Annotated in this window: 184 protein-coding genes, 3 tRNA genes and 3 pseudogenes (1 of these 190 cut by a window edge); 115 read left to right on the top strand and 75 right to left on the bottom strand. The window is 62.9% G+C overall.

Going from position 1 to position 168098, the window contains the following annotated elements; all coding sequences use genetic code 11:
- Positions 1-703 precede the first annotated feature (703 nt).
- Both CDQ91_RS08690 and CDQ91_RS08685 read left to right on the top strand, forming a co-directional pair.
- Positions 704-1690, top strand: coding sequence for a DUF2971 domain-containing protein (locus tag CDQ91_RS08690; RefSeq protein ID WP_197709674.1), 987 nt, complete (start codon positions 704-706; stop codon positions 1688-1690).
- Between the two features lie 227 nt (positions 1691-1917).
- Positions 1918-4344, top strand: a complete 2427-nt coding sequence (locus CDQ91_RS08685) for a DUF4238 domain-containing protein (protein WP_088472285.1) — start codon at positions 1918-1920, stop codon at positions 4342-4344.
- Between the two features lie 125 nt (positions 4345-4469).
- Here the strand turns inward: CDQ91_RS08685 and CDQ91_RS08680 are convergent, their stop codons facing one another.
- Together CDQ91_RS08680 and CDQ91_RS08675 are read right to left on the bottom strand one after the other, a co-directional pair.
- Entirely contained in the window at positions 4470-5510 is a 1041-nt protein-coding gene (locus CDQ91_RS08680) for a LacI family DNA-binding transcriptional regulator (RefSeq protein ID WP_237245895.1), read from the bottom strand.
- 42 nt (positions 5511-5552) lie between these two features.
- Positions 5553-7022, bottom strand: a complete 1470-nt coding sequence (locus CDQ91_RS08675; protein ID WP_158213642.1) for an MFS transporter — start codon at positions 7020-7022, stop codon at positions 5553-5555.
- A 129-nt stretch (positions 7023-7151) separates the two neighbouring features.
- On the opposite strand from CDQ91_RS08675, the gene CDQ91_RS08670 reads away from it, so the two are divergent.
- The 7 genes from CDQ91_RS08670 (at position 7152) to CDQ91_RS08640 (ending at position 16118) form a co-directional block, all read left to right on the top strand.
- Entirely contained in the window at positions 7152-9275 is a 2124-nt protein-coding gene (locus CDQ91_RS08670) for a TonB-dependent receptor (protein WP_054586758.1), read from the top strand.
- A 98-nt stretch (positions 9276-9373) separates the two neighbouring features.
- Entirely contained in the window at positions 9374-10480 is a 1107-nt protein-coding gene (locus CDQ91_RS08665; protein ID WP_234715714.1) for a glycoside hydrolase family 68 protein, read from the top strand.
- A gap of 11 nt (positions 10481-10491) precedes the next feature.
- Positions 10492-11403 (top strand): ROK family protein, encoded by a 912-nt coding sequence (locus CDQ91_RS08660; RefSeq protein WP_231732801.1) that lies wholly within the window; start codon positions 10492-10494, stop codon positions 11401-11403.
- A complete protein-coding gene (locus tag CDQ91_RS08655; protein WP_054586760.1) occupies positions 11400-12572 on the top strand; it encodes a serine hydrolase domain-containing protein in 1173 nt (390 codons plus the stop codon). The genes CDQ91_RS08660 and CDQ91_RS08655 overlap by 4 nt, the downstream gene beginning before the upstream one ends.
- Positions 12573-12583: 11 nt before the next feature.
- On the top strand, positions 12584-13525 hold the full coding sequence (locus CDQ91_RS08650; RefSeq protein WP_058814412.1) for an alpha/beta hydrolase: 942 nt from the start codon (positions 12584-12586) through the stop codon (positions 13523-13525).
- A 37-nt stretch (positions 13526-13562) separates the two neighbouring features.
- Positions 13563-15170 carry a long-chain fatty acid--CoA ligase gene (locus CDQ91_RS08645; RefSeq protein ID WP_197709673.1) on the top strand — a complete coding sequence of 536 codons (1608 nt, stop codon included), beginning with the start codon at positions 13563-13565 and terminating at the stop codon, positions 15168-15170.
- 78 nt (positions 15171-15248) lie between these two features.
- The gene (locus CDQ91_RS08640) at positions 15249-16118 is read left to right on the top strand and encodes an SGNH/GDSL hydrolase family protein (RefSeq protein ID WP_088472283.1); all 870 of its coding nucleotides are present in this window, start codon (positions 15249-15251) and stop codon (positions 16116-16118) included.
- Between the two features lie 253 nt (positions 16119-16371).
- On the opposite strand, the gene CDQ91_RS08635 is transcribed toward CDQ91_RS08640, so the two are convergent.
- Positions 16372-16563, bottom strand: coding sequence for a hypothetical protein (locus CDQ91_RS08635; protein WP_054586765.1), 192 nt, complete (start codon positions 16561-16563; stop codon positions 16372-16374).
- 293 nt (positions 16564-16856) lie between these two features.
- On the opposite strand from CDQ91_RS08635, the gene CDQ91_RS08625 reads away from it, so the two are divergent.
- From CDQ91_RS08625 to CDQ91_RS08555, 16 genes are all read left to right on the top strand, one after another.
- Positions 16857-17288: a hypothetical protein gene (locus tag CDQ91_RS08625; protein WP_054586767.1), complete on the top strand. Its 432-nt coding sequence runs from the start codon at positions 16857-16859 to the stop codon at positions 17286-17288.
- 254 nt (positions 17289-17542) lie between these two features.
- The gene (locus CDQ91_RS08620; protein WP_088472282.1) at positions 17543-17863 is read left to right on the top strand and encodes a DUF736 domain-containing protein; all 321 of its coding nucleotides are present in this window, start codon (positions 17543-17545) and stop codon (positions 17861-17863) included.
- 451 nt (positions 17864-18314) lie between these two features.
- On the top strand, positions 18315-18479 hold the full coding sequence (locus tag CDQ91_RS21465) for a hypothetical protein (protein ID WP_164499240.1): 165 nt from the start codon (positions 18315-18317) through the stop codon (positions 18477-18479).
- A 123-nt stretch (positions 18480-18602) separates the two neighbouring features.
- Positions 18603-18740 carry a hypothetical protein gene (locus CDQ91_RS21250; RefSeq protein ID WP_158213641.1) on the top strand — a complete coding sequence of 46 codons (138 nt, stop codon included), beginning with the start codon at positions 18603-18605 and terminating at the stop codon, positions 18738-18740.
- The gene (locus tag CDQ91_RS08610) at positions 18741-19034 is read left to right on the top strand and encodes a hypothetical protein (RefSeq protein WP_054586769.1); all 294 of its coding nucleotides are present in this window, start codon (positions 18741-18743) and stop codon (positions 19032-19034) included.
- Positions 19035-19347: 313 nt separating this feature from the next.
- Positions 19348-19662, top strand: a complete 315-nt coding sequence (locus CDQ91_RS08600) for a DUF736 domain-containing protein (RefSeq protein ID WP_054590053.1) — start codon at positions 19348-19350, stop codon at positions 19660-19662.
- Between the two features lie 122 nt (positions 19663-19784).
- Entirely contained in the window at positions 19785-20168 is a 384-nt protein-coding gene (locus CDQ91_RS22035) for a transcriptional regulator domain-containing protein (RefSeq protein ID WP_419722551.1), read from the top strand.
- Positions 20134-20586 (top strand): DNA -binding domain-containing protein, encoded by a 453-nt coding sequence (locus tag CDQ91_RS08595; RefSeq protein WP_237245894.1) that lies wholly within the window; start codon positions 20134-20136, stop codon positions 20584-20586. The genes CDQ91_RS22035 and CDQ91_RS08595 overlap by 35 nt, the downstream gene beginning before the upstream one ends.
- 90 nt (positions 20587-20676) lie before the next feature.
- A complete protein-coding gene (locus CDQ91_RS08590; protein WP_054586770.1) occupies positions 20677-20919 on the top strand; it encodes a helix-turn-helix transcriptional regulator in 243 nt (80 codons plus the stop codon).
- A complete protein-coding gene (locus CDQ91_RS08585) occupies positions 20919-21464 on the top strand; it encodes a DUF2840 domain-containing protein (RefSeq protein WP_088472279.1) in 546 nt (181 codons plus the stop codon). The genes CDQ91_RS08590 and CDQ91_RS08585 overlap by 1 nt, the downstream gene beginning before the upstream one ends.
- On the top strand, positions 21461-22051 hold the full coding sequence (locus tag CDQ91_RS08580; RefSeq protein WP_088472278.1) for a S26 family signal peptidase: 591 nt from the start codon (positions 21461-21463) through the stop codon (positions 22049-22051). The genes CDQ91_RS08585 and CDQ91_RS08580 overlap by 4 nt, the downstream gene beginning before the upstream one ends.
- Entirely contained in the window at positions 22048-22374 is a 327-nt protein-coding gene (locus tag CDQ91_RS08575) for a DUF736 domain-containing protein (RefSeq protein ID WP_054586773.1), read from the top strand. The genes CDQ91_RS08580 and CDQ91_RS08575 overlap by 4 nt, the downstream gene beginning before the upstream one ends.
- The gene (locus CDQ91_RS08570) at positions 22361-23077 is read left to right on the top strand and encodes a lytic transglycosylase domain-containing protein (protein WP_084758130.1); all 717 of its coding nucleotides are present in this window, start codon (positions 22361-22363) and stop codon (positions 23075-23077) included. Before CDQ91_RS08575 ends, CDQ91_RS08570 begins: the two co-directional genes overlap by 14 nt.
- Positions 23078-23296: 219 nt before the next feature.
- Entirely contained in the window at positions 23297-25042 is a 1746-nt protein-coding gene (locus CDQ91_RS08565; protein ID WP_088472334.1) for a relaxase/mobilization nuclease domain-containing protein, read from the top strand.
- Between the two features lie 15 nt (positions 25043-25057).
- Positions 25058-27070, top strand: coding sequence for a conjugal transfer protein TraG (locus tag CDQ91_RS08560; protein WP_088472277.1), 2013 nt, complete (start codon positions 25058-25060; stop codon positions 27068-27070).
- Entirely contained in the window at positions 27067-27504 is a 438-nt protein-coding gene (locus CDQ91_RS08555; protein ID WP_088472276.1) for a CopG family transcriptional regulator, read from the top strand. The genes CDQ91_RS08560 and CDQ91_RS08555 overlap by 4 nt, the downstream gene beginning before the upstream one ends.
- On the opposite strand, the gene CDQ91_RS21560 is transcribed toward CDQ91_RS08555, so the two are convergent.
- The 4 genes from CDQ91_RS21560 to CDQ91_RS08540 all read right to left on the bottom strand — a co-directional run bounded on the left by CDQ91_RS21560 (position 27480) and on the right by CDQ91_RS08540 (position 29839).
- Positions 27480-28316 (bottom strand): JAB domain-containing protein, encoded by an 837-nt coding sequence (locus CDQ91_RS21560; protein WP_158213640.1) that lies wholly within the window; start codon positions 28314-28316, stop codon positions 27480-27482. The two genes, CDQ91_RS08555 and CDQ91_RS21560, sit on opposite strands and share 25 nt — an antisense overlap.
- A 101-nt stretch (positions 28317-28417) precedes the next feature.
- Positions 28418-28891, bottom strand: a complete 474-nt coding sequence (locus CDQ91_RS21240; protein ID WP_158213639.1) for a hypothetical protein — start codon at positions 28889-28891, stop codon at positions 28418-28420.
- Positions 28892-28932: 41 nt separating this feature from the next.
- Positions 28933-29265, bottom strand: a complete 333-nt coding sequence (locus CDQ91_RS08545) for a hypothetical protein (protein WP_088472274.1) — start codon at positions 29263-29265, stop codon at positions 28933-28935.
- A 58-nt stretch (positions 29266-29323) separates the two neighbouring features.
- On the bottom strand, positions 29324-29839 hold the full coding sequence (locus CDQ91_RS08540) for a helix-turn-helix domain-containing protein (RefSeq protein ID WP_088472273.1): 516 nt from the start codon (positions 29837-29839) through the stop codon (positions 29324-29326).
- 219 nt (positions 29840-30058) lie between these two features.
- Between CDQ91_RS08540 and trbB the strand changes: the two genes are divergently transcribed.
- The 12 genes from trbB to CDQ91_RS08480 all read left to right on the top strand — a co-directional run bounded on the left by trbB (position 30059) and on the right by CDQ91_RS08480 (position 40106).
- A complete protein-coding gene (gene trbB, locus CDQ91_RS08535) occupies positions 30059-31042 on the top strand; it encodes a P-type conjugative transfer ATPase TrbB (RefSeq protein ID WP_088472333.1) in 984 nt (327 codons plus the stop codon).
- The gene (locus tag CDQ91_RS08530; RefSeq protein WP_088472272.1) at positions 31039-31371 is read left to right on the top strand and encodes a TrbC/VirB2 family type IV secretion system protein; all 333 of its coding nucleotides are present in this window, start codon (positions 31039-31041) and stop codon (positions 31369-31371) included. Before trbB ends, CDQ91_RS08530 begins: the two co-directional genes overlap by 4 nt.
- On the top strand, positions 31371-31640 hold the full coding sequence (locus CDQ91_RS08525; protein ID WP_088472271.1) for a VirB3 family type IV secretion system protein: 270 nt from the start codon (positions 31371-31373) through the stop codon (positions 31638-31640). Before CDQ91_RS08530 ends, CDQ91_RS08525 begins: the two co-directional genes overlap by 1 nt.
- Positions 31637-34072, top strand: coding sequence for a conjugal transfer protein TrbE (gene trbE, locus CDQ91_RS08520; RefSeq protein ID WP_088472270.1), 2436 nt, complete (start codon positions 31637-31639; stop codon positions 34070-34072). Before CDQ91_RS08525 ends, trbE begins: the two co-directional genes overlap by 4 nt.
- A gap of 13 nt (positions 34073-34085) precedes the next feature.
- On the top strand, positions 34086-34805 hold the full coding sequence (gene trbJ, locus CDQ91_RS08515) for a P-type conjugative transfer protein TrbJ (protein ID WP_088472269.1): 720 nt from the start codon (positions 34086-34088) through the stop codon (positions 34803-34805).
- A 1-nt stretch (position 34806) separates the two neighbouring features.
- Positions 34807-35061, top strand: coding sequence for a putative entry exclusion protein TrbK-alt (trbK-alt, locus tag CDQ91_RS08510; protein WP_158213638.1), 255 nt, complete (start codon positions 34807-34809; stop codon positions 35059-35061).
- Complete coding sequence (trbL, locus tag CDQ91_RS08505) at positions 35058-36338, top strand: P-type conjugative transfer protein TrbL (RefSeq protein WP_088472267.1); 1281 nt, start codon at positions 35058-35060, stop codon at positions 36336-36338. Before trbK-alt ends, trbL begins: the two co-directional genes overlap by 4 nt.
- A 6-nt stretch (positions 36339-36344) precedes the next feature.
- Positions 36345-37028, top strand: a complete 684-nt coding sequence (trbF, locus tag CDQ91_RS08500) for a conjugal transfer protein TrbF (RefSeq protein WP_088472266.1) — start codon at positions 36345-36347, stop codon at positions 37026-37028.
- Positions 37025-37861, top strand: a complete 837-nt coding sequence (gene trbG, locus CDQ91_RS08495; protein ID WP_088472265.1) for a P-type conjugative transfer protein TrbG — start codon at positions 37025-37027, stop codon at positions 37859-37861. Before trbF ends, trbG begins: the two co-directional genes overlap by 4 nt.
- Complete coding sequence (locus CDQ91_RS08490; RefSeq protein WP_237245893.1) at positions 37858-39069, top strand: TraB/TrbI/VirB10 family type IV secretion system protein; 1212 nt, start codon at positions 37858-37860, stop codon at positions 39067-39069. The genes trbG and CDQ91_RS08490 overlap by 4 nt, the downstream gene beginning before the upstream one ends.
- Complete coding sequence (locus tag CDQ91_RS08485) at positions 39066-39299, top strand: DUF2274 domain-containing protein (RefSeq protein WP_088472264.1); 234 nt, start codon at positions 39066-39068, stop codon at positions 39297-39299. The genes CDQ91_RS08490 and CDQ91_RS08485 overlap by 4 nt, the downstream gene beginning before the upstream one ends.
- 306 nt (positions 39300-39605) lie before the next feature.
- Positions 39606-40106 (top strand): Dps family protein, encoded by a 501-nt coding sequence (locus CDQ91_RS08480; RefSeq protein WP_088472263.1) that lies wholly within the window; start codon positions 39606-39608, stop codon positions 40104-40106.
- A gap of 339 nt (positions 40107-40445) precedes the next feature.
- On the opposite strand, the gene gap is transcribed toward CDQ91_RS08480, so the two are convergent.
- Positions 40446-41453, bottom strand: a complete 1008-nt coding sequence (gene gap, locus CDQ91_RS08475; RefSeq protein WP_088472262.1) for a type I glyceraldehyde-3-phosphate dehydrogenase — start codon at positions 41451-41453, stop codon at positions 40446-40448.
- Between the two features lie 288 nt (positions 41454-41741).
- On the opposite strand from gap, the gene rpiA reads away from it, so the two are divergent.
- Positions 41742-42419 (top strand): ribose-5-phosphate isomerase RpiA, encoded by a 678-nt coding sequence (gene rpiA, locus CDQ91_RS08470; RefSeq protein ID WP_088472261.1) that lies wholly within the window; start codon positions 41742-41744, stop codon positions 42417-42419.
- Between the two features lie 329 nt (positions 42420-42748).
- Positions 42749-43243 carry a MarR family winged helix-turn-helix transcriptional regulator gene (locus CDQ91_RS08465; protein ID WP_237245892.1) on the top strand — a complete coding sequence of 165 codons (495 nt, stop codon included), beginning with the start codon at positions 42749-42751 and terminating at the stop codon, positions 43241-43243.
- A 45-nt stretch (positions 43244-43288) separates the two neighbouring features.
- Here CDQ91_RS08465 and CDQ91_RS08460 read toward each other — a convergent pair whose 3' ends face one another.
- Entirely contained in the window at positions 43289-43912 is a 624-nt protein-coding gene (locus CDQ91_RS08460; RefSeq protein ID WP_237245891.1) for a TetR/AcrR family transcriptional regulator, read from the bottom strand.
- 59 nt (positions 43913-43971) lie between these two features.
- Here CDQ91_RS08460 and CDQ91_RS08455 point away from each other — a divergent pair, with 59 nt between their 5' ends.
- Both CDQ91_RS08455 and CDQ91_RS08450 read left to right on the top strand, forming a co-directional pair.
- Positions 43972-44427, top strand: a complete 456-nt coding sequence (locus tag CDQ91_RS08455) for a nuclear transport factor 2 family protein (RefSeq protein WP_237245890.1) — start codon at positions 43972-43974, stop codon at positions 44425-44427.
- Positions 44393-45265 carry an NmrA family NAD(P)-binding protein gene (locus CDQ91_RS08450; protein ID WP_237245889.1) on the top strand — a complete coding sequence of 291 codons (873 nt, stop codon included), beginning with the start codon at positions 44393-44395 and terminating at the stop codon, positions 45263-45265. Before CDQ91_RS08455 ends, CDQ91_RS08450 begins: the two co-directional genes overlap by 35 nt.
- A 470-nt stretch (positions 45266-45735) precedes the next feature.
- Here CDQ91_RS08450 and CDQ91_RS08445 read toward each other — a convergent pair whose 3' ends face one another.
- Positions 45736-46962, bottom strand: a complete 1227-nt coding sequence (locus CDQ91_RS08445) for a bifunctional alpha/beta hydrolase/OsmC family protein (protein ID WP_088472257.1) — start codon at positions 46960-46962, stop codon at positions 45736-45738.
- A 320-nt stretch (positions 46963-47282) separates the two neighbouring features.
- On the opposite strand from CDQ91_RS08445, the gene CDQ91_RS08440 reads away from it, so the two are divergent.
- The 7 genes from CDQ91_RS08440 to CDQ91_RS08410 all read left to right on the top strand — a co-directional run bounded on the left by CDQ91_RS08440 (position 47283) and on the right by CDQ91_RS08410 (position 52294).
- Positions 47283-48158: a LysR family transcriptional regulator gene (locus CDQ91_RS08440; RefSeq protein ID WP_174688487.1), complete on the top strand. Its 876-nt coding sequence runs from the start codon at positions 47283-47285 to the stop codon at positions 48156-48158.
- Between the two features lie 142 nt (positions 48159-48300).
- Positions 48301-48744, top strand: a complete 444-nt coding sequence (gene msrB, locus CDQ91_RS08435; RefSeq protein WP_088472255.1) for a peptide-methionine (R)-S-oxide reductase MsrB — start codon at positions 48301-48303, stop codon at positions 48742-48744.
- 1 nt (position 48745) lies between these two features.
- Positions 48746-49285, top strand: coding sequence for a peptide-methionine (S)-S-oxide reductase MsrA (gene msrA, locus CDQ91_RS08430; protein ID WP_088472254.1), 540 nt, complete (start codon positions 48746-48748; stop codon positions 49283-49285).
- 138 nt (positions 49286-49423) lie between these two features.
- The gene (locus CDQ91_RS08425) at positions 49424-50128 is read left to right on the top strand and encodes a glutathione S-transferase N-terminal domain-containing protein (RefSeq protein ID WP_088472253.1); all 705 of its coding nucleotides are present in this window, start codon (positions 49424-49426) and stop codon (positions 50126-50128) included.
- Positions 50125-51093 carry a magnesium and cobalt transport protein CorA gene (locus tag CDQ91_RS08420; RefSeq protein WP_088472252.1) on the top strand — a complete coding sequence of 323 codons (969 nt, stop codon included), beginning with the start codon at positions 50125-50127 and terminating at the stop codon, positions 51091-51093. Before CDQ91_RS08425 ends, CDQ91_RS08420 begins: the two co-directional genes overlap by 4 nt.
- Before the next feature lie 62 nt (positions 51094-51155).
- Positions 51156-51761 carry a hypothetical protein gene (locus CDQ91_RS08415; RefSeq protein WP_237245888.1) on the top strand — a complete coding sequence of 202 codons (606 nt, stop codon included), beginning with the start codon at positions 51156-51158 and terminating at the stop codon, positions 51759-51761.
- Positions 51762-51841: 80 nt separating this feature from the next.
- Positions 51842-52294, top strand: a complete 453-nt coding sequence (locus CDQ91_RS08410) for a hypothetical protein (protein WP_088472250.1) — start codon at positions 51842-51844, stop codon at positions 52292-52294.
- Positions 52295-52316: 22 nt separating this feature from the next.
- On the opposite strand, the gene CDQ91_RS08405 is transcribed toward CDQ91_RS08410, so the two are convergent.
- The 4 genes from CDQ91_RS08405 to CDQ91_RS08390 are packed head-to-tail and all read right to left on the bottom strand — an operon-like array spanning position 52317 to position 54898.
- Positions 52317-53597 (bottom strand): MFS transporter, encoded by a 1281-nt coding sequence (locus tag CDQ91_RS08405; RefSeq protein WP_237245887.1) that lies wholly within the window; start codon positions 53595-53597, stop codon positions 52317-52319.
- The gene (locus CDQ91_RS08400; protein WP_088472249.1) at positions 53594-54085 is read right to left on the bottom strand and encodes a DM13 domain-containing protein; all 492 of its coding nucleotides are present in this window, start codon (positions 54083-54085) and stop codon (positions 53594-53596) included. Before CDQ91_RS08400 ends, CDQ91_RS08405 begins: the two co-directional genes overlap by 4 nt.
- Positions 54086-54087: 2 nt before the next feature.
- The gene (locus CDQ91_RS08395) at positions 54088-54558 is read right to left on the bottom strand and encodes a peroxiredoxin family protein (RefSeq protein ID WP_088472329.1); all 471 of its coding nucleotides are present in this window, start codon (positions 54556-54558) and stop codon (positions 54088-54090) included.
- 49 nt (positions 54559-54607) lie between these two features.
- Positions 54608-54898, bottom strand: a complete 291-nt coding sequence (locus CDQ91_RS08390) for a DUF2218 domain-containing protein (RefSeq protein ID WP_088472248.1) — start codon at positions 54896-54898, stop codon at positions 54608-54610.
- 794 nt (positions 54899-55692) lie between these two features.
- Here CDQ91_RS08390 and CDQ91_RS08385 point away from each other — a divergent pair.
- The 8 genes from CDQ91_RS08385 to CDQ91_RS08350 all read left to right on the top strand — a co-directional run bounded on the left by CDQ91_RS08385 (position 55693) and on the right by CDQ91_RS08350 (position 62878).
- Positions 55693-56223: a molybdopterin-dependent oxidoreductase gene (locus tag CDQ91_RS08385; RefSeq protein ID WP_237245886.1), complete on the top strand. Its 531-nt coding sequence runs from the start codon at positions 55693-55695 to the stop codon at positions 56221-56223.
- A complete protein-coding gene (locus CDQ91_RS08380) occupies positions 56216-56962 on the top strand; it encodes a ferredoxin reductase (RefSeq protein ID WP_088472246.1) in 747 nt (248 codons plus the stop codon). Before CDQ91_RS08385 ends, CDQ91_RS08380 begins: the two co-directional genes overlap by 8 nt.
- A 58-nt stretch (positions 56963-57020) precedes the next feature.
- Positions 57021-58286, top strand: coding sequence for a thiolase family protein (locus CDQ91_RS08375; RefSeq protein WP_088472245.1), 1266 nt, complete (start codon positions 57021-57023; stop codon positions 58284-58286).
- Between the two features lie 51 nt (positions 58287-58337).
- Entirely contained in the window at positions 58338-58619 is a 282-nt protein-coding gene (locus CDQ91_RS08370) for a DUF427 domain-containing protein (RefSeq protein ID WP_088472244.1), read from the top strand.
- A 33-nt stretch (positions 58620-58652) separates the two neighbouring features.
- On the top strand, positions 58653-60389 hold the full coding sequence (gene argS, locus CDQ91_RS08365; RefSeq protein WP_164499244.1) for an arginine--tRNA ligase: 1737 nt from the start codon (positions 58653-58655) through the stop codon (positions 60387-60389).
- 91 nt (positions 60390-60480) lie between these two features.
- A complete protein-coding gene (locus CDQ91_RS08360; protein ID WP_088472242.1) occupies positions 60481-60744 on the top strand; it encodes a hypothetical protein in 264 nt (87 codons plus the stop codon).
- Between the two features lie 265 nt (positions 60745-61009).
- The gene (gnd, locus tag CDQ91_RS08355; protein ID WP_088472241.1) at positions 61010-61987 is read left to right on the top strand and encodes a phosphogluconate dehydrogenase (NAD(+)-dependent, decarboxylating); all 978 of its coding nucleotides are present in this window, start codon (positions 61010-61012) and stop codon (positions 61985-61987) included.
- 72 nt (positions 61988-62059) lie between these two features.
- Positions 62060-62878 (top strand): Cof-type HAD-IIB family hydrolase, encoded by an 819-nt coding sequence (locus CDQ91_RS08350; protein ID WP_088472328.1) that lies wholly within the window; start codon positions 62060-62062, stop codon positions 62876-62878.
- A gap of 87 nt (positions 62879-62965) precedes the next feature.
- Here the strand turns inward: CDQ91_RS08350 and CDQ91_RS08345 are convergent, their stop codons facing one another.
- The 3 genes from CDQ91_RS08345 to CDQ91_RS08335 are packed head-to-tail and all read right to left on the bottom strand — an operon-like array spanning position 62966 to position 64988.
- Positions 62966-63967 (bottom strand): homoserine dehydrogenase, encoded by a 1002-nt coding sequence (locus CDQ91_RS08345; RefSeq protein WP_088472240.1) that lies wholly within the window; start codon positions 63965-63967, stop codon positions 62966-62968.
- Positions 63968-63970: 3 nt separating this feature from the next.
- Positions 63971-64387, bottom strand: a complete 417-nt coding sequence (locus tag CDQ91_RS08340) for a VOC family protein (protein WP_088472239.1) — start codon at positions 64385-64387, stop codon at positions 63971-63973.
- Positions 64388-64424: 37 nt separating this feature from the next.
- A complete protein-coding gene (locus CDQ91_RS08335; protein WP_088472238.1) occupies positions 64425-64988 on the bottom strand; it encodes a TetR/AcrR family transcriptional regulator in 564 nt (187 codons plus the stop codon).
- 98 nt (positions 64989-65086) lie between these two features.
- Here CDQ91_RS08335 and CDQ91_RS08330 point away from each other — a divergent pair, with 98 nt between their 5' ends.
- On the top strand, positions 65087-65746 hold the full coding sequence (locus CDQ91_RS08330) for a glutathione S-transferase (RefSeq protein ID WP_201791878.1): 660 nt from the start codon (positions 65087-65089) through the stop codon (positions 65744-65746).
- A gap of 525 nt (positions 65747-66271) precedes the next feature.
- Here CDQ91_RS08330 and CDQ91_RS08320 read toward each other — a convergent pair.
- Together CDQ91_RS08320 and CDQ91_RS08315 are read right to left on the bottom strand one after the other, a co-directional pair.
- A complete protein-coding gene (locus tag CDQ91_RS08320; RefSeq protein WP_088472237.1) occupies positions 66272-66886 on the bottom strand; it encodes an FMN-dependent NADH-azoreductase in 615 nt (204 codons plus the stop codon).
- 24 nt (positions 66887-66910) lie between these two features.
- On the bottom strand, positions 66911-67702 hold the full coding sequence (locus CDQ91_RS08315; RefSeq protein ID WP_088472236.1) for a DODA-type extradiol aromatic ring-opening family dioxygenase: 792 nt from the start codon (positions 67700-67702) through the stop codon (positions 66911-66913).
- Between the two features lie 75 nt (positions 67703-67777).
- On the opposite strand from CDQ91_RS08315, the gene CDQ91_RS08310 reads away from it, so the two are divergent.
- The 7 genes from CDQ91_RS08310 to CDQ91_RS08280 all read left to right on the top strand — a co-directional run bounded on the left by CDQ91_RS08310 (position 67778) and on the right by CDQ91_RS08280 (position 72576).
- Positions 67778-68674 (top strand): LysR family transcriptional regulator, encoded by an 897-nt coding sequence (locus CDQ91_RS08310; RefSeq protein WP_088472235.1) that lies wholly within the window; start codon positions 67778-67780, stop codon positions 68672-68674.
- Between the two features lie 490 nt (positions 68675-69164).
- On the top strand, positions 69165-69503 hold the full coding sequence (locus CDQ91_RS21000; protein WP_144036727.1) for a hypothetical protein: 339 nt from the start codon (positions 69165-69167) through the stop codon (positions 69501-69503).
- 43 nt (positions 69504-69546) lie between these two features.
- Positions 69547-69780, top strand: a complete 234-nt coding sequence (locus CDQ91_RS08300; RefSeq protein WP_088472233.1) for a hypothetical protein — start codon at positions 69547-69549, stop codon at positions 69778-69780.
- Between the two features lie 37 nt (positions 69781-69817).
- Positions 69818-70420: a peptide-methionine (S)-S-oxide reductase gene (locus CDQ91_RS08295; protein WP_088472232.1), complete on the top strand. Its 603-nt coding sequence runs from the start codon at positions 69818-69820 to the stop codon at positions 70418-70420.
- The gene (locus CDQ91_RS08290; RefSeq protein ID WP_088472231.1) at positions 70417-71436 is read left to right on the top strand and encodes an MBL fold metallo-hydrolase; all 1020 of its coding nucleotides are present in this window, start codon (positions 70417-70419) and stop codon (positions 71434-71436) included. The genes CDQ91_RS08295 and CDQ91_RS08290 overlap by 4 nt, the downstream gene beginning before the upstream one ends.
- Positions 71437-71503: 67 nt before the next feature.
- Positions 71504-72040, top strand: a complete 537-nt coding sequence (locus tag CDQ91_RS08285) for a MarR family winged helix-turn-helix transcriptional regulator (protein ID WP_088472230.1) — start codon at positions 71504-71506, stop codon at positions 72038-72040.
- 41 nt (positions 72041-72081) lie between these two features.
- A complete protein-coding gene (locus tag CDQ91_RS08280; RefSeq protein ID WP_088472229.1) occupies positions 72082-72576 on the top strand; it encodes a YkgB family protein in 495 nt (164 codons plus the stop codon).
- 482 nt (positions 72577-73058) lie between these two features.
- On the opposite strand, the gene CDQ91_RS08275 is transcribed toward CDQ91_RS08280, so the two are convergent.
- Positions 73059-73664, bottom strand: coding sequence for a TetR/AcrR family transcriptional regulator (locus tag CDQ91_RS08275; protein ID WP_088472326.1), 606 nt, complete (start codon positions 73662-73664; stop codon positions 73059-73061).
- A gap of 73 nt (positions 73665-73737) precedes the next feature.
- Here CDQ91_RS08275 and bdcA point away from each other — a divergent pair, with 73 nt between their 5' ends.
- Together bdcA and CDQ91_RS08265 are read left to right on the top strand one after the other, a co-directional pair.
- The gene (bdcA, locus tag CDQ91_RS08270) at positions 73738-74451 is read left to right on the top strand and encodes an SDR family oxidoreductase (RefSeq protein ID WP_058537645.1); all 714 of its coding nucleotides are present in this window, start codon (positions 73738-73740) and stop codon (positions 74449-74451) included.
- 44 nt (positions 74452-74495) lie between these two features.
- Complete coding sequence (locus CDQ91_RS08265) at positions 74496-75233, top strand: NADPH-dependent F420 reductase (RefSeq protein WP_088472228.1); 738 nt, start codon at positions 74496-74498, stop codon at positions 75231-75233.
- On the opposite strand, the gene CDQ91_RS22030 is transcribed toward CDQ91_RS08265, so the two are convergent.
- From CDQ91_RS22030 to CDQ91_RS08245, 4 genes are all read right to left on the bottom strand, one after another.
- A complete protein-coding gene (locus tag CDQ91_RS22030) occupies positions 75126-75410 on the bottom strand; it encodes a MarR family transcriptional regulator (RefSeq protein WP_419722555.1) in 285 nt (94 codons plus the stop codon). The two genes, CDQ91_RS08265 and CDQ91_RS22030, sit on opposite strands and share 108 nt — an antisense overlap.
- A 272-nt stretch (positions 75411-75682) precedes the next feature.
- On the bottom strand, positions 75683-77107 hold the full coding sequence (locus tag CDQ91_RS08255) for a dihydrolipoyl dehydrogenase (protein WP_088472226.1): 1425 nt from the start codon (positions 77105-77107) through the stop codon (positions 75683-75685).
- A gap of 82 nt (positions 77108-77189) precedes the next feature.
- Positions 77190-78170: a YeeE/YedE thiosulfate transporter family protein gene (locus CDQ91_RS08250; protein ID WP_088472225.1), complete on the bottom strand. Its 981-nt coding sequence runs from the start codon at positions 78168-78170 to the stop codon at positions 77190-77192.
- The gene (locus CDQ91_RS08245) at positions 78167-79072 is read right to left on the bottom strand and encodes a LysR family transcriptional regulator (RefSeq protein WP_088472224.1); all 906 of its coding nucleotides are present in this window, start codon (positions 79070-79072) and stop codon (positions 78167-78169) included. The genes CDQ91_RS08250 and CDQ91_RS08245 overlap by 4 nt, the downstream gene beginning before the upstream one ends.
- Positions 79073-79478: 406 nt before the next feature.
- On the opposite strand from CDQ91_RS08245, the gene CDQ91_RS08240 reads away from it, so the two are divergent.
- The 4 genes from CDQ91_RS08240 (at position 79479) to grxC (ending at position 81464) form a co-directional block, all read left to right on the top strand.
- Positions 79479-80117 carry a peroxiredoxin-like family protein gene (locus CDQ91_RS08240; protein ID WP_237245884.1) on the top strand — a complete coding sequence of 213 codons (639 nt, stop codon included), beginning with the start codon at positions 79479-79481 and terminating at the stop codon, positions 80115-80117.
- A 96-nt stretch (positions 80118-80213) separates the two neighbouring features.
- Entirely contained in the window at positions 80214-80657 is a 444-nt protein-coding gene (msrB, locus tag CDQ91_RS08235) for a peptide-methionine (R)-S-oxide reductase MsrB (RefSeq protein ID WP_088472222.1), read from the top strand.
- Between the two features lie 2 nt (positions 80658-80659).
- Positions 80660-81175, top strand: a complete 516-nt coding sequence (gene msrA, locus CDQ91_RS08230; RefSeq protein WP_088472221.1) for a peptide-methionine (S)-S-oxide reductase MsrA — start codon at positions 80660-80662, stop codon at positions 81173-81175.
- Positions 81176-81188: 13 nt separating this feature from the next.
- Positions 81189-81464 carry a glutaredoxin 3 gene (gene grxC, locus CDQ91_RS08225; protein WP_088472220.1) on the top strand — a complete coding sequence of 92 codons (276 nt, stop codon included), beginning with the start codon at positions 81189-81191 and terminating at the stop codon, positions 81462-81464.
- Positions 81465-81537: 73 nt separating this feature from the next.
- Here the strand turns inward: grxC and CDQ91_RS08220 are convergent, their stop codons facing one another.
- The 3 genes from CDQ91_RS08220 to CDQ91_RS08210 all read right to left on the bottom strand — a co-directional run bounded on the left by CDQ91_RS08220 (position 81538) and on the right by CDQ91_RS08210 (position 83806).
- Positions 81538-82449: a cation diffusion facilitator family transporter gene (locus CDQ91_RS08220; protein WP_088472219.1), complete on the bottom strand. Its 912-nt coding sequence runs from the start codon at positions 82447-82449 to the stop codon at positions 81538-81540.
- 146 nt (positions 82450-82595) lie between these two features.
- Positions 82596-83309, bottom strand: a complete 714-nt coding sequence (locus CDQ91_RS08215) for a ZIP family metal transporter (RefSeq protein WP_088472218.1) — start codon at positions 83307-83309, stop codon at positions 82596-82598.
- 104 nt (positions 83310-83413) lie between these two features.
- A complete protein-coding gene (locus tag CDQ91_RS08210) occupies positions 83414-83806 on the bottom strand; it encodes a RidA family protein (protein WP_088472217.1) in 393 nt (130 codons plus the stop codon).
- Positions 83807-83941: 135 nt separating this feature from the next.
- Here CDQ91_RS08210 and CDQ91_RS08205 point away from each other — a divergent pair, with 135 nt between their 5' ends.
- A complete protein-coding gene (locus tag CDQ91_RS08205; protein ID WP_088472216.1) occupies positions 83942-84511 on the top strand; it encodes a TetR/AcrR family transcriptional regulator in 570 nt (189 codons plus the stop codon).
- Between the two features lie 29 nt (positions 84512-84540).
- Here CDQ91_RS08205 and CDQ91_RS08200 read toward each other — a convergent pair whose 3' ends face one another.
- From CDQ91_RS08200 to CDQ91_RS08170, 7 genes are all read right to left on the bottom strand, one after another.
- The gene (locus CDQ91_RS08200; protein ID WP_237245883.1) at positions 84541-85842 is read right to left on the bottom strand and encodes a tyrosine-type recombinase/integrase; all 1302 of its coding nucleotides are present in this window, start codon (positions 85840-85842) and stop codon (positions 84541-84543) included.
- A 45-nt stretch (positions 85843-85887) separates the two neighbouring features.
- The gene (trmB, locus tag CDQ91_RS08195) at positions 85888-86601 is read right to left on the bottom strand and encodes a tRNA (guanine(46)-N(7))-methyltransferase TrmB (RefSeq protein WP_088472215.1); all 714 of its coding nucleotides are present in this window, start codon (positions 86599-86601) and stop codon (positions 85888-85890) included.
- A 41-nt stretch (positions 86602-86642) separates the two neighbouring features.
- Complete coding sequence (locus CDQ91_RS08190; protein ID WP_144036726.1) at positions 86643-87707, bottom strand: hypothetical protein; 1065 nt, start codon at positions 87705-87707, stop codon at positions 86643-86645.
- 72 nt (positions 87708-87779) lie between these two features.
- Entirely contained in the window at positions 87780-89000 is a 1221-nt protein-coding gene (gene metK / locus CDQ91_RS08185) for a methionine adenosyltransferase (RefSeq protein ID WP_088472213.1), read from the bottom strand.
- Between the two features lie 51 nt (positions 89001-89051).
- Entirely contained in the window at positions 89052-90680 is a 1629-nt protein-coding gene (gene lnt / locus CDQ91_RS08180) for an apolipoprotein N-acyltransferase (RefSeq protein ID WP_088472212.1), read from the bottom strand.
- A 33-nt stretch (positions 90681-90713) separates the two neighbouring features.
- The gene (locus CDQ91_RS08175; RefSeq protein ID WP_237245882.1) at positions 90714-91118 is read right to left on the bottom strand and encodes a DUF2141 domain-containing protein; all 405 of its coding nucleotides are present in this window, start codon (positions 91116-91118) and stop codon (positions 90714-90716) included.
- The gene (locus CDQ91_RS08170) at positions 91069-91815 is read right to left on the bottom strand and encodes a sterol desaturase family protein (RefSeq protein WP_088472211.1); all 747 of its coding nucleotides are present in this window, start codon (positions 91813-91815) and stop codon (positions 91069-91071) included. The genes CDQ91_RS08175 and CDQ91_RS08170 overlap by 50 nt, the downstream gene beginning before the upstream one ends.
- 46 nt (positions 91816-91861) lie before the next feature.
- Here CDQ91_RS08170 and crtY point away from each other — a divergent pair, with 46 nt between their 5' ends.
- The 6 genes from crtY to CDQ91_RS08140 are packed head-to-tail and all read left to right on the top strand — an operon-like array spanning position 91862 to position 97191.
- Positions 91862-93019: a lycopene beta-cyclase CrtY gene (gene crtY, locus CDQ91_RS08165; RefSeq protein WP_088472210.1), complete on the top strand. Its 1158-nt coding sequence runs from the start codon at positions 91862-91864 to the stop codon at positions 93017-93019.
- On the top strand, positions 93016-94500 hold the full coding sequence (locus tag CDQ91_RS08160; protein WP_088472209.1) for a phytoene desaturase: 1485 nt from the start codon (positions 93016-93018) through the stop codon (positions 94498-94500). Before crtY ends, CDQ91_RS08160 begins: the two co-directional genes overlap by 4 nt.
- Positions 94501-94542: 42 nt before the next feature.
- Positions 94543-95124, top strand: a complete 582-nt coding sequence (locus CDQ91_RS08155; protein WP_088472208.1) for an LOG family protein — start codon at positions 94543-94545, stop codon at positions 95122-95124.
- A complete protein-coding gene (locus tag CDQ91_RS08150; protein WP_088472207.1) occupies positions 95124-96095 on the top strand; it encodes a phytoene/squalene synthase family protein in 972 nt (323 codons plus the stop codon). Before CDQ91_RS08155 ends, CDQ91_RS08150 begins: the two co-directional genes overlap by 1 nt.
- On the top strand, positions 96092-96676 hold the full coding sequence (pnuC, locus tag CDQ91_RS08145) for a nicotinamide riboside transporter PnuC (RefSeq protein ID WP_088472206.1): 585 nt from the start codon (positions 96092-96094) through the stop codon (positions 96674-96676). The genes CDQ91_RS08150 and pnuC overlap by 4 nt, the downstream gene beginning before the upstream one ends.
- Positions 96673-97191: an AAA family ATPase gene (locus CDQ91_RS08140; protein ID WP_088472205.1), complete on the top strand. Its 519-nt coding sequence runs from the start codon at positions 96673-96675 to the stop codon at positions 97189-97191. Before pnuC ends, CDQ91_RS08140 begins: the two co-directional genes overlap by 4 nt.
- Before the next feature lie 137 nt (positions 97192-97328).
- Here the strand turns inward: CDQ91_RS08140 and CDQ91_RS08135 are convergent, their stop codons facing one another.
- A complete protein-coding gene (locus CDQ91_RS08135; protein WP_088472204.1) occupies positions 97329-98861 on the bottom strand; it encodes a class I adenylate-forming enzyme family protein in 1533 nt (510 codons plus the stop codon).
- A 90-nt stretch (positions 98862-98951) separates the two neighbouring features.
- On the opposite strand from CDQ91_RS08135, the gene CDQ91_RS08130 reads away from it, so the two are divergent.
- The 5 genes from CDQ91_RS08130 (at position 98952) to CDQ91_RS08110 (ending at position 103245) form a co-directional block, all read left to right on the top strand.
- A complete protein-coding gene (locus CDQ91_RS08130; RefSeq protein ID WP_088472203.1) occupies positions 98952-99668 on the top strand; it encodes a response regulator transcription factor in 717 nt (238 codons plus the stop codon).
- A 68-nt stretch (positions 99669-99736) separates the two neighbouring features.
- The gene (locus CDQ91_RS08125; RefSeq protein WP_088472202.1) at positions 99737-101260 is read left to right on the top strand and encodes an acyl-CoA synthetase; all 1524 of its coding nucleotides are present in this window, start codon (positions 99737-99739) and stop codon (positions 101258-101260) included.
- A 56-nt stretch (positions 101261-101316) separates the two neighbouring features.
- A complete protein-coding gene (locus CDQ91_RS08120) occupies positions 101317-101784 on the top strand; it encodes a hypothetical protein (RefSeq protein ID WP_088472201.1) in 468 nt (155 codons plus the stop codon).
- A gap of 27 nt (positions 101785-101811) precedes the next feature.
- Positions 101812-102429, top strand: a complete 618-nt coding sequence (locus tag CDQ91_RS08115; RefSeq protein ID WP_088472200.1) for a 2-hydroxychromene-2-carboxylate isomerase — start codon at positions 101812-101814, stop codon at positions 102427-102429.
- A 12-nt stretch (positions 102430-102441) separates the two neighbouring features.
- A complete protein-coding gene (locus CDQ91_RS08110) occupies positions 102442-103245 on the top strand; it encodes a crotonase/enoyl-CoA hydratase family protein (RefSeq protein WP_088472199.1) in 804 nt (267 codons plus the stop codon).
- Between the two features lie 239 nt (positions 103246-103484).
- Here the strand turns inward: CDQ91_RS08110 and CDQ91_RS08105 are convergent, their stop codons facing one another.
- From CDQ91_RS08105 to CDQ91_RS08070, 8 genes are all read right to left on the bottom strand, one after another.
- Positions 103485-103778, bottom strand: a complete 294-nt coding sequence (locus CDQ91_RS08105; RefSeq protein WP_237245881.1) for a helix-turn-helix transcriptional regulator — start codon at positions 103776-103778, stop codon at positions 103485-103487.
- A 343-nt stretch (positions 103779-104121) separates the two neighbouring features.
- The gene (locus tag CDQ91_RS08100; protein WP_088472322.1) at positions 104122-105153 is read right to left on the bottom strand and encodes an IS110 family RNA-guided transposase; all 1032 of its coding nucleotides are present in this window, start codon (positions 105151-105153) and stop codon (positions 104122-104124) included.
- Positions 105154-105262: 109 nt separating this feature from the next.
- Positions 105263-105952 (bottom strand): ATP12 family chaperone protein, encoded by a 690-nt coding sequence (locus tag CDQ91_RS08095; RefSeq protein ID WP_088472198.1) that lies wholly within the window; start codon positions 105950-105952, stop codon positions 105263-105265.
- 7 nt (positions 105953-105959) lie between these two features.
- A complete protein-coding gene (locus CDQ91_RS08090) occupies positions 105960-106196 on the bottom strand; it encodes a hypothetical protein (protein ID WP_088472197.1) in 237 nt (78 codons plus the stop codon).
- Complete coding sequence (locus CDQ91_RS08085; protein WP_088472196.1) at positions 106193-106813, bottom strand: FMN-binding negative transcriptional regulator; 621 nt, start codon at positions 106811-106813, stop codon at positions 106193-106195. The genes CDQ91_RS08090 and CDQ91_RS08085 overlap by 4 nt, the downstream gene beginning before the upstream one ends.
- Positions 106813-108075, bottom strand: a complete 1263-nt coding sequence (locus CDQ91_RS08080; protein WP_088472195.1) for an RluA family pseudouridine synthase — start codon at positions 108073-108075, stop codon at positions 106813-106815. The genes CDQ91_RS08085 and CDQ91_RS08080 overlap by 1 nt, the downstream gene beginning before the upstream one ends.
- Positions 108072-108449: a fluoride efflux transporter CrcB gene (gene crcB / locus CDQ91_RS08075; protein ID WP_088472194.1), complete on the bottom strand. Its 378-nt coding sequence runs from the start codon at positions 108447-108449 to the stop codon at positions 108072-108074. Before crcB ends, CDQ91_RS08080 begins: the two co-directional genes overlap by 4 nt.
- A 61-nt stretch (positions 108450-108510) precedes the next feature.
- A complete protein-coding gene (locus CDQ91_RS08070; RefSeq protein ID WP_201791877.1) occupies positions 108511-109095 on the bottom strand; it encodes a thermonuclease family protein in 585 nt (194 codons plus the stop codon).
- Between the two features lie 236 nt (positions 109096-109331).
- Here CDQ91_RS08070 and CDQ91_RS08065 point away from each other — a divergent pair, with 236 nt between their 5' ends.
- Positions 109332-110342 carry a MarR family winged helix-turn-helix transcriptional regulator gene (locus CDQ91_RS08065; RefSeq protein WP_174688486.1) on the top strand — a complete coding sequence of 337 codons (1011 nt, stop codon included), beginning with the start codon at positions 109332-109334 and terminating at the stop codon, positions 110340-110342.
- Between the two features lie 314 nt (positions 110343-110656).
- On the opposite strand, the gene lptG is transcribed toward CDQ91_RS08065, so the two are convergent.
- Positions 110657-111754 (bottom strand): LPS export ABC transporter permease LptG, encoded by a 1098-nt coding sequence (gene lptG / locus CDQ91_RS08060; protein ID WP_088472193.1) that lies wholly within the window; start codon positions 111752-111754, stop codon positions 110657-110659.
- Positions 111754-112908, bottom strand: a complete 1155-nt coding sequence (lptF, locus tag CDQ91_RS08055; protein ID WP_237245899.1) for an LPS export ABC transporter permease LptF — start codon at positions 112906-112908, stop codon at positions 111754-111756. Before lptF ends, lptG begins: the two co-directional genes overlap by 1 nt.
- A gap of 173 nt (positions 112909-113081) precedes the next feature.
- Here lptF and CDQ91_RS08050 point away from each other — a divergent pair, with 173 nt between their 5' ends.
- From CDQ91_RS08050 to CDQ91_RS08040, 3 genes are read left to right on the top strand one after another with little or no spacing between them, the layout of a single operon-like run.
- On the top strand, positions 113082-113555 hold the full coding sequence (locus tag CDQ91_RS08050) for a DUF2141 domain-containing protein (RefSeq protein WP_088472191.1): 474 nt from the start codon (positions 113082-113084) through the stop codon (positions 113553-113555).
- Positions 113556-113562: 7 nt separating this feature from the next.
- Positions 113563-114537, top strand: coding sequence for a diacylglycerol/lipid kinase family protein (locus CDQ91_RS08045; protein ID WP_088472190.1), 975 nt, complete (start codon positions 113563-113565; stop codon positions 114535-114537).
- 11 nt (positions 114538-114548) lie between these two features.
- Positions 114549-115409 (top strand): hypothetical protein, encoded by an 861-nt coding sequence (locus tag CDQ91_RS08040; RefSeq protein WP_088472189.1) that lies wholly within the window; start codon positions 114549-114551, stop codon positions 115407-115409.
- Here the strand turns inward: CDQ91_RS08040 and CDQ91_RS08035 are convergent.
- The 3 genes from CDQ91_RS08035 to CDQ91_RS08025 all read right to left on the bottom strand — a co-directional run bounded on the left by CDQ91_RS08035 (position 115406) and on the right by CDQ91_RS08025 (position 119020).
- The gene (locus CDQ91_RS08035; protein WP_088472188.1) at positions 115406-117373 is read right to left on the bottom strand and encodes an ATP-binding protein; all 1968 of its coding nucleotides are present in this window, start codon (positions 117371-117373) and stop codon (positions 115406-115408) included. The two genes, CDQ91_RS08040 and CDQ91_RS08035, sit on opposite strands and share 4 nt — an antisense overlap.
- A gap of 113 nt (positions 117374-117486) precedes the next feature.
- The gene (spt, locus tag CDQ91_RS08030; RefSeq protein ID WP_088472187.1) at positions 117487-118689 is read right to left on the bottom strand and encodes a serine palmitoyltransferase; all 1203 of its coding nucleotides are present in this window, start codon (positions 118687-118689) and stop codon (positions 117487-117489) included.
- Positions 118690-118783: 94 nt separating this feature from the next.
- Positions 118784-119020 (bottom strand): acyl carrier protein, encoded by a 237-nt coding sequence (locus tag CDQ91_RS08025; RefSeq protein WP_088472186.1) that lies wholly within the window; start codon positions 119018-119020, stop codon positions 118784-118786.
- Between the two features lie 147 nt (positions 119021-119167).
- Here CDQ91_RS08025 and CDQ91_RS08020 point away from each other — a divergent pair, with 147 nt between their 5' ends.
- Both CDQ91_RS08020 and CDQ91_RS08015 read left to right on the top strand, forming a co-directional pair.
- Positions 119168-119743 (top strand): Pycsar system effector family protein, encoded by a 576-nt coding sequence (locus CDQ91_RS08020; protein WP_088472185.1) that lies wholly within the window; start codon positions 119168-119170, stop codon positions 119741-119743.
- Between the two features lie 210 nt (positions 119744-119953).
- Positions 119954-121363, top strand: a complete 1410-nt coding sequence (locus tag CDQ91_RS08015) for an MATE family efflux transporter (RefSeq protein ID WP_088472184.1) — start codon at positions 119954-119956, stop codon at positions 121361-121363.
- Here CDQ91_RS08015 and CDQ91_RS08010 read toward each other — a convergent pair.
- A complete protein-coding gene (locus CDQ91_RS08010) occupies positions 121305-121811 on the bottom strand; it encodes a hypothetical protein (protein ID WP_088472183.1) in 507 nt (168 codons plus the stop codon). The two genes, CDQ91_RS08015 and CDQ91_RS08010, sit on opposite strands and share 59 nt — an antisense overlap.
- 140 nt (positions 121812-121951) lie before the next feature.
- Here CDQ91_RS08010 and groES point away from each other — a divergent pair, with 140 nt between their 5' ends.
- The 3 genes from groES (at position 121952) to CDQ91_RS07995 (ending at position 124909) form a co-directional block, all read left to right on the top strand.
- Complete coding sequence (groES, locus tag CDQ91_RS08005; RefSeq protein WP_088472182.1) at positions 121952-122239, top strand: co-chaperone GroES; 288 nt, start codon at positions 121952-121954, stop codon at positions 122237-122239.
- Positions 122240-122318: 79 nt separating this feature from the next.
- Positions 122319-123968, top strand: coding sequence for a chaperonin GroEL (groL, locus tag CDQ91_RS08000; RefSeq protein ID WP_088472181.1), 1650 nt, complete (start codon positions 122319-122321; stop codon positions 123966-123968).
- 131 nt (positions 123969-124099) lie between these two features.
- On the top strand, positions 124100-124909 hold the full coding sequence (locus tag CDQ91_RS07995) for a glutaminyl-peptide cyclotransferase (protein ID WP_237245880.1): 810 nt from the start codon (positions 124100-124102) through the stop codon (positions 124907-124909).
- Here the strand turns inward: CDQ91_RS07995 and CDQ91_RS07990 are convergent.
- The 4 genes from CDQ91_RS07990 to CDQ91_RS07975 form a co-directional block, all read right to left on the bottom strand.
- Positions 124906-125589: a DJ-1/PfpI family protein gene (locus tag CDQ91_RS07990; protein ID WP_088472179.1), complete on the bottom strand. Its 684-nt coding sequence runs from the start codon at positions 125587-125589 to the stop codon at positions 124906-124908. The genes CDQ91_RS07995 and CDQ91_RS07990 overlap by 4 nt on opposite strands.
- A gap of 4 nt (positions 125590-125593) precedes the next feature.
- Positions 125594-125806: a hypothetical protein gene (locus CDQ91_RS07985; protein ID WP_237245879.1), complete on the bottom strand. Its 213-nt coding sequence runs from the start codon at positions 125804-125806 to the stop codon at positions 125594-125596.
- Between the two features lie 80 nt (positions 125807-125886).
- Positions 125887-126216, bottom strand: coding sequence for an entericidin EcnAB (locus CDQ91_RS07980; RefSeq protein WP_088472178.1), 330 nt, complete (start codon positions 126214-126216; stop codon positions 125887-125889).
- 179 nt (positions 126217-126395) lie between these two features.
- Positions 126396-126725: a hypothetical protein gene (locus tag CDQ91_RS07975; RefSeq protein WP_088472177.1), complete on the bottom strand. Its 330-nt coding sequence runs from the start codon at positions 126723-126725 to the stop codon at positions 126396-126398.
- 234 nt (positions 126726-126959) lie between these two features.
- Here CDQ91_RS07975 and CDQ91_RS07970 point away from each other — a divergent pair, with 234 nt between their 5' ends.
- From CDQ91_RS07970 to CDQ91_RS07945, 6 genes are all read left to right on the top strand, one after another.
- Entirely contained in the window at positions 126960-127952 is a 993-nt protein-coding gene (locus CDQ91_RS07970; RefSeq protein ID WP_088472319.1) for an ArsR/SmtB family transcription factor, read from the top strand.
- Complete coding sequence (gene metF / locus CDQ91_RS07965) at positions 127949-128887, top strand: methylenetetrahydrofolate reductase (RefSeq protein WP_088472176.1); 939 nt, start codon at positions 127949-127951, stop codon at positions 128885-128887. The genes CDQ91_RS07970 and metF overlap by 4 nt, the downstream gene beginning before the upstream one ends.
- Complete coding sequence (locus CDQ91_RS07960; RefSeq protein WP_088472175.1) at positions 128884-129933, top strand: homocysteine S-methyltransferase family protein; 1050 nt, start codon at positions 128884-128886, stop codon at positions 129931-129933. Before metF ends, CDQ91_RS07960 begins: the two co-directional genes overlap by 4 nt.
- A gap of 4 nt (positions 129934-129937) precedes the next feature.
- Entirely contained in the window at positions 129938-130462 is a 525-nt protein-coding gene (locus CDQ91_RS07955) for a GNAT family N-acetyltransferase (RefSeq protein ID WP_088472174.1), read from the top strand.
- Between the two features lie 22 nt (positions 130463-130484).
- The gene (metH, locus tag CDQ91_RS07950) at positions 130485-133106 is read left to right on the top strand and encodes a methionine synthase (protein ID WP_088472173.1); all 2622 of its coding nucleotides are present in this window, start codon (positions 130485-130487) and stop codon (positions 133104-133106) included.
- A gap of 220 nt (positions 133107-133326) precedes the next feature.
- Positions 133327-134286: a right-handed parallel beta-helix repeat-containing protein gene (locus CDQ91_RS07945; protein WP_174688485.1), complete on the top strand. Its 960-nt coding sequence runs from the start codon at positions 133327-133329 to the stop codon at positions 134284-134286.
- 4 nt (positions 134287-134290) lie between these two features.
- Here the strand turns inward: CDQ91_RS07945 and CDQ91_RS07940 are convergent, their stop codons facing one another.
- The 5 genes from CDQ91_RS07940 to CDQ91_RS07920 form a co-directional block, all read right to left on the bottom strand.
- The gene (locus tag CDQ91_RS07940) at positions 134291-134785 is read right to left on the bottom strand and encodes a type III secretion system chaperone family protein (RefSeq protein ID WP_088472317.1); all 495 of its coding nucleotides are present in this window, start codon (positions 134783-134785) and stop codon (positions 134291-134293) included.
- 146 nt (positions 134786-134931) lie between these two features.
- Complete coding sequence (locus tag CDQ91_RS07935; RefSeq protein WP_088472172.1) at positions 134932-135225, bottom strand: accessory factor UbiK family protein; 294 nt, start codon at positions 135223-135225, stop codon at positions 134932-134934.
- 35 nt (positions 135226-135260) lie between these two features.
- Positions 135261-135812, bottom strand: a complete 552-nt coding sequence (locus CDQ91_RS07930; RefSeq protein WP_088472171.1) for a TspO/MBR family protein — start codon at positions 135810-135812, stop codon at positions 135261-135263.
- A 60-nt stretch (positions 135813-135872) separates the two neighbouring features.
- Entirely contained in the window at positions 135873-136613 is a 741-nt protein-coding gene (locus tag CDQ91_RS07925; RefSeq protein ID WP_088472170.1) for a TlyA family RNA methyltransferase, read from the bottom strand.
- Between the two features lie 118 nt (positions 136614-136731).
- Positions 136732-138798 (bottom strand): protein-disulfide reductase DsbD family protein, encoded by a 2067-nt coding sequence (locus CDQ91_RS07920; protein ID WP_174688484.1) that lies wholly within the window; start codon positions 138796-138798, stop codon positions 136732-136734.
- Between the two features lie 112 nt (positions 138799-138910).
- Between CDQ91_RS07920 and CDQ91_RS07915 the strand changes: the two genes are divergently transcribed.
- Positions 138911-140587: an alkaline phosphatase family protein gene (locus CDQ91_RS07915; protein WP_088472315.1), complete on the top strand. Its 1677-nt coding sequence runs from the start codon at positions 138911-138913 to the stop codon at positions 140585-140587.
- A gap of 19 nt (positions 140588-140606) precedes the next feature.
- On the top strand, positions 140607-141437 hold the full coding sequence (gene proC, locus CDQ91_RS07910; protein ID WP_088472169.1) for a pyrroline-5-carboxylate reductase: 831 nt from the start codon (positions 140607-140609) through the stop codon (positions 141435-141437).
- 93 nt (positions 141438-141530) lie between these two features.
- Here the strand turns inward: proC and CDQ91_RS07905 are convergent, their stop codons facing one another.
- Positions 141531-142043: a MarR family winged helix-turn-helix transcriptional regulator gene (locus tag CDQ91_RS07905; RefSeq protein WP_088472168.1), complete on the bottom strand. Its 513-nt coding sequence runs from the start codon at positions 142041-142043 to the stop codon at positions 141531-141533.
- A 78-nt stretch (positions 142044-142121) separates the two neighbouring features.
- On the opposite strand from CDQ91_RS07905, the gene CDQ91_RS07900 reads away from it, so the two are divergent.
- Positions 142122-143207 carry a branched-chain amino acid aminotransferase gene (locus tag CDQ91_RS07900; protein ID WP_088472167.1) on the top strand — a complete coding sequence of 362 codons (1086 nt, stop codon included), beginning with the start codon at positions 142122-142124 and terminating at the stop codon, positions 143205-143207.
- A 76-nt stretch (positions 143208-143283) separates the two neighbouring features.
- Positions 143284-143358, top strand: a tRNA-Gln gene (locus tag CDQ91_RS07895).
- A gap of 570 nt (positions 143359-143928) precedes the next feature.
- Here CDQ91_RS07895 and CDQ91_RS21235 read toward each other — a convergent pair.
- Positions 143929-144015: transfer RNA gene (locus CDQ91_RS21235), tRNA-Glu, on the bottom strand.
- A 98-nt stretch (positions 144016-144113) separates the two neighbouring features.
- On the opposite strand from CDQ91_RS21235, the gene CDQ91_RS07890 reads away from it, so the two are divergent.
- Both CDQ91_RS07890 and CDQ91_RS07885 read left to right on the top strand, forming a co-directional pair.
- A complete protein-coding gene (locus CDQ91_RS07890; RefSeq protein WP_088472166.1) occupies positions 144114-145391 on the top strand; it encodes a tyrosine-type recombinase/integrase in 1278 nt (425 codons plus the stop codon).
- Between the two features lie 161 nt (positions 145392-145552).
- Positions 145553-145627, top strand: a tRNA-Glu gene (locus CDQ91_RS07885).
- A gap of 194 nt (positions 145628-145821) precedes the next feature.
- Here CDQ91_RS07885 and CDQ91_RS07880 read toward each other — a convergent pair.
- Positions 145822-146882, bottom strand: a protein-coding gene (locus CDQ91_RS07880; protein WP_201791876.1) for an IS630 family transposase whose coding sequence is annotated in 2 segments (ribosomal slippage) — positions 145822-146390 and positions 146390-146882 — 1062 coding nt in all. Because the reading frame shifts where the segments join, the coding sequence is not laid out codon by codon here.
- Positions 146883-146995: 113 nt separating this feature from the next.
- Here CDQ91_RS07880 and CDQ91_RS07875 point away from each other — a divergent pair.
- Positions 146996-147292 (top strand): hypothetical protein, encoded by a 297-nt coding sequence (locus tag CDQ91_RS07875; protein ID WP_144036725.1) that lies wholly within the window; start codon positions 146996-146998, stop codon positions 147290-147292.
- Between the two features lie 377 nt (positions 147293-147669).
- Entirely contained in the window at positions 147670-148563 is an 894-nt protein-coding gene (locus CDQ91_RS20995; protein WP_144036724.1) for a hypothetical protein, read from the top strand.
- Between the two features lie 125 nt (positions 148564-148688).
- Here CDQ91_RS20995 and CDQ91_RS07860 read toward each other — a convergent pair whose 3' ends face one another.
- The 3 genes and pseudogenes from CDQ91_RS07860 to CDQ91_RS07850 all read right to left on the bottom strand — a co-directional run bounded on the left by CDQ91_RS07860 (position 148689) and on the right by CDQ91_RS07850 (position 151392).
- The gene (locus tag CDQ91_RS07860; RefSeq protein WP_144036723.1) at positions 148689-149738 is read right to left on the bottom strand and encodes a hypothetical protein; all 1050 of its coding nucleotides are present in this window, start codon (positions 149736-149738) and stop codon (positions 148689-148691) included.
- Between the two features lie 217 nt (positions 149739-149955).
- A complete protein-coding gene (locus tag CDQ91_RS07855; RefSeq protein WP_201791875.1) occupies positions 149956-150303 on the bottom strand; it encodes a hypothetical protein in 348 nt (115 codons plus the stop codon).
- Positions 150300-151392: pseudogene (locus CDQ91_RS07850) on the bottom strand (IS5 family transposase). The gene CDQ91_RS07855 and the pseudogene CDQ91_RS07850 overlap by 4 nt, the downstream one beginning before the upstream one ends.
- Before the next feature lie 236 nt (positions 151393-151628).
- Between CDQ91_RS07850 and CDQ91_RS07845 the strand changes: the two are divergent.
- From CDQ91_RS07845 to CDQ91_RS07835, 3 genes are all read left to right on the top strand, one after another.
- Positions 151629-151829 (top strand): hypothetical protein, encoded by a 201-nt coding sequence (locus CDQ91_RS07845; RefSeq protein WP_144036722.1) that lies wholly within the window; start codon positions 151629-151631, stop codon positions 151827-151829.
- 943 nt (positions 151830-152772) lie between these two features.
- A complete protein-coding gene (locus CDQ91_RS07840; RefSeq protein ID WP_158213637.1) occupies positions 152773-153198 on the top strand; it encodes an SHOCT domain-containing protein in 426 nt (141 codons plus the stop codon).
- A 94-nt stretch (positions 153199-153292) separates the two neighbouring features.
- Positions 153293-154552 carry an NYN domain-containing protein gene (locus tag CDQ91_RS07835; RefSeq protein ID WP_158213636.1) on the top strand — a complete coding sequence of 420 codons (1260 nt, stop codon included), beginning with the start codon at positions 153293-153295 and terminating at the stop codon, positions 154550-154552.
- Positions 154553-154695: 143 nt separating this feature from the next.
- Here the strand turns inward: CDQ91_RS07835 and CDQ91_RS07830 are convergent, their stop codons facing one another.
- The 3 genes from CDQ91_RS07830 to CDQ91_RS07820 all read right to left on the bottom strand — a co-directional run bounded on the left by CDQ91_RS07830 (position 154696) and on the right by CDQ91_RS07820 (position 156381).
- Positions 154696-155256: a sigma factor-like helix-turn-helix DNA-binding protein gene (locus CDQ91_RS07830; protein WP_088472157.1), complete on the bottom strand. Its 561-nt coding sequence runs from the start codon at positions 155254-155256 to the stop codon at positions 154696-154698.
- Positions 155253-155456, bottom strand: a complete 204-nt coding sequence (locus tag CDQ91_RS07825; protein WP_174688483.1) for a hypothetical protein — start codon at positions 155454-155456, stop codon at positions 155253-155255. The genes CDQ91_RS07830 and CDQ91_RS07825 overlap by 4 nt, the downstream gene beginning before the upstream one ends.
- Before the next feature lie 160 nt (positions 155457-155616).
- The gene (locus tag CDQ91_RS07820; RefSeq protein WP_001389365.1) at positions 155617-156381 is read right to left on the bottom strand and encodes an IS6-like element IS6100 family transposase; all 765 of its coding nucleotides are present in this window, start codon (positions 156379-156381) and stop codon (positions 155617-155619) included.
- A 73-nt stretch (positions 156382-156454) separates the two neighbouring features.
- Here CDQ91_RS07820 and CDQ91_RS07815 point away from each other — a divergent pair, with 73 nt between their 5' ends.
- Complete coding sequence (locus tag CDQ91_RS07815; RefSeq protein WP_237245878.1) at positions 156455-157732, top strand: MFS transporter; 1278 nt, start codon at positions 156455-156457, stop codon at positions 157730-157732.
- Positions 157733-157765: 33 nt separating this feature from the next.
- On the opposite strand, the gene CDQ91_RS07810 is transcribed toward CDQ91_RS07815, so the two are convergent.
- The 7 genes from CDQ91_RS07810 to CDQ91_RS21230 all read right to left on the bottom strand — a co-directional run bounded on the left by CDQ91_RS07810 (position 157766) and on the right by CDQ91_RS21230 (position 163977).
- On the bottom strand, positions 157766-158752 hold the full coding sequence (locus CDQ91_RS07810; RefSeq protein WP_144036720.1) for a HupE/UreJ family protein: 987 nt from the start codon (positions 158750-158752) through the stop codon (positions 157766-157768).
- Complete coding sequence (locus CDQ91_RS07805) at positions 158749-159627, bottom strand: peptidyl-prolyl cis-trans isomerase (RefSeq protein ID WP_088472155.1); 879 nt, start codon at positions 159625-159627, stop codon at positions 158749-158751. The genes CDQ91_RS07810 and CDQ91_RS07805 overlap by 4 nt, the downstream gene beginning before the upstream one ends.
- 7 nt (positions 159628-159634) lie before the next feature.
- Positions 159635-161542 carry a DUF3604 domain-containing protein gene (locus CDQ91_RS07800; RefSeq protein ID WP_088472154.1) on the bottom strand — a complete coding sequence of 636 codons (1908 nt, stop codon included), beginning with the start codon at positions 161540-161542 and terminating at the stop codon, positions 159635-159637.
- A gap of 119 nt (positions 161543-161661) precedes the next feature.
- A complete protein-coding gene (locus tag CDQ91_RS07795) occupies positions 161662-162318 on the bottom strand; it encodes a TetR/AcrR family transcriptional regulator (RefSeq protein ID WP_088472153.1) in 657 nt (218 codons plus the stop codon).
- 180 nt (positions 162319-162498) lie between these two features.
- Positions 162499-162831 (bottom strand): DUF3604 domain-containing protein, encoded by a 333-nt coding sequence (locus CDQ91_RS07790; RefSeq protein ID WP_158213635.1) that lies wholly within the window; start codon positions 162829-162831, stop codon positions 162499-162501.
- Positions 162832-162907: 76 nt separating this feature from the next.
- On the bottom strand, positions 162908-163672 hold the full coding sequence (locus CDQ91_RS07780) for an IS6-like element IS6100 family transposase (RefSeq protein WP_001389365.1): 765 nt from the start codon (positions 163670-163672) through the stop codon (positions 162908-162910).
- A gap of 32 nt (positions 163673-163704) precedes the next feature.
- Positions 163705-163977: a hypothetical protein gene (locus CDQ91_RS21230; protein ID WP_158213634.1), complete on the bottom strand. Its 273-nt coding sequence runs from the start codon at positions 163975-163977 to the stop codon at positions 163705-163707.
- Positions 163978-164257: 280 nt separating this feature from the next.
- Here CDQ91_RS21230 and CDQ91_RS07770 point away from each other — a divergent pair, with 280 nt between their 5' ends.
- The 6 genes and pseudogenes from CDQ91_RS07770 (at position 164258) to CDQ91_RS07745 (ending at position 167324) form a co-directional block, all read left to right on the top strand.
- Positions 164258-164458, top strand: a complete 201-nt coding sequence (locus CDQ91_RS07770; protein ID WP_237245877.1) for a hypothetical protein — start codon at positions 164258-164260, stop codon at positions 164456-164458.
- Positions 164459-164863: 405 nt separating this feature from the next.
- Positions 164864-165160, top strand: a complete 297-nt coding sequence (locus tag CDQ91_RS07765) for a CopG family ribbon-helix-helix protein (protein WP_201791874.1) — start codon at positions 164864-164866, stop codon at positions 165158-165160.
- Positions 165157-165441 (top strand): type II toxin-antitoxin system RelE/ParE family toxin, encoded by a 285-nt coding sequence (locus CDQ91_RS07760; protein ID WP_088472149.1) that lies wholly within the window; start codon positions 165157-165159, stop codon positions 165439-165441. The genes CDQ91_RS07765 and CDQ91_RS07760 overlap by 4 nt, the downstream gene beginning before the upstream one ends.
- A gap of 126 nt (positions 165442-165567) precedes the next feature.
- A complete protein-coding gene (locus CDQ91_RS07755; RefSeq protein ID WP_144036719.1) occupies positions 165568-165975 on the top strand; it encodes a hypothetical protein in 408 nt (135 codons plus the stop codon).
- Between the two features lie 175 nt (positions 165976-166150).
- Positions 166151-166498 (top strand): annotated as a pseudogene (locus CDQ91_RS07750) (recombinase family protein); the annotation flags it as partial.
- 61 nt (positions 166499-166559) lie between these two features.
- Positions 166560-167324 carry an IS6-like element IS6100 family transposase gene (locus CDQ91_RS07745; RefSeq protein WP_001389365.1) on the top strand — a complete coding sequence of 255 codons (765 nt, stop codon included), beginning with the start codon at positions 166560-166562 and terminating at the stop codon, positions 167322-167324.
- A 55-nt stretch (positions 167325-167379) separates the two neighbouring features.
- On the opposite strand, the pseudogene CDQ91_RS07740 reads toward CDQ91_RS07745, so the two are convergent.
- Positions 167380-168098: pseudogene (locus CDQ91_RS07740) on the bottom strand (BPTD_3080 family restriction endonuclease) (its annotated part continues 1684 nt past the right edge of the window); the annotation flags it as partial.

The following is a 168098-nucleotide window of genomic DNA, read 5'->3' as shown; positions in this document are numbered from 1 at the left end:
CCCAGCGACCGCGCTCAGGCGGCAGTAGCGGCCCGATCAGATCCCACTCCGCGTCCGACAAATCCCCGCGACCCATGACTGCCCCTCAAAAAGCAGTCTTGAATCAGAACAAGGCGGGTTTGGGAATCCCTTTTGTCAACACGGCCTAGTGCCCACGAATCGCTATTGCTGAGCGACTGGCGGGCATCTATTTCGATGAGTAGGCTAGCCGTCTTCTCATTGTCTGCCCCGATCGCCGAACTGAGTGCACCAATGCTTCGCCATACATACTGTTCTCCAGATAGCATCGTTCGAAGGCGGGCTTTCCGTTTTCCATCGAGCTTTTCGCTTCTTCGGTTGGAGAGCCAATGGGTAACAATATTGCCAACTATTGTCGAAGCTCCGCCGATTGCTGCACCGACCAGCGCGGCGCCTTCGGCTGTAAGGCTGCTGCAGCTCAAAATATTTCCTCCCCTGGAAAGTCACTACTGGCGACGAAGCCAATAGCTAACGCGTGAGGGCTCCGCCGAGCCATCAATCTTACGGCCGCCCTCCTATGATCATCAAAACCATATTGCCGACGATCTCAAGCGGTTGCTTCTAGTCGAAGCCACTCGGTAGAAATGAATTACAGCTTCCTTAGATTGTTACGTGCAAGCCACCGGTCTCAAGTGGGCTTTCGATCTGCAAACGGTGCACGGTAAGATAGAAAGTTCTCACGGTCATGAATCGCCCCTCCACTCTCTATCGATTTCGGCCGCTGGGGGCATATTCCGAGCGCGAGATGGAGGCGCTTTCCGCAAGCTATCTTTTCGCTCCGCCATTCTCGGCGATGAACGATCCGATGGAGGCATTCTACGAAACCGGAGGTCCGGGAGACCAAATGGTCGACGCTATCTTGGGCGCGAGCGGCAAAGATATCGCTGAAATCTATGCATTGGTTTCGCAGATGATCGAGCGCTTTGCCTTGGTGTCATTTGCCGGGACAGTCGAAGATCTTCCGATGTGGGCTTATTATGGGAGCAACTTTGGCGGCATGTGCCTCGAGTTCGACACCCAGCGCTTGGCAATTGGCGATTTTCACGGCGAAGAGCTCCGCCCGGTAACATATGCCCGCAAAGCGCTTCCACCGTTGACCGTCGCCGATGTCGCTTCGGATGGCGGTCGCGAGGCCGTTCTGGCGCGCATCACTCGTAAGCGGAGCGAATGGTCGCACGAAAAGGAATGGCGGTATGTTGTCGGAGAGGTCGGCCCAAAGCATTATCTCGATGACGCACTCAAGCGCGTCTATATCGGGCCGCGCGCTCAACCGGAGGAAATTGAACGTATCTGTGCCATCCTCGACCAACGACCGGTCGAAGTTTTGCTTGGCCAGACTCGTGGCTTCGATCTGACGTTCGAAACGATCAAGCCGGCGCGGACCTTCGCAGATTGCGAGGGCGTCGGGGGCGATGAGTTTGATCGCGACGAGGCGCTCTATGCGGAAGACGAGCTCAGGGACTTCCTCCGCGTTCCCTTTGAGAATCTCGTCCGGTTGATTGAAGAGGCGGCGCTTCATCCGAACTTCGTGGGATTTGCCTCAATCGACACGTCTACCACGGTAACGGAAGCGATCTATATGACAACGATCTACAAGTTGCGGAACAATCGTGAGGTGTATCACCAGCGCTTCTTTGACCGAAAGCTTCGGCCACTGGCGCCAAGATTGTAAACGCGCGCCTTACGGATCTATCGTATAGCAAGGGCAAGCGCGTGTGCCTATGCTCGGCGTTTGTATATATGTCGTATGCTTCGTGATTCGCTGTTTCACGACCACTGGCCGAACGAAGCGATCTTCTTGCACTCGCCAATCGTCGAGGCTGGCGCTGATTGCAATTCTCTCCGGTCGACAAATTGAGCCCGGCTATACTTGATTGACGGAAACGCTAAGGTCCAGCGATGGTCCTCAGCCGCGACAATCATTATGTGCCCGAGTGGCATCAGCGACATTTTATCGAGCCAAGGCGCGACGAACTTTACTATCTCGACCTCAATCCCGAGAAATTTGTTCGACGCGACGGCAGTATCGTGCTCGGGCGATCACTCTTCCGCGCGCCGGTCTCTCGCTGCTTCGTCCAGCGCGATCTCTATTCCACCTTCTTCGGCGGCGTGATTGACGAGATCGAGCGCAAGCTGTTCGGCGCGATAGATACTCGCGGCTCGAAGGCGATACCGGCCTTCATGGCAACAGAGGAAGCCGAACGGTCCCGTCATTTCGAGACGCTGTTTGAATATATCGACATTCAGAAAATCCGCACGCCGAAAGGATTAGATTGGCTGCGAAGCCAATATCCGGGGCTCGACCAGAATGAGCTGATGATGGAGATGCAGGCCATTCGAATGCTCCACGGCGGCATCTGGGCGAACGGTGTGCGCGAAGTCGTTTCGGCCGAGCAAAGCGCGGTCAAATTCATTCTCACCGATCACCCCGTGACAATCTATAACCACGGTGCGCCGCCCGGCAGTACGCTTACCCGCTATCCCGAAGACCCATCGATCGCGCTCAAGGGGTCACAGACAATCTTTCCGCTGAGCCGGAACTTTTGTCTCATCCTTACCAATCTCGAATATGCCCGGGATCCCGCCTGTCGCGCGCTTGAGAAACGGACTTTCGCGCGCAATTTTCACGACGCCTTGGTGAACACCATGGCCTTGATCCACGAACGCCATCTCATCGAGCCCGATGTCGTGCGGATAAACCGCATTCTGAAGCTCCGCGCCCGCAGGTTTGTCGCGGCCGGGTGTGAGGAGTGGCTCTTTCCCGAGAAGCAGAATGACGAGCCTTGGTCGGCCCTCGGCGAGCCCTTGAAGCCGCCAGCCGACCAGCTTCATGAATTCGGCGGCGAGATATATGTGCGCTACACGGATGGGCGCGTTCATTATCAGGATGAATTCGGCCGCACCGAGAAGGAGCGTAGTTTCCTCCTGAAGCCGCTATCCGACGGCGCGTTGCGGCCAGGTGACGCATGTGGCTGCGGTTCGGGAGAGACATTCCGGGACTGTTGCCGCTCGCGTCCCGAAGCCCTGCGTCCCGCGTGGGATGAACTGAGCATCCGCGAGCGGAACCTCCGCTTCTATCAAGGCATATTGAACATTCTCGGGCTCTCCGAAGGCAAGAGCTGGACCGACGTGCGCCGGACCCTAACTGAGGAGCAAATTCGCCAAGTCTATACGCTGTTCGCCGCGCTCTGGCCGCTCGAAACCGACCTGCTCAAGCTCCTTCCAAAGCCCGACGGTCGCCCCCGCGCGGTATACACGGGGAGCACTCACCCGTTCCTGATCGACGAATTTGCAACGGGCGCGCCACTTTATTTCGGCGAACTGATCATAGAGAATCCTTTTGCGCATCCGGGCGTGCTGGCCAAGGCATATAGTCCGCTCGAGCAGCCCGGAAGCTACCACCATGAGTTCCTAAAATCGGTGGTCTTCATTCTGAACATCATGCCTCTCGTCGATGCCGGCCTCGTCAATCTTATCCCGGATCCGTGCATCTTCGATACGCATTTGCGTCGCCAGATGATGAAAATGGCCGAAGATCGCGCAAGGCTCGTTGGTTTCGAGGTCGACGAGGATCCGCGACTCAAGAAACTGGCGATTGAGGGGCTCAAGCGTGACCTTCTTGCACTTCCCGACGAGGCAATCATTGCCGAATTGCGGCGCGACAAGCCCGGCATTGGGGCCGAGGAAATTTCGGATTTGCTTGTCGGCCGCCGAATATTGCGCGAGCGGGATCCCCTGGCAGTGCTTCAGGATGGCATCGTCGGCGCTTCGGACCGGGGTCAGCTGCACATAATGAAGCTAGCGCCGAACTTCGAGATCGCAATGTATCTGGCTCAGGCGACAGGCGCTGCGATCGTAACCGACAGCCCGCACCGCTGGCAGGAGCTGAAGCTCGCAATCCGTCCGCGGTTCGGTCCCTTGGTTGCAGCTCTTGACGGTCTCGCGGCCGTGATCAGCCGTGAGACTTTTCTCTTCTCGCGCGACCCCGTGATGACTGCAAAAATCGGTATCGCTGGCGCGCATGCAAATTACCCAGCGCTGTTTAAGGATAGCTTTCGTTACCTCGCCAAGCTTCGAGATTCAGATCGAAAGACAAATTGGGAAGCGTCCGCCGCGGCGCGCTTTACGCGCCTCCACCGTAGTCAAGGAGAGCTGGAAAAAGCGGGGGTGCCAATTGGCCGCGCACGGATTAGCTGCGCGTTCCCGGCGCGTGGCATTCAGGACAATACCATCAATCGACTGCTGCTGATGTCGAGCTCAGAACAGCATCTGCCAAGCGTACCCATGGCTTTCTTCATCGAGCCGTTCACAGCCGTAAGACAATAGCGCTATGCCAGCCCGATGGCGAAGGTGGGCACTACTCGTCCAATAGACGCCGTAATATTGCTGGGTTGTGTCTGCTTCTAAAGATCGCTTCCGAAAAGCGGCCTGACCGCTACCGGCCATCTGCGTTATCTATCGGGAGCGGATTCCCGGAGAACGAGGTTCACCGGCAGCGTCGACGAATAGGTGCCTTCGCCATCCAGCCGTCGAAACAGATGATCGACTATCGTTGCCGCGATACCGGGGAAGTCTTGCCGAACGGTGGTTAGCGCCGGGTGGGATTGCGAGGCGAGATCGCTGTCGTCGAAGCCAACGACCGAGACATCTGCAGGGCAGCGCTTGCCTGCACTCTCAAGCGCGCGGATCGCGGACAGCGCGATGCCGTCAGAGGCCGCAAAGATACCGTCGAATTCCACCCCCCGCGCGAGAAGATCGCGCACCGCGTCATGGGCCGAGGGTCCCGTAAAATGCGCGGGCAGGACGAAGCTCTCGTCGACCGACAGGCCATGATCGCCGATCGCCTGCCGGTAACCGTCCAGCCGGAGGTCGATCTGCGGCAGTTCGGCGGGACCGAGGAACAGGATGCGCCTGCGGCCGGATCGGAGCAAATGGTCCGTGGCAAGCCGGCCGCCCTCGAAATTGTCGGAGCCGACGGAGCAATAGATTTGATCTGGCAGTTCTGAACCGAAGACGACCAGCGGGCGGTAGTCGCGGGCCGCAAGGTTAAGGGCCTGATGCTGGTCGCTCTGCCCGACGATGATGAAGCCGTCGGCGCGCTGCGACTGAACGAGGCGCCCTAGCCAATGCGCGTCGGGCGAGGGCTCGCGCACGAGCAGGATGTCGTAGCGCCGCTGCGAAATCTCGTCGGCGAGATGTCCGAACAGGCGCAGGAAGAAGGGGTCTGAAATCAGCTGCTCGCGCTCGTGGCCAAGCGGGACCGCGACGGCGATCGTCTGCGTCTGGCTCTGGCGCAGGTTCCGCGCGGCGCGGTTCACGACATAGCCATGCTCTCTCGCCAGCGCCTGGATCGTATTTCGCGTCGCCTCGGGAATGGTGGGATGATCGGCAAGCGCCCGCGACACGGTCGACGAGGATACCCCCGCGATCCGCGCAATGTCCGTCATCTTGACTGCCCGGCCCGACTTTGGGCGCACCTTTTCCAGTTCCATTCCACTCGCCCGTCTGCGTTACGCCATCGATTGCACCGCCGATCAGGCCTGCGCAAGGTCCGGCGTCAAATTCGGTGCCGTGTTGTGATCGGCGTTGCGCGCCGCAAGGCTTTCGAGGACCGCCGCATGATGCGACCGATCGATCCTGTATCGCCGAAGAAAGGGGATGGCCGCGAGCACGACCAGCGCGCCGCCGAGGCCCCATAGGAGACCCACCGACGTGGCGATATCCGGCGGGACGATCCCGCTCGCTTTCGCCGGCGCCACGAACCCGATGAGTTGGAGACCGAGTCCGGAAAGGAAGGCACCGAGACCGGTGGCAGCCTTGGCTCCGACCATCAGCGCCGCGGCATAGAGGGCCTCGCGGCGCACGCCGAAGAGGTGATCATGCTCATCGACCGCGTCGGCGATCATCGAGTAGAAGCAGACGAAGCAGAGCGCGCCGCAGCCGCCGAAGAGCAAGCCGCTGATCGCGACGAGAACGACCGCGATCATCGACCCCGCGGGAATGACGCCGGTGACGGCGAGCAGGGTGATGACGATCTGGTAGACGCCGAGCAGCGTGATCGCGCCGACGACGCCGTCGCGCTTTTCGATGCGCCGCAGCAAGAGGCCTGCGGCGAGGGTTCCGAGCAGCATGCCGAGCGGCAGAACGAGCAGCGGCAGCTGCATATAGGCGGTCGGCAGCTCCCAGAAATAGCGGTACGCGTGAAGGTTGAGCGCCGTCGTCGCGCCCTGGCCGACCAGCACCAGCACCGCGCCGCCGAACATCGGCACGAAGGACGGATTGCGAAACAGCTGTGCCATGTCCGACAGGAAGCCGGTGCCCGTCGCCTCGCCGGGCGGCATCGGCAGCCTGCGCACGGTCTTGAAGATCCCCCCCACGCAGACCGACCCGAACCCGCCGATCAGGCAGGCGGTCATGAGCCCGAGCCACTGGTAGGGCGGCCGGGTCTGGAGCGCGCCGTCTTCGGCGAACAGGAAGCCGAAGGCGGGGAGAAGCGCGGCCGCGGTGCCCAGCACGATGAACAGGGCCCGGTAGGTGCTGATAATCGAGCGCTCGCCATAATCGTCGCTGAGTTCGGCGGTCAGCGCCGAATGAGGGAGCGCGAAAACCGACAGGCCGACACGCAGGACGATGTTGAGCGCCAACACATAAGCGAAGAGGGCGCCGCCGGCGAGATTGGCGGGGAGCGTGAACAGCAGCGCCGAGGCGATCATCATGGGCGGAAGCGCGATCGTCATGAAGGGGAGGCGGCGGCCCCAGCGCGACCGCCAATTGTCCGAGAGCCGCCCGATGAACGGATCGAGCAACCCGTCGACGCCAAGCGAGATCAGGAAAATGCTGCCGGCGGCAGCCCCCGACATCCCGCATACGGCGGTGAGATAGAAGAGGAGGAAGGTGTTGACGACCGCCTGGACGATGGCGTCGACGGCTTGACCGCTCCCGTAATAAAGCTTCGTCGAAGTGCCGACTTTGGCGCCTTTCGGAAGGTCGGTCGGTCCTGTCATGCGTGCTCTCCACCTACATTCGTTGCCGCCGGGTAACAGAGAGTTGACAACTGCGCAATCGATTGCGTAAACCGCACGCAATCGATTGCGTATTCCATCGCGGATTCGCAGCTTATGGGGAGAGGACCTATGACACGCCGCCTGACCGCCGCCGCCTTTACCGGCATTGCACATATCGCATTGATCACTCCGGTGATGGCGCAAGATGCAGCTTCCACGACGGAAAGCAGTGACAGCGACATCGTCGTGACGGCGTCGCGCCAGGGCTCGCAGTCGCTGATCGACACGCCGCTCGCGATCCAGGCCTTCAGCGGCGAGCAGCTCGAAGAGCGCGGAATCCGCGAGACGACCGATCTTGTGAACTCGATCCCGGGTGCTTCGCCGGGCGAACAGGTCGGCTCGGTGATCAAGACCTTCTCGCTGCGCGGCGTGGGAGCCGCGGGCGGCATCGGCGACTCGCCGATCGGCTACTATATCGACGACGTTCCCTTCGCGATTCCCAATTCGCCGATCGCGCCGCCGCTCCGCTTCATCGATATCGACCGCATCGAGGTCCTGCGCGGGCCGCAGGGTACACTCTATGGGCAGGGTTCGGCAGGGGGCACGATCATCTACCATACGCGCGAGCCCGATCTCGACAATTTCGAGATGCGCGGCGAGGCGACGATCGCGAAGATGGATGATGCGAGCGCGCTGAACTACGGGGTGTCGGCAGCGATCTCGGTGCCGCTGATCAAGGATCGGCTCGCGATCCGCATCAGCGGCGGCTATGACAAGCGTGCCGGCTATGTCGATATCTTCAGCGAGACGCCGGCGACCGGTGGGCCGTCGTTCAAGAATGCCAACGACGTCACCAACCGCGACGTGCGGGCGGTCCTGCTCTGGCAGCCGACCGACGCGCTGCGCATCCGGGCGCAGGCCGCGCACTGGGAACCGCGCCAGAATTATACGCAGAGCATCAACCAGCTTGAGCCTGCCCAGCAGTGGTTCAGCGGAACCACGCGCGGATATGAGAACGGGAATTTCGATCTCTACAGCGTGTCGGTCGAATATGACGCCGGCGCCGCGATCCTCAGCAGTTCGACCAGCTATCTCGATGCCGAATATGGCTATCTGACCGGACAGACCTTCGGACCGCTCGGCACCGGCGCGCTCTTCAACGGTTATGATGCGCGCAGCTTCGCGCAGGAAATCCAGCTTCGCTCGAACGGCGATGGTCCGTTCCACTGGCTGGTCGGCGGTTTCTACCAGAATGCTAAGGCGCTCTTCAGCTTCGATGCCAACTTGACCGCGCTCACCATCAGTGGGTTCAACGATACGCGGACCCGCAACTATTCCGCTTTCGGCGAAATCAGCTACGATCTGTTCGGCGGCAAGCTCGTGCCGCTGGTCGGCATCCGCTATTACAAGGACAATCGACGCTTCGATGCGGACTCGATCCTGACCGGCACGGGCTCGGGGCAAACCAAACCCGACAAGGTGACGTGGCGCGCGAACCTTTCCTGGTTCCCGACCGACGATCTGACCGCCTTCGTGACGGTCAGCACGGGATTCCGGAGCGGCATTACCCAGACGCCGTTCCAGGCCTCGCTGGTCGAGGCCTCGGGAATTCCGTCCTCGATCGCGCTCGCTCCCGATACGCTCACCAACTATGAGGCGGGCATCAAGGCGAAGCTCGCCGACGGCCGCGTCCAGCTCGGGCTCAACGTCTACCGCATCGACTTCAAGGATCTGCAATTCGGTCTCACGCCGTTCGGCGTTTCCGCGTTCGCGAACGTCGGCAAAGCCCGCACGACGGGGGTCGATCTCGAAGCGCGGTGGCGCACCCCGATCGATGGCCTCAATCTCGGCGCGGTCGCCAACTGGAACGACAGCGAATTCCGCGACATCTATCCCGCCGTCACCGCCTCGCTTCCCAACGTCGCCAATGGCGAGCGCCTCTCGAGCACAGCGAAGTATAATTATCGTCTCGATGCCGATTTCGAGCGGCCGCTCGGCAGCGGCGACCTGCGCTTCTTCCTCAACGGTGCGGCCAGCCGCACCAGCAGCCGGGTCATGTACGACGGCTATGTCGTCCGGCCCTACTCGCTCTACAATGCCAGTGCGGGAATCCGCACGGACCGCTGGGAACTTTCGATCTTCGGCGAGAATCTCGCCGACGAACGCGGTCCGTCTTTCGTTCGCAACAGTCTGCTGCTCGCCGGACCTTATCCGCGCACCATCGGCCTGCGCTTGCGCACCACCATCGATTGATCAGGAGGGGCGAGCGCAGCGGCGCTCGCCCCCTCATTTGATTCCGATGTTCGACGGCGCGTCCGTCCGGTTTTCGAATATTTGAGAGTGAAATTATCATGATGGTTCCGGCTCGCTGGACGGGTGATCATATCGAGGCGATCGACGCAGCGCCCGTTCTGCGGGCGCCGCTGCTCAGCGAGGAAGATTTCGCACCGATCGCTCCCGATCTCGGCGTCTGGGACGCCTGGCCTGTGCAGGACGAGGCCGGAAAGCCGATCATCCTGGCCGGTGGCAGGCAGCTGTGGATGGCACTCGGCGCGCCGCGCTTCGCCGACCCGGACGAGCGCCACGGGCATGCACGCATCCACCTGCTGCTGCACAGCGCGGAAGGATGGCGGCACCTCGGGCCGGCCATGCCAGACGGCTTTTCACCCGGTAGCCGCGAATGGTCGGGGTCGGCCGTCGCTTCCGCGGACCTTGCGACCGTCGCCCTATATTTTACCGCTACCGGGCGTCGCGGCGAGCAGATTTTGACCTTCGAGCAGCGTTTATTTTCAGCGTTGGCGACGCTCGACCTGTCGGGCGAGGCACCCAGGCTTGGCGATTGGCGCGAGCTGGAAGAAATCGTCCCGATCGACCTCGAGCATTATATGTCCACCTGCGGCGGCCCGAGCGAGGTCGGGAAGATCAAGGCGTTCCGCGATCCGGCCTTCTTCCGTGATCCGGCGGGAGGCGATGATTATCTGCTGTTCGCGGGATCGCAGGCGCGCTCGCGGTCCGAATATAACGGCGTCATCGGAATTGTTCGCCGACAATGCGGCGAGCAGGGCTGGACCCTCCTTCCGCCGATCGTCAGCGCAGACACGCTCAACAACGAACTCGAGCGACCGCACATCATTTTCCACGCCGGCCTTTATTATCTCTTCTGGTCGACGCAGCGTCATGTTTTTGCGCCGTCGGGGCCTGCCGGCCCGACCGGGCTCTACGCAATGGTATCCCCCGCGCTCTTCGAGGGCTGGCGCCCGGTCAATGGTAGCGGGCTGGTGTTCGCCAATCCCGAAGCCGCGCCGGCGCAGGCCTATAGCTGGTTCGTACTGCCCGACTTGTCCGTCACGAGCTTTGTCGATGACTGGAGCGGCGGCGATGACCGGAACTTCGGCGGCGCGTTTGCGCCGTTCGTTCATCTGTGGCTGGCAGGCGACAAGGCAGGGATCGCGCGATAGCTATGGTCCCTATGAAGACAATCGCCGGCATCGAACTGGGGGGGACGAAAGCGCTGGCTGTCCTTGCCCGCGGGAGCGAGATTCTGGCGAGCGCGCGATTTGCGACGACGACGCCAAATGAAACGCTCGGCGCCCTCGTCGACACGCTCGAAGGGTGGAAGCGGCGCGAAGGATTTGCCGCGCTCGGAATAGCTTCTTTCGGTCCGCTGCGGCTTGATCCGGGTGCAACGGATTTTGGCACAATGCTCGCCACGCCCAAGGCAGGCTGGAGCGGAGCCGATATCGCGGGTGCGCTGGGCGCGGTCGCGGATTGCCCGTGGCGTATCGATACCGACGTCAATGCCGCGGCCCTTGCCGAATGGCGCTGGGGCGCTGGACAGGGCCTCGACAGCCTCTGCTATCTGACGCTCGGCACCGGCGTCGGCGGGGGCTTGCTGCTCGGAGGGCGCCCCGTGCACGGGGCGCTCCATCCCGAGATCGGGCATCTCCGATTGCGGCGCGCAAACGGCGACGAGTTTTCGGGTAGCTGCCCGTTTCATGGCGACTGCATCGAGGGCCTGTTGTCGGGTCCTGCGCTGCAGGCGCGGTTCGGCAGGGCGGGCGAGGAAATACGGGCAGATGATCCGCGCTGGTCGTTTGTCGCGCACGACCTGGCCCAGCTGATCGGTGCTCTTCTGCTGGTAACGAGCCCGCAGAAAATCCTGATAGGCGGCGGGATCGGCATGGGCCGCTCCTTTCTGCTCGAACGCGCCTGGCAGCATGTCGTCGCGGACCTGGCTGGCTATCTTCCCTTCGTCCCGGGCGACGCGGCCGAAGATCTGGTCACGCTTCCGGCGCTCGGAGACCGGGCCGGGCCGCTTGGCGCCGTCGCGCTCGGCGAAGCCGTGTTGATCGATGCCCGAACCAAGGAGGGAAAATTTTGACCAACCGTTCCCAAATTCAGGGCACCGTCGATCCGCAATTCGCGGCGTGCCGCGACGCATTCGAAGCGAACTTCCAGGAGGGCGGCGAACGCGGGGCCGCCTGCGCCATCTATCGTGACGGCCAGCCGGTGCTCGATCTCTGGGGCGGCTCGGCAGATGCCAGCGATCAAACCCCCTGGTATCGCAATACCGCCGTCCCCGTTTTCTCGGTCACCAAGGGAATATCGGCACTGTGCGTCCTGTCGCAGGTCTCGAACGGCAGGATCGATCTCGATCTGCCGCTCGCGCACTACTGGCCCGAGTTCGCGGCGCACGGCAAGGGCGATATCAGTGTCCGCAAGGCGCTCGCACATCAGGCTGGCGTTCCCCTGATAAGCGGACCGATCACGATCGCAGGCCTGGCCGATATAGCCGCGATGGCAGCAAGGCTTGCGGCGGAAGCTCCGCTGTTCGAACCGGGCACGGCACACGCCTATCATGCGATCACCGTGGGCTGGATCACGTCGGAACTGATGCGGCGGGTGACCGGCCAGACCATCGGAGAATGGTTCCGCGCCAATCTTGCTGGGCCGTTGGAACTCAACATACAGATTGGCCGCAGCGGCGACGCGCAGTCGCCCATTGCCGCCGTCGAGGTTCCGGCCGAATATGACACGCCCGAACTTGACCCGTCATCGATCGCAGCGCGCGCGATATCGCTGAATGGCCTTTTCCCCGCGCGGATGAGCGGTCTCGCCGACGCCATGAACGATCCCGCCGTGCAGCGCGTCGAACTGGCGGGCGCAAATGGTGTCGCCGACGCGCGCTCGCTCGCGCGGCTCTATTCGAAGGCGATCGGTAGCGTCGGTCAGGCTCCGCTTGTTTCGGAGGATTGCCTTCGCGACGCCTGTCGTACCGTGTCTTCGGGAACGCCTTTCGGTCAGGACTTCGCCGGTCCGACCTGGGGCGCGGGCCTCATGCTGCCATGGGCGATCCAGCCGATGCTCGGCGAGGGATCGTTCGGCCATGACGGGGCGGGGGGCTCGCTCGCCTTTGCCCACCCATCCTCGGGTGTCAGCTTTGCCTATGTCCGCAACCGCACCGGCCAACCCGGCGTCAGGGACCCACAAGTGTACCGCGTCGTCGATGCGCTGGCGCGCATCCTCGGCCTTTCCATTCCAACTTATTGACGGAGTTTATCGTGGCGCTCGACCCAGTATTGCAGCAACTTGTCGACCAACTGCCTTCCGTGCCGCCGGGGCCCGTCGACTATCCGACGCTTCGGGCGCAGGCTGCCGCGATGATCCCGATGATCGTTGGGCCGGGCGGCCGCATAGACGTTGCTTCGATCGAAGACCGGCAGATCGAAACGCGCGACGCCAAGGTCCCACTCCGGATTTACCGTCCATCGACCGAGCCGACGGGGACGCTGCACTATATTCACGGCGGCGGCTGGGCCATCGGCGACCTCGACACCGTCGATCATACCATCCGCCGGCTATGCCGGGATCTCTCGATGGTGGTGGTGGCCAGCAGCTATCGTCTCGCCCCCGAGCATCCCTTCCCGGCGGGATTTGACGACAGCCTCGCGGCCGCGCGCTGGATTGCCGCCAATCGGTCGTCCCTCGGCGGTGATAGTCTGCCTGCGATCATCGGCGGCGATAGCGCCGGCGGCAATCTAGCGGCCGCAATCTGCATCGCTATGCGCGACGAGCCCCAAGAGGGACGGCCCTTTGATGCACAGCTCCTGCTCTACCCGGCCGTCGACCTCGACGCCGGCGAGAATGACTATCCGTCCCGCGTTCGCGACGCTGATCCGACGCTCCGCCGCGCGAGTCTGACGGTGTGTGTCGCCGATTATGCGCAGGGCGCCGACACCGCCGATCCGCGCCTTTCGCCTCTCAAGGCAGACGATCTCTCGCGCTTGCCGCGTGCGTTGACGGTCGTCCTATCGGTCGATCCGCTGCGCGACGAGGCCGTTGCCTACGCCGGACGCCTGCGAGATGCGGGGGTTCGCTCCGAACTCCTGGAGTTCGATCATCTGACGCATGGTTTCGTGCATTTTGCCGGGATCATACCGGCTGCCGCCGAGGCGACCGATGAGGTCGTCGCGCGGCTGCAAGCTTTGCTGGCGAATGGGTAGACTGCGGCTGGCCGCGATCAGGTTGAGGACATGCTAGATGACAATCCCGGGTTTGATGCAGAACCTGCCGCTCAACATTTCGCAGATATTGCGCTTTGCAGCGACAGCGCACGGCGATCGCGAGATCGTATCGAAGGACTGCGACGGCAAGCTCTTTCGTTACGATTATGCGGGTGCGCTCTCGCGAGCGGCGGCGGGGGCCGAGTGGCTCATGAGCCTCGGGCTCGAACCGGGGGACCGGATCAGCTCGCTCGCTTGGAATACGCACCGGCATTTCGAACTGTTTTTTGCTGCGCCCGGGAAGGGGCTTGTTCTCCACACCGCCAATCCGAGGCTCCCGGACGAACATATCGCATTTACGATCAACCATGCCGAAAGCCGGGTGCTTCTCTATGACGCCAATCTGCACGAGATCGTCGAGCGGCTGAAACCCGCGCTCCATACGATCGAGCATTTCGTGATGCTGACCGGGGATGACTATGATCGGCGCATCGCTGAATTTTCCGGGACAACCCTTTGGCCCGACCTCGAGGAGAACAGCGGGGCCTTTCTCTGCTACACATCGGGCACCACCGGCGATCCGAAGGGCGTGCTCTACTCGCACCGCTCGGTGGTGCTGCACGCGCTTGTCGCCGGCCTGTCGGGCGCGCTCGGTTTCTCTGCCTTCGACGTGATCTTGCCGTGCCAGTCGCTCTATCACGCGACGGCCTGGGGCCTCCCATTCGCGGGAGCGATTAACGGAGCGAAGTTCGTATTTCCGTGCGACAAATTCGACGGAGCGAGCCTGCAAGAGCTGATCAAGTCCGAGGGCGTCACCTTCTCGGGCGGCGTGCCGACAATCTGGACCATGTATCTCGATCACCTCGCCCGCACGGGCGAGGACACGGGGACGCTCGAGCGTCTCGTGATTGGCGGGTCGGCCGTGCCGCGCGCGATGGCGGAGACGTTCGAGACCCAATATGGCGTCAAGGTTCGCCAGATCTGGGGCATGACCGAGATGTCGCCGCTCGGCGTGCTCGCAACGCCGACGCCCAAGGTTGCAGCGCTAGGCCATGATGAAATGAACGACATCATCTGGACGCGGCAAGGCCGGCTCCAGTTCGGCGTCGAGCTCAAGATTGTCGACGATGATGATCAGGACTTGCCGCACGACGGTGTCGCGGCAGGCAACGTGCTCGTCCGTGGGCCTTGGGTTCTGGAACGGTATTACCGGCAGTCGGTCAGTGCGCTCGACGCCGACGGATGGTTCGATACCGGCGACATCGCCACTGTAGATGCGAATGGCTTTATGCGCATCACCGACCGGAAGAAGGACGTCATCAAATCGGGCGGCGAATGGATCAGTTCGATTGACATCGAAAATGTCGCCGTCGCTTGCCCCGGCGTCAAAATCGCGGCCGTTGTCGGCGTGTTTCATCCCAAGTGGGAGGAACGGCCGCTCCTCGTCATCGAGCGCATGCCCGAATCCGTCTTGGATGAGGAGGCTGTTCGGGCCTGGCTCGAGCCCAGGCTTGTGCGCTGGTGGCTGCCCGACCGGGTCATTTTCGACGACATTCCGCTCACCGCTACGGGCAAAATCGACAAGAAGGCTTTGCGCGGACGTTACGCGGAGTGTCTTTCGGTCGCTCCGCTATCAGCAGCCTAGGCGCGTCCGAGGTCGCCGTCGCACGTGTCGCGCCGCCCTATGACGAACGAACATCCGGTATTGGCGAAATAACCGAGCATGCCCCGCGGTCTGAAACGATCGATTGTTGGAGCGGCGTTGTTACTCGCGCTGGGCGCGACGGCGGTCCTTGGGATCATGATGTATCAAGGCCATCGCAAGCCGGTCGGAAACCCTGAATATGTCGCCTTGGGAAGTTCGTTCGCCGCGGGACTCGGTCTGGGCGAGTTGGCGCCGGGCGCTCCGTTAGCATGCCAGCGGAGTGTCAACGGCTATCCCCAACAGCTTGCGCGGTCTGCCGGTCTATCGCTCGTCGACATGAGCTGTTCGGGCGCGACCGTCAAACATCTGGTGGGTGGCGGACAGTTTTTCCAAGGCCCGCAGATCGCGCCGATCAACGCAAACACCCGGCTGGTAACCCTCACCGTCGGCGGAAACGACATTGGCTACATCGGAAGTCTCGGCTCGGCCGGCTACCGCAATCGCGGCGGTATCATGCGCTGGCTCACAGCCATGTCGGGTGGCGAAACATACCCCGAGCAACAAGATTTCATTGCCGTGCAAAACGAAATCGTGGCGACCATTGCGGCGATACGCCGGCGGTCGCCCAAAGCGCTGGCCGTTGTGGTCACCTATCCACCGGTTTTGCCTGAAAATGGCACGTGCGACGCACTGCACCTCACGCAGCAGCAAGTCAGGTCGTCGCTCGGAGTGGCCGCGAGATTGGCAGAAGCGACGAGGAAAACCGCTCACCAGAGCGGCGCAGTGTTGGTTGACATGGCGACGATCGGAAGCGGCCATGATGCATGCTCAGCGCAACCTTGGACCTACGATCTCGCCCCGCCGGAAGGCGCATCCTTTCATCCGACCAGGGCTGGAGCAGCGGCGACGGCGGAGCAGATAGAGCATATACTGACATCGCGTATGTAGTCAGGACAGTGCGCCGCAAGAGCGTCGTTCAACCGCTAGATGCCGACTAATTCCTGTCCGAAAAAGCGTTTTGCGGATGTCGGTTACACAGGACCGCTTGCATTATTCATTGCCATCATTTGTCGATGTTGTGCGTCAGCTAAGCCAAGCTTCCTCTTCAAAGCAGACCGTCTCCTTCCGGCCACTAGCAGTCGCACGCTCGTGGCTTTCGCGAATCCCGATACATCTCTACGGCACACGCATGGCTACAAGATCAACAACGGCAGAACGTGTCGAGGCGCTGGTCCGGCGCATGGACGGAACGCCACTCTGCGACGAATGCATCGCGGATCGGCTCGATCTCTCGTCCGTTGCGCAGGCCGGCACCGCAACGCAGGCTGCCGGCGGTGCTCGCGGCTTCGAATTGTTGAAAGCCCCATGCGGCCTGTGCGGCGAACCGCGACACGTCATTCGCTCCAAGAGTTGAACGCCGGGCAGTTGCCGCTGCCGGATCGAGCGCGGCTCGATTGGGCGTGCTCTGGCGCCGGCACGCGGCGCCAGGGGCCGCGCGATGTTCTGGCCGCGCAGCGCACTTGGCTCGCCATCCTTGCCGGGCGGCGGCTGGCCCCCAAGCCCGCGCGCACGCCGCCCGGCGGCGGGCTCGCCAAGAGCGCGTTTCTTGTGGGCGCTTCGCGCCATCCTTTGGCGCTTGGGTCGGTTTGGGCGTTTGAATCGGTCGATCCTCAGCGTTAGGGCGGGTTGATGTTCGCTCTGTTCCTGCTCGCCTCGGTCGTTCCGTCCGGCCAGTCCTTCACATGTACTCCGCTCGCAGTGTGGGACGGCGACGGGCCGATCTGGTGCGCCGAAGGGCCGCATGTCCGTCTCTCGGGCGTCGCGGCGCGCGAGATGGATGGCAGCTGCAGCGCAGGCCATCCCTGTCCCGATGCCGACCCCATAGCGGCGCGCGATCATCTCGCCCGTCTGCTGGGGGAGCCGCAGGGGCGGAACCGGACGGGCCATATTCTTGTTCGCGGGCCGGCCATGCGCTGTGTGTCGCGCGGCGGGGCCGGCGGCACCCGTACCGCCGCCTTCTGCACGTCGCCCCGCTCGGGCGATGTCTCCTGCGCGATGGTCCGCAGCGGTCTCACGGCGCAGTGGGCCAAATATTGGGGCTCGCATCGCTGCGACTGATCGAACGGAATCGGGAGCGGTAGTTGGGAGTGGCCCGCCAATTCTGTCGGTGCCCGTCCCTCGATGGCCGTGAGGGCATTTGTCTCCGTCGCTCGAGGCCTGTCCCTTCCTGTCGCCCTTCTGCGGGCCCGGCTCGCCTCTGGCCGTCAACCCCATGCGGGGTTCGCCCTCGCGTGCCGCTCGGTGACGGCAGCTCGCGGTCCCTTCTTCCGGCGCCATCGGGAAAGTCCCCGAGCAACCGAAGGAGAAAGTTCATGCCCACCATCGCCAATCTCAACGTCAAGGCCGACGGCAGCTTCGAAGGTACGCTGGCCACCCTCAACGTCACCGCGCCGATCGCGATCGTGCCGAATGGCCGCAAGATCAAGGAAAACGAGCCTGATTATCGCATCCTCAGCCGCAAGAACGGATTCGAACTGGGCGCCGGTTGGAAGCGCTTCTCGCAGAGCAACGGCGCCGAATATGTGTCGGTGACGATGTCGGCCCCCGAATTCGGGACCATCTACGGCAATGTCGCCAACGCCCCTGGCGACGACCCGATGAAAAAGGTCATCATCTGGAACCCGCCGGCCTGACGGGATCCCCGGCTCCGCCTTCGGGCGGAGCCGATCGCTGCAAGACATCGAAGGGCGGTCCGACGGGCCGTCCTTTTTGTGCTGCCATAAGGCGGGGGGTACCGGGCTTCCTTCCCGTGTATTCGTTCCTGCGCTTTTCGTTCCGGTCGGTTGGAACAGGACGGACGGTGCGCCGCGCTATGGCGCCATTGGAAGCTCGGTGGGGCCGGGACGGGGCCGTGCGGCTGGGGCGGGGAAGGCGTGGGGCTCTGCCGCATGGGAGCGGGCCATTCCCGCTCTCGATTGCCGCTGATCCCTTGGCCGAGGCCAGGCCTCCTTCAATCAACCCGCTTCGGGGTCCCCACGCTTCGCTCGGGCCGCGGCTGCGCTCGCGGTGATTGCGGCCTGTCCCCGTCCGGCGGGGCGCCTGTCGAGCGGGAATGGCCCGCTCCCAAGGACAGGAGTTGATCCCATGCCGCTTACCACCGCCCAATCGCTCGGCTGGAACCTCGCCCGGACGATGATGACCGTAATCATCCTCGTCGAGACCGGCGCCGGCTATTCGGTCATGCCGCTCGACGAGTTCGACGGCGACCCCGAAACGATCGTCTGCGAATATGACCCGTTCGCCCGCTAACCTCCGGGGATTACGTCCAACTTGGTTCCGGTTCGGGTTCAACCCCGAGCCGGCCTTTGCTATGTCCTTATTGCAGGTTGCGCTGAGGAGGTGGTGGCGGGCGCGTCCGGATGGAGGACGGTCATGACTCTGATGCTGATCCTGGGCGGCGTAGCCATAGTCTACGCCCTGCTCCTGCTCCTTCGCTGTGCGAAATACGCGTTGCCGCTCTTTACCGGCCTCGCGCTTGCCTTCTATCTGCGCGATCATGGCTTTGGCTGAATGACGATATTGGCCGCGGGATTGCTGGCGGGGTTTTCGGTCCATGCGTTCGGTCGGTACGTCGCTGGCAGTAGTGCGCCCTTCGCTGTTCGCTTCTGCGTCGTCCTGCTGTTCGCCGGCACGGCCGCGGCTGCAGGATATCAGGCGGGCGGCGCGCTTGCGGAGCTGGCCGACCTCGAGCCATGGGCTGATCGCGGCATTTCCGTCCTTGTCGCCATCCTCACCGGGCTCGCCAGTTGGCGCGATCTGGTGCTGCCGGGGAATGGCATCGCGCGAGCGGAGTTGCAGGCCTAGGTCTTCATTGCCCTTCGCTATCGCCGACTTGCTTGTCGACCGGGCGACACATCCCTCCGCCGAGCCGCATCATCACGGCCTCTCGAAATGCGCCATCTGTCGGCGGGCCGCTTCGCTGATCCGGCCTCGCGCAACCGCGCCGGTCGCGACTTTCTTCCCCCGGCGTGCCGCCGTTCCTCGCGAAACAAGAAAGACGCGCCGGCGCGGTCCTCCGCTTCGCTGCGGGCCTGCGGCTGCCCGCCCGGCCCCCCGCCGACGGTCGATGCGCATCGAGGCCGCGATGGTGCGGCCCGAGCCAAGGAAGGAATGCATCATGGCCAGGATCGGCACGTTCAAGAAAGTCTCCGGCGAATATCGGGGTCAGATCACCACCCTGTCGGTGCAGGCGAAATCGGTTCGCATCACGCCCGAGAAAGACCCCAGCGGCAATGCTCCGAGCCACCGTGTCTTCATCGGCGATGTCGAGGTCGGTGCGGCCTGGGAGAAGCTGACGCAGGATCAGCGCCCCTACCTCTCGGTCAAGCTCGACGATCCGAGCTTCACCGCGCCGATCTTCGCACAGCTCTTCGCGGGCGAAGATGGCGAGCACGACCTCGTCTGGAGCCGCCAGACGCGGCGCGGCGACTGAGCCGCAGGACCCGCCCGGCGCCGCCGGGCGGGATACCCATTTATGGGGATGGGGATTCCCGCCTCTTGGAATTGGCGGTCGTGGCTCGCTCGCCAATTCTGCTGCCTCGGACGGAGGCGGTCATGGCGCGGAAAGGGAGGCAAGACGATGACCGGCGGCCGCGCCTCGACTTTCCCGGCTACGCGCAGGAATTTCTGCGTCGCAGCCCGGATTATCGCCGCGACTATGAGAGCGTGATGACGGACCCTGACGCGGGTCCGGCGTTGCAGGAGGTGATGGCCCGGCGATGGGCCCTCTGCTTTCCCGGTCGACCCGCGCCTGCCGGCGCTCGAGGCACCGGCCTTTTGGGAGGCGGCCGCCTGTCCCTATGTCGTCATCGTCGATGCCGCGCATTCCGCCCTCCCAGATGCGCCGGTCTTCGGCTGCGGACTGGGTTCGTGCATCGTCGAGCGGCGTGTCGCTCACCGGGCCGTGGCGGGCGGGCGCCATTACATTCTCGCGCATGAGGGCGCGCTTCACCGGATCTGGCTGCGCGGCGATCCGGAACGCGCTTCTTTCGCCGCCGTCATCCCGCTCGATGGCATGACCGGGACGCGGCTCCGAGCGGTTCAGGATCTCGATCGATGGCTGCGCGGGGCGGCTCCTTCACCCTCCGCAGCGTCGCCGACTTTCTACCAGGCGCAGCGGCTCGACCTGCTGCTCGCGATACTCGACCTCCGCGAAGGCGCCCGCGTCACGAGCCATGAGGTCGCCTGCCGCCTCGTCTATCCGCGCATGACCATCGGCCGCGGCGCGGCCTGGAAAGCCTCGCCCGAACGGCGCCGGACCCAGCGCCTGATCCGCGAAGCCGAGGCGCTGGCCGCCGGCGGCTACCGCGCGCTGCTCGCGGGTATGCCGGGGCGACAAAAACAACGTCGGAATTGAGCCGCTCCCCTGTGCGTCCTGCGCCGCGCCATGACGCGACATCGCCCGCCGACCCGCTCTCGAAGGTCCGGCGGCTGGAAGGAGCACCCCATGACGACCGGTCACCCGCCACGCTTTCTCACCACGCCCGAGGCGGCAAGGCGCGTCGGCCTTTCGCACCGGACGCTCGAGAAGCATCGCGTCTATGGAACGGGGCCAGTCTATCGCAAGCTCGGGGGCCGCGTCGTCTACGCGATCGACGAACTCGACGCCTGGGTCGAGCTCGGCCGCCGCACCTCAACGTCCGATCCCGGCAGCGGCATCGTGCGTCCCGCGCGGCGAGAGCCGCGCTGATGCGCCGCATCGATTTCGATGCGGCGCTCGGGTCGCCGGGGCTTTCGCCGCGCAGCGGTCGCGCGATTGCGGCGCCGCCGCAGGGTGCGTCGACCGAGGTCGAACTGACTTGGATCGAAGGCCGGCACGAACAATGGATCCGCTTCGGCCGCGTTGCTGCCGAGCGCATCCTGAGCCGCCGGACACGCGTCGCGGCCTTCCGTCCCGGCGCGGTCTTCGCTTTCGTCCGCTGGACGTCGAACGACTTCGGCACCATCCATTCGAACATCGCCATCGCCCTCGCCGTCGCGCCGGGCGAGTCCCATTCGACGCTGCCGTTCGTCAGACCCGGCGCCGAGATACTGGCGCGGATCGACGGCTGGCCGAAGGTCCAGAAGGCGCTCGAGGCGATCGATGCGGTCGAGGCCGTCGGCATCGACGCCTGCGATGCGGCGCCCGACCATTGGCGCCACATCGGCAACCGGATTGCAGCCGGCCTGCCGTTCCGGCCCTATTCGCTCGAACGCCACACGGCGTGGCTGCGCCGCCGGGCGGTCGAATCATGAACCGGCGAATCCTGTCCTTCACGGCGGCGACCGTCTCGCTTTTCGGCACGCTCTTCGTCGCGGTCGAATGGGCGAAGCCCGCGCCGCGCCTGCTCTGGAATGCGAGCGCCAGCGCGCCAATCGGCCTCTACCGGATCGACGCGGATGCCGCGCCGCGGGTCGGCGAACTCGTCGCCATCGACCCGCCGCCGGCGCTCGCTGGCTTCCTCGGCGCGCGCGGCTATCTGCCGCGCGGCGTGCCGCTCCTGAAGCGCGTCGCCGCTCTTCCCGGCGCGCTCGTCTGCCGTTCGGGCACCTTCGTCACCGTCGACGGAGCGGGGGCTGCCCGCGCGCTGGCGCGCGACCGCGCGAACCGCTCGCTGCCCGTCTGGACCGGCTGCCGGACCGTCGGGCGCGGCGAGATCTTTCTCCTCAACGCGGCGCCCGACAGCCTCGACGGCCGCTATTTCGGGCCGCTGCCCGCTGCCGGGCTGATCGGCACCGCGCATCCGCTTTTCACCCGCTCGAAAGCTGCCGCGCCGCTTCGCAGGCGCGGTGGAGACACCTCTGACGATTCTGCCAACGGCAAAAGGGAGCGCGAAAAATGATCATCGGAACGCTGACCGGAAGCGCTTCGCACGGGTTCTCGGGGATGATCGAGACCGTCGCGTACCAAGCTCATATCACCCTTGAGAGCCTGCCCGACTTCGGCGGCGAAGACGATCCCGATTGGCGCATCCTGGTCGGCAATCCGGCCAACGAAGCCGAAATTGGCGCGGGTTGGAACCGCACTCTCGCGGGCCATCCCTACATCGAGATCATGATCGACGACCCGGGCCTCCCGGCTCCGCTCTACGCTCATCTGACCCAGAGACTTCCCGATAAGCGCAAATATTCGATCCGGTGGATCCGCGGCGATGACGGCGAGTGAGCGCATGCGCCGCCTGCGCGGCAATCGACCCGCATGGCATTGCGCTGCGCTTGTCGGCGCCTTCGTCGTGCAGCCCTTATGCACGCCGGCTGTCGCCGCGGTGCAGCCGGGCGAGCATCCCTATGCCGCGCCGGTCGCCGAAGCGGCGCAGCGTTTCGCCATTCCCGAACTCTGGATCTGGCGCGTGATGCACGCCGAAAGCCGGGGCAGGGCGGGCGCGGTTTCGCATGCGGGAGCGATGGGGCTGATGCAGATCATGCCCGGAACCTGGGCGTCGCTGACCGCCCGCCACCGGCTCGGCCCGGACCCCTTCGACCCCCGCGCGAACATCCTTGCGGGTGCGGCCTATCTGCGCGCGATGTGGGACCGCTATGGCGACATCGCGCTGATGCTCGCCGCCTATAATGCAGGACCTGGGCGCGCCGATGCCTATGCATCGGGCCGCCGCGGCTTGCCCGCCGAAACCGTCGCCTATGTCGCGAAGATCGCCCCCGAACTACATGGCGCCGACAGCGTCAACGGCGTTGGAAATGCCGCCGCGGCGCCAAGGCCTTCGCATGGCTGGCGGGATGCGGCGATCTTCGCCGGGCGCCGCGACGACCTCGAGGGTGCGCATTCCGCATCGGCGCCCGAAGCCGCCGCGCCGTCTTCCGCGCCGGCTGCGTCGCTCTTCATTTCGCTCTCCACCGCGCGGGACCGCTGATGTCTCGCCGGTGGATCAGCCTTGCTGGATGCCGCGGTTCGGGAGCAGCAGGATCTTGCTGGAAGGGAAATGGGGGATCGCAAGATAAAAACCGTGCCAGCTGCGGGCCCGGGATGGTCGGTTTTCGGCGGCTTTGGGCGTATGGCATAGGCAAAATCAGCCATACGGATCGCACAGAGCCCGCATATTCTGCGCCCTTTTCGTATGGCAGGGCGCCCGATGCGGCGTGACGACGGCGATTTCCGGATCAGGCCGGGACGGAGCCGCGATCGCGGCTCGGGTTCCGCGGACAGGGGCAAGCGGCTCGCGGCCCAGGTCCGCAGGGCGGCCGCCCGCTCGGGATATACCCGTTCGCGGTCCGGCCGAGCGCGCGGCGGCGGCACCGGGACGCAGGGGCGCGGCCGGCGGGCTCTGGCCGCGATGCGCAGCCAGCCGGGCAGCCGCCGCGTCACCGTCATGGCGCGCGTGGTCCGCCACCGAGGCGCGCGCTTTCGGGCGGCGCCGCTCGCGCGCCATATCTCTTATTTGGAGCGCGAGGGCGTCACCCGCGACGGACGCGACGCCATCATGTTCGATGCCGATGGCGATGCCGCCGACCGCGACGCGTTCGCCGCGCGCTGCGAGGAGGACCGGCATCATTTCCGGCTGATCGTCAGCCCCGAGGACGCGGCCGATCTCGATGACCTTCGAACCTTCACCCGAGATCTTCTGACCGACATGCAAAGAGATCTGGATACGCGCCTCGACTGGGTCGCGGTCGACCATTGGAATACCGACAATCCGCACGTCCATATTCTCGTGCGCGGCATTGCCGACGACGGCTCCGATCTCGTCATCGACCGCGGCTATATCGCTGCGGGGATCCGCGGCCGCGCCGAGACCTTTGTGACGCTCGAGCTCGGTCCGCGGAGCGAGCATGAAATTCATACTTCGCTCACGCGCGAGGTCGATGCCGAACGCTGGACGAGCCTCGATGCCCGGCTGCAGCGGATGGCAGACGAGATGGGCGGGGCGATCGATCTGCGGCCCGCGCCTGGCGACGATCGGCGCATGCATGGCCTACTCGTTGGCCGCGCCGCGAAGCTCGAGGCGATGGGGCTCGCCGAGCGAAGGGGCGCCGGGCTCTGGATGATGGACGCGGGCGCCGAACAGGCGCTGCGCGAGGTCGCGGCGCGCGGCGATATCATCAAGACCATGCATCGGGCGCTCACCCGCGATGGAGGACGCTTCGATCCCGCTGCGCTCGCGCTCCACGACGGGGCGCCCGGCGGTCCGATCATCGGCCGACTGGTCGAGCGCGGCCTCCATGACGAGCTCGCGGGCAGCGCCTATGCGATCGTCGACGGCGCCGACGGGCGCACCCACCACATCCGCTTCGGCGACATGGAGATGACCGGCGACGCGCGGCCCGGCGCGATCGTCGAACTGCGCCGGTGGGAGGACGGCAAGGGGCGTGATCAGATATCGCTGGCGACCCGCTCCGACCTGCCGCTTGCTTCGCAGGTGGTCGCGCCCGGCGCGACCTGGCTCGACCGCCAACTCGTCGCCCGCGAACCCGTCGCATGCGGCAATGGCTTCGGTCTCGAAATTCGCCAGGCGATGGACGAACGCGCGCGCCATCTTGTGAGCGAGGGACTGGCCTCGCGCGCCGGCGATCGGCTGACCCTGCCGCCGGGGCTGATCGACAAGTTAGCCTCGCGTGAGCTGGAGGCCGCCACCGCCGCGATCGCCGAGCGGACCGGCCTTGCCGCGAAACCCTCGGCTGCCGGGGAGTATGTGAGCGGCATCTACCGCGAACGCGTCACCCTCGCATCGGGGCGCTTCGCGATGATCGACGACGGGCTCGGCTTCCAGCTCGTTCCCTGGCGCCCCGCGCTCGACCGCCACCTCGGCCAGCATATCACCGGCACCATGTCGCCCGGCGGCACGGTCGACTGGGCGCTGGGCCGGGGCATCGGCATCTAGAAGGACAGCTTCCGCATGAACGACAAGATACTCTGGGGCCAGATAGCCGCCGTCGGCGCGATCGTGATCCTCGCGGTCTGGGCGGCAACCCAGTGGACTGCCGCTGCGCTCGGATATCAGCCGGCGCTGGGTGCGCCATGGTTCCGGATCGGCGACTATCCGCTCTATCCGCCGCCGGCCTTCTTCTGGTGGTGGTTCGTCTATGACGCCTATGCACCGCCAATCTTCTACCGCGGCGCGATGATCGCCGCCTCGGGCGGCTTTCTTTCGATCATCGTCGCGATCGCCATGTCGGTATGGCGCGCCCGCGAGCGGCGGCGCGCCGAAACCTATGGCTCGGCGCGCTGGGCAGATGCGGGCGATATCCGGCGAGCGGGCATGCTCGGCGATGCCGGGGTGATCCTTGGACGCTTTCGCCGGCACTATCTGCGTCATGATGGCGCAGAGCATATCCTCTGCTTCGCGCCGACGCGCTCGGGCAAGGGCGTCGGCCTCGTCGTCCCGACGCTGCTCACTTGGCCCGGCAGCTGTATCGTGCACGACATCAAGGGCGAGAATTGGCAGCTCACTTCGGGTTTCCGGGCGCAGCACGGTCGCGTGCTCCTCTTCGATCCGACCAACATCGCGTCATCCGCTTACAACCCTTTGCTCGAAATCCGGCGCGGTCAGTGGGAGGTGCGTGACGCGCAGAATGTCGCCGACGTGCTCGTCGACCCCGAAGGCAGCCTCGAGAAGCGCAACCATTGGGAAAAGACGAGCCATTCGCTGCTCGTCGGGGCGATCCTCCATGTCCTCTACGCCGAAGAGGATAAATCGCTCGCCGGGGTGGCGGCCTTTTTGTCCGATCCCCGCCGCGGCATCGCCACGACGCTGCGGATCATGCAGACGACCGCGCATCTCGGCGAGGCTGGCGTGCATCCGGTCGTTGCCCGGGCCGCGCAGGACCTGCTCAACAAGTCGGCCAACGAGCGCTCGGGGGTGCTCTCGACCGCCATGTCCTTCCTCGGCCTCTACCGCGACCCGGTCATCGCCGCGGTGACGGGGCGGTCCGACTGGCGTATCGCCGATCTCGTCACCGGCAACGCCCCGACCTCGCTTTATCTCGTCGTGCCGCCGGGTGACATCAGCCGCACCAAGCCGCTCATCCGCCTGATCCTCAACCAGATCGGGCGGCGGCTCACCGAGGAGCTCAATCCCGCCGCTCGGCCGCAGCGCCTTCTGTTCATGCTCGACGAGTTTCCGGCGCTGGGACGGCTCGATTTCTTCGAGAGCGCGCTCGCTTTCATGGCGGGATACGGAATCAAGGCCTTCCTCATCGCTCAGTCGCTGAACCAGATCGAAAAGGCCTATGGGCCGAACAATGCCATTCTCGATAATTGCCACGTCCGGGTAAGTTTCGCGACGAATGACGAGCGCACCGCCAAGCGGATTTCCGATGCGCTCGGGACCGCAACGGAGATGCGCGCCATGAAGAATTATGCGGGGCACCGGCTCTCGCCCTGGCTCGGTCATCTCATGGTGTCGCGTACCGAGACCGCGCGCGCATTGCTGACGCCGGGCGAGGTGATGCAGCTACCGCCCGACCAGGAAATCGTGATGGTCGCAGGCGTGGCGCCGATCCGCGCGAGCAAGGCGAGATATTTTGCCGATCCCCGGTTGCAGGCGCGCATCTTGCCGCCCCCGCCTCCCTCCGAGGCGGATGCTCCGCGGCCCGACGACTGGAGCGCGCTTGCGCCTCCGGCAATCCTCCCCGGCGTCGCCGCCGCGCAGGCAAATCAGGACGTCTCGGGTGATCCGGCGGATGAGGAGCAGGAGGAAAGCGAGGCGAACAGCGGTATCCGGCAGGAACCGGCAATACCCGACCATGAAGATATTGCCCCCGTGCCCGGCAACCAGGTCGGCGAATTCGACTTCGACGACCCGGATCGCGACGACGACGCGGCGCGCAAGCGCAAGGCCATCGATGGTGCCATGCGCCGCGGCGCCCGCCTCGCGTCGCAAGATCCCGATGACGGAATCGACCTGTGAGAAAGCCGTCGGTCAAGCGGACCTTCCGGATCGACGCGATCCTGGCGCGGCAGCTCGACGACCGCGCGAGCAGCCGGCGGATCACCCGCACCGACATCGTCGAAGCGGCGCTGGCTTCCTTGCTGACCCCCGACCATGAGGAACGCATCGAGGCTGTGCTGACGCGGCGCCTCGACAGGATTTCGCGCCAGCTCGACCGGCTCGAATGGCATGTCGAACTGTCGAATGAGGCGTTCGCACTGTTCGTCCGATCCTGGCTCGTCAACAGCCCGCCGCTGCCCGACGCCGCTCTTCGCGCTGCGCAGGCAACCGGGAAGAAGCGATGGGAAGCCTTTGTCGATTCGCTCAGCCGCCGGATGGAGGCCGGGCCCAAGCTCGGGGACGAACTCTCGCGCGACAAGGATGGCGATCATTCGTCGCCTTCGGTGAAATAAGCCATCAGCCGGTGCGCGAGTGGCGGCACCAACCGGATGAAATTGCGCCGCCCGTCGAGCCTGTCGGCCTCGCGGGTCACGAGCCCCGCATCGCAGAGCCGCTGGAGCAGCCGCAAGGCGCTCGTCATCGGCAAGCCCGAGGCGATGCAGAGCGAGCTCGTCGATACAGCCTTCGCTTCTCCCTCGTGAATGAAGAGATCGATGAGCATGTCCCAGGCCGGCTCGCCGAAGAGGTCGGCGGCTCCGACGAGCTGGCGGCGCAGCAATCGTCGCCGCGAAGCCCTTTGCGCATTGGCAAGCGCAAGCTTTGCGCCGCGCGCCCTTCGCCACTCGCTTGCCGTGTCGAGCAGCACGGCCGCCGATGACGCCTCGCTGCAGGCCGCCGTCCCGCCATGCAGGATCGTGCGATGGCGGCGAAGCGTCACGACGATATGTTCCAGCACCTCCACATCGAGCGATCGACCGATCGCGGCCAGCCGCTCGGTTGCCATGATATCGGATCGGCTGGGCGTGGGATCGCCGCTCGGATGATTGTGGACGAGGATGATCGCGGCGGCGTCGAGTTCGATCGCCCGTCTAAATATGGTGCGTGGATAGAAGGCGACCTGTCCGACCGTTCCATGTTGCAATTGTTCGTCGGCGATCAGCCGGCGGGAGGCGTCGAGAAAGAGAATGCGCAGCGTTTCGTGAGGCAGCGCCCCCATCGAGGCTCTGAGATATTCGAGCAGACGTGGATTGGCGGGGTCGATCCCTCGGCCCGCAAGCTCGGCGCGCAGCGCCTCCGACGTGACGGCGCGTGCGGCAACGATCATCGCCGCGACCGGGCTAAATTGTCCCAGCGTGCGGGCCAGGGCTTCGGGAGACTGGGCGAGAAGACGGCCGAGGGTCTGATGTTCTGCCAGCAGCGTGCCGGCTATGGCTTCGCTGTTGTCCGGATCGAGCGTGGCAACGAATTGAGCCAGGATGGCTCGCTGACGCCGCGCGCCAGCCGATGCTGGTGACGCCAGGTTGCGAGGATGAGGATCGCCGGGACCGGCCACGACGTCGCCACCTGCATCGTAAGATACGCCGCCGGGTGCAGCGCCATGTCGAATGTTCGGCTCATGTGCGCGAGGAGCGGGACCAGATGAAAGACGGCGATGCACATGGGCCAGAAGCGATGCGCAAACATCGCGAGCGCGACGGTGGACCCGGCGCCAAAAAGGTCGATCGCGAGATGACCGGTGTCGACAGTGGCGAAGTTCGTCGGCACGAAGATATGAAGGATCTGGTCCGAGCCCACCATCGCCACCGCGATCGCCGCCATCACCCGTTCGGGTCCGCCGCCCTTCCACGCGGCATAGCCGACGGCAATGGCCAGGAAAGCGAGAAACAACGCGATGCGCATGTTCCCAAACTTTCATGGTCGTTGCTCCCGGTCAACAACCGTCAGCCTGTTACCCTTTGTGTGGCATCTCCGATCCCGGCGACCGAAGGGCATTCATGAAGATCGTAGCCCGCGGTCTCGCGCCCGATGTCGGCGAGTTCGCCATGGACGCGCAGAATGTCCCCGCTGACGTCCACCAAGGCCATCTGCGCTTTCATGAGCCGCCGGATCGTCGCCTGGCCCTTCGTAGCCGGCACTCCGCCGGTATCGCGCCGCGCGGTCACCACGCTCGTCATCAGCGTCGACACCGCGATGAGCGCGTCGTCGACCCGGACTTCGGCGGCGGGAACGTCGCGGATCAGACGCGCTGCCGTAATCGTAATTTCCTTGGACATGACTTCTCCTCTTCCGGAAGCGGGCGCTCCGGCCGTTGATCGTGGACAGATGAAAGGATCAGCCGGAGATCAGCCGCGTCAGCGTTTCGCCGATCGTCAGCCCCGTCAGGATGAGGAGGATCAGCACGACCAGCATCGTCGCCATGATCCACACTCTGTTCCGACCGGGATGATCGTGCCTCCAGAGACCCTTGAACGGCGAACCGACCGCTACCGGTTGTTCGGTATGTGACGCGCTGTGTTGAAGCGCCATCGCAGCCAGCTCCCCGTTCGGGAAGTCGGATGGCACCAGCCGGGGTTCTTCCGGTAGTATGATCGCGTCACATGGTATCCGGTCATAGGTCTGTTTGAGGCGCGCATAACGAAAGGCCGTCTCGGCCCGGTTGGCAGCGCCCAATATGTCTCGCGCGGTCGTGAGCCTGAGATCGACGGCCTGCTTCGAGATATCGAGCCGCCGCGCGATCTGCTTCGATGTCTGATGCTCGAGCAAGAGATCGAGGCACGCACGCTGCTTGTCCGTGAGCCTTGCCCAGCGCACGGCATCCTCTGACGGCTGCGACCCCGAATCAGTCATCCGGGCACTGTCGTCAAATTCGCGATTCGCACAAGCCGCCGATCGAAATTCACGGTTGCTTGCCGCATGTTACGCGCGCGGCGCCTACGCTACGGCCTGTCTTTCTTCGCCATCCTTCGATCCGAAAAGATCGCTGTTGAATTTGCGCGGTTCGTGCGTCTCTTACTCGTCCCCGTCGCGCCGGGCGCCGTTGCCCGGCCTCATAAAACGGGGATCCCGATGGGCGCAGAACCGGTCCGGCTGGAGGCACGTCATCGCAGCGCGCGTATGCTTCGCACCGCGATGGGCGGAGCGATCGCGGACTGGCTTGCCGATCGCGACGTCATCGAAATCATGCTCAATCCCGACGGGCGGCTCTGGGTCGACCGGCTCGGACGGGGCATCGAGGATAGCGGTGCAACGCTGTCCGCGGCCGACGGCGAGCGCATCATCCGTCTCGTGGCCCATCACGTCGGGGCCGAAGTGCATGGCGCCGCGCCGCGCGTCTCGGCCGAGCTTCCCGACGGGGGTGAGCGCTTCGAAGGCCTGCTGCCGCCGGTCGTCGGCGCACCGACCTTCGCCATCCGCAAGCCCGCGATCGCGGTCTTCACGCTCGGTGATTATGTCGCCTCGGGCATCATGTCTGCCGGTGCGGCCGACGTGCTGCGCGCCGGGGTACGCGACCGGCTGAACATCCTCGTCGCCGGCGGTACCGGCAGCGGAAAGACGACGCTGACCAACGCTCTGCTCGCCGAGATCGCGGGCGGCAGCGACCGGATCGTGCTCATCGAGGATACGCGCGAACTGCAATGCGCCGCGCCCAATCTCGTCGCGATGCGGACCAAGGACGGCGTCGCCTCGCTCTCCGATCTTGTCCGCTCGTCGCTTCGGCTTCGGCCCGATCGCATCCCGATCGGCGAGGTACGCGGCGCCGAGGCGCTTGATCTCCTGAAGGCATGGGGCACTGGACATCCCGGCGGGGTCGGCACGATCCACGCCGGGAGCGCGCTCGGCGCGCTCCGCCGCATGGAGCAGCTGATCCAGGAAGCCGTGATCACCGTCCCGCGAGCGCTGCTCGCCGAGACGATCAATCTGGTTGCCGTGCTCGTCCGTGACGGGACCGGGCGGCGCCTCGCCGAACTCGCGCGCGTCGACGGGTTCGACCGGCTGACCCTCGAATATCGCCTCACGCACCTCTTCACCCCCGAAGGAGACAATCGATGATCCATGCCCTCCGGCATGGCGCACGCCGCGCCATGCTTTGTTCGACCGCGCTGTTCTTCGCACTGGCCGTTGCGGCCCCGGCACAGGCTGGCGGCTCGTCGATGCCTTGGGAAGCGCCGCTGCAATCGATCCTCGAAAGCATCGAGGGGCCGGTCGCGAAGATCGTCGCGGTGATCATCATCATCGTGACCGGGCTCAGCCTCGCCTTCGGCGACACCTCAGGCGGATTCCGCCGGCTGGTCCAGATCGTGTTCGGCCTGTCGATCGCCTTCGCCGCCTCGAGCTTCTTCCTCTCCTTCTTCTCCTTCGGCGGCGGAGCGCTCGTCTGATGGGCCGGGAAGAGGAGGTGCCGGGCTATTTCGCGCCGGTCCACCGGGCGCTGGCCGAGCCCATTCTCTTGGGCGGCGCCCCGCGGTCGCTCGCGATCGTCAATGGCACGCTCGCCGGCGCGGTCGGTCTCGGACTTCGCCTCTGGATCGTCGGCCTCGTCCTCTGGGTAGTCGGCCACGCCCTCTCGGTCTGGGCCGCCCGCCGCGACCCCGCCTTCGTCGACGTCGCCCGGCGTCACCTCAAATATCCCGTCTGGATGCAAGCATGATGAACCTCTCCGAATATCGATCGAAATCCGCCCGCCTCGCCGATTTTCTCCCTTGGGTCTGCCTGGTGGCGGATGGCGTGGTGCTGAACAAGGACGGCTCCTTTCAGCGCACGGCGCGCTTTCGCGGGCCCGACCTCGACAGCGCCACGCCCGCCGAACTCGTCGCGGTCACATCGCGCCTCAACAGCACGCTACGGCGCCTCGGATCGGGCTGGGCGGTGTTCGTCGAGGCGCAGCGCGTGCCTGCCATCTCCTATCCCGTCTCGGAATTTCCCGATGTCGTGTCGGAACTCGTTGACGTCGAGCGCCGCGAGCAGTTCCGCGAGGAGGGCGCACTCTTCGAGAGCTTCTATTATCTGACCCTGCTCTGGATGCCGCCCGCCGAGGAAGCGGCGCGCGCCGAGGCCTGGCTCTATGAGGGGCGCTCGAAGACGGGGGTAAACCCCAAGGAGCTGCTCGCGGGCTTTATCGACCGCACGGGCCGCGTCCTCCATCTCGTCGAGGGCTTCATGCCCGAGGCCGAATGGCTGGATGACGGCGAGACGCTGACTTATCTCCACAGCTGCATCTCGACCAAGACCCAGCGCGTTCGCGTGCCCGAGACTCCGGCCTATCTTGACGCGCTGCTCGCCGATGAGGCGCTCGTCGGCGGGCTCGAGCCGCGGCTCGGCGAGCATCATCTGCGCACGCTCACCATCACCGGTTTTCCAAGCGTCACCTTCCCCGGCCTGCTCGACGAATTGAACCGGCAGGCGTTCGGCTATCGCTGGTCGTCGCGCGCGATCATGCTCGACAAGACCGACGCGACCAGGCTGCTGACGAAGATCCGGCGGCAATGGTTCGCGAAGCGCAAATCGGTCGCCGCGATCCTCAAGGAGGTTATGACCAACGAGGCCTCGGTCCTGACGGACAGCGATGCGTCGAACAAGGCCGCCGACGCCGACATGGCGCTGCAGGAGCTCGGCGCGGACGAGGCGGGCATCGCCTATGTGACGGCGACGATCACCGTGTGGGACCGCGATCCTGCCCTCGCGGCCGAGAAACTCCGGCTCGTCGAGAAGATCATCCAGAGCCGCGACTTCTCCTGCACCGTCGAGGGCGTAAACGCGCTCGAGGCCTGGTTCGGGAGCCTGCCCGGCCAAGTCTATGCCAATGTGCGCCAGCCCCCTGTCTCCACCCTCAATCTCGCCCACCTCGTCCCCCTCTCGGCGGTGTGGGCGGGAGCGGAACGGGACGAGCATTTCGGTGATGCCCCCTTGCTGTACGGCAAGACCGAAGGCTCGACCCCGTTCCGCCTTTCGCTTCATGTCGGCGACGTCGGCCACTGTCTCGTCGTGGGCCCCACGGGCGCCGGCAAGTCCGTGCTCCTCGCGCTGATGGCGATGCAGTTCCGGCGCTACGAAGGCAGCCAGATCTTCGCCTTCGATTATGGCGGGTCGATCCGTGCCGCCGCGCTCGGCATGGGCGGCGACTGGCAGGATCTCGGCGGCGCGCTCCATGATGCGGGCAGCGACGGCTCGGTCGCCTTGCAGCCGCTGGCGCGGATTGACGAGGCCGCCGAGCGCGCGTGGGCGGCCGAATGGCTCGCCGCGCTGCTCGCCGGCGAGGGCATCGCGGTCGATCCGGGTGCAAAGGAGCATATCTGGTCGGCGCTGACCTCGCTCGCGACCGCGCCGGTCGCCGAGCGCACGCTCACCGGTCTTGCGGTCCTGCTCCAGTCGCAGGAGCTGAAGCTCGCGCTCGCACCCTATCTGGTTGGCGGTCCCTGGGGCCACCTGCTCGACGCCGAGGCCGAGCATTTGGGCTCCGCGCGCGTGCAGGCGCTCGAAACCGAGGGTCTCGTCGGCGCCTCGTCGGCCGCGACGGTGCTGTCTTATCTGTTTCACCGGATCGAAGGCCGCCTCGACGACTCGCCGACGCTGATCATCATCGACGAAGGCTGGCTCGTTCTGGATAGCCCGGCCTTCGCGGCGCAGCTGCGCGAATGGCTGAAGACACTGCGCAAGAAGAATGCGAGCGTGATCTTCGCGACCCAGAGTCTTGCCGATATCGAAAGCTCCGCGATCGCGCCGGCGATTATCGAAAGCTGCCCGACCCGGATATTTCTGCCGAACGAGCGCGCGGCAGAGCCGCAGATCGCGCGGGTCTACGAGCGCTTCGGGCTCAACCACCGGCAGATCGAGATCCTCAGCCGGGCGACGCCGAAGCGCGACTATTATTGCCAGTCGCGGCGCGGCAACCGCCTGTTCGACCTTGGTCTCGGCGACATCGCGCTCGCTTTCGCCGCCGCCTCCTCGAAATCCGACCAGATCCGGATCGGCGAGCTGATGGCCGCGCATGGCCAGCAGCAGTTCGCCGCCGCCTGGCTTCGCCACCGCGGCCTCACCTGGGCCGCCGACCTACTCGGCAATCTCGAAATCGCAGCCCCCTGAAGGAGTGACGTTGATGAAGAAGAATCTCTATCGCTATGCGGCGCTGGCCGGTCTGATCGCGGCCGCGATGCTGCCTGCGGGTTCGATGATCGCGCCCGCCGCGGCGCAGATCGGCGGGATCGTCCATGATCCGCGCAACTATGCCCAGAATATCCTGACCGCTGCGCGCACGCTCGAGCAGATCAACAACCAGATCAAGCAGCTTCAGAACCAGGCGACCTCGCTGGTCAACGAGGCGCGCAATCTTCAGAGCCTGCCGACCTCGACGCTGCAGGAGCTGCAGGGGCAGGTCGACCGCACCCGGGGTCTTTTGGCCGAAGCGCAGCGCATCGCTTTCGACGTCGGCGATACCCAGAAGGCGTTCGATGCCCGCTACAAGGGTGCGGCGCTGTCGGGTCCGCAGGCGGCGCTCGTCGCCAATGCCGAGGCGCGCTGGAACGACAGCGTCGGCGCCTTCCAGGACGCGATGAAGGTGCAGGCCGGCGTCGTCACCAATATGGGCGCGGCCCGCCAGTCGATCTCGACGCTGGTCACCGCCAGCCAGTCAGCGACCGGCGCGCTCCAGGCGGCGCAGGCGGGCAACCAGCTGCTCGCGCTCCAGTCGCAGCAGCTCGGCGACCTCGCCGCCGCGATCGCGGCGCAGGGCCGCGCTGAAATGCTGGATGCCGCGCGCGCGGCGGCGGCCGAGGCCGAAGGACGTGAACGCTTCCGTCGCTTCCGCAAGGGCAATTGAGATGGGCCGGGCGGGGAAGCTCGTCGCCGGAGCGATCGTCGGCGGCATGGCGCTGACGCTTGCGCTTCTGGCGGCGGTCGACCCGCCCGCGCCGCGTGCGTCCGCTCCCCCTCGGATCTCCGGAGCGGACGCACGCCCCGAACTTGCCGAAACGCTGCGCCGCTGCCGCACGGTCACCGTTGCCGACGCGGAATGCGAGGCGGCCTGGGAAACGAAGCGCCGCCACTTCTTCGGTCAAGAGGAGGACGAAAAATGAATGACACCGGGGTAATCGATCAATTCCTGTCGGTCTTCTCGACCTATATCGACAGCGGCTTCGGGCTGCTCGGCGGTGAAGTCGGCTTTCTGTCGTCGACGCTGATCGTCATCGACGTCACGATCGCGGCGCTCTTCTGGGCGTGGGGCGCCGACGAGGACATCCTCCAGCGTCTCGTCAAGAAGACGCTCTATATCGGCGTCTTCGCCTTCATCATCGGCAATTTCCAGAGCCTGGCGACGATCATGCTCGAAAGTTTCGCTGGGCTTGGCCTGAAAGCGAGCGGCGGCGCCATGGCGATCGGCGACTTCATGCGTCCGGGTTTCGTCGCGGCGACCGGGCTCGATGCCGCCGAGCCCCTGCTCGACGCATCGGCCGATCTTCTGGGGCCGGTCGGTCTCTTCACCAATTTCGTCCAGATCCTGATCCTGCTCGTCGCCTGGGTGATCGTGGTGCTCGCCTTCTTCATCCTCGCGGTGCAGGTCTTCGTGACGATCCTCGAATTCAAGCTCGTGACGCTCGCGGGCTTCGTCCTTATCCCCTTCGCTTTCTTCGGGCGGACGGCCTTCATGGCCGAGCGCGTGCTGGGTCATATCATTTCCTCGGGCATCAAGCTTCTCGTGCTCGCGGTCATCACCGGCATCGGGACGACCTTGTTCGACCGCTTTCTCGATGCCGGCGTCGGTCCTGAACCCGATATCGAACAGGCAATGGCGATCGCGCTTGGCGCGCTGACGCTTCTCGGGCTCGGTATCTTCGGCCCCAGCGTCGCCAACGGCATCGTCGCGGGCGGGCCGCAGCTCGGAGCCGGTGCGGCTGCAGGGACCGCCGTCGCTGCGGGCGCGACGCTCGCCGCGGGTGCAGCCGGCGCGACGCTCGCCGGCGGTGCGGCCGCCACCGCGGCGCGCGGCGCCGCTGCAGCGGGCGCGCGCGGGGCCGGCAGCGCCTCGGCGGCCTATTCAGCCGGAGCGGCCGGGAAGAGCGGGGCAGGGGCGGTCGGTTCCGGCTTGGCCAATGTCGCACGCACGGCCGCGAGCGGCGCGGCATCGCCGCTTCGGCGCGCCGCGGAGAAGCTACGAGCCGACTTCGAGGCCGGGCGCAGCGGGCCCGCCGAGAGCGCTGCGCCCTCCCAGCCTGCCGACGGCCCTCCCGCATGGGCGGCCGCGATGCGCCGCCGCCAGATGATGACGCAGGGTGCGACCATCGGTGCCCACACTCTCAAGGGCGGCGACAGCCACGGCGGCGCCTCGGCTCCCGACATCAGCGAAAAGGACTGATCGAACATGTTCAGAAGACCCAGCAATCATTATGGTCGCACGCCGGAGCCCGTCACGCCCTATCAGCGCGCCGCGCAGGTCTGGGACGATCGCATCGGTTCGGCGCGGGTGCAGGCGAAGAACTGGCGCCTCGCCTTTTTCGGTTCGCTCCTCCTCTCGGGCGGTCTCGCCGGCGGCCTCGTCTGGCATTCGGCGCGCGGTACGATCACGCCCTGGGTGGTCGAAGTCGACAAACTCGGCGAGGCTCGCGCGGTCGCCCCGGCGGACGGGGATTATCAGCCAACTGACCCGCAGACCGCCTTTCACCTCGCGCGTTTCATCGAGCATGTTCGCTCGATCCCCGCCGATCCGGTCGTGCTGCGCAAGGACTGGCTTTCGGCCTATGATTTCACCACGGCGACGGGCGCCCAGGCGCTCAACGACCATGCGCGCAATAACGACCCCTTCGCCGAGGTCGGCAGGGTCCAGGTCGCGGTCGATGTGTCGAGCGTGATCCGCGCTTCGAAGGACAGCTTCCGGATCGCTTGGACCGAGCGCCGCTATCAGGACGGCAGCCTGATCGAGACGTCGCGCTGGTCCGCCATCCTCACCGTCACCCATGTACCGCCGCGCACCCCGGACGCGCTGCGCCGCAATCCGCTCGGCGTTTTTGTGTCCGCTATTTCATGGTCCAAGGAGCTCAATCAATGAAGCCCGTTTTCCCCGAATTTCTTCTCGCCGGCGCCGCCTTGCTTGGTCTCGCGTCGCCTTCGATTGCCGCTGAAAGCCGCGATCCGCGCCAGAATGTCGGTCGCGCGAATGATGCCGCTCGTGTCCAGCCCGATCGGGCCACCTTCCTCAATGCTATCCAGAAATATGCCTGGGCCGAAGGGGCACTCTACCAGGTTTACGCATCGCCGGGGCAGGTCACCGATATCGTGCTGCAGGAGGGTGAGGAGCTCGTCGGGCCGGGACCCGTTGCCGCCGGCGATACGGTCCGCTGGATCATCGGCGACACTGTGAGCGGCAGCGGAGCCAGCCGCCGGGTACATATCCTGGTGAAGCCGACGCGGCCCGATATCATGACGAATATCGTCATCAACACCAGCCGCCGGACCTATCATATCGAGCTGCGCGCGACGCCCGCCACCTATATGGCCTCGGTGTCCTGGTCCTATCCGGAAGCCGAACTGATCGCGCTGCGCGCCGCCGCGGCCGAACACGACCGCATCACGCCCGTGGCGGCGGGGCTCGATCTCGCGGCGCTCAATTTTCGCTACAGGCTTTCGGGCGACAAGCCCGACTGGCGCCCGGTCCGTGTTTTCGATGACGGGCGGCAGATCTTCATCGAGTTTGGCGACGGCATTGCGACCGGCGACATGCCGCCGCTGTTTGCGGCGGACGAAAAGGGGGCGGCAGAGCTGCTGAACTACCGCATCCATGGCCGCTTCATGATCGTCGATCGCTTGTTCGAACGCGGCGAGCTTCGCATGGGCGCCGGCCGCGCGGCGCGCAAGGTCGTCATCGAGCGGGGGCGCTCGTGAGCGGGCCGGAACGCGAGGAGGAGATTGCGGCAGAGCCTGCGCCTGCGCCGTCCCCCGACGCCGAACCCTTTCGGCTCGGCGCCGAGCCGCCCCAAGTGATGCGGCTTTCGCGCAAGGCGCTTGCCATCATCGGGAGTGTATCGGGGATCGCGATCGGCGGTGCGCTTCTGTACGCGCTGCAACCGGGCAAACCGAAGGTCGCCGAGAATCTCTACGATAGCGACCGCTCGAACAAGTCCGAGCTCGTGACCGGCGCGCCGGGCGATTATGGCAAGATCCCGAAACTCGGCGATCCGCTCCCGGGCGATCTTGGGCGACCGATCCTCGCCGCGCGCGAGAATGGCGAGACCGTCCCTGTGCCGCCAATGGGCGCGCCGCCTCCGCCCGATCCGCGGGTAGCGGCGGCAGAGCAAGCGCGGATCCGCACCGCGCAAGAGATTGAATCGGCGCGCGCGAGCCGTCTCTTTCTGGGCGGTGCGCCAGCCGTCGCCCCAGGCGCGCCGGCTGTCGATCTTGGCAGCGTGCCGCCCGCTCCTGCGGCGCAGGCGCCTTCGGGGCCCGCCGACCGGCAACAGCGCTTCCTTGGCCAGGGCAATCCCCGTTCTCCTGAAAGCGCGTCACGCCTGACCGAGCCGTCATCGCCCTATGTGGTGCAGGCGGGCGCTGTGATCCCGGCCGCCCTGATCACCGGCATCCGGTCCGACCTTCCGGGCCAGATCACCGCGCAGGTGACCCAAAATGTCTATGACAGTCCCACGGGGCGAATCCTGCTCATTCCGCAGGGCGCGCGTCTCATCGGCGAATATGACAGCGACGTGGCCGCGGGGCAGCGCCGGGTGCTGCTCGCATGGGATCGCCTGATCCTTCCCGGCGGGAGCTCGATCGCGCTCGACCGCCTGCCGGGCGCCGATACCGCCGGCATGGCGGGTCTTGCCGACCGGACCAACTATCATTGGGGGTCTATGCTGAAAGCCGCGCTCGTCTCGACGCTGCTGGGCGTCGGCGCCGAGTTCGGCGCCAGCGACGAGGACCGTCTTGTGCAGGCCGCACGCGCCGGGACGCAGGACAGTTTCAATGAGACGGGACGCCAAGTGGTCGAGCGGCAGCTTCGCATCCCGCCCACGATAACGATCCGGCCCGGGTTCGCGCTTCGCGTCATCGTCACCCGCGATCTGATCCTCGAACCTTTGCGTGGGAGCGAGCGATGACCAGGCTCAGGCTGGGCCCGATCGTCGAGGAAAAGCCGGCCAAGCTGACGCTCGAACTACCCGGTGATCTATACCGGGAGCTTACGCAATATGCGGCGGTCCATGCGAAGTTGACGGGACTGGCCGCACCGCTTCCGCCCGAGCGGATTATTCCAGCGATGATAGGCCGTTTTATCGCCAGCGACCGGGAGTTCAGCAAGCAGCGACGACGATCGACCAACACGTCATAGAGCCATGAGGCTGGCGCTCGTGTTGCGGCTGGACGCCCATTGCGAACGCGTCCTCGCCCGATCGGTCCGATGGCGCAAGTTTGTGGTTCCAACCGCCGACGCAGTCGCTGCCTCGGCTATGGAAACTATAGTCTCGCTCTATTGGACTTCGCGCCCGGCGAACTTCATTCTTCCGCTTCGACTTATTGGACGAGGGGACGCCGCGTGAAAGAGCAGGCGGGTCGCAGCGAGCGCTTTCGACATAGAAATTTCTGATGCGCGTCCCGGACATCCTCATCGCGTGCTATCATTGAAGGAGTGATAAGAATGACGATTGCAACTGCCGCTGCGCCCGCATCGCCGTCGGATCTGGACGAACGCGCGGCGATGACGGTCGCCGACGCACTGAAGATCATCCTGGCCGACAGCTACGCGGTGTATCTGAAAACGAAGAACTTCCACTGGCACGTCTCGGGCCCCTATTTTCGGGATTATCATTTGTTGCTCGATGAACAGGCGGCCGAAATTCTCGCGGTGACGGATGCGATCGCCGAGCGCGCGCGAAAGACGGGGAACACCACGATCCGCTCGATCGGCGATGTGGCTCGCCACCAGACAATCAAGGATAATGATGCCGACTTCGTGAAGCCGCAGGACATGCTTGCCGAACTGCGTGCGGACAATCTCAGCATGGTGGAATCGCTGCGGCGCGCCAAGGATATCGCCGACGCCGCCAAGGATAATGGAACGTCCGGTCTCATCGACACCTGGACCGACGAAGCTGAACGCCGGGCCTGGTTTCTCTACGAGGTCGGTCGCACCGACTGAGTGACATGGCAGCGCGCCGTTCAATCAGTGCAAGGGCGGCGCGCCTTGGCGACAGACATTGCGGAGTCTGTTCCGCATGGATCGCATGCTCGCCAATGGCGGCTTCGCCAAATTAGGTAAGGGGCTCGTTGACGCGCAAAAAAGGCGGCCTGAAAGGCCGCCAAAGTTGAATGGAGGAGCCCTCCATTTGGGTCGCACGGACGCGCATACATCCGCGCCCGACCAGCGCTATCGAAATCGGCCAGCCGCAACGGAATGCGGCGCCCATGATGCAATCGCGCAACAGTAGGCGCCCGATGCTCCGATGCCTGCGCGTCAGCGCCTCTAGCGCGGTTATCGCTAAATCAGCTTGGCCATCGCCAGCGCGGTGTCCGCCATGCGCGTGGCAAAGCTCCACTCGTTGTCATACCAGGCGAGGACGCGAACCATCCTGCCATCGATGACGTCTGTCTGAGGCAAGGCGACGATGGAAGATTCGGTGCGGTGCGTCAGATCAACGGACACCAAAGGCTCGGCGGTCACAGCGAGGACGCCGCTCATTGCGCCGTCTGCGGCGTGCTGAATGGCGCCGTTCACCTCTTCTATCGTAACCTCCCTCGCAGCCGATACGGCCAGGTCGATGACGGACACGTTCGGTGTCGGTACGCGGATCGACGATCCATGCAGCTTGCCTCGCAATTCAGGCAGAACCAGTCCGATCGCCTTTGCAGCCCCGGTCGAGGTCGGAATCATCGATAGCGCGGCAGCGCGTGCGCGGTACAGATCCTTGTGAACAGTATCCAGGCTCGGCTGGTCACCCGTGTAGGCGTGGACTGTGGTCATATAGCCGCGTTCGATCCCGAAGAGATCGTTCAGCACCTTGGCGACCGGCGCGAGCACATTTGTCGTGCAGGATCCGTTGGAGACCACGACGTCCTCTGCGGTCAATGTTTCGTGATTGACCTTGAAGACGATCGTCTTGTCGGCCCCGTCGCAAGGCGCAGAAACGAGAACGCGCTTCGCACCTGCTCGACGGTGGGCACTCGCCTTTTCCTTCGAGGTGAAAAATCCCGTACATTCGAGCGCGATGTCGACGCCGAGGCTTGCGTGCGAAAGATCTGCCGGATCGTGCTCCGATGACACCATGATCTTCCCGGACCCGACATCGATCCAGTCTTCGCCGGTTTCGATGGATCCCCGATACGGACCATGGACCGAGTCATATCGCAGGAGATGCGCCAGCGTAGCGACGGGGCCGAGGTCATTGATCGCCACGACCTCGATGTCCTCGCGGCCCAGTTCGATGATCGAACGCAAGGTAAGACGTCCGATGCGTCCAAAGCCATTGATAGCGACCCTTATAGTCATTCGCGTCTTCCTTTGTTTCGCAGAACCAGCCCTGCCTTTGCGCGCAGTGTCGCACGGCGCGGTTGAACTGGGCGCCGAACATCAGACGGTGAGAGCGAATGCATGGCACGTCACACAGATATATGCGCCGCGCATAGACCTATCCGTGCGTCTCATGAACGTCAACACGACAAGTGACGGCGGAAGTGGTAACGGCCTACCGAGTTGGCCGGGCCAAACCTTGTTCGCACGACTGCATCCCGCAGGGCGCGAGGCTGGCGGATCGGCCGGGAAGGAGGTTCTCGATCGATGACCAACTTCGACGCTGAGAAAGCGATCGCTGCGGCGAAAGCAGTCGACGAGGTTCGCGATGGCATGCTTGTCGGGTTGGGGACCGGAAGCACCGCTGCTTATGCCGTGAGAAGTCTCAGCGAGCGCATCAAGCGCGGCCTTCGCATCACCGCGGTGGCCACATCCCAAGCGACCGAAGCCCTGGCTCGCCGTCTCGCGGTGCCGCTGGTTCCCTTTCAACAGCTTAGCGCTCTCGACCTGATGATCGACGGCGCCGATGAAATCGATGATCGCTTCCAAGCCATCAAGGGCGGAGGCGGCGCTCTGCTGCGCGAGAAGGTCATTGCGGCCGCCTCCACGCGCGTGATCATCATCGTCGATTCCAGCAAGCTTGTTGCCCAGCTCGGCAAATTCCCCCTGCCGGTGGAGGTGGTCCCTTTTGCCAGCGAGTTTGTCCGTGCGCGACTGGCCGAACTCGGAGCCCGTGTCACTCTTCGCTCAACCGATGGCACGCCGTTCCTCACGGATCAGGGCAATTACATTCTGGACGCTGCCCTGGATAAGATACCAGCGCCGCGCGCCATCGCCGCCACGGTCGCCGCAATCCCGGGCGTCGCGGAACATGGTCTGTTTCTCGGTGAAATCGATACAATCATCATCGCTCGCGGGGACATGGTGGAGGTGCGACACCGCTGACAATCTCGCGGCTTGCGGACAGTCACTCGCGCGGCGGCGCGGACACGCTGCAATTCTCAGCCGCCACCTCGAGTAGTTTCCCTACCGGAGAGATGCGCGCCATAGCCTCAAGGTATCAATCCGACCCACTCTCTCGATAAGATGGACGCGTTTTTTTTGGCGCGCTCTATCCGTCGGTAGAATCAAAACCCCTATAAAACTGCGATTTCATCGTCCAAAGCGCGGCTGAAAGGAGGCTAGGCAATGACTTGCTGTCTATGCTCCGCGCACATATAGACGCGGCGATGGATGGACCTCGAGACCGCAATATATTTGGCGCGTTCGCACTCATGATCAGCGACGACATCGTTCGCGCTAGTTCGTCGCGGGCGCCGGAAGCGGGCCCCGCCGGCTCGGCACTGGCGCTGCTCGCGCACCAGCCCGGCCTCTCGATTCGCATGCTTGCGGTCGGGGTGGGCCTTTCCCATGCAGGGACCGTTCGCCTAGTGGATCGATTGGCTGCCGAGGGATTGATCGAACGCCGGGAGCATTCGTCTGATGGGCGCACGCGGGCCCTCCATCTCACGCCGGCCGGAATGATCGCGAGCGACGAGGTTCTTGCCGCGCGCGATGAGGTCATTGCCGAAGGATTATCGATCCTGAAGCCTGACGAACTGAAAATCCTGTGCAACATAGCCGAGCGCGTCCTGCGCGATCGCCTGGAGAACCTGGAGCATTCCTACCGCATCTGCCGCCTGTGCTGCTACGAGGGCTGCCCCAACTGCCCCATCGATGCGGAATTGCTTGAACGAGGGGTGGACCGGACGAAGGACGGCGACGCATAAGCTCCCCAAACGAGAACGCCGCGTCCCTGTCGCTTTGGAAATATGCTACGCTTGGTTTGCTCGAAGCGCAGCGCCCGTGATGCGGGCAAGCCGTTCGATGTAGGCGCGATCCGATCGTCCGCCCAGTACCGCGATCCGCCAATATAACGGGGCTGCGATGAGGTCGGCTGCCATCTCACGGTCCACTGAGGGCGACACTTCCCGACGTTCGATCGCCCGATCTATCAGCCCGTTGATCCGCTCGCGTCGGGCACGTTGGAAAGGCCGGATCGCCAATTCCAATGCCGGCGTCCGCTCGATCTCGCCATGAAGGTCGGTCAGAATCCGCCGCACCTTGGGATGCCTCAGAACGCGGCGGATAGCGAGAAGCACCGCTTGCAGATCAGCCTCCAGCGAGCCGTGCTCTTCCACGTCGGTCATCGTCAACCCGACCTGCGACAGCAGATCGCTGGCCATCGACACCTTGTCCGGCCAGCGGCGGTAGAGCGCCGCCTTGCCGACCCCTGCAGTTCGCGCCACCCGTTCGAGGCTCAGTCCCGCATAGCCCGTCCTTGCCCATTCTTCGAAGAAGCTGCGCGCCAGTGCTTTCGTCACGTCAGCGCGCATGACCGCTGCTCCGCTTAAAACACGGGCCGCTTTCGGGATTACGTCGGAACGCTTGTGTTCCATCGATGCCTTCCTATATCTCTATGCGGAACGCTACCGTTCCAACGGAATGGGATTAGTTCATGACAGACAATGTGAAAAGCTTTTCAGCGATGCTGCGAAAGGCATTGGGAAATCGTCTTGCTCCGGAGGCTGCCACCTTTCTCGACATGCTGGCCGACGACGGGGTCATGGAATTTCCTTATTCGCCGCCTGGCCTCGCGACCCGGCTGGAGGGCAAAGCTGCTATCGCGCAGCACCTCGAAGGCCTTGCTGACATGATTGCCTTCGACCGCATGGGCGAGCCGGTCATCCATGCTACGGCCGACCCCGATGTGACCATCGTGGAGTTCGAAGGGTTCGGGCGCGGCGTCACAACCGGCGAATCCTACGACCAGCGCTACATATCTGTGATCCGGACACACGCGGGGCGCATCGTCCATTATCGCGATTACTGGAACCCGCTGGTGGTCCTGCGCGCGCTTCGCGGCAGCGCGGTTGTCGATGCTCTTTGCGAAGGAGGATCAGACCATGGTTGATCGAGTTCTGGTGACCGGAGGCACGGGCAAGACGGGCGCGCTGGTTGCGCAGCAGCTTGCGGCGCGCGGTGTCGACGCTCGCATCGCAACCCGCAACGCCACGATGCCGGAGCAGGTTCGCTTCGAGTGGGGGGATGTTACCTCCCACCGTCCTGCACTCGACGGTGTGGGCGCGATCTACCTGGTCGCCCCGACCGACCGAACGGACCACCTGTCCGTCATGCGCCCGCTGCTCGAGCAGGCGGTGGAGCAAGACGTGGCCCAGCTGGTGCTGCTGAGCGCATCGTCTATCGACGAGGGCGGGCCGATGATGGGTGAGGTTCATGCGTGGCTCCGCGCCAACGCACCCCGCTGGGTGGTCCTGCGCCCGAGCTGGTTCATGCAGAACTTCGTTACCCAGCATCTCCCGTCGATCGTCACCGAGGGTTGCATTTACTCGGCGACGCAGGATGGACGTGTCCCGTTCATCGATGCCGCCGACATAGCGGCGGTCGCGGTCGAAGCCCTGGTGGATCCAGCTTTAGCGTCAGGTGCTAGAATCCTGACCGGTCCTGAAGCTCTCTCCTATGACGAGGTAGCGGATCGAATCACTGCCGTGGCCCAGCGCCCCGTCCGCCACTGCCGGCTATCGGTGGAGGAGCTTGCACAGCGCTACGCCGGATTCGGCATTCCTGAACATTATGCGGACACGCTTGCGCGCATGGACGACGCGATCTCTCATGGGTCGGAGGACAGGACCACGACAGAGGTCGAGCAAATAACGGGACGCATGCCTACCAAGCTGACCCAGTTCCTCGCGGCTCATAGCGAGGCATATCTTCAGCGTGGTACAGACTGAAGGCTCCTCATATGCCGGAGGAACAGGCCTTTTGGGCACTCAGCAAAAGTGGCCTGATTGTCACGAGAACAGGTCCGGGAAAACAGGCTCGGCATGAGAGAGCGGCGTGATGTCGAAGCGCGTTTTCCCGCGAGACTTTCCTGATCGGTAAGGGGCGGCCCTGTTCGGACTGAAAATGGGTAACGGGAGCGCTGCCACTCGGCGCGCGTCGCCGCATCTTATGACGACCGCGAAACAATCATCCATGTTGCCGGTGGCGTGCTTGTCCGTGTGTGCAAGCCTTCCCGGGCTTGTGCCTCTACCATCGCAGGCGGCATCGCACGCGGCCCGCGCTGCGCGCACTGATCACATGTCTTCAGGCGGACATCGCCCAGTAGCGCTGGCGGGAAGGGTATCCGCGGTATCCCGTGCCTTTACGAGAGAGCTTCGGTTGTCGCGGCGGTCATCGATGTTGAGACACTGCGCTTCGGTCAAGTCGGCCTCGCGGAATCCGCAGCCTGACCGGTAATCGAAAGTTCGGTCTGCACGTCCGAACCCCGGATGAGGCTGAGATCGACGGGGCATCGATCAGCGATGGCAACAATCCGAGCGCGCTGATCGTCGCTCAAAGGCCCATCGAGGACGATGGTGCGAATGAACCGGTCGGGCGGCATCATGTCCGGTACCTTCTCGTGCTGCACGGTCGTGCTTGCCCGTTCGAGCGGAAAGCCCTTGCGGTTCGCATAGAGACGCATCGTCATCACGGTGCAGGCTGCGAGGCCCGCGGATACCAGTTCATATGGAGACAGTCCGGTTCCAAGGCCCCCCACCGACGCCGGTTCATCGGCAAACAGCATGTGCTCGCCGCTGCGGACCTTGAGCTGGAACGTCCCTGCAAGAGTTTCGGTGGCGACAACGCCCTGGGCCATCTCGACCTGCGGAAGATCCGCCGTGAGCGGTGGGAGAAAGCGGCTGGCCCATACTGCCACCATAGCCGAGGCGTAATTCGCGTCTGCCAAATCGGTGAGAAGGTGATCTGCCGTGTCGAGCGAGATGAAGCTTTTAGGATGCCTGGACGCGACGAAAATGCGCGACGCGTGGTCGATGCCGACCACCTGGTCCAGCGGAGAATGCATGACCAGCACGGGACGTCGCAGAGTGGCTAGAGCCTTCTCGACGTCGATCTCCTCGAGCGCCTCCAGAAAGCTGCGGCGTATGACGAAAGGTCTGCCGGCGATATCCACCGACGCCTCACCCTCGCTCGCGATAGTATCCAGATCGTTTGGTCCGAAAAAACGCAAGATATGTTGAAGGTCTGCTGGCGCACCGATCGTCGCGACTGCCGCAACGTCAGGCAAGTCGGCAGCGGCTATGATCGCAGCGGTGCCGCCCAGACTGTGCCCGACAAGAAGAGAAGGTGACATACCCGCCGCCGCCATCGCCGTTGCGGCTGAGCGAAGATCCTGGACGTCCGAGGCGAAGCTTACTTCTCCCCCCATCCCACCACTGATCCCGGTTCCGGCGAAGTCGAACCTCAAAACCCCGATACCCGAGCGCGACAGCGCGCGCGAGACGTGGACGGCGGCGCGACTGTCTTTCCCGCAGGTAAAACAGTGGGCGAAGATCGCCCAGCCCCGCGGTGTTCCTTCCGGGGGTTCGAGGTGACCGGTAAGCTGAGTGCCTGCCCCGCCGACAAACATGAATGTTTTTTCCGCCATAGAAGGCTCTCATTATCCTGAGGGGCACCCGATACGCTGCCGCTTATGCGCTGGCCATTGCACTGACTATCGCAGCGCGCGCAGGATTTATCCAATCGGCTGTGTCTATAGTTTCGATAGCGGCGACGCTCTTCGTGTCGTGGTCCCCAGATGGAGCGGAGCGCATCTCCAAGCATCGTTTCGCGACAAATTTTATATGCGCGGCGCATATAGACAAGGCGCACCATAATGATTATATGCGTCGCGCATACTTATTCCGCCTCTCCCAGGAACGCGGTCTTTCGGAAGAAGCATCAGTCAGGCGCATGGATCGACGGACTATGGAACTCAATCAGGTCAGCTATTTCATCAACTTGGCCGAGACGCTGAATTTCACGGCGGCTGCTCGCCTGAGCGGTGTGTCGCAGCCGAGCCTGACCCGCGCGATCCGCCGCCTGGAAGAGGAGCTTGGCGGGCCGCTGATCCATCGCGACGGGAAGAACAGTCGGCTGACCGGTCTTGGCCGGGATGTCGAGATAGAGTTCCGGCGCGTGCTGACGGCGATGCGAAGCGTTCGCAATCACTCCGAGAACTGGGCGATGGGCATGCGCCGCGTTCTGGATGTCGCCGTCGCGTCCACCGTGGGACCGCAGGAATTTGCTGCGTTTTTCGAGAGTGCCTTTGCAGAGGTGCCATCGATCGAAATCAAGCTGCACGCGCTTCAGCCGAACGAGGACACCTCGGACATCCTGTCCGGAAAATATCACGCCTGCATCATGCCGCGCGAGACAAAGCCCGAACGTAAGCTCGATGTGCATTCGCTATTCAGGGAGCGCTTCGTGCTCGGCTGTTCCGCAAACCATCCCTTGGCAGCCAGCGAAATCGTGCGCAGCGAAGAGCTGATCGAGTATCCTTTCGTCGATCGGCTGACATGCGAGTTTCGCGATCAGATCCTCGATCACTTCGCGCGGCAGGATCTGCTCATGCAGCCCCGCTTTCGATCGGACCGCGAGGACTGGGTGCAACACTTCGTCGCCGATGGCACCGCCATATGTATTCTTCCGGAGCGGTCGGCCACGGCGCCCGGTCTCGTTACGCGGCCGATCGAGGGATTTGCCCTGGAGCGCGAAATCGTGATCGCGACGGTGTCGGGGTCCACGGCACCCGTCGAGATACGGAAGATCGCCCAGTTGGCAGCCGGCTACGCGTGGAATTGAGCCAAGTTGAGCAAGGCATCCATGCTATGGAAACTATAGACACAGCCTATTGGATAAATCCCGGGCGCACTGCGATAGTCGGCGCAGTGACTGACACGATAAGCGGCGTCTAGGCCCTCTCAGATCGAAATCGGAGACAATCATGAAGTTCGAAAAGTCGCAAGAAGCTGTTGATCGCCTCACCGCGGAGCAACGCCGCGTCACCCAGGAGTCTGGCACCGAACGGCCCTTCACGGGAGAGTATGACGCCAACAAGGAGCCGGGGATCTACGTCGATATCGTTTCGGGGGAGCCGTTGTTCGCCTCGGCCGACAAATTCGACTCGGGTTCTGGCTGGCCAAGCTTCACCAAGCCGATCGTCGCAGCAAATGTGAACGAGCTGCGCGATGACGCGCACGGTATGGTGCGGACGGAAGTCAGATCGGTGCACGCCGACAGCCATCTCGGTCATGTGTTCCCGGACGGTCCCTCAGATCGCGGAGGTTTGCGCTACTGCATCAATTCCGCGTCGCTTCGCTTCATTCCACGCGAGGAGATGGAGAGCGAAGGATATGGCGAATATCTCGATCAGGTAGAGGAGGGCTGACATGCATCAGCGCGCTGTTCTCGCAGGCGGATGTTTCTGGGGCATGCAGGATCTGATCCGCAAGCAGCCCGGCATCGTATCGACGCGTGTCGGCTACACCGGCGGCGACGTTCCGGACGCCACCTATCGCAATCACGGCACGCATGCCGAGGGGATCGAGATCATCTACGACCCGGCTGTGACCAGCTACCGGAACATTCTGGAATATTTCTTTCAGATCCACGATCCGACGACGAAGAACCGCCAGGGCGGTGACATCGGGCTGTCCTACCGGTCGGGTATTTATTACGTCGACGAAGAGCAGAAGCGCGTCGCCGAGGACACGATCGCCGACGTGGATGCCTCCGGGCTGTGGGAAGGCAAGGTGGTGACAGAGGTCGTGCCGGTCGGCGATTTCTGGGAGGCCGAGCCGGACCATCAGGATTATCTCGAGAAACGCCCGGGCGGCTACACATGCCACTTCGTCCGTCCCGGCTGGGTGCTTCCGAAGCGCCAAAAGGTCGACGACGAGGAGCCGGCTGCGGGGACGGCAGCCCACTAGGCTTCACTGCCGTTGGCGCTCCGCCGATCCCGTTCGCAATTTTCATGACCGCGTCGTACAACGACGCGGTCATCGAACCCTGCTGCGGAGCGGCGGGTCGGTCCATATAGTCGCCATCGCAGCACAGGATCGCAGATTATGCCAGACCTCTCGTCCTTTCCGATCACGCAGCGCTGGCCGGCATTGCATCCCGATCGCCTGCAACTCTACGCCGCTCCCACCCCCAATGGCGTCAAGGTCTCGATCATGCTCGAGGAGACCGGCCTGGCGTACGAACCCCACCTGGTCGATATCTCGAACAACGAGTCGAAGGACCCAGCGTTCCTATCGTTGAACCCCAACGGCCGCATTCCCGCGATCATCGATCCATCTGGCCCTGACGGGGAACCCATTGCGGTATGGGAATCGGGTGCGATCCTCCTCTACCTGGCTGACAAAACGGGCCAGCTAATCTCCACCGCTCCCGCCCAGCGTTACGAGACGCTGGCCTGGGTATTCTTTCAAGTGGCCGGCGTCGGGCCGACCTTCGGCCAGCTTGGCTTTTTCCTGCGATTTGCCGGTAAGGATTATGAGGACAAGCGGCCTCGGCAGCGCTTTATCGACGAATCCAAGCGTCTGCTCGGGGTTCTGGACCGCCAGCTCGAAGGCCGCGACTGGCTTGTCGACGATTATTCGATCGCGGATATCGCGACGCTCGGCTGGGTGAACGCGCTGGTCGAAGTCTATGCGGCCGGCGACATTCTCGGCCTCGGCGATTATGCGAACATCCAGGCATGGCTCGGACGCGGACTGGCCCGGCCGGCGGTGCAGCGCGGCCTGCACATCCCTGCGAGGCCAGCATGAGCATCATCGCCGCATATTATTATAATGAAGGCAAACGCGTCCGTGAAATCGCGCTTGATGAGTGTGTCGAGCTAAACCAAGACCGCTCGGGCTTCTGCTGGATAGCACTGAGCGAGCCCACCGCCGACGAACTCAGCGCGATCCAGACGACGTATAATCTCCATCCGTTGGCGATCGACAATGCGATGCACCCGCTCTGTCCGCCCAAGCTCGAAGCTTATAATGACGAGCTATATGTCGTCGCTCAAACCGCCGAACTCGACGGCGACCGGATCCGCTACGGCAAGATGGCGATCTTCACCGGTCACAACCATCTCATCAGCGTACGGCACGGCAACGGCGGAGCGCTCGGCAATCTTCGCGAGCAACTCGAGGCTTCGCCAACACTTTTCGGCAAGGGTGTCGATTATGTGCTGCATGCGATCCTGCACCGGATCGTCGATCAATATCTTCCCATCTTCGAAATGATCGAGGATGACGTTCTGGCGATGGAAAAACGATCGCTCGACGACTTCCTCGGACGCGAAGAAATCGACCGCATCTTCGGGTTGAGAAGCGAACTCACCCGCTTCCAGCGCACCCTCAGCGCCATGGCTGAACTGGTCCGGAAACTCGTCCGAGGCCATTTCCCCTGCATCAGTTCAGAAATCAGACCCTATTTCAGCGACGTCGCGGATCATGTCGATCGCGTGCAGACCATGGTCGATGGGCTCCTGCAGGTCTTATCCACCGTCTTTGAATTCAGCAGCCTGCTGGAAGCGCAAAGAACGGGCGTAACCACGCGCCAGCTAGCGGCTTGGGCGGCCATATTGGCGGTGCCGACGGCTATCGCCGGGATTTATGGCATGAACTTCAGAAATATGCCCGAGCTCGACACGACCTATGGCTATTTTGTCGTACTCGGGCTGATGACGATGTTCTGCCTGTACCTGTTCGTCCGGTTCAAGAAGGCCAAGTGGATATGAACAGCGCGCGTCGCTTTTCATCTCCCACATCTGAGTGGCGACAGCGTACCTCATATTAGAGCATGTCCAATGCCATGCAAAACCAAGGTGCACCAATGACATCCCAAGTGACCGACGTCCTAGCCGCAGTCCAGTCCTTCGTCGCGAAGGGCTACGACCGCGAATACCGCGTCAAGGACGGCCATCTCGTCGATCTTGAACTGGGCTCGACCCTCGATCCGTGCGGCATAATCGTCGACGCGGCTTTACGCCTCGAAAGCGGGGATGATGGGGAAGACGCGTCCAATATCTACGCGATTACCGATCCGGCGACCAATCATAAAGGCCTGTTGATCGACGCGTTCGATGTGTTCGATGAAATCTGTCACCGCGACCTTTCCGAGCGGCTAGTCGCGGATCGGCAAACGACGTCGGCGGGTGACGAGGATGTCCCAAGCAAGCACGGCCTGCGCAAAGTCTACAAGAATGAGTTTGACCGCGATCCCGAGCGTTATGTGCTGCGGGAGGGTTATCCGGACTTCCCGCCATGCCCTTTCGGCGGCGCCTTCAGCATTCTCGGCTTCGATACCGCCGAGCAATCCTATGTGTGGCTTGTGACAAGCATCATTCGGGATTCCCGGCTGATCAGGGCGCCCTATCAGGGAGATGACGCCCCGAGCGACGAATAGCGGGTCAGCAAGACATTGAGGCCCCTTCCGCGGGGAGGGCCGACACGCCGACAATCAAACTATCGCAACACAACGAGGTGATGATGAACTGGAATAAAAGCCACATCCGCGAAACCATGCTTTCGCTGGAGACCGCCGCTTTGCATAGCGCTCGCACCAATTATCTGGATTATGTTTCCATCGCGCGGCTGGATCGGAGCGAACCGATCGAGAATGACGAGCAGGCCCAGGCCGAAGTCGCGAGCGACTTGGCTGAAGCGCTTGACGACACATTGCATGACTATGCCGATAAACTTGAAAAGCTCAGGACGATCGACTTCGGCCCCAAGTCGGCAGTGGAGGAGGGTGCTGTCATCAAACTGTCGGGGCGCCATTTCGTGATCGCAGTGTCAACGAGCCAGTTCACCTGCGATGGGCGTGAGTTCATGGGTATTTCCACGATGGCGCCGATCTTCGAGGCGATCGAAGGCGCGCGAGCAGGAGAGACCGTGCAGTTCAACGGCCGGGACCTCATCGTAGAAAATGTCGAATAGAACGCCTGGTGCAGCCGGCGCGCTAGTGCCGGGCGCCCTTCACCTCTGACTCCATGCATATCATCACATCAAGAGATCCCGTGATCATCGGTGTGCTTGGAGAGCGGGCAGCCTTGGCGTCGATGCGGCGCCTTGGCTGCCTGCGCCCGATGGCCAACACCGCCAATATGGCAAGCAATGCGGACGCATAAAGGAACAGGCCACCGGGGCCGGCGATATTCATCGCAGCTCCCCCGATAAGGGGGCCGGCGGCTGTCCCGATCCCGTTGAGCAGCAGAAGCCCGCGGGCGGTACCGAGCAGCCGCCCGGCCGGAAGATCGTCGTTGGCGACCGCGAGACACAGGGAATAGATCGGGATGCCAAAGCCGCCGAACAGCGCGCCCGCCGCGAGGAGCAGGGGCAGGGGCGCCTCCACCGCAAAGGCGACGCCGACGGCCGCCGCCGCGGACGCCAGGGCCGCAGCGGCGATGACAAGGTTCCGCGGCACGCGATCCGAAAGCCAGCCCAGGGGCCACTGCAAGAGAAGCGTCCCACCCAGCACCGCAGCCATGAAAGCGGAGATGCCGCCCACGTCGAGTCCGATCCTCTGCGCGAAGTTCGGGCCCATGCCCCAAAAACCGCCGATAGCCAGGCCGGCGAGGAAAGCGCCAGCCGCGGCGAGCGGCGATGCGCGGACAAGCTCGCTGAACGCGACCCGTTCCTGTGTCACCTGCGCCGGCGGATGGCTGGGTAGCAAGGTGATCGGAACCACCGCCGCGGAAATCAACAGCGAAACGATAAGGAACAAGGTCATGTCTGCCGGCGGGGCGACGTTGAGCAAGGCCTGGCCGATGGCCCATGAGCCCATCGAGACGACTCCGAAGATCGACAGGAGCTGTCCGCGCGTGGATGGCACTGCATGGGCGTTGAGCCAGCTCTCCGTTGCGAGGATCATGCCCGCATAGGCGAAGCCGGTGATCAGGCGAAGCGGGATCCAGGCGATCGGTTCCACGAGCGCGACATGAAGAAGGGCAGTCATCGAGGCGATAGCTGCAAAGCCGGCAAAGGTTCTGACATGACCCACGGCGACGATGATCCGCGGCAACATAAGCGCGCCGATCGTGAAACCCGCAAAGTAGAACGACATCATCGCGCTGATCGCGCCGGACGAGAAGCCCTCCTGGCCGGCCCTGACGATCAGGAGCGTACCCAGCAAACCATTGCCCAGCAGCAGCGCCGCGACGCTCGCCAGCAACGCCGCCACGGGTGCGAGCTTGAGGCCACGTCGGCCCGCCGACCGCATGCTATCCATCGCCGGGCTCATTTTAGCGCCTGACGCGACGGTCGATACGCCGCCGCGCTGATGAACTGGTCGAACGCTTCGCACCAGATGACGACCGTGTTGTAGTCGCGAACATCGATCCCGACAGGAACGTCGACGATAAAGCCGTTGAAAGTCTTCACGTCGCCCACGCGGATCGACCTGTCCTTTATCAACAGGAAGGCTTCTTTCGTATCGACGAAATTTGGCGCAAGGTAGAGCTTGTAGTCCGGGCCGGGTGCGAGATGACCTATGTGACCGATCCGACTTCGCGATAACCGGACTTCGCCTTCGCCCCAATGCAGCAGGTCGCTGCCTTTGAGATCACGAGCCAGCCGCCCCGTGTAGAGTGTTTCGGTTTCGATGGCCTGATAGGCTGCCGGGTTCGGCGGCTTGGCCGCGGTGAGGATTGGCAGAGTATAAATGCCGGCCGCAAAACCAATGCCGAGCATCGCGAGATGGCTGGCGGTCAGGATGAACCAGCGCCGCATGATTACTCGAGCTCCATGTCCTTCACGAGGTTGTCCGCATCGAGATGGAAATCCGAGAAAATGATGCGGCCGCCCGCGTCGATAACCGAGAACCAGGGCGTTCCCCGCGTGCGATAGTCCTCCATGAAGGTGGGAAATGTCGCGCCGGCCGGTGGTTCGTCATGGCCGAAGGCGAGAGGAAGCGCATATTTAAGCTGATTTACGCGCAGCTTCTCGAAGGTGTTTTCATCCGCTCCTTCGAAGACGGTCTGGATCACCGCAAATCCCACGCCCCTGGGGCTCAATGCACTATGCAATCTTTGTAGCGTCGGGAAGCCATGCACATGGCATCCGCGGCACCAGTGCTGGAAGGCGAACAGGATCTTGGGGCCGGAGCCGAGATCCGGCAGCTTGAGCGGCGCGGTGCTTTCTCCGTCCGCGCCGATCCATTTCTGCACCCGAAGATCCGGCGCTTGTCGTTCGAGCATGCTCATCTGATCCTCCAGCGCGATGAAGAACCGCGGCGCAGAGTGGTGCGCGCTATCATGATATGTCATTCCAGACGCATCGGACCCCGGTGTCGTGCTCCGCGACGCGATCAACAAGCGTGGCGACGGATTCCTTGGTTGCATCGAAACGTTCGCGATCTTTGCCCACGAGCCTCAAGGAGAGGCTGTCGCCGTCTGCAGTCAATATAAGGTCGCCGCCCGGAAGCTGGATTTCGGCTGTCAGCGCGTCATATCGAACCGGATAAGTGTGAACCCACGCCTCAGCGAGTCTCGTCAGATATTTACTCGATTCGATCGTAGCGATGCGTGCCTCGGCCTCAATCATCTAAAAACTCCCGGTGTTGTTGTTTGGGCGCATAGCTAGGTCAGCGCCGTCGTTTGCCTCAGACCTTATAGTCGACTGGGTTCACCGCACGGCCCTCACCTCAATCAGAATATCATATCCCGCAGAGACAGGCTGGGGCCGTTCGAGATCGACCAACGCAGCACCCCCGGCGACGGACCCAGGACCTTGTCAGCAACCGCTTTCATCAATGTCTCCATCTTGCTGCGCCCCAAAGTATCGATCGATCGGATAACCAATTCTTTGAAAATTCGCACGGGTCGAAGGGTTTCGCGCGCTAGACTATGAAGATATGCACCGACTATTTCCAATAGCAGCGGAACATAGTTTCCATACCTTGTTGCCGTGCTATCGCTGAGCGGCGCCGACGAGTTTGCGAGCCGCGTCAGCCAGTCCGGAAAGCCGGCGCGCCAGTCTAACGCCTGTGCCGAATTCACCCCAGCGTGATGCGGGCGTAATTATTCAAAGCTATAAAAACTATAGCGATAGGGTATTGGGAAATCGGACTGAGGTCGCGTTATAGTCGATGCGCATAAATCACCGATTCACGCAAATGCGATCGTCGATATCCCGATGAAGCATCGGGCGTTTCCGGCTTCAGGCCATCGGTTCGTACCGCGGCCACGCGTATCAGGATCTGGCCGGGATTCTGAAGTGAAGCAAGTTCTTGACTGTCGCATCGAGCAAAAAAAGGAGGGGCTATGGTCACGAGAGGTTTCACCGGTCGCGGGTCAAGTGGCGACCATTCCGGTCGGATTCCACCAGGTCAGCATCTCGTGGAGAATTTTCCGGTTCTCACGGCGGGGCCGACGCCGAACGTGGAGCTGGCCGATTGGAAATTCACCGTCAAAGTCGGTCCGAAGCCCGCCAAAGTGTGGAATTGGAGCGAATTTAACGCCTTGCCGAAGACCAAGGTGACCAAGGACATCCACTGTGTCACCTCCTGGTCGAAGCTGGATACCATATGGGAGGGCGTCCTCGTCGAGGACATCCTTGCGGATGCCGGGCTCGACCGGCCCACCGATTTCGTGCTGGCGCATTCCTACGACGATTATTCGACAAACGTCCCGCTGGCGGACCTGCTGTCCGGGAAAGCGATGGTCGCTCTCAAATTTGCGGGCCAGCCGATTACCCGCGATCACGGCGGGCCGGCGCGTCTGCTGGTTCCGCATCTTTACTTCTGGAAGTCCGCCAAATGGGTGAAGGCGCTCCAATTCACGACGCGTGACGAGGCCGGCTTCTGGGAACTGCGCGGCTATCACATTTACGGCGATCCGTGGCGCGAGCAACGATACACCGATGACTGACAACGGCACGCAAATCGTTTCATGGCAATCCTGCATGGTCGAGGCAATCGTCCAGCAGACGCCGAGCATCAAGAGTTTCTTCCTGCGATTGAGCAGGCCGTTCGCGCACATCGCTGGCCAGCATGTCGATGTCCGGCTGACCGCGCCTGATGGCTATAGCGCGATGCGCAGTTACTCGATCGCGTCATCGGCAGCCTCGTCGCCGATCATAGAGCTCGCTATTGAGCGCCTGCCCGATGGCGAGGTATCGGCCTATTTTCACGATATCGCGATAGTCGGCGATGAAATCGAGCTTCGCGGTCCGCTCGGCGGGCACTTCCTATGGCCTGAACCGGCCGTAGATGCGGTGCTGTTGATCGGGGCAGGATCGGGCCTTGTGCCTTTGATGGCGATGATCCGGCACCGCAGCACGCAGGACCCGGCCGTGCCAACGGCGCTGCTCCTTTCCGCGCGCACGGCTGAGGATGTTCTGTTTTCGGAAGAACTGCATTCCGTCGAAATCAACGATGCCGCGTTCGTCCTGGCGCTGGCGATCACGCGCGAAGATCCGATCCGCGCATCGGATTTCGGGCGGCGGATCGACAGCGCCATGGTCAAAGAGGTTCTCGCCCGGCTTCACCGAAAGCCCACACAGATATTCGTTTGCGGATCCAACGATTTCGTCAACATCGCGACCGAGGGCGCGCTGCGGGCCGGGCTCGATCCCTCGATAATCAAAACCGAGCGCTATGGTGGCTAGTGGCGCATGCTCGCTCGCGTCCCACCTTCCACTCTGCGGATAATATTTGGAGAACGTCATGAGCCGCTTTGCTGAACCCGTCTTTGTTGCCGCCGGCCTTCGCACTCCCTTCGGCCGCGGCGGAGGAGCTTTGGCTGCTTATGATGCCGTCTCTTTGTCCGTCCCTCTTGTGCAGGCGATGGCGGCGCAAGCAGAGCCGGATCTTCTCATCTGGGGTACCGTGATCCCGAATTTGGGCTGGAGCAACATTGCTCGCGAGACCTGGCTTGACGCCAAGCTCAATCCGAATGTTCCCGCATTTTCCGTCGTCCTGGCATGCTCTACCAGCATGACGGCGACTTTCGCTGCGGCAGGAATGCTGGGCGGAGGAACCGATCTCACGATGGTGGGCGGTGCCGAAGTCATGAGCCGACCTCCCATCGCTCTGACGGCCGATGCATCGAAGCGGCTCACCGACCTCTTTGCGCAAGATCCGGCGGCTGCGCTTGCAGCCCTCCAGTCTCTTGCCCTCCACGACTATGTGCTCCCGACCAAGGGATGGGCCAACCGGATCACCGGCAGGACAATGGGCGATCATATGGAGGACACCACCAAGGCCTGGCGGATCTCGCGCGAGGCGCAGGACGATTGGGCGCTAAAGAGCCACCAGCGGTCGGTCGCTGGTTGGGACCGAGGTTTTTTCGACGATCTTGTGATTTCTCTTCCTGAACTGGCGCGCGATGCGAACCCGCGCGCCGATACGTCGCCCGAACGGCTTGCTGCCCTCAAGCCCGTCTTCGATCGCGACAGTGGCAAGGGAACGCTGACGGCCGGCAACAGCTCGCCGATAACGGATGGCGCGGCCGGTTGCTGGGTGGCTAACGAAGCCGGCGTGGCACGACTGCCCGCGAGTACGCCCTACGCGCGGCTCATCGATTACGAGGTGTCGGCCGTCGATTTCCACACCGAGGGTCTGTTGATGGCACCCTCCTATGGCATTCCGCGTCTGCTCGCGCGGCATCGACTGAGCTTCTCCGACATCGCTCTTTGGGAAATCCACGAAGCCTTCGCCGCCCAGGTCCTGGCGAATGTCGCGGCCATCACCGACCGGGAATGGGTGCGCGAAACCGCCGGTGTCCAGTCGGATATGGGCGACTTCGACTGGGACCGCGTCAATCCCAACGGAGGCTCGGTAGCCATCGGTCACCCCTTCGGCGCCACAGGCGCGCGCGACCTTAGCCAGGCAGTGAAGGAGCTCTGGGCCATGCCGAGCGGATCACGGGCAATCGTCAGCATCTGCGCCGACGGCGGCCAAGGCACCGTCGCACTCCTCGAACGCCCCTGATTCACGTCCGCTGCGAACCCCGTGCCATTGACAATATGAGAGGATATTCCGTTGGTCTTAGCAGTTTGGAACGACACCACCATCGCCGCAAGCGACGAGACAATCGTCGTTGAGGGAAACCACTATTTCCCACCTTCCGCGGTCAATCAGGACCTCCTTGAAGCGAGCGCACACACTTCTGTCTGTCCGATCAAGGGCACGGCCAGATACTTCCATATCCGCGTAGGCACCGCACTCAACGCGGACGCGGCCTGGTCATACCCCCATCCGAATCCGGTCGCCGAAGCCATCCGGGATTATATCGCCTTCTGGAAAGGCGTGGAGGTTGGGTAACAGCCGACGCCCAGTGGGGCTTCGCTGATGGCCGTGTCGCTTCATGCGCGCTTCCTTGATCATCTCGCGCGGGGAATTGACGATCTGCAGTTGGCGAAGGATTTTCCTGCGGGCCTCCAGCGGGCGGGACTGACCGTGGAACGGCCGCGCGACCCGGCACATGGCGATCTGTCGACCAACGCGGCGATGATCCTGGCAAAACTCAGCGGCACGCATCCGCGTCCGCTCGCTGAAAAACTGGCGGACTGGCTCGCCAAGCTGGAGGATGTCGCTGCCGCGGACGTTGCCGGCCCGGGCTTCATAAATATCCGGCTGACCGACCAGGCATGGCGAGATGAACTGGCCGTCATCGCGGACCAGAAGGACCGCTATGGCATGTCGCCCATCGGTGCGGGCAAGACGGTGAATATCGAGTTTGTCTCGGCCAACCCGACCGGTCCGATGCATATGGGGCACTGCCGCGGGGCAGTTGTCGGAGATGCGCTCGCCAACCTGCTCGCGTTCACCGGCCATCGCGTCATCCGCGAATATTATATCAATGATGCAGGCGGGCAGGTCGACGTTCTCGCTCGCTCGGCACACCACAGATATCGCGAGGCGTTGGGCGAGAGCCTCGGCGAGATAGCGGAAGGCCTATACCCGGGCGATTATCTGAAGCCGGTCGGGGCGGCGCTGGCCGCCGATTTTGGGGACCGCTATGCCGACGCCCCGGAGACGGACTGGCTCGCAATCTTTCGGGCGCGGGCCGTCGCCGCGATGATGGAGACGATCCGCGAAGATCTGGCGCTGCTCAGCATAAGTCACGACCGCTTCGCGTCCGAGGCGGACCTCGTCGCTGCTGGAAAGCCGGATGATGCCGAGGCCTGGATGCGCGCGCGCGATCTTGTGTATGACGGCGTTCTCGAACCTCCGAAGGGCGAAATCTCCAAGGACTGGGAACCGATCGCGCTGCCGCTGTTCCGGTCGACGAGATTTGGCGATGACCAGGACCGGGCTATCCGTAAACCGGACGGGGGCTGGACCTATTTCGGCGTGGATCTTGCCTATCATTTCGAGAAGGCGCGCGATGCCGACGAACTGATCGACATATGGGGCGCCGACCATGCCGGGACCGTGAAGCGCATCGTGGCGGCCGCCGAAGCTCTAACCGAAGGCAGGAAGCGGTTCGACGTCAAGCTGGTGCAGATCGTGCGGCTGCTGCGCGCGGGTGAGCCGGTCAAGATGTCGAAGCGCGCAGGCAATTTCGTCACGCTGGCCGATGTCATTCGAGAAGTCGGAAAGGACGTCGTTCGCTTCATGATGCTGACCCGCAAAGCGGAAGCGCCCATGGACTTCGACTTTGCGACCGTGGTCGAGGCATCGAAGGATAATCCGGTCTTCTATGTGCAATATGCCCATGCGCGGATTTCCTCGCTAGCAAACCGCGCGGCCGAAGCTGGTATCGAGCTGGGCGACGCGCCCGATCTCGCTCTCCTGGACGGTCTGAGCCTTACACTTGTGAAGCGTGCGGCAGAATTCCCCCGCATCGTCGAGGCGGCTGCGGCAGCGCGCGAGCCCCACCGGATCGCCTTCTTCCTCGAGGGGCTGGCCGCGGATTTCCATGCGCTGTGGAACATAGGAAATGCCGACCCGGCGCGCCGCTTCGTCTACCCGGAAAACCTGCCGGTGAGCCGCGCGCGGTTGTTCCTGGCCAGCGCGATCGGGCAGGTCATCCGCAATGGCCTCGCGCTGATGGGGGTTGAACCGACACATGAGATGGAGAGGGCCTAGTCGATTGCGCGCTTGTTCCTGTGGCTCGTTGCGCGCGCCAGTGTCGGCGGGCCCGAACATGCTGTGCGTCTTCTGATACTGGTGGACCGAGATGGAGCGTACCGATTTCGACGCTGCCTTCAAAAGGCTTCCCGAGGGTCACAGCGAAGGTCTTCATGAAGGCCGGCGTTTCGGCTTGATCGTCCGGCGATCCGACGACGGGCGCCGCAACAGCCTGTTTGCCAGGGAGTTGGCTGGAACCGACATCGTGAGCTTCAACCTATATCGGTTTACTTCGGGAAAAACATCGCTCAAGCCGTGCGAGATGTCGGCGAAAAAAGTCATGGATTTCGTGCTCGGGTTCCGGCCAGATTAACGCGTAAGACCATGTCTCGATCGACGCTCCGTTCGTACGGGTGTCATCGCACTTCGCATATCACTACCGGGTATCGAAACTATAGACTTTGGTTATTGGACTTCGCCTGACGATGAACTCATCCTCCATGCGGTGCCAAGGCGCGGCGAAGCGGGCGCGCCCACAGTGGCATGCCGGTGCTTGATGCGGACGATTTGGATAGCCGCGGCGGGGATTGGTCGAGGCGGACATCGCCGGGTGAACTTGTGACAGAAGGATTTGAGCAATGCGTCTTGCAATGATCGGCCTCGGCCGCATGGGTGCCAATATCGCGCGTCGCCTGATGCGCGGCGGGCATGAGATCGTCGCCTTCAACCGCGATCCTGCCGCGGTCACTCAGCTTGCCGGTGAAGGTGCCATCGGAGCGAATTCTCTTGAAGATGTCGTCGCCAAACTCACCGCGCCGCGGATCTTCTGGGTAATGCTCCCGGCGGGCGCTCCCACCCAAGACGCGGTCGACAAGCTGATGGAATTGGCTGAGCCGGGAGATATCATCATCGATGGCGGCAACAGCTTCTACAAAGACGACATCAAACGTGGTGCCGCGGCAAAGGCGAAGCACCTCCACTATATCGACGTCGGTACGTCGGGCGGGGTCTGGGGGCTCGAACGCGGCTACTGCATGATGATCGGCGGCGATAAGCAGACCGTTGACCTGTTGGATCCTGTCTTCGATACACTCGCCCCGGGCTATGGTTCGATCGTCCGCACCATTGGACGCGACGCGCACGACAATCGCGCCGAGCGCGGCTATATCCACGTCGGCCCCACCGGCGCCGGCCACTTCGTCAAGATGGTCCATAACGGCATCGAATACGGGCTGATGCAGGCTTATGCGGAGGGCTTTGACATCCTCAAGAGCAAGTCGTCCGAACGGCTCGCACCCGAGGAACGCTTCGACATCGACCTGACGGACGTCGCCGAGGTCTGGCGTCGCGGCAGCGTGATCTCGTCTTGGCTGCTCGATCTGTGCGCGATCGGCCTGGTCGCTGATCCGATGCTCGAACAATTCACCGGCCATGTCTCGGATTCGGGCGAGGGCCAGTGGACGATTGACGCGGCGATGGAAGAGGCCGTCCCGGCCTATGTCCTCTCTGCAGCCTTGTTCGCGCGTTATCGCAGCCGCGTCGATCACACTTTTGGTGACAAGCTTCTTTCGGCGATGCGCTTCGGCTTTGGCGGTCATGTCGAAATGCCCCAATGATATTGGCCCGTCCCTCCGTTGCAGTGTCGGGATGCTTATCCCACACGATGGCCGAAGTTTGGGCGCATCGGCGTGAGCGCTAGACCAATTCGCCTGCTGATTTCCGATATCGACGGCACCTTGGTCCGCCGCGACAAAAGCTTGTCTGACGGCGTTGTTGCGGCCGTTCGTCGCGTCCTGAGCGCGGGCATCCCGGTAAGCCTGATCAGCGCTCGCCCGCCGAGCGGGATGCTATGGATCGCGCAGCGGCTGGGCCTGGAAGGCCCGATCGCAGCATTCAACGGTGGTACGGTGGTGATGCCCGACGGCCGCGTTGTTTCGCAAGCTACCCTCGATCCCGCTACTGCGGCCGCGGCGCTCGCCCGGATCGATCGCGCTGGAGTGACGCCCTGGCTGTTCGCCTATGGCAAATGGTACGCGCGTGACCGCACCAACTCTAATCTTGGCCGTGAAAAGCTGGCGGCCGGTCTCGAGCCGATCTTCGACGTCGATCTCTCAGCCCATCTTGATCAGGCTGATAAATTGGTCGGGGTGAGTGCCGACCACGATCTGCTCGCCACGATCGAAGCCGAAACTCAGACGGTTCTCGGTAAAAACGCGACGGTGGCGCGCTCGCAGCCCTATTACCTCGATATCACCGGTCCCGATGCCAACAAGGGCGCTGGCGTGGCCACGCTCGCCGCGGCGTATGGCGTACCGCTTTCGGCGGTCGCGGTGCTCGGAGACCAGCGCAATGATTTGCCGATGTTCGCGCGCGCCGCGATGTCCGTTGCGATGGGCCAGGCACCCGAGGCGGTCCGCGCAGCAGCGAGCCATGTCGCGCTCTCGAGTGAGGAGGACGGCGTCGCCGACGCCATCGATCGCTTTGTATTGCCCGCGATCGTGGCATGACCCGTTCGCTGGAGAGACGCTGAATCGGACTGGCGAATGACGCGGACGAGGCACCGCGTCCCCCGGTTACGCTCATTGAAGTCCCGCCTATCGTAACGACCGTGACTGGAAGATGTGCTCAAGATCCTTGAGAGCAGCTGCGGCAGTCGCAATCGGGCCAGAACCGCCTCCGATCGCGACGATCTCGCCCATGGCGTCGGTTTCGATGCGGATCGCCTTGTTCTTGCCGGCAATATGGGCAAACGGGTCATTCGGCGGATATGTGCGGATGCCCACACTGGCGCGAAGCGCATCGCCGTCACGGATCACGCTACCGACCAGTCTAGGTGCGAGACCGTCTGCCCGCCACTGCGCGATGTGCCCTGAGGTAACTGACTGAATCCCTTCGACGGTCAGGTCTGTCATCATAAGGTCGGCACCGAGACCGAAGTTTGCGAGAATGAGCAGCTTGCAGGCGGTGTCCCACCCCTCAATATCGTTGCGCGGATCGGGTTCTGCAAAACCGCCCGCTTGCGCTTCGGCAAGCGCCTCGTCCAGTCCGACGCCGCGTATCATCATCGCGTCGAGCAGATAGTTGGACGTGGCATTGAGGATGCCGTCGACCCGTAGCGTCGTGCAGCCCGCCAAATTATAGTGCAGCAGGTCGATCGTTGGCAGCGCCGCCGCGGTGGCACCGCTGATCTTGAGCATCGCGCCGGAGGCTCGCGCACGATCCCTGAGGGCCCTGCCATCACACACCAGCGCGCCCTTCGAAATGACGATCGTGTCCACGCCGCCGGTAAGCGCTGAGCGGATATAGTCGAGGCCGGGACCACCTGTGCGAAAGTCGCTCGGGCCAGCCTCGATCAACACGTCGGCGCCGCTCGATGCAATGAAGTCGGGGCCGGACAGGCCAGCTTCCAATACGTCGAAGCGGTCGGGCGCCAATCCTGCCGGGTCGAACGCGCCGCTGCGCGATCCGCACACCGCGACGAGACGCACATCGACGCCAAAGACGGTACGATAGCGATCGCGCCGAGCGAGCAACAGGTGCGCGGTCGCGCGGCCGACCGCGCCGAACCCGGAAATAGCGATGCGGGATGTGAGCATCACCTATTTCGCGAACAGCTGGCCGATATCGGCGAATGCCTTCTTCTCGATGGCGTTGCCGCTAGGGCCTTTGAAGACCATTGTCGCCTGCTCCCCGGCTTTTCCCTTGAAGCGAGCGTAAGGCTCAATCAGGAAGTCCATGCCCGCTGCGGACAGGGTATCTGCCGTCTTGTTCCATAAATCCATCGGCAGCACGATCCCAAAGTGCCGGATCGGCACGCCATGGCCATCGACTTCGTTCGCCGACACGAAGCCAATTTCGGCAGGCGAAAGATGGCCAACAATCTGGTGTCCAAAGAAGTCGAAGTCCACCAACTCTGTTGCGCTGCGCTCCTCGGGGCAGCCGAGCAGGTCGCCGTAAAGCGCTCGTGCAGCCGCGAGATCGTGGACCGGAAATGCGAGGTGGCAAGGTGCGCTCATTGTTCAACTCCATCGGCAAGGGATGGAAACGTTTTCATCAGGCCGGTAGAAGCCCAGTTCCCCGGTAGGTTTCGATCAAGCCATCGAAGAGTGCGACGTCCGCGCGGCTACGCGCCAGGAGCTGCGCCCCTGAAACCGCCGCGAAGATTGCACGGGCATGGGCGTTGCTTGCTATAGCATCACCATCGCCGATAGCCGAAAGAACCTTACTCAGCCAAGCGACGTTGACGTCGGCGAACGCCTGAACCTCCGCCTTCACAGCCGCTGGCAAATCGCTGAATTCCGCCGCCATGAAACTGCCCAAGCAAAGGCGATTTCCGTTCTCGAGCGAGCGGCGGAAGATAGATGGATACCGTTGCAGCGCGCTGCGCGGATCAGACAGCTCTGCGAGCAGCCCGTCCAGCTCCGCGGCTGTGTCCTCCCAGTAGCGGCGCGCGACCGCGGTGCCGAGGTCGGCCTTGCTCGGATAATAATAATAGATGCTCGCCGACTTGATCCCTACGTCTGCTGCCAGATCGCGGAAGTTGAGACCTGCATAGCCACTCTCCTGTGCCGACCTCCTGGCCGCTGCCAAAATTGCCTCTTTTGCATTCATAGTCATGGCCGTCCAGGTTGCCTACCAAGTGACAGATAGGCATTGCCAGCCGAAATAGAAAGCTCTAGTTGTCGCCTACCAACTGGCAGGTAGGAGATTCCCAGATGATGACGATCTACGACTGGCACACCGGTCCATATCCGGCCCGCGTGCGCATCGCTTTGGGCGAGCTTGGGATGCAATCGCAGGTCCGCTTCGTTTCGGTCGACTTGTGGAAGGGTGAGCACAAAACGCCGGTGTTCCTCGTCAAAAACTATTCGGGCACGCTCCCGGTGCTAGAACTCGACGATGGGACGCTGATCGCCGAGTGCACCGCGATTACCCAATATCTTGATGCCCTGAACGACAAACCCATTCTGACGGGTGTTACGCCACGCGAGCAGGGGGTGATCCACATGATGAGCAAGCGTGCCGAGATCGAACTGCTCGACGCGGTCAGTGTCTATTTTCACCATGCGACACCGGGCCTGGGGCCGGACGTTGAGATCTACCAGAATGCTGAATGGGGTCTTCGCCAGCGCGACAAGGCCGTGCGCGGAATGCATTATTTTGACAGCGTTCTTCGGCAGGTGCCCTTCATCGCTGGAGACACTTTCTCGATGGCCGACATTACCGTGGTCGGTGGCCTGATATTCGCCGGCCTTGTCAAACTTTCCGTGCCGCAGGAATGCGAGGCGCTGCGCGCCTGGTACGAGCGGATGCTGGAACGCCCGAGCGTGCAAAACCGGATTGTAATGTCGGAACCTGTGACGATCTCTGCCTGAGGCTGCGCAGCGCATTCTCAAGGTGGGATGGTTTCCTGGCCGATGGTCAGCGATTCACCGGAAGAGAGGAGGGGGGAGGGATCGGGGGAGCCGATTGGCGCTTTAGACCGGAGGCCCACCCCTTGCAACAGGACATCACGCTGCGTTGCCAGTAGGCGCTTGACCCGGGGGCTCTTACCACGACCGCCGCGTCGCTGCACGCGATCGATAACGCGATTACGGACTGCCGCAATGCCGGTAAGGACCGCGAAACCGCTTCGGCCGTGACCCTCTTCGCGCGCTATCCGGGCATCCTTTCCGCGCGCGCCGCGGACGACGCGGCACTGCGCCTTACATGCACCGACCGGATGCCGAGATCCGGCGGCATCCCGTCCTGCGCACACTCGCTTATCGTGGCGTCGGCTATGACGAAGCGGCCAAGCGTGTCTTCCATGCGGAATGCCGCACGGCCACCTGCTTTGGGGGAATGGCGAATAGGCGGTTTGGCCAATGGGCTGCATGCAGACACGCAGCCCATTGTCCCGCTCAGGCAGCGGCGGCCTCAAGCTCGTGTTGAAGCGTTTCTATGAATCCGTCCATCGTCGTCTCGCGCATGTCGACCGCCTTTGCACCGCCACCGGCCACGACGGTGACGTCGGTGATGCCGATCACGCCGAGAAGCAACCGCAGGTACTGCGTTGCGATGTCGCGGTCGCGGATCGGCGAACCTTCGGTGTAGACGCCGCCGCTCGCCATCAAGACCGTGGCGGTCTTGCCGGTCACGAGTCCTTTGCCGTCGAAGCCGAGCGTCAGCCCCTTGCGAACGATGCTGTCGATCCACGCCTTGAGCGCGGCAGGCACGTTGTAGTTGTAGACCGGGGTCGCGATGACGAGGTGGTCGCAGGCAAGCAGTTCTGAGACGAGTTCGTCTGAGAGGCGCAGTTCGGCCTTCATCTCGGGCGAGTGTTGCGCATCCGGCGTGAAATAGGCCTGGAGCCATGGGGCAGTGACGAACTGCAAGTTGGTCTCTGTCAGGTCACGGACGACGACCTCGCCGTCCGGGTGTGCCGTCCGCCATTCCGCGACGAAGCGACGTGTCATGTTGCGCGAGATCGACTGATCGCCGCGGGGGCTGGTTTCAACAACGAGAAGCTTGGCCATGATTATTCCTTTCTTGAGATTCGATCAGCCGAAACGGAAGCCGGATATCGGCTTGCCGAGAGCGTGGCCGTGGAAGTGAACGACGCCGGGCTCTCCAGACGCGGCGCCCGCCGCGACCATCAGCGGCAGCAGGTGGTCCTCATGGGGCTGCGCGACACGGGCATGCGGCGCGTCTTCCCATCGGATCAGAGCTTCGTCGCGAGTTGCGCCGTCGATCATGACGGAGCGCAGCCAGGCGTCGAAGGCCTCCGCCTTCTCGTCATTCGCCCCGCCGCCGAAGAAGCCGCGCATGTTGTGGTATGTCTGACCGCTGCCGAGGATCAGCACGCCCTCGTCGCGCAGGGGCTTCAGCGCCCGCCCGATGGCAAGGTGGGCGGCCGGATCGAGACCATGCTGCAGTGAAAGCTGTATGAGCGGAATGTCGGCTTCGGGTAACATGACCTTGAGCGGCACGAAGATGCCGTGATCCCAGCCCCGAGCGTGCTCCGCGCCATTGGCAATGCCAGCGTCCGACAACAGCTCGCTTACCCGCGCCGCGATTGCGGGGGCGCCGGGCGCAGGCCAGGTCAAGCGGTAGGTATGTTCGGGAAACCCGTCATAGTCGAACAGAAGCGACGGGTGCGCGCCAGCGTTGACGGTCGGCACCTTCTCTTCCCAATGCCCGGATATGGCGAGGATGGCGCGCGGTTGCTCCGGCAGCGTCGCCCTAAAGCCCCGCAAATAGGTCTCGAGGTCGCGCCACGTATCGCGCATCGGCCCGGGCTCCAGGAAGAAGCAGGGACCGCCGCCGTGATTGATGAAGAAGGTGGGTTGCATGTGCGCTATATGTTGGGTGGACGATCGTCATGGAAGTGATAAAGATGTGATAGTCTTTATCGGCTGAGGTGATGGATGATTGGGAATTTCACGCTGGACCAGCTCCGCGTCCTTACGACTATCGCCGAGACGGGCAGTTTCTCCGCGGCCGGGCGCAGTCTTGGCCGCGCTCAATCCGCCATCAGTCAGGCAGTTGCGACGCTCGAGGACGTGCAGGGGGTAACGCTGTTCGACCGATCCGGCTTCCGGCCGGTCCTGACCGATGTCGGCCGGGTGCTGGTGGCACAGGCGCGCTCGGTCCTTGCGAGCGCCGCCCGGTTCGATGCCATAGCCGCCAGCACGCGCGAGGGGATCGAGGCCGAACTGGCAGTCGCGATCGATCCGCTTGTGCCAACTGCTGCCTTCATCGACAGCTTGCATGCGCTGCGCGCCGCATTCCCATTCCTTCCGGTCAGCTTTTCTACCGAGGGGCTGGGCGGAGCCGAGCGACGACTGCGACGCGGGGACGCGGCACTGGCGTTCTGTATCCTGTTGCCAAGCGTACCGGATGACATCGTAGCGCTGCCTTTGCTCGGGATCGATCTTGTGCCGGTGGTGTCGCCCGCCCATCCCCTCGCCTTGCTAAATCGGCCTTTGGCAGCCGGCGACCTGGAAGAGCATATCCAACTCGTCCTCTCCGACCCGGCCGCACCCGATGGCCCGAGCTACGGCATCATCGGCACCAGGGCTTGGCGGTTCGTAGACCTCGCACGGCGAATGGATTTCTTGCTGGCGGGCTTGGGATGGTGCCGGATGCCCGAGCATCTCATCGCGCCACATCTGGCCGATGGTCGCTTGGTTGCATTGACCATTGAAGACGATCCGGCGAGCGCGACCGGTCCGCTGATGATCTACGCCGCCCACATGCGGAATCGCGCTCCAGGCCGCGCGGGGGCATGGCTGCTAAGCGAGCTGCAGGCGAGGCTCGGCTGATCGGAACCCCGCAAAAATCATCGTCTTGGAAATCGACTACGCCTCACAGCGATCCGCCTTAAGCTCTGATTCCATTGATATGCGCTGAAGATCGTCATTGAGGCGGCCGCAAGGCGCCTGACAGATGCGCGATCCAATTTGGCTGACGGACGATCGATGGCTCGGCTTCAGCCGTTGATTTCCAAGAGCCTTGCCGCCCTCGCGTGGATGACAGGGTTTCGACAAGCCAATGAAATCGGAGGCTTAATCGGCATGAATCTTCGGCACGCAGAGCTGCAGAAGTATGAAAACTATAGGCACAGTCTATTGGATAATTTTCTGGCTCACTGCGATAGTCGGCAACGGCTACCACACCAGCGACGGCGTGCCTGACGCCGCTCCGGGATGAATGAGAGTGTCTTAGCCGAACGCACATTATTCAATGGCGCCTCGGTTAGCCAAAATAGATGGGCCGCCAAAGCGATGAAGAGAACAAGGGAGCCGCGTCACAGTGCTGCACCTCATCGAGCCAGAGATACTTCCATCCGGCGCTTTCATCTTCACGCCGCTGGAACTGACGGTCATCGCGCTGGCGCGGCGCGAGAAATGCCAAAAGTTCGGATCGGGGCGCCATCTCGCGCAGGCCCTCTTCCAGAAAGATCAACTTCTTCCGGGAGGGCGTGAAAACGGGACACTCGCTGATCCCCGACTCGAAGTGCTCCGCGCGTTCGTAAAAATTCTCGATCGGCGGGGCCAGCGGTTAGCTGCGGCGACGCAGATACTAAGGGAGGCCGGCTTCAGCAGTCTGCAGGAAACTTGGCTTCGCTCTGAATGTGCACGACCGCTTTGATCGTTTGCGTACCTTGAACCCTACTACCGGAAGGCAATGATTCATGACCAATATCTCCGGGACTCCCCTTTGGCTCAACCGCAGAAAATCCCTTGCTCGGCGCGCCCTGCACCTTGCATTGGTCGCTTTCGTGATCCTTGGTTTAGTCGGATTGTATTTGCGTCCCGCCATGATGCATGTCCACAGTCCGCTGTTTCCGGCTGTTCTTATCGGCGCGCTGATGCTTTCGTTGATTGCGTCCACAGTCATAAGGCTCAGGCGCGCGCGACGGCCCTGATCTGCGGCAAGGATATGTCCCGGAGCGAGAGGTGAAGATGACGAAGATGGGCTTTGGAGGGGGGTGCCATTGGTGCACCGAAGGGGTGTTTCAGGCGCTGCGCGGCGTTGCGCAGGTAGACCAAGGCTTTGTCCAATCGGACGCTCCGGCAGATAGCTGGTCCGAAGGGGTGATCGTGACTTTCGATCGGTCAATCATTCCGGTGGCGACGCTGTGCGAGGTGCATCTCAGGACGCATTCAGCCGCCCGTGCCCGCTCACCTCGCGACAAGTACCGCAGCGCGATCTACATCTTCGATGAAAGCCAACGCCATGAAGCCGAACAGGAGATCGCCCGCTTCGCCGAGGGGTTCGGCAAGCCCGCGCATACCCAAGTTCTACCGTTCAGAGGTTTCAAACCCTCGGACGAGCGTTACCAGAACTACTATCGTACCGATCCGAGCCGGCCCTTCTGCCGCCGCTTCATCGATCCCAAGCTGGATTATATCCGGCAGCATTTTTCGGACGTGGCCCTGCCTGAATCGAACGCTGTCGCCGAACACGCTGTAGATCGCGGCAATGTCTCGCAGGACCGCGACAGCGCTGCGATAATGACTGACAATTCTTCATCCGTCGAAACTCAATCAAGGACGTCGCCATGATGACCAAAAAGCTATTCACTGTTGTCCCTCTCACCCTGGCGCTGCTTGGCCCGATATCCTCTTCTTCCGGTTTAGCGGCTCCGACGCCCGTCGCAGTCCCCGACACGATAGCCGGGACCGTTCGCCAGACCGCTCCCGCAATCTATCGATTTACGATTGGTGATGCCCGGATAACGGCATTGTCGGATGGGTCCGTCCCGCTGGACCTGCACCAGTTGCTGCGCGGCGTCACGCCGCAAGCGATCGACGACATTCTTGCCCGCAGTTTCCTAGCCAATCCCGCAGAGGCTTCGATCAACGCGTATCTGATAGACTTCAACGGGCGGCGGATCCTTGTCGATGTCGGTGCCGGCGATCTTTTCGGCCCAGGCAATGGCGGCAGGCTGCTCGAGGCGCTGGCAGCAGCCGGGGCCGCGCCGGAGACAATCACCGACATACTCATCACGCATGTCCACAGCGACCACAGCGGCGGTCTCACGAAGGCTGGCAAGATCGTCTTCCCGCGCGCGACGGTCTATGCCGGCGGTGCAGATATTCGCTTTTTCTCGGATGTTGCCAACGCAGCAAAGAGCGGGCTCGACAAGCGCTTCTGGACCGAGACCGAGCAGACGCTGACACCCTATGTCACGGCTGGCCGGGTGAAGCCGATCGATACCGATGGCGAAGTCGTGCCAGGCATTCGTGCCGAACTCCACCCTGGGCACACCCCCGGCACAGCCTTCTACACCCTGACCAGCAAAGGTCAGAGCATCGTCTTCGTCGGCGATGTCATCCACGCTGGCGCGGTTCAGTTCCCACGCCCCGACGTGACGATCACGTTCGATGTTCGCCAGGACGGCGCGCGCGCCGTACGCAAAGCTGCGTTCAGCCGCTTCGCTCGCGACCGCATGATGATCGCGGCGCCCCATCTTCCGTTCCCGGGGGTGGGCCATATCGCCGCGGACGGGTCCGGCTACCGGTGGTACCCCATCGAACAGACCGATCGTGAGCCCATGAAGGAGAGGCTCAAGCTCTGAAGCCCGGATCGCCTCTTGCATTCTCCAGCCACTGCGTTATTTATATGCGCGGCGCATATATATGGGAATGCGATTGACCAAGGACGCTTCACCTTCCGATCGGCTGATCAATCTCTTCGGCGCCCTCGCGCAGGGGGTTTCGGACGAGATGCGCGGTGCGATATCACAGCGCTTTCCGGCCGGCGGGGAAACCGCGGCGGCATTGAGCCTCATCGGCCACGAACCGGGGCTTTCGATCGACCAGATCGGCAAGGCCCTGCGCCTGTCGCATGCCGGTGCTGCCCGCGTGGTCGAACGGCTGGTCGCTCAGAATTTCGTCTTGAAAGCGCAATCCGCTTGCGATCGCCGCGTCATGCACGTGTCTTTGACGCCAAGCGGCGAGACGGAACGGATGGCGCTCCTGAATCTGCGCAGCAAAGCGATCACCGCGTTGCTTGCTGCGGTGGGCGAAAAGGACCGCGCGGCGCTGGAGCGCGTCGCGGAAACCATCCTCGCGTCATTGCCGCGCGACGACGTGCGCGCGCGCACGACCTGCCGTTTCTGCGACGAAGAGAAGTGCACCAACTGTCCGACCGACATCGTCGGTCCCGGAATTACAAACTGACGCCTCTCGCCACATTTCCATCAACAAAAAGGGCATTGATTATGAGCTTATCGGAAAAATATTCATTCAGCGTCCCCGAGCATCAAATGCGCGAACTCGCTCTGCTGCGATGGGCTCTGGTCCTTGTCTTTCTGTGGTTCGGCGGCATGAAATTCACGGCTTATGAGGCGCAAGGCATTGCCCCCTTCATCGAACACAGCCCGCTTATGGGCTGGCTTCACTCGCTGTTCGGCGTCCAGGGCGCGAGCCAGATCATCGGCACGCTCGAACTCGCCACGGCCGCCGCCCTGATCCTCGGCGTTTACAAACCGATTTTTTCTGCCCTTGGCGCCGCCATGTCGGCGACGACCTATGCCATTACCTTGACGTTCTTCCTGTCGACGCCGGGTGTCGCAGAGCCGACTGCCGGCGGGTTCCCTGCCATTTCGGCCGTACCCGGGCAATTTTTGTTGAAAGACGTCGTGTTGCTTGCCGCTTCGCTGGTTTTGCTCTCGGCGGCCGTCCGACAGAAAAAACCTGCCGGCGCGCAGCTCTAAGATAATCACGACGCTCCAGTCATGATGCGAACCTGTCGGCGAAAAGCGCGAGGCTCCCCGCCGACAGGCGCATCGAGCATGGCTTATCTTTTCTGGAGAGCTTGCCGCCCGACCGGGGAGGTGAGGCTGGAACGGGATTCCTCTCTCGCCACATGGCCGCCTTCTCAAAATTGATCAATTTTCATCAGCAGCAACCGTGATTGATCCTGCGATTGCCCGATATGGGATGGAATGCGGTCAGTCTGCTGCCTGATCAGCCGGCACACAAAGCGGACAGTCGACGGGAGGCGAATTTGGGGCCTCGAGACTGGCACTGTCATGGCAGTTAAGTAACTTCATCAGACGGTCGACCTGTTGGGTTCGAATGTGGTGGTGCCCCCGGTGCGACAAACGCCAATAACAACGGCGAGGGTGTCATCAACCTTGTCGCGATCGCTGCGGACGCTGGTTGCACAGCTTCAAAGACCAAGCGACAGGGCCGTTCAGCATAGAGGCGGGACAGGCAGCGCCTGATTGATCGCCAGTCCGGCTAAGCGGGCCGTGGCGAGGAGACGGTCCACGTCTTGCCCGTTGCGTGCCTTGGCCGACATCCCGGACATGGTGGCGCTGACGAAATCGGTCAGTCGTCCGGACTCTTCCGGGTGCCGCGCGGCAATATAACGACGGATCACGTCTTCGGCGGCTGCATGGGTGGCACAGGAAACGCTGCGCGCTCCGGCATCATTGCTATGTGTGCCTTCCAGCACCAAGCAACCGGCCGCCCCATTATTGGCGGCGTAGCGGCGCGCTGCCTCTTCAAGAACGGCAATGAGGCACTCGGCTACGGGCCGGTCAGCTCGCAAGATATCCGCCAGGGCAATGGCGCCGGTCTTGGCGTAGCGATCGAGAACGCGGAGGTAGAGTCCGGCCTTGTTACCGAAGGCTGCGTAAAAGCTCGGCGGGTTAATGCCGAGTGCGCCAGTGACATCGGCAACACTCACCGCATCGTAGCCGTACGTATGGAACAATTGCTGCGCCGTAACGACCGCCTCGTCGGGATCGAAACGGCGTGGCCGGCCGCGCGGGCGCGATATATTTGTATGAGACATTACAAAATCCATTGACCTGATTTTTAGATGGCTTATGTAGCGCATCTTACATAACTCTCCAAGGGACGTTTCGATGGCTGATTTTCAAGACAAATCTGTACTAGTGCTGGGAGGAAGCCGGGGGATTGGCGCCGCCATCGTACGACGCTTCGTGGCGGATGGCGCTCTTGTGACCTTCACTTACTCTGGGTCGCCCGAGGCGGCGCACCATTTGGCAGATGCGACCGGCAGCACCGCCGTTCAGACTGACAGTGCGGACCGCGATGCGGTCATAGCCCAGGTGCGCAACAGCGGAAAGCTGGACGTGCTGGTGGTCAATGCCGGGATTGCCGCCTTCGGAGATTCCCTTGACCTTGACCCCGACGCGGTGGATCGGCTGTTGCGCATCAATGTCCACGCACCCTACCACGCCTCGGTCGAGGCCGCTCGACAGATGCCCGAGGGTGGGCGGATCATCATTATCGGCTCGGTTAATGGCGACAGGATGCCCGTCGCAGGAATGGCGGCCTATGCACTGAGCAAATCCGCCCTCCAGGGCATGGCGCGCGGCCTTGCTCGCGACTTCGGCCCGCGCGGCATCACTATCAATGTCGTGCAACCAGGCCCGATCGACACCGATGCCAACCCCGCAGACGGCCCGATGAAGGATATCCTGCACAGCTTCATGGCCATCAAGCGTCACGGGCGCCCAGAGGAGGTCGCGGGGATGGTGGCCTGGCTGGCGGGCCCGGAGGCGGGCTTCGTTACGGGCGCAATGCACACTATCGATGGTGCGTTCGGCGCCTGACCGCTCAAGGAGCGGGCCGCTCCAAATCGGGTTCGGTTCGCTTCTTGCGATCTCAACCGCAGTTCGCCCAGCGAGCATACCAAAGGAATGTCTATCATGTTGAAACTGCGCACCGTCGAGAATCTGCCGTGACCACTATCGGGATTATCGGCGCTGGGGAGGTCGGCAGCCAGATCGCACGTGCGGCCATTGCGAGCGGTTATAAGGTCGTCATGGCCAATTCGCGCGGACCAGAAACCCTTGGTGACCTCATCGCCGAGCTTGGACCGTCGGCACGGGCAGCGACTGCCGCTGGCGCGGCCGAGGCGGGCGACTTCGTCGTCATCGCGGTGCCACTCAAACTGGAGAACAATATGCCGACCGAGCAACTGGCGGGCAAGATCGTGATCGACACCAACAATTATATGGCCTGGCGCGACGGACGATATGCCATCGTCGAGTCGGGCGAAAAGACGGAACACGAACTGCGCCAGACGCAACTTCCAAAATCGAAGGTAATCAAGGCTTTCACTGCCATACAGGCGCCACGCCTGCTCAAACTGGGGACGCCACCGGGCTCGCCCGGTCGTCATGCATTGCCGGTATCGAGCAACTTCCCCGAAGCAGTGGCTCTTGTTACCCGGCTTAACGACCAGCTCGGCTACGACACCGTGGATCACAGCCCGCTCAGCCAGTCATGGCGCAGCGGCCCGGGTCAACCGGCGTGGCATGCCCACGCGCATCAGACCAGACAAGAGCTGATTGCCAACCTCGCGAGCGCGCGACCGCAAAACCCCATTTGACGGCGCGGACGACAATTCAATCGGCAGTCTCGCCAGGACCACCTCGGCGCGCTCGACTTTGCCTCTTTGGGTGAGGGCGATCAGATAGGCACGGCGATCATCGGGATCGGGCTGACGCTCGAGCAGTCCATCGATCACCATGCGATCGATAAGGCCTGAAAGCGACGATTGGCCGATCGCGAGCAGCTATGCGAGTGTGCGCATCGGTGTCGCCGTGCCATTGGCCGACAGGGTCGTCAGCATAGCGGCGCGACGGGGCGTGTTGCTTCTTTCCTTACCCTGCAATTCGGCTCGCACGCCCTGTTGCGCTCGCGCGAGGAGTGGCAGGAAATCGGCGCGTCTCTCTGCCTCGGCCTCGCGCGATCCGGACTCGGGCGTAAGCTCTGCCGAATTCGCCCCGTTGCCATGTGCCAAGTTTCGATCCGGGCTGACGCTGCGCACCGCTTCGCCTAGCCTCCCGGACCGCAATCGATGCAGCGCAGCGGCGGATTGGGTCCGAACCCGAGTTGGTGATTGAGGTGGCGAAGCGCGGTGCGCAGTCCCTCCTCGATGACCGGGTGATAGAATGGCCGCTCAAGCAGCTCTGGCACGGTGAGCCGGCTCTCGATCGACCAGGCGAGCAGATGAGCAAGATGTTCCGCGGCCGGACCGAAGATCTCGGCGCCAAGCAGCAGACCGCTCGGCCGATCGCCGTAGACGCGCAGCAATCCCCGATTGAGCCCCAATATGCGAGCGCGTCCCTGGTCTTCGAACGACACTTCGCCGATGGCGAAATCCATCCGGTCGCGAAGAAGGTCGGCATGGCTGCGCCCGGCGATGGCAATCTGGGGATCGGTGAAGACGATCGTCAACGGGGTCCGGCGCGCGCGGCGGTAGCTGTGAGGATAGCGCGCCGCATTTTCGCCCGCCACGCGGCCTTCATCCGCAGCCTCGTGGAGCAGCGAGAGATCGACCGCCGAGTCGCCCGCGATGAAGATGTCGCTGTAACTGGCGCGCATGGACAGGTGATCATAGGTGGGGACGCCATGGGCATCAAGCGTGAGCGAGGTGTTTTCCAGTCCGAGATTGTCGACATTGGCGCGTCGGCCTGCGGTCGCGAGGAGATAATCGAACCGCTGCTCGCCACCTGCTGACCGGACGACCACGGAGTCCCCGTCGCGCGCGACGCTTGCATCGGCTGCCATCCAGTCGACAGGAATTTCGCTCGAGATATGGGCCGCCGCATAGGCCATAACGTCCGGATCGGTCAGCGGGCCGACGCTGCCGCCGCGCCCATAGATATGCGTGCGGACGCCGAGGCGATGCAAAGCCTGGCCGAGTTCGAGGCCGATCACGCCGGTGCCGAAGACTGCGACCGAGGACGGCAGATCGGTCCAGTCGAACAGTTGGTCGTTGAAAATCAAGCGATCGCCTGCCCCTTCCAGGCGCGTGGGCACGATTGGGCGCGAGCCCGTGGCGATCACGATGCTGCGCGCGCTGATCTGCTTCCCGCCCGCGAGTTCGAGCCGATTGTCATCGACAAAACGCGCGTGCTCGCGAAGCAGGCCTCCGGGTGCAAACCCCGCAATTGCATCGGTGACGAAGCCGACAAAGCGGTCGCGCTCGGCGCGGACGCGGTTCATGACCTCCACCCCATCGACCTCGACGGGGCCAGAGCGAAGTCCGAACATGCCAACGCTTTCAGCACGGTGGCGCGCCTCTGCCGCAGCGATCAGCAATTTCGACGGCATGCAGCCAACGCGGGCACAGGTAGTCCCCAAGGGCCCGCCATCGATCATCACGACGCGATCGCTATATTTGATGGCTTCCCGGTACGCCGACATTCCAGCAGTACCCGCGCCGATTATCGCCACGTCATAGTCGAAATCGGCCATCCCGCTTAACCCTCCCTGATTACATGATGTGCATAATGCGCGCATCGCGCGCGCAAAAACAGCTCACCCTTGAGCATGGTTTCTATGCTCTGCGGGAATAGTTTGTAAACGCGAAGATAAGCGTAAGGGTCAAGGTCATCCCGAAATAGGCGGTCAGGGCATGGGGAGCGAAGGAGGGCAGCCCGTAGACGATGATCACCCCATTGCCCCCCGGGATGAGTTGCGTTGCCGCCCCCATGACGGTGCCGCCAGCAAGATGCCGCGAGCCTTGCCGAAAATTTGTGCCGCGCAAGCGGAAACTGGAGGATCGAACGGCGGCAAACAGCCCGCCGGCGACCATCATCGCGGTGCCGAGGAGCGCGGGCAACGGCGAGCTTGGGGTAAAGTCGCGCATGACGATCTGCGAGGCGTAACTCGACAGGAGGCTGAGATAGGTCCAGTTCCCGGCACAGGCGTAAAGCAGGCCGCCGCCGACGCCGATAATGAGCATCGCTTCGAAGGGCCGCATCCGCGCGCGTCCAAGCATAATCCTGCGCCAGCGTGACGGATGGCGCAGCAGCCGAAGCCGAGGCCAGCTCCACCAGCACACCGCCGCGAAAGCCAGCCAAGCCGCGATTGCGGCGAGCGGTGATGTCTCGAGCAGCGAAGGCGCAGGCATTTGTTGGGATCTGTAGACTTTGGACACCAAGGAGGCTCCGATCACCCAACCTAAGAGCGTGAGAAGATATCCGAGCCTGCCGCCCGTCAAATGCGCCAGCGTTCCAAGTCCGCAAGCCTGGTTTGCCCAAGCACCGATCCCGAAAAGACCCCCGAACAGGAGGGCCTGGATAAGCTGGTCATAGCCGGGCGACAGGTGAAAAACAGCCGGCGCTGCCCATGCCAGGGGAACAATCAGAAGCCCTGACCAACAGGCCGCCGTCGCGAATCCGATGAATCTGTCGGGTCGGCGCCGCACGACAAGGTCCTGCGCCGCAACCACCACGCAGACCGTCCCGCGCCGGATCGCGAAGCCCATCGCGAAACTCAGCACCGACGCTGCGACGGCGACAGCAATAGCGTTCATGCGTGCAATCCGGGTTGCTCATCGGCAAAGATCGCGTTCATCTGCGGGCGGAGCCAGTCGAGAAAAGCGCGCACTCTCGCGGTCTGGTCGCGGCCAGCCGGCAGCAGCGCCCATAAATCGATGTCTTCGAGCATATGGTCGGGCAGCAACTCGACAAGATCGCCGGTATCGATCAAATCGGCGACGAAGGGCCGGGGCAACATCGCATAGCCGAGACCGGCAAGCGCTGCCGACCGGGCCGCGTCGTCGCTGTCGAGAATGAGCGCAGGATGCACCATGATCGCGATGCGCGCGCTGCCGTCGCGAAAGACCCAGCTGTTCTTCGCATGATGAAGGCGCGAGATGATCGCGGGCTGCCCCATGAAATTGTGCGGGGCGTCGAGACCATTTTCAGCCTTGTTCGCGACCAGCGCCATCCGCGTGCGCGCCATGCGCGAGGCGACCAGAGCGGTGTCGGCGAGCGTGCCGATCCGCAGCGCGATATCCACGCCCGATGCCACGACATCGGTCTCGCGATCAGTGATCTCGAGATCGAGCGTGACTTCGGGAAATTGATCAGAGAATTCCCGGAGACGTGGCACGAGATGCAGCCGGGCAAGGCAGGTCGGGACCACGACGCGCACCGGGCCAGCGAGCCGGCCCCCGTCTTCCTTGGCGGCAAACTCCGCGGCGGCGGCGGCTGCAATCGCACGCTCGGCGCCGTCGCGGTAGCGCCGCCCCGCCTCGGTGAGCGTCAGGCTGCGGGTCGAGCGCTGGAACAGCCGGACGCCGAGATAGGCCTCGAGCTGCGCCACGGCTTTCGAAATCGATGGCTGACCGACATTGAGCCGCCGCGCCGCCGCGGAAAAGGAACCCGCCTCGGCCACGGCGAGGAACTGCTCCATGACGGCAAGTCGGTCCATTTCATTCCCCTGCGGAATAGGTCCTATCGATTCAACCGGTCTGCCGCAAGCGATCGCTGCAGCCTAAATACGGCTCATCCGCAAAAACGGACCCGAGACAAAGCCTCCTGGAGTTTTGAGATGACCATCATGAATGCCAGATCAGAACCGACGCCGGTTGCGCGACCCTGGAGAGCGCGGCCCGTTTGCTTGCGGGTTGCGGCGGCCTTCCCTTACCGCCGCAAAGCCTCGAGTCCGGACGCGACGTCCCAGCCGGTAATTCCCCTTCCCGGCATCGTCGCTTCGCTCGATCCACCTTGGGCTGGGCGTGACTCCCGGCGCCCGGCTCGAGGTGGACATTGAAGGAAAGGCTGGCGCGAGCCGCGCCAGCCTTTCCCCTCCCGAATTTTCGCTGCAGAAGAGTCGAATGAACTTCCGAACGGACATGAGCATGATCGAGCAAGCCTATCTCCAGGCGGCCGGCGAGGATGGGCGGGTGGCAATCGCCGAAGGCGACAGGCAGATCCTGGCAATGGGCATCGAACTCTCGGCCGTCCAGGCCGGTGACATTGCGCCGGAGTTCCTGCTGGAAAATGCCCTCGGCGGCACGGTATCTTTGCGTGGCCGATTGATTGGCGGACCGGTGGTCCTGAGTTTCTTTCGCGGCGGCTGGTGCCCCTTCTGCCGCGCCGAACTGCGGGCGATGTCGAAAGCGGCGCAAGCGGTCGAGGATCGAGGAGCGAGCCTGATCGCGATCTCCCCGCAGCCGCTCGCCGACGGCGTCGCAATGGCGCGGGCCGAGGAAGTGAGGCTTCCGTTGCTCGCCGATTGCGGAATGACGGTGGCGAGCGATTATGGCCTCGCCTTCGAACTGCCCGAGAGTATGCGCCCGGCGGCGCTTGCGGACGGGATGGTCGCGGGCGAGGACGGCACCGACTGGCGCATTCCGATGCCGGCAACCTATGTGATCAGCACCGACGGGATCATCAGATATAGTTTTCTCGATCCCAATTATCGCAACCGGCTCGACCCGGCGGTTCTTATGAGCATCCTCGACCGCCTCTGAGCCAAATATCGAATTTCGGGCCTGTCTCCACCGGCGCGCATGCAGCGCACCGGCGTGGAAAGACGTGCCGCAATTGTCAGACAAAGGAGATATCGAATGACCTACCTCAAGACCAGCGAAGCCATTGCGAAGCTGACGCCCCAACAGCGCCATGTCACACAGGACGGCGGCACCGAGCGTGCGGGCAGCGGGGAACTGCTGCACAATAAGGCGCCCGGCATCTACGTCGATATCGTCAGCGGCGAACCCTTGTTCGCCTCGACCGACAAATTCGATTCCGGCAGCGGATGGCCGAGCTTCACCAAGCCCATCGTCCCCGCCAATGTCGATGAAATACGCGACGACAGCTACGGGATGATCCGCACCGAGGTGCGCTCCGCACATGGCGACAGCCACTTGGGACATGTGTTTCCCGACGGTCCGCGCGACCGTGGCGGCCAGCGCTACTGCATCAACTCGGCTTCGCTCCGCTTCGTCCACCGCGATGATATGGAAGCCGAGGGCTATTCCGAATTTCTGAACCAGATCGAGGAGAATTGATCATGATCGAACGTTCCATCCTGGCCGGCGGCTGCTTCTGGGGCATGCAGGACCTGATCCGCAAACTTCCTGGCGTCGTCAGCACCAGGGTCGGCTACAGCGGCGGCGATGTGCCGAACGCGACCTATCGCAACCATGGCACCCATGCCGAGGCGATCGAGATCAATTTCGATCCCGATCAGATCAGCTACCGCAGGATCCTGGAATTTTTCTTCCAGATTCACGATCCGACCACACGCAATCGCCAGGGCAACGACCGCGGCGGGAGCTATCGTTCGGCGATCTATTATGCCGACGAAGCGCAGCGCGAAACCGCGTTGCAGACGATCGCGGACGTCAACGCATCCGGTCTCTGGCCGGGGAAGGTCGCGAGCGAGCTGGAGCCGATTGGCCCCTTCTGGGAAGCGGAGCCCGAGCATCAGGATTATCTGGAGCGCCGCCCAAATGGTTACACCTGTCACTTTCCGCGCGCCGACTGGGTCCTTCCATCGGCCGGCGAGCGGTCTGAAGCGGCCTGATCGGAGACATGAAATGAAGCCGAACATAATCCTCTATACCAAGGACTATTGCCCCTTTTGTCACCGAGCCAAGGCGCTTCTTCGCGCCAAGGGGGTGACCGACTGGATCGAAGTCGACGTCGAAGATGATCCGGTGCAGTTTCGTGCAATGCTGACCGCGTCCGGTGGACGCAGGACGGTTCCGCAGATCTTCATCAACGGTACGCATGTGGGCGGTTCGGATGATCTGTCGGCGCTCGATGCCGACGGAGGCCTCGATTTGCTGCTGGGCGAAGAGATGCTCGTCTGAAACTAACGGGCGTCCGCCGAACGGCGGGCGCCCGTTAGCGCGCTATCGTGAGCCGCCCCGGAGTTGCTCGCGCTTAGAGCCAACGGCGATCGGCCGTGAAGTCGATCGTGAGCCAATATCCGGGGCGCAGCCCGCCCATCGCGTCCGCGAATTCCTGACGAATGGCGTCCTGCTCGCCAAGCGTCATCGTGGTTGATGCTGCGGCACCGACAAAGCCGATCTCGATAAACCGTGCGCGCCCGACCTGGGTCACATAGGATTGATGCTCGACGAAGCCGTGCCGTGCCGCGACTTCGCGTGCGATGCTGCTGACCTGCGCATCGAGATCGGCTGGCGCAATCTGCAGTATCTCGCGACCGGCCGCTGCCAAGGCCCGAAGGGGAAGCGGAGCCAGGAGGATTGCAAGGAGAATGAGGATTGCCGGATCGAAGTAGGCCGCGAGCTTCTCCGCCTGCGTTCCCTCGAGCACGACCGCGGTGACAAATGCGGCGCTCAGCCCGGCGTTGAGAAGTGCGCCGAAAAGCCACGCGGCCGCGTCGATATTCAGAAGCGAGGACCCGAGGCCGCGAGCGCGGCGCCGGATATAAATATGCATCGCGAAGCCGATGAGCGCGCTCGCGCCGGCATATCCGATACCGGGCCCGAAACTCACGTTCCGTCCTCCCATCATCACGGTGTCTACTCCGTCAATCAAAGCATAGACGCAGGCGAGGAGCAGAACGCTGCCGTTGACGAACCCAAGCATCGGCTCGATGTGCCAGTAGCCAAATTGGAACCGGCGGTCTGCGCCACGCGCGATCAACCGCGCGGCAAAAAAGGCGGCCAGCGTCAGCCCCGCGTCGGCAAGGCTGTACACACCGTCGAACAAGATCGACTTTGCGCCGCTCAACAGGCCAATAGCGATGCCGACAAGTGAAAGGGCGAGGGTGCCGGTGGCGGAGAACAGGAGAAGGCGTTGTTCCTTGCGCTCCGAATGCGGTCCCAATTTCTGTCTCCAATATTACAGCGGTCCAAGGGCCGTCACCTGAGGCAGCTATCGTAGCAAATTACGCGCCCGGCGATGTGTTTCCAATTGGCCCAACCTAAGGATCAAGCCGCAGTAAGATCTGCTATTCAAACCCGCCCCGCATATCAAACATGATGTTGCACGAGCAGAAACGCCGAAAGAAAACCGGTCACGGTAATCAAACCGATCATCGGCGGCGCGTGATCGAAGGCTTCCGGGAGCATGGTTTCCGCGAGCATCGCCAGCACAGTGCCTGCAGCGAAACAGAGAATGACCGTCGTTGCTTCGGTGGAGACTGAGCCCAAAGCAAAATTCCCGAAGGCGGCTGTGAGCCCTATCATGAGCGGTATACCCACCCAGACCGCGTAAATGTAGCGCCGTGATCGTCCGGCCAGTTTCATCCCCGAGGCGCTTGAGAGTCCCTGGGGGATGTTGGCGAGAAAGAAGCCGGCGACGACGCCGACCCCGATCTTACCGCCGCCGACCAAAGACAGGCCGATCACGAGCGCTTCGGGAATGCCGTCAAGAACTGTCCCAACAGCAATCGCGACGCCGCTTCCGCTATGTTCTTTTTCGGTCGTTTGCTTCACGCATTCGCCGCACCGTTTCCTGTTTTTCGCGCCGCTTGCGGCAAGATACCAGTTGATGCCGCTGAAGATCGCTGCCCCTCCCAGCAACGCGGTGATTGCAGCGGAGGACATCCCCGTTTCGATCGCGTTCCCCATAAGCTCGACAGCGACGATGGCGATAAGCACGCCGCCGCCAAACCCCATCACGGTCGCGATGAGGCGATGAGAGAGCCGCTTTGAAAACAGGTCCGCGACAACGGCACCGATCAAAAGGCCGCTGGCTGTAAACAGGCCCCATAGGCCGGCTCCGAGGAAATCAGCGATGAAGCGACTTTCTTTCGTTTCGGATTTTACTGGCCTAGCACGGGTTTTGATTAGTCTGGAATGCGGGCGATTACCTTGATCTCGAAATCGAATCCGGCCAGCCAGGTGACACCAAGTGCTGTCCAGTTCGGATAAGGCGCTTCAGTGAAGATCTTGCTCTTCACGGCCATAATCGTTGCGAACTGATTTTCGGGATCAGTATGGAAAGTGGTTAGATCGACGATGTCGTCAAATCCGCATCCCGCAGCGAGCAGGGTCGCTTCCAAATTTGCGAAGGCCAGCCGAACCTGCTCCGCGAACTCTGGTTCCGGCGAACCGTCTTCACGACTTCCGACCTGGCCGGATACGAAAAGCAAACGATCCGACCGGATGGCTGCGGAATATCCATGCTCTTCGTAGAGAGCATGTCGGTTTGCGGGGAAAACCGGGTCACGTTTGGCCATTTGTAAATCCTTTAAATGAAGCGAAGTTTGATATACGTCTTGCATCTGAAGACCATACATACGTACCGTATGTCAATCTGAAAGGACGACCCGATCACAATGAATTCCGTGCGTGCAAGGCCTAGGGGCGAGACGATGGCCGAAAACCGGGCGAAGCTGATCGCGGCGGCACGTAGGGCGTTCGCGACGAAGGGCTTCGCGGCAGCATCAATGGATGACCTGACCAAGGAGGTCGGACTGACGCGAGGCGCTCTTTATCACAATTTTGGGGACAAGGCGGGGCTTCTGCGCGCGGTTGTGGCCGAGATCGACGGCGAGATGGCCGCGCGTGCAAGGCAGCTTGCCGGACGCGCGAGCACCGATTGGGACGAATTACTTGTTGAAGGAGCAGCCTATATCGAGATGGCGCTGGACCCAGAGGTGCGACGGATCGTGCTCCTCGATGGACCCGCTTTTCTCGGTGATCCTTCTCGCTGGCCAAGCCAGAACGAGTGTTTAAACTTGACGAAGCAAGCAGTGCAAAAGCTCGTTTTGGACGGTGTCATGACTGCCGTGGATGTCGAAGCAGCCGCTCGCCTTCTGAATGGAGCAGCGTTGAATGCGGCGCTATGGGTTGCGGCGAGTGAAGAGCCGCATTTGACACTTCCCAAAGCTGTCGAGGCGTTCCAACTGCTCGCGACAGGTCTTCTAGCGAACCGAAGCTGAGCAACGCCATTTTCGAAATGTGCTTTGTCCTAGCTTCGCGGATTTGCTGAGCGGATGATGGCCGACACATGGTCATTCCAACTTTTCATCGCTTCGCGCTTTTCATTCTTCCAGTCATGCCGCTGATAGATGCCGGCAACTCCCGCGCGCGATCCCCCCACATGGTTGAGTACGGCTTCGGTCACTTCAAATCGGACACCGAGCCGTTGGAAGCCGGTCGCGAGTGTTCGCCTTAAGTCATGCAATCTCCAGTCCGGGACGGGTTCGCCACCGTCCTGCGACATGAGCAGGTCCAGCTTGTTCTTGCCCTTGCCGTATCCTGTGAAAGGTCCGCCTCTCGATGTCGCAAATATGCTGCCGCTCCGCGGCCAGGTCGTCGATCCAGCAGCGCCATCCAGAACGGCAACCGCAAGGTCGTTGAGCGGAACTCGATTGGGTTCGCCATTTTTTGCGCGTTCGCCAGGTAGCGTCCAGAGCAGCTCCTTTCGGTCAAGCTCCTCCCAACGAAGTGATGAAACTTCCTCCCGTCGCTGACCCGTGACGATCAGCAGTCGAACGATGGGGCCAAAACAATGATGCGTGTGTGGCGCGGCGGTCCAGACGCGACCGAGTTCCTCATCCGAAAGCCAGCGATCGCGAGCCTTGACCGCCGGTGGAGTTTCCATGCCTTCCATTGGACTGCGTTCGATATCCCCTCGGCTGACAGCCCAGCGGAAAAGGCGCCGCAAGACCGCAAAGACATTTCGGATGTTGGCCACCTGCGCCCGCGGCATGCGGTCGAAGACCGCGACGATGTCGACTCGAGTAAGCTTGGGAAGAGGTTTCGAACCTAATACGGGCTTCACGTGAATCCGGAGACTCTGGTTCACGAGACGCCTCCAACCTTTGCCGACACAGGCGTCAGCGAAACGGTCGGCATAATTATCGAAAGCAAGATCGACGGCTTCTCTCCGACGTTGGCGGTCTGCTTCGCCCGGATCGATGTTCTGGGCGACAAGAATTGACAGTCGTTCCGCTTCGGCTCTCGCGGTGACTGGAGTCCACGGCGAGCCATGGCCACCTATCGTGTAACGGCGGGTTTTGGACTCCCGCCCGCCCATTCGGAATTGCAGAACGTATGTTACAGTCCCGGCCTTGGTGCGCTTTGCTCCAAAGCCCTTAATGCTGTCGTCCCAAAGAATGCCGTCCAACTCATTCGAAATGAGGGCATCAATCGATCGCTTTGTGATTTTTCCTCGTGCCATAAATTGGTCTCCCAATACGGCGTTTCCAGCAATCACCCAGCAATCACCGATGCGGAAACTGCCGCGTAATTGGGGAAAAGATAGCATAGGACAAGACTGTAAAAAACAAGCCTTTTCAACCCTATAGCACTCCTACTTACGCCTCCAGCGGAAATACCAGACCTCATGCCCCAGCGTCCGTGCCTTGGCCTCATAGCGGGTTTCCGGCCAGCCGTTCGGGCGGACCAGGAAATCCTGCGCATCCTGCGCCAGCCATTCGAACTGGTGGCGGTGGCGGCGCATCACCATCAATGCATGCGCGACATAGATGGGATGGTCGGTGCCGAAGCGGAATTCGCCGCCGGGCTTGAGCTTCGCCGCGATCAGGTCGAGCGGGCCGTCGTTCATCATCCGCCGCTTCGCATGACGCGCCTTGGGCCATGGGTCGGGATGGAGCAGATAGGCAAAGCTGAGCGTGCCATCAGGGATGCGGCGCAGTACCTCCAGCGCGTCGCCATGATGGATGCGGACATTGCCCAGGGGCAGCCCCGCGCCATGATCGCCCGCGACATGGACCAGCGCCTGCGCGACGCCGTTGATAAAGGGTTCGGCGCCGATAAAGCCATGGTCGGGCAGCATATCGGCGCGCCCCGCCATATGCTCGCCGCCACCGAAGCCGATCTCGAAATGCAGCGGCCGGTCGTAACCGAAAAGCGCCTCGGCGGTGACGTCGCCGTCACCGGGCACCGCGATCTGCGGCAGCAGATTGTCGATGAGGTCCTGTTGGCCCGCGCGCAGGGGTTTGCCCTTTGAGCGGCCATAGAGGCGGTTGATCGTCGTCGGATCGCCGGGTTTATGTGCAGTCATGGCGCGCGCGTTAGCGCGCCAAGGCCGCGGGCGAAAGGGCGCTATTTTCCTTTCGCACCGTCATTGATCTCAATAGTGCGCTTTTCGCCCCAGGTCGTGACGGTGCTGGCGGCGCGGCCGGCATCGACGATTTCCATGGCCCGCTGGGGCGAGGGGAGGCGGTTCTGCGAGACGAAATGAATATCGACCGCTGCCATGTGGAGGGTCACGTCAAAGCGTGGGCCGCCCCCTTGTCCCGGATTCAGCACGTTGCCGACTGACGGCGCGACCCACACGCCATTGCCATTGTCGCCGATGGCGAGAAGGTAGGAATCCTGGGCGGCATCCGGTCGATAGACAGTCTTGCTGCCATCGAGCCCGCTGTCGCGGCACCATTGCACCTGTTCCTGCTTTCGCTTTCCCTCGCCTGCAACGGCCGAAATCATCGCGGTGGCGAGCGAGTTCGTCATGTCGACGGGCGCATCTTTCGACGATTTTCCAAAAGCCAATGTCTTCTGGCAAGGCGTGACGGGCAGCGCTGCGGGTATCGAAACCGGATTCTCCGGCCAGCGGATTTCTTTCAGCCATCCTTCCATCGCCTGCGCCAGTTCGGCGGGGCTTTTGTCGCGTGAGGTGACGCGAAGCTTCACATACCATTCGCCAAAGGGCAGCAGCGCGATTCCGGTGCTCTTGTATGAGCTGGCGTCGGGGGTCGCATAGACCGTCTTGAGGCCGACGGCGTTGGTCTGGCCCGGCGGTGTAAAGGCTTGAGGCGCGACGGCCAGCGTTGCGCCCTGAAATATCCCGCGATTCTCGATCGACCACTGCGCCTGCGCCATCCAGACCGGTACGCCGCCATTGGTGTTGCGAAAGATGTAGAAGGACAGAAAGTCGCGCGCGTCGTCGGGTTCGAAACTCAGGCTGAGGTCGAGCTCCTGCGGGGCGTAGGTTCGTGCCTGGGTCAGCGTGTTGCCGCCGAGCGTAGCGGGCACGGTGATGCCGCTATGTCGATGGGTCCAGGGCTTGCCGGTTTCGACCACCAGTTCGCCCTGCGCCGACGCAGGCGCTGCGAAGCTCAGCGCAAGCAGCGCCACAGAATAAAGTCCAAAATCAGAATATCTTGCCATCGATCCGCTCCCCCCGACCCAACATGCGCGAGGCTGTCAGATCGGGGCGATGATGGCAAGCGACGCGCGGCCTCAGTCGGCGAGCGCGGCCTTCAACTGGTCGACGAGGTCGGTGCGCTCCCAAGGGAAGGCTTCGCCGGTCGCGGTGCGGCCGAAATGGCCGTAAGCTGCGGTCTGCTTGTAGATCGGCTTGTTGAGGCCGAGGTGGGTACGGATACCCTTCGGCGTCAGGCGCACGAGCTGCGGAATCGCTGCCTCCAGCTTGCCTTCGTCGACATTGCCGGTGCCGTGCAGGTCGACATAGATCGACAGCGGCTCGGCGACGCCGATCGCATAGCTGAGCTGGATCGTGCAGCGGCGCGCGAGGCCCGCGGCGACGATATTCTTCGCCAGATAGCGGGTGATATAAGCGGCCGAGCGGTCGACCTTCGTGGGGTCCTTGCCGCTGAACGCGCCGCCGCCATGCGGGCTTGCGCCGCCATAGGTGTCGACGATGATCTTGCGGCCGGTCAGGCCGGCGTCGCCGTCGGGGCCGCCGATTTCGAAACGGCCGGTCGGGTTGATGTGATAGACGGTGTTCGCGGTCAGCAGTTCGGCGGGCAGGACATCGGCGATCACGCGCAGGACATAGTTGCGCAGCTCCAGATATTTCGCTTCGTCGCCTTCGCCATTGTGGAAGAAATAACCCGGCGCATGCTGGGTCGACACGACGATCGCGGTCGCTTCGACCGGGCGCTCATTGGCATAGCGCAGCGTGACCTGACTCTTGGTGTCGGGCTCAAGGAAGGGGGCGTTTCCGGCCTTGCGGTCGGCAGCCATGCGCTCGAGGATCTTGTGGCTGTAATCGAGCGTCGCGGGCATCAGATCGGGGGTTTCGTCCGACGCATAGCCGAACATGATGCCCTGATCGCCAGCGCCTTCGTCTTTGTCGCCGCTTTCATCGACGCCCTGCGCGATGTGGGCAGACTGGCCGTGGAGGTTGTTTTCGAAGCGGAAGGTTTCCCAGTGGAAGCCATCCTGTTCATAACCGATTTCGCGAACCGTGTTGCGGACGGTGGCTTCGATTTCTTCGAGTGCGCCCGGCGCCCATGCGCCATTTTCATAGACGCCCTTGCAGCGGATTTCACCGGCCAGCACGACCAGCTGGGTCGTCGTCAGCGTTTCGCACGCCACGCGCGCCTCAGGATCCTTCGACAGAAACAGGTCGACGATCGAATCACTGATCTGGTCCGACACCTTGTCGGGATGTCCTTCGGACACGCTTTCGGAGGTGAAAAGGAAGCTGTTGCGCATGGGAGACTTTCTTTGAATCAGATATAAAGAAAAGTTTATGTGGCCGTGCTGTTAGCGTCCGCGCCGCCGAAAAGCAATGGCCAGCGCGAGCAGCAGCAACGCAAATCCGACGGGCAGAATGTTGCCGAAGCGCGCGAACAGCGTGGGGGCGTGCGGCGGCGGGAGTGTGGTGTCGATGCGGCCGGCCTGATGCATCGGCAGCGATTTCAGCACGCGGCCGTCGGCGTCGATCACCGCGCTGATCCCGGTCGGCGTCGCGCGGACGACGGGCAGGCCTTCCTCGATCGCGCGGAGCCGCGCCTGCGCCAGATGCTGCGGCGGCCCCCATGCGCCGAACCAGGCGTCGTTCGACGGGTTGAAGATGAAATCGGGGCGGTTCGCGCGGTCGACGACCTGACCCGAGAAGATGATTTCGTAGCAGATTTGCAGGCCGACCCGCCCGAAGGCGCCAAGGTCGAGCGTTTGCGGGCCGGGGCCGGGCCAGAAATCAATATCGCCGGGCGCGAGCCGCGACAGGCCGAGCGCCGAGAGCAGCGGCCGCATCGGCAGATATTCGCCGTAAGGGACAAGGTGCGCCTTGTCGTAGCGCGGCCCGAGCGTGCCGTCGGCATGCACGGTCATTGCCGCATTGCGCGCGCCGACGACTTCGCCGGTCTTGTCGAGTTCGAGCTTGAGCGCGCCGAGCAGCATCAGGTCATCGGGGTTCATCAGGTCCATGAGGCGCGCGCGGGCCTCGGCTGGTGAACGGTCGTAATAGACCGACGGATAGCCGGTTTCGAGATAGTCGGGGATCGCCGCCTCGGGCCACAGGATAAGGCGCGGGGTATCGTCCTTGGGCCCCGTCAGCCGCGCGAGCTTGGCGAAATTGGCGTCGGCCTTGCCGCCGACCCATTTGTCCTGCTGCCCGATATTGGGCTGGACGATGGTGATTGCGGTTCGCTCATCCGCAGGGCCTTTGCTGCGAACTGCGGCGTCGACATTGTCGCTCAATTGCACCAGCGTCGCGGCGCCCCACATAGCGAACAACGTGCCGAAAAGAGCGAGGGCAGCGGCGCGTCGGCGATAGCAGGCGAGCAGGAGAATTGCGGCGGCAAGGAAGACAAGACCGCTGGTGCCATAGGTTCCGATCCAGCGCGACGGTGCCGCGAAGTAGGGTACGGCGATCACGCTCAAGGGATTCCAGGCAAAACCCGTGAACAGCCAGCTCCGCAGCCACTCGGTGAGCGCCCACAGCGCGGCGAAGGCGAGGATAAACGACAGCGTCGGGGCCGTCGGCGTAAGGCTGCCAACGGCCCCTGCCTTCGCGGGGGTGACGAATTTGGTGATTGCCCACGCCCCCCACGCTGCAAGCGCCGGATAGACGGCGAGGAACAGCGACAACAGGCCAACCGCGATCCAGCCGAGCCACGCTGGCATGGCCGCCTGATAGGTGAAGGCGGTGGCGATCCAGTTGAGCCCGAGGATGAAATGGCCGACCCCGAACGCCCAGCCGGTGCCGAAGGCGCGCCGCCCGCGCGGCGCGCGCGCCACGAGCGCCATCCATCCGGCGAAGGTTATAAAGGTTAGCGGCCAGAGGTTCAGCGGCGCGAAGCCGGTCGCCGAGACAAGCCCCAGCGTCAGGGCCAACAGCTTTGGCCAGCGGTCGGCGAAAGCGGCGATGCGGGAGGATAGCGCGGTCACGCGCGCTGCTTTAGCCGGGCCTTCTCCCGCCCACTAGAGCATATATTTCATGCGGATCGCCTGATGCGTGTCGCCCGTCACGACGAAACTCGCCGATTTGAAGCTCGGCGGGCCGACGGTGATCGTCGGGTTGCGCGAAAAGCCGAAGCCTTCCTTTGGCAGGAAGATCGCAACGTCCATCTTGTTGTTGCTATTCTCGTCATGGACGACCGCGATTGCAAACGTGCCGGTCGCGGGGGCGGCGATGGTGAAATCACCCGCGTTCGCGGCCTTCACCGCCATCCGCACCGAACCCTTGTCCTTGCTGCAATCGGGGAAGGCTTTGGGATTGGTGGTCAGGCAGACCAGTATCTGCCCCTTCATATTGCGCAGCCCGGTGACGCTGATCTCAACCGTCGGCGGCGCTGCGCTCGCGGTCAGCAGCGGCAAAGCGGCCAAGGCCCAGATCGGTGCTGCACGCCTTGTCCCAGAATCGGAAATAAAGCCCATAATTCCCTCGGTAAGCGGCGTGATGCTGCTGATGATGCGTTGCGGTTATCAGCCAGCGGCCCGCGGGTCCATGGACCAGCGCACGCGGGAACATCTCCCACCCCATATGATTGCCGACCCCCATGATCGTCATGATCGTGAGGACGAGCCCGAGCGCCGCGACATGGATCGGGATCAGAAAGACCAGCGCCGGGATCACGACGGCACCCGTAATCGCCTCAACGGGGTGGAAACTCATCGCCGCCCATGCGGTCGGCGGGCGGCTCTCATGATGGACCGCGTGGGCGATGCGGAACAGCCACGGCTGGTGCATCCAGCGGTGGGTCCAGTAAAACCATGTGTCGTGGATCAACAGATAGGCGAGCAGACTGACCGGCAGATACCAGAGTGGAAAGGCGCTCAAGTCGGTGTAGATGCGGGTCCATCCGCGCTCCTGCCATCCCCACGCGACGATGCCGGCCGGAATGCCATAGATGGCGGCGCTGGCGAGGCTCCAACCGATTTCGCGCCGCATCTGCGGTTCGAGCCCTCGATAGAGGCCGGGGTGCTTCAGCTTTGTGGCAAATGCAAAGGCGCCGCTGCTGATCAGATAGCGCACGCCGACAATGGCGGTCATCGCGAGCGCGGAGAAAATCAGGGCGGCCATGCACGAAGCGATAGCGGTTGTGCGCGCGCGCGGCTAGGGCTGGGGCATGACTGCGACGGACACTCTGCCCTGTGATATCGCGATTGTCGGTGGCGGGCTGGCTGGCGGGCTTGCGGCGCTTGCGCTCGCGGCGAAGCGTCCCGACCTCGACGTGCGGCTGGTGGAGGCCGGCCCGATCGGCGGCAATCATATCTGGTCCTTCTTCGACAGCGACATCGCAAAGAATGACCGCTGGCTCGTCGCACCGCTCGTTCGTCATCATTGGGGCGCCTATGACGTTGCCTTCCCGGAGCATCGGCGCACACTGAAGATGGGGTATAAGAGCATCACCGGCGAAGCGCTCGCGAGCGCCGTCACGGCGGCGCTGCCCGCCGGGCGGATCATCGCCGACCGCGCGAAGCATGTCGCGCCCGACCATGTGCTGCTTGCGCGCGGCGGGCGGCTGTCGGCACGGCACGTCATCGACGCGCGCGGGGCGAGCAAATTTCCAACCCTCGACTGTGGCTGGCAGAAATTCGTCGGGCAGGCACTGACAGTCGGGGGCGGGCATGGCGTCGCGCATCCGGTCGTAATGGACGCGACCGTCGAGCAGTTGGGCGGCTATCGCTTCGTCTATCTGCTCCCGCTTGATACCGAGACATTGTTCGTCGAGGATACTTATTATAGCGACGACGCCGAGTTGGACGAGGTGGCGGTGCGCGAGCGGATCGCTGCCTATGCGGCGGCGCGGGGATGGGATGTGACGGCGGTGACGCGGGAGGAGACGGGGGTGCTACCGGTGGTGATCGCAGGGAATTTCGACCGTCTGTGGCCTGCGTCCGACCGCACTGCGCGAATCGGTACGCGCGCCGGGGCGTTTCATGCGACCACCGGCTATTCGCTGCCCGATGCGGTGCGGACCGCGGCGGCGTTGCCCGCGCTTGCCAGTCGCGCCGACCTGCCGGTCGTGCTGCGCGACCGCGCGGCGGCGGGATGGCGGCACCAGCGTTTCTATCGGATGCTCGGCGCGATGCTGTTTCGTGCCGCCGATCCCGAGCAGCGCTATCGCATCTTCGAACGTTTCTATCGCCTGGCGCCCGGGCTGATCGCGCGTTTTTATGCCGGACGATCGGCCCGCAGCGACAAATTGCGAATCCTGACGGGCAAGCCGCCGGTGCCGGTCAGCCGCGCGATCGCGGCGCTTTCGAAGTTCGACTGGAAATGACCCGCCGCGCGATCGTCATCGGCGCCGGTTTCGGCGGCCTCGCACTCGCGATCCGGTTGCAGTCGGCGGGGGTGGTGACCATCATCGTCGAGGCGCGCGACCAGCCCGGCGGGCGGGCCTATCATTGGAAGCGCCACGGCTTCACCTTTGACGCCGGGCCGACGGTGATCACCGACCCGCCATGTTTGCAGGAACTGTGGGCGCTCAGTGGGCAGGATATGGCGACCGACGTCGATCTGGTCCCGGTGATGCCCTTTTACCGGCTCAACTGGCCCGACGGCACGAATTTCGATTATTCGAATGACGAGGCTGCACTGCGCGCCGAAATCGCGAAACTCCATCCCGACGATGTTGCGGGCTACGACCGCTTCCTCGAATATTCCAAGGGCGTGTATGAGCAGGGCTATGTGAAGCTCGGCGCGGTCGCCTTTCTCGACTTTGCGTCGATGATCAAAGCCGCGCCGGCGCTGATGAAATATCAGGCGTGGCGCAGCGTCTATTCGATCGTGTCATCCTATGTACAGGACGAGCGGCTGCGGCAGGCGCTGTCCTTCCACAGTCTGCTCGTCGGCGGCAATCCGATGACGACGAGCGCTATCTATGCGCTGATCCACACGATCGAGAAACAGGGCGGGGTCTGGTTCGCGCGCGGTGGCACCAATGCGCTGGTTGCGGGCATGGTGCGGTTGTTCGAACGGCTCGGCGGGACGCTGCGCCTCGGCGATCCTGTGGTGAAGATCGAGACCCTGGGCGACCTTGCGACTGGCGTCACGACCGCGAGCGGCTGGCACGGCGACGCCGATATGGTCGCGTGCAATGGCGACCTGATGCATAGCTACAAGGCGCTGCTCGCGGATCATCCGCGCGGTGCGAAGGTCGCAAAAAGTCTCGCGCGCAAACGCTGGTCGCCGTCGCTGTTCGTCGCCCATTTCGGGGTGAAGGGCGATTATCCCGATATCGCGCACCACAGCATTTTGTTCGGCCCGCGCTACAAGGGCCTGCTCGACGACATTTACAAAAATGGCGTCGTGCCCGATGATTTCTCGCTCTATCTCCACCATCCGAGTGCGACCGACCCGGGGATGGCGCCGCCGGGTCATGCGAGTTTCTACGCGCTCGCCCCAGTCGCGCACCTCGGCAAGGCGCAGGCCGATTGGGACGGCGAATTTGGTGAAAAATTCGCCGATGCGATACTGGAAGAGGTCGAGCGGCGGGTGCTGCCGGGGCTGCGCGCCAACCTCGTCACCCGCTTCCACTACACTCCCGCCGATTTCGGCCGCGACCTGTCAGCACATCTCGGCAGCGCGTTCAGTCTGGAGCCCCTGTTGTGGCAAAGCGCGTGGTTCCGCGCGCATAATCGCGACGATGTAATCGACAATCTCTATTTCGTCGGCGCGGGAACACATCCGGGAGCGGGGATACCGGGGGTGGTCGGCAGCGCCAAGGCGACGGCGGCCCTGATGCTGGGAACGCTCGACTGATTGTCTCGACTTCGCTCGACACGAACGGGTAAGGGAGGGTTTATGAAACGCCTTGCTGTCTATTGCGGGTCCGCGACCCCCACCGATCCGATCTATATCGAAACCGCCCGCCACGTCGGGCGCACGCTCGCCGAGCGCGGGATCGGCGTCGTCTATGGCGGCGGCCGGCTCGGGCTGATGGGCGCGGTTGCCGACAGCGCCTTGGAAGTCGGCGGCGAAGTGATCGGGGTAATCCCCGAGGCGCTCGTCGGGACCGAGGTTGCGCATCGCGGCTGCACCGAACTTCACGTCGTGTCGGGGATGCACGAGCGCAAGCGCATGTTCACCGACCTGTCCGATGGCTTCCTCACCATTCCCGGCGGGGTCGGGACGATGGACGAATTGTGGGAAGCGATCAGCTGGGCCCAACTCGGCTATCACGCCAAGCCCGTTGGACTGCTCAACACTGCGGGCTTCTACAACGACCTCATCGCCTTCAACCGCAAGATGATCGACGTCGGTTTCATTCGCCCCGCGCACGCCGGGATCATGGTCGTCGATGCGGGAATCGACGAATTGCTCGACAAGATGGCGGCCTATGAACCGCACGCCCCGATCTTCGCGATGAAGGCCGACGATCTGTAATGACGGTGGAGGGGGTCTATGATGCGCATGCCCTCCATGGCTTCGCCCATGACAGCATTGCGCGCGGGTCCAAAAGTTTCGGACTGGCGAGCCAATTGTTCGACCGCATCACGCGGGAACGCGTCTGGTTACTCTATGCCTGGTGCCGTGCCGCCGATGATCTGACCGACGGGCAGGATCATGGCGGCGCGATGCGTGAGGGACATGACGCAAGCGCCGCGCTGGGCCGCATCCGCGCGCTGACTGATGCGGCCTTCGCGGGGCGGCCCACCGGCGAGGCGGCGTTCGATGCACTCGGGCTGCTGCTCACCGAGGTCGAGATTCCGCGCGCGGTGATCGACGACATCATCGCGGGGTTCGCGCTCGATGCCGACGACTGGCGCCCGCGCAGCGAGGCCGATTTGCTGCGTTACAGCTATCATGTAGCGGGTGCGGTCGGTGTCGCTATGGCGCTGGTCATGGGCGTTGATCCCGGCGACGAGACAACACTCGACCGCGCTTCGGACCTTGGTATTGCGTTCCAGCTCGCCAATATCGCGCGCGATGTGGCGGAGGATGCCGCCGCCGATCGTTGTTATCTCCCGATGGAATGGATGGTCGAACTCGACATTCCGCCCGGCCAGCATATGCACCCCGCCTTTCGCGGACGACTGACCGTGATGGCCAAATGGTTGTCCGAGATGGCCGAGGAATATGAAGCCTCGGCGCGCTGGGGCGCGCGCAAGCTCCCCCCGCGCAGCCGCTGGGCGGTGCTGGCGGCGACGGGCATCTATGGCGACATCGCGCGCGAGGTGCGCGCGCGTGGAGACCATGCGTGGGATCATCGTGCGGGCACCTCGCCGATCGCCAAGCTCGGCTGGGTCGCGCGCGCTGGCTGGTCGGTTTTGCGCCGTCCGCCGCAGCGGCGGATCAGCCGTGAGGGACTGTGGACGCGGCCGAGGATCGATCGGGGCCACGGGGCCGAAGCATGAGCGAACTCGAGTGGGGTGCTGCGGCGCTTGTGCTGATCAATGTCGCGCTCGTCGCGCGGCGGAGTGTCTGGAACTATCCCTTCGCGCTCGCCGCGGTCAGCCTCTACGCCATCGTTTTCTATGATGCGCGACTCTATAGTGACATGCTGCTTCAGGGCTTTTTCTTCGCGCTCAACCTCTATGGCTGGACCAATTGGCTGCGCGCGCGCGGTGATAGCGGCGTGCCGGTCGGAGTCATGACGACGCGTGATCGCGGGCTGTGGGCATGCGCGACGGTGGCGGCATGGCTGGTGTGGAGCTTTGCCATGCACCGTTTCACCGACGCCGCTGCACCCTGGGCCGACGGCGCGATCGCAATGGCGAGCATCGCCGCGCAATGGTTGTTGGCGCGCCGGCGGGTCGAAAGCTGGTGGCTGTGGATTCTCGTCGATCTGATCGCGGTGCCACTGTTCGCGTGGCGCGGGCTGTATGCGACGAGCGCGGTCTATGTGCTGTTGCTCGGCATTTCGATCGCCGGGCTGATCGAATGGCGGCGCGCAGCAGTGCGCGGTGAGGCGCCGCGGGAAGGGGTGGGCGCATGACCCATCATATCTGCCTCCACGGCGCTGAAAGCACCGGCAAATCTGCGCTCGCGCCGCGCATTGCGGCTCGGTTGGGTGGGCTGGTCGTCCCCGAATATGGGCGCGCCTATTGCGAGGCGCATGGCACCGATCTCGATGCCGACGATCTGCGCGCGATTTTTCGCGGCCATATCGCGGCAACGCAGGTGACAATGGCGCGGGGGCCGGCGTGGCTGATTTCGGACACGGATCCGCTGATGACGCAGGCGTGGGCGGTGATGCTGCTCGGCGAACGCTTGCCGGAGATTGAGGCGTGGGGCGATGTTGCCGACCTGTATCTCGTTCCCGCGATGGACCTGCCATGGGAAGAGGATGGCACGCGGCTGTTCGGCAGTGATTCGGCCCGCCGCCAGTTCATGGACGTCGCGATTGGCGAGCTCGAACGCCGCAAGCTTCGCTGGGCGTGGGTCGAGGGCGAAGGCGACGCGCGCCTTGCAAATGCGCTCGCGGCGATCGAGGCGGCGGGGTTGGGTTGAGATACTTCCTCCCTGTGGCGAAGCCATGGGGAGGTGGCAGCCCGTAGGGCTGACGGAGGGGCTGTGGCGCGGGCGTCGCGCCCCTCCACCACCGCTTCGCGGCGGTCCCCCTCCCCATCGCTGCGCGACAGGGAGGATCAGGCGGAATAAGCGTCGCGCAATTCGCGCTTCAACACCTTGCCGATCGGGCTGCGCGGCAGTTCGTCGACCACGGTGATCGCGCTCAGTCGCTGCGTCTTGCCCACCTTGGCGTTGCAGTCGGCGCGCACGGCATCGGCATCGGCGCCGGCTTTCAGCACCGCGAAGGCGACGGGGGTTTCGCCCCATTCCTCGCTCGGCATGCCGACGACGGCGGCCTCGACGACGCGGTCGTCGGCGAGCAAAATGCCCTCAAGGTCGCTGGGATAGATGTTGAAGCCGCCGGAGATGATCATGTCCTTGGCGCGGTCCATCAGGGTCAGGAAACCATCCGCGTCGATCCGCCCGATGTCGCCGTGGCGGTAGAAGAGATTTCCGTCGCCATCATACCAGTGCATCGCCTTGGTCGCGTCGGGGCGGTTGTTATAGCCCGTCATCATCGCGGGCGAGCGGCCGACGATTTCGCCGACCTCGCCTTGCGGCAATTCCTTGCCGTCTTCGTCGATCACCTTGGCGATATGGCCGGGCGCGGGTTTGCCGACGGTGTGGAGCCGGTCGGGAAATTGATGCGCCTCGAGGATGAAGGTCGCGCCGCCTTCAGTCAGGCCATAGATTTCGACGAGTCCGCCGGGCCAGCGCGCGAGCACATCGGCTTTCAGCGATGCCGGGAAGGGCGCCGAGGTGCAATATTTTACGACGAAACTCGACAGGTCGAAGTCTCCGAAATCCTCGAGCGCCATGATGCGGCGATATTGCACCGGGACCAGCATCGTGTTCGTAGCGCGCTCACGTTGTGCCAATTCGAGGAAGCCGCGCGCGTCGAATTTTTTCATCAGCACGACCTGCCCGCCCGATCCGAGCGTGGGCAGGAAGCTTGCCATCGTCGTGTTCGAATAAAGCGGGGTCGAGAGGATCGTCACCGCTTTGGGGCCATAGGCGGGCGCGCCGCGGATGATATGCTGCCAGCGCATCGCATGGCTGTGGACGATGCCCTTGGGCGTTCCGGTGGTGCCCGATGAATAGATGATGTTGAAACCATCCAGCGGATCGATCGTGACCGGCGCTGGGGCGCTGCCTTCGGGCGCAATCCAGTCGGCGAGCGGGGTTCCGGCGTCGCTGCCGTCGATCGCGATGCGATCGGGTGCGGTGACATTCTGCTCCGCGAGGCTCGCGGCGGCGTTCGCGTCGAGGAACAGGTGGCGCGCGCCCGTGTCGGCGATCATCGCCGCCATTTGCTCGCCCGTCGCGCTGTTGGTGATCAGCCCCGCGACTCCGCCTGCGCGCAGCGTGGCCAGGATGACGGCCATTTGCTCGACGCTGTTCAGCCCGGCGACGGCGGTGCGATCGCCTTTTTGAAAGCCATCCTGCTGTAATCGGGCCGCAATCCGGTCCACAAATGCGTCCAGTTCGGACCAGCTCAGCCGCCGTTCGGCGTCGGCGGCGGCTATGTCGGCGGGACGTTCGCGGGCGTGAGCGCGAATGAGGTCGGGCAGAGTGGCGAAGTCGCTTTCGAGCATGTCGATACTGGTCATGGATCGAAGACGTAGCACAGGCGCGGCGTGGTGCAATGCCGGTCGGGCAGGGGATAGGTGGTTGGGGCGAACCGCCGGGATGGGAGATGCATGGGGTTAGCGCAAGGGCATGGAGCGGCGGGTCGGGCGGCGCCGCTGATTGCCGTGCATCATCCCGACGCGGCGCGTGCGATGCAGCTCGCAGCGGCGGTGGCCGCCAATGGCTATCGCGTCGAACTGTTGCCATCTTCCGGCGCCGGGCTGCAGTCGTGGCGCGATGGCTGCTTCGACCTGCTCATGCTCAATCCCTTCCACGGGCGGCCCGATCCGATCGAGTTCATCCATCTGGCGCGCAGCATCGCGGCGCGGCGCCCGCTGCTGGTCCTGTCCGACCGCGATGCCTTGACCGACCGGATGGCGGCGCTGCGGGGAGGGGCCGATGATGCGATCGGCTGGACGGACAATCTGCCCGAGGTGCTGGCGCGGATGAGTGGCCTTGTTCGGCGCAGTCGGCTCGCGGCGGGGCAGCTTGGCTGTGACGAGCTGCGGATCGACCTCATCGATCGGCGGGTCGAGCGCGCCGGGCGGCTGATCCGCCTGCCGCTGCGCGAATTCGACCTGCTGGCGAATCTGGCCCGCGTCCCCGACCGGCCGATATCGCACGCGGCGCTGCTCAAGGCCGTGTGGCGCATTGATTTTGATCCCGGTACCAACCGGGTCGCGGTGCATATGTCGCGGCTGCGTGCGAAGATTGACCGCAATTTCGCCTGGCCGATGCTGACGACGGTCAAGGGGCGGGGCTATGCCTTGCGCTCGCGCCCGGCTTGACCAACAGTTTCAACTCGCTACTCATTCACGGCACAACGAAAACAACTTTCCCCGGAGATGATGGCCCGATGCATCCTTCTGTTTACGCCCGCACCACCCCCGAAAAGCCCGCGATCATCGTCGCCGAAACGGGCGAAGCGATCAGCTATGGCGAGTTGGAAGCGGCATCGAATCGCGCCGCGCAGCTGTTTCGCAAACATGGGCTGGGGCATGAGGATGTCGTCGCCTTCATGCTCGAAAACACCCCGCATTATTATGCGCTGACCTGGGGCGCGCAGCGCGCCGGGCTGCGCTATGTCTGCATTTCGTCGCGGCTGACGCAGGACGAGACCGACTATATTCTCGAAAATTCAGGGGCCAAGATCCTCGTCGTGTCGGCCAGCCTCGCGGCCGCGGCGCTGCAACTGACAACGCAGATCGAGCGATTCTCGATGGGCGGCGATATCCCCGGCTGGCCGAAGATCGAAGATGCGCTGGCCGAAATGCCCGCGACACCCGTCGCCGACGAGCGCGCCGGAGTTGACATGCTCTATTCGTCGGGCACCACCGGCCGGCCCAAGGGGGTGCGCGTACCGTTGCCCGAAGAACCCGCGATCGACGCGCCGAATACGATGGTTATGCTGGCCTCGGCGGCGTTCGGGATCAACGCCGACAGCATCTATCTGTCGCCCGCACCACTGTATCACGCCGCGCCGCTGCGCTGGTCGATGACCGTCCACCGGCTTGGCGGGACGGTCGTCCTGATGAAGAAATTCGATCCCGAAGCCGCGCTCGCAGCGATCGAGCGCTTCGGCTGCAACAGCGCGCAGTTCGTGCCGACCCATTTCGTCCGCATGCTCAAACTGCCCGATGACGTCCGCGCCAAATATGATGTGTCGTCAATGAAGGGTGCGATCCACGCCGCCGCGCCGTGCCCGGTGCCGGTGAAACAGGCGATGATCGACTGGTGGGGGCCGGTGCTGCTGGAATATTACGCCGGGTCCGAAGGCAATGGCATGACCTTTGCGACCAGTCCCGACTGGCTGGCGCACAAGGGTACGGTGGGCCGCGCGATCAGCGGCGTGTTGCACATCGTCGGCGACGACAATGAAACCGAACTGCCGGCGCGTCAGGAAGGCGCGGTATTCTTTGAGAGCGAACAGCTTTTCGAATATCATGGCGACCCCGAAAAAACCGCGTCGAGCCGCAATGCCAAAGGCTGGTCGACGCTGGGGGATGTGGGCTGGGTCGATGAGGAGGGTTTCCTGTACCTCACCGACCGCAAGAGCTTCATGATTATCTCGGGCGGGGTGAACATCTATCCGCAGGAGATTGAAAACCACCTCGTTACCCATCCCAAGGTTGCAGACGTCGCGGTAATCGGCGGTCCGCACGAGGAAATGGGCGAGGAAGTGATTGCGGTTATCCAGCCCGCCGACATGGCCGATGCGACCGATGCGTTGCGTGACGAACTCATCGCCTATGCGCGCGAGAAATTGTCGGGGGTCAAAATTCCGCGGCGGATCGACTTCCTCGAAGCCCTGCCACGCCACGACACCGGCAAGCTATACAAGCGCTTGTTGCGCGACCAATATTGGAAGCCGGCGAATTGACCGCGCGAGTCGGCGGCGGATCGACAGCCCGTCGCCCTGACGTTGGAGAGATGCTTATGAACAAGGCAATGATGACGGCGGCGATCATGCTCGCCGTGGGATTGGCGGGCTGCGGCAAGAAGGACGCACCGCCGGCAGACGACAAGGCGGCCGTCGATACGATGGCGACCCCCGCTGCGCCGATGGCGGCGATCCCGATCGATCCCGCAAAACCCAATGCCTGCGACAGGCTGGCCGATGTCACGCTGACGGCGGTGATCGACAAGGCGACGAATGCGCTGAAGATCAGCGGTACCGCCAACGCGCCGCAACTTGGCTTTGCCGCGGCGCTTCAGGCCGGCCCGCTTGACAAGATGAACCCGCCGAATCAGGTCGTCCTGTTGCGTGCCAATGCACCGGCAGCCGGGGGCGCTGCGGTCACGGCGGTTCCGCTCAACCTCGACATTCCGCACGCACAGCCCGCCTATAATTCGGTTCGCGTTGTCTGCCCGGGCGTCAAGGATATCGAACTCAAGGTCGGCTGAGCCGAAGCAACGAAAAAGGGGTATGGGGTGACGGACGAACGTATCGAATTTTTCTTTGATTTGTCGTCACCCTGGACCTGCCTCGCCTTCCACAATCTGCCGGCGATATTGGAACGGACGGGCGTGACGGCACGCTATCGGCCGATCCTCGTCGGCGGGGTGTTTAATGCGGTGAACCCGGCGGTCTATGCCGCGCGCGAACAGGCCGATAACCGGCGCATGGCGCACAGTTGGAAGATATTGAAGGATTGGGCGCGGCTGGCGGGGGTTCCGATGAATTTCCCGTCGGTATGGCATCCGGCGAAGAGTGTTCAGGCGATGCGCTTCGCGGCCGCGCTGGAGGATGATCAGGCGGCGCTCGAGCGCTTCACGCGCGCGGCTTTCGCGAGCTATTTCGGCCGACAGGAAAATCTCGACGATCCCGACATACTTGAGGTTGTGGCGATTGCCGAGGGGCTCGACGGCGCGGCGATCCGCGCCGCAGCGGGCAGCGATCGGGTCAAGGCCCGGCTGCGTGCCAATACCCAAGAGGTCGTCGCCCGCGGCGGCTATGGTTCGCCGACGATCTTCGTCGATGGCACCGACATGTATTTTGGCAACGATCAACTGCCGCTCGTCGAAGCGGCTCTGACAAGCAAAAGCTAGAAGGACTCTCCCATGAAGGACCGTATTTCGATCACCATGCTAGATGGTGGCATCGCCGACGTGCGGCTGATCCGTGCCGACAAGATGAACGCGCTCGATACCCAAATGTGGGCGGCGCTGATCGAGGCGATCGACACGCTGAAAGCCACGGCGGGGCTCCGCGTCGTCGTGCTGTCGGGCGAAGGCCGCGCTTTTTGCGCCGGGCTCGACCTGTCGAGCCTGAGCGACGAGCGCACCCCCGGCGGCAGCAGTGCGGGCGGCAGCCTGGCCGACCGCACCAAGGGCATAGCGAACAACGCGCAATATGCAGCGTGGGGTTGGCGCGAGCTGCCGGTCCCCGTGATTGCTGCGGTCCACGGCGTCGCCTTTGGTGCGGGCAGCCAGATCATGGCCGCTGCCGACATTCGTATCGTCCACCCCGACACGCGCATCGCGATCATGGAAATGCGCTGGGGCCTCGTCCCCGACGTCGCCGGCATGGCTTTGTGGCGTACGCAGGTCGCCGATGATGTGCTGCGCGAGATGATTTACACCAACCGCCAATTCAACGGGTCGGAGGCGAAGCTGCTGGGTTTTGCCACTCATGTGTCGGACGATCCGCTCGCGCGGGCGATGGAACTGGCGGCGGTGATCGCCGACAAGAATCCGCACGCAATCCGCGGCGCCAAGCGGCTTTGCAACATGCTCGCCGATGCGAGCGATGCGGAGATTTTGCAGGCCGAAAGCGACGAGCAGGTGAAGGTGATCCATACCCCCAACCAGATGGAAGCGGTGATGGCGGGGATGCAGAAGCGCAAGCCGAACTTCGCGGATTGAGCGGAGGGGGCATGGTGGTGAAGTGAGGAGTGTCCACATGCAGCCGTTCCCCGGCGAAAGCCGGGGGCCTGAGCGCCACTAACCGACGATTGCTCTGTAACTCACTGGGCTCCGGCTTTCGCCGGGGAACGGGAGTGACGGCTAACGACCAATTTCAGCAGCTCAGCCGATATTTTTCTGGCCCCTAGTCCTGACCGTTCGCGATCGAACGCTAACCGCGACTGGTCTAATGGGGTAAATTATGATGGATCGGTCTTTAGAAAGCTCAAAGTGGCAGCGATTTGTCCTTCGGCCGTGGTTGCTTCAGCAATGAGCAGGCGCAATGCCTTTGCGGTGTCTTCCAGAAGTCCGGCACCAAGAGGCCGCTCGCCATTGATAAAACGGCGGATGGCCCGCTCGTCTATGCCAAGGCGCCGCGAGAAAGCAGTGGTGCCACCGAACAGTTGGACGCAATAAGCAAAGTGCTCGCGTCGCTCGTCCATTGAAAATGACGCGGCCATTATTTCCCCTTTTCGTTCGCTGTCGGTGGTCATAGGCTATCTTGTGGATGAGGCGCAATCGACCAATTCTGGACGTTAAAGCCCTCTCCCAACGGGAGAGGGGAATGAACTGCTTCCCATCTGTGGACGCCCCAAAAGACGCAAGCGGTTTTTTGGAGGTAATGCACGTAGTCGGATGCTGCCATCTGTCCGGCCTCTGATGCAGCATCGGAGGCTGCGGGCCCGTATGGGAGTTCGCGGACCGGAACCACATCACCCACAGCGTGCTCGCGGCACGGTGGAAAGCCCTGGTTCTTCCGGCCCCGTCTCGCCGACTGTTGTGCCATACTCTCCTTCGACCGACTACGCCTTCCGGCGACCTCTGGTCCGCCTTGGCTTACGCCGCGGCTGCGACCGGAGCTCTGTAATCCTCGTCTTTCACTAGCACGGCCCAGATGATCCGCGCTGTCTTGTTGGCAAGGGCAACCGTGACCAGCATACGCGGTTTCCTCGCCATCATCTGCTCTAGCCATGAGCCCTTAGGCGCGCCTCGCTTGCTGGCCTGCAGGACCACCGCACTGCAACCTATGATGAGCAGTCGCCGCAGTGTGCGCTCGCCCATTTTGGATATCGAGCCCAGCTTCTGCTTGCCGCCCGTCGACATCTGCCTTGGCGCCAGCCCTAGCCACGCCGCAAAGTCCCGTCCCTTGGTGAAGGTTTCTGCCGGCGGCGCAAGAGCCGCCAATGCGGTGGCCGTTATGGGCCCAACCCCAGGGATCGTCATCAGCCGCCTCGCGACGGCATCCTCACGAGCCCGGCGCGCAATCTCCTTGTCGAGATCGCCGATCTTCTCGTTCAGCTCCTCCAGCAGGTCGAGCATCGTGCGGAACATCGCCCTGGCTGCCTCGGGTAGCGACGAGCCCATCTCGTCCTCAAGCAGATCGCCGAGCATCGCGACGTGCGACGGGCCTTTGGGCGCTACCCAGCCATATTCGGTCAGATGGCCTCGGATGGCATTGATCAGCTGGGTACGTTGCCGCACCAGCAGGTCACGGGTCCGGAACACTAGGCCTGACGCCTGCTGCTCTTCACTCTTGATCGCCACGAACCGCATGCTCGGGCGCTGGGCGGCCTCGCAGATCGCCTCCGCATCCGCCGCATCATTCTTGTTCCGCTTCACGAACGGCTTCACATACGCCGGCGGGATCAGCTTCACCTCGTATCCCAACCGTGTGAGCTCTCGGCCCCAATGGTGCGCTCCCCCACTGGCTTCCAGCGCGACCGTACAACGCTGGTGCCCAGCAAAGAACTCCAGGAGCTTCCCTCGGCCGATCTTGCGGCTGAACAGCGCCCGCCCGCTCGCATCCGCGCCGTGCGCATGAAAAACATTCTTCGCGATATCCAGACCGATTATGCTAACTTCCGACACGGACGCCTCCTCTAGTGGTGTGACAACACCTCCACTATGGCACATCGATGCCGCCGGGGGGCGTCCACCCCATCACCCCAAAGCGGACAGCCAAGCGGTGCCGGCCGAGTCAGATCAGCTTCAGAAACCGCACCGCATTGTCCCAGTCACGCTTGTGCGCGGCACGCTGTGCCTGCGCCTGCGCATCGGCGCCCCAGCGGCGTTCCTGATAAAGCTCGTCAAGGCTGACCGCCTGCCACAGCGTCTCGGCATCGACTGCTTCCTCAATATGCGCGAGCCCGGCGACGAGCGAGCCGCCGATGGTGACGAGCGGGGTCAGCGCCGTCATCCGCCACGGGTCCTGCACGAACACCGCGTCGCGGAGCGCGGCGACCGTTTCGGCTGGTTGATTGACCGGCAAAATGCCCTGGGTGATCGTGAATTCGACACCATAGCGCGCCTCGGCCCAGGCGAGGTGCGGGTTCCATGCTGCGACCTGCTCGGCCTGCAGCGCGGCGTCGCGGTCGTCGCGATAACAGAAAAGGTCGGTCGCGGCATAGGCGGCGATCGGCTCGGCAAAGGCCGCAGGGTCAGGCGTCGCAAGGTCGATTGCGGCGTTGGCGAGCCCGGTCAGCGGCATGGTTGCCGGGGAGATGTCCTCGCCCTGAGCCTGCCATTCGGCGGCGATGGTGCGGCCGAGGGTTTCGGTCGGCACGATCAGCAACGCCCGCTTCGGGGTGCGTACGGGTCGCCCGTCGAGCGCAACGCCCCAGCCGCCGTTTTCGGGCACGGCGACGGCCTCTTTCCAGAAACGCTTCATGTGTCGCTCACAGGTCGCGCGGCGAGCGCCAGCGCCGCGCGAGCAGCTTGGGCATCACGGCAAAGTCGAACGCGCCGACGAGCACGAAGACCACGCCGATCCAGCGGTCGGTCGGTTGACCCGCGAGTTCCCACCCGCCGCGGATCAGCACAAAGCCGATCATCACGAACAGCGCGCCCATGATGCGGATCATGGTGATCGCGAAAAAGCGTTTCTTGGCGAGACTGTCTTCAGCGGATGTCATGCGCTCTCCCTATCGCCGCCGAGGTGGCGCATCAACTGCGCGAGTGCGCCATGGCCGGTCGCCTCCAGCTCCGCGGCGACACGCTCGCGCTCGTCGGCGGGCTTGTTCTGCGACAGCTTGATCGTCGGGCGCCAGGCGGTGATGCGGATTTCGAAGCCGGTGATCGCACCCGTCATCTTGCTGAACAGCGCCGGGTTCATCTTGTCGCGCGTCCATGGCGGGGTCGCGCCGATGCGCGCCTCGTGGCTCGCCGACAGCGTATCGAGCTGTGCAATCAGTGCGTCGTCGCCCAGCTTCCGCGCCATGCCTTCCATCTCGACCGCGACATAATTCCAGGTCGGGACCTGATCGGTGGCGCTGTACCAGCCGGGGCTGACATAGGCATCGGGGCCCTGCACGACGACGAGCGCGCTCGCGCCGTCCAGATGCCGGGTCAGTGCATTGCCGCGCGCGAGGTGGAATTGCAGCGTCGCCGCATCATCGCTCAGCACCACCGGGGCGTGCGCGACGCGCGGGCCGTCGGGCGTGTTCGCAAAGATGGCGGCAAAGCCGATCTCGCGGACGAACAGCGCCGCGAGGTCGTCTTGCCCCGGACGGAAGGCCGAATTGGGATGCATCAGGCCGGTTTGGCGGGCCGCGCCGGATGCTTCTTGGCGCTTGGTTTCTTGCCTGCGGGTTTTGCGGTTTTTTCCAGCTTTCCAGGCTTAACCGGCTTGCCGGGCTTGCCCGGTTTCGGTTTCGCCTTCGCCTTGTCCTTCGCCGGCTTGCCGACAAAGTCGGTCGGCTTGCTGTCGGCGGTGCGCCCACGGCGTTCGCCGCGCCGCGCCTTGCGGATCTGCTTGCTGTGCGCCTTGGCTTGCGCCTTTAGTGCCGATTTGGGCGGTGCAGCCTTGTTGGTGGGTTCGATCCCGACATCGCCGAGCAGCATGTCGAAGCCGATCGAATCGAGGCTCATCTTGAAATGCTCGGGCAGGTCCGCGCTGACGTCGATCGCGCCGCCATCGGGATGGTCGATGCGCAGTCGGCGGCTGTGCAGATGCAGCTTGCGGCTGATCGCTCCGGTCAGGAAGGCGCCCTTGCCGCCATATTTGCCATCACCGACGATCGGGTGGCCGATCGCCGCCATATGGACGCGCAACTGGTGGGTGCGCCCGGTCAGCGGTTGCAGTTCGACCCAGGCGGCGCTGTTCCCGGCGCGTTCGATGACGCGGTAGCGCGTCTTCGACGCCAGGCCGTCGTCATGCACATGCATCTTCTCGCCGCCCGAACCCGGCTGTTTGGCCAGCGGCAGGTCGATTTCACCTTGCTGGATTTCTGGGACGCCGACGACCAGCGCCCAATAGGTTTTGCGCGCGCTGCGGTTCGAAAAGGCCTTGGCGAAAAAAGCGGCGGCGCGCGGAGTGCGCGCGATCAGCAGTGCACCCGACGTGTCCTTGTCGAGGCGGTGGACCAGCTTGGGCCGCGTCGGACCGTCGAACTTCAGCGCGTCGAGCAATCCGTCGACATGCGCGTCGGTCTTGGTGCCGCCCTGCGTCGCGAGCCCCGGCGGCTTGTTGAGCACCATTGCAGCGGCGTCGCGGTGGATCATCATGCCGGTCGCCAGCTCGACATCGGCGTCGGTCAGCGGGCGGCCCTTGCGTGCGGGGCGAGCGACGGTTTCAACTGGCGGGGTCGGCATGACGAGTTTCTGACCGGTCGCGATCCGATCCGACACATCGGCCTTCTTGCCGTCGAGCCTTAACTCGCCCGAACGCGCCCAGCGCGCGAGCAGCGCGTGCGGGGTTCCGATGCGATGGCGTTTGAACCAGCGGTCGAGGCGGATGCCGTCGTCTTCTTCGGCGATGATCGCCTCGTCCTGATTGGGAGTGTTCTTGCTCATACCGATACCTGTCGCGTGATAAGGAGGCCCAGCCCGCAGGCGATGATCGCACCGACGACAGAGGCGAGGACATAGGCAAATGCCTGCCCCGCCTGACCGCGTTCGAACAAGGCCCAGAAATCGAGGCTGAAAGCCGAAAAAGTGGTGAAGCCGCCGAGGATTCCAACCCCGACGAACAGCCGCATCGTCTCGCCCGCGTCGCCGCGTGCGAGCCAGCCGATCAGCAGGCCCATCGCGAGGCCGCCGGCGATGTTGATCGACAGCGTCCCCCAGGGAAAGCCGGGGCCGATGCGCGCAATGACCCATTGCCCGACAAGATGCCGGGCGCCGGCGCCGATAGCGCCGCCGACCATGACGGGAAACAGGCTGTTCATATGCCTCGCCCTAGCCGCAAATGGTCGCGAGGCATAGCGACCTGATTGCGGGGCCCTGACGCTAGGCGTCGGGCGGGGGCTTGATTGCTGTCGCGGGACGTTCGTGGGTGGCGCGCCATTCAGCGGGCTGCACGAAACTGCCTTGCCAGATCCCGCGCCGCCTTGCCTGTGCCTCGGCCTCCTCGACCATATAGGCATCGCCGGTTGCGACGGCCCAGCCCTGACGGACCATTTCGGCGCCAAGGTCGACGCCATCGGGAAAAGGCAGCGTGCGGCATTCGGCGAGCCTGCGATGATAGGCGTCCCTGGCGGCGAGTTCGCAGCGGAGCGGGCCGCGCCCGGCGAGTGATGCCAGCGCCGTCCGCGCCTCGCGCCCGCATGCCCAGCGCGTCCCGTCGGGGCGCCCGCAATCCTGCCGATACTCGACGGCATCCAGCCCGGTGAGGCGGATGGAGATGTCACCGCTTTCCTGCCGGACATTGAGACTGTCGCCGTCGATGACATGCACCAAGGGTATAGTCGCGACTGGGGTGGGCAGCCAGACCCAGGCGACGAACGCAAGCCCCGCAAGCAATAGCAGCGCGAGCAGCGACCGGAAGCGCCGCCGCCAGCGCAGGCGGGTGAGCGGGGAAAGGCGCAACATCATGGGCTTGGCCTGACCGCGGCGTGCGAATTTGGCAAGCGAGAATAAGGGATTGACGATGAGAACAAATCATGTCCAAAATGGACCAAATTCTATCCGGCCGATTAGCGCGGACTCATGTTTCGAGCAGACTTGGGTCCGGATCGGCGGCAAATGCGAACGAACAAAAGGTGAATGGCGCCGGATTGACGACATAAGGGCGCCGGGACGGATCGAGGACAAGCGGGAGGGGTGGCATAATGGAATATTCGGCATTCATGCGGACGCGGGCGTTGCCGTTCGCCGGCTTCGGGACCGGGCTGGACGTCCCGCACGCCAGCGAACGCGTGCTGTTCGTCGGGCCGCAGGCCGATGCGCCCGATTGCGACCGGGTCGATGGCGTGTGCCTGGCGGCGGCGGTCCCGGCCCCGCGCGCCGCGGGGCATATTCGCGACATGGCGCTGGTCGACATCGTCTGGCTGGCGGCGGCGGAAACGATCGAGCCCGAAATGCTTGCCGATCTCTGCACGGCGGCGATGGCAAAAGGCTGCCACTTGATCTGCGAAACGTCGCTCGTTGCGCTCGACCGGGTGGCGGCGGCGATTCCCGATGATATGCGCGTCGAATGGCTCGTCGATGCCGACGGCACCGATCGGCTTGTGGCGCTGGCCGCGGCGCAGCAAGCCTATCGGCAGACAGTCCACGAAGACTCGCGCGATCCCGCGATGGAGCGGATCGATCGTTTGCAGGAAGAGGTGGCGCGAATCGCACGTCTGCTCGGCGACCTGGCGGGGCAACGCGGCGGACTTCCCGGAACGCCGCCGTCCGGTTTTGCGCTTCGCGCGGAGGATTATGCCAATTATCCGCCGCAGGTTCGCGCGCCGGCGCGCGACTATGCCGCGACGCCGCGCAGTTTCGTCCCCGAAGAGCGCACCATCGACCGGCAGCGCGCAAAGGTGGTGCGACGGATGCTGCGCCAGCGGCGGATGCGCGAGCAATATTTTTCCGCCGACCTGTTCGCCGACCCGGCGTGGGACATGCTGCTCGACCTGTATGCCGCGCGGCTGGAGCGCCAGCCGGTGTCGGTGTCGAGCCTGTGTATCGCCGCCGCAGTTCCCGCGACAACCGCGCTACGCTGGATCAAGACGATGACCGACGCGGGCCTGTTCGTGCGCGAAGCAGACCCGCTTGATGGCCGCCGTATCTTTATCGGCCTCGCCGAAGCTGCGGTTGATGCGCTTGCGCGCTATTTCGAGGCGCTGGAGGAATAGGGCAGGTCTGCTTAGGGGGGGGAAGCTGACATAAAGATCCTCCCTGTCGCGCAGCGATGGGGAGGGGGACCGCCGCGAAGCGGTGGTGGAGGGGCCGTGGCGTCATAGCCCCTCCGTCAGCCGCCTGCGGCGACTGCCACCTCCCCATGCCGGCGGCACAGGGAGGATATTATGCCCGCAACTGGTCGTTTCCAGACATTCCAGATCCCCGGCGAAAGCCGGGGTACAGTGCGTCGTAAAACTGCCGTTGCCTGTTGGTGCTTGGGCCCCGGCTTTCGCCAGGGAACGGCTCTTATCGGCCGAAAGCAGCCCTGCTATTCTTCGCTCCGGATCAGGATCATCTCGCCGATCAGCGCGAAAAGGATGAACGGCCCCCATGCCGCGAGGAAGGGCGAATAAGCGCCCAAGTCGCCCATCGCGAGCGCGAAATTATCGGCGACGAAATAGGCGAAGCCAAGCCCCATCCCCAGGATCGCGCGGACGAACAGCTTGCCCGACCGTGCAAGGCCAAAGGCCGCGACCGCGCCGAGCAGCGGCATCAAAATCGCCGACAGCGGCCCCGAAATCTTGTGCCAGAGCACGCCCTTCAGCGCGTCAACCGGGCGTCCTGCGGCCTCGAGGTCCGCGATTGCCGCCTTGAGCTGGAGGAAAGGCAGTTCGTCGCCATCGACTTGAGCCAGCGTAAACTGGTCAGGGCGCACACCCTTCGCCGCGATGACCGTGCCGAGGGGTTCGAGCGTGCCCGAACGGCGGTGGAAACGCTTGGCGCCCGTCATTTCCCAGCCGCCATCGACGGCGCGCGCGCTGTCGGCCGACAGCACTGACGACAGGACGCCCCCGGTCCGTTCGTAAATCGTGATCTTATTCAGCCTCACCGTATCGCCGCCGGTTTCGACGGTGCCAGCATTGATCAAATCGTCGCCGGCACGCACCCAGATGTTCGCGCGAACGCCATTATCTTTGGGAACCTGCGCATATTCGACCTTTTGCCAGGCGCCGAGCGCCGAGGTCGATCGCGTGACGATACGTTCGTTGAAGACGAAACTGATCCCGGCCACGAGCAATGCGGCGAGGAACAGCGGTGCGAGCACCTGATGCGCCGACATTCCCGACGCCTTCATCGCGATCACTTCGCTATTCTGGTTCAGCGTGATCAGCGTCAGGATCGTCCCGAGCAAAACCGAAAAAGGCAGAAAGGTCTCGATGATCTGCGGCAGCCGCAGCCCGACATAGCGCCACACATCGCTGTCGCTATTGCCCGCGACCGCGAGGATCTTGCCGCTCTCGCCAAGCAGATCGAGCGTCTGGAGGATCAGCACCAGCGCGAACAGGATCGCAAAACTGCGGACAAGAAACAGCCGCCCGACATAGAGCGCCATCGTGCGCGACGGGAAAAAATGAAGTTGATGCATCAGGCGATCTGCTGCTTGCGCTGGAAAATCTTGGCGAGCCCGCGGATTTTCTGCCCCGCCTTGGTCGCGACGCGCTCCAGCGCGCCGATCGGCTGGCCGCCGGGCACATGCGCGACGGTATAATACATCCAGATCGCAAGCCCCGCGAACAGCAGGAAAGGCACCCATAGCGCGATCAGCGGGTCGATCGTCCCGCGCGCGCCCAGATCCTCGGCATATTGGTTGATCTTGTGCTGCGTCACCAGCAGCACGATCGACAGGAACACGCCCAGCGACGATGTTGATCGCTTGGGCGGGATGGCGAGCGCGATTGCGATCAGCGGGATCAGGAACATCGACATCACTTCGACGATGCGGAAGTGGAAATTCGCGCGCAATGCCAATCTTGTGTCGGGCGATTCGCTCTGGTCCTTGCCGGCAACAAACAGCTCGGGAATCGTCATTTCGCGATCGGCGCCGCCGCGGGTGCGGAAGGCTTCGATCTTGGGCAGCGGGATTGGCAGGTCGTGATTGTCGAAGGTCAGCACGCGGGGCACCGCGAATTTCGGCGATTCGTGGATCAGCACGCCCTGCGACAGGCGCAGGATAATCGTATTGGGGTCGTCGGTCGCCAGAAATTGTCCGCGCGCTGCGGTCGCCGATACGCGCTGGCCATCCTTATTGTCGCCGCGCACGAAAATGCCACGCAGGCTGCGCCCGTCATTGTAGCTTTCCTCGATCCGCAGCGTCATGCGGTCGCCCAATTTGGTGAATTCGCCGACCTTGATCGACGCGCCGAGCGCCCCCGATCGCAGTTCGAACTGCAGTCCTTCATAGGCATATCGGGCATAGGGCTGGATGAAGCCGACAATCGCCAGGTTGAGCGCCGCGAGCGCGATCGCATAAGCGAAGGGCACGCGCAGCAAGCGGCCAAAGCTCATCCCCACGCCCTTCAGCACGTCGAGTTCGCTCGACGTCGCAAGCTTGCGAAAGGCAAGGAGGATGCCCAGCATCAGCCCGATCGGTATGCCGAGCGAGAGATATTCGGGGATCAGATTGGCAAGCATCCGCCACACGACGCTGACGGGGCCGCCTTCGGTTGCGACGAAGTCGAACAGCCGCAGCATTTTTTCGAGCACGAGCAGCATCGCCGACAGGACGAGCGTGCCGACCATGGGGAAAAAGATGAGCCGCGCAATGTAGCGGTCGATGGCAGGAAGCTTAATCAATCTTTGGTCGCCCCATCACCATGATTTGGCCGCAAATGGTTCCGATATGCCGTTTCAGGGCGACAGGGATCCATATCAGCGTGGCTGAGATGGCTATAACCACTGGGAGCTAGTGCGTCATGTCGAAATTTGTATCGACGTCACTTTGTGTTCTTCTGCTGGCGGTCGCAGGACCGGCCAGTGCCGAAGGGCAGGTCTTGTCGAACGATCTGTCGAAGTGCCAGAGGGGACCGTCGACTTTGGTTCAGATCAGCGGCCTCAAGGCCGGAACGGGCAAGGTGCGCGTGCAAAGCTATCGCGCAACCCCGTCGGATTGGCTGGCCAAGGGACGCTGGATCAGCCGGATCGAGGTGCCCGCGCGCGCCGGTTCGATGACTGTTTGCGTGCCGCTGCCTGCGGCCGGGACATACGGCATTGCCGTGCGCCATGACGTCAACGGCAATGGCAAGACCGATTTGTCTGCGGATGGCGGCGGTATGTCGAACAACCCCAGCATCAATATCTTCAATCTTGGCAAGCCGAGTTACAAGAAGACCGCTTTTGAGGTCGGCAACGCGCCGAAGACGATCTCCATCACCATGAAATATATGTAAGGCAGGGATGGCCAGCGTCGCACTTCTTTCCAATCCCCATTCCACGGGAAACCGCGCTCTGCTGCCGCAGGTGCGCGAATATTGCGCCGCGCATCCCGATATTTTTCATTATGAGGTCGAGGATGTCGACCAGATCGGTGAGGCTATCCGCACCATCGCGATGGTGTCGCCGCGCGTCGTCGTGATCAACGGTGGCGACGGCACCGTTCAGGCGGCGTTGACCGAGCTTTATTCGGGCGGCTATTTTGGCGGTTCGCCGCCGCCGGTCGCAGTGTTGCCGAACGGCAAGACCAATTTGATCGCGCTCGACCTCGGCGCGGTCGGCGACCCGATCAAGGCGTTGAAGCGCGTCGTCGAACTCGTCGAATCGGACCAGCTCGAAGATCATGTGATCGAGCGTCAGCTGATCTCGCTCGACAGCGGCGGCGAAGCCCGGCCGGTGCTCGGCATGTTCCTCGGCGGGGCCTATCTTGCCGACGTCATGCTCTATTGCCGCAACCGCATTTATCCGCTCGGCCTGCCCAACGGGTTGTCGCATTTTCTGGCCGCGGTGCTCGGGCTGTTCGCGATCATCTTTGGCATCGGCGGCGGACGCCTGCCGCCCAAGCCCGAACCGATGACCGTGTCGCTGATCCGGCAAGGCGTGCTCAAGGGCAAATTTTCGCTTCTGATCGTCACCACGCTGGAAAAGCTGCTGCTCAGCATCCGCACCAGCGACGGCGGCGGCACGAACGGCCATATGAAGTTGCTCGCGACCGACAGCAACGTCGGTGCGGTTTTTCGCATGCTCAGCGCGACCTGGCGCGGAACGCTGGGGCAGAATCAGCTCGACGGCGTTCATTTCCAACAAGGCGACGAAATCCGCATCGAAGGTGAACGCTCGAACGTCATCCTCGACGGCGAGATTTTCCAGGCGACGAACGGCATGCCGATCATCCTCACCTCGACGCAGCCGGTTCCGTTCCTGCGCCTCGCTGCCTGAGGTTCCGCACGATGTCTGAACTCCTTGACCTGGTCCGTGCCGAATTATCGACTCCGGTCGATCCGCGCGTCGCTGCGATGGCGCAGGCGATCGCCGCGCAATATCCGGGCAGCGCGCGTGCCGTGCTTTTCTATGGCAGCTGCCTGCGCGAGATCCAGCTCGATGGGCTGATGCTCGATTTCTACCTGATCGTCTCCGATTATGGCGACGCCTATCCCAGGCATTGGATGGCGGTGGCCAACCGGCTGATCCCCCCCAATGTCTTTCCTTTCCAGCACAATGGCTTGATCGCAAAATATGCGGTGCTGAGCGAAGGCGATTTTCACCGGCTGTGCGGCCCCGAGACGCGCAATGTGTCGGTGTGGGCGCGTTTCGCGCAGCCGTCGCGGCTCGTGTGGGCGGTTGACGATACCGCGCGCGATCGCGCGGTCGCGGCTGTCGCGCGTGCCGCGCCGACCTTGCTCGCGGCGGCAGGAGCGGTCGACGGCGAGGCGCCGCTCGACTGGTGGCGGCGTGCTTTTTCCCTCACATATTCGGTCGAATTGCGCGCCGAGCGGACCGGACGCGCGCAATCGGTGGTCGACGCCGACGCTGATCGTTACCAACGCTTTAGCGGACCCGCGATGGCGGCCATTCCCGCCGGTGCGCCGAGCGGCAGCTGGTGGCGTCGGCGGATGGAGGGCAAGGCGCTCAGCATCGCCCGGCTCGCGAAGGCCAGCCTGACCTACGCTGGCGGCATTGATTATCTGGCATGGAAGATCAATCGCCACGCGGGAACGAAGATAGAGATCAAGCCGTGGCAGCGCCGCTGGCCGCTGGTCGCCGCGTTGACTCTGGTGCCGCGGCTGATGCGTAGCGGGGCGATCCGCTAACCCGCGGTCCGTGCGGTTTCCGCCGACCGCGGCTCACCATTGCGACGAATGGCCTGGTCGAGCGCGGCGAGAGTGAAGGGTTTGCGCAGCACATCATGGTCGCCGAAACTGGCGACCTCGCTCGCGTCGCCGGCATAGCCGGTGACGAACAGCACCGACACCTCGGGCCATGTCTCTTTCAGCTGCGCCACCATTTCGGGGCCGGTCAGCTCGGGCATCAGCACATCGCTCAATATCAGGTCAAATCCGCCATGCTCCTTGACGAGCCCCTCTGCATCGAGCGGATTGCCGCAGGCAACCGCATGATGGCCGAGTTCGCTCACCGCATCGACCGTGGCGGCGAGAACGCGCTGATCATCCTCGACAACGAGGATATTCAACCGGTGGACGGGGTGGCCGTGATGCACCGCTTTCTCGTCGGGATCGTCCTGGCTTGCGATCGCCTGCTCGGGCTGCGCGACGGGAAGCATCATCGCGACGCTGGTGCCTTCGCCTTCGGTCGAATGAATTTGCACCTCTCCGTCCGACTGGCGACAAAAGGCGAAGACCTGGCTCATGCCCAGGCCCGTCCCCTGACCCGCAGGCTTGGTGGTGTAAAAGGGGTCGAAAACGCGCTCGAGCACCTCCGCTGACATGCCGCAGCCCGTGTCGATCACCTGCACCGCCAGCGCTGCGGTGTCCTCGGTTTCATCGACCAGCGTGCGAATGGTCAGCGCCCCATGGCCCTCCATCGCGTCGCGCGCATTAACGGCGAGGTTCAATAGCGCATTTTCAAACTGCCGCCGGTCGAGCCAGCAGGCAAGGCCGGGGGCGCCAAGGTCGAGGGTCAGCGCGATGCGATCGCCGATCGTCCGTTCGACCAGTTCGGCGAAGCCGGTGATACAGTCGTCGACGACGGTCATTTCGGGCCGCGCCGGTTCGGATCGCGCAAAGGTCAAGAGGCGCCGGGTCAGATCGGCGGCGCGATTGGCGCCGTCGAGTGCATTGTTCAGATGCCGTTCGGCCTTTTCGGGCGTGCCGGACAGGAAGCGCTGCGCCAGCTCGATGCCGCCGACGACGACAGCGAGCATATTGTTGAAGTCGTGCGCGATACCGCCGGTCAATTGGCCGACCGCCTCCATCTTCTGCGCCTGACGCAACTGCGCCTGGGCCTCCTCGCGTTCGCTCATTTCGCTGCGCAGCGCGCTATTCGCCTCGGCAAGCTCGGTCGTGCGGGCGTCGACCGCCGCTTCGAGCTGCATTGCGCGGTCGCTTTCAGCGATCTGCTCGCGCCGCGCGAGCCGGCGATCGGCCTCGGACCGGACGAAGGAGAAGGTCGCGCCGATCGCAAAGATTGCGGCGGCCGCGCCGAGTAGCGAAAAGAGCAGGAGATATTGATTGAGGTTCGTGCGGTCGGCGGTCGTGACGCGGTTGCGTTCGCGCAGCAATTCGCGCTCGTTGTTGCTGATCTGGGTCAACAGCTTGTCGATGCGGGTCAGGCCCTCGTCATGCCCGGCGGCATGATATTTCGAGATGGCGGCGACGGTCTGATGGTAATTGGCGCTGAGCGCGGCGTCGCCCAGCTGCGCACCGCGACGGTCCATTTCGCGCGCCAGTTCGGTGACCAGGGCCGACTGTTTCGGATTGTCACGGACGTTGCGTTGCAACAGGGCCAGATATTGCCGCGACCGACCCCATTGCTGTTCGAAGACGCGGCCGTCCTCCTTTTGCAGCCCGACCGCAAAACGCCCGAGCGCGGCTTCGGCGCGCGCCAGCGCGGCGTCGAGCGAGCGCGTCTGCGAAATGACCTCGAGGCTCTGTCGCTGCCAGCCGAGCGAGCGGTCGTAATTGTCGTTGGCGCGGGAGAGCAGCAGGACGAGCGCCACGACGACCCCCGTCAAAATGGTGGCGACGCCGATCGTCAGCCAGAAGCGCAACCGCTCCCGCCGATCCTCATTTTCGCTATCGCCATCCCTCTCGAACACGCGCCCTTCTTACCGGACAAGCGCCGTGTCGCAAAGCGACGAAGGCTCGGGCGGTCGCAGCGCGACGCAATTCGGCGCAAAAAAGAATCCGCTGGTCGGCTGGATGCGTCGGCTCAGCCGATAATCCCGATGCGTTTGCCCGCGCGTTCGAACCGGCCGAGGATCTCGCCGACCTGTTCGGTCGTGTGTTCGGCGCACAACGAGCAGCGCAGCAGGGTCATGCCGGCGGGGGTTGCGGGCGGGCGGGCGAGGTTGACGTACAGCCCCTCTTCGAGCAGCGCTTCCCACATCATTGCGCCCTGTTCGAGGTCGGGCATGATCACCGCGATGATCGCCGACTGCGGCTCGTCGGTGCCAAGCGTGAAGCCGAGGTCGCGCAGTCCCTTGTGCAGCAGCTTCGAATTTTCCCACAGATGCGCGCGCTTGTTCGACCCGTGCATCAGCTTGCGGATGCTCGTCGCCGCGGTCGCAACGACGCTGGGGGGCAGCGAGGCGGTGAACACATAGGGACGGCAGACGAGCCGCAGGATTTCGAACTTCGGATGGTTCGACACGCAGAAACCGCCGACGGTGCCGACGCTCTTGCTGAACGTGCCGATCACGAAATCGACGTCGTCCAATACGCCCTGCGCCTCGGCGACGCCGCGGCCATGTTCGCCGATGAAGCCCATCGAATGCGCCTCGTCGACCAGCACCATCGCGCCGGCTTCCTTCGAGACGCGGATCATTTCCTTCAGCGGTGCGACGTCGCCGAGCATCGAATAGACGCCTTCGAGCACGACCAGCTTGCCGGCTTCGGCGGGCAGGCGCTTCAGGCGCTTTTCGAGCGCTTCGACGTCATTGTGGCGGAAGGCGACGATTTCGGCATTGCCCATCGCGCAGCCGTCATAGATTGACGCATGGCTGTCGATGTCGAGGATGACATAGTCGCCCTTGCCGGCGATCGTGCTGATGATGCCCAGGTTCGCCTGGTATCCGGTCGAAAACACCATGGCATGGTCCATGGCGTAAAATTCCTTCAGCGCCTCTTCGCATTCCTTATGGCCCTGATAGGTGCCGTTGAGGACGCGGCTGCCGGTCGTGCCGGCGCCGAATTTGTCGAGCGCATCCTTGCCCGCCGCGATGACATCCTCGTCGAAGGTCATGCCCATATAATTATAGGTGCCGAGCAGGATCGTCTCGCGCCCGTTGCAGATGGCGACGGTCGGCGAGACCACCTTTTCCATCACCAGATTATAGGGATCGGTGACCCCGGTCGCGAGCAGCGTTTCGCGCTGCTGGATCAGCGGATCGAATTTGGAAAAAAGGTCGGTCATCGTGGTTCTTCCATGTTCCCCGGCGAAAGCCGGGGCCCAGATGGGTTGTGCAAGGTTGCATGGGACCCCGGCTTTTGCCGGGGGAACAATTTTCCTAGCCCTGCAATTTCTCGACAGCGGCGACCAGCTGGCCGACGGTTTCGATTTCGGCCTGCATGTTCATGCTGATGATGATGTCGAACGTGTCTTCCACCTCGGCGACGAAATCCATCACCGTCAGGCTGTCCCATTCGAGGTCGCCGGCAAAGGTCGTCGCATCGGTCAGTTCGACGCCCTTTTTGTTGAAGGGGCCGATCAGGCCAAAAATCTGGTCGCGCAGGGCGGTGCTCATAGGATGCGTCCCATAAAGGAATAAAGTTGCGCGCGGGCATGCCGCGCCATCTCCCGATTGGCAAGCGAATGCGGCGGGAACAGGGCAGCATCTTGCCGCAATCGGTCGGACGTGCCATCGCTGGGCATAAAGCAGGGGGACGGGCTTATGGACGCGGAACGCGACGACACGCAGGCGGCAGCACGACCGGCGATCTCCTTTCCGCCCAATGCGGTCCATCTGGTGCGAACCAACCAGCAATTGACCATGCAGCTGTCGCAAATGGCCGACCAGAAAGCGTCGATCCTGATGGGCGCAACCTTCGTCGTCTTCACGCTGGCGGTGGGGCAGGCGCGCGCCGGGGCAGGGGCGCTCGCGATGCCGCTGACGATCCTCGCGACCTTTTCCTTCCTGTCGGCGCTGCTTGCAGTGTCCGCCGTGCTGCCGCGCGTCGGCAAGGCGCCGCCGGTGGTTTACAAGGATGGCAAGGATCACAGCAATATCCTCTTCTTCGGCCGCTTTTCGCAGATGGACGAGGATGAGTTTATCGACGCGGTGAAGGCGCGGTTGCGGAACGAGGAAGATTTGTACGAAACGATGCTGCGCGACACCTATCAAAATGGCATCGTCCTCGCGCGGCGCAAATATCGCTATCTTGCCTATGCCTATCGCCTGTTCGTCGTCGGTCTGACGCTGACCTTTCTGGGTTTTGCGTATGAGATGGTGATGCTCTGGACGGGTTAGACGCTTCGTCATTGCGAGGAGTGTAGCGACGCGGCAATCTCCAGCAGGAAGCCTCACGCTGCGTCGATGGCTGGAGATTGCTTCGCTCCGCTCGCAATGACGGATGCCGGCCGAGGCTGTTGCCTTTATGCCACCCCGCCCCCCTCAAAAACCGTGAGGATGCGGCAACGGGATTGAAGCATCATCCCCGCGCGCCTATTCGGGCCGGCTATGTTGCATCAGGCCACCCCTTTGACCGAGCATCGTCCGCAGGGTCTGGGCGCGGAATTCCGCGCAACGCTGGCGCTCGCAGTGCCGCTGGCGGCGGCGAATCTGTTGCAGATGCTCGTTCATGCGATCGACGTTATCTTCGTCGCGCGGCTCGGCGACGCGTCGCTCGCGGCGGCGTCGCTGGGCGTTGCGATCTTCGGACTGCTGGTCTGGACCGGCGCCGGGCTCGTCGGCGCGTCGGCGCCGCTGATCGCCGCCGAACTTGGACGGCGTAAACATGCGGTGCGCGAAGTGCGGCGCACCGTGCGCATGGCGCTGTGGCTCAGCGCGCTGGTCGCGCTCATCTTCATGGGCGTCTGCGCAGCGGGCGGGCCGATCATGCGCGCGACCGGGCAGGCGCCCGAAACTACCGAGCATGCGGCCAGCTTCCTGCTGATCCTTATGTGGGGTATGTTCCCGATGATCGCGGCCAGCGTGCTGCGTGTCTTCGTCTCGGCGCTCGGTCGGCCGACGATCGCGACCGCGATCACCTTCCTGGCGCTGGGCGTCAACGCGCTCGGCAACTGGACTTTGGTCTTCGGCAATCTCGGTATGCCCGCGCTCGGCCTTCATGGCTCGGCGCTGTCGAGCGTGATCACCAGCTGCATGATGTTGATCGCCTATGTCGTCATCATCCAGTCCGACCGGCGGCTGCGCCGCTATCATCTGTTCGGCAATTGGTGGCGCACCGAATGGTCGCGCTTTTTCGAGATGCTGCGCATTGGGGCGCCGATCAGCCTCACGATTCTCGCCGAGGCCGGACTGTTCACCGGCGCGGCTTTCCTGATGGGCCGGATCGGCGAGACCGAGCTTGCCGGGCATACGATCGCGCTTCAGGTCGCGGCGCTCGCTTTCCAGATTCCGTTCGGGGTGGCACAGGCGGCGACGATCCGTGTCGGCCTCGCCTATGGCGCGCGCGACCATCGCGGCATCGCGCTGGCGGGCCATGCGTCGCTGGCGCTCGGCATCGGTTTCATGGGGGTGACCGCGCTCAGTATGTGGCTGTTCCCCTCGCTCGTCCTGTCGATCTATGTCGATGTCGATGCGGCGCGCAACGCGGCGCTGGTTGGCTTTGCGATGCAGTTTCTGGTGGTCGCGGCGGCTTTCCAGCTCTTCGACGGCGCACAGGCGGTGGCGGCGGGCGTGCTGCGTGGCCTGCAGGACACGCGTACCCCGATGATCATCGCGATCTGCGGTTACTGGATCGCGGGCTATGGCACCGCCATCTACCTCGGTTTCTGGACGCCGCTTGCGGGTGTCGGCGTGTGGATTGGTCTCGCCGTCGGGCTGGTTGTGGTTGCGGCTCTGTTGCTTATGCGCTGGCGGATGCGGGCGCGGCTGGGGTTGCTTCCTTCAGCCGTTGCTGGCTGAACTGTGTAGCAAGCTGGTTCGCCTCGAGCGTCATCTGCTTCAATTGTTTGAGTGACAACACACGCAGCGGCGTTTCTGGATAGCTTGCGTTTTGAAAACCTAGCCAATGTTCGATGGCGTTGATCTCGTCATATTGAACAATGATCGTCAATGCGGCGTGGACGACATCGGCCCGCACCTTGTTCAACTCGCCGATTGCTTTCACGCGATCATCGAGTTTTGCGGGCTGGCAAAAACGATCGCGAGCTGCCGTAAGATGTTTCAGCTTGTGAGAAAATGGTGCGCGTGGCGCGGCTTTGAATTCAAGGCGAATCAGATATTCGGTCACGGCACCTTCGAGCCGAGCGAATGCGTCGATAAACCGGCCGCGAAGCATCTGCCCTTCGATCCAAAGTGTATGTGGATCGAGCCCGGTTGCGCCCTTGATAGCTGTGATTTCGCACCCCATCTTGCCGCCGTACCGCGCTATCGAAAATTTTCCCTTAATCGGGTTGACGCTTCCGGGACCCCTACCCATATGGCCGACTGTTAGCACTCGCGACCCGTGAGTGCTAAAGCATATCTATTGCACCATTTGGAGGGATATCCATGCAATTTCGTCCGCTGCACGACCGAGTGCTCGTCCGCCGTATCGAAGCCGAAGAAAAGACGGCCGGCGGCATCATCATCCCCGACACCGCCAAGGAAAAGCCGCAGGAAGGCGAAGTCGTCTCTGTGGGCGAAGGCATCCGTGACGAAGACGGCGATCGCATCCCGCTCGACGTCAAGGCGGGCGACCGCATCCTGTTCGGCAAATGGTCGGGCACCGAAGTCAAGGTCGATGGCGAAGAGCTGTTGATCATGAAGGAATCGGACATTCTGGGCATCCTCGCCTGAACCGTCCCCGCGTCCCTTCCGGACGCGATTTCTTAAATGAAGTTGCGCAGTTTTCTGCGCATTCGAAAGGAAACAGCACATGGCTGCGAAAGACGTAAAATTTGGCCGCGACGCGCGTGAGCGCATTCTGCGCGGCGTCGACATCCTCGCCGATGCGGTGAAGGTTACCCTCGGTCCCAAGGGCCGCAATGTCGTCATCGACAAGAGCTTTGGCGCTCCCCGTATCACCAAGGACGGCGTCACCGTCGCCAAGGAAATCGAACTCAAGGACAAGTTCGAAAATATGGGCGCGCAGATGCTGCGCGAAGTCGCCAGCAAGGCGAATGACGCGGCCGGCGACGGCACGACCACCGCGACCGTTCTCGCTCAGGCAATCGTGCGCGAAGGCATGAAGTCGGTTGCTGCCGGCATGAACCCGATGGACCTGAAGCGCGGCATCGACCTCGCGGTCACCAAGGTTGTCGAAACGATCAAGGCACAGTCGAAGCCGGTTTCGGGCACGGCTGAAATCGCACAGGTCGGCATCATCTCGGCCAATGGCGACAAGGAAGTCGGTGACAAGATCGCCGAAGCCATGGAAAAGGTCGGCAAGGAAGGCGTGATCACCGTCGAGGAAGCCAAGGGCCTCGATTTCGAACTCGATGTCGTCGAAGGCATGCAGTTCGACCGTGGCTATCTGAGCCCCTATTTCATCACCAACCCGGAAAAGATGCTCGTCGAGCTGGCTGATCCGTACATCCTGATCTTCGAAAAGAAGCTCTCGAACCTCCAGGCGATGCTGCCGATCCTCGAAGCGGTTGTTCAGTCGGGCCGTCCGCTCCTGATCATCGCCGAAGACATTGAAGGCGAAGCGCTCGCAACGCTCGTCGTCAACCGTCTGCGTGGCGGCCTGAAGGTCGCTGCCGTCAAGGCACCGGGCTTCGGCGATCGTCGCAAGGCGATGCTGCAGGATATCGCCATCCTGACGGCCGGTGAAATGATCAGCGAAGACCTGGGCATCAAGCTCGAAACCGTCACGCTGAACATGCTGGGCCAGGCCAAGCGCGTTACGATCGACAAGGACAACACGACGATCGTCGATGGTGCCGGCAATGCCGACACGATCAAGGGTCGCGTCGAACAGATCCGTGCGCAGATCGAAACGACGACCAGCGACTATGACAAGGAAAAGCTGCAGGAACGTCTGGCGAAGCTCGCTGGCGGTGTTGCCGTGATCAAGGTCGGCGGCGCTTCGGAAGTCGAAGTGAAGGAACGCAAGGATCGCGTCGACGACGCTCTCCACGCAACCCGCGCTGCGGTTGAAGAAGGCATCGTCCCCGGCGGCGGTACCGCGCTTCTCTATGCCACCAAGGCATTGGACGGCATGGCCGGCGTCAACGAAGACCAGACCCGCGGCATCGACATCATCCGTCGCGCGCTTCAGGCTCCGGTTCGCCAGATCGCTGAAAACGCGGGCTTCGACGGCGCCGTGGTTGCCGGTAAGCTGTTCGACCAGAATGACGCCAACTTCGGCTTCAACGCCTCGACCGATGTCTATGAAGACCTCGTCAAGGCAGGCGTGATCGACCCGACCAAGGTCGTTCGCACTGCGTTGCAGGATGCCGCCTCGGTTGCTGGTCTGCTGATCACCACCGAAGCCGGCATTGCCGACAGCCCCGATGACAAGCCCGCAATGGGCGGTGGCATGGGCGGCGGCGGCATGGGCGGCATGGGCGGCATGGACTTCTAAGTCCGGCCACCAAGCCACCCAGCTTCGGCTGACAAAGAAGGGGCCGGGGGAGCAATCCTCCGGCCCTTTTCTTTGGCTGGCCCACAATCTGCGTCGCCCCGGACTTGATCCGATGTGACGAAGGAGAGACATTGCCAGTTCACCTTGGTCCGCATAGCAAGGCGGCGATGACATTGTTCCTTGCCATGGCCTTTGCCATCGCGGCCCCATCCGCCGCGACCGAGCCGACCACCCCCGCGGCGGTGTCGCGCTGCGGCTACCGCATCGTCGAAACTTATCCGCACGACCGGAATAGCTTCACCCAGGGTCTCTTCTGGGACGACGGGCATCTTTACGAAGGCACCGGTCAGTACGGCCGCTCGCGGGTCGCGCGGCTCGACCTCAAGACCGGCAAGGCCCTCGCGCAGACTCCGTTGCCTTCCGACCAGTTCGGTGAGGGCATCGTCCGCTGGCGCGACCAGATCATCGGCGTCACCTGGCAGGGCGGCGTCGGCCATCGCTGGCGGATCAAGGATCTGAAGCCCGCCGGCAGTTTTCGTTATGATGGCGAGGGCTGGGGCGTCACGCTGCACGGCGACGAACTCGTCCTCAGCGACGGGACGCCCGAACTGCGCTTCTTCGATCCCGCGACGATGAAAGAGCAAAGGCGCGTGACGGTCAGCATCGGCGGTCGGCCGCTGCCGATGCTCAACGAGTTGGAGGCGATCGACGGCGAAATCTGGGCCAATGTCTGGATGACCGAACTCATCGTGCGGATCGATCCCGACAGCGGCGCGGTCCGCGGTGTCGTCGACCTGTCAGGTCTGAAACAGGCGACGGGCGCGACCGGTCATGACGCTGTGCTCAACGGCATCGCATGGGATGCCAAAAAGAAGCGCCTGTTCGTCACGGGAAAATATTGGCCGAACCTGTACGAGATTGCGCTGGCCGACTGCCGCTAGGTCGTCGCGCCGAGCGCCGCCGCCATCCGCGCTGCCGCGGCATCATAGACATGCGTTCGCAGTCCCAGCGTGACTTCGGCGGGTGCGCGGTCGGGATGGCCGCTGGTGAAGGGCGGGGCGGGATTATATTCGATCGCGAGCTGGATCGCCTGTGCGACTGTGTCGCCCTTGAGCCGCGCGACCAGCGTCAGCGCAAAGTCGAGGCCCGACGTGACTCCGCCGCAGGTGACGATCTTTCCATCCTCGACGACGCGCGCCTTTGTCGGCTCGGCGCCGACCAGCGGCAGCAAATGGGTATAGCCCCAATGTGTCGTGGCGCGCTTGCCGTCCAGCAGCCCGGCGCGCCCGAGCAGGAAGGCGCCGGTACACACGCTCGTTACCCACTGCGCGCCTGCGGCTTGCTGCGTGATGAAATCGATCGTCGCGTCGTCGCCCAGTGCGTCGGCGACGCCATGGCCTCCAGGAATGCACAAGATGTCGGCGGGCGGGCAGGAGGCGAAGTCGTGCGTCGGCAGGATTGAAAAGCCGCTGTCGGTCGCGATCGGATCGAGGCTCGCCGCCGCGCCGGCAAGCTCGGCGCCCGGCATTCGGCTCAGTGCCTGCGCGGGGGCGGTGAAATCAAGTTGGGTGATGCCCGGGAAGAGCAGGAAAGTGATCCGCGTCGATTTGGCGTCCTGCATGAAATTATTGTCCCGTCTTCTTGTTGTCGGCTGTGCCGGTCTCGGATGCGGGCACGTTGTCGCGGCTTTCGAGCATCGCGGCGGCATCGTCGAGCGCCTTGGCTTCGCTGACGGTCACCCCGCCGGGGCCGGGTTCGTTGTCGGTACGGCTGCATCCCGCAACCAGTGTCAGCGCTATGGTGGCAGCGATGGCGGCGGTGATTTTGGGGCTGAGCATGATCCTGCCTTCCACGAAAAAGGGCTCCATTCACGAAGAATGGAGCCCTTCTCACACTATGCCAAGGGCATGGCTACGACTTACTTCTTGTCGTTCGCTTCGGCCTTCTTGGTTTCTTCGGCAATCTTGTCCCCGGCGGTCGAGGCGGCGTCGCCGGCAGCTTTCACCGTGCCTTCGATGGCATTGCCGGCGTCCTTGGCGGCGCCTTCGACAACAGCGCCCGCATCCTTGGCGGCGTCGGCGGTTGCATCGGCGGCTTCGGCCGCACCTGCGGCAGCTGCATCACCGGCAGCGGCAGCGTCGTCAGCGACGGCTGCACCGGCTTCTGCGGTTTCGTCCTGAGCCTTTTCCGAACAGGCGGTGAGGCTGAAGGCCGCGGCAGCCATCGAGGCGATAATGAATTTGCGCATGAAAATTCCTTTCGAGAACCCCGGTGGCCGACACCGGCCACGCTGTGCCAAGGACTAGCCCCGGACGGGAGGCTTGGCAACCGGGCACCGCGGCCTGGGTTTCGCGCGCAAGGAAAAGGGGCCGCCGACGAACGTCGACGACCCCCTTTATCTTTCAGCCGAAGTGGCTGAAAAGAAGCTTACTTCTTAGCTTCTTCCAGCGCGCCCTTGGCGGCGTCAGCAGCTTCCTTGGCAGCGCCAGCCGCTTCGGTTGCCTTGTCGGCAGCCGTTGCGGCGGCATCCGCGCCGCCAGCAGCCGCAGCAGCGCCGGCATCGGCAGCAGCTGCGCCTGCAGTAGCTGCAGCGTCGGCAGCGCCTTCAGCGGCCTGCATCGCGCCATCAGCAGCACCTTCGACCGACGCAGCGGCGTCTTCGGTGGTCGCAGCCGCGTCGTCGGCCTTCTTTTCTGCGCAAGCAGCGAGGCCCATCGAGGCGGCCAGGACGAGCGACAGAGTGATTGATTTCTTCATTTGGGTATACCCCTCTCGGATTGAACTGATCGACCGGCATTTCGGATACGAACTTCGATCCGGCGAGGTGCCAATCGCCCTCAGAGCTACAATTTCGCTAGAATCAGCGCAATGTCCTTTTTTCCTGTCGCTGGCACGGTTCGTCGCAATAAGGGAATGACGGTGCCGCAAGCGGCGGAATTGGCGGCCCGGCATCGGTTGACCGGATATAAAGAAACCTTTATATGTACCCCCATGACCGAGCTGCTCGACATTTTTCGCGCCCTGGCGGACCCGACGCGATTGCGGATCGTCGCCTTGCTGCGCGAGATGGAACTGGCAATCGGCGAACTCGCGGTCGTTCTGGGCCAGAGCCAGCCGCGCGTATCGCGCCACGTCCGCATCCTTGTCGATGCCGCTATCGTCGAACGCCGCCGCGAGGGAAGCTGGGTCTTTCTGCGCGTCGCGCAGGGCGGTCCGGTCGGCGATATTGTCGCGCGGGCGGAAAGCTGGGCTTTTTCGCCGCGCGAGGAGCGGGTGATCGCGCATGACGCACGACGCCTGGCCGCAGTCCGTATCGAGCGCGCGGCATCGGCCGAACGCTATTTTGCCGAACATGCCCCCGAATGGGATGCGATCCGGTCGCGCCATGTCGCCGAAAGCGAAGTCGAGGCGGCGATGCTGGCGATGATGCACAACCGCCGGCTTGGCCATTTGCTCGACATTGGCACCGGAACGGGACGGATGGCGGAAATTTTCGCGCCGACCGCACGCTGCATCACCGCGCTCGACCGCAGCCCCGAAATGTTGCGCATCGCGCGCTCGAAGCTCGCCGACCAAACGGTACCGATCGACCTGATCCAGGGTGATTTCCTGAATCTGCCAATGGACGACGCCAGCATCGACAGCATCATCATTCATCAGGCGCTGCATTTCGCGCACGAACCTGACCGGGTGATCGCCGAGGCGAGCCGGGTGTTGCGCGGCGGTGGCCATTTGCTCGTCGTCGATTTTGCACCACATGAGGATGAGGATTTGCGCGCGCTCGCCGCGCATACCCGCCTCGGCTTTTCGGATGCGCAGATCCGCGGCTGGTTCGCTTCGGCGGGACTGCTGCTTGAAACCACTCAGGCGCTGGAAGGCGGAAAGCTGGCGGTGAAGCTATGGCTCGGCCGCCGCCGCAGCGATGATGATCAACCACCGATCGCCCGCGAAGGCGACGGACAACGCAAAAGGCTTGCGACATGACCATGAATTTAAACTCGCTGGCCGAGGCGCGCCGCGCCGCGGCCTCGCCGCTCTTCGCCGATCTGGCTGGCGATATCGGTGCCAGCTTCGAATTTTTCCCGCCCAAGACGGAAAAGATGGAAGCGCAGCTGTGGGACACGTTCCGTACGCTCGAACCGCTGGCGCCGCGCTTCGTCTCGGTCACCTATGGCGCGGGCGGATCGACGCGCGAGCGCACCCATGCGACCGTCGCGCGGATCGCCGCCGAAAGCAACGTCCCGCCCGCCGCGCATCTGACCTGCGTCGAGGCCTCGCGCGGCGAAATTGATGACGTCGCCCGCGCCTATTGGGACGCAGGGGTGCGCCATATCGTCGCGTTGCGCGGCGACATGCCCGGCGGCGCGCCCTATCAGCCGCATCCCGACGGCTATGCCAATGCGATCGAACTCGTTGCGGGGCTGAAGAAAATCGCGGCATTCGATATTTCGGTCGCCGCCTATCCCGAAGTGCATCCCGATTCCGATTGCGTGCAATCCGACCTCGACAATCTGAAACGCAAGATGGACGCGGGCGCAAACCGCGCGATCACCCAATTTTTCTTCGCGCCCGAGAGTTTCCTGCGCTTCCGCGACGCCGCGGCGGCCGCAGGCATCGACGCGCCGATCATCCCCGGCATTTTGCCCGTGTCGAACGTGTCGCAGACGCGCCGTATGGCCGATATGTGCGGGACGGTGATCCCGGCGTGGATGGTGTCGCTGTTCGACGGGCTCGACGATCACCCCGCCGCGCGCCAGCTCGTCTCGGCGACGATTGCTGCGGAAATGTGCCGCCGCCTCTATGCGGGCGGGGTCCGCGATTTCCATTTCTACACCCTCAACCGGGCCGAGCTCAGCTATGCCATCTGCCACTTGCTGGGGATGCGGCCGGTTCAGCCCGCAGCGGAGAAAGCAGCATGATTGGCGCACGCGAAGCCCTGTTGGAAGCGGCAAAGAGCCGCATCCTGCTCACCGACGGTGGCTGGGGCACCCAGATTCAGGATCGCAAGCTGGTCGAGGCTGATTATGCCGGCAACCTCGGTCTGACCCACGATCAGAAGGGCAATAACGACATTCTCGCGCTGACCCGCCCCGACGTCGTCTCGGCGATCGGCGAGGCTTATCTAGCCGCCGGTTCGGACATCGTCTCGACCAACACCTTCAGCGCCAACCGCATTAGCCAGGCCGATTATGGGGCCGAGCATCTGGTCGCCGACATCAACCATGAAAGCGCGCGCCTCGGCCGCGAGGCGGCGGATAAATATGAGGCGATCGACGGCCGCCGCCGCTTCATCGCGGGTGCGGTCGGGCCGACGAACAAGACGCTGTCGCTGTCGCCCGACGTCAACAACCCGGGTTATCGCGAGATCGATTTCGACGAGCTGAAGGCCGTCTATCTTGATCAGGTCGTGGCCTTGGCCGAGGGCGGCGCCGACTTCATCCTGATCGAGACGATCTTCGACACGCTGAACGCCAAGGCGGGGATCGCCGCGGTGCTCGAGGCCGAGGCCAAGGTCGGGCGCGAACTGCCGCTGATGATCTCGATGACGCTCACCGACCTGTCTGGCCGCAATCTGTCGGGGCACACGGTCGAGGCCTTCTGGTATGCGGTCCGCCACGCGCGCCCGCTCACCATCGGGCTCAACTGCTCGTTCGGCGCTGCGCAGCTGCGCCCGCACGTCCGCGTCCTCTCCGACCTCGCCGATACGCTGGTGATGGTCTATCCCAACGCCGGTCTGCCCAACGAACTGGGCGAATATGACGAGATGCCCGACACCACTGCGGGCCTCGTCCGCGAATGGGCCGACCATGGTCAGGTCAATATTCTCGGCGGCTGCTGCGGTTCGACCCCGGCCCATATCGCCGCGATGGCCAAGGCGGTTCAAGGCCTCGCGCCGCGACAGATTCCCGATGTCCCCGTCCGCACGCGCTTGGCGGGGCTTGAACCCTTCACCATGGCGGCGTGATGCGATGACCGCGACCATATCCTGGCGGATACGGGAGGCCGGGGAGGGCGATGCCCCCGCGCTCGCGCTGGTCGGCGCGGCGACTTTCCTCGAAACTTTCGCTGCTATTCTCGACGGCGATGCGATCGTCGCCCATTGCGCCGTCCAGCATAATGACGCGGCGTACCGCGCCTATTTTGCGGCCGGTGCGCGGGCGTGGATCGCCGAAGCGCAGCCGGGTGGCGCGCCGGTGGGTTTCGCGCTGATCGGCGCGCCCGACCTTGCGGTGGCGCGCGACGGCGATATCGAACTCAAGCGCATCTACTCGCTCTCGCGTTTTCACGGGAGCGGGATGGGCGCGGCGCTGATGGAGCAGGCGGTCGCCGCCGCCAGCGATCATCGCCGGCTGCTGCTCGGCGTCTATGCCCATAATGTCCGCGCGCTCGCCTTCTACCGCAAACAGGGCTTCGCCGACATCGGAACCCGCCAATTCAACGTCGGTGGCAAGCTCTACGACGATCTCGTTCTCGCCCGCCCCCTCGCCGCCTAATGTTTCGTTTCAGGATTTTTTGATGACCGCCTCGAATAGCTCCGCCACTTTCGTCAATATCGGCGAGCGCACCAACGTCACCGGATCGGCCGCGTTCAAGAAGCTGATCATGGCCGACGACTATGCTGCGGCGGTCGAGGTCGCGCGCCAGCAGGTCGAAAATGGCGCGCAGGTGATCGACGTCAACATGGACGAAGGCCTGCTCGACGCCGAATATGCGATGACAACCTTCCTGAAGCTGATCGCCGCCGAGCCCGATATCGCGCGCGTGCCGGTGATGATCGACAGCTCGAAGTGGAGCGTGATCGAGGCGGGACTGAAATGCGTTCCCGGCAAACCGATCGTCAATTCGATCAGCATGAAGGAAGGCGAGGAGCCCTTCCTCGAGCATGCGCGCAAATGCATGGCCTATGGCGCCGCGGTCGTTGTGATGGCGTTCGACGAGGTCGGGCAGGCCGACACGATGGACCGCAAGATCGAGATTTGCGAGCGCGCCTATAGGTTGCTCACCGGCATCGGCTTCCCGCCCGAAGACATCATCTTCGACCCCAATGTCTTCGCGATCGCGACGGGGCTTGAGGAACATGATAATTATGCGATCGATTTTATCGAAGCGGTGAAGATCATCCGCGTGCGCTGCCCGCACGTCCATTTTTCGGGCGGACTGTCGAACCTGTCCTTCGGCTTCCGCGGCAATGAGACCGTGCGTCGTGCGATGCACAGCGTCTTCCTCTATTATGCGATCCCGGCCGGGCTCGACATGGCGATCGTCAACGCGGGGCAACTCGACGTCTATGACACGATCGACCCCGAATTGCGGCAGGCGGTCGAAGATGTCGTGCTCAATCGCAAGGTCGAGGGCGAGGCAGAAAGCCCGACCGAACGGCTGATCGCGCTCGCCGAACGTTATAAGGGCAGCAACCCCGCGCAGGAAAAGGCCGCCGAGGAATGGCGCGGCTGGCCGGTCGAAAAGCGGCTCGAACATGCGTTGGTCAAGGGCATCGACGCGCATGTCGTCGCTGATACCGAGGAAATGCGCCTGCTGATGCCGCGCCCGATCGAGGTAATCGAAGGGCCGCTGATGGACGGAATGAACGTCGTCGGCGATCTGTTCGGATCGGGCAAGATGTTCCTGCCGCAGGTGGTGAAGTCGGCGCGCGTGATGAAGAAGGCGGTGGCGCATCTGCTGCCCTTCATCGAGGCGGCGAAGGAGCCCGGCGCGAAGGGCAAGGGCAAGGTCGTGATGGCGACCGTCAAGGGCGACGTCCACGACATCGGCAAGAATATCGTCGGCGTCGTGCTGCAATGTAATGGCTTCGAGATCGTCGATCTGGGCGTGATGGTGCCTTGGAGCAAGATCCTTGAAGCGGCGAATGAGAATGACGCCGACATGATCGGCCTGTCAGGCCTGATCACCCCCTCGCTCGACGAGATGGTGACGGTGGCCGAGGAAATGCAGCGCGCGGGGATGACCATGCCGCTGCTGATCGGCGGCGCGACGACGTCGAAGGTCCACACCGCGCTGCGCATCGATCCCGCCTATCGGGGCCCCGTTCTCCATGTGCTTGACGCCAGCCGCGCGGTCGGCGTTGCCACCGCGCTGGTCAGCGACACGGGACGCGATGCCTATGTGAAGGGCTTCAAGGATGATTATGCCCATGTCCGCGACGTGCGCGCGAACAAGGGGCAGAGCGCGCTGATCCCCATTGCCGATGCGCGCGCCAACGGCTTTGCGATCGACGAGCATATCCGGCCGTTCCCGCCCGAAAAGCCCGGTTTGCATGCCTTCGACAATTGGGATCTCGCCGAACTCGTCGAATGGTTTGACTGGACCCCTTTCTTTCGCGCTTGGGAGCTGGCGGGCAATTATCCGGCGATCCTGACCGACGAAGTGGTCGGCGAAAGCGCGTCGAGCCTCTACGCCGATGCGCGCGCGATGCTGGGCACGATCATCGACGAAGGCTGGCTGACCGCGCGCAGCGTTGCCGCGCTCTGGCCGTGTCGCCGCGACGGCGACGATGTGATCATCCATCTGGAAGAGACTGAGGAGCATATCCGTATCCCCTTCCTGCGCCAGCAGATCGCGAAGCGCGAAGGCCGCCCCAATATGTGCCTCGCCGACTTCGTCAGCCCCGACGGCGACTGGATCGGCGGCTTTTCGGTCGCGATCCATGGCATCGAGCCGCATCTGGCGCGCTTCAAGGCGGCGCATGACGATTATAACGACATCCTGCTGAAGGCGCTCGCCGACCGTTTTGCCGAAGCCATGGCCGAACGGCTTCACGCGCATGTCCGCACCGACCTGTGGGGCTATGCGCCCGGCGAGCAGCTGACTCCCGAGGCGATCGTCAAGGAAGAATATCGCGGCATCCGTCCGGCGCCGGGCTATCCCGCCTGTCCCGATCACAGCCTGAAACCGATCCTGTTCGATCTGCTTGACGCGGGGAAACATTCGGGGGCGATCCTGACCGAAAGTTTCGCGATGTTGCCGACGGCAGCGGTGTCGGGTTTCTATTTCGGTCATCCCGATGCGAGCTATTTCGGCGTCGCGCGGGTCGGGCCGGATCAGCTGGCCGACTATGCCGAGCGGCGCGGGGTCGACATCGACACCGCGACGCGCTGGCTGCGCCCGAACCTCGACTAAGTCTGCCCGAAATCGTCACCCTGAACTTGTTGCGGGGTCCATGGTCTGCGCTTTCCATCCGCGCTGCGTCTAACGCGAGGGCCGACCATGGATGCTGAAACAAGTTCGGCATGGCGAGGGTTTTTAACCGGCACACACGCGGCTGTCCGATAAAGGGACGGCTGCGCAGTTTATCAGCTTCGCCCGCGACGGGCGCGCCATGCGCGGCTATAAGCCCTTCATGGCAAAGTCTCTTTTCGGTCGGCCGCTGCTGCCGCTGCTCGCCCTTCCGCTGCTCTTCGCGCCTATATCCGCGCCCGCGCAATCCGATGCGGCGCCTTATGTCGTCGCCGAATCGGGTCGCGGTTACGGGCGGCTTCAGGATGCCATCGATGCGATCGGTGAGGGCGCAGGCACCATCCGCATCGCACCCGGCTATCACCGCGACTGCGCGGTGCAGACCGTCGGTCGCGTCGCCTTTGTGGCCGCCGAACCCGGCCGGGCGATCTTCGACGGGGTGACATGCGAGGGCAAGGCGGCGCTGGTGCTACGTGGCTCGGGTGCGCGCGTCGATGGGTTGGTGTTCCAGAATATGCGCGTGCCCGACGGCAATGGCGCGGGCATCCGGCTTGAAAAAAGCAATCTCGATGTTGCGAACAGCCTCTTCCGCAACAGCGAGGAGGGCATATTGACCGCCGACGATCCGGCCGCGACGCTGACGATCGATCGCTCGACCTTCTCACGCCTCGGCCGCTGCGACCGCGGATTGAGCTGCGCGCACAGCGTCTACACCGGCGTCTATGGCCGCGTCGTCGTCACCCGCACGCGTTTCGAAAAGGGCAGTGGCGGTCATTATCTGAAAACCCGCGCGAAGCAGGTCGACGTCAGCGACAACAGCTTCGACGACAGCCAGGGGACGACGACCAATTATATGATCGACCTGTCGTCGGGCGCGACGGGGCGGATTGCGAATAATTTGTTCGTGCAGGGCCGCGACAAGGAAAATTACTCGGCGTTCATCACCGTCGCCCCCGAAGGCCGCGACAATCCTTCGCGTGGCTTGGCCATCGCCGGCAACCGCGCCAGCCTGCCCGACGGCATCGGGCGCAAGTCGGTGTTTGTCGCCGACTGGAGCGGCGAGCCACTGGCGATCGGTACGAACGAACTGGGGCCGGGGCTGACGCGCTTCGAAAAGCGCTAGCGGTTCAAGCCTCGCCGCGCGTGTCGATCAGCGATGCGGCGAGCGCCTCGGCGGGCGACTTGCCGCCCCACAACACGAACTGGAACACGGGGTAGAAGCGCTCGCATTCGTCGATCGCGCTTTCGATCAGCGTTTCGGTGAGGTCGAGCGAGAGCGAGCCGTCGCCGCCGAGCAGCATGCCGTGGCGGAACAGGATCGTCCCGCTGTTCGACCAAAGCTCGAAATGGCCGAGCCACAGCTGCTCGTTGATCAGCGCCAGCGCCTCATGCGCGACGGTACGCTTGTCTTCGACGACGCGGATATCGGGAAAGGCGAGCAACTGGACGACGCCGTCTTCGGCGCGCCAGACCGCGCGCAGCTCATAGGTCGTCCAGCTGCCCTGCGCGGTCGCGACAATCTCGTCCTCGCCGACCATCTCGTGCGGCCAGTCGTGCGCGGCGAAATAGGACGCCAGCATCTCCATCGGTGCCGCGTCCTGGCCGTCGTCGTCATCATACATATCGTCGCTCATGCGCGCGCCTTTAGCGGGGTTTGGCGGGAGTGGCGAGTCAGAAGCCCCACCAGCAATCGTCACCCCGGCGAGGGCCTGAGTCCATGGTGCGTAAGGACGCGAGAGTAAGGCCCCGGCTTTCGCCGGGGTGCCCCTCATTTTTTCGGTGCAGCCTTGGGCTTCGCAGCCGCCTTGGGTGCCGCAGCCTTCGCCACGCCTTCCAGCTTGTCGAGCCGCGCTTTCAGCGCTTCGGCTTCGGCGCGCGCGGTCGCGGCCATCTTCTTTACCGCCTCAAATTCTTCGCGGCTGACGAAATCCATGCGGCCGATCCATTCCTTGGCGCGCTCGCGCATCGCGGATTCGGCTTCGCGGCCGGCGCCTGCCACGGTTCCGGCAACGCCGTTCACCATCTTGGCCAGATCGTCGAAAAAGCGGTTTTCGCTCTGCATTTCATATTCCTTTGTCGGGCATGTGCCCCTTGCCGTCACCTTATTTGGGTGCTCGCGGCGGAAGGGACAAGGGTTTCTGCATCGGGATTGCGCTGGTCGATCTGGAAATTCAAGATCGCAGCAAAGCACAGCCACGCCATATAGGGGACGAGCAGCCACGCCGCCGCTTTGCGGATCGAGGCGAAAGCGAAAGTCACGGCGACGGTCAGCATCAGGATGAAAATGATCAGGTACAGCGCCGTCGTCACTTGATGCAGGCCAAAAAACAGCGGTGACCAGGCGAAATTGGCGATCAGCTGGACGAAGAAGAGCAGCAACGCAAAGCCGCGCCCCTGCGCACCGCGCGCGTGAAGGATCATCGCCAGCGACAGCCCCAGGCAGACGTAGAGAATGGGCCACACGGTGCCGAACACCCAGCCCGGCGGCGTGATCGCGGGCAGGTCAAGCGCCGCGAACCAGCGATTGGCATAGCCGCTGTTTGACAACAGCCCCGACAGACTGCCGATCATCACGATCGCGGGCACCGTCACCAGCGCCCAGCGCAAATAGGACATGCGCAACTGACCCGGCGTAGCGATTTCACTCATAGATACGACCCCCACTGTCGATACTGAGGGCGATACGTGTTGCGGCTGGCGCGCCCAGCGTCAAGCGGCTCGCTTCGTGGCGGCGATCAGAAATTCGACATTGCCCTCGGGACCGGTGATCGGGCTTGCGACCAGATCGAGCACCGACCAGCCCGCGCCCTCCAGCCAATCGCGCGTTTCGGCGCAGACACGGGCGTGGACCTCGGCATCGCGCACGACGCCTTTTTTGCCGACTTCGTGCCGTTCGGCTTCGAACTGCGGCTTGATCAGCGCGACCATGCGCGCGCCATCGCGGGCAAAGCCCATCGGCACCGGCAACACCTTCGACAGCGCGATAAAACTTGCATCGCAGACGATCAGGTCAACGGGCTCGGGGATATGCGTCGGCGTCAAAATCCGCGCGCTCGTCTGCTCATGGACGATGACGCGCTCGTCCTGCCGCAATTTCCACGCGAGCTGGTTGGTCCCCGAATCGACGGCATAGACGCGCACCACCCCGCGGCTGAGCAGCACGTCGGTAAAGCCGCCGGTCGACGAACCGACGTCGATCGCGACGGCGCCCGCGACATCCCAGCCAAGATGCACCAACGCATGGTCAAGCTTGATCCCGCCGCGCGACACCCACGGATGGTCACGGCCCTTGACGCTGATTTCGGCATCATCGGGAACCTGCTGCCCCGCCTTGTCGATCTTGCGGTCGCCGATGAAGGCGAGCCCGGCGAGGATCAGCGCCTGCGCGCGCGTCCGGCTTTCGGCGAGGCCGCGGTCGACAAGCAACTGGTCGGCGCGCTGCTTGGCCATCAGTCTTCACCCGTCATTGCGAGGAGCGAAGCGACGCGGCAATGTCCAGCCCACGGCCTTGGTCTGAGCTCGTTAGCTGGAGATTGCTTCACTGCGCTCGCAATGACGGCAGGAAGCGTCATTTCGTGTCCACCTTCCCGGTCAGCATCCCGGGCGTCAGGATCTGCGGCAGGATTTCGGGCTGGGCGGCACCCGGTGCGTACCAGAGATAGAGCGGCACACTGTTGCGGCCGAGTGCGGAGAGGGTGCGGGTAATTGCCGGATCGCCATTGGTCCAGTCGCCGACGAGCGTGATCACGCCCGCTTTGTCGAAGGCTGTCTGAGTCGCTTCACGGTTGATCGCGCCCGCCTCATTCGCCTTGCACGACAGGCACCAGTCGGCGGTGAAATAGACGAAGACGGGTTTGCCTGTCGCGCGCGCCTTGGCGAGCGCTTCGGGGGAGAAGGCCGAGCCCGAGGCGGCAACTTTATGATCGGTTTTCGCGAGTTCGGCGGTAGCCGCAATGAGGCTTCCGGTAAGCAGAAGGGCTACGACTCCGAGGAACCACTTCCGGCGGTCGCCACGCTGGATCGCGCCGAAATGCCACAACAGGACGACGGCCATGCTCACCGCAATCAGCGGATAAACAAGCCCCGCGCCGGCGCCGACTTGTCGCCACAACAGCCATCCGAGTGCCAGCGCCGTCAGCCCCATCGGCACCGCCATCCATTTGCGAAACTTCGCCATCCATGGCCCCGGCTTGGGCAGGCGGTTGCGCAACACAGGAATGAAGCCGATGGCAAGGAAGGGCAGGGCAAGACCCAGCCCCAGCCCGCCGAAAATCGGCAAAGCCGCCCACGCCGGCAGCACCAGCGTCGCGCCGAGTGCTGCGCCAAGCAACGGCCCGCTGCACGGCGTCGCGACAAAGGCCGCGAGGGCACCGGTCCAGAATCCGCCCGCTGCGCCGCTCTTCGCGGTCAGCGCCTGCCCTTTGCCGAAAGTCGGCAGCTCATAGGTGCCGAGCAGGTTGAGCGTGATCGCAATCGCCAGAATCAGCAGCACAAGCACGCTTACCGGATGCTGGAGCTGGAAAGCCCACCCAACCTGTTCGCCGACCGCGCGCAGCATGAGCAACGCCCCGCCGAGCAGCAGCGCGGTGACAACCGCGCCCGTCGTATAGGCCAGCGCCTCGACCTTCGCGTCCCCCGCATCGCCGCCCGACCGCGTGAGGCTCAGCGCCTTCAGGCTCAATATCGGAAAGACGCACGGCATCAGGTTCAGGATCAGCCCGCCGAGGATCGCGCCGCCGAGCGCGGTCCAGAACAGCCCCATGTCGATCCCGCTCACGCGTGTCGCTATTGCCTCGCCCGCCGCCGGGACCGCCCCTGCTTCGAAGCGCACCGTCAGCCCGCGTCCGTCGCCCAGCTTCAGCAGCGCTTCGACCGCGCCCGACGCATCGCCCTTGGCTTTGGTTTCGATGATGATCTGGTCGCCGTTACGGCTGAACGCCTGCGGCGCGGCATAATCGGCGACTTCGCGCGTTTCGAGAAACAGGTGCGGGGCGTCGAGCGTCGTCGCGGCGGGCAGGGGGATGGCGAAACGTAGCGTCTCGCCCTTGCGTTCCCACGTCCCCGCGCGGTCGAGTGGCTGCGGCAAGAGTGCACGCCAGCCGTCGAACTGCGTGCGCGATGCTGCAGAAATCACACCATCACCGGCTTTCAGCGCGACCGAGATAACGGCCTTTTCGGGAACGCACACCTTGTCGGTGCAGGCGAGCCAATTGGCGACCCCCGACAAGGTCAAATCGGTGCCCGGCGCGACGCTCTTGTCGATGCGAACATCGGCAAGCAACGCATAGGGATGCTCATAGACATGGTTCATCATGCCAAACAGGATCAGCGCATCGGGCACCGGATAATGGAAGGCACCGACGGTCACGCCCTCGGGCAGATTCCATTCGACCGCCATGCCGAACCCCGCATCGCCGCCATTCGCCCAATAGCCATGCCATGGTTTTTCGGGGGTCATGGTGAGCGCGAGCGTCGTCGCGCCGCCGGGGGCAGGGGCCGCGGATTCGGCGACCAGCTTCGGCTGGATATGCGTCGGCGCCGCCGTCGCCGGGCTCAGCGCGATCAGGACGAGCGCCAGCATCGCCAGCATCGCGCGCCATGCACCTGTCACAAAAGCTTCGTTCACGCGCGCCATGCCGTCCCGCCATATCCATCGTTCGAGGCTTGCCATATAGGCGGCTTTCGCCGAGAGGACAGCCCGCGCTGACGGACCCAGAAACGGAGACAAGTTTGTGACGATCAAAAGCCTGACCACCGCCCTCGCTGCCGCCCTTTGCGTTGCCGGCGCCAGTGCCAGCCTCGCTCAAGACGCGCCCGCTCCGGTTCAGAACGCGCCCGCCGCGAAAGTGACCGCGGCGACGACACCGCCAAAGCTGCTGATCATGATCGCGGTCGACCAATTCTCCGCCGACCTGTTCGCCCAATATCGTGGCCATTTCACGGGCGGTCTCGCGCGGCTCGCTTCGGGCGTCGTCTTTCCGTCGGGGTATCAGGCGCATGGTGCAACCGAAACCTGCCCCGGCCATTCGACGATCCTGACCGGTAGCCATCCGTCGCGCACCGGCATCATCGCGAACAATTATTTCGACCTGTCGACGCCGCGCGCCGACAAGCGCCTCTATTGCGCCGAGGATGAAAGCGTCGCCGACACGGCGTCGGGTAGCGGCAAATATGCACCGTCGGTCAAACATCTGCTCGTCCCGACGCTTGGCGACCTGATGAAGGCGCGCGATCCCAAGGCGCAGGTCGTCTCGGTCGCGGGCAAGGATCGCGCGGCGATCATGATGGGCGGACATCAGGCCGACGAGTTGATGTGGCTCTTCCCTGGCGGCCTCACCAGCTATCGCGGCATCACTCTGTCGCCGACGGCGACGCAGGCGGGAACGGCGATCGCCGCTGCAATCGCGCAGTCGCGCCCCGGGCTGACGCTGCCCGCCGACTGCGCTGCGCAGGATATTGCGATCCCGATCGGCGACAAGGGCGGCACCGTCGGCACCGGGCGCCTCGCGCGCGACGGCGGCGATTTCCGCCGCTTCATGGCTTCGCCCGAAGCCGATGGCGCGGTGCTCGCGGCCGGCGCCGCGCTGCGTCAGGCGCGCAAACTCGGCGAAGGCGACACCACCGACCTTCTGATTCTCGGCCTGTCGGCGACCGACTATGTCGGTCATGGCACCGGCACCGAAGGCACCGAAATGTGCCTGCAAATGGCAGGGCTCGACCGCGAACTCGGCGATTTCTTTGCACGGCTCGACGCGACCGGAATCGACTATGCAGTTGCGCTGACCGCCGACCATGGCGGGCACGACCTGCCCGAACGCAACCGCCAGAATGCCTGGCCCGCCGCCGAACGTGTCGACCCCGCGCTCGGCCCCGATGCACTGGGCAAGGCAGTCGCCGAAAAGCTCGGCCTGCCGCAGCCGTTGCTCTATGGCGACGCACCCTTTGGCGATTTCTATCTGTCGAAGGCGCTGACCCCGGCGCAGCGCAAGGCGGCGATGGCCGAAATCACCACCCGGCTCCGCGCCCACCACCAGGTCGAGGCGGTCGTGACCGGCGAAGAGCTTGCCGCGCATCCGGTCTCGAAGCGTGCACCGGACGTCTGGAACCTGATGGACAAGCTCCGCGCCTCCTATAACGCGGCGCGGTCGGGCGACTTCATCGTCGTGCTGAAGCCGCGTGTCACCCCGATTCCCGAATCGGGCCTTGGCTATGTTGCGACGCATGGGTCGGTGTGGGATTATGACCGGCGCGTACCGATGCTTTTCTGGCGCAAGGGGCTCGCCGGTTTCGAACAGCCCAATGCGGTGATGACGGTGGATATCCTGCCGACGCTGGCCTCGTTGATCGGCCTGCCGGTCGATATGACCAAGATCGATGGCCGTTGCCTCGACCTGATTTCGGGTCCCGAAAGCAGCTGCCGCTAAGGACAAGAAAAGAAGAACTATGACCAAGGTTTTGCGCGACTTCTCCGGCCGGCTGTTGCTGGTGGGCTGCGGCAATATGGCCGGAGCAATGCTCGATCGCTGGATCGCGGCGGGGCTCGATCCGGCGCGGGTCGCGGTGGTCGACCCATTCGCATCGCCGCGCGATGGTATGACCCAATATGTGTCACTGGCCGAGTGGCAGGCTGCGGGTGGCTCCGCCGACTGGGTTATGCTGGGGATGAAGCCGCAGCAATTGGGGGAGGTCGCCGCCGACCTTGCGCCGCTCGCGACCGGCGACGTCCATCTGCTGTCGATCCTCGCCGGGGTGTCGCTGTCCGATCTTGCGGAGCGTTTCCCCGATGCGCGGGCGCAGGTCCGCATCCTGCCGAACCTCGCTGCTCGCATCGGCGCGGGGGTGTCGGCAGTCGCTTCGCTCGGTGATACCGATACGTCGGCGGTGAGCGCATTGCTCGATCCGCTCGGGCAGATCGTGACGCTCGCCGATGATTCGACGATGGATCTTGTCACCGCCTTCACCGGCAGCGGCCCTGCTTTCGTCCTTCGCCTGATCGAATCCTATGCTGCGGCGGGCGAGCGACTCGGTTTGTCGGCAGAAGACGCACTGACGCTCGCCACCGCGACCTTTGGCGGTTCGACCGCTTTGCTCGCCGACAGTGGAGAAAAGCCTGGCGTGCTGATCGCACAGGTCGCGAGCAAGGGCGGGACGACGCAGGCGGGCCTCGACGTGCTCGATAGCGACGGCCAGCTTACGGCATTGCTCACCAATGTCCTGCGCGCGGCGCGCGACCGCGGCCGCGAACTCGCCGACCTCGCGCGCGGCAACGGCTGACGTAAACTGTCGCCCCCGCGAAGGCGGGGGTCGCTGGCAGCATAGCCTAAGGTCGGCTGTGGGCGCTCCTGCCTCTTCGCAGGGACGACGCCCTCAGCCCGGCTCGCGCCCCAGCGACGCCACCCGTGCGCGATCGCGCGGTGGGACGAGCGCCTCGCTGACCTGCCAGAACCCTGTCACCGCCTGTTGCCCCGCATGGGTATAGGCGCGGCTCATCGCGTCACGCAGCAGGACGAAGATCGACTTCTCCAGCGTGCGGCCGTCCTCGGTCAGGCGCAGCTCCTTCTGCCGCCGGTCGCGATTGCCGGGGCGCGTCGTCAGCATCTCGCGCGCCTCCAACTCCTTGACAACGCGGCCCAGTGACTGCTTGGTGATCCCCAGCAAGGCGAGCAGATCGGTGATCGTCAGCCCCGGCTGACGCGCGATGAAATAGAGCGCCCGATAATGCGCCCGGCCCAGTTCCTTTTCGGCGAGCCGTGCGTCGATCGTCCGCCACAGTGCGGCATGAGCGAAAAACAGAAATTCGATCCCCCGGCGAACTTCGTCCTCGCGCAAGAAAAGTGCAGAGGCAGCGGGTACTTGTGAAAGAAAATTTTCCTCATTCATGGTGACTAGCGTTGCGCGCGGCGCGCTCTTTTGGCAAGAGGCGCGCACCGATCAACCCTTAAAACATAGGTTTTCATCATGAGCGCTCCCGCCTTCGCCAAATTGCCGCACCCCAATCCGGTCACGGACGATGTACGCGCGGCGGCGATTGCGGATCCGATGTTCGGGCGCGTCTTCACCGACCATATGGTGTCGATCCGTTATAATGAGGAAAAGGGCTGGCACGATGCGCAGGTGATGCCGCGCGGGCCGCTGACGCTCGATCCGGCGACCGCTGTGCTGCACTATGCGCAGGAAATCTTCGAAGGGCTGAAGGCCTATCGCCTCGACGACGGCTCGATGGCGCTGTTCCGGCCCGAAGCCAATGCTGCGCGCTTCAACGCCAGCGCCCGCCGTATGGCGATGGCTGAACTGCCCGAGGATATGTTCATCGCCGCGGTGAAGGAAGCCGTCGCCGCCGACGCGCATTGGTTCCCGCCGGTCGATGGCGGGGCGCTCTATCTGCGCCCCTTCATGTTCGCGAGCGAAGTGTTCCTCGGCGTGAAGCCTGCGGCCGAATATCAGTTCCTCGTCATCACCTCGCCGGTCGGCAATTATTTCAAGTCGGGCGCCCCGGCGATCTCGCTCTGGGTCTCTGAGGATTATACCCGCGCCGCGCCCGGCGGCACCGGCGCTGCCAAATGCGGTGGCAACTATGCCTCCAGCCTCGTCGCACAGCGTGAGGCGATCGCCAAGGGCCACGATCAGGTCGTTTTCCTCGACGCCGCCGAGAGCCGCTGGATTGAGGAACTGGGCGGCATGAACATGTTCTTCGTCTTCGACGACGGCAGCATTGTCACGCCGCCGCTGACCGGAACCATCCTGCCCGGCATCACCCGCGACGCGATCATCACGCTCGCGCGCGACGCCGGATTGACGGTGCGCGAGGAACGCTATGCGATCGACCAGTGGCAGGCTGATGCAGAAACTGGTCGATTAACCGAAAGCTTCGCCTGCGGCACCGCCGCGGTGGTGACGCCGGTCGGCAAGGTGACGCGCGGCGAGACCAGCTTCACCATCGGTGCCGGCGGCCCCGGGCAGGTGACGGGCATGCTCAAGGACAAGCTGGTTAATATCCAGCGCGGCCGCGCCGCCGATCCGCACGGCTGGGTCACACGGCTTTAATTTGATCGGGGCAGGGCGCTCAGCCAACTTGCCATTCATGCGCTCCACGTTATAGAGCGCCCACGCACCGGCCCGATGGGGCGTCGCCAAGCGGTAAGGCAGCGGCTTTTGATGCCGCCATGCGCAGGTTCGAATCCTGCCGCCCCAGCCAGCCGGTGCAGATCTACAACTATCTGAAAATAAAAACGAATCTCTGCGTATCAAAAACGGAGGCCACACCCCGTGGCACCTAGCCGTGGCCCCTGTGAAACTACGATGAATCTACACAGGCGCGATTGCAAGTTATGATTTGAGCGGGCCGCTTGAATGCGGCGATCGCCGGTCTGTATCTGTCGCGGCAATCGTTCGTTTAACGATACGTTCTACGCGGCCACACGTTAATTAGACCGACATCGGCCAAGGGGCTTTGGCAGTCAGGCAGAACCGTGCAGTCTCAAACGCCAAAGCTGCCAAGTTCAGCGGGCTGGTGGCTAGTTCATACTGACCCCGTACGGAGGCCGCGACATTCTTCGCCTCATTTACGGCTGAGCCACGTCGCCAGTCTTGATCAGTTCTACGCCATGGTGCGGCGAGGATGTGTCATCCTGTTCGCTGCCAGCATTCAAAACGCCTCCAAGCGCTTCGAAGCCTATGAGCCGGTCTGAACCGCAGAGTAGGCCGGAGCTATAACACGGCGAACGGACGGCATGCGGCGATCTTCCGCCCGTGAACCCCTGATACTTGGTGACCCCTACGGGACTCGAACCCGTGTTTTCGCCGTGAAAGGGCGGGATTTGAACCCTTTTTGTGCTTGTATTGTTCATCTGTCTAGATAAAATATAGCGTAAATACAGGTGTATAGTCCGTTCTCGTCCACCGACGTTTTCAGACGTATATTTGACGGTTATTTGACAGATTGAGGCATGTATGACGCGACGTTTGACGGAAACAGCGATTACGAGCCGGTCGGCTCGCAAGGCGTTGGAAGACGGAATTTACTGGCGCGGCATCGATCCGGATGTGCACATCGGTTACCGCAAGGGTAAGCGCGGCGGTCGCTGGCTGGCTCGTTGGTATGTCGGCGACCAAAAATATAGTCAGGCTAAGCTTGGTACCGCTGACGATGTGCTGAGCGAAGGCAATCTTAGCTACGAGGCCGCCGTCAAAGCCGCGCGTGTGACCGTTGAACAAGCTCGTTTGCGCGTGCGGCTCGAAGCGGCTGGGCCGCCTGTGACGGTTAAGTCTGCCGTTGAAACCTACACTGCAATGCGTGATGCGCGGGATACAGTGAGAAAAGGGCGCCCCTCCCGTTCCGACGCGTCCTCCCGGCTCACGCTGCACGTCCTGAGTAAGCCCAAACTTGCCGAAAAGGCGTTATGCGACCTGCGCGATCACCATCTCAAGACGTGGCTCTCTTGCCTAGATGCAGATCTCAAGCTTGCAACGAAACGAAGGTTGATCAACGATTTTAAGGCCGCCCTCAATCTCGCATTCATTCCCAACCGAGCCGTCCTTCCCACAGACTTCGACAAAACGGTGAAGTTTGGTTTGGCCCTCGACGAAGCCGTTTCAGACGATGCGATTCAGGAGGTGCGCGAGAGCCAGATCCTGAAGGACGAGCAGATTCGGAGGGTCATCGAAGTGGCTCAAGCGCTTGATCAAGAGGGTGACTTCGCTCGATTGGTGATCGTGCTGGCGGCAACAGGAACCCGCTTCTCGCAAGCCAAGCGGATTTTGGTCGGTGACGTCCAGATTCAGCATTCTAGGTTGCTTGTACCCAATAGCTGGAAGGGGAAGAAATACGGGATTGTTCGGGTGCCGGTGCCTGTGGGAAGAGATGTTCTTGAAGCCTTGACACCTGCAATAGAGGGGCGGTCACCTAGCGCACCGCTTCTGGAGCGCTGGCATCACGAGCAGACGGGCGTCGCCGAATGGAAACGCACCGCACGAGTTCCATGGAAGACGGCATCAGAGATGACCCGCATGTGGAACAAGGTTTTGAAGGCCGCCGGGCTTCAGGACGTCGTCGTCTACTCTTTGCGGCATTCCAGCATCGTCCGAGGCATTCGAGCTGGACTGCCCATTCGGCTGGTCGCGGCGAGCCATGATACCAGTGTGCAAATGATCGAGCGACATTACAGTAGGTGGATCACAGATGGGCTCGAGGAATTGACTGCGCGTGCAGTCGTCCCGCTTGTTGGGTAAGCGAGGCGTTGGATCATCTGAAGGGTTTTCCAGATATTGGCGTTCGGCAAGCGCCCATATATGGGGTCGCGGTTTGCGGGCGCCGCTAGTTCAGTGAGGTTGTGTGCTAGACAGGGCGGTCAATTTCTGACATCGGCTCGCACAGCCTAGGCACCCATGCCGGCCCCTTCGTCTAGCGGTTAGGACGCGGCCCTCTCACGGCTGAAACACGAGTTCGATTCTCGTAGGGGTCACCACGGTTTTCAAGCATTTAGCTTGAAAACCGCCTTTCTTATCAAATAACCGTCAAATAAGCATCGTTGGCTATGAGTGTGAAAATACCAGTCCATCCCATCGCTTCCTCCATCTTCTCGACAAAGACGGCTGAATCACAAGATGCTGGTATTGCTCAACAACTTTCGGATCGGGCTCTAATACCAAGACTCGCTGATCAGTACCTGTGGGCCCAGTTGCGGAGCCCCAAGGTCATGATGCGCCAAGGCTGATCGGCAAGCTTGTTCCAGGCGTAACAGCAGTGATCGACGACATCGTCATAGGATTTGAAGATGCGGTTCGACAGCCAGTTATCGCGCATGAACTGCCAGACATTCTCGACCGGATTGAGCTCCGGACATCTGGGTGGCAGTGGCAAGAGCGTGATGTTTGGCGGCACGGCGAGTTCGGCTGAGCCGTGCCATCCGGCTTGATCGAGCAAGACGACGGCGTGCGCGCCGGGCGCGACATGGAAAGATATTTCCTCGAGATGCATGCTCATGGCCTCGCTGTTGCACTTGGGCATGACGATGCCGGCAGCCTTGCCCTCAGCAGGGCAGATCGCCCCGAAGATCCATGCCGAGGACCGGCGCTGATCCTTCGGCGCACAGGGGCGAGTGCCGCGCCTTGCCCAGCGCCGGGTGAGCTTGGTTTGTTGGCCGACACGAGCTTCGTCCTGCCACCACAGCTCTATAGGCGTTCCTTTGGGAAGCTGGCGGGTGATTTGCGCCAGACGGGTGGGGAAGACTTTTTAAAAGCGGTAATATCTTCGGGGCGCTGCCCGTGATGCCGCGGACGGGCCGTGAGCTTGCGATAGCCCATGGTCCGCAGCTCATGCCCGAGGGCCTGCTTGCTGATCGATATCCTGAACTCGTCCCACAACCACTGGGCCAAGTCGATGATCCGCCAGCGCACAACGCCGTGAACAGCAGGAATCGGACCGGCTTCGACGATCTCCTCCAGCGCGCGCCGATGCCCGTCATTGAGGATCGTTTGCGGCCCCGGCGCCTTGCGTGTCGCAAGACCTTCCGGCCCATCCGCGTTGAAGCGCAGCACCCAGTCCCGCACAATCTGTAGCGTCACGCCCCCAATAAGAGCAGCATCGCTGCGGCTGCCGCCGTCCAGGATCGTCGCAATCGCCAGCAAGCGGCGCACTTGCGCCCCATCCTTGCAACGCCGGGCATGCCCCCGAATATCTACGGCACTGAAATCATCCCGAACCTTGATCGGAACCGACATCGCAAACCTCCTCCAGTTTGCGATGTTGAATCACAATACGGCTATTCTCAAAAGCCCCTATGAGTCAGATTTAACAGGTTTTGGTATAAGGCATTGTTGGCGGGAGACGGGCAATGAATGAGGTTGTAGGAATACTGGGCTGGACAACGGCTATGCTAGGAAATCCGCAGGTGTTGATTGCGGGTTATCTGGTGGCTCGCAAGCCTCCCAGTCAGCCAATCTCTTATTTCCTGTTGCTTATCGCGATTGTGGTTTGCGTGGCGATCCATTTTGCTCTGGGCGCATCGAGCCGATGGGGGCGAGACATTCTATGCGTTAGCCTCGCTACCGCATTGGCGACGGCAATATTCTCCGCCTTCCGCAGCTTTCGGGAACGGCGGCACAGAAGCGAACTGGGTGCGGAGGTGTGAGATCGTGATGTATTGGATCCGATACCTATACGGGACGGCAGCGCTCTTGACGGGCGGCGTAGCAATATTTCGGGAAGGGGTTTGGCTTGGATTGGCGGGAATGATCGCTCCATTGCTTGCGTTGACCGCCGGGGGAGGGATCACCTTGGCTTTTCGTTACACGGAACAACCCGTTCGAGGGGCCATCGTAATGGGAATGATCTTTCTAGCGGTGGCTCTATATTGGGTGCATTCCATCGGCTGGCATTTCCAGTTGTGGGGCATTCACCTTTCCGGAATGGTCTGGTGCCTCATCGGGTTTGGAATTGGCCTCCTATACGGTTCCGAAGAGGGATGGTTGCCTGTCGTGGACGCTCCCGAATAAGGGGCTGTAGCGCATGACCAGCTATTCATATTCTAAAGTGACGTGCCCGGATTGCGGGCAGACCGATACATGTCCACTGATGGCCTCAACCAACAGTTCGGGTTGGCGGCAATGGTCGGACGGATGGGGGCGAGGAGGTTATTGCCAGACAGAGGCGGGGGTATTGGCGTGTCGGTGTGGAGCGGTTTTCACCGCGGATGAAGGCAATCCCGAATATGATGGCATGCATCGACCATCATCTCCCCAAACAGGGATGATTTCGCAGTGTCGGCCAGAAGATGTCTCTCTTGCAATTCGCCTGCGCCTCTGGAGGAGTGAAGGAACGGAGCGGCTGGTCAGGCTTCAATGCTGGTGGGACATCGAGGAGGAGGAACGAATGCAGTCCCCCCTTGCGGATGCTGCGATTTCGGCTTTGCCACCTGGTCTCTGCGCCCCAGCGCCCCATCCGGAAGAAAATGTGGAGTTGCTGGCGTCGGCCGATGATTTCGGTCGCCAGCGTGATTACATTATGCGGGGGCTTCGTCGCCTCGATGAGAGGATTGCAGAACATAAGGCCTATGAGGCGCCCCCGACGAACTGGTCCCCGGCGGACTGGGCGTTCGCGCTTCACGAGGCGGAAATGAGTCGTCATGCTTTAAGCGGGGAACTTCTTTATTTGCGCCCTCCCTGCGTCCTCCCGCCCGATACCGAAGAGAATATGGAGCGGTTGCTTGGTTTGCTGGCGTTGATCGATGGCCATAGCCTCGTACGTGGCGACATTTTGCGCCGCCTTGGCCGCTTCGATGAGGCTATCGCGACATACGCGGCCGATGGGGCGCTCCCAGCTCGCTGGTCGGCGCTGCTTTGCGAACTCGCCGCTAATGGACATAGCGAATTGGTAGAGCTTCCGGTCGGGACAAGGCTTTAACAGGTTGCTGAAAAACGCGTCCATGGTGCGGCGATAAAGGTAGTTTCGTCGCCATTATGATAGACGATTTCGCCTTCGAGGCAGCCATCGTCGCGAAGATCCGCCCATCCGTCACCAGCGACCTGTTAGCTTATAGCTCGCGACTGCAGAACCGCACCGATCCCGTCGAAGGCCCGTCCAAGCGTCACCTCGTAACATCGCCCTCCCAATTCATGCTGAAACTGCATCCATCCGTTGATTGGGTTTTCGATGGATGTGGTTATGGCGCAGCGGTTTAAGTGGATGTAGGCAACAATGTCGTCATAGGAAAATTCCGAGTATGCAGTGGGGATGCCACCACCCTCGCTGCCAAGATGTTGAATTGCAAAATCGATCAACTCTGACTTGTCTTTGCTGAAGTGCCGGTCGGCTATTTTGGCGATGTCTGATAGAACGCCTGCGCCTTTCCAAGCGAGGCTGAATCCTAGACCCATTTCTTCGTGGAACCGGCGCTGCTCGGCTAACGGCATTCCGTTCACGGCCTGTCGTTGATCATCGAATGCTGCAAAGAAGCCACGTTCGTTTTGCGCTTCTTTGGAAGTTGCATTTGAGCGTGAGGGAAGAGCGTTAGCGGTGGGCAGTTGACCGCTGGAGATTTTGAATTCGATGGCGGCGATTTCCGTGGACAGCTTCGAAAAATCCACGTTCCGGAAACAGTGAAGGCTCGGATTGTTAGCCATAAGGGCCTGAATCGCCCTATAAGAAGTCAGGTGTATCTCGCGTTTTGCCTCGAAATCGCGTTCGAACTCTGCTGCAGCTACTGGATGGCATAGCCCAGCGCTGCCCTTGTCTTTCCACTTCGCCAAACCCTGCATGAAAATCGCAGCTTCTTCGGGGTTATAAGCAAGATAATTAACGATATGCTGTCCCGCCTGAACTGCGTCCCGTTGCTGATCACGTGGTTGGAAAACAAGCGGGACATCGAGCGCGCGGTAGAAATCCGCGTGTCGACCTGTGAAAAGTGGGTGAATTACACTTGCCACCTCCTTGGCGCGGTCGATTTTTTCGATCTTCGGCTTCGTTTGGACGAAGACTAGGCCGAGCCACAACAGGATTGAAATTCCGAATGTGGGCCATGCCAGAAGCAAGGCGACCAAAAACAATATAGCCATTCCAGAATTATTGTTCGTGTTCATGCTGATTCTCTAACTTTGGTCAATGATTTCTCGCAATGGCTGACGAGTGATTTTCTATGCCATATCGACCAATCATTAAGTTTATATTGTGCCTTTGTGGCTCTCCGTTATCATTAATTTCTTATGGGTAGCACTCCATTTGCGTCTTGGAAATCCAAGCCGCTGCATGAAGACAGAACCGCTTATAAAGATCGCCGCTGGATGCAGCATCCGACCGTTAACAGGTTGCTGAAAGACGCGTCCATGGTGCGGCGATAAAGGTAGTTTCGTCGCCATTATGATAGACGATTTCGCCTTCGAGGCAGCCATCGTCGCGAAGATCCGCCCATCCGTCACCAGCGACCTGATCGCCTTCGTCTGCACCATTCCACTCGAAGTCGATGCCGCCCGGGATAAATCCGCAGTCGAGCGATGCTTCCAGTGCCCCGAAGGCCATGCCACCTCGGCCCTGGGCGTCGATCTCGATGAAGGCTGGACCGCAAAGATCGAGATGTCCCTTGTCCCAGGCGGCGGTTTCGACGATCCGCCATTTGCCAGCGATGCGGTCGGCGATATCCGTCATCATCCGGACGCCAGTAGCTTGGGCAGCCGGATGAGGTTGTAGGCCGCGACCGTAAGGGTGAAGGCGAAGCGGACGCGCGATAGCCCGCGGAAGCGGGTTTTGCCTTGGCCGGCCGATGATTTTGACCAGCCGAACACCTCCTCGATCCGCTTTCGGATCCGAAGGCTGCTGGCGTAACCGGGATGGCGTGTCGTCCGGCGATCGATCGCGGAGCGTCGGCCGTTCTGGTTCTGGGCAACGTGGGGGGTGGCACCGCGCTCACGAAGTTCGGCAACGAAGTCGCGCGCGTCATATCCCTTGTCGGCGCCGCCTTGAACCGCTCGGATCGACGATGCCGTCGACCATCGCGAGTGCGGCCAGCCGTTCGGCATGTCCCGACACGCGCGTGGTCTCCGTATCGACGACCAGCCCGTTTCTATTCTCCATCAGAACATGACCCATGTAGCAAAGCTTGGCGCCCGTGCCGGGGCTCTTGCGGTAGAGCAACGCGTCCCGATCGGTGGTCGAGGCGTGTGTCTCGTTGCGGCGCTTCTCGCCCCGAAAATCGACTTCGGCGTTGCGGCCGCTTGGTGCGTCGGGCGGAGGACCATCCGCGCCAGCCTCCTCCTTCGGGCGGAAGCTCTTCATGCTGCACCACGCCTCGATCAGCGTGCCATCGACCGAGAAATGGTCGCTCGACAGGAGGCGTTTCACCTGCGGTCGGGCCAGGATCGCTGATAGAAAGCGCGCCGCAATTTCGCCGTCGAGCAGCCGCTCGCGATTCTTCGAGAAGGTCGAGGCATCCCACACCGCATCGTCGATGCCGACCCCAACGAACCAGCGGAATGACAGGTCGAAGTCCAGCCGCTCCATCATCTGCCGTTCCGAACGGATGCCATGGAACAACTGCAACAACAGCGCCCGCAGCAGCTTTTCAGGTGCGATCGAGGGCCGACCGATGTTCGAATAGGCCGCCTCAAACTCTGGACCCATGTCCGCCAGCGCCTCGTTCACGATCACCCGGATCGCCCGCAACGGATGCCGCATAGGCACGCGCTGCTCAAGATCGACATAGGAAAACAGATTCCCTGACCGTTCATCAGAACCTCGCATTGTTACATCCCGTCCGCCGCCAACGACCAGGATAGAATCACGTCTGGGCGCCAGAGGAAAGGCCTTTTTCAGCAGCCTGTTAGTGCTCGATACCCCCAGCGATACCCCCAAAAGTCATAGCACAACGATATCTCATGCGCCGACCGCGGAGAGAAGCGAGTGATCCATGGGAACGATCAAAACCGCGAGGAAAGAGCTTGACCCTAGAGGCCCCAATCAGAGAAGAGGCATCTGAGATGCCCCTGAAAACTGATCTTGAGTTAGCGGCCATCACCTTGCCGCTGGATGTCGTTCTCGAGACGATCGGAGCGGCGAAGGGAAAACTCACACCCGAGACAGCCGCGCTACTCAAGGTCGAGGTCAGTTATGTTCTGGCATCGCTCACCCGCCTCGAGAATGAAGTAGTCAACGCTATATTTCGAGATGCCTTCGAATAGAAATGGGGGCGCCTCGAAGAGTGCCCCCATAAGTTGAGCAGCGGTATCGGTCTGGGATGACCCGTTCGCCGCCTTCTTCTGTTACGCCGCCATAATCCAATCGACAAGCCCCGGAATCATGTCAGCGGGGAGGGGGGGGCTTCACATTCCTCGGCCATTACTCGATAAATTACATACGTTTCGTGCAGTTTAAGGCCGGACGACTGTCACCCAGGGTTCAAGCGGGGTTCGTCTCAATGCGCGCCGGCGCGGAGCAAGCAAGCTCATCCGCCTTTTTTCCAGAGGATTAGCAACGCAGTCGCCACGCAGGTTCCGCCAACAAGCCCAACCTCGGTTGAAACACTTGCCCAGATACGCGTTGGCTGGATCAATCCTGCGCAATGACCCCAGTCATCGAAGTGACCGGCCCCATCAGTTCAATCGGCTGCAAAGCCGTCCATCCACATGTTGACTGACCGGTTGGAGACAGTCGACTTTTGGGCGTAAAATCTATGATTGCCGACATTTGGAATGTTGCTGCGGCACTGTCGATAGTCCTTCCGGCGCAAGCCCGCCGCCACTACTCTCTCGTCGACCAGTCGACGCACGTGGTCTACCGGCCGCAATCTGGCTTTGGCCCCACTGTCCTGAATGACATTTTTTAGGCGCGTAGCCGACGCCCCGTTTCGACATACGCAAGCGGCAGGTTTCATGGAGTCGCCTCGCGGCCAGCTACAACTTAGGCCGGGCGCAGAGCGGACCAAAGCTTTCCAAGTATGCTTCCCTCTCGATCATATCCAGTGCCGGAACGGCCTAGCCCCCAGATTGTCGCCGAGTGCGATCGGCAAATTGTGGAAATGGAGCAACAGCGGCCCAACGTGCCGGCCACCGTCCCTGCACCTGTTCAAGAAGGATTGACCTATCGTTCCCACCTATGCCAGCAGGAACAGGAACAGGGGGCCGGATGGACGAAGGGCTAAGAATAAAACGAGCACGACGTGGATTGTACGCCATGCTGGGGGTTTGTGCGCTATATTTCGGGTATTGCGCTTACGATCTACACACGCAGATTTCTGAACTGCTCTCTTTTGAAAGCTCCTCACATCTCAAAGATGAGCTGTCAAAATACTACGGCGCTCTCGGCCTTCTCGCTATCACGGCAGGCATAATCTCTCTTCCTTGGCAACGATTGGTAATAGACTTAAACAAGGTCAAGGGGGTTCGACTTCGCGCACAAAAAACGAGAGATTCAGCTCAGATCATAGGCCGCGATAAGCTGACCTCATATTCTGTCGCGGACGAGTTACAGAAATGGCAGAAGCTGCATGAGGATGGGGTCGTGACCGCCGAAGAGTTTGAACAGACGAAGGCGAAGCTTCTGAGGCGTTGATCTAATTAGCCAGTGCAGCACGATATCGCACGGCTATCTAAGTGGCCGCAACCTCGCTTCACGTCAGCTATCTCCTTCGAATCGGAGCATATCCTTGCCCACAAAGACTGCGCTACTTATCGATTTCGACAATGTGTTCATATCCTTGTGGGATCTGGATCGAGATGCCGCCCTTCGTTTTGCCTCAGATCCGAGTGACTGGCTCCAGGTTCTGGCGAATACCCACCTAAATGGTGAACCCCGGCGATGGCTCGTTGCCCGCTGCTACCTCAACCCCGCAGGGTTTGTGTATGCAGCCGCAGACCGAAAGGAGCGAGTTTACTTTTCCCGATTTCGACCCGGCCTGGTTCGTGCAGGCTTTGAGGTAATCGATTGCCCGGCCGTGACACGGCAGGGCAAGAATGCAGCGGATATCAGGATCGTTTTGGACGTCCTTGATCTATTGGCCCATCACACGCGTTTTGATGAGTTCGTTATCGCGTCGGGAGATGCCGACTTCACGCCTCTCCTGCAAAGGATACGCGCCGAGGATCGCAGGATCGCCATTATGTCGCCGAGCTATTTGGCCTCGGCTTATACCGCGCTCGCCGATCGGATTGTCGACTTTGATGCTCTGGTCTCGATACTGAACGGCGAGGCAGAGGAAACTACTCCAGATGCATTCGATTCTGGCAGCAAGCAGATTGCACCGGTCGGTCAGGAGCAAGATGAAGAAACACGTTTCGCAGATTTCATCCGCCGTCGATACGATGAGGCAAGTGGGCCGCTGAGTCTAGCGGCTCTCGCTGTCGAAGCTGCAAGGATATGCCCCTCGGCGAAGCGATCTAACTGGTTTGGGCGCAAAACCTTTTCTGCCGCCGTCGTCGGATTAAAATTGCAACATCTGAGGACCTCCAATCATCATCTGTGGGATGATGAAAGGCATCAGCCCCCGGTCGCTGCTTCAGACGTACAGGTGGCAAATGTGCCGGAGACAGTGGCGCTATTCATGCGTGCTCTTGATTTCCCACGGATCGAACAAAAGGATTGGCCAATCCTATTTCGCTCACTGTCGTCTTACGCAACAGATAACACCTTCAACTTCACCGAAGCAACGCGCTGGACGCGAGACGAGATGGCTGAAAGGCACGGGGCCAAGGTGGCTCGCGGGTCGGTTGCTTACGTCGTGCGGGGCTGTCAGTTTGGTGGAGCCCGGCTGGATGCCGAGATCGCGCCGTCTGCGGACCAGATCGGCAACGCTTTCTATAATGCTCTTCTCGATCGCGCCGCCTCGCTGGGTATCCAGGTGAGCCCGGAGTCAGAGGTGTCGATCGCCGATTGGCTGGGACTTGAACCTCTGAATGAAGGATCCTGATACACATCTGGGTATCCCATGATGCCCCCCGACTGAAGTGCGCCAATCTGCCGACAGTTCCCAAAAGTTTGACATAGCGTTGGCCGCTAATCCGTCGGTTCCAATCCGGCAGTTCACATCAACTTATCCGGCAGTAATCTGCATTACCTGACTCGTGAATGGCGTAAGGCTGTCGAGCAAAGCCATTCTTCAAAGGTCTTTGGCCAGAGGGCGAAATAGCCATCGAGGCAGAACATCCACCAGCGCACGACCCATTGGCGCATCTTCATGCGGATCGCCAACTGCTCACGTGTCAGATGATCGCGGTGCAGCATGAAAGTTTCGCGGAGCGGCCGCGGCATCGCTCGCAGCATGATTTGGCTTATGGCGTGATCGTCGTCGCCATTGTCGTCCCAAGCGATGCGGATGCCTACGAGGCGCAGCCGACGCTCGCAATAGACCCGGTGGCGCTGGCGAAGCGCGGCTTCGGCCTGCGCCAGCGGTTTGCGCCGGCAGCGTCGCGGCTTATCGCCATCGAAGAATGCACAAATCATCGCCAAGGCTTCGGACAAGCAGCATTCCACGGCTCGGGTCGTGATCGTCAGCCGGTCGGCAATCTGCCCATAGGAAAGATCGTCGACGCGGTGCAGCAGAAAGACCAAGCGCGTCAGCGGTGGAAGCTCTTCCACGGCGGCTTCGTAAAGCGCCAGCATGTCCTGCGTCATGGCCGTGCCGCCTCTACGCGACGGCGCCAGCCATGGGGACGCGGATGGCCCGTTACGTCATGCACCCGGTCCAGCAAGGCCCGCAGGATCGGGCGTACCTCTCCGATGGCGAACGCGCCATCGTCGGGTCGCGACTGGTCGGACTGATGCGCATGGCCCCATTTCCAATAGGGCGAGAGAACCACCGCCAGTCGCGCCATGTCGGAGCATCGATACGCGAAGCCAGTAGCATTGGCGTAGGCCATTCCCTTCGCGACATCGAGCCGGATATGGCGGGCGTTCCATTCGTCCGGAAATCCGACGTCGGGCTCTGTTGCAAAGATTGGCGGCAGTCAGAGGTAGGCTGTCGCTCTGCGCCGATCAGGCGGCTGCTGCGAAATGGTGGTTGAGCATGCCCATGGCCTCCGTCAGCGCCGAGGGCCCAATGCCAAAAGCTCTCTCCACAAGGCGCACCTCGCCCCTGATGCCGGGCTGCAGGCACCAGGGGCGAGCCTGTCCTTTGCGCAGGGCTCGCATGACTTCGAATCCCTTGATCGTGGCATAGGCCGTGGGGATCGATTTGAAACCGCGCACCGGCTTGATCAGTATCTTGAGCTTTCCGTGATCGGCCTCGATCACGTTATTGAGATACTTCACCTGCCGGTGGGCCGTCTCCCGGTCCAGCTTTCCTTCGCGCTTCAATTCGGTGATCGCTGCACCATAGCTCGGCGCTTTGTCGGTATTGAGCGTGGCAGGCTTTTCCCAGTGCTTCAGGCCTCGCAGGGCCTTGCCCAGGAACCGCTTCGCTGCCTTGGCGCTGCGGGTCGGCGACAGGTAGAAATCGATCGTGTCGCCCCGCTTGTCGACTGCCCGGTACAGGTAGGTCCACTTGCCCCGCACCTTGACGTAGGTTTCATCCAGGCGCCAGCTCGGATCAAAGCCACGCCGCCAGAACCAGCGCAGCCGCTTCTCCATCTCCGGGGCGTAGCACTGGACCCAGCGATAGATCGTCGTATGGTCGACCGAAATGCCGCGTTCCGCCAGCATTTCCTCAAGGTCGCGATAGCTGATCGGATAGCGACAATACCAGCGCACCGCCCACAGGATCACATCACCCTGGAAATGGCGCCACTTGAAATCCGTCATCGTTCCGTCCGTCCAATCTCCGCCAAGCATGCTCAAGCTTCACGATTTTTGCAACAGAGCCCTGTGGTCTACGATGACCGCGCTGTCGGGATTTGCCCGCAACCAGCTGACACTGTCGTTCGCCCGCATGGGTGTCGGCGTGGGAGAGGCGACCGCCAGCCCCACCGCATATTCGCTGATCTCCGACTACTTTCCCGCCGGCCGCCGCGCGACGGCGCTGGCGATCTATTCGTCCGGGCTGTATCTCGGCGGAGGCGTGTCGCTGCTGATCGGCGCCTCCATTGTTCAGCGGTGGAATCAGGCGTTCCCGGCGGGCGGCCCGCTCGGCTTGGTCGGGTGGCAAGCGGCCTTTCTGGTGGTCGGCATACCCGGTCTGCTGGTGGCGGCATGGGTGGCAACGCTGCGCGAACCGGCGCGGGACGGCACTGGCAAGACGGCGCACCCGTTCCGGGAGTTCGTTGCCGATCTGTCCACGATCGTTCCTCCGTTCACGCTGATCGGCGCGGCGCGGCGCGGGTTCGGGGCGCTGGTGCTCAACCTCGGCTTCGCCGCCATCATGGCTGGGCTGGCGGTCTTCATGATCGAGCTGACCGGCAACTTCCCCCAGTGGTCCGCCGTGGGCCTAGGTTATTACGCGATATTCTCGTGGGCGACATCGCTGCGGGCGCGCGATCCGGCGACCTTCCGCCTGATCTGGGGGACGCCGGCGTTTGTCTGCCTGACGATCGGCAACGGCATGGTCTCGCTGACGGCGTATGCACTGGCCTTCTGGTCGCCGCCTTATGCCGAAACGGTGCTTCAGCTGCCCAAGCAGGAACTGGCGTTCATCCTCGGCGCGAACGGGGCAGCGGCCGGCTTCCTGGGTGTTATCCTTGGCGGGCGGACCGCCGATGCCTGGCGCCTGCGCAATCCGGCCGGCCGGGTGCTCGTGGTGCTGTTCGGGGTTGTGGCGCCGGTCATTCCCATCTGGATCGGCTATACGACAGTCAATCCGACCTTGTTCTACTCCATGAACTTCCTGGCGGTGATGTTCGGGTCGGCTGCCCTGGCGGCGGCCGCGGCGACCAGCCAGGATCTGGTCCTGCCACGGATGCGCGGAACCGCTACCGCGGCGTTCCTGCTCGGCACGACCTTGGTCGGGCTGGTCTTCGGTCCCTACATGGTCGGGCAGATTTCGGATTCGGCCGGAAGCGTGGTGGACGGAAAGCTGGTGGGCGACTTGCAGACCGGTATTCTGTCGTTGATCGGCGTCGCACCGATCGCGGCGGCGCTCGTTATCTACTCCTATCGCGCGCTCCCGAAGGCGGAAGCAACTGTTGCTGAACGAGCGGCCGAGGGACCGAACCGATAGAGCCAGCGCCCAGTAGGCGCGTTGGCACGGAGACTAGAAGCCCGCGACGCGGTCGATCACCCAGAAACTGGCCATTCCGCCGATGCCATAGACCGCGCACCAGTAAGCCGCTCGCTCAGCCGGCGCGGATATCCGCCTGAGCGCTTCCCGCAGGGCGAGAACGACCACGATGAAGGCGATCTGGCCGATCTCCACCCCCACGTTGAACGCCAGCAAGGCAGCCGGGATCTGGTGATTGGGCAGACCCACTTCCGCCAAGGCGCTGGCAAAGCCGAGGCCGTGCAGCAGGCCAAAGGCGAAGGCCAGCAGCCAGGGGCTGACCTGCGAGCGCTCTTCCCCGCGCGCTTTGCGCACCAGCTCCACCGCCATGTACAGGATCGACAACGCGATCAGCGCTTCGATCGGCGGCACCGGGATCCTGAGCACGCCCAGCGCGGCAAGCGAGAGCGTCAGGCTGTGCGCCAAGGTGAAGGCTGTCGCTGTCACGACCAGTCTGCGCCATCCGTCAACCAGCAGCAGCAGGGCCAGCACGAACAGCAGGTGGTCGGGGCCGAACCAGATATGCTCGACACCCACCACCACATAGTCGCGGAACACCTCCAGCGCGCTCGTGCTGGCCGGCACGACCATGCTCGGCGCGGTGGGCCGCACCCGCGTGACGCTGGTCTGCCCCGACAACAGTTCCACCGTCACCACGCCATCGATCATTGTGCGGCTGAGGTTCTCGAGCGCGATGCGCGTGCCGGCGATGCCGCCCGGGCAGCGGACCTGGAACCGCGCGACCGCTGAATCTCCGTCCGGGCGCGGCATGATATCGCGCCACCCGGTACATTTCGCGGCGAAGCGGGGACGGATAGCCATGATGCGGCCCTCAACCGCCGGCACTTTCCAGCGGACCGCGTAGCGATCCTGCGCCACTTCGCGGACTTCCAGCGAGACGGGCCGGATCTCGTGCGCGCTCACTTGTCCGGCGGCGAGGACCAGCGCCCAGGCGGCCAGCACCAGGCGTAGCAAGGTCACCGCTTGCCGGCTTGAGCGGCCACGGCGCCGCTATCGATCTCGACATCGTATCGGGAGCGCAGCTGAGCCATGCGTTCCGCGCGGAGCTTGGCGCTGGCCGTCCGGCGCCAGTCGGCCAACACCCGCTCGCGTCCTGCTTCGAGCGAGATGGGCGGACCGTCGCGTCGCGATGTAACGAGGACCGCGTGGAAGCCGTAACCGGACTCAACCGGCGCGATCCATCGGCCGGTCGGCAACTTCAGCATTGTTTGCGCAAAGAACACCCCGAACAGGCGGCGCAGCTCTTCCTGATCTGCATCTTCAAGACAGGCGGGAATCTCGATCGGATCGCCCGCCGTGTTCACGTCGGCGCGGGCCTGCTCAAGGTCATTTGCCAGAGCTCGCACCCGGACCATCGCAACCGAGCGGTCGGGCACGGCAAGCACATATGCCTGGCACAGCGTCACCAGTTGCGGGGTTCGGTACTTGGCCGCGTTCTGCTGATAGAACTGCTTCAGCTCCGCTTCGCTCGGCGCCGACGGCTGCTCGTCCAGCTTGAGGAAGTCGTACTTCTGGATCATCCGCCGGCGGACGATGGTGTCGTCCTGATCGAGACCAAGGGCGAGCGCCTCGCGGTAGCTCATCTCCTCGGTCACATAGGCGTTGATCATGCTGTTCAGTTCGGTCCGGTTGGGCTTGTGACCGAACTGCACGGCAAAGGTTTCCGCCAGCCAGCGCACCCGGCCTTCGTCGACCTCGATCGTGGAGGAACCTTGCTCGTCACCCCCGTTGCGCACGCTGAAGGCGACAAACAAAAGCGCCCCGATCACGACGAAGTGGAACAGCGGGTTGCGGGCGAGACTCTTCGCCCGCGCCCGCCAGGATGGAGCTGTCATCGCTGAATCAGTACCGCACCGGCTTTTGCGCGTCGTACCAGATGGGCGACGTGAATGCCCGCTCCTGGATCGAGAACGCCCAGTCTGTCAAAGGTTCGCGGCCAAGCCGGTGCGCGTCGTAGCTCGACCAGCGAGGGGTCGGGATTTCAAGCACCCGCACGTAGTAGGCGGCCAAGGTCGCGGGGTCGAACTCCGGATCACTCCATCGTGCCTGCAAGGAAGGTGCGCCGATGGTGTTGGCGAAGGTCATTGTCTTGCGGTTGATGGTGTTGCCGACCGGCGGTGCCTTGCCGGTACGGGGGTCGACCTTGCGGCCGCCCGATAGGGCGACGTCGAACACCTTTTCAAAGTGCCGCCCGCCCTTAGTCCAGACCTTGACGATCTGAACGCGATCGAGATTGGCTCCCTCGGGGTCCTTGAGCGCGGAAACCAGGAACACTGGCCGGCCGGACCGCCGGGACATCAGCGTGCCGCCCATCGGTACGCCGCGGGCATAAGCCTGCTCGATCCAATTGCCGCGGCCCGGTTGCACCGCGCCGTAATCCCACCCGCCAAAGAAGCGGACCTGCATCCGCGGGCCGGTGGTGGCGTAGGTCTCCTTGCGCGCCAGCGCATCCCACACAGCCTCGCGCGTGTTCTGCGGAGCCCATACGACCGCCAGCCCGGCGGCGGCGAAGTTGCGATAATCGGATCCCGTGCAATACGTGCAGTCCAGCCGCGCCTTGGCTGTTCCGTCCAGCACGCCAACTTTGCCGGAGTAGTTATCCTCGTCGACGGGAGCGATCGCGGTGTGGCTGTCGGTGCTGCCGATGAGCCCGAAGCGGTAAGGGTTGAACCCCTCACCATCCTGCATCGCGAGCCCTTCGCCCAGGGCGTCGCGGACATAGCCGCCCGCGAACTTGGTCACCCGCTTGGGAGATGCGATATAAGTCGGCAGGATTTCGTAATTGGCGAATTCGTCGTTCGGCGACAGCGTCGGATGGGTCTCGGACGTGCCCTTGACCTGCGTCACCTCGACGATCGGTTCGTTGCGCAGACGCAGCGCTGCGTACGCCGCGTCGATCGGCTTGCCGGTGTAGTCGGCGCGCCCGAACATCACCCCGTCGCTCGCATTCGAGTTGTGCGGGATCGACAGCACCGGATAGCCGCGCTGGCGCACGCCTTCCAGGAAGCGCCACAGGTCTGCGGGGTCACGGCTCTGCACGGTGGAGAATGGCAGCGGCGCATCCGCCGTGCGGTAGATCACGTTGCGGTGCAGGTTGCGTCCTTCGGACGAGGCAGTGAACTCGTAGCCGATCAGGGTGGTGAACTTGCCGGGCTGGTAGTGCCGGTTGGCGGCCGCCTTCACTCGGGTCCAGGCATCTTCCACTACTGCCGACGCATTCTTGCGTGGTCCCAGCAGGCTCTCCATGGTCCCGTCTCGCAGCGCGCCGGCCAGTCGCTGAAAGCCCGCCGAGGCGATCTTTGGATCGGGATTGGTCACTTCGGCGGCGATCGGCAGCTGCGAAAGCGGATTTGCCGGATCGGCAAAGGCGCGGGTGACGCCCATGAACTCGGCATGGTCGGTGACCGCCAGGAAATCGAGCGGGCGGTTGAGCTCGTAAACCCCGCCGGCCGGGTGCGCCAGCGGGTTGCCCTGGGCAAAGCTGTAGGCATCGTCCGGCGTGGCGGTGGTCTTAAACGTGAACGCGTCGAACGAGAAAGCCGTGTGCATGTGCAGGTCACCGAACAGCGGCCGGGTCTGCACTTGTTCAGCCAGCGTCAGCGGCCGGCTCTCCGTCGCGCCGGGGCTGGCGGTGCGTTCCAGCGATGCGCTGCCGGACGCCTGCTCGGGCGCGGTACTGGTACACGACGCCAGCCCTGCACCGAGCACCGCCAGAAGCACCGGACGGGAAACACTGATTGAGCGGGGCATAGCTGACCTCTCCTGTCGCGGCGGCCGGGCACCAGCAGCGCCGACTCTCTTCACGAACCACACAGGAACACCAATTCCGGTTTTCGCGCAAGCCCCGAGGTGATCGCCAGCGCGGCAGTTCAGGATTGCCGCTTGGGAAGATCCATGAAGTTGTCGAAGATCCCGGCCAGACGCTCAACTACCAGCGGCTCCCTCGGCGAGAAGTGTCTCGGCTGGTAAAGCACGTGCGTGATGACGAAGCCGTTCACCGTGCGCGTCGCGAGATGGGCCTTTTCGACCAGCTCAGGAGCCATAGCGACAAGGCCGCGCGATACCACCAATTCGGCAAGCCGCTTGCCTTGTTGCGCTTCCAGGTCGGTCATCCGCTCCCACACCATGGCATTGCGCTGGGTGAGCTCCACAAACGCCCGGAAGTAGCCCGAAAGTTCGCCCATCGTGCGGAAGGTATTGAGGACCAGGCGCTGAAAGATCGTATCCAAGCTTTCGCTCAGCCGCCGTGGATTGTCGAAGAACCGATCGATGTTGGCGCTCTCGGTTTCGTGCATCTGCTCCTGAAGGGCGAAGAACAGCGCCTCCTTGTCCTTGAAGCGCCGGTAAAAGCTGCCGATCGAACATTTCGCTTCACGGGCAAGGTCGGCGACAATCGCGCCGTTGAAGCCGTGCTGAGCAAACTCGCGCTGCGCCGCGTCCAGCAGGCGGTCCCGCGCAGCTTCCGTGCGCTTCTGCCGGGCGGGAAGGACAAAGCCGGATGATTTGGGCCGACCCTCAGCACTCATCGTTCTAGTAAGCTCCTCAACTTCAAAGACGCGCCGTAAGCATAGGCGCGCAGCGGTAGCGACCGGCGGATGCCGGACGCCCGCGGCTGTGCCAGTTCAGCCACTGCGAGGCCAGTCATAAAGGCCGGGCGGGAGGTAGCTCCAAACCCGTCGGGAACCGTGGTCAGCCTCGGCAGCCGATCAGTACCGCACCGGCATCTGCGCGTCGTACCAGATGGGAGACGTAAACGCGCGCTCCTGGATGGAGAACGACTGTTTGACTAGCGGCTCGCGTCCCAGGCGATGCGCGTCGTAGCTCGACCAGCGCGGGGTGGGGATCTCGAGCACCCGCACGTAGTACGCCGCCAGGGTCGCCGGGTCGAACTCGGGATCGCTCCATCGCACTTGCAGCGAAGGTGCGCCGATGGTGTTGGCGTAAGTTAGATTTGTTCGGTTGATCGTGTTGCCGACCGGCGGTGCCTTGCCGGTACGGGGGTCGACCTTGCGGCCGCCCGATAGGGCGACGTCGAACACCTTTTCAAAGTGCCGCCCGCCCGGCTCTGTTGCAAAGATTGGCGGCAGTCAGAGGTAGGCTGTCGCTCTGCGCCGATCAGGCGGCTGCTGCGAAATGGTGGTTGAGCATGCCCATGGCCTCCGTCAGCGCCGAGGGCCCAATGCCAAAAGCTCTCTCCACAAGGCGCACCTCGCCCCTGATGCCGGGCTGCAGGCACCAGGGGCGAGCCTGTCCTTTGCGCAGGGCTCGCATGACTTCGAATCCCTTGATCGTGGCATAGGCCGTGGGGATCGATTTGAAACCGCGCACCGGCTTGATCAGTATCTTGAGCTTTCCGTGATCGGCCTCGATCACGTTATTGAGATACTTCACCTGCCGGTGGGCCGTCTCCCGGTCCAGCTTTCCTTCGCGCTTCAATTCGGTGATCGCTGCACCATAGCTCGGCGCTTTGTCGGTATTGAGCGTGGCAGGCTTTTCCCAGTGCTTCAGGCCTCGCAGGGCCTTGCCCAGGAACCGCTTCGCTGCCTTGGCGCTGCGGGTCGGCGACAGGTAGAAATCGATCGTGTCGCCCCGCTTGTCGACTGCCCGGTACAGGTAGGTCCACTTGCCCCGCACCTTGACGTAGGTTTCATCCAGGCGCCAGCTCGGATCAAAGCCACGCCGCCAGAACCAGCGCAGCCGCTTCTCCATCTCCGGGGCGTAGCACTGGACCCAGCGATAGATCGTCGTATGGTCGACCGAAATGCCGCGTTCCGCCAGCATTTCCTCAAGGTCGCGATAGCTGATCGGATAGCGACAATACCAGCGCACCGCCCACAGGATCACATCACCCTGGAAATGGCGCCACTTGAAATCCGTCATCGTTCCGTCCGTCCAATCTCCGCCAAGCATGCTCAAGCTTCACGATTTTTGCAACAGAGCCCGACGTCGAGCAGATGGGCCGATAGCGCAAGCTGGGCGACGATGCCGGACTGATAGAACATCTCGTCGTGCCGATCGTAGAAGCCCCGATCCAGCGATTCAAAAAAGCTTTCGGCATTGTGATAGCGGAAGCGACTCAGGCCCCGCTTCTCCTTGGTCCGAACGAGCGCAGCCGGTTCATCCTCATAATGATCGTGGAGCGGCATCAGCGCATCATCCAAGGGCGACGGCACGGCCAGCGCCACGATTGGGACGCCCGTCAATGCGCCCAACAGCGTCCGGCGCAATATAGGGGGGGCAGCATGGTCCATATACACCTCCGTTCCGCATCCTCGGCGGTTGGACGGAAGCGATGGGGCGGATGCGACACAGTCCCCGCACTCCCGTGCGATTCGCGCTGTCGGATTGCCGGCGGGCCAATGCGGAGGACCGTTGCAGCTATATACGACATCGTTTATTGCTTAAACGATGTCGTATATTTAAATAAACGGTGGCGTCAACGTGTTTAGCTTGGAGATGACGGATATGGCCGATAGCGACGGATCGATGGGACGCCCGCCGCTAGGAATGAAGCCGACGACGATCAGGCTATCAGCCGACACGATCCGTCGTATCGAGGCGCTGGTCGGCAACCGGCGCTTGGCCCTGTTCATCCGTGAAGCGGTGACGAATGAGTTGCAACGCCGTGAACACTCGGAACCGATTAAGCGGGAAAACATCGGTTAAACATCGCTCGATATGGTGGCATCGCGCGATAGCCGCAGGTCATTTGGGGACCTCTATCAACTCCTTGCACTGTGTGATTATCTGCCGACGGCGGAGGAGGTAGAGTGAACGCTGTGGATCGGCTCGGATGCGGAACCCTTTCAGATTTCGGCCAAGTCGTTGAAAGCGAAATGGACACGACATGTCGCCGGGTCCCGATCGGGCCGATTAGGGGTCGGTACATAGAACGGACCCAGATATACGCTAAGCGCCATCAGCCCCGTTCGGGCGGCGCAAAACACCTGTTTGTCAGGCACCCACGGGAACGGCAGCACGTGGGCTGCTATGGTGTTTCACCGTCGTCCTGGAGCGCTTCCCTATCCGCATCGATCGTGCTATCATGCACGCATCTTGTAACACATGGAGTTGTTCAGCATGGGCGAAGCCACGTTCACCTTTAGGGTCGATGAAGCCCTGAAAAGCGCTTTTGCCGATGCCGCCAAGGCCCATGACCGCACCGGCGCGCAACTCATCCGCGATTTTATGCGGGACTATGTAACTGGCCAGCGTGAGGCGGGCGAGCATGACGCCTGGTTTCGCCGACAAGTTCAGATCGGTCTCGATTCCGCCAATGCCGGACGACTCATCCCAGCTGCGGACGTCGAAGCGAAGTTCGCGGCACGCCGCGCCGCAACCCGGCAGCGGCTCGCCGCTTCCGAATGAAAGCCGTCTATTGGACGCCCGAAGCGACGCAGGACCGCGACTATATTTATGATCGGATCGAGGCCGACAATCCGGCTGCGGCTACCGATCTGGACGAACTATTCGAGCAAAAATCCACGCCTTTGGCTGCGCATCCGGCGTTAGGCCGTCTAGGTCGCGTGACCGGGACGCGCGAGTTGGTCGTCCATCGCAATTATATCCTGATCTATGATGTGACGGCGGATGAGATACGCATCCTGCGAGTGCTGCACGCACGGCGCCAGTGGCCGCCGATCACGTAGTGAGCGTAATTCACCTGTTTGTCAGGCATCGGGGCAGGAACGGCAATGATGGGTGGTCAGCGGACATTGCGTTGGACCAGAATCCAACTATTCTAGTTGGCCATGCGATGGGGAAACACCTTAAACGTGAAGCCCGCTTTGCGCGATAGCGCCGCCGCCTTTGCGGCGGCTCTGTTCGCCTCTGGTTGCACAACCACCATCGTCAGCCCTAATTTAGATGGACTCGGTGCAGCCCGCCTAAATTCCGAGAAGGCCGTTTTCGCTATTAAGTCTCCTGACCTGATACGTTGCGATGAGCTCGCCTGCTATTATGGGCCGCATCAAAATTACTATATTCGCAATGTTCGCTGCCCAGAGGGTCAGGTGATTGCTTCTATCTGCGATTACGAAAGGGCGAAGGCCGATGGTGTAATACGTCTCGGGAAAGCGGATACGCTGTTGGTGTGGACGACAGCGCGGAGCAGCCTGTCCCGGACCGGTAAAGGGTTGTGGCGGATTGGCGCCGATTCGATTGAGCAACGCGAGAAGCCTTAACGACTGATTTTGGTCGCTTGCCGACCGGCAGCTTTAGCCCTGTCGGAAACCACATGTTTTCGGACGCCCATGCAGTCTGTCTCAGCGAACGCTCTAACGTCAGCCTATAAATAAGCGACAAACCATGTCGCTTTGATGTAGTGTATGACAAAGCGGTTTTTGGGGTTTGTCGTACATGCTGGTCGGATATATGCGGGTGTCGTCGGCCGACGATCGCCAGACAGTCGATCTTCAGCGTGACGCGCTGGTCGCAACCGGCGTTGATCCACGGAATCTGCATACCGACAAGGCATCCGGTGCCCGTGACGATCGACCGGGCCTGAAAGCCTGCCTCGACTATCTGAATGCGGGCGATACGCTGATAGTGTGGAAACTTGATCGCCTCGGGCGCTCGTTGCCGCACCTGCTGGCGATCGTCACTGACCTGAAGGCGCGCGGTATCGCGTTCCGGTCGTTGACCGAGCAGATGGATACGGCGACACCGCACGGGGAATTGCTGTTCTCGCTGTTCGGTGCGCTGGCGGGCTCTGTTGCAAAAATCGTGAAGCTTGAGCATGCTTGGCGGAGATTGGACGGACGGAACGATGACGGATTTCAAGTGGCGCCATTTCCAGGGTGATGTGATCCTGTGGGCGGTGCGCTGGTATTGTCGCTATCCGATCAGCTATCGCGACCTTGAGGAAATGCTGGCGGAACGCGGCATTTCGGTCGACCATACGACGATCTATCGCTGGGTCCAGTGCTACGCCCCGGAGATGGAGAAGCGGCTGCGCTGGTTCTGGCGGCGTGGCTTTGATCCGAGCTGGCGCCTGGATGAAACCTACGTCAAGGTGCGGGGCAAGTGGACCTACCTGTACCGGGCAGTCGACAAGCGGGGCGACACGATCGATTTCTACCTGTCGCCGACCCGCAGCGCCAAGGCAGCGAAGCGGTTCCTGGGCAAGGCCCTGCGAGGCCTGAAGCACTGGGAAAAGCCTGCCACGCTCAATACCGACAAAGCGCCGAGCTATGGTGCAGCGATCACCGAATTGAAGCGCGAAGGAAAGCTGGACCGGGAGACGGCCCACCGGCAGGTGAAGTATCTCAATAACGTGATCGAGGCCGATCACGGAAAGCTCAAGATACTGATCAAGCCGGTGCGCGGTTTCAAATCGATCCCCACGGCCTATGCCACGATCAAGGGATTCGAAGTCATGCGAGCCCTGCGCAAAGGACAGGCTCGCCCCTGGTGCCTGCAGCCCGGCATCAGGGGCGAGGTGCGCCTTGTGGAGAGAGCTTTTGGCATTGGGCCCTCGGCGCTGACGGAGGCCATGGGCATGCTCAACCACCATTTCGCAGCAGCCGCCTGATCGGCGCAGAGCGACAGCCTACCTCTGACTGCCGCCAATCTTTGCAACAGAGCCCGCCTGCGAGTACTAGATGTTCGGACATCCAGCGGCGGACGATGGATTTCATCTGGACCAGCAAGCCAAGATTTATCCGCTCACCGGCGTTGGTCATCCTCCGTTTTACGATCCACTCGGCAAGCTTCAGGTGGATGGTGGAGGAGCGTTCGTCGGCCAAATGCTCGATCGTCAGATCGGCGGTCTCGCCGATGATGCCGGAATTGATGGTCTCAGTCGCGCCGACGAGGTCCGGGGTGAGCTCCAGCGTCGAGTCAGATGTGAACTCGGCGGTCAGCCGCTCGCTGGGCAATTCGGTGCGATAGCCCTCGACGCGGGGATAGCGGATCTCGGACACATCGCGCGCAGGGCTGATCGCGTGCACGCGAGCCATGTCGGCGGGCGCCTTCGGCGGCGCTTGGACTGGCTGTGCCGTAAAGTCGAAGGGGATGCCGAGCACATCGGCATATTCGACGGGAAAGCGACCGTCGTCTTGCAACTGATATGATTGCCGGCGGAGCGCGCGGCCGATCACCTGCTCACAAAGAAGCTGGGTGCCGAATGCGCGGATGCCGAGAACATGGGTGACGGTGTTCGCGTCCCATCCTTCGGTAAGCATCGACACCGACACGACGCAGCGGATGCCCTCGCCAAGCTGGCCCTTGCGGCCGACGGTGTTCATGACTTCGCGCAAGATCGTCGCATCGTCGATCTTCTCGGCCGCCATTCGGTCGCCGGTGC

The sequence above is a fragment of the Sphingopyxis witflariensis genome, from assembly GCF_002205635.1.
Lineage (GTDB): Bacteria > Pseudomonadota > Alphaproteobacteria > Sphingomonadales > Sphingomonadaceae > Sphingopyxis > Sphingopyxis witflariensis.
Note: the sequence above shows the minus strand (reverse complement) of the source record. Positions and strands in the feature narration are given on the sequence as shown.

Coding starts and splice junctions, on each gene's coding strand:
- CDQ91_RS08690 (WP_197709674.1), top strand. CDS start 704: ATGAATCGCCCCTCCACTCTCTATCGATTTCGGCCGCTGGGGGCATAT.
- msrA (WP_088472254.1), top strand. CDS start 48,746: ATGCATCAGCGCGCTGTTCTCGCAGGCGGATGTTTCTGGGGCATGCAG.
- CDQ91_RS08135 (WP_088472204.1), bottom strand. CDS start 98,861: ATGACCAGTATCGACATGCTCGAAAGCGACTTCGCCACTCTGCCCGAC.
- CDQ91_RS08395 (WP_088472329.1), bottom strand. CDS start 54,558: ATGAGCATGCTCGAACGACAAGCGCCGGATCTTCGGGTGCAGAAATGG.
- CDQ91_RS08130 (WP_088472203.1), top strand. CDS start 98,952: ATGGGGTTAGCGCAAGGGCATGGAGCGGCGGGTCGGGCGGCGCCGCTG.
- CDQ91_RS07800 (WP_088472154.1), bottom strand. CDS start 161,542: ATGCCCCGCTCAATCAGTGTTTCCCGTCCGGTGCTTCTGGCGGTGCTC.
- CDQ91_RS07745 (WP_001389365.1), top strand. CDS start 166,560: ATGACGGATTTCAAGTGGCGCCATTTCCAGGGTGATGTGATCCTGTGG.
- crtY (WP_088472210.1), top strand. CDS start 91,862: ATGACTGCGACGGACACTCTGCCCTGTGATATCGCGATTGTCGGTGGC.
- CDQ91_RS08580 (WP_088472278.1), top strand. CDS start 21,461: ATGAACCGGCGAATCCTGTCCTTCACGGCGGCGACCGTCTCGCTTTTC.
- CDQ91_RS07920 (WP_174688484.1), bottom strand. CDS start 138,798: ATGGCGCGCGTGAACGAAGCTTTTGTGACAGGTGCATGGCGCGCGATG.
- msrB (WP_088472222.1), top strand. CDS start 80,214: ATGACCTACCTCAAGACCAGCGAAGCCATTGCGAAGCTGACGCCCCAA.
- CDQ91_RS08465 (WP_237245892.1), top strand. CDS start 42,749: ATGATCAGCGACGACATCGTTCGCGCTAGTTCGTCGCGGGCGCCGGAA.
- CDQ91_RS08345 (WP_088472240.1), bottom strand. CDS start 63,967: ATGCTCACATCCCGCATCGCTATTTCCGGGTTCGGCGCGGTCGGCCGC.
- CDQ91_RS08285 (WP_088472230.1), top strand. CDS start 71,504: ATGCGATTGACCAAGGACGCTTCACCTTCCGATCGGCTGATCAATCTC.
- CDQ91_RS08360 (WP_088472242.1), top strand. CDS start 60,481: ATGGAGCGTACCGATTTCGACGCTGCCTTCAAAAGGCTTCCCGAGGGT.
- groES (WP_088472182.1), top strand. CDS start 121,952: ATGCAATTTCGTCCGCTGCACGACCGAGTGCTCGTCCGCCGTATCGAA.
- CDQ91_RS07980 (WP_088472178.1), bottom strand. CDS start 126,216: ATGCGCAAATTCATTATCGCCTCGATGGCTGCCGCGGCCTTCAGCCTC.
- metF (WP_088472176.1), top strand. CDS start 127,949: ATGACCATGAATTTAAACTCGCTGGCCGAGGCGCGCCGCGCCGCGGCC.
- CDQ91_RS08565 (WP_088472334.1), top strand. CDS start 23,297: ATGCGGCGTGACGACGGCGATTTCCGGATCAGGCCGGGACGGAGCCGC.
- CDQ91_RS08420 (WP_088472252.1), top strand. CDS start 50,125: ATGAGCATCATCGCCGCATATTATTATAATGAAGGCAAACGCGTCCGT.
- CDQ91_RS07925 (WP_088472170.1), bottom strand. CDS start 136,613: ATGGCCAAGCAGCGCGCCGACCAGTTGCTTGTCGACCGCGGCCTCGCC.
- CDQ91_RS08095 (WP_088472198.1), bottom strand. CDS start 105,952: ATGAAGCGTTTCTGGAAAGAGGCCGTCGCCGTGCCCGAAAACGGCGGC.
- CDQ91_RS21240 (WP_158213639.1), bottom strand. CDS start 28,891: ATGCGCATCGCGTTGTTTCTCGCTTTCCTGGCCATTGCCGTCGGCTAT.
- CDQ91_RS08485 (WP_088472264.1), top strand. CDS start 39,066: ATGACCAGGCTCAGGCTGGGCCCGATCGTCGAGGAAAAGCCGGCCAAG.
- CDQ91_RS08250 (WP_088472225.1), bottom strand. CDS start 78,170: ATGAACGCTATTGCTGTCGCCGTCGCAGCGTCGGTGCTGAGTTTCGCG.
- CDQ91_RS08440 (WP_174688487.1), top strand. CDS start 47,283: ATGGAACTCAATCAGGTCAGCTATTTCATCAACTTGGCCGAGACGCTG.
- CDQ91_RS08685 (WP_088472285.1), top strand. CDS start 1,918: ATGGTCCTCAGCCGCGACAATCATTATGTGCCCGAGTGGCATCAGCGA.
- CDQ91_RS07840 (WP_158213637.1), top strand. CDS start 152,773: ATGGACGAAGGGCTAAGAATAAAACGAGCACGACGTGGATTGTACGCC.
- CDQ91_RS07820 (WP_001389365.1), bottom strand. CDS start 156,381: ATGACGGATTTCAAGTGGCGCCATTTCCAGGGTGATGTGATCCTGTGG.
- CDQ91_RS08120 (WP_088472201.1), top strand. CDS start 101,317: ATGAACAAGGCAATGATGACGGCGGCGATCATGCTCGCCGTGGGATTG.
- CDQ91_RS08210 (WP_088472217.1), bottom strand. CDS start 83,806: ATGGCCAAACGTGACCCGGTTTTCCCCGCAAACCGACATGCTCTCTAC.
- trmB (WP_088472215.1), bottom strand. CDS start 86,601: ATGACTGCACATAAACCCGGCGATCCGACGACGATCAACCGCCTCTAT.
- trbK-alt (WP_158213638.1), top strand. CDS start 34,807: ATGGGCCGGGCGGGGAAGCTCGTCGCCGGAGCGATCGTCGGCGGCATG.
- CDQ91_RS07905 (WP_088472168.1), bottom strand. CDS start 142,043: ATGAATGAGGAAAATTTTCTTTCACAAGTACCCGCTGCCTCTGCACTT.
- CDQ91_RS08610 (WP_054586769.1), top strand. CDS start 18,741: ATGACGATATTGGCCGCGGGATTGCTGGCGGGGTTTTCGGTCCATGCG.
- groL (WP_088472181.1), top strand. CDS start 122,319: ATGGCTGCGAAAGACGTAAAATTTGGCCGCGACGCGCGTGAGCGCATT.
- metK (WP_088472213.1), bottom strand. CDS start 89,000: ATGCGCAACAGCTTCCTTTTCACCTCCGAAAGCGTGTCCGAAGGACAT.
- CDQ91_RS08295 (WP_088472232.1), top strand. CDS start 69,818: ATGACGAAGATGGGCTTTGGAGGGGGGTGCCATTGGTGCACCGAAGGG.
- CDQ91_RS08200 (WP_237245883.1), bottom strand. CDS start 85,842: ATGCTATCTTTTCCCCAATTACGCGGCAGTTTCCGCATCGGTGATTGC.
- CDQ91_RS07960 (WP_088472175.1), top strand. CDS start 128,884: ATGATTGGCGCACGCGAAGCCCTGTTGGAAGCGGCAAAGAGCCGCATC.
- CDQ91_RS07900 (WP_088472167.1), top strand. CDS start 142,122: ATGAGCGCTCCCGCCTTCGCCAAATTGCCGCACCCCAATCCGGTCACG.
- gnd (WP_088472241.1), top strand. CDS start 61,010: ATGCGTCTTGCAATGATCGGCCTCGGCCGCATGGGTGCCAATATCGCG.
- CDQ91_RS07795 (WP_088472153.1), bottom strand. CDS start 162,318: ATGAGTGCTGAGGGTCGGCCCAAATCATCCGGCTTTGTCCTTCCCGCC.
- CDQ91_RS08665 (WP_234715714.1), top strand. CDS start 9,374: ATGATGGTTCCGGCTCGCTGGACGGGTGATCATATCGAGGCGATCGAC.
- CDQ91_RS08240 (WP_237245884.1), top strand. CDS start 79,479: ATGAACTTCCGAACGGACATGAGCATGATCGAGCAAGCCTATCTCCAG.
- CDQ91_RS08380 (WP_088472246.1), top strand. CDS start 56,216: ATGACTGACAACGGCACGCAAATCGTTTCATGGCAATCCTGCATGGTC.
- CDQ91_RS08340 (WP_088472239.1), bottom strand. CDS start 64,387: ATGAGCGCACCTTGCCACCTCGCATTTCCGGTCCACGATCTCGCGGCT.
- CDQ91_RS08640 (WP_088472283.1), top strand. CDS start 15,249: ATGCCCCGCGGTCTGAAACGATCGATTGTTGGAGCGGCGTTGTTACTC.
- CDQ91_RS07760 (WP_088472149.1), top strand. CDS start 165,157: ATGAAAGCCGTCTATTGGACGCCCGAAGCGACGCAGGACCGCGACTAT.
- CDQ91_RS21250 (WP_158213641.1), top strand. CDS start 18,603: ATGACTCTGATGCTGATCCTGGGCGGCGTAGCCATAGTCTACGCCCTG.
- trbL (WP_088472267.1), top strand. CDS start 35,058: ATGAATGACACCGGGGTAATCGATCAATTCCTGTCGGTCTTCTCGACC.
- CDQ91_RS08570 (WP_084758130.1), top strand. CDS start 22,361: ATGACGGCGAGTGAGCGCATGCGCCGCCTGCGCGGCAATCGACCCGCA.
- trbB (WP_088472333.1), top strand. CDS start 30,059: ATGGGCGCAGAACCGGTCCGGCTGGAGGCACGTCATCGCAGCGCGCGT.
- CDQ91_RS08170 (WP_088472211.1), bottom strand. CDS start 91,815: ATGGCCGCCCTGATTTTCTCCGCGCTCGCGATGACCGCCATTGTCGGC.
- CDQ91_RS08155 (WP_088472208.1), top strand. CDS start 94,543: ATGAAACGCCTTGCTGTCTATTGCGGGTCCGCGACCCCCACCGATCCG.
- CDQ91_RS08585 (WP_088472279.1), top strand. CDS start 20,919: ATGCGCCGCATCGATTTCGATGCGGCGCTCGGGTCGCCGGGGCTTTCG.
- CDQ91_RS08660 (WP_231732801.1), top strand. CDS start 10,492: ATGAAGACAATCGCCGGCATCGAACTGGGGGGGACGAAAGCGCTGGCT.
- CDQ91_RS08400 (WP_088472249.1), bottom strand. CDS start 54,085: ATGCGGCGCTGGTTCATCCTGACCGCCAGCCATCTCGCGATGCTCGGC.
- bdcA (WP_058537645.1), top strand. CDS start 73,738: ATGGCTGATTTTCAAGACAAATCTGTACTAGTGCTGGGAGGAAGCCGG.
- CDQ91_RS07945 (WP_174688485.1), top strand. CDS start 133,327: ATGGCAAAGTCTCTTTTCGGTCGGCCGCTGCTGCCGCTGCTCGCCCTT.
- CDQ91_RS08310 (WP_088472235.1), top strand. CDS start 67,778: ATGATTGGGAATTTCACGCTGGACCAGCTCCGCGTCCTTACGACTATC.
- trbF (WP_088472266.1), top strand. CDS start 36,345: ATGTTCAGAAGACCCAGCAATCATTATGGTCGCACGCCGGAGCCCGTC.
- CDQ91_RS07940 (WP_088472317.1), bottom strand. CDS start 134,785: ATGTATGATGACGACGACGGCCAGGACGCGGCACCGATGGAGATGCTG.
- CDQ91_RS08090 (WP_088472197.1), bottom strand. CDS start 106,196: ATGACATCCGCTGAAGACAGTCTCGCCAAGAAACGCTTTTTCGCGATC.
- CDQ91_RS08050 (WP_088472191.1), top strand. CDS start 113,082: ATGTCGAAATTTGTATCGACGTCACTTTGTGTTCTTCTGCTGGCGGTC.
- lptG (WP_088472193.1), bottom strand. CDS start 111,754: ATGCATCAACTTCATTTTTTCCCGTCGCGCACGATGGCGCTCTATGTC.
- CDQ91_RS08575 (WP_054586773.1), top strand. CDS start 22,048: ATGATCATCGGAACGCTGACCGGAAGCGCTTCGCACGGGTTCTCGGGG.
- CDQ91_RS08110 (WP_088472199.1), top strand. CDS start 102,442: ATGAAGGACCGTATTTCGATCACCATGCTAGATGGTGGCATCGCCGAC.
- CDQ91_RS08425 (WP_088472253.1), top strand. CDS start 49,424: ATGCCAGACCTCTCGTCCTTTCCGATCACGCAGCGCTGGCCGGCATTG.
- CDQ91_RS08105 (WP_237245881.1), bottom strand. CDS start 103,778: ATGACCACCGACAGCGAACGAAAAGGGGAAATAATGGCCGCGTCATTT.
- CDQ91_RS08085 (WP_088472196.1), bottom strand. CDS start 106,813: ATGCATCCCAATTCGGCCTTCCGTCCGGGGCAAGACGACCTCGCGGCG.
- CDQ91_RS08125 (WP_088472202.1), top strand. CDS start 99,737: ATGCATCCTTCTGTTTACGCCCGCACCACCCCCGAAAAGCCCGCGATC.
- CDQ91_RS07990 (WP_088472179.1), bottom strand. CDS start 125,589: ATGCAGGACGCCAAATCGACGCGGATCACTTTCCTGCTCTTCCCGGGC.
- CDQ91_RS08140 (WP_088472205.1), top strand. CDS start 96,673: ATGACCCATCATATCTGCCTCCACGGCGCTGAAAGCACCGGCAAATCT.
- CDQ91_RS07855 (WP_201791875.1), bottom strand. CDS start 150,303: ATGATGACGGATATCGCCGACCGCATCGCTGGCAAATGGCGGATCGTC.
- CDQ91_RS07815 (WP_237245878.1), top strand. CDS start 156,455: ATGACCGCGCTGTCGGGATTTGCCCGCAACCAGCTGACACTGTCGTTC.
- trbJ (WP_088472269.1), top strand. CDS start 34,086: ATGAAGAAGAATCTCTATCGCTATGCGGCGCTGGCCGGTCTGATCGCG.
- CDQ91_RS08010 (WP_088472183.1), bottom strand. CDS start 121,811: ATGGGGTGCGAAATCACAGCTATCAAGGGCGCAACCGGGCTCGATCCA.
- CDQ91_RS07890 (WP_088472166.1), top strand. CDS start 144,114: ATGACGCGACGTTTGACGGAAACAGCGATTACGAGCCGGTCGGCTCGC.
- CDQ91_RS07975 (WP_088472177.1), bottom strand. CDS start 126,725: ATGAAGAAATCAATCACTCTGTCGCTCGTCCTGGCCGCCTCGATGGGC.
- gap (WP_088472262.1), bottom strand. CDS start 41,453: ATGACTATAAGGGTCGCTATCAATGGCTTTGGACGCATCGGACGTCTT.
- CDQ91_RS08070 (WP_201791877.1), bottom strand. CDS start 109,095: ATGATGTTGCGCCTTTCCCCGCTCACCCGCCTGCGCTGGCGGCGGCGC.
- CDQ91_RS07845 (WP_144036722.1), top strand. CDS start 151,629: ATGCCCCTGAAAACTGATCTTGAGTTAGCGGCCATCACCTTGCCGCTG.
- CDQ91_RS07770 (WP_237245877.1), top strand. CDS start 164,258: ATGGCCGATAGCGACGGATCGATGGGACGCCCGCCGCTAGGAATGAAG.
- CDQ91_RS08680 (WP_237245895.1), bottom strand. CDS start 5,510: ATGGAACTGGAAAAGGTGCGCCCAAAGTCGGGCCGGGCAGTCAAGATG.
- pnuC (WP_088472206.1), top strand. CDS start 96,092: ATGAGCGAACTCGAGTGGGGTGCTGCGGCGCTTGTGCTGATCAATGTC.
- CDQ91_RS21560 (WP_158213640.1), bottom strand. CDS start 28,316: ATGATCGTTGCCGCACGCGCCGTCACGTCGGAGGCGCTGCGCGCCGAG.
- CDQ91_RS07930 (WP_088472171.1), bottom strand. CDS start 135,812: ATGAGTGAAATCGCTACGCCGGGTCAGTTGCGCATGTCCTATTTGCGC.
- CDQ91_RS07875 (WP_144036725.1), top strand. CDS start 146,996: ATGAATGAGGTTGTAGGAATACTGGGCTGGACAACGGCTATGCTAGGA.
- CDQ91_RS08160 (WP_088472209.1), top strand. CDS start 93,016: ATGACCCGCCGCGCGATCGTCATCGGCGCCGGTTTCGGCGGCCTCGCA.
- CDQ91_RS08415 (WP_237245888.1), top strand. CDS start 51,156: ATGTCCAATGCCATGCAAAACCAAGGTGCACCAATGACATCCCAAGTG.
- CDQ91_RS08450 (WP_237245889.1), top strand. CDS start 44,393: ATGCTCTTTGCGAAGGAGGATCAGACCATGGTTGATCGAGTTCTGGTG.
- proC (WP_088472169.1), top strand. CDS start 140,607: ATGACCAAGGTTTTGCGCGACTTCTCCGGCCGGCTGTTGCTGGTGGGC.
- CDQ91_RS08445 (WP_088472257.1), bottom strand. CDS start 46,962: ATGGCGGAAAAAACATTCATGTTTGTCGGCGGGGCAGGCACTCAGCTT.
- CDQ91_RS08530 (WP_088472272.1), top strand. CDS start 31,039: ATGATCCATGCCCTCCGGCATGGCGCACGCCGCGCCATGCTTTGTTCG.
- spt (WP_088472187.1), bottom strand. CDS start 118,689: ATGACCGACCTTTTTTCCAAATTCGATCCGCTGATCCAGCAGCGCGAA.
- CDQ91_RS08245 (WP_088472224.1), bottom strand. CDS start 79,072: ATGGACCGACTTGCCGTCATGGAGCAGTTCCTCGCCGTGGCCGAGGCG.
- CDQ91_RS07805 (WP_088472155.1), bottom strand. CDS start 159,627: ATGACAGCTCCATCCTGGCGGGCGCGGGCGAAGAGTCTCGCCCGCAAC.
- CDQ91_RS08675 (WP_158213642.1), bottom strand. CDS start 7,022: ATGACAGGACCGACCGACCTTCCGAAAGGCGCCAAAGTCGGCACTTCG.
- CDQ91_RS08275 (WP_088472326.1), bottom strand. CDS start 73,664: ATGTCTCATACAAATATATCGCGCCCGCGCGGCCGGCCACGCCGTTTC.
- trbG (WP_088472265.1), top strand. CDS start 37,025: ATGAAGCCCGTTTTCCCCGAATTTCTTCTCGCCGGCGCCGCCTTGCTT.
- CDQ91_RS07985 (WP_237245879.1), bottom strand. CDS start 125,806: ATGCTCAGCCCCAAAATCACCGCCGCCATCGCTGCCACCATAGCGCTG.
- CDQ91_RS08620 (WP_088472282.1), top strand. CDS start 17,543: ATGCCCACCATCGCCAATCTCAACGTCAAGGCCGACGGCAGCTTCGAA.
- msrA (WP_088472221.1), top strand. CDS start 80,660: ATGATCGAACGTTCCATCCTGGCCGGCGGCTGCTTCTGGGGCATGCAG.
- CDQ91_RS08480 (WP_088472263.1), top strand. CDS start 39,606: ATGACGATTGCAACTGCCGCTGCGCCCGCATCGCCGTCGGATCTGGAC.
- CDQ91_RS08300 (WP_088472233.1), top strand. CDS start 69,547: ATGACCAATATCTCCGGGACTCCCCTTTGGCTCAACCGCAGAAAATCC.
- CDQ91_RS20995 (WP_144036724.1), top strand. CDS start 147,670: ATGACCAGCTATTCATATTCTAAAGTGACGTGCCCGGATTGCGGGCAG.
- CDQ91_RS07935 (WP_088472172.1), bottom strand. CDS start 135,225: ATGCAGAGCGAAAACCGCTTTTTCGACGATCTGGCCAAGATGGTGAAC.
- CDQ91_RS08080 (WP_088472195.1), bottom strand. CDS start 108,075: ATGAGCAAGAACACTCCCAATCAGGACGAGGCGATCATCGCCGAAGAA.
- CDQ91_RS07780 (WP_001389365.1), bottom strand. CDS start 163,672: ATGACGGATTTCAAGTGGCGCCATTTCCAGGGTGATGTGATCCTGTGG.
- CDQ91_RS07830 (WP_088472157.1), bottom strand. CDS start 155,256: ATGACGCAGGACATGCTGGCGCTTTACGAAGCCGCCGTGGAAGAGCTT.
- trbE (WP_088472270.1), top strand. CDS start 31,637: ATGATGAACCTCTCCGAATATCGATCGAAATCCGCCCGCCTCGCCGAT.
- CDQ91_RS08205 (WP_088472216.1), top strand. CDS start 83,942: ATGGCCGAAAACCGGGCGAAGCTGATCGCGGCGGCACGTAGGGCGTTC.
- CDQ91_RS08280 (WP_088472229.1), top strand. CDS start 72,082: ATGAGCTTATCGGAAAAATATTCATTCAGCGTCCCCGAGCATCAAATG.
- CDQ91_RS08670 (WP_054586758.1), top strand. CDS start 7,152: ATGACACGCCGCCTGACCGCCGCCGCCTTTACCGGCATTGCACATATC.
- CDQ91_RS08390 (WP_088472248.1), bottom strand. CDS start 54,898: ATGATTGAGGCCGAGGCACGCATCGCTACGATCGAATCGAGTAAATAT.
- CDQ91_RS08330 (WP_201791878.1), top strand. CDS start 65,087: ATGATGACGATCTACGACTGGCACACCGGTCCATATCCGGCCCGCGTG.
- CDQ91_RS08020 (WP_088472185.1), top strand. CDS start 119,168: ATGGACGCGGAACGCGACGACACGCAGGCGGCAGCACGACCGGCGATC.
- CDQ91_RS08455 (WP_237245890.1), top strand. CDS start 43,972: ATGACAGACAATGTGAAAAGCTTTTCAGCGATGCTGCGAAAGGCATTG.
- CDQ91_RS07860 (WP_144036723.1), bottom strand. CDS start 149,738: ATGAACACGAACAATAATTCTGGAATGGCTATATTGTTTTTGGTCGCC.
- CDQ91_RS22035 (WP_419722551.1), top strand. CDS start 19,785: ATGGCGCGGAAAGGGAGGCAAGACGATGACCGGCGGCCGCGCCTCGAC.
- CDQ91_RS08015 (WP_088472184.1), top strand. CDS start 119,954: ATGTTGCATCAGGCCACCCCTTTGACCGAGCATCGTCCGCAGGGTCTG.
- grxC (WP_088472220.1), top strand. CDS start 81,189: ATGAAGCCGAACATAATCCTCTATACCAAGGACTATTGCCCCTTTTGT.
- CDQ91_RS08410 (WP_088472250.1), top strand. CDS start 51,842: ATGATGAACTGGAATAAAAGCCACATCCGCGAAACCATGCTTTCGCTG.
- CDQ91_RS08150 (WP_088472207.1), top strand. CDS start 95,124: ATGACGGTGGAGGGGGTCTATGATGCGCATGCCCTCCATGGCTTCGCC.
- CDQ91_RS08545 (WP_088472274.1), bottom strand. CDS start 29,265: ATGTCCAAGGAAATTACGATTACGGCAGCGCGTCTGATCCGCGACGTT.
- metH (WP_088472173.1), top strand. CDS start 130,485: ATGACCGCCTCGAATAGCTCCGCCACTTTCGTCAATATCGGCGAGCGC.
- CDQ91_RS08290 (WP_088472231.1), top strand. CDS start 70,417: ATGATGACCAAAAAGCTATTCACTGTTGTCCCTCTCACCCTGGCGCTG.
- CDQ91_RS08540 (WP_088472273.1), bottom strand. CDS start 29,839: ATGACTGATTCGGGGTCGCAGCCGTCAGAGGATGCCGTGCGCTGGGCA.
- CDQ91_RS21465 (WP_164499240.1), top strand. CDS start 18,315: ATGCCGCTTACCACCGCCCAATCGCTCGGCTGGAACCTCGCCCGGACG.
- CDQ91_RS08460 (WP_237245891.1), bottom strand. CDS start 43,912: ATGGAACACAAGCGTTCCGACGTAATCCCGAAAGCGGCCCGTGTTTTA.
- crcB (WP_088472194.1), bottom strand. CDS start 108,449: ATGAACAGCCTGTTTCCCGTCATGGTCGGCGGCGCTATCGGCGCCGGC.
- CDQ91_RS07970 (WP_088472319.1), top strand. CDS start 126,960: ATGACCGAGCTGCTCGACATTTTTCGCGCCCTGGCGGACCCGACGCGA.
- CDQ91_RS08065 (WP_174688486.1), top strand. CDS start 109,332: ATGGAATATTCGGCATTCATGCGGACGCGGGCGTTGCCGTTCGCCGGC.
- CDQ91_RS08320 (WP_088472237.1), bottom strand. CDS start 66,886: ATGGCCAAGCTTCTCGTTGTTGAAACCAGCCCCCGCGGCGATCAGTCG.
- CDQ91_RS08025 (WP_088472186.1), bottom strand. CDS start 119,020: ATGAGCACCGCCCTGCGCGACCAGATTTTTGGCCTGATCGGCCCCTTC.
- CDQ91_RS08255 (WP_088472226.1), bottom strand. CDS start 77,107: ATGGCCGATTTCGACTATGACGTGGCGATAATCGGCGCGGGTACTGCT.
- CDQ91_RS08315 (WP_088472236.1), bottom strand. CDS start 67,702: ATGCAACCCACCTTCTTCATCAATCACGGCGGCGGTCCCTGCTTCTTC.
- CDQ91_RS08375 (WP_088472245.1), top strand. CDS start 57,021: ATGAGCCGCTTTGCTGAACCCGTCTTTGTTGCCGCCGGCCTTCGCACT.
- CDQ91_RS08525 (WP_088472271.1), top strand. CDS start 31,371: ATGGGCCGGGAAGAGGAGGTGCCGGGCTATTTCGCGCCGGTCCACCGG.
- CDQ91_RS08045 (WP_088472190.1), top strand. CDS start 113,563: ATGGCCAGCGTCGCACTTCTTTCCAATCCCCATTCCACGGGAAACCGC.
- CDQ91_RS08190 (WP_144036726.1), bottom strand. CDS start 87,707: ATGGCAAGATATTCTGATTTTGGACTTTATTCTGTGGCGCTGCTTGCG.
- CDQ91_RS08600 (WP_054590053.1), top strand. CDS start 19,348: ATGGCCAGGATCGGCACGTTCAAGAAAGTCTCCGGCGAATATCGGGGT.
- CDQ91_RS08335 (WP_088472238.1), bottom strand. CDS start 64,988: ATGACTATGAATGCAAAAGAGGCAATTTTGGCAGCGGCCAGGAGGTCG.
- msrB (WP_088472255.1), top strand. CDS start 48,301: ATGAAGTTCGAAAAGTCGCAAGAAGCTGTTGATCGCCTCACCGCGGAG.
- CDQ91_RS07955 (WP_088472174.1), top strand. CDS start 129,938: ATGACCGCGACCATATCCTGGCGGATACGGGAGGCCGGGGAGGGCGAT.
- CDQ91_RS08405 (WP_237245887.1), bottom strand. CDS start 53,597: ATGAGCCCGGCGATGGATAGCATGCGGTCGGCGGGCCGACGTGGCCTC.
- CDQ91_RS07825 (WP_174688483.1), bottom strand. CDS start 155,456: ATGGCGCGACTGGCGGTGGTTCTCTCGCCCTATTGGAAATGGGGCCAT.
- CDQ91_RS08560 (WP_088472277.1), top strand. CDS start 25,058: ATGAACGACAAGATACTCTGGGGCCAGATAGCCGCCGTCGGCGCGATC.
- CDQ91_RS08040 (WP_088472189.1), top strand. CDS start 114,549: ATGTCTGAACTCCTTGACCTGGTCCGTGCCGAATTATCGACTCCGGTC.
- rpiA (WP_088472261.1), top strand. CDS start 41,742: ATGACCAACTTCGACGCTGAGAAAGCGATCGCTGCGGCGAAAGCAGTC.
- CDQ91_RS08590 (WP_054586770.1), top strand. CDS start 20,677: ATGACGACCGGTCACCCGCCACGCTTTCTCACCACGCCCGAGGCGGCA.
- lptF (WP_237245899.1), bottom strand. CDS start 112,908: ATGGTCGGCACGCTCGTCCTGTCGGCGATGCTGCTCGTGCTCGAAAAA.
- CDQ91_RS08645 (WP_197709673.1), top strand. CDS start 13,563: ATGACAATCCCGGGTTTGATGCAGAACCTGCCGCTCAACATTTCGCAG.